Origin of the sequence: Bradyrhizobium niftali (assembly GCF_004571025.1) — a bacterium.
Lineage (GTDB): Bacteria > Pseudomonadota > Alphaproteobacteria > Rhizobiales > Xanthobacteraceae > Bradyrhizobium > Bradyrhizobium niftali.
In genome coordinates this window covers 114396-292988 of sequence record NZ_SPQT01000006.1, presented here as the reverse complement: position 1 = coordinate 292988, position 178593 = coordinate 114396, and the positions used below count along the sequence as shown (strand labels likewise).

157 protein-coding genes and 6 pseudogenes (1 of these 163 cut by a window edge) are annotated in these 178593 nt (G+C 63.5%); 91 read left to right on the top strand and 72 right to left on the bottom strand.

Going from position 1 to position 178593, the window contains the following annotated elements; all coding sequences use genetic code 11:
• Positions 1-255: pseudogene (locus tag E4K65_RS48195) on the bottom strand (hypothetical protein); the annotation flags it as partial.
• 185 nt (positions 256-440) lie between these two features.
• Between E4K65_RS48195 and E4K65_RS14935 the strand changes: the two are divergent.
• Entirely contained in the window at positions 441-647 is a 207-nt protein-coding gene (locus E4K65_RS14935) for a hypothetical protein (protein ID WP_135174814.1), read from the top strand.
• 760 nt (positions 648-1407) lie between these two features.
• On the opposite strand, the gene E4K65_RS14930 is transcribed toward E4K65_RS14935, so the two are convergent.
• On the bottom strand, positions 1408-2943 hold the full coding sequence (locus E4K65_RS14930; protein WP_135174813.1) for an FAD-dependent monooxygenase: 1536 nt from the start codon (positions 2941-2943) through the stop codon (positions 1408-1410).
• A gap of 397 nt (positions 2944-3340) precedes the next feature.
• Between E4K65_RS14930 and E4K65_RS48715 the strand changes: the two are divergent.
• The 4 genes and pseudogenes from E4K65_RS48715 to E4K65_RS14910 all read left to right on the top strand — a co-directional run.
• A pseudogene (locus E4K65_RS48715) lies at positions 3341-3442 on the top strand (GNAT family N-acetyltransferase); the annotation flags it as partial.
• Between the two features lie 231 nt (positions 3443-3673).
• Complete coding sequence (locus E4K65_RS14920) at positions 3674-4936, top strand: CaiB/BaiF CoA transferase family protein (protein ID WP_167770824.1); 1263 nt, start codon at positions 3674-3676, stop codon at positions 4934-4936.
• Positions 4937-5119: 183 nt separating this feature from the next.
• Entirely contained in the window at positions 5120-6349 is a 1230-nt protein-coding gene (locus tag E4K65_RS14915; RefSeq protein ID WP_167770820.1) for an acyl-CoA dehydrogenase family protein, read from the top strand.
• Between the two features lie 9 nt (positions 6350-6358).
• A complete protein-coding gene (locus E4K65_RS14910; protein ID WP_135174810.1) occupies positions 6359-6922 on the top strand; it encodes a flavin reductase family protein in 564 nt (187 codons plus the stop codon).
• A 25-nt stretch (positions 6923-6947) separates the two neighbouring features.
• Here E4K65_RS14910 and E4K65_RS14905 read toward each other — a convergent pair whose 3' ends face one another.
• The gene (locus E4K65_RS14905; protein ID WP_135174809.1) at positions 6948-7856 is read right to left on the bottom strand and encodes an NAD(P)-dependent oxidoreductase; all 909 of its coding nucleotides are present in this window, start codon (positions 7854-7856) and stop codon (positions 6948-6950) included.
• Positions 7857-8033: 177 nt separating this feature from the next.
• On the opposite strand from E4K65_RS14905, the gene E4K65_RS14900 reads away from it, so the two are divergent.
• From E4K65_RS14900 to E4K65_RS14875, 6 genes are all read left to right on the top strand, one after another.
• On the top strand, positions 8034-9017 hold the full coding sequence (locus tag E4K65_RS14900; protein WP_167770819.1) for an ABC transporter substrate-binding protein: 984 nt from the start codon (positions 8034-8036) through the stop codon (positions 9015-9017).
• Positions 9018-9094: 77 nt separating this feature from the next.
• A complete protein-coding gene (ilvD, locus tag E4K65_RS14895; RefSeq protein ID WP_135174807.1) occupies positions 9095-10789 on the top strand; it encodes a dihydroxy-acid dehydratase in 1695 nt (564 codons plus the stop codon).
• Between the two features lie 125 nt (positions 10790-10914).
• The gene (locus E4K65_RS14890; protein ID WP_135174806.1) at positions 10915-11760 is read left to right on the top strand and encodes an ABC transporter ATP-binding protein; all 846 of its coding nucleotides are present in this window, start codon (positions 10915-10917) and stop codon (positions 11758-11760) included.
• A complete protein-coding gene (locus E4K65_RS14885) occupies positions 11757-12542 on the top strand; it encodes an ABC transporter permease (protein WP_135174805.1) in 786 nt (261 codons plus the stop codon). The genes E4K65_RS14890 and E4K65_RS14885 overlap by 4 nt, the downstream gene beginning before the upstream one ends.
• On the top strand, positions 12539-13306 hold the full coding sequence (locus E4K65_RS14880) for an ABC transporter permease (protein WP_135174804.1): 768 nt from the start codon (positions 12539-12541) through the stop codon (positions 13304-13306). The genes E4K65_RS14885 and E4K65_RS14880 overlap by 4 nt, the downstream gene beginning before the upstream one ends.
• A 37-nt stretch (positions 13307-13343) precedes the next feature.
• Positions 13344-14390: a 2,5-dihydroxypyridine 5,6-dioxygenase NicX family protein gene (locus E4K65_RS14875; RefSeq protein WP_092191016.1), complete on the top strand. Its 1047-nt coding sequence runs from the start codon at positions 13344-13346 to the stop codon at positions 14388-14390.
• Here E4K65_RS14875 and E4K65_RS14870 read toward each other — a convergent pair.
• From E4K65_RS14870 to E4K65_RS14850, 5 genes are read right to left on the bottom strand one after another with little or no spacing between them, the layout of a single operon-like run.
• Positions 14387-15379, bottom strand: coding sequence for a 3-hydroxybutyryl-CoA dehydrogenase (locus tag E4K65_RS14870; protein ID WP_135174803.1), 993 nt, complete (start codon positions 15377-15379; stop codon positions 14387-14389). The genes E4K65_RS14875 and E4K65_RS14870 overlap by 4 nt on opposite strands.
• A gap of 3 nt (positions 15380-15382) precedes the next feature.
• The gene (locus E4K65_RS14865; RefSeq protein WP_135174802.1) at positions 15383-16471 is read right to left on the bottom strand and encodes an NAD/NADP-dependent octopine/nopaline dehydrogenase family protein; all 1089 of its coding nucleotides are present in this window, start codon (positions 16469-16471) and stop codon (positions 15383-15385) included.
• Complete coding sequence (locus tag E4K65_RS14860; protein ID WP_135174801.1) at positions 16468-18003, bottom strand: class I adenylate-forming enzyme family protein; 1536 nt, start codon at positions 18001-18003, stop codon at positions 16468-16470. The genes E4K65_RS14865 and E4K65_RS14860 overlap by 4 nt, the downstream gene beginning before the upstream one ends.
• A 2-nt stretch (positions 18004-18005) precedes the next feature.
• The gene (locus tag E4K65_RS14855) at positions 18006-19295 is read right to left on the bottom strand and encodes an acyl-CoA dehydrogenase family protein (RefSeq protein ID WP_135174800.1); all 1290 of its coding nucleotides are present in this window, start codon (positions 19293-19295) and stop codon (positions 18006-18008) included.
• A gap of 7 nt (positions 19296-19302) precedes the next feature.
• Complete coding sequence (locus E4K65_RS14850; protein WP_135174799.1) at positions 19303-20121, bottom strand: alpha/beta fold hydrolase; 819 nt, start codon at positions 20119-20121, stop codon at positions 19303-19305.
• Positions 20122-20317: 196 nt separating this feature from the next.
• On the opposite strand from E4K65_RS14850, the gene E4K65_RS14845 reads away from it, so the two are divergent.
• The 3 genes from E4K65_RS14845 (at position 20318) to E4K65_RS14835 (ending at position 23397) form a co-directional block, all read left to right on the top strand.
• Positions 20318-21079, top strand: coding sequence for an SDR family NAD(P)-dependent oxidoreductase (locus E4K65_RS14845; protein ID WP_135174798.1), 762 nt, complete (start codon positions 20318-20320; stop codon positions 21077-21079).
• Between the two features lie 43 nt (positions 21080-21122).
• Positions 21123-21959, top strand: coding sequence for an enoyl-CoA hydratase family protein (locus tag E4K65_RS14840; RefSeq protein WP_135174797.1), 837 nt, complete (start codon positions 21123-21125; stop codon positions 21957-21959).
• A 187-nt stretch (positions 21960-22146) separates the two neighbouring features.
• Positions 22147-23397 carry a flavin-dependent oxidoreductase gene (locus tag E4K65_RS14835; protein WP_135174796.1) on the top strand — a complete coding sequence of 417 codons (1251 nt, stop codon included), beginning with the start codon at positions 22147-22149 and terminating at the stop codon, positions 23395-23397.
• 96 nt (positions 23398-23493) lie between these two features.
• Here E4K65_RS14835 and E4K65_RS14830 read toward each other — a convergent pair whose 3' ends face one another.
• The gene (locus tag E4K65_RS14830) at positions 23494-23949 is read right to left on the bottom strand and encodes a cupin domain-containing protein (protein ID WP_080136282.1); all 456 of its coding nucleotides are present in this window, start codon (positions 23947-23949) and stop codon (positions 23494-23496) included.
• A gap of 26 nt (positions 23950-23975) precedes the next feature.
• The gene (locus E4K65_RS14825) at positions 23976-25151 is read right to left on the bottom strand and encodes an ABC transporter substrate-binding protein (RefSeq protein ID WP_167770818.1); all 1176 of its coding nucleotides are present in this window, start codon (positions 25149-25151) and stop codon (positions 23976-23978) included.
• A gap of 276 nt (positions 25152-25427) precedes the next feature.
• Between E4K65_RS14825 and E4K65_RS14820 the strand changes: the two genes are divergently transcribed.
• From E4K65_RS14820 to E4K65_RS14810, 3 genes are all read left to right on the top strand, one after another.
• On the top strand, positions 25428-25919 hold the full coding sequence (locus tag E4K65_RS14820) for a MarR family winged helix-turn-helix transcriptional regulator (protein ID WP_027545928.1): 492 nt from the start codon (positions 25428-25430) through the stop codon (positions 25917-25919).
• Positions 25920-26068: 149 nt separating this feature from the next.
• Positions 26069-27760 (top strand): benzoate-CoA ligase family protein, encoded by a 1692-nt coding sequence (locus tag E4K65_RS14815; RefSeq protein ID WP_167770817.1) that lies wholly within the window; start codon positions 26069-26071, stop codon positions 27758-27760.
• A gap of 22 nt (positions 27761-27782) precedes the next feature.
• Complete coding sequence (locus E4K65_RS14810; RefSeq protein ID WP_135174793.1) at positions 27783-28241, top strand: RidA family protein; 459 nt, start codon at positions 27783-27785, stop codon at positions 28239-28241.
• Positions 28242-28269: 28 nt separating this feature from the next.
• On the opposite strand, the gene E4K65_RS14805 is transcribed toward E4K65_RS14810, so the two are convergent.
• Positions 28270-28998, bottom strand: coding sequence for a CBS domain-containing protein (locus E4K65_RS14805; protein WP_135174792.1), 729 nt, complete (start codon positions 28996-28998; stop codon positions 28270-28272).
• Positions 28999-29209: 211 nt separating this feature from the next.
• Between E4K65_RS14805 and E4K65_RS14800 the strand changes: the two genes are divergently transcribed.
• A complete protein-coding gene (locus E4K65_RS14800; protein ID WP_135174791.1) occupies positions 29210-31051 on the top strand; it encodes a PHA/PHB synthase family protein in 1842 nt (613 codons plus the stop codon).
• Here E4K65_RS14800 and E4K65_RS14795 read toward each other — a convergent pair.
• The 3 genes from E4K65_RS14795 to E4K65_RS14785 are packed head-to-tail and all read right to left on the bottom strand — an operon-like array spanning position 31048 to position 34578.
• A complete protein-coding gene (locus E4K65_RS14795) occupies positions 31048-32022 on the bottom strand; it encodes a CHAD domain-containing protein (protein WP_135174790.1) in 975 nt (324 codons plus the stop codon). The two genes, E4K65_RS14800 and E4K65_RS14795, sit on opposite strands and share 4 nt — an antisense overlap.
• Positions 32023-32033: 11 nt before the next feature.
• Positions 32034-33569: a bifunctional aminoglycoside phosphotransferase/ATP-binding protein gene (locus E4K65_RS14790; RefSeq protein WP_135174789.1), complete on the bottom strand. Its 1536-nt coding sequence runs from the start codon at positions 33567-33569 to the stop codon at positions 32034-32036.
• A 25-nt stretch (positions 33570-33594) separates the two neighbouring features.
• Complete coding sequence (locus E4K65_RS14785) at positions 33595-34578, bottom strand: zinc-dependent alcohol dehydrogenase family protein (RefSeq protein ID WP_135174788.1); 984 nt, start codon at positions 34576-34578, stop codon at positions 33595-33597.
• A 174-nt stretch (positions 34579-34752) separates the two neighbouring features.
• Here E4K65_RS14785 and E4K65_RS14780 point away from each other — a divergent pair, with 174 nt between their 5' ends.
• Positions 34753-35592, top strand: coding sequence for a universal stress protein (locus E4K65_RS14780; RefSeq protein ID WP_135174787.1), 840 nt, complete (start codon positions 34753-34755; stop codon positions 35590-35592).
• Between the two features lie 70 nt (positions 35593-35662).
• Positions 35663-38356: a bifunctional acetate--CoA ligase family protein/GNAT family N-acetyltransferase gene (locus tag E4K65_RS14775; RefSeq protein WP_135174786.1), complete on the top strand. Its 2694-nt coding sequence runs from the start codon at positions 35663-35665 to the stop codon at positions 38354-38356.
• Positions 38357-38365: 9 nt separating this feature from the next.
• On the opposite strand, the gene E4K65_RS14770 is transcribed toward E4K65_RS14775, so the two are convergent.
• Together E4K65_RS14770 and E4K65_RS14765 are read right to left on the bottom strand one after the other, a co-directional pair.
• Positions 38366-38854: a phage holin family protein gene (locus tag E4K65_RS14770; protein WP_135174785.1), complete on the bottom strand. Its 489-nt coding sequence runs from the start codon at positions 38852-38854 to the stop codon at positions 38366-38368.
• On the bottom strand, positions 38855-39127 hold the full coding sequence (locus tag E4K65_RS14765) for a hypothetical protein (RefSeq protein WP_135174784.1): 273 nt from the start codon (positions 39125-39127) through the stop codon (positions 38855-38857).
• A gap of 174 nt (positions 39128-39301) precedes the next feature.
• Between E4K65_RS14765 and E4K65_RS14760 the strand changes: the two genes are divergently transcribed.
• The 3 genes from E4K65_RS14760 to E4K65_RS14750 are packed head-to-tail and all read left to right on the top strand — an operon-like array spanning position 39302 to position 42327.
• Positions 39302-40438: an ABC transporter permease gene (locus E4K65_RS14760; RefSeq protein WP_135174783.1), complete on the top strand. Its 1137-nt coding sequence runs from the start codon at positions 39302-39304 to the stop codon at positions 40436-40438.
• Between the two features lie 2 nt (positions 40439-40440).
• Entirely contained in the window at positions 40441-41220 is a 780-nt protein-coding gene (locus tag E4K65_RS14755; RefSeq protein ID WP_167770816.1) for an ABC transporter ATP-binding protein, read from the top strand.
• A gap of 3 nt (positions 41221-41223) precedes the next feature.
• The gene (locus tag E4K65_RS14750) at positions 41224-42327 is read left to right on the top strand and encodes an ABC-type transport auxiliary lipoprotein family protein (protein WP_135174781.1); all 1104 of its coding nucleotides are present in this window, start codon (positions 41224-41226) and stop codon (positions 42325-42327) included.
• A gap of 6 nt (positions 42328-42333) precedes the next feature.
• Here E4K65_RS14750 and E4K65_RS14745 read toward each other — a convergent pair whose 3' ends face one another.
• Positions 42334-42651 (bottom strand): c-type cytochrome, encoded by a 318-nt coding sequence (locus E4K65_RS14745; protein WP_027545943.1) that lies wholly within the window; start codon positions 42649-42651, stop codon positions 42334-42336.
• Positions 42652-42808: 157 nt separating this feature from the next.
• Between E4K65_RS14745 and E4K65_RS14740 the strand changes: the two genes are divergently transcribed.
• A complete protein-coding gene (locus tag E4K65_RS14740; protein WP_135174780.1) occupies positions 42809-43522 on the top strand; it encodes a helix-turn-helix domain-containing protein in 714 nt (237 codons plus the stop codon).
• A gap of 503 nt (positions 43523-44025) precedes the next feature.
• Positions 44026-44754: a Crp/Fnr family transcriptional regulator gene (locus E4K65_RS14735; RefSeq protein ID WP_027545945.1), complete on the top strand. Its 729-nt coding sequence runs from the start codon at positions 44026-44028 to the stop codon at positions 44752-44754.
• A 10-nt stretch (positions 44755-44764) separates the two neighbouring features.
• Here E4K65_RS14735 and E4K65_RS14730 read toward each other — a convergent pair.
• Positions 44765-45541, bottom strand: a pseudogene (locus E4K65_RS14730) (cyclase family protein).
• Between the two features lie 348 nt (positions 45542-45889).
• Between E4K65_RS14730 and E4K65_RS14725 the strand changes: the two are divergent.
• From E4K65_RS14725 to E4K65_RS14705, 5 genes are all read left to right on the top strand, one after another.
• Positions 45890-46150 carry a hypothetical protein gene (locus tag E4K65_RS14725; RefSeq protein ID WP_049823635.1) on the top strand — a complete coding sequence of 87 codons (261 nt, stop codon included), beginning with the start codon at positions 45890-45892 and terminating at the stop codon, positions 46148-46150.
• Positions 46151-46171: 21 nt separating this feature from the next.
• Positions 46172-47143, top strand: a complete 972-nt coding sequence (locus E4K65_RS14720) for a TRAP transporter substrate-binding protein (RefSeq protein ID WP_135174779.1) — start codon at positions 46172-46174, stop codon at positions 47141-47143.
• Between the two features lie 64 nt (positions 47144-47207).
• Positions 47208-47756, top strand: a complete 549-nt coding sequence (locus tag E4K65_RS14715) for a TRAP transporter small permease (RefSeq protein ID WP_135174778.1) — start codon at positions 47208-47210, stop codon at positions 47754-47756.
• Positions 47747-49039 carry a TRAP transporter large permease gene (locus tag E4K65_RS14710; RefSeq protein ID WP_027545950.1) on the top strand — a complete coding sequence of 431 codons (1293 nt, stop codon included), beginning with the start codon at positions 47747-47749 and terminating at the stop codon, positions 49037-49039. The genes E4K65_RS14715 and E4K65_RS14710 overlap by 10 nt, the downstream gene beginning before the upstream one ends.
• 78 nt (positions 49040-49117) lie before the next feature.
• Positions 49118-49924, top strand: coding sequence for an SDR family NAD(P)-dependent oxidoreductase (locus E4K65_RS14705; RefSeq protein WP_135174777.1), 807 nt, complete (start codon positions 49118-49120; stop codon positions 49922-49924).
• 15 nt (positions 49925-49939) lie between these two features.
• Here E4K65_RS14705 and E4K65_RS14700 read toward each other — a convergent pair whose 3' ends face one another.
• The 4 genes from E4K65_RS14700 to E4K65_RS14685 are packed head-to-tail and all read right to left on the bottom strand — an operon-like array spanning position 49940 to position 54200.
• Positions 49940-50638 (bottom strand): molybdate ABC transporter substrate-binding protein, encoded by a 699-nt coding sequence (locus E4K65_RS14700; protein ID WP_135174776.1) that lies wholly within the window; start codon positions 50636-50638, stop codon positions 49940-49942.
• Positions 50635-52761: a xanthine dehydrogenase family protein molybdopterin-binding subunit gene (locus E4K65_RS14695; RefSeq protein ID WP_135174775.1), complete on the bottom strand. Its 2127-nt coding sequence runs from the start codon at positions 52759-52761 to the stop codon at positions 50635-50637. The genes E4K65_RS14700 and E4K65_RS14695 overlap by 4 nt, the downstream gene beginning before the upstream one ends.
• The gene (locus tag E4K65_RS14690) at positions 52758-53228 is read right to left on the bottom strand and encodes a (2Fe-2S)-binding protein (protein ID WP_135174774.1); all 471 of its coding nucleotides are present in this window, start codon (positions 53226-53228) and stop codon (positions 52758-52760) included. The genes E4K65_RS14695 and E4K65_RS14690 overlap by 4 nt, the downstream gene beginning before the upstream one ends.
• A gap of 15 nt (positions 53229-53243) precedes the next feature.
• Complete coding sequence (locus E4K65_RS14685; protein WP_209312064.1) at positions 53244-54200, bottom strand: tripartite tricarboxylate transporter substrate binding protein; 957 nt, start codon at positions 54198-54200, stop codon at positions 53244-53246.
• Positions 54201-54451: 251 nt separating this feature from the next.
• Between E4K65_RS14685 and E4K65_RS14680 the strand changes: the two genes are divergently transcribed.
• On the top strand, positions 54452-56542 hold the full coding sequence (locus E4K65_RS14680) for a molybdopterin-dependent oxidoreductase (protein ID WP_135174772.1): 2091 nt from the start codon (positions 54452-54454) through the stop codon (positions 56540-56542).
• A gap of 135 nt (positions 56543-56677) precedes the next feature.
• Positions 56678-57460, top strand: coding sequence for an enoyl-CoA hydratase/isomerase family protein (locus E4K65_RS14675; RefSeq protein ID WP_135174771.1), 783 nt, complete (start codon positions 56678-56680; stop codon positions 57458-57460).
• A 621-nt stretch (positions 57461-58081) separates the two neighbouring features.
• Here the strand turns inward: E4K65_RS14675 and E4K65_RS14670 are convergent.
• Positions 58082-58483 carry a GSU2403 family nucleotidyltransferase fold protein gene (locus tag E4K65_RS14670; RefSeq protein ID WP_283813831.1) on the bottom strand — a complete coding sequence of 134 codons (402 nt, stop codon included), beginning with the start codon at positions 58481-58483 and terminating at the stop codon, positions 58082-58084.
• 188 nt (positions 58484-58671) lie between these two features.
• Positions 58672-59628, bottom strand: coding sequence for a MobA/MobL family protein (locus tag E4K65_RS14665; protein WP_167770813.1), 957 nt, complete (start codon positions 59626-59628; stop codon positions 58672-58674).
• A gap of 651 nt (positions 59629-60279) precedes the next feature.
• On the opposite strand from E4K65_RS14665, the gene E4K65_RS14660 reads away from it, so the two are divergent.
• Complete coding sequence (locus E4K65_RS14660; RefSeq protein ID WP_135174768.1) at positions 60280-60606, top strand: hypothetical protein; 327 nt, start codon at positions 60280-60282, stop codon at positions 60604-60606.
• A gap of 327 nt (positions 60607-60933) precedes the next feature.
• Positions 60934-61569, top strand: a pseudogene (locus E4K65_RS14655) (IS21 family transposase); the annotation flags it as partial.
• 624 nt (positions 61570-62193) lie between these two features.
• On the opposite strand, the gene E4K65_RS14650 reads toward E4K65_RS14655, so the two are convergent.
• The 3 genes from E4K65_RS14650 to E4K65_RS14640 form a co-directional block, all read right to left on the bottom strand.
• Complete coding sequence (locus E4K65_RS14650; RefSeq protein ID WP_135174767.1) at positions 62194-63393, bottom strand: hypothetical protein; 1200 nt, start codon at positions 63391-63393, stop codon at positions 62194-62196.
• Between the two features lie 112 nt (positions 63394-63505).
• Entirely contained in the window at positions 63506-63955 is a 450-nt protein-coding gene (locus E4K65_RS14645) for a hypothetical protein (protein WP_135174766.1), read from the bottom strand.
• A 97-nt stretch (positions 63956-64052) separates the two neighbouring features.
• Positions 64053-64592 (bottom strand): hypothetical protein, encoded by a 540-nt coding sequence (locus E4K65_RS14640; RefSeq protein WP_135174765.1) that lies wholly within the window; start codon positions 64590-64592, stop codon positions 64053-64055.
• 283 nt (positions 64593-64875) lie between these two features.
• On the opposite strand from E4K65_RS14640, the gene E4K65_RS48710 reads away from it, so the two are divergent.
• Positions 64876-66096 carry a hypothetical protein gene (locus tag E4K65_RS48710; RefSeq protein ID WP_235885642.1) on the top strand — a complete coding sequence of 407 codons (1221 nt, stop codon included), beginning with the start codon at positions 64876-64878 and terminating at the stop codon, positions 66094-66096.
• A gap of 29 nt (positions 66097-66125) precedes the next feature.
• Here E4K65_RS48710 and E4K65_RS50020 read toward each other — a convergent pair.
• The 4 genes and pseudogenes from E4K65_RS50020 to E4K65_RS14620 form a co-directional block, all read right to left on the bottom strand.
• Positions 66126-66212 (bottom strand): annotated as a pseudogene (locus E4K65_RS50020) (hypothetical protein); the annotation flags it as partial.
• A gap of 222 nt (positions 66213-66434) precedes the next feature.
• Positions 66435-67049: a hypothetical protein gene (locus tag E4K65_RS14630; RefSeq protein WP_135174763.1), complete on the bottom strand. Its 615-nt coding sequence runs from the start codon at positions 67047-67049 to the stop codon at positions 66435-66437.
• Positions 67050-67143: 94 nt separating this feature from the next.
• On the bottom strand, positions 67144-68067 hold the full coding sequence (locus E4K65_RS14625) for a metallophosphoesterase (RefSeq protein ID WP_347340957.1): 924 nt from the start codon (positions 68065-68067) through the stop codon (positions 67144-67146).
• Positions 68068-68174: 107 nt separating this feature from the next.
• Positions 68175-68516 (bottom strand): hypothetical protein, encoded by a 342-nt coding sequence (locus tag E4K65_RS14620; protein ID WP_135174762.1) that lies wholly within the window; start codon positions 68514-68516, stop codon positions 68175-68177.
• A gap of 495 nt (positions 68517-69011) precedes the next feature.
• On the opposite strand from E4K65_RS14620, the gene E4K65_RS14615 reads away from it, so the two are divergent.
• Entirely contained in the window at positions 69012-69227 is a 216-nt protein-coding gene (locus E4K65_RS14615; protein WP_135174761.1) for a hypothetical protein, read from the top strand.
• Positions 69228-69409: 182 nt separating this feature from the next.
• On the opposite strand, the gene E4K65_RS14610 is transcribed toward E4K65_RS14615, so the two are convergent.
• The 5 genes from E4K65_RS14610 to E4K65_RS14590 form a co-directional block, all read right to left on the bottom strand.
• Positions 69410-70027, bottom strand: a complete 618-nt coding sequence (locus E4K65_RS14610) for a hypothetical protein (RefSeq protein ID WP_135174760.1) — start codon at positions 70025-70027, stop codon at positions 69410-69412.
• Positions 70028-70039: 12 nt separating this feature from the next.
• The gene (locus E4K65_RS14605; protein ID WP_135174759.1) at positions 70040-70834 is read right to left on the bottom strand and encodes a DUF4357 domain-containing protein; all 795 of its coding nucleotides are present in this window, start codon (positions 70832-70834) and stop codon (positions 70040-70042) included.
• A gap of 2355 nt (positions 70835-73189) precedes the next feature.
• A complete protein-coding gene (locus E4K65_RS14600) occupies positions 73190-73618 on the bottom strand; it encodes a GlcG/HbpS family heme-binding protein (protein WP_135174758.1) in 429 nt (142 codons plus the stop codon).
• Positions 73611-76586: an FAD-binding and (Fe-S)-binding domain-containing protein gene (locus tag E4K65_RS14595; protein WP_135174757.1), complete on the bottom strand. Its 2976-nt coding sequence runs from the start codon at positions 76584-76586 to the stop codon at positions 73611-73613. Before E4K65_RS14595 ends, E4K65_RS14600 begins: the two co-directional genes overlap by 8 nt.
• Before the next feature lie 103 nt (positions 76587-76689).
• Entirely contained in the window at positions 76690-77427 is a 738-nt protein-coding gene (locus E4K65_RS14590; protein WP_167770812.1) for a GntR family transcriptional regulator, read from the bottom strand.
• 133 nt (positions 77428-77560) lie between these two features.
• On the opposite strand from E4K65_RS14590, the gene E4K65_RS14585 reads away from it, so the two are divergent.
• The 7 genes from E4K65_RS14585 (at position 77561) to E4K65_RS14555 (ending at position 85583) form a co-directional block, all read left to right on the top strand.
• A complete protein-coding gene (locus tag E4K65_RS14585; protein ID WP_430649029.1) occupies positions 77561-78763 on the top strand; it encodes a pyridoxal-phosphate-dependent aminotransferase family protein in 1203 nt (400 codons plus the stop codon).
• Between the two features lie 55 nt (positions 78764-78818).
• Positions 78819-80102 (top strand): MFS transporter, encoded by a 1284-nt coding sequence (locus E4K65_RS14580; RefSeq protein ID WP_135174754.1) that lies wholly within the window; start codon positions 78819-78821, stop codon positions 80100-80102.
• Positions 80103-80219: 117 nt separating this feature from the next.
• Positions 80220-81419, top strand: a complete 1200-nt coding sequence (locus tag E4K65_RS14575; RefSeq protein WP_167770811.1) for a pyridoxal-phosphate-dependent aminotransferase family protein — start codon at positions 80220-80222, stop codon at positions 81417-81419.
• Positions 81420-81445: 26 nt separating this feature from the next.
• Complete coding sequence (locus tag E4K65_RS14570) at positions 81446-82243, top strand: enoyl-CoA hydratase/isomerase family protein (protein WP_135174752.1); 798 nt, start codon at positions 81446-81448, stop codon at positions 82241-82243.
• Positions 82244-82389: 146 nt separating this feature from the next.
• On the top strand, positions 82390-83376 hold the full coding sequence (locus tag E4K65_RS14565) for a Bug family tripartite tricarboxylate transporter substrate binding protein (protein ID WP_135174751.1): 987 nt from the start codon (positions 82390-82392) through the stop codon (positions 83374-83376).
• A gap of 134 nt (positions 83377-83510) precedes the next feature.
• Positions 83511-84053, top strand: coding sequence for a tripartite tricarboxylate transporter TctB family protein (locus E4K65_RS14560; RefSeq protein ID WP_135174750.1), 543 nt, complete (start codon positions 83511-83513; stop codon positions 84051-84053).
• A gap of 12 nt (positions 84054-84065) precedes the next feature.
• Positions 84066-85583, top strand: coding sequence for a tripartite tricarboxylate transporter permease (locus E4K65_RS14555; protein WP_135174749.1), 1518 nt, complete (start codon positions 84066-84068; stop codon positions 85581-85583).
• Positions 85584-85640: 57 nt separating this feature from the next.
• Here the strand turns inward: E4K65_RS14555 and E4K65_RS14550 are convergent, their stop codons facing one another.
• On the bottom strand, positions 85641-86840 hold the full coding sequence (locus E4K65_RS14550; RefSeq protein WP_235885641.1) for an HAD-IIIA family hydrolase: 1200 nt from the start codon (positions 86838-86840) through the stop codon (positions 85641-85643).
• Between the two features lie 171 nt (positions 86841-87011).
• On the opposite strand from E4K65_RS14550, the gene E4K65_RS47205 reads away from it, so the two are divergent.
• The 3 genes from E4K65_RS47205 (at position 87012) to E4K65_RS14535 (ending at position 88971) form a co-directional block, all read left to right on the top strand.
• Positions 87012-87149, top strand: a complete 138-nt coding sequence (locus E4K65_RS47205) for a hypothetical protein (RefSeq protein WP_167770810.1) — start codon at positions 87012-87014, stop codon at positions 87147-87149.
• A gap of 623 nt (positions 87150-87772) precedes the next feature.
• Positions 87773-88624 carry a leishmanolysin-related zinc metalloendopeptidase gene (locus E4K65_RS14540; protein ID WP_135174747.1) on the top strand — a complete coding sequence of 284 codons (852 nt, stop codon included), beginning with the start codon at positions 87773-87775 and terminating at the stop codon, positions 88622-88624.
• A gap of 65 nt (positions 88625-88689) precedes the next feature.
• Positions 88690-88971, top strand: a complete 282-nt coding sequence (locus E4K65_RS14535; RefSeq protein WP_135174746.1) for a hypothetical protein — start codon at positions 88690-88692, stop codon at positions 88969-88971.
• A 19-nt stretch (positions 88972-88990) separates the two neighbouring features.
• Here E4K65_RS14535 and E4K65_RS14530 read toward each other — a convergent pair whose 3' ends face one another.
• Positions 88991-90184, bottom strand: coding sequence for a CaiB/BaiF CoA transferase family protein (locus E4K65_RS14530; protein WP_167770809.1), 1194 nt, complete (start codon positions 90182-90184; stop codon positions 88991-88993).
• Between the two features lie 145 nt (positions 90185-90329).
• Entirely contained in the window at positions 90330-90656 is a 327-nt protein-coding gene (locus tag E4K65_RS14525) for a hypothetical protein (RefSeq protein ID WP_027545040.1), read from the bottom strand.
• A 221-nt stretch (positions 90657-90877) separates the two neighbouring features.
• Between E4K65_RS14525 and E4K65_RS14520 the strand changes: the two genes are divergently transcribed.
• Both E4K65_RS14520 and E4K65_RS14515 read left to right on the top strand, forming a co-directional pair.
• Positions 90878-93451 (top strand): M10 family metallopeptidase C-terminal domain-containing protein, encoded by a 2574-nt coding sequence (locus E4K65_RS14520; protein WP_235885640.1) that lies wholly within the window; start codon positions 90878-90880, stop codon positions 93449-93451.
• Positions 93452-93934: 483 nt separating this feature from the next.
• Positions 93935-95089 (top strand): MATE family efflux transporter, encoded by a 1155-nt coding sequence (locus E4K65_RS14515; protein WP_135174744.1) that lies wholly within the window; start codon positions 93935-93937, stop codon positions 95087-95089.
• A gap of 22 nt (positions 95090-95111) precedes the next feature.
• Here the strand turns inward: E4K65_RS14515 and E4K65_RS14510 are convergent, their stop codons facing one another.
• The 6 genes from E4K65_RS14510 to E4K65_RS14485 all read right to left on the bottom strand — a co-directional run bounded on the left by E4K65_RS14510 (position 95112) and on the right by E4K65_RS14485 (position 101266).
• Positions 95112-96323 carry a glycosyltransferase gene (locus E4K65_RS14510; protein ID WP_135174743.1) on the bottom strand — a complete coding sequence of 404 codons (1212 nt, stop codon included), beginning with the start codon at positions 96321-96323 and terminating at the stop codon, positions 95112-95114.
• On the bottom strand, positions 96320-97087 hold the full coding sequence (locus E4K65_RS14505; protein ID WP_135174742.1) for a class I SAM-dependent DNA methyltransferase: 768 nt from the start codon (positions 97085-97087) through the stop codon (positions 96320-96322). The genes E4K65_RS14510 and E4K65_RS14505 overlap by 4 nt, the downstream gene beginning before the upstream one ends.
• The gene (locus tag E4K65_RS14500) at positions 97084-98205 is read right to left on the bottom strand and encodes a DegT/DnrJ/EryC1/StrS family aminotransferase (RefSeq protein WP_135174741.1); all 1122 of its coding nucleotides are present in this window, start codon (positions 98203-98205) and stop codon (positions 97084-97086) included. The genes E4K65_RS14505 and E4K65_RS14500 overlap by 4 nt, the downstream gene beginning before the upstream one ends.
• Positions 98202-98648: a cupin domain-containing protein gene (locus tag E4K65_RS14495; RefSeq protein WP_027545045.1), complete on the bottom strand. Its 447-nt coding sequence runs from the start codon at positions 98646-98648 to the stop codon at positions 98202-98204. Before E4K65_RS14495 ends, E4K65_RS14500 begins: the two co-directional genes overlap by 4 nt.
• Positions 98649-98775: 127 nt before the next feature.
• Positions 98776-99954, bottom strand: a complete 1179-nt coding sequence (locus E4K65_RS14490) for a CgeB family protein (RefSeq protein ID WP_135174740.1) — start codon at positions 99952-99954, stop codon at positions 98776-98778.
• Positions 99955-99958: 4 nt separating this feature from the next.
• Positions 99959-101266, bottom strand: coding sequence for a hypothetical protein (locus tag E4K65_RS14485; RefSeq protein WP_135174739.1), 1308 nt, complete (start codon positions 101264-101266; stop codon positions 99959-99961).
• 198 nt (positions 101267-101464) lie between these two features.
• On the opposite strand from E4K65_RS14485, the gene E4K65_RS14480 reads away from it, so the two are divergent.
• The 8 genes from E4K65_RS14480 (at position 101465) to E4K65_RS14445 (ending at position 110905) form a co-directional block, all read left to right on the top strand.
• Positions 101465-102526 carry a Gfo/Idh/MocA family protein gene (locus E4K65_RS14480; RefSeq protein WP_135174738.1) on the top strand — a complete coding sequence of 354 codons (1062 nt, stop codon included), beginning with the start codon at positions 101465-101467 and terminating at the stop codon, positions 102524-102526.
• Positions 102523-102990 (top strand): acyltransferase, encoded by a 468-nt coding sequence (locus E4K65_RS14475; RefSeq protein WP_135174737.1) that lies wholly within the window; start codon positions 102523-102525, stop codon positions 102988-102990. Before E4K65_RS14480 ends, E4K65_RS14475 begins: the two co-directional genes overlap by 4 nt.
• Before the next feature lie 3 nt (positions 102991-102993).
• Positions 102994-104094, top strand: a complete 1101-nt coding sequence (locus E4K65_RS14470; protein WP_135174736.1) for a DegT/DnrJ/EryC1/StrS family aminotransferase — start codon at positions 102994-102996, stop codon at positions 104092-104094.
• A 199-nt stretch (positions 104095-104293) separates the two neighbouring features.
• Entirely contained in the window at positions 104294-105292 is a 999-nt protein-coding gene (locus tag E4K65_RS14465) for an NAD-dependent 4,6-dehydratase LegB (RefSeq protein ID WP_135174735.1), read from the top strand.
• 5 nt (positions 105293-105297) lie between these two features.
• Entirely contained in the window at positions 105298-106530 is a 1233-nt protein-coding gene (locus E4K65_RS14460; RefSeq protein WP_135174734.1) for a LegC family aminotransferase, read from the top strand.
• Positions 106530-107918, top strand: a complete 1389-nt coding sequence (locus tag E4K65_RS14455) for a hypothetical protein (RefSeq protein WP_135174733.1) — start codon at positions 106530-106532, stop codon at positions 107916-107918. Before E4K65_RS14460 ends, E4K65_RS14455 begins: the two co-directional genes overlap by 1 nt.
• Positions 107919-107979: 61 nt before the next feature.
• Positions 107980-109305 carry a lipopolysaccharide biosynthesis protein gene (locus E4K65_RS14450; RefSeq protein ID WP_135174732.1) on the top strand — a complete coding sequence of 442 codons (1326 nt, stop codon included), beginning with the start codon at positions 107980-107982 and terminating at the stop codon, positions 109303-109305.
• Positions 109306-109414: 109 nt separating this feature from the next.
• The gene (locus E4K65_RS14445) at positions 109415-110905 is read left to right on the top strand and encodes a hypothetical protein (RefSeq protein WP_135174731.1); all 1491 of its coding nucleotides are present in this window, start codon (positions 109415-109417) and stop codon (positions 110903-110905) included.
• A gap of 2 nt (positions 110906-110907) precedes the next feature.
• Here the strand turns inward: E4K65_RS14445 and E4K65_RS14440 are convergent, their stop codons facing one another.
• The gene (locus E4K65_RS14440) at positions 110908-111867 is read right to left on the bottom strand and encodes an NAD-dependent epimerase/dehydratase family protein (RefSeq protein ID WP_167770808.1); all 960 of its coding nucleotides are present in this window, start codon (positions 111865-111867) and stop codon (positions 110908-110910) included.
• Between E4K65_RS14440 and E4K65_RS47200 the strand changes: the two genes are divergently transcribed.
• Both E4K65_RS47200 and E4K65_RS14435 read left to right on the top strand, forming a co-directional pair.
• The gene (locus E4K65_RS47200) at positions 111866-112036 is read left to right on the top strand and encodes a hypothetical protein (protein WP_167770807.1); all 171 of its coding nucleotides are present in this window, start codon (positions 111866-111868) and stop codon (positions 112034-112036) included. The genes E4K65_RS14440 and E4K65_RS47200 overlap by 2 nt on opposite strands.
• Complete coding sequence (locus tag E4K65_RS14435; protein WP_135174729.1) at positions 112033-112833, top strand: FkbM family methyltransferase; 801 nt, start codon at positions 112033-112035, stop codon at positions 112831-112833. The genes E4K65_RS47200 and E4K65_RS14435 overlap by 4 nt, the downstream gene beginning before the upstream one ends.
• Positions 112834-112861: 28 nt before the next feature.
• Here the strand turns inward: E4K65_RS14435 and E4K65_RS14430 are convergent, their stop codons facing one another.
• The 3 genes from E4K65_RS14430 to E4K65_RS14420 form a co-directional block, all read right to left on the bottom strand.
• Positions 112862-114016, bottom strand: a complete 1155-nt coding sequence (locus E4K65_RS14430; RefSeq protein WP_135174728.1) for a phytanoyl-CoA dioxygenase family protein — start codon at positions 114014-114016, stop codon at positions 112862-112864.
• Positions 114017-114106: 90 nt separating this feature from the next.
• The gene (neuC, locus tag E4K65_RS14425; protein WP_135174727.1) at positions 114107-115300 is read right to left on the bottom strand and encodes a UDP-N-acetylglucosamine 2-epimerase; all 1194 of its coding nucleotides are present in this window, start codon (positions 115298-115300) and stop codon (positions 114107-114109) included.
• A complete protein-coding gene (locus E4K65_RS14420) occupies positions 115297-116043 on the bottom strand; it encodes an acylneuraminate cytidylyltransferase family protein (protein ID WP_135174726.1) in 747 nt (248 codons plus the stop codon). The genes neuC and E4K65_RS14420 overlap by 4 nt, the downstream gene beginning before the upstream one ends.
• 178 nt (positions 116044-116221) lie before the next feature.
• On the opposite strand from E4K65_RS14420, the gene neuB reads away from it, so the two are divergent.
• From neuB to E4K65_RS14380, 8 genes are read left to right on the top strand one after another with little or no spacing between them, the layout of a single operon-like run.
• A complete protein-coding gene (gene neuB, locus E4K65_RS14415; protein ID WP_135174725.1) occupies positions 116222-117304 on the top strand; it encodes an N-acetylneuraminate synthase in 1083 nt (360 codons plus the stop codon).
• The gene (locus tag E4K65_RS14410) at positions 117301-117942 is read left to right on the top strand and encodes an acetyltransferase (protein WP_135174724.1); all 642 of its coding nucleotides are present in this window, start codon (positions 117301-117303) and stop codon (positions 117940-117942) included. The genes neuB and E4K65_RS14410 overlap by 4 nt, the downstream gene beginning before the upstream one ends.
• Positions 117939-118979, top strand: a complete 1041-nt coding sequence (locus E4K65_RS14405; protein WP_135174723.1) for a nucleotidyltransferase family protein — start codon at positions 117939-117941, stop codon at positions 118977-118979. The genes E4K65_RS14410 and E4K65_RS14405 overlap by 4 nt, the downstream gene beginning before the upstream one ends.
• Positions 118976-119788 carry an SDR family oxidoreductase gene (locus tag E4K65_RS14400; RefSeq protein WP_135174722.1) on the top strand — a complete coding sequence of 271 codons (813 nt, stop codon included), beginning with the start codon at positions 118976-118978 and terminating at the stop codon, positions 119786-119788. The genes E4K65_RS14405 and E4K65_RS14400 overlap by 4 nt, the downstream gene beginning before the upstream one ends.
• Before the next feature lie 37 nt (positions 119789-119825).
• Entirely contained in the window at positions 119826-121007 is a 1182-nt protein-coding gene (locus E4K65_RS14395; protein WP_135174721.1) for an N-acetyl sugar amidotransferase, read from the top strand.
• A gap of 49 nt (positions 121008-121056) precedes the next feature.
• On the top strand, positions 121057-121695 hold the full coding sequence (gene hisH, locus E4K65_RS14390; protein WP_135174720.1) for an imidazole glycerol phosphate synthase subunit HisH: 639 nt from the start codon (positions 121057-121059) through the stop codon (positions 121693-121695).
• Between the two features lie 5 nt (positions 121696-121700).
• Complete coding sequence (locus E4K65_RS14385; protein ID WP_135174719.1) at positions 121701-122477, top strand: imidazole glycerol phosphate synthase cyclase subunit; 777 nt, start codon at positions 121701-121703, stop codon at positions 122475-122477.
• Positions 122478-122481: 4 nt separating this feature from the next.
• A complete protein-coding gene (locus tag E4K65_RS14380; RefSeq protein WP_135174718.1) occupies positions 122482-123141 on the top strand; it encodes an LbetaH domain-containing protein in 660 nt (219 codons plus the stop codon).
• A 62-nt stretch (positions 123142-123203) separates the two neighbouring features.
• On the opposite strand, the gene E4K65_RS14375 is transcribed toward E4K65_RS14380, so the two are convergent.
• Positions 123204-124433 (bottom strand): aminotransferase class III-fold pyridoxal phosphate-dependent enzyme, encoded by a 1230-nt coding sequence (locus E4K65_RS14375; protein ID WP_235885638.1) that lies wholly within the window; start codon positions 124431-124433, stop codon positions 123204-123206.
• 280 nt (positions 124434-124713) lie between these two features.
• Between E4K65_RS14375 and E4K65_RS14370 the strand changes: the two genes are divergently transcribed.
• The 3 genes from E4K65_RS14370 to E4K65_RS14360 are packed head-to-tail and all read left to right on the top strand — an operon-like array spanning position 124714 to position 128316.
• Complete coding sequence (locus E4K65_RS14370) at positions 124714-125718, top strand: glycosyltransferase family 2 protein (protein WP_235885637.1); 1005 nt, start codon at positions 124714-124716, stop codon at positions 125716-125718.
• Position 125719: 1 nt separating this feature from the next.
• A complete protein-coding gene (gene asnB / locus E4K65_RS14365) occupies positions 125720-127597 on the top strand; it encodes an asparagine synthase (glutamine-hydrolyzing) (RefSeq protein WP_135174717.1) in 1878 nt (625 codons plus the stop codon).
• 11 nt (positions 127598-127608) lie between these two features.
• Positions 127609-128316: a class I SAM-dependent methyltransferase gene (locus tag E4K65_RS14360; RefSeq protein ID WP_135174716.1), complete on the top strand. Its 708-nt coding sequence runs from the start codon at positions 127609-127611 to the stop codon at positions 128314-128316.
• On the opposite strand, the gene E4K65_RS14355 is transcribed toward E4K65_RS14360, so the two are convergent.
• Positions 128288-129874 carry an ArnT family glycosyltransferase gene (locus E4K65_RS14355; protein WP_135174715.1) on the bottom strand — a complete coding sequence of 529 codons (1587 nt, stop codon included), beginning with the start codon at positions 129872-129874 and terminating at the stop codon, positions 128288-128290. The genes E4K65_RS14360 and E4K65_RS14355 overlap by 29 nt on opposite strands.
• Before the next feature lie 67 nt (positions 129875-129941).
• Between E4K65_RS14355 and E4K65_RS14350 the strand changes: the two genes are divergently transcribed.
• The gene (locus E4K65_RS14350; RefSeq protein ID WP_135174714.1) at positions 129942-131939 is read left to right on the top strand and encodes a hypothetical protein; all 1998 of its coding nucleotides are present in this window, start codon (positions 129942-129944) and stop codon (positions 131937-131939) included.
• Here E4K65_RS14350 and E4K65_RS14345 read toward each other — a convergent pair.
• From E4K65_RS14345 to E4K65_RS14320, 6 genes are all read right to left on the bottom strand, one after another.
• On the bottom strand, positions 131921-132931 hold the full coding sequence (locus E4K65_RS14345) for a lysylphosphatidylglycerol synthase transmembrane domain-containing protein (protein ID WP_167770806.1): 1011 nt from the start codon (positions 132929-132931) through the stop codon (positions 131921-131923). The genes E4K65_RS14350 and E4K65_RS14345 overlap by 19 nt on opposite strands.
• Positions 132928-133710 (bottom strand): class I SAM-dependent methyltransferase, encoded by a 783-nt coding sequence (locus E4K65_RS14340; protein WP_167770805.1) that lies wholly within the window; start codon positions 133708-133710, stop codon positions 132928-132930. The genes E4K65_RS14345 and E4K65_RS14340 overlap by 4 nt, the downstream gene beginning before the upstream one ends.
• A 127-nt stretch (positions 133711-133837) precedes the next feature.
• The gene (asnB, locus tag E4K65_RS14335; RefSeq protein WP_135174711.1) at positions 133838-135817 is read right to left on the bottom strand and encodes an asparagine synthase (glutamine-hydrolyzing); all 1980 of its coding nucleotides are present in this window, start codon (positions 135815-135817) and stop codon (positions 133838-133840) included.
• Positions 135757-136965: a polysaccharide pyruvyl transferase family protein gene (locus E4K65_RS14330; RefSeq protein ID WP_167770804.1), complete on the bottom strand. Its 1209-nt coding sequence runs from the start codon at positions 136963-136965 to the stop codon at positions 135757-135759. The genes asnB (E4K65_RS14335) and E4K65_RS14330 overlap by 61 nt, the downstream gene beginning before the upstream one ends.
• Before the next feature lie 64 nt (positions 136966-137029).
• Positions 137030-138178: a glycosyltransferase family 4 protein gene (locus E4K65_RS14325; protein WP_135174709.1), complete on the bottom strand. Its 1149-nt coding sequence runs from the start codon at positions 138176-138178 to the stop codon at positions 137030-137032.
• Positions 138179-138182: 4 nt separating this feature from the next.
• Positions 138183-139826, bottom strand: coding sequence for an ArnT family glycosyltransferase (locus E4K65_RS14320; RefSeq protein ID WP_167770803.1), 1644 nt, complete (start codon positions 139824-139826; stop codon positions 138183-138185).
• A 323-nt stretch (positions 139827-140149) separates the two neighbouring features.
• Here E4K65_RS14320 and E4K65_RS14315 point away from each other — a divergent pair, with 323 nt between their 5' ends.
• Positions 140150-141106: a class I SAM-dependent methyltransferase gene (locus E4K65_RS14315; RefSeq protein ID WP_135174707.1), complete on the top strand. Its 957-nt coding sequence runs from the start codon at positions 140150-140152 to the stop codon at positions 141104-141106.
• 514 nt (positions 141107-141620) lie between these two features.
• On the opposite strand, the gene E4K65_RS14310 is transcribed toward E4K65_RS14315, so the two are convergent.
• The 3 genes from E4K65_RS14310 to E4K65_RS14300 all read right to left on the bottom strand — a co-directional run bounded on the left by E4K65_RS14310 (position 141621) and on the right by E4K65_RS14300 (position 144221).
• The gene (locus E4K65_RS14310; RefSeq protein WP_167770802.1) at positions 141621-142853 is read right to left on the bottom strand and encodes a glycosyltransferase family 4 protein; all 1233 of its coding nucleotides are present in this window, start codon (positions 142851-142853) and stop codon (positions 141621-141623) included.
• Between the two features lie 197 nt (positions 142854-143050).
• Positions 143051-143476: a hypothetical protein gene (locus E4K65_RS14305; RefSeq protein WP_135174705.1), complete on the bottom strand. Its 426-nt coding sequence runs from the start codon at positions 143474-143476 to the stop codon at positions 143051-143053.
• An 88-nt stretch (positions 143477-143564) separates the two neighbouring features.
• Positions 143565-144221: a TVP38/TMEM64 family protein gene (locus E4K65_RS14300; RefSeq protein ID WP_135174704.1), complete on the bottom strand. Its 657-nt coding sequence runs from the start codon at positions 144219-144221 to the stop codon at positions 143565-143567.
• A 559-nt stretch (positions 144222-144780) separates the two neighbouring features.
• Here E4K65_RS14300 and E4K65_RS14295 point away from each other — a divergent pair.
• Positions 144781-144966: a hypothetical protein gene (locus E4K65_RS14295; protein WP_135174703.1), complete on the top strand. Its 186-nt coding sequence runs from the start codon at positions 144781-144783 to the stop codon at positions 144964-144966.
• Positions 144967-145129: 163 nt separating this feature from the next.
• Here E4K65_RS14295 and E4K65_RS14290 read toward each other — a convergent pair whose 3' ends face one another.
• Together E4K65_RS14290 and E4K65_RS14285 are read right to left on the bottom strand one after the other, a co-directional pair.
• Positions 145130-145336, bottom strand: coding sequence for a hypothetical protein (locus E4K65_RS14290; protein WP_135174702.1), 207 nt, complete (start codon positions 145334-145336; stop codon positions 145130-145132).
• 709 nt (positions 145337-146045) lie between these two features.
• Positions 146046-147269, bottom strand: a complete 1224-nt coding sequence (locus E4K65_RS14285) for a phenylacetate--CoA ligase family protein (RefSeq protein WP_135174701.1) — start codon at positions 147267-147269, stop codon at positions 146046-146048.
• Positions 147270-147355: 86 nt separating this feature from the next.
• On the opposite strand from E4K65_RS14285, the gene E4K65_RS14280 reads away from it, so the two are divergent.
• A complete protein-coding gene (locus E4K65_RS14280; protein WP_167770801.1) occupies positions 147356-148507 on the top strand; it encodes an AGE family epimerase/isomerase in 1152 nt (383 codons plus the stop codon).
• Between the two features lie 65 nt (positions 148508-148572).
• On the opposite strand, the gene E4K65_RS14275 is transcribed toward E4K65_RS14280, so the two are convergent.
• The 6 genes from E4K65_RS14275 to E4K65_RS14245 all read right to left on the bottom strand — a co-directional run bounded on the left by E4K65_RS14275 (position 148573) and on the right by E4K65_RS14245 (position 155723).
• Positions 148573-149412 (bottom strand): ABC transporter ATP-binding protein, encoded by an 840-nt coding sequence (locus tag E4K65_RS14275; protein ID WP_027545082.1) that lies wholly within the window; start codon positions 149410-149412, stop codon positions 148573-148575.
• A gap of 142 nt (positions 149413-149554) precedes the next feature.
• The gene (locus E4K65_RS14270; protein ID WP_135174700.1) at positions 149555-150838 is read right to left on the bottom strand and encodes an ABC transporter substrate-binding protein; all 1284 of its coding nucleotides are present in this window, start codon (positions 150836-150838) and stop codon (positions 149555-149557) included.
• A gap of 46 nt (positions 150839-150884) precedes the next feature.
• Positions 150885-151958, bottom strand: a complete 1074-nt coding sequence (locus E4K65_RS14265; protein WP_135174699.1) for a branched-chain amino acid ABC transporter permease — start codon at positions 151956-151958, stop codon at positions 150885-150887.
• Between the two features lie 3 nt (positions 151959-151961).
• Entirely contained in the window at positions 151962-152855 is an 894-nt protein-coding gene (locus E4K65_RS14260; protein ID WP_027545085.1) for a branched-chain amino acid ABC transporter permease, read from the bottom strand.
• A gap of 118 nt (positions 152856-152973) precedes the next feature.
• Positions 152974-154905 carry a long-chain fatty acid--CoA ligase gene (locus E4K65_RS14250; protein ID WP_135174698.1) on the bottom strand — a complete coding sequence of 644 codons (1932 nt, stop codon included), beginning with the start codon at positions 154903-154905 and terminating at the stop codon, positions 152974-152976.
• Positions 154902-155723 (bottom strand): ABC transporter ATP-binding protein, encoded by an 822-nt coding sequence (locus E4K65_RS14245; protein ID WP_027545088.1) that lies wholly within the window; start codon positions 155721-155723, stop codon positions 154902-154904. Before E4K65_RS14245 ends, E4K65_RS14250 begins: the two co-directional genes overlap by 4 nt.
• Positions 155724-156058: 335 nt before the next feature.
• Between E4K65_RS14245 and E4K65_RS14240 the strand changes: the two genes are divergently transcribed.
• The 5 genes and pseudogenes from E4K65_RS14240 to E4K65_RS49775 form a co-directional block, all read left to right on the top strand.
• Positions 156059-156736, top strand: coding sequence for a Crp/Fnr family transcriptional regulator (locus E4K65_RS14240; protein ID WP_135174697.1), 678 nt, complete (start codon positions 156059-156061; stop codon positions 156734-156736).
• Positions 156737-156740: 4 nt separating this feature from the next.
• Positions 156741-157469, top strand: coding sequence for a helix-turn-helix transcriptional regulator (locus tag E4K65_RS14235; RefSeq protein ID WP_135174696.1), 729 nt, complete (start codon positions 156741-156743; stop codon positions 157467-157469).
• A gap of 62 nt (positions 157470-157531) precedes the next feature.
• Entirely contained in the window at positions 157532-157747 is a 216-nt protein-coding gene (locus E4K65_RS14230) for a DUF4287 domain-containing protein (protein ID WP_135174695.1), read from the top strand.
• A 13-nt stretch (positions 157748-157760) separates the two neighbouring features.
• Entirely contained in the window at positions 157761-158162 is a 402-nt protein-coding gene (locus E4K65_RS14225) for a DoxX family protein (RefSeq protein WP_235885636.1), read from the top strand.
• A pseudogene (locus tag E4K65_RS49775) lies at positions 158163-158243 on the top strand (Crp/Fnr family transcriptional regulator); the annotation flags it as partial.
• Here E4K65_RS49775 and E4K65_RS14215 read toward each other — a convergent pair.
• Complete coding sequence (locus E4K65_RS14215; protein WP_135174693.1) at positions 158240-159490, bottom strand: MFS transporter; 1251 nt, start codon at positions 159488-159490, stop codon at positions 158240-158242. The pseudogene E4K65_RS49775 and the gene E4K65_RS14215 overlap by 4 nt on opposite strands.
• Positions 159491-159781: 291 nt before the next feature.
• Between E4K65_RS14215 and E4K65_RS14205 the strand changes: the two genes are divergently transcribed.
• The 4 genes from E4K65_RS14205 to E4K65_RS14190 all read left to right on the top strand — a co-directional run bounded on the left by E4K65_RS14205 (position 159782) and on the right by E4K65_RS14190 (position 166132).
• Positions 159782-163102 carry an adenylate/guanylate cyclase domain-containing protein gene (locus tag E4K65_RS14205; protein ID WP_135174691.1) on the top strand — a complete coding sequence of 1107 codons (3321 nt, stop codon included), beginning with the start codon at positions 159782-159784 and terminating at the stop codon, positions 163100-163102.
• A 21-nt stretch (positions 163103-163123) separates the two neighbouring features.
• Positions 163124-163804 carry a redoxin domain-containing protein gene (locus E4K65_RS14200; RefSeq protein WP_135174690.1) on the top strand — a complete coding sequence of 227 codons (681 nt, stop codon included), beginning with the start codon at positions 163124-163126 and terminating at the stop codon, positions 163802-163804.
• A gap of 32 nt (positions 163805-163836) precedes the next feature.
• Positions 163837-164517 (top strand): redoxin domain-containing protein, encoded by a 681-nt coding sequence (locus tag E4K65_RS14195; protein WP_135174689.1) that lies wholly within the window; start codon positions 163837-163839, stop codon positions 164515-164517.
• Positions 164518-164686: 169 nt separating this feature from the next.
• On the top strand, positions 164687-166132 hold the full coding sequence (locus E4K65_RS14190; RefSeq protein ID WP_135174688.1) for an adenylate/guanylate cyclase domain-containing protein: 1446 nt from the start codon (positions 164687-164689) through the stop codon (positions 166130-166132).
• Between the two features lie 33 nt (positions 166133-166165).
• On the opposite strand, the gene E4K65_RS14185 is transcribed toward E4K65_RS14190, so the two are convergent.
• Entirely contained in the window at positions 166166-167008 is an 843-nt protein-coding gene (locus E4K65_RS14185) for a uroporphyrinogen-III synthase (RefSeq protein ID WP_135174687.1), read from the bottom strand.
• A 159-nt stretch (positions 167009-167167) separates the two neighbouring features.
• Between E4K65_RS14185 and purU the strand changes: the two genes are divergently transcribed.
• Complete coding sequence (gene purU / locus E4K65_RS14180; RefSeq protein WP_135174686.1) at positions 167168-168031, top strand: formyltetrahydrofolate deformylase; 864 nt, start codon at positions 167168-167170, stop codon at positions 168029-168031.
• 118 nt (positions 168032-168149) lie between these two features.
• On the opposite strand, the gene E4K65_RS14175 is transcribed toward purU, so the two are convergent.
• Positions 168150-168428 (bottom strand): hypothetical protein, encoded by a 279-nt coding sequence (locus E4K65_RS14175; RefSeq protein ID WP_135174685.1) that lies wholly within the window; start codon positions 168426-168428, stop codon positions 168150-168152.
• Between the two features lie 532 nt (positions 168429-168960).
• On the opposite strand from E4K65_RS14175, the gene E4K65_RS14170 reads away from it, so the two are divergent.
• The 6 genes from E4K65_RS14170 to E4K65_RS14145 all read left to right on the top strand — a co-directional run bounded on the left by E4K65_RS14170 (position 168961) and on the right by E4K65_RS14145 (position 174831).
• Positions 168961-170139, top strand: a complete 1179-nt coding sequence (locus E4K65_RS14170) for an ABC transporter substrate-binding protein (protein WP_135174684.1) — start codon at positions 168961-168963, stop codon at positions 170137-170139.
• A gap of 133 nt (positions 170140-170272) precedes the next feature.
• A complete protein-coding gene (locus tag E4K65_RS14165) occupies positions 170273-171142 on the top strand; it encodes a branched-chain amino acid ABC transporter permease (protein WP_135174683.1) in 870 nt (289 codons plus the stop codon).
• An 8-nt stretch (positions 171143-171150) separates the two neighbouring features.
• Positions 171151-172179, top strand: a complete 1029-nt coding sequence (locus E4K65_RS14160) for a branched-chain amino acid ABC transporter permease (RefSeq protein ID WP_135174682.1) — start codon at positions 171151-171153, stop codon at positions 172177-172179.
• Positions 172176-172931, top strand: a complete 756-nt coding sequence (locus tag E4K65_RS14155; RefSeq protein WP_135174681.1) for an ABC transporter ATP-binding protein — start codon at positions 172176-172178, stop codon at positions 172929-172931. The genes E4K65_RS14160 and E4K65_RS14155 overlap by 4 nt, the downstream gene beginning before the upstream one ends.
• Positions 172924-173640, top strand: coding sequence for an ABC transporter ATP-binding protein (locus tag E4K65_RS14150; RefSeq protein WP_135174680.1), 717 nt, complete (start codon positions 172924-172926; stop codon positions 173638-173640). The genes E4K65_RS14155 and E4K65_RS14150 overlap by 8 nt, the downstream gene beginning before the upstream one ends.
• A 72-nt stretch (positions 173641-173712) precedes the next feature.
• On the top strand, positions 173713-174831 hold the full coding sequence (locus E4K65_RS14145; protein ID WP_027545103.1) for a cobalamin-independent methionine synthase II family protein: 1119 nt from the start codon (positions 173713-173715) through the stop codon (positions 174829-174831).
• A 104-nt stretch (positions 174832-174935) separates the two neighbouring features.
• Here the strand turns inward: E4K65_RS14145 and E4K65_RS14140 are convergent, their stop codons facing one another.
• Entirely contained in the window at positions 174936-176654 is a 1719-nt protein-coding gene (locus E4K65_RS14140; RefSeq protein ID WP_135174679.1) for a caspase family protein, read from the bottom strand.
• A 166-nt stretch (positions 176655-176820) separates the two neighbouring features.
• On the opposite strand from E4K65_RS14140, the gene E4K65_RS14135 reads away from it, so the two are divergent.
• A complete protein-coding gene (locus tag E4K65_RS14135) occupies positions 176821-178176 on the top strand; it encodes a hypothetical protein (RefSeq protein WP_167770822.1) in 1356 nt (451 codons plus the stop codon).
• 63 nt (positions 178177-178239) lie between these two features.
• Positions 178240-178593, top strand: partial view of a methionine adenosyltransferase gene (gene metK, locus E4K65_RS14130; RefSeq protein ID WP_135174678.1) — the 5' end (the start) only. The gene runs 843 nt beyond the window's last position; only the first 354 of its 1197 coding nucleotides appear in the window; its start codon is at positions 178240-178242; its stop codon lies beyond the right edge, outside the window.

The following is a 178593-nucleotide window of genomic DNA, read 5'->3' as shown; positions in this document are numbered from 1 at the left end:
CTGCTTGCCCGCGGTCGGATTTGCCTCTCTCAAGCAGACAAAAGATGAACCCGGACCGAGACTTGTTTTTCGCAGCGAGGATGTTTCGATTGGGCCTTGCAGGTGCGCGTCATCGGCAGCTTTGGCAATCCCTTCCCGCAAAGTTTCATCTGATAACGACGTTTCCTGCGGGGCCTCGGGCGTCGGCAACGCGGTGTCTGTCCACATTGAAGAACAGCCGGACAGGAGCAAAAACAGAAGGGGAACGAAACGCATTGGCACACCGGGAGTAGACAGCCGTGCCTATACAAGAACTAACGCGGTGCGGCAACGGTGGCTCCGCCAGGATCCGATCATCGTGAACGTCGCGCCGTGACACCCGCTGCGGCGTGCGAGCCATTGTGCGAGCGCGTGGTGCCGGATAAAACAGCGCCAAGGGTTAGTTGCGTCTGAGGTTTAAAATGATCACGTACAAAGAGTACCATATCGAGCGATTTGAGCGGGGGCCAAAGCGCTGGGTCGCTCGCATAAAGCGGGCCGATGGGCGGAATATCCGCACTGTCCTGCCAGCTTCCGAGCATTCTTATCTCGACACCAAACCAGCCGCGTCCGCCGAAGAAGCGGAGAAGCTTGCCAAAGACGGCGTTGATTTCGGGGGCATAGTGTAGGCGTTTGGTTTGGCGAAACGGCTCGGCATCCGATCACATTGGTCTTGGGGGCTTCAATAACGGCTCGGTACGGGCGCCGTCACGTACCTAGCTTTGCGGTGTCGAAAACGGCTGGATGATGTCGTTTATGGCGTGAGAGATCCTGTCGGAACGTTCCTGGCAAAGCCCGTCGCCGGCGGCGCGTGGGGGCGTGCGCATTGATCTTTGCGGTGATCACCGTCGACATGATTGCACGGCAGCGGGTTTCGCTTGTCCTCCTGGATGTTCCCCGTGGCCCGTGACGCGCTAAGGCTAGCGGTAGAGTCGGAGCCAATGTGACCCGCCGGAACAGACGTTCCAAAAGTGGGCTGCTGAGGGCGGCGGTACGCCAGGTGCGTGGCTACTCACTGAATGCGGTTGCGCGGCCGGTTCGGCAACGATCGACATTCGTAACAACACCGGCGGCTCGCCGTCGGAAGCGATCGTCATTCCGACGGCAATTCGCACTTCATCGGCGTCGAGGCCGAGAACACCAGCGATACCACGGGGCCTCGAGCCGAGGCGTGGCCGGACGTGCAGATGCAAGCCTATGCGCGTCCGCGCCGCAATCACCTCGGCATTGGCGTCGTGATGGTCGCCGGCCACAACATAAGGAGTATACGCGGCCGCTCGGGCGCAAGAGCGATCCGAGCTTCGACATGGTGATGTCCCGCGCCGGCGTCGTGAGACTGGTCGAGAAAAAGGCCGATACCGGCGCCGCAGTCGTCTGCGCGCCGGTTTGCTATGTCGCGACAGCCGGCCCAGACCACATTGTCAGCGCATCCGCAAGGCCGCGCTGGGTCGCGTCGCCCGCCCACGCCACGTGTCCGTCGGGCCGCACCAATACGGCTTTTGGCGCTGCGACCGGCCCGATCGCCGGAAGCTCCCAGGGGCCCGCGTAGCTGGTGTCGGCGACACTGATGCGATCCGCCCAGGGTGCGATGTCGATGCAGCCCGGCTTGTCAAAATTGAGCAGCAGGGGATGTGCGCTGTGCAGCAGCGTGAACAGTCTTTGCGAACCGCCTGGTGTGACGAGGTCGAGATCTGGCATGCGGCGTCCGAGCAGCGGATGGCCTTCGCCGAGATCGTAGCGAATGTCGAGGCCGCTCATCATCGCGCCAAAGCGCTTGCGCGGCTCGTCCATGCCGAGCAGGTCGGACACCACCTCGCGCGCGGCCTTGAGGCCGTCGTCACCGCGGCGGAGCAGGGCGATTTGCGCCATGGTGTTGCGCAGCACGCGCGCGGCGACGGGATGGCGTTCGGCATGGTAGCTGTCGAGCAGGCTGTCGGGCGATGTGCCGTTGACGACCTGTGCCACCTTCCAGCCGAGATTGACGGCGTCCTGCACGCCGGTGTTGAGGCCCTGTCCGCCGACGGAGTGATGGATATGCGCGGCATCGCCGGCGAGCAGCACGCGCCCCTTGCGATAGGATACGGCCTGCCGTGCCGCATCGGTGAAACGGGAGATCCAGGCGGGATTCTTGAGACCGAAATCGGTGCCGTAGACGGCGACGAGGGCCTCGCTGAGATCGGATGGCGTGGGCTCGCCGCTGCGCGCGAGCGTTGCTTCCGTCACGACGACCAGCACGCGCCCGCTCTCGGTTTTGCTGAGGCCATGGAAGCCGAGCGCGTCGTGACGCAGGCCCCAGGCCGGCTCTTCGCTCATCTCGACCTCGGCCATGAGGTTGCCGAGCGCTGGACCTGAGCCGACGAAGTCGACGCCGGTGGTTTTGCGCACCAGGCTGCGGCCGCCGTCGCAGCCGACCAGATAGTTCGCCCGCAACGTCGCGCCGCCGGACAGCGCGACGTCGACGCCGGTCGCGTCCTGAGCGAAGCCCGTCACCTCGAAGTTCCGATAGATCGGGACCGCGAGCTCTTCGACCCATTCGGCCAGGATGCGCTCGATGTGGCTCTGCCGCAGCGCCAGTCCGTAAGCGTGGCGGGTGGGGAGGTCGCTGATGTCGAGCCTGGTCCAGGCGAAGCCGGCGAGCTGTGTGACTTGCCCCTCGCGCAGGAAGCGATCCGCGACGCCGCGCTGATCGAGGACCTCGATGGTGCGCGCGTGCAACCCGCCGGCGCGCGTGCCGACGAGGTCCTGATCCGCCCGCCGCTCGACGATGGCGACGTCGACATCCGCGAGCGCGAGCTCGGCGGCCAGCATCAGCCCGGTCGGGCCGCCGCCGGCGATCACCACGGCATGATCGGTCAGCGCCGGGTTCCCGGCGTGGGTTCGCGCGGTCCGGCCACGCGAGCGGGATGTCGGAAGCAGTACGGGCATATCGTGATCCCTTGACTTGTTGCTGGGTCGGGGGTTCTACGCGAAGTTCGGGGACTTGAAGCAAGCCCCTTGCACACCACATATCAAGCTGGGAGGAACGTTGTCCTCTTTCGCGCTCGATTGGCACGTCGGGCAAGACACTGGCGGAATGCCGTCATCGAAACGAGTTTGGTTCAGCCCGCGCGGAGCAACCTGCGGCGGGTTTTTTCATGTCGGCTTAGTGTGACGACAGTTTCGTTCAACACAGGATTTAACTCGTCGGGCATTGCGGCCACGCACCCGTCAAAACATGGAGCGCCGATCGGCGCGCCATCGTCCGAACCATTGCTGGCCGTGCATGCGCGAACGTGCCGGCCCGCGGCGCGGGACCAGTTGCTCGCGCCGCTGCGGTCTCCGCGTCTCTACCAATAATTTCATCCAGGTTGGCTATCGGCTCTATGAGCCCGAGATACCCTGGGCCTGGTCGCATGCGCTTTACTGGCGAAAACGGCTGCGCTGAGTTGGGGGCGCCGGCGTTTCCCGTGATGCGGAACGCGGCGTTCGTGGCGTAGAACGGCGCGCGCGAGACGCGGTGCCGCCTTGCGCGCCCAAGATGTCGAGAGGCCCGGCAGCTTGACGTGCGTTTTCAGGCGATGTGGCCGAAGCACTTGCGGAGTTGGTGGCGCCGGGCTTTAAGTTTGCTCCTGCAGGAAATTCGGCGACCATAAGCCGATGTAAGGGAGCACCATCGATGTCCACCAAGCCTCAATTGCCGGAACGTTCGTCGCGAGTCACGGGGGGGCCTACGCCGCTCGATGGTCTGCTGGTCGTCGATTTCACCCGCGTGGTTGCCGGCCCGGCCTGCACACAGACGCTCGCCGATTTCGGCGCGCGTGTCATCAAGATCGAGAACCCGGACGGCGGCGACGACACGCGCGCGTATGAACACGCCGAAACCGGCGGCGAGAGCGCCGCTTATCTCAGCCTGAACCGCAACAAGCGCGGTATCGCGCTCGATCTCGCCGTGCCCGAAGCCCGCGAGATCGCGCTGGATCTGATCCGCAAAGCCGACGTGGTCGTCGAGAATTTCTCGAGCGGGGTCATGAAGAAATTCGGCCTCGACTACGAAGCGGTCGCGCCGCTCAATCCTCGGCTGGTCTATTGCTCGATTTCCGCCTACGGGCGCACCGGGCCGTTCGCTTCGCGTCCCGGTTTTGATCCGATCACGCAGGCGGAAAGCGGCTTCATGTCGCTCAACGGATTTGCCGACGGTCCTCCAGTCCGCACCGGCCCGCCCATCGTGGATATCGCGACGGGAATGACGGCCTGTAACGCTATCCTTCTGGCCCTGCTGGCGCGCGATCGGCTGGGCCGTGGCCAGCATGTCGAGGTGGCCCTGTTCGACATTGCCATGGCGATGACGAGCTTCTACGGCATGGCCTATCTGATCAACGGTGAGAACCCCGGACGGTTCGGCAACTCGCCGAGCGGGTCTCCCACTGTAGGCGTCTACGAGGCCTCCGATGGACCGCTTTACATGGCCTGCGCCAACGACCGGCTCTATCGCCGGCTGGTCGTCGAGGTGCTGAACCGGCCCGATCTCATCACCGATCCGCAATTTGCGACGCGCAAAGCGCGCTCCGAGAACAAGGAGCTCTTGCGGGCGGCCATTGCGGAGGTCTTTGCAAGCGATACTCTTGAGAGCTGGATGGCGAAAATGAAGCTGGCCAATATTCCGGTCGGCTATCTCCGCACCGTCGAAGAGGGCTTTAACGCACCCGAGGCCCGTGACCGCCATCGGTTGAGCCGGATTCCGCATCCTACGGCGGACTGGGTCCCCAACATCGAAACCCCGATTACCATGAGCCTGACCGGCGCTATCGATCCCGTTGCAGCGCCTCTGTTGGGCGAGCATACCGAGAACGTCTTGCGTGACACGCTAGGTTACGACCAGCGCCGGATCGCGGAGCTCACCCAAAGGGGCGTCTTTGGATCAGGCAAGCCCTCGGTTTGAGCCCGGGTGGTTAACCTTGAGGGGCGGGCATTGCGGCGCGCCGACCTCTGCCTCGCGATGCGGCCGTTCGCGGCATCGCATCCTTATCGAGGCAGCCCTCGGGCGAAGACGCGGTGCTAGCATCGCATCGGCTTGATTTGGCGAGGTTCCCGCCGCATAAATGTGGGAAAGCGAGGGATACGAATGGCACCTGGTCAAGACCCGAGCGTGGGCCAGCCCGCGGGGCCGGAATCCGGCGAACGCGCCTATGCGGCAATGATCGCGAAGGCTCGGGCGCTCGTGCCACGACTGCGAGAGCGGGCAGCCCGAACCGAAGAGCTGCGCTACCTTCCGCCCGAGACCGAACGGGATCTGCACGACGCCGGCCTGTTCCGGATGCTCCAGCCCAAGCGCATTGGCGGTGCCGAGCTCGACTATGTCGCCCTGATTGATTGCGCCGATCTGCTCGGACAAGCGGACGCGTCCGCCGCCTGGAATCTCGCCAATCTGGCGAGCCATCACTGGATGCTCGGCATGTTCGAGCAAGAGGCGCAGGATCTGGTCTGGGGCCGCGATCCGGATACGCTGATTGCATCCTCATTCATCTTTCCTGCGGGCCGCGCCACGAGGGTCCAGGGCGGATACCAATTGCACGGAAGCTGGCCATTCTCCTCAGGCGTTGCGTCCTGCGAATGGAACATGCTTGCAAGCGTGGTTTCCTCTGATGATGAAGCAGACGGGATCGAGTACCGGATCTTCTTGCTTCCGAAGCATGACTACAAGGTACTCGACACCTGGAATGTCTCGGGATTGCGCGGTACGGGGTCTTGCGACGTGGAGGTCAGGGAGGCCTTCGTGGCCGACCATATGACGGTTGCCGTCGGTGAGCTTGCCGGCGGCCGGACGCCTGGGAGCAAGGTCAATCCCAATCCGTTGTACGCGCTACCCGTGTTCTCGCTGTTTCCCTACGTCCTGTCCGGCGTCGCGCTGGGGAATGCGCAGGCGTGCCTGAACGACTATATCGAGGTCGTCCGTCATCGCATTTCCACCTACAACCGCGCCAAGCTGAGCGACTTCCAAAGCACGCAGATCAAAATCGCGGAGGCCTCGGCCAAGATCGATGCTGCGCGTCGGATTATGCGTTCGGCCTGTATCGATGCCATGGAGGATGCACGACGCAGCCACATTCCGGACATGGCGACCAAGACCAGGTACCGACGTGACGGTGCTTTCTCGGTCAATCTATGTACCGACGCGGTCTCAATGCTATTTGCCGCGAGCGGGGCGCGCGGGCTCTTCACGGCGGGCGTGTTGCAGCGGCAGTTTCGCGATGCGCACGCGATCAACTCGCATCTCGCATTCAATTTCGATGCGGCAGGGACCAATTATGGACGCGTGGCATTGGGCCTGCCGTCCGAGAACCTTACGCTGTGAGGCCGGCCGATGAATGATCTGCCGAAGCAGCCGGCCGTTCCCGATCCAGCCAACGAACTCGCAAGCGACAGCTCGTCGATTGACCCCCGCGAGTTTCGCACCGCGCTCGGCACTTACGGAACAGGCGTAACGATCATCACCGCCGCAGCTCCTGATGGGAAGCCCTATGGCATCACCTGCAATTCCTTTGCATCGGTCTCCTTGAATCCGCCACTCGTTCTCTGGAGCCTCGGAGTTTACTCTTCGAGCCTGGCGGTGTTTCAGAACGCAAGCCATTTTGCCGTTCATGTGCTCGGCGCTTCGCAACAGGCGCTCGCAAACAGGTTCGCGAAATCGTCCGACGATAAATTCGCTGGCATCGACTGGACGCCGGGGCTCGGCGACGCTCCCGTACTTGCCGAGAGCGTCGCCAATTTTCAATGCCGCTCCGTCAATCGCTATTATGGCGGCGATCACGTGATCTTTCTGGGTGCGGTCGAAGCCTATGCCTACAATGCCAAGGATGCGTTGCTGTTTGCACGCGGGACGTATGGCCGGTTCCTGGCCGACGATGAACGCAAGAAGACACCGTAACGCGTTTCAGGTCGCGCCCGGTGGCTCAATGCTCTGCCGCTGAAAGCTTGTAGATCTCCAGTGCGTCGGCATCCGCGCCTCGCGCGGCTTTGGCCAGTCTGAAGAGCTGTCCCGCAAGCGTAGCCATTGGCACCGGTGTCGACGTCGTCTGCGCGACATCGGCAACCGTATCGAGGTCCTTGAGCATCGTGGCGATATGGCCGAGCGGCGGTGAGTGAATGCCCTGGACCATCCTCGGCACGAACAGCTGAAGTGGGATCGAATCCGCAAATCCGCCCGCGAGCGCTTCGGGCAGCCGATTGGCGTCGATTCCGGCGTTCACGGCAAGGCGTGTTGCTTCCGCGAGAACGGCCATCGCGCATCCGACGATCACCTGGTTACAGAGTTTTGCAGTCTGGCCGGCGCCGGTGGGGCCCATGTGAGTGAACCTACGGGCCATAGCCAGCACATAGGGCCGCACTCTCTCGATGTCGGCAGCATCCCCGCCGGCCATGATGGCAAGCGTGCCTTCCTCGGCGCCCTTGGTGCCGCCGGACACCGGTGCATCGATCCAGCCCGCGCCGTTCGCAGCTTTCAGTCGTGTTGCGAGGTCGAGCGCGGCGTCGGGATGGATTGACGAGAAGTCGACGACGAGCTTGCCTGCGCCGGGAGCCATCGAAAGACCTTCGGCTCCGAAAATCACCTCCTCCACGGCCGCGGCGTCCGTCACGCACATGAAGACGATGTCCGAGCCTGCCATAATGTCGCGGGGGCTGGCTCCATGCCTTGCGCCGGCTTCGACGAGTGGAGCGACCTTGCCTTCTGATCGGTTCCAGACACTGACCTGATAGCCGGCCTTGAGCAGGCGCCGGGTCATGGGCGTTCCCATGAGTCCAAGGCCGAGATAGCCGAACCGCTCGACGCCTTGCGGGTTTGCCTTGCTCGCATCAGCCATAGGTTGCCTCCTCCTGTCGCAGCACGACGGCGCGCGACCGCCGCCTTACCATACATGGCGCATCCCGCGGCGAAACCCGGCCGCCGGCACGGCTTGCCTGATTGTTTGAACCATGAAACATTTGGACCGATCGGGTTGGGTGGCGCCGGTCGGCGCCGGAGCAATGGAGTGGGCGCGATGCGAGCGGTTTCGAGGTTGATGCTGGCAACGGGGGCGGTAGCGGCCTTGATTGCGGGCGCAAGCCCCTCACGGGCGCAGCAGACGATCCGCGTCGGATGGACCATCCCGGCCGAGGAATCCAAGTACTGGATGATGCGCAGGCCGGCCGAATTCCCCAATCTCGGCAAGACCTACAACATCGAATGGACCCAATTTCAGGGTACAGCGCCGATGACGCAGGCATTGGCGGCTGGCGCACTGGATTGCGCGACGCAGGCGCCGCTGTCGCTCTCCAACGGTGTGGTCGGCGGCAATCTCAAGGCTTACATCGTGGCTCAGCACGTCTTCGAGAAGCCCGGCGGTTTCTCGGTCTACTGGGCTGTCATGGATGACTCGCCGATCAAGACCATTGCCGATCTCAAGGGCAAAACCGTCGGTATTTCCGTGATCGGTGGCGGCACGCAAGGGCCTTTCAATCTGCTCCTGAAGCAGAATGGCGTCGATCCGGCCAAGGATATCAAGCTGGTCGAGGTCGGCTTTGCCGTCTCCGAGGACGCATTGCGCCAGGGCCGCGTCGACGCGGTCAACATGAACCAGCCGTTTGCCGCACGCGCAGAAGCGAAGGGCGGCACAAGGAAACTGTTCTCGCTGTCCCAAGCGATGCCGAACATCGTGCACATCCTGGAAGCCTGCCGCGCCGATTTCGTCGACAAGAACCCGGAGTTGGTCACAGCCTATGTCCGCGACATCACTTCGGGCATGAAGAAGGCGCTGGCGAACCGCGAAGAGACCCTCAAGGTCGTGTCCGAGGTGCTGAAGGCGCCTGTTCCTGTGCTCGAGACCTACCTGCTCAAGGACAACGACTTCGGTCGTGATCCGGGTGCGGCGCCGAACTTCCCGGCGATCCAGAAGATGCTGGACATCTACGCAGAGACAGGAATGCTGCCGAAGCTGGACGTCGCGCAGTTCAAGCATCCGACGATCGTCGCACCGTTGCAGTGAGTGTTCGCGCTGCCTTTTTGAGTGATGCATAGCGATGTCCCGCCGCGTGCGGGACATCGCACGAAGATGATGCAAGTATGAAGAAGTTGCGATCACGGATAACGACCGACGGCCTCGACCGGGCCCCCCACCGCGCATTCATGCGCGCGATGGGACTGGACGATGGGGCAATTGCCAAGCCGATGGTTGGCGTTGTCAGCATGAAGGGCGAGCAGACGCCCTGCAACATGACCCACGACTTCCAGGTGGCCGCAGCCAAGACGGGCATCGAGGAGGCCGGCGGCACGCCGCGCGAATTCTCGACCGTGTCGGTCTCCGACGGGATCAGCATGAATCACGAGGGAATGAAGTTCTCTCTCTTTTCTCGCGAGCTGATCGCCGACTCGATCGAGGCTGTCGTTCATGGTCTCGCCTATGACGCGCTGATCGGATACGGCGGATGCGACAAGACGCTTCCCGGCGTGATGATGGGCATGGTTCGTTGCAACGTCCCGTCCATTTTCATCTATGGCGGCAGTTCCCTGCCTGGGCGCGTGGACGGGCGAACCTTGACCGTGCTCGACTCCTACGAGGCTGTCGGCAGCTTCATGACCGGAGAGATCGACGGCGCCACGCTGGAGCGGATCGAGCGCGCCTGCCTGCCTACGATCGGTGCCTGCGCCGGCCAGTTTACTGCGAACACCATGGGAATGGTGTCGGAGGCGATGGGGCTCACCATTCCCAACGTCTCGATGGTGCCCGGTGTCTACGCCGAACGCGCGCAGATCTCGCGACGCGCCGGGCGGTTGATCATGGAAATGCTGGAACGCGGCGGGCCGCTGGCTCGCGACATCGTGACGCGGAAATCACTGGAGAACGGCGCAGCGATCGTCGCTGCTACGGGCGGTTCGACCAACGCCGCGCTGCATCTGCCGGCGATCGCGAACGAGGCCGGCATCGCATTCACGATCGATGATGTCGGCGAGGTCTTTGCCAGGACGCCGCTGATCGGAAACCTGCGGCCCGGAGGCAAATACACGGCCAAGGATGTCTACGATATGGGTGGCGCCGCCGTGGTGATCCAGGAGCTGATTCAAAGTGGTCACATCGATGGTAACTGCATCACCATCACTGGCCGCACGCTTGCCGAAGAATATGGCGGGGCCAACGCGCCGGACGGTGAGGTCGTCTACGCGGCAAGTGCGCCGATCATGCCGGACGGCGGTGTGGCGGTGCTGAAGGGCAACCTCTGTCCGGACGGTGCGGTCATCAAGGTCGCAGGTTTGAAGAGCCAGTTCTTCGAGGGCGTCGCGCGCGTTTTCGAAGACGAGGAGGCCTGTGTCGCAGCGGTTCGTGACCGCAGCTACAAGGCAGGTGAGGTTCTGGTGATCCGCAACGAGGGGCCGGTCGGCGGCCCCGGCATGCGCGAGATGCTCGGCGTCACCGCGCTGATCTACGGGCAGGGCATGGGCGAAAAGGTGGCCCTGATCACTGACGGGCGGTTCTCCGGAGCGACCCGCGGCATGTGTATCGGCTACGTGTCCCCCGAAGCATTCGTTGGCGGTCCGTTGGCCCTTGTTCGCGACGGCGACAGAATCCGGATTGATGCTGCAAACCGGCGGATGGATATGCTGGTCGACGAGCAGGAGCTCGCGGCGCGCCGACGTGATTGGAGCCCGCGCCCGCCGCGTCACCGCGCAGGCGCGCTCGCAAAATATGCGCGACTGGTTGGCCAGGCGCCGGGCGGAGCGGTTACCCATGAGGGGCCGGCAGAATGGCCCTGGTTCGAATGACGCGGCGTACCTGTGCGAGAACGGCCACCTGTCTGGCAAGTTTCTTGCTAAGCTCATTCCGCTGATGGAGGACATTCAGCAGACAGGTTGCGCGACGTTTATGCGCGAGTGAAGTGAGAGACGGGATGAAGGTAGTGCCTTCGAGATCGAGCGAATGGGTGAGACCGGTGACGTCGCAAAAGCCGGCATCTGCGATCATCGAGATCGACCGCGTCTCGCAGGTTTTCCAGACCTCGGCGCGCAAGGATCATTTGGCGCTATCGGACATCTCGCTGACGATCGACGAGGGTGCCTTCGTCTCCATCCTTGGTCCGTCGGGCTGTGGCAAGTCGACACTGCTCTACATCGTCGGGGGCTTCGTCAGCCCGACCAGTGGCGCGGCGAAGATCAAGGGACAGGCGATCACAGGACCCGGTCCGGATCGTGGACCAGTATTCCAGGAGTTTGCGCTCTTCCCCTGGAAAACCGTGCTGGGCAATGTGATGTACGGGCCGCGTCAGCAGGGCGTACGGACGCCTGAGGCCGAAGCGCAGAGCCGGGCGCTGATCGAGATGGTCGGCCTCAAAGGCTACGAGAACTTCTATCCCAAGGAGCTGTCGGGCGGCATGAAGCAGCGCGTGGCACTGGCCCGAACGCTCGCGTACCATCCCGAAGTCCTGTTGATGGACGAACCGTTCGGCGCGCTGGACGCTCACACCCGGACACGCTTGCAGAACGATCTCCTGAACATTTGGGAGCGCGACCGCAAGACGGTGCTGTTCGTCACCCATTCGGTCGATGAGGCCGTCTTCCTGTCGGACAAGGTCGTGATGATGTCGAAATCGCCCGGCCGCATCCGGCAGGTGATCGACATCGATCTGCCGCGGCCGCGCCGCCGCAACGAGCTGTTGCTCGATCCGCGCTACCAGAAGTACGTCGTCGACATCGAGCGCATGTTCGACGAGGTCGACGAGACCGGATCGCCGTCATGACATTGCTGGCTACCTCCGCCAGGCGTGCTGCCCCGGTGTTCGCCTGCATCGGGCTGCTGGCGATATGGCAGGTTGCCTCGCTGGCGCTGAAGAACGACAGCTTCCCGACGGCGATCGAGGCGATCCGGGCGATTCCGGATATTCTCGGCGACAAGGAGTCGCTGATCAACATCCTGGCCTCGTTCCGCCGCATGGCAATCGGGTTCGGTGTTGCAGTGCTTGTTTCGATTCCTCTCGGCCTGCTGATGGGACGCAGCCGTGCGGTTGCGGCCTTCTTCAATCCGCTTCTGATGGTGATCTACCCGGTGCCAAAGGCGGCCCTGATGCCGATCATCATGCTGTGGCTGGGGGTCGGCGATATCGCGAAAACGCTGGTGATCTTCCTCGGCGTCAGCCTGCCCGTGATCTATCATAGCTTCGAGGGCGCCAGGGCGGTCGAAGAGAAGATGTTGTGGTCAGGCGCGGCCATGGGGCTTTCGCCCCTGCAACGACTGATCCGGATCGTATTGCCGGCGGCACTGCCGGAGGTCCTGACCGGGTGCCGCACGGGTTTGGTGCTGGCGCTGATCACGATGATCACCAGCGAGATGATCGCCCGTCAGTCCGGCGCCGGGAACATCCTGTTCAATGCGCTCGACATGGGCCAGTACGACACGGTCTTCGCGATGATCATCATCGTGGGGGCGATGGGCATCTGCCTCGACGCGATCTTCGAGCGGGTCCGCGCCAGGCTCGTGCGCTGGTCCGAACCTCAGTTCGACATGCCGTTGAGCTTCTCATGACGCCGCGTATTCTCCCATCAACTGTCTTTCTCGGTGTTGCGCCAATCGTGCTGGTGATCGCGGTTTGGCAAGGCCTGGTGTCATTCGGCTTTGCGCCTGCGGTCCTGCTGCCGCCGCCCGGATTTGTCTTCGGCCGGTTGCTCCAGCAGCTCGTGACCTGGACCTTTCAGCAGGAGATCGTGGCAACCCTGATCCGGCTGTTTGCCGGCTTTGCGATTGCGGTCGTGCTCGGCGTCAGCATCGGCATCGCCGCTGCCGCCAGTCCCGCGATCAATGCCGTCGTTCGGCCGATCGTGCGCGTATTGGCTCCGTTGCCAAAGGTTGCGCTCTATCCGGCGCTGCTGCTGCTGCTCGGCTTCGGCCACGGATCGAAGATCACGCTGGTGGCTGCGGATGCGCTGTTTCCCATTCTTCTATCCACCTACTATGGCGCCTCGACCGTGGAGCAGAAACTGATCTGGTCGGCCATGGCGGCGGGAACGCCGCGCTATCAAATCCTCTTCAAGGTGGTGCTGCCGGCGGCGATGCCGTCGATCCTGACCGGGTGCCGGATCGGCCTTGTCATTTCCTGCATCGTGGTGTTTCTGGCCGAGATGATCACGTCGACGGACGGGCTGGGCCATGCCCTCGTCACGGCGGCCCGGACGTTCCAGGCCGTCGACATGTTCGTGCCGCTGATCACGATCTCGCTGCTGGGTTTGATCCTGAATGCGCTGCTGGGCGCCGTGCGATCGTACCTCCTACGGGGCTTTCCCGAAGCGTGATCTGACGGAACAAGAAACACGATACCGGGAGTGAACCATGCTGGCTGATCGCATCGAGGCAAAATGGATCGACGCATTTTGCGAGATTTTCGAACGATGCGCCGTCAAGGCCGGTGATACCGCGGCGATCCTCTCGGAAACGCAATCGCGTGCGCTGAATGTGCATCTGGCGGAACTCGCGCTGCTGCGGATGGGCGCGCGGCCATTTCATGTGGTGATGCCGACGCCGCGCAATCGCAATATCGTTCCGGTTCGTTCGACAGGGGCGAGCGAGGCGATCCAGCGACTCGGCCCGGTGATCAGTGCGCTTCAGCAGGCCGGCTTTGTGGTGGATTGCACCATCGAGGGCCTGATGCACGCGGTGGAGACGCCCGAGATCCTCAAGGCCGGCGCACGGATTCTGGTGATCTCCAACGAGCACCCGGAGGCGCTGGAGCGGATGGTGCCGGACCCCGCACTCGAGAAGCGCGTTCGCGCGGCGGCGAAGATGCTGCGCGGGACCAAGCGGATGCGGGTCACCTCAAAAGCCGGCACTGCGCTCGACGTGGACATGGTCGGTGCGTCAACAGTTGGCGTATGGGGCTGGACCGATAAGCCCGGCACGCTGGCGCATTGGCCGGGTGGCATCGTCGTCAGCTTTCCCAAGAGCGGAACGATCAACGGCACGCTGGTGATGGCGCCCGGCGACATCAACCTGACCTTCAAGCGCTACCTGACATCCCCCGTGAAGATGACGTTGAAGGACGATTACGTCGTCGAGCTGGAAGGCGAGGGCACGGATGCCGCGATGATGCGTGCCTATCTCGCCGCCTGGGGCGATCGCGAGGCCTATGCGGTCTCGCATGTCGGTTTCGGCATGAATCCGGCCGCGCGCTATGAAGCGCTGTCGATGTACGACCAGCGCGACACCAACGGCACGGAGATACGTGCGGTCTCCGGCAATTTCCTGTTCTCGACCGGCGCGAACGAATTCGCCGGCCGCTACACGGCGGGCCATTTCGACCTGCCGATGATGGGGACCACCATCGAGCTGGACGGCGTCGCGGTTGTGCGGGAAGGCGTGCTTCAGGACGTCTTCGGCTAGTCGCGATCGAGTACTGGCGGGCGAGCCAGCTGGAAATGCCGGAGCAGGTCGACCATGGCCTGCAGCCGCTTTGCCCGATAGGCGTCGACATCGAGCCCGGAATAATCGAGAAAGCCTGCGCCAGTTCGCAGGCCGATCCGGCCTTCGTGCATGTTGCGCGAGATGACCTCCGGCGCGCGATAGCGGTCGCTGCCGAGTGCGCCTTCGAGGTAACGGCTCGCATAGTAGAGGATATCGCCACCGCCCCAGTCGATGAACTCGAGCAGTCCGAGCACGGCATAGCGGAAGCCGAAGCCGTAGCGGATCGCCTTGTCGATCTCCTCCGCGCTGGCGACGCCTTCCTCGACCATGCGAGCGGCCTCGTTCATGGCCAGCGCCTGGATGCGCGGGACGATGAAGCCGGGCGTCGCCGCGCAGACCACCGGAACCTTGCCGATGCCTTCAAGCAGCGCCTTGACCGTGTCGATGACGGCGGGATCGGTGGCTTTTCCGGGCGAAACCTCGACCAGCGGGATCAGATAGGCCGGGTTGAGCCAGTGCACGTTGAGGAAGCGGCGTGGGTTCACGATCGCGCCTGAGAGATCGTCGACGAGGATGGTCGACGTGGTCGATGCAATGATCGTGTCCGGCTTTACCTGTCTTGAGGCCGCCCCCAGCACCTCCCGCTTGAGCTCGACGACTTCAGGGACACCCTCAAAAACGATACCGGAATCGGCAAGCACAGCGCCGCTCTGGCTAGCCGCCGCCACCGAGACACGCGCGATGAGCGGATCGACATCTGCCTCGGCCAGCAATCCCAGGTTCGAGAGGCTCGCAAATGTCTTCCTGACTTCGCCGAGCGCATCCGCTTGCAGCTTGGCGAAGTCCTCGGCGGAACGGGGCTTGATGTCGATCATCGTGACCCTGTGCCCAGCATAGGCGAACGCGACGGCGATGCCTCGCCCCATGCGGCCGGCCCCGAGACAGGCGATGTTGGCGCGATTGGTCATCGATCAGAATCCATTGCGAAGCAGCGTCTGCAATTCGGCCTTGCTGAGGCTGCCAAGACCAAGCGTATCGAGCGTTCGGCCGCCTTGGGCAAAATCCTCACCGCAGATCGCGCCACCGATGGCGAGGAAAGCCTTGGCCAGCGGCGTAGCCACGCCCGCAACGCTGGCGACGGACACCAGAAGCGACAACCCAAGCCGCAAATCCTCGCGTATGTAGCGGTGCTCGGCCAGCACGATGCGCTCGCGCCAGTCGCCGGAGTCCGTCAGCCGGTCATGCGAGCCGCGCCCATACATCCAGATCTCGCCCTCTTTCGCGTAGTGGTGAACGAGCGGGAAATGCGGTGCACCGTAGCCGAGCGCCTCGCGTACCGCGATCCGCTCGGCGTCGAGCGCGTCGGTCGCCCGGCGGATCGAGGCTTGCGTTCCTTCCTTGTGGATGTCCCATCGCTCGAAATGTTCGATCGGGCCGGCGTTCATCACGATCAGTGGCGGATGGATAATGGGACCTGCATTCATCAGCGCGCCGGACAGCGCATCTCCGCAGGGCTCGATTGCGTCGGGGAAAGCGCGTCCGATCACTTCGAGTGCCTGTGGCGCCCGGTCGAGCGGAAAGACGCCAACCGGCAGCCGCTTCGCGCGGATCGTGATCGCCACTTCGAACGGCCCGTGCTTGCGGGTGAGCCAGGGCAGCGTGCCGGTTTCGGCAAAGCTCGCCTTGGCCCGGTTGCCGGCGTCCTGCGCGGCCTTCGCGAAGATCATCGAGCCGAATGTCGCGGGCGGCAGAAACACGACTTGGCCGTCCCGCAGGTGCGGAGCAAGCAAACGCGCGATATCCGGCTGCGCGAAGGCGGGGGCGGGGCACAGGATCAGTTCGACACCGTTCACGGCTTCGGCGATGTCGGTCGTCACCAGCGCCAGCTTCATGTCGTGGCGGCCGTTATGGTCCTTCACCAGGATGCGCGAGCCATCGGCGCGATGCGCGGCGACCTGATCCGCGTCGCGACGCCAGAGCCGGACCTCATGTCCCGACAGCGCAAAATCGCCCGCGGCCGCGAAAGAGCCGTTTCCCCCACCCAGAACTGCTATCTTCAAGATGCCTCTCCTCGTGCGCGCGACTGCGCATCAAGCTGCTTCAGCAGGAAATGCTGGACCTTGCCCAGCGCCGTACGCGGCAGGTCGGTGACGAAGACGATGTCGCGCGGAACCTTGTAGCGCGCAAGCTGCGCCTGGAGATGCGCCCGCAGTTCGTCGGCTTCGAGCCGACAGCCGGATCGCGGGATCACATAGGCGATCGGTACCTCGTCCCAGCGCGGGTCCGGCCTACCGATCACGGCGCATTCGCTGACATCGGGGTGTTCCAGCAGGACGCGCTCGACTTCGGCCGGGTAGACATTCTCTCCGCCGGAAATGATCAAGTTCTTCTTGCGGTCGCGGACCCAGAAATAGCCGTCAGCGTCGCACAGGCCGATATCGCCGGTGCGATACCAGCCATCCTGCAGCGCATCGTGGGTGGCGTCCGCATTACTCCAATATTCGAAGAACACGTTGGGGCCGCGCACCGCGATCTCCCCTGGTGTGCCCGCCGGTACCTCGCGGCCGGTCTGATCAATCACCTGCGCTTCACAGCACAGGCCCGCAAGTCCGGTTGATCCCTCACGCGAGAGATCGCCGCCAAGCCGCGTATAGATCGCGATGGGGCAGGTTTCCGTCGAACCATAGACCTGAAGCACGGGAACGCCGCGCGCGACAAAGCGGTCGATGAGGTGCGGCGGTACGATGGTCGAGCCGGTGGCCAGGGCCTTGAGCGATGAGAGATCGGTGGTGGTCCAGGCGGGATGCTCGCTGACGGCCTGAATGATCGCCGGTACCATCACCGTCAGCGTGGGTCGATCGTGCGCGATCGTTGCGAGCGCCGTATCCGGCGCGAAGCGGGCGTGGATGGTGACGGTCGCGCCAAGCTGAAGCGCCGGCGTGGTCTGGATATTGAGACCGCCGACGTGGAACAGCGGCAGCACCGTCAGCACGTGATCGTCGGACGTCATGTTGTGCATGTGCTGGCTCATGACGCCGTTCCAGAACAGCGCTTCCTGGCGCAGCACCGCGCCTTTCGGCCGGCCGGTGGTCCCAGACGTGTAGACGATGAGGAGCGGGCTAGAGAGGTCGGTGTGCGGATTTCGGCTGGTGCCATCGCTATGCGCCAGCAGGCTTTCGAAAGTCGTGCCGCGCGGCGGCGCAAAGTCGAAGCCAACAACGGATGTCCCCGGCGCTGTCCGCCCAAGTTCGGACAGAACTCCCCCAAACGCCTGCTCGAGCACCAGCACCTTGGCACCCGCATCGGTGAGAATGAAGAGCTGTTCGGCGACGGCAAGCCGCCAGTTCAAGGGCACCAGCATCGCCCCGAGCCGCGCGCAGGCATAAAGCAGAACCAGATAGTCCGGCCGGTTCAGGCTGAGGATCGCAACGCGATCGCCCCGGCCGACGCCGAGCTCCTGCTTCAAGGCCGTGGCGGTCTGCTCGATACGCGCGGCAAACGCCGCGTAGCTCAGCCGCTCCCCCTCAAAGGCAATGGCCGTCTTGTCTGGCGCGAACGCCGCATTGCGGTCGATCAGGCTACAGAGGTCCACCGTCAGTCGTCCGTTTCGCCGGCCTCATACAGCGCCTCGCGCCCGATACGGTCGAGGCAAAGCTCGGCGGTCCAGGGCAGCATCAGCGAGCCGCAGCGGCTGTCGCGATAGATCCGCTCCAGCGGGAGCGAGCGAAGCATCGCCTGGCCGCCGCAGGTGCGGATCGCGAGCGCGGCGAGCTCATTGGCCCCCTCCATCACCGAATATTGCGCGGCATAGGCGCGCAGCACCTCCTCCTTGCTCGGATTGGCGCGCGCCTCTGTGACGGCCTGGAACCAGATTGACTTGATCTGCTCGAGCTTGATCTGCATCTGCGCGACCGCGATCTGCTTGGTCGGGTACATCCGCCGCTTGACCGGCGGCATGCCCGGCACCTCGCCGCGCAAATAGCGCACGGTGAAATCATAAGCCGCTTGCGCGAGGCCCATATAGGTCGGCGACAGCGTCAGGAACATGTGCGGCCAGCGCAGCGCGGCCTGGAAATAGACGCCGCGCGGCATCAGCGCGGAATCCTCCGGGACGAACACGTCCTTGAACAGCAGCGTCCGCGAAACCGTTCCGCGCATGCCGAGCGGATCCCAATCGCCGACGACGGAGACGCCCTGCGACTTTGCGGGAATTGCGAGATAAAGCGTGTTGCGGCGCGAGGCCTTCTCGCCTTCCCCGATTTCGGTGCAGAGCACGCCGTAATAGTCGGCGTGACCCGACAGCGATGCAAAGATCTTCTTGCCGTTGACGATCCAGCCGCCCTTCACAGGCTTTGCCTGCGTGCCGAAGGCGACGCCGCCCGCGGCCGCCGCACCGCCTTCGGAGAACGGCTGCGAATAGATCGCGCCCTCTTCGACGATGCGCTTGTAGTGGACCGCGCGTCGCCGTTCGTGCTCGGCGCGGGTCTCCGCGTCCATGTCGAGGTCGTCCGCGAGGGGGCCCGACCACAGGGTTGAGCAGACATGCATGTTCCAGGTCAGCGCGGTCGCGCCGCAATAGCGGCCGATCTCGGCTGCGGCCAACGCGTAAGTCTGGTAGTTCGCACCGAGTCCGCCGTGCTTCTTGGGGACGGCGATGCCGAGCAGGCCGACGCGATGCAGGTCGCGATAATTCTCGGTCGGAAAGATCGCCTCGCGATCGTAGGCGGCAGCGCGCCCGGCGAACACCCTCTGGCCGATCTCGCGGGCGCGCGCGATGATGCCGGCCTGTTCGTCGCTGAGGCGGAACGCGACGGGATCGAAGATCGGTGCATCCAGCACGACCTTGTCACTCGCGCCGATCGTGTTGCTGACTTGCATGGTCATTGCGCAGTCACCTGTGGTTTGCAACGACGGAGTCCACGAACTTGCCGAGCGCCTCGTCAAAGGCGTCGGGACGTTCAAGGTTCGCGAGATGGCCGACGCCGGCCAGCTCGACATATTGGGCCGAAGGAATGTAGGTCGCCGTCTTCGCCATCATCGGCGCTGGCGCATTGTTGTCCTTGGAGCCGGACAGCAGCAGCGTCGGCACGGAAATATCCTTGAGCGTGCTGCGCTGGTCGAACCCGATCAAGGCCAGCATCATGGCGCGATAGCTCGCTTCGGGCACGCTTCCCATGCATTCACGCGCAAGTTCCATCCCCTTTGGATCGGGATCGTCGCCGACCAGCTCTTTCACCAGCGACGGCGCCAGTGACTTCATCGTTTCACCGCGATCGAGCGGCCCGAGCCGCGCTGCGATGAACGATGTCTGCCAGTCGCCATCGGCCTTGCCGAACGCCGGGCTGGTCTGCGCCAGCACGACCGCGCGCGCCAGTTTCGGCGATTGCACCAGCCATTTCTGGACGATCATGCCACCGATCGAATGTCCGACCAGAACGGGTCTTGTTGTGCCGAGCTGCTCGATGAATTGCTGGAGCGCATCGGCCAGGGCAGCGATGCTGACGCTGGCAAGCGGCGCCGATCCGCCGTAGCCCGGCATGTCCCATGCGATCGCGCGGAAGCGGCCGCCGAATGTGGCAAGCTGGTGCCGCCAGGCGCGCGCCGCGCCGCCAATGCCATGCAGGAAAATCAAGGGTATCGCGCCCGGATCGCCGGCGGCTTCATAGGCGAAGCGTCCGTCCTTTGTTATCATCGGCGCAGGTTGCGGCACGCGATATCCTCTTGCTGGGCCCGGCGATGCTAACAGGCCTATCGTCGATGGGAAGAGATAATTTTATACTTAAAGCAATTTTCGGGCCGGTCTGTTCCGCGTGGGCTTTCGCGACGTCGACGGGCGCCGTCGTTGCAAAAGTTTGAAGGTTAAAATATATCGGAGACACGAACAGCAGATCCCAAGGAGCCAGCGCATGTCCGGATTGCCGCACTCGCCGCACGCACTGGTAACCGGTGGCGGCCGCGGAATCGGCCGCGCGATTGCAGCATCCCTTGTCGGCGCTGGCGCCACCGTGACGGTGCTTGGCCGGAATGCTGCAGTTCTGGACGAGGCGGTCGGTGCGGGAGCTGCGCATTTTGCAGCTATCGCCGATGTCTCTGATGAAGCTGCGCTGAAAGCAGCCATCGCGGAGGCGCATGCGCGAAAGCCAATCGACATTCTGATCGCCAACGCGGGCAGTGCGGAGTCCGCGCCGTTCTCCAAATCGGACAGCGCGCTGTTTGCGCGCATGATGGACGTCAATTTCATGGGCGTGGTCCACGCCGTCCGCGCCGTACTGCCGGGGATGAAGAATCGCCCCTATGGCCGCATCATCGCGGTCGCGTCGACGGCCGGGCTCAAGGGCTATGCCTATGTCAGCGCATATGTCGCTGCCAAGCACGCCGTGGTTGGCCTCGTGCGCTCGCTCGCCCTCGAGATGGCCGGCAGCAACGTGACCGTGAATGCGGTGTGTCCCGGCTTCACGGACACCGATCTGGTCGCTGGCAGCATCGAAAACATCATGAAGAAAACAGGGCGAACCCGCGAGCAGGCGATCGCCGAGCTCGCCAAGCACAATCCGCAGGGGCGGCTGATCTCGCCTCAGGAGGTGGCCGACGCCGTGCTTTGGTTGTGCGGCGAGGGTGCCGGCGCGATCACGGGGCAGGCGATTGCCGTGGCCGGCGGTGAGATCTAGCGTGCGCGACGCAGGCCCGGAACAAGGAAGCTAAGGAGATCGCATGAGCAGACCAGCCAATCCCGTCACCCTGCCGCTTGCGGACTATTCACCGCAGCACTTCCTGCTGGCCGTGGTCGACGGCGTTGCCACGGTGACGCTCAATCGTCCCGAGCGGAAGAACCCGCTGACCTTCGAGAGCTACCGGGAGCTCACGGATTTCTTCCGCGCCTGCGCGTTCGACGATGCGGTCAAGACCGTCGTCGTCGCCGGCGCCGGCGGCAATTTTTCGTCCGGCGGCGATGTGTTCGAGATCATCGGCCCGCTGGTGAAGATGGATACCAAAGGGCTCACTGCCTTCACCCGCATGACGGGAGACCTCGTCAAGGCGATGCGGGCGTGCCCGCAGCCGATCGTGGCCGCGGTCGAGGGCATCTGCGCGGGCGCCGGTGCGATTGTCGCCATGGCGTCGGACATGCGCCTTGCCGCGAGCGGGGCCAAGGTCGCGTTCCTGTTCAACAAGGTGGGCCTTGCCGGCTGCGACATGGGCGCCTGCGCGATCCTGCCGCGCATCATCGGCCAGTCCCGCGCCTCCGAACTGCTCTATACCGGCCGGTTCATGACCGCGGAGGAGGGCGAGCGCTGGGGCTTCTTCAGCCGTCTCGTCACGCCGGAGCAGGTGCTGCCCCAGGCGCAACTGCTGGCAAAGCAGATCGCCGAAGGGCCGACCTTCGCCAACACCATGACCAAGCGGATGCTGGCGATGGAATGGGCGATGTCGGTGGAGGAGGCGATTGAGGCGGAGGCCGTTGCCCAGGCCCTGTGCATGACCACGGCGGATTTCGAGCGTGCCTTCCAGGCCTTCGCCAACAAGGTCAAGCCGGTCTTCAGGGGTGACTAAGGCAGTTGCTTTTGCCCGTGGCGAGGCCGGCAATGAGGACTTGCGCGAAATTGCGAGCTGAGAATTAAGGCTAAGCCCAAGACCCCGGCCGAGCTCAGGGCGAAGGCGACAAAGCCGCTTGCGGCGGAGTGACCGCCCATGCGACGTTAACCCCATTGCCTGGCGTATTTCGAGTGGAGTAAGGGCGATGAAGGCGATTATCGTTGGTGGCGGTATCGGAGGTCTCACCACGGCATTGATGCTGCGCTCGCGCGGCATCGCTTGCGAGGTCTTCGAGCAGGCCGACACCATTCGCGAGCTTGGTGTCGGCATCAACACGTTGCCGCACGCCATGCGTGAGCTGGCCGGCCTTGGTCTGTTGCAAAAGCTTGACGACGTCGCGATCCGCACCGATCAGCTCTACTACCTCAACCGCCATGGTCAGGAGGTCTGGCGCGAAGCCCGTGGCATCGACGCGGGTCACGACGTGCCGCAATTCTCGATCCACCGTGGCCGGCTTCAGGGCGTCATCCATCGCGCCGTCGAGGAGCGGCTCGGGGCGGACGCAATCCACACCGGTTGCCGTCTTGGTGCGTTTACGCAGGACGAAGGCGGCGTTACGGCTTACTTCTTCGATCGTGCCGGGGCACACATCCACACAGCGCGCGGCGATATCCTGATCGGTGCCGATGGGATCCATTCGCGCGTGCGCGACACGCTGTTCCCGAACGAAGGACCGCCGTGCTGGAACGGTTTGATGCTGTGGCGCGGCGCGCGCGACTGGCCGCTGTTCCTCACCGGCAAATCCATGATCGTGGCCGGTGGGCTCAACGCCAAGGTCGTGATCTACCCGATCGCGGAGGGCTCAAGCCCCGCGAGCCGTCTCACAAACTGGGCGGTGCTGGTGAAGGTCGGCGAGGGCAACGCACCGCCGCCGCGGAAAGAAGACTGGTCGCGTCCGGGCCGGCGCGAGGAGCTGATGCCGCATGTGGCGCGCTTCTCGGTGCCCTATATCGATGTGAAAAGCCTGATCTCGGCAACGCCCGAGTTCTACGAATATCCGACCTGCGACCGCGATCCCTTGCCCTATTGGTCCTCGGGACGCGTCACACTGCTCGGCGATGCCGCGCATCCCATGTATCCGGTCGGCTCGAACGGCGCCTCGCAGGCGATCCTAGATGCGCGCTGCCTTGCCGACGCGCTGGTGCGCGCCGAGCATCCGCGTCAGGCGCTGGTCGAATATGAGAAGAAGCGCCTGCCGATGACCGCCGATATCGTCCGCTCCAACCGGCGTGGCGGCCCCGAAGGGGTTATCGACGCCGTCGAGCAGCTTGCCCCCGACGGCTTCGACAATGTCGACAACGTCCTCAGCTATTCCCAGCGCGAGGCGATCGTGCGCGGCTATGCCACCAAGGCCGGCTTCGCTGCGGTGCCCGGGCTCGCAGCGGTGCGCGCCTGACGCGCAAAAGGGCGATGAACCATCATCGCCCTTTGGTTTCTTGATTGGGCATGACCCTTCCGGAAAAACGCCTCGCGCTTTTCCGGGGGCATGTAGCTAGCCGCCGGGAGGCGGCGGCAGGAAGTGGATGTTGAACTCGGCGGCCATCGCCACCACGTCCTCCGGCTTCTGTTCCTTCATGTTGTGAAGGCCCCAGAACAGGTCGAACAGCTTGCGGCTCGGCGAGACCCAGAACAATACTTTTGCCGTCTGCTCCGACTTGTTGAAGATGCCGTGCGGCACGCCCATGCCGAGGCGGATCAGGTCGCCCGCGGTCGCCTGTGCTTCCGAATTGCCGAGCATGAAATCGAGCTTGCCCTCCAGCATGTAGAGATACTCATCCTGGTCGGGATGAATGTGCGGCGGCACGAACGTCCCCGGCGGCAGCGTTGCGTGCCAGGAGAAGCTGTTCTCGGCGTAGCTCTTCGGCACATAGGTCTGACCGAGGATGTTCCAGGAAATGCCCTGGATGCCCTCATTGGCCCGCGTGATGCCGGTTATTTCGCTCTTCATTGTATCCTCCCGTAACGCGATGCGGCTTAGTTTGCCGCCTTGCAGTCCTTGGCATAGCGGTCGCCGTAATTCTCAAAGACCTTCTGGACGATCTCGGTCTGGAACTTGCCGTCCGGACGCTTGGCGACCTTGGTGAGATAGAAATCCTGGATCGGATAGCCGTTGGTGTTGAACTTGAAGGCGCCGCGCAGCGAGGTGAAGTCGGCCTTCTTCAGTGCGGCCGCGACGGCATCCTTGTTCGAGAGGTCGCCCTTCACCGCCTTGATGGCGCTGTCGATCAGCATCGCGGCGTCATAGGCCTGGAAGGCGTAGGTGCCGGGCACGCCGTTGTAGGCGGCCTCATACGAAGCGACGAACTTCTTGTTCTGGGGGTTGTCGAGATTGGGCGCCCAGTTCGCACCGCCGAACATGCCGACGGCCGCGTCCTGCTGCGCCGGCAAGGTCGATTCATCCACCGTGAAAGCCGAGAGCACCGGAATGCTGTCGGCAAGGCCGGCCTGCCGGTACTGCTTCACGAGATTGACCCCGAGACCGCCCGGCATGAACGTGAACAGCGCATCGGGCTTTTGCGAGGAAATCTTGGAAAGCTCCGGCTGGAAGTCCAGCGTGTTCAGCGGCATGTAGGATTCCTCGACGATCTCGCCCTTGTAGTCGAGCTTGAAGCCGGCGACCGAGTCCTTGCCGGCCTGATAGTTCGGCACCATCAGGTACATGCGCTTGTAGCCGCGATCCTGCGCGACCTTGCCGAGGATCTCGTGAACCTGGTCATTCTGATACGAGGTCACATAGAAGAACGGGTTGCAGTCCTTGCCGGCAAAAGTCGACGGGCCGGCATTGGGGCTGATCAGGAACACCTTCGATTCCGTCACGGGCCGGTGGATCGCCTGGAGAATGTTGGAGAAGATCGGCCCGACCACGAAGTCGACCTTGTCGCGTTCCAGAAGGCCCTTGACCTTGGTCACCGCTGCGTCCGGCTTGAGCTCGTCGTCGACCACCACGACCTCGACATCGCGGCCGCCCATCTTGCTGCCGAGATCCTTCACCCCGAGCGCAAAGCCGTCGCGAACCTGCTGGCCGAGCGCGGCGGCGGGTCCCGACAGGGTCACGATCACGCCGAGCTTGATCTTCTCCTGGGCGAGGGCGGGGCTCATCGCGGTGCCGAGCAGCAAGGCGGCTGCGGCCAAGGTCAATTGCGTCTTCATGATCTTCCCTCGTGACATCGGGCCTGCGCTGCAAGCCGCGTACTCCAATCCAAGCTTATGCCGATGATGGCTGCCGCGGCAAGCAAAGCTCAAGACGCCGCCATCCCGCGCGGCAGCGAGCATGCAAGCGGCGCGCCAATTATTTGAAGCCTAAAGAAATCGACGTGCGGTCGATTGCTGCAGCTTTGGACTTGCGGCCGGCTTCAATTTATTTGAAGCTCAAAACGTTGGGGAATCCGTGCCGGCGCCAATGCCTGCCGTCAATGACTGCATCAGATGCTTGATTCCGAGACCAAGGCCGTCGAGACGCCGGAGGACCACGCCGAAGAGCTTCGGCTGTGGCTGCGTATGCTTACCTGTACGACCCTGATCGAGGGCGAGGTCCGCGGCCGCCTGCGGCAGCGGTTCGACGTCACGCTGCCCCGTTTCGATCTGATGGCACAGCTCGACAAGGCGCCTGACGGCATGACGCTGTCCGATGTCTCCAAGCGCATGATGGTCTCCAACGGCAACGTCACCGGCCTCGTCGAGCGTCTGGTGGAATCCGGCCATCTCGACCGGCGCACGTCGGAGACCGACCGCCGCGTCCAGGTGATCCGTCTGACAAAGCTCGGGCGCGCCGAGTTTCGCCGGATGGCGGCGGAACACGAGACCTGGATCGCCGATCTCTTCGCCGACCTGACGCCGAAGGATGTGCGCGAGCTGATGCGGCTCCTCGCCAAGACCAAGGCGTCGGCGCAGAGGTCGGCTGGTCGCCGCCGGGCGTAGGTCCCGCGGGCCGATGCGCCCGCAAATCCCACTTTGCCGCAGGAAAATGCATGGGATGCCCAAAATCCGCTATTGCGCCAAATTGTTTTAAGCCTAAAATGTTTCCCAGTTAGTGCTGCCGGGTGCTTCCATGCGCAAAGGAGCGTGCGATGGCCAACGCCGCCAAGGTTCAAATATCGGGCTCGTCTGACGGCAATGCGGCGACGGCCCATGTCGATACGTTCGCACGGCAACACCTGCCGCCGCGCGAGCTCTGGCCTGACTTCATCTTCACACGGCCCGAGCTGCAATATCCGCCACGATTGAACTGCGTCAGCTATTTCCTCGATCGTTGGGTCGAAGAGGGCCATGGCGACGCGCCTTGCGTCATCAGCCCCACTGTCAGCTATACCTATCGCGAGCTGCAAGCGCTGGTGAATCGTATCGCCAATGTGCTGGTCGGCAAGCTTGGTCTCGTGACCGGTGGACGCGTGCTGCTGCGCTCTGCCAACAATCCGATGATGGTCGCGACCTATCTTGCGGTGATCAAGGCCGGGGGGATTTGCGTCGCGACGATGCCGCTGCTGCGTGCCAAGGAGCTGTCCTATCCGATCCAGAAGGCGGAGATCACGCTGGCGCTCTGCGACGGAAAGCTCGCCGACGAGATGGAGAAGGCGAAAGCCGCAGCGCCCGGTCTCAGGCAGGCCGTCTATTGGGGCAACGGCGCGGCCGATTCACTCGAGGCGCTGATCGCCGACGCAAGCCCGGAGTTCAAGGCTGTCGATACTGCCTCCGACGACATCTGCCTGATCGCTTTCACGTCGGGCACGACCGGCGATCCCAAGGGCACCATGCATTTCCACCGCGACATGCTGGCCGTCTGCGACGGCTACGCGCGCAACATCCTGCGCGCCGAGCAGAAGGATCGTTTCGTCGGCTCCGCACCGCTCGCCTTCACGTTCGGCTTCGGCGGCGTGCTGTTCCCCATGCATATCGGCGCCTCCTTCGTCGTGCTGGAGAAGACGACGCCGGACGACATCCTGACGGCGATCGAGCAGCACAGGACCACGGTCTGTTTCACCGCGCCGACCGCGTATCGCGCGATGATCGGCAAGCTTCCGGGCCGAGACATTTCCTCGCTTCGCAAGTGCGTCTCCGCCGGCGAGACGTTGCCCAAGCCGACATTCGATGCCTGGCTCAAGGCCACGGGCATCAAGCTGATGGACGGCATCGGTTCGACCGAGATGCTGCACATCTTCATCAGCGCGACCGAGGACGAGATCCGTCCGGGCGCGACTGGCAAGCCGGTGCCTGGCTACGAGGCGAAGATCGTCGACGACGCCGGCAATGACGTGCCGCCTGGGACGATGGGCCGCCTCGTGGTTCGCGGTCCGACCGGGTGCCGCTATCTCGCGGACGAGCGGCAGCGCAAATATGTCCAGAATGGCTGGAACATCACCGGCGACACCTATCTGATGGATGACGACGGCTATTTCTGGTACCAGTCGCGCTCCGACGACATGATCGTGTCGGCCGGCTACAACATCGCAGGCACCGATGTCGAAGCGGTGCTGCTGACGCATCCCTCCGTCGCCGAGTGCGGTGTGGTTGGCGCACCGGACGAGGCGCGCGGAATGATCGTGAAGGCTTATATCATCGCCGCGCCCGGCGTAACGCCGGATACTCAACTTGCGGCCGAGTTGCAGGAATATGTCAAACGCGAGATCGCGCCCTACAAGTATCCGCGCGCGATCGAGTTTGTGACGCAGTTGCCGAAGACCGAGACCGGCAAGTTGAAGCGTTTTGCCCTGCGGCAACTGGCTCAGGCTGCGGCGACGTCGTCGGGCGTTGCGGCAGAATGAGGGAAGGACGGAGCATTTGTCCGTGACAACGCCGAAAGGCCCGCAGCTCGCGGTGCTGTCGACCGCCGATGAGAATGACACGCGTTCGGCGACGCAAATCCTCCAGCCGTCCGGCTGGCCGGTGCCGAAAGGCTACGCCAACGGCATAGCCGCCGAGGGGCGGATCGTCGTCACCGGCGGCGTGATCGGCTGGGATGCTGAGGAGCGTCTCGCGGACGGCTTTGTCGCGCAGGTCCACCAGGCCCTGAGCAACATTGCCGCGATTCTGGCCGAAGCCGGTGCACGCCCTGAGCACCTCGTGCGCCTGACCTGGTACGTCGTTGACATGGACGAATACCTCGCGAACCTGAAGGAAGTCGGCAAGGTCTACCGTGCCATCTTCGGTGCGCACTATCCGGCGATGGCGTTGCTTCAGGTGGTGCGGCTGGTCGAGAAGGCGGCGCGCGTCGAGATCGAGGCCACCGCCGTCATTCCCCGCTGAGTCGCGTTTGCTCCTTCAGCTTGCCTTGTTAGCTCGCTTTGGCGAGATCGTCGTCCTGGGGTGAGTTCAGATAGACGCCGGACATGGTGTCGACCCAGCACAAATGGTCGTGCACCTTCTTCACGCCCTCGACGTTCTCCGCCGCGACGACCGCGGCTTGCCGTGCGCGTTCTTCGATAATGACGCCACTGAGGTGAACGATGCCGTCGCGGACGATGACGTTGAGTCCGAACGGGCACCAATCGTTCTTTTCCATGGTATCGATGATGCGGGTGCGAATGTGATCGTCATCGGCCGTCGGATCGGGCACGTCGCGGGCGAGCCCTGCGACGGCCTGCAACAGGTTGGCGCGGGACACGATCCCGACCACCATATCGCCGCGCACCACCGGCAGGCGCTTCACGTTGTTCCGTTCCATGAGATCGACGATCTCCGCGAGCGCGGTATCCTCGGTGATGGTCACGGGCGAGGCGGTCATCACCTCCGAGACCTTGCGGCCGTGCTCGTGGACGAAGTCGCTGGCCGATTTGCCCGGACCGAGGATGACCCGTAACCAACGCCCCCGCTTGCGCCCGGTGCCGATCTCGCTGCGACGGAGGAAATCTCCTTCCGAGACGACCCCGACCAGCTTGCCGGTCTCATCGACCACGGTAAGGCCGCTGACGTGCCGCTTCAGCATGATGTTTGCGGCCTCGACAATGCTGGTGTCGGGGCTGACCGAGATGACCGACCGGGTCATGATCTGATGGGCGCGCATGGAAGACTCCGCTGGCTCGTCGAATTTGGATGCGCAAAACCTAATTCGGCCGTCGGCGCGTGGTTTGACCCAGGTCAAGCGATCCGGGCCATTTCTCCCCTGAGTGAGCAATTGTGATCCGTGCCGGGATTTGATGCAGCTCAACGCGCATCGAAAGCGTCGCCATATCCTGCCGCCGACCTAGAACAGAAGCCCGCAGGATCATTCAGCCATGAGCGTCGTCAAGAGATTTCCACGGGCCGAAGAGCCGCCGGCGCAGGCTCTCTCCGCCAATCCGGCCGCCGAAGCCTCTACGACGATCCTCGAAACGACCCCTGAGAAGCCGGTCGTCGCCAATTCCCTGCCTGCATCGGAGCCATACCCCCTCGACCGCGCGTTTCATGCGATGCTGGCGCGGTTCACGGGCGGGATTTCGCCGGTGGCCTTGTCGCTCGCCTGGCTCGATTGGAGTGCGCATCTTGCCGCGGCGCCGGAGCGCCAGATGCAGATGTTCCGCAGCGGTCTTCGCGATACCGGCCGGTTCCTGCAAGCCGTCGCGCACGCGACGTCGCAAAAGCCGTGGTCCGTGATTGAGCCGCAGGGCCGCGATCGTCGCTTCAAGGACCCGCAATGGGAAGCCGCGCCGTTCAATCTGCTTGCGCAGGCGTTCCTGCTCACGGAGCGCTGGTGGCACGATGCCACGACCGGCGTGCGCGGCGTGTCGCATGCAAATGAAGCCGTCGTCGAGTTCTCGGTACGCCAGATGCTCGACATGCTGGCGCCGTCGAACTTCGCGGCCACCAATCCGCAGGTTCTGGAGAAAGCGTTCCAGAGCGGCGGCGAGAATTTTGTGTTCGGCTGGCAGAACTGGTGCAGCGATCTGATGCGCCTGCTCTCCATCTCGAAGCCGGCGGGTGACGAGCAGTTCGTCGTCGGCAGGACGGTGGCGGCTTCGCCCGGGAAGGTCGTTTACCGCAACGATCTGATCGAGCTGATCCAGTACCATCCGACGACCGCGCAGGTGCGACCCGAGCCGATCCTGATCGTGCCGGCCTGGATCATGAAGTATTACATTCTCGACCTGTCGCCGCAGAATTCCCTGGTCAGGTTTCTGACCGGTCAGGGCTTCACCGTGTTCGCGATCTCCTGGCGCAATCCGGATGCGAAGGACAGGGATGTTGCCTTCGACGACTATCGCAAGCTGGGTGTGATGGCCGCGCTGGATACGATCGGCCGGATCATACCCGATCGGAAGACCCATGCGCTCGGCTACTGTCTGGGCGGCACATTGCTGTCGATCGCCGCCGCCGCCATGGCGCGCGAGGGCGATCGCCGTCTCGGCACCATCACGCTCCTTGCCGCCCAGACCGACTTCACCGAGGCCGGCGAAATGACGCTCTTCATCAACGAGAGCCAGGTCGCCTTCCTCGAAGACATGATGTGGCAGCGCGGCTATCTCGACACGACACAGATGGCCGGTGCGTTCCAGCTGCTGCGCTCCAACGAGTTGATCTGGTCGCGGCTGTCGCGCGACTACCTGATGGGCGAGAGCTCGCAGCCGAGTGATCTGATGGCCTGGAACGCCGATGCCACGCGGCTGCCGTATCGCATGCACTCGGAGTATTTGCGCAAGCTGTTCCTCGACAACGATCTGGCCGAAGGCCGTTATCGCGTCGAAGGCAGGAGCGTCTCGCTCTCCGACATTCACGCGCCGATGTTCGTGGTGGGCACACTCGCCGACCACGTGGCGCCGTGGCGATCCGTCTACAAGATCCACTATCAGGCCGATGCGGACGTGACGTTCCTGTTGACCAGCGGCGGTCATAATGCCGGCGTCGTCGCGCCTCCCGACGAGCCCTGGCACAGCTATCAGGTCATGACCAAGGCTGCGGATGCGCCTTATGTCGGCCCGGACGAGTGGCTGAAGCTGGCGCCGCATGTTGAGGGATCGTGGTGGCCGGAATGGGCAAAATGGCTGGCGGCGCGCTCAGGCGCGCCCTGCGATCCACCGTCGATCGGTGTCGGGGGCGTTGACGGCCTGCCCGACGCGCCGGGAGACTACGTCCACACCTAATCCTTAGGCTCCGCGTTCGGCGCAAGGTCCGACGAGCGGAAGGGCTTGGCCTTGTCCAGTTTCCGGTAGGCCGTAGAGGCGGTCCGCAGCAGCTTCTTTTCCCGCTTGCGGTCGAGGAAGCGAATGCCGGCCTCGGGGCCGGCGCCGTTCAGCGACGCTGCCAGCGCTTGCCCGCGCGCATCGTCGTTCAATTGTCCGAGGGACCTTTGCGCCTTGCGCAATTGCTTGAGGATGGACTTCTGCTTCGTCAGGGTGTCGTCATCGAACAGGTCCGTGAGCGACTCGATCGAATAGGTCAGCCGCTTGTTGAGAAGCCGCAGCCTGTGTCGTTTCTCGACATCGAGCTTGCGCAGCTTGCGGGCCTTCCTGAGCAGCGTCTCTTCCCACTCGGTCAGCCGCGCCGTCGCGTGGTCGGCGAGCGAGCAGCGGCGCAGCCTGAAGGCTTCCTTGCTGCGCCGGGTCGACCAGGGCCCGCTCTCGATCCAGGCCGAGGTCTCCTCGACCAGGCGCCTGTAGCGGGCGGATTGCAGCGCCCGCGCGAGCAGGCGGTGGCTCTCGGCGCGTTTCTCGTCCCAGTGCTGGAGCTCGGCGATCACGGCGAGCTCGTCGCCACTCTCGGCGACGACCCGCTCGATCGCCACGTCGAGGTCCCGCACCATGCCGAGCTGGCCGTTCAGCCATTTCAGCTCGGCCCAGACGTGCGGCCGATGCGTGTCGTCCACCATCGGCGAGAAGAAGCGGATGGCGGTGCGCAGATGCGTCAGCGCGATACGGATCTGGTGCAGCGCGTCGGGATCGCCGCGGCAAGTGCCGTCGTGCTGGGCGAGGACGGCATCGAGGTGGCGGCGGGCGATGATCCGGAACGCCGTATCGCAGGCCATGCCGGGGCTAAGGCGGCCGGGCAGGGCATTGCGCCGCGCCGCCGGCTTGGCGCGCGCGGCCGCGGTCGAACTCGTGGTGGGTCGCGACATCCTTGCCCGCGTCAATCAGATTGCCTTATTTGCCTTGTGATCGCGTCCCGGCAACGCTGGAGTGTCTGCTCTTGTGTCCCGGATGCATCGATGGTCGCCCAACCGACATGGCCGATATTATAGTGCTCCTGCTGCGCAGCAACCTCTTGCGTGGCATCGGAGGCATCGCCATGGCGGTCGCCGATGCGCGCCTGACGGGTCGCGAGGTCGGCGGTGAGGAATAGTCCGCTCAGCGGCACGTTGCCCTGGCGGGCCATGGCGGCCAGTTGGTCCCGTTCGGACTCGCTTGCAAAGACGGCGTCGACGATTGCGGAATGGCCTTGCGCCAGCACCTGTCGGGCGCGTTGCACCAGCACCTCGTAGACGCGTGCGGCGACCTCGGGTCGGTACGTGGACGGCGGCAGGCGGTGGCTGTGTTCCACCCGAAACAGCTGCTTGCGAATGACGTCGCTGCGCAGCACGACGGCGCCCGGTTGCGGCGTGACGTCGGGCGCAAGCGTGCGGGCGAGGGCGGACTTGCCGGTGCCTGATAGTCCCCCAACCGCAATCAGGCGCGGGGCGGGCGGGTGGATCAGAGCCCGGGCGAGATCGAAGTAACGGCGTGCATCGTGAAGAATTCCTGTCCGGTCGGCATCGGGCCGCGTCAGCCGCGCCAGCGCCACCTGGGCACGGATTGCCGCGCGAATGGACATGAACAGCGGCAAGGCTGAAAGCGCATCGAGATTTTCGGGTGGCGTCGCGTCGAGATACCGGTTCAGGACGATATTGGCAGCAAACTGTTGATCGTGGTGCAGCAGGTCCATCAGCGTGAAAGCGAGGTCGTAGAGCACGTCGACAGTTGCGATTTGCGGATCGAACTCGATGGCGTCGAACAGCACTGGCCGGTCGTCGATCGACACGATATTCGCAAGATGCAGGTCGCCGTGGCAGCGGCGCACGAATCCCTGACGGCCGCGTTCTTCGAGCAGCGGTCGCAGGCGCAACAACATCGCGCGCGAGGCCTGGTCGACCTGCTCGATCTCTTCAGCTACGAGATGGTTGCCCTTCCGCAGGCCGTTGCTGTTTCCATCGACGAGGCCGGGGATGGAGGCAACCCATGCCTTGCCGTCGGCGCGAGGTGCTATCGCATGCGACGCCACGACGGCATCGGCGGCAGCCGAGGCCAGGTTTGCATCCAGCGGGCCAGCCTTCGCCAGATGATCCAGCGTCCGGCTTTCGTCGAAGCGGGACATGTCGACCGCATACTCGACCGGCCGGCCGCGGCCGTCGACCTTCAACGATCCGTCCGGCTCTTCGGTGATCGCCACGACGCGGTGATAGATCTGCGGCGCCAGCGGCCGGTTGATCCTGATCTCCTCCTCGCAGGCCACCTTGCGCTTCTCGAGCGTCGAATAGTCGAGGAACGGAAAACGGACGGCTCGCTTGATCTTCAGCGCGCGGCTGCCGTCGAGAAAGACCGACGCGGCGTGCGTATCGATCCGTGTCACGCCGGGATGCGCGCAAAGCGCTGTGAAGATCCGTTCCTGGGCAGCCGTTTCGTCTGTCATCGAAGCTGGTATTTCCGGGATGCGGTCAGGGCCTGAGCACGGCGGCGCCAAGAATCTGTCCATTCCGCAGCATGTCCAGAACTTCGTTGGCCTGATCGAGCGGGAATGCGGTCGTCTCGGTGCGCACGCCCGCCTGCGGAGCGATCCTGAGAAAATCGAGACCGTCCTGTCGGGTGAGATTGGCAACGGAGATCAGCTGTCGTTCCTGCCAGAGCAGGTCGTACGGAAAGCTCGGAATGTCGCTCATATGGATGCCGGCGCAGACCACGCGGCCACCCTTGCGAACGGCGCGCAGCGCGGCCGGCACGAGCTCGCCGGCGGGAGCGTAGATGATGGCGGCGTCGAGCGGTGTGTCGGGCACTTCGTCCGAGGCGCCGGCCCAGACGGCGCCGAGCCGGCGGGCGAGGTCCTGTGCGGCCACGTCGCCGCGCCGGGTAAACGCGTGGACCGATCGCCCCTGCCAGACCGCGACCTGCGCGATGATGTGGCCGGCGGCGCCGAAGCCGTAGATGCCGAGCCTCTCTGCCTGGCCGGCTAGGACCAGCGAACGCCAGCCGATCAGGCCCGCGCACAGCAGGGGGGCGATGGCCCCATCGTCGCCGGCTTCGCCGAGCGGAAAGGCGTAGCGCGCGTCGGCGACGGCGTGCGTTGCATAGCCGCCGTCGCGCGTATAGCCGGTGAAAAGCGGGCGGTCGCAGAGGTTCTCCATACCCTCCCGGCAAAACCGGCAGCTTCCGCAGGTGGACCCGAGCCAGGGAATGCCGACCCGGTCACCCCGCGCCTGCGTTGCGACATTCGAGCCGATGAGATCGATGCGGCCGACGATTTCATGGCCGGGTACGATGGGATAGCGGATGTCGGGCAGTTCGGCGTCGACGACGTGAAGATCCGTTCGGCAGACACCGCAGGCGCTGACTCGCACCCGGATCTGACCTTCGCCGGGGATTGGATCGGGGCGCTCCTCCATCCGCAGCCGTGCCCGCGGGGCAGCCAACACCATCGCACGCATCAGTCCCTCCGGGCGAACCGCTCCGATCGAACTATCCATAGAATGGCGCCGCGGGGCCAGTCCTTGACTTCCGTCAATGTCCGACCTTGCCCGTCTGGACGGTTCCCCCTGGCTTGACGAGGATCAATGGTCTTGACGGAAGCCGGTCTATGCTGGCGGCCAAGGAGAATCCCGATGCCCCTGAAAGACGTTTTTCTGCCGCTTGTCGGCCAGCCGCGCGGACCGGCTCTCGCTGCGATCGAGAAATGCGTGGCCGTCGCCGCCGACCTCGGCGCCAGGATCACCGCGCTTGCGCTCGAGGAAGATGCTTTCGTGCGACCGAAAGTGCTGCTTCCCGATGCTCCCGATGCTGCCGAGGCAAAGGGGGCCTCTGGAGCGGGCGATATGCAGCATCTTCTGAATGCCTTTACCGATGCGGCGTCTCGCGCCAACGTTCGGGCCCAAGGCCGGTCGGACAAGGTGCCGGCGGACCAGATTGCGTCGATCCTGGCTGAACATGCGCGTTTCAGCGATCTCACCCTGATCCCCGTGAAGCCGCATGACAGCCGAACGGAGCACATTATCGAGACGCTCCTGTTCGAATCCGGGCGACCGCTATTGCTGTGTCCGGAACAGCACGTGGACACGCTGCGACCGGAATTCGAGAACATCATGATCGCCTGGGATCACTCCGCGCGCGCGGCGCGGGCGGTCGGCGACGCGCTGCCGATCCTTCAGGCTGCGGCCTCGGTCCGCGTCGTGACCGTGGCCGACGACAAGACCGACGCGATCGTGCAATCCGGAACCGCCCTCGTCGATCATTTGAGGGAACACGGTGTCCGTGCCTCGTTCGAAACGACGACGGGCGGCGGCAGCTCGATCGGAAAGGTGCTCGGAAGTTGGGCAAATTCCAATGCCATCAATGCGATCGTGATGGGCGCCTATCATCATTCGCGCCTGAACGAGATCGTCTGGGGTGGTGTGACAAAGACCGTCATTGGCCAGCCACCGTGCTGGGTTATGATCTCGCACTAGGCTCGCCGCCAGCTTTCCGGCCGGATCTTTCAACCATCGGAACCGCCACCGACGGGGCGCATTTGCTTTCATGTCAACCTATCGCCTGAAGAATCTGCTGTCGCCGCGTTCGGTTGCGCTTGTCGGAGCGAGCGCCCGTCCGGTTTCCGTGGGGCGCGCCGTTCTGGAGAACATTCGCAAGGCTGAATTCAAGGGACAGTTCGGCCTCGTCAATCCGCGCCATGCCGAGATCGGCGGCGTTGCCTCAGTGGCCAGCCTCGACAGGCTGGAATTCGTGCCCGAGCTCGTGGTCATCACCGCGCCGGCCCGGGAGGTTCCCGGCATCATCGACCAGGCCGGGCGGCGCGGTTCGGCGGGCGCGCTGATCGTCTCGGCCGGACTCGGTCATGGACCGGGATCGCTGCACGAGGCCGCGATCGCCGCAGCCCGCAAATACGGCATGCGGCTGATCGGACCGAACTGCCTCGGCATCATGATGCCCGGCGTGAGCCTCAATGCCAGTTTTGCTGCGCACATGCCGGGAGCGGGAAATCTTGCGCTGATTTCGCAATCCGGCGCGATCGCCGCCGGCATGGTGGACTGGGCCGCGCAGCGCGGCGTCGGGTTCTCCGGCATCGTCTCGATCGGCGACCAGATCGACGTCGATATTGCCGACCTGCTCGACTATTTCGCGATGGATCACAAGACCCGTGCGATCCTGCTCTATATCGAAGCCATCAAGGACGCGCGTAAATTCATGTCGGCGGCACGCGCCGCGGCGCGCGTCAAGCCGGTCGTCGTGGTGAAGTCCGGCCGCATGGCGCAGGGTGCGAAGGCGGCCGCTACGCATACGGGCGCGCTCGCGGGCGCCGACGCCGTCTATGACGCGGCGTTCCGCCGCGCGGGCGTCCTGCGGGTCTCCGATCTGCGCGAGCTGTTCGACTGTGCCGAGACGCTCGGCCGCGTCGAGTCGCCGACCGGAAAGCGCCTCGCCATTCTGACCAATGGCGGCGGCATCGGTGTCCTCGCCGTCGATCGACTGGTCGAGCTTGGCGGAATCCCGGCGTCCATCTCGGCGGACGCCCGCAAGAAACTCGACGACGTGCTGCCGCCGACCTGGTCCGGCGCAAATCCCGTCGACATCGTGGGCGATGCCGATGCATCGCGCTACGCGGCGGCGCTCGAGGTGCTGCTCGCCGACCCCGACAATGACGCAGTTCTCGTCCTCAATGTGCAGACAGCGATCGCCTCGGCTTCCGACATCGCGACGACCGTGACGGAGCTCGTCGGCAAATATCGCGAGCAGCACCGCAGTTGGGCAAAGCCGGTGCTTGCCGCCTGGGTCGGGGCCGATCAGCCGATCATTCAGACGCTCTCTGGTGGGCGCATTCCGAACTATCCGACCGAGGACGATGCGGTGCGCGGTTTCATGCATCTGGTCCGGCATCGCGAAGTGGTCGAGGAGCTGAGCCAGGTTCCCCCCGCGATGCCCGACACGTTCGTGCCTGACGCCCGGGCCGCCAGGCAGATCGTGGCTGCAGCCATCGCCGATGACCGCAAATGGCTCGAGCCTGTCGAGATCAAGCGCTTGCTCGAAGCCTACGACATCGCGATGGTGCCGACCTATGCCGCAGCCGATGTCGAAGAAGCCGTGGCTTGCGCGAACGAGGTGTTCGCGCAAGGCGCCACCGTCGTGCTGAAGATCTTGTCGCGCGACATCGTGCACAAATCAGATGTCGGCGGCGTCGTGCTCAACCTGACGACGCCGGAGGCGGTGCGTGCGGCTGCCTCCGACATTCTCGCCCGAGCAAGGAAGCTGCGGCCCGAGGCCCGCATCGGCGGCGTGATCGTCCAGGCGATGGTGGTCAAGGCGAAGGCGCGCGAGCTGATCCTCGGTCTTGCCGACGATCCCACCTTCGGCACCGTCGTCGTCTTCGGCCGGGGCGGAACGGCGGTGGAGATCATCAATGACAGGGCGCTGGCGCTGCCGCCGCTCGATCTGCAACTCGCCCGCGACCTGATCGACCGCACGCGGGTCTCGCGGCTGCTGCGCGCCTACCGGGACGTGCCGGCCGTCAAGCAGGACGCCGTCGCGATGGTGCTGGTCAAGCTCGCCCAGATGGCGGCCGATATCCCTGAGATTCGCGAGTTCGACATCAACCCGCTGCTCGCGGACGAAACCGGCGTGACGGCAGTCGACGCCCGTGTCGCGGTGGGGCCGTCGCAGCGGAAATTCGCCGGCTCAGGCCCCGCCAATTTCGCCGTTCGCGCCTATCCGTCGCAGTGGGAGCGCCGCCTCAAGCTCAAGGACGATTGGCGCATCTTCGTGCGGCCGTTGCGCCCCGAGGACGAGCCGACCATCCACGCGTTCCTGCGCCATGTGACGCCTCACGACCTTCGCCTGCGCTTCTTCGCGCCGATGAAGGAGTTCACCCACGAATTCATCGCGCGCCTGACCCAGCTCGACTACGCGCGCGCGATGGCTTTCATCGCATTCGACGAGGCGACCGGCGAGATGGTCGGCGTCGTCCGGCTCCATTCGGACTCGATCTACGAGAGCGGCGAATACGCGATCCTGCTGCGGTCCGATCTCAAGGGCAGAGGGCTTGGATGGGCCCTGATGCAACTGATCATCGACTACGCGAGATCCGAAGGGCTGAAGGCCATATCGGGCGACGTGCTTCAGGAGAACACCGTGATGCTCGAAATGTGCCGGCAGCTCGGTTTCGAGGTCAAGCCTGATCCGACCGAGCCCGATATCTGCGACGTCCGGCTGAAGCTCTGAGCGTGCTGGTCAGGAGCGCGCTTCGGCCGACGTTGCAGCGGCAGGCTCCTTGGCCGTTTTCCGCAGGCTCTTGACGATGATCCCGATCAGCGGCACCAGCACCGGCACGATCGTGCTCAGCGGATGATGCACCGCGCCCGACACCTGGGCCTGGAGCGCGCGCGCCTCGAGCTGAAGGGCCTCGATGGATGCGCCGTGAATCTCATTGGCGAGGTCGATGTCGCGGCCGGACGGCGCACGGCCGGCGATGACGAAGAGAACCGCCGCGATGGCAAAATTGACGGCGCCGAGGATGGCCGCCGCCGCAATGGCGCTCCAGATCTGGACCAGTGCGAAATAGGCCGACAGCTCCAGCATCAACAGCCCGAACGCGGCGATCAGTGCCGCAAAGGCGCGCAGGCCGAGACCCACCAGCAGATGGCGCAGCCTGATGTCTGCGATGATCCTGTCGGTCCGCCACAGGACGCGCAGATGTCTGACGACGTTGTCGGTATTCACCTAGTGCCTCCTCAGCATAAAGCCGACGACCACGCCGAGTGCGAAGGCGGAGGCGAGCGATGTCATCGGGCGCTCCGCAATGAGGCCCTGAAGCTGCTCCTCGTCGCTGACGGTTTCGCCGAGCTCGGCCAGCACGGCCTTGATCTGATCGGCCAGAGCCTCGGCACGGTCCTTCGAACTCTCGAACATCTCCTCGCCCGCCGTGCTCAGCAGGCGGGTGACGTCCACCTTCAACGTCCGCAGTTCTTCGCTCATCCTGTCGCCATCGAACATGGATTTGATGTCTCCTTTGAATGGAGCGAACCTAAGACCCGCCGGCGTGATCGCGCTTGATTTGCCTCAAGGGGTGGCCAGGGGCCTGCCCTTGAGGCAGGTCAACGGGCCCGCCACATGCTGGCCTAGAAGTGGCGGCTGAATGGGGACCGATTGTCCCGATGAGGTGGAAGCGTGAACTCCGAACCGCTGTTGCTGGCAACGCCCTCTGGCGATGTGCTGAAATTGCGCCCGGAAGGGTCCTGGACCGCGGCGAATGTGACGACGCTCGAGACTCTCTCCCATTCGGTCGGAGCCGATGTCGACCGGTCGAGAGGTGTGACCCTGGACATGTCGGGCGTCAGCGCGCTGGATACGCTTGGCGCCTGGGTCCTGGAGAAGCTGTCGCGCAGAGCCGCATCGGCAGGCAGGTCGGCCGAATTCGTCGGTGTCGCCGATCATTTCAGCGGCCTGATGGACGAGGTGCGTGAGGTCAACCGCCACACGCCGGCGCCGACGGCCAAGCCCAATGCGGTTCTGCTCAGGCTCGGCGATCTCGGCAAGGCCACGGTCGGTGCGCGCGAAGACATCACGATCTTCCTGCAAATGCTCGGCGCATTGTTCATGGCCATGATCGGTGTGCTGCGCCGGCCGCGGTCGCTGCGGCTGACGTCACTGGTCTATCAGCTCTACCGCATCGGGTGGCAGGCAATCCCCATCGTCGCGCTGATCACCTTCCTGATCGGCGCCATCATCGCCCAGCAGGGATTCTTCCATTTCCGCCGTTTCGGCGCGGAGTCCTACACCGTCGATATGGTCGGCATCCTCGTGCTGCGCGAGCTCGGAGTTCTGATCGTCGCAATCATGGTGGCCGGCCGGTCGGGTAGCGCCTACACCGCCGAGCTCGGTTCGATGAAGATGCGCGAGGAGATCGATGCGCTGTCGACCATGGGGCTCGATCCCGTCGACGTCCTGATCCTGCCGCGCGTTGCGGCTCTGGTCATCGCGCTGCCGATCCTCGCCTTCATCGGATCGGTTGCCGCGCTCTATGGCGGCGGCCTGGTCGCGCAGTTCTATGGCGACATGGGGCCGGCGATCTACATCGCACGGCTGCACGAGGCCATTTCCGTGACCCATTTCGAGGTGGGAATCCTGAAGGCGCCGTTCATGGCGCTGGTGATCGGGATCGTCGCCTGCAGCGAGGGCTTGCGCGTCAAGGGCAGCGCCGAGTCGCTGGGACGGCAGACGACGACGTCGGTGGTGAAGTCGATCTTCCTGGTGATCGTGCTCGACGGCCTGTTCGCGATCTTCTTTGCCTCGATCGGGATGTGACGATGGACGAATCGCAGGAACAGTTCGCGATCCGCGTCCGTGACCTCGTGGTCGGATTTGGCCGCCAGACGGTGCTCGACCATCTCTCGCTCGACGTCCGCAAGGGCGAGATCCTCGGGCTGGTGGGGGCGTCCGGCGGCGGCAAGTCGGTCTTGATGCGGACCATCATTGGCCTCATCCCGCGCCGAAGCGGCGCCATCGAGGTCATGGGGCACGAGATCGGCGGCACGCAGAACCGCGGCACGCAGGGCGCGGCTGCGACATGGGGCATCCTGTTCCAGCAGGGCGCGCTGTTCTCCTCGCTGACGGTCCGCCAGAACGTCCAGTTTCCGCTGCGCGAAAATCTCGTCCTGTCGCAGGAGCTGATGGACGAGATCGCGATCGCCAAGCTCGAAATGGTCGGGCTGCGGGCGCAGGACGCCGACAAATATCCGGCGGAGCTGTCTGGCGGCATGACCAAGCGCGTGGCGCTGGCGCGCGCGCTCGCGCTCGATCCGCCGATTCTGTTCCTGGACGAGCCGACCTCCGGCCTCGATCCGATCGCCGCCGGCGATTTCGACGCGCTAATCGGGACGCTGCAAAAGACCCTGGGGCTGACCGTGTTCATGGTCACCCATGACCTCGCGAGCCTCACGACGGTCTGCGACCGCGTCGCCGCGCTCGCCGACGGCAAGATCGTTGCGATTGGCCCGATGCGCGACCTGCTGCAATCCGAGCATCCCTGGGTGCGCGCCTATTTCCACGGCAAGCGCTCGCAGATGCTGCAACACGAGATGAGATGAGACATGGAAACCCGCGCTCCCTACGTGCTGATCGGCACCTTCGTGCTGGCCGCGATCCTCGCGGTGTTCAGCTTCGTCTATTGGCTGAACAACACCGGCGGCATCGGGCCACGCGCGAACTACCATGTGCAATTCCAGGGACCGGTACCGGGGCTCCTGGTCGGCGCCGGCGTGCTGTTCAACGGCATCCGCGTCGGCGAGGTGACCCAGCTCGGACTCGCGCCGGACAATCCACGCTTCGTCAGTGCGACGATCTCCGTTGCTTCGGCCACGCCGGTGCGGACCGACACCAAGGTCGGGCTCGATTTCCAGGGGCTGACCGGCGTGCCGGTGGTGACGCTGGAGGGCGGCATGATCGTCGCCAAGTCCGGCGAGCCCCTGAGCTTGATCGCCGAGGTCGGCGCCGGCCAGAGCATGACGCAGGCGGCGCGCGATGCGCTGCGACGGGTGGATTCGGTGCTGGAGGACAATTCCGGCCCGCTGAAGGACACCATCGCGAATTTCAAGACGTTCTCGGACGGGCTCGCGCGCAACACCGGCAAGCTCGACGGCATCCTGGCGGGTCTCGAGAAGATGACCGGCGGCGGCGCGCCCGCGCAGAAGGTCACCTATGACCTGCGCACGCCGCAGAATCTCGGACCGGCCGGCAAGACGCTTTCTGCGTCGCTGGCCATTCCCGAGCCGACCGCGGTCGCGATGCTCCAGACCCAGCGCATGCTGTTTGCGCCTAGCGGGGATAATCCAGGCTTTGCCGATTTCCTCTGGGCCGACAGCATTCCAAAGCTGGTGCAGGCCCGGCTGATCGACAGTTTCGAGAATTACGACATCGCCCATGCGCCGTTGCGCACGAGCGATCTCGGGCAGGCGGACTACCAGCTGCTGATCGACATCAGGCGCTTCCGGATTGCCACGGACGGCGAGACAAGGGTCGAGATCGGTCTGTCGGCGCGGATCGTCGACAAGAACGGCAAGGTGGTCGCGTCGCGCCTCGTCGAGACCAGCGAGAAGCTCGACAAGGTCGAACCGGCCGCTGCGGTCGCAGCGTTCGACGCGGCCTTCGCCCGCATCGCGAAGGAGCTGATCGGCTGGAGCGTGCAGGCGGTGTGAGGCCGGCTATTCCAGCGTCTTCAGGTAGGACAGCAGGTCGTGGATCTGGTCCGGACTGAGCTCGAAGGCGGGCATATCGGCGTGGCCCGTGTAGATGCCTTCGGCCAGCGCCTCGCCAAGGGTGGCGATCGGATAATTCCGGTGCAGCGTGCGCAGCGGCGGGGCGACCTTGAGCGGGCTCTCGGAGACGCGGTCGATCGCGTGGCAGCGCGCGCAATTGGCCCGGGCAAAGGCCTTTCCGCGTTGTTCGGCGGTCGGCGCCGCCAGCGCAGGCGTGATCAGAAAGAGGCCAATCAGGCCCTGGCGGAGCGCGTGCTGAAACATGGAAGGGGGATCCCGTCGAACTCTCGGCGCAGAATAGAGAGAGGAGGCCCGCCAGGATTGATCTGGGTCAATCGCGTTTGTGACGGCGCAGTAAAATGCAAATGCGCGTGGCGGACTCGGCCGAGGGGCGGAGCTGGATCGACGCTAGGAGCGGTGGATGAAGCCTTCCGTGGTCACTATTGAGCCGAACGGGCATTTCTGTAGCGATTGTGCCGTCCGCACATCGGCGGTTTGTTCGTCGCTGAATGCAGCCGAACTCAGGGAATTCGAGCATCTCGGACGCCGTGTCCATTTTTCCTCGGGCGAGACTGTGTTCTCCGAGGAGGACATCACGACCTCGTTCTGCAACGTTCTCGAAGGCGTCATGCGGCTGTACAAGCTGCTCCCTGACGGCCGGCGGCAAATCGTCGGCTTCGCCTTGCCCGGCGATTTCCTGGGGATGAATTTGTCCGGCCGCCACAATTTTTCCGCCGATGCAATCGGCGCGGTGACCGTGTGCCAGTTCGCGAAGGCACCCTTCGGGCGTTTTATCGAGGAGCGGCCGCAACTGCTCAGGCGGATCAACGAGCTGGCCATTCGCGAGTTGAGCCAGGCACGCGACCATATGGTGTTGCTCGGCCGTCGCTCGGCGGACGAGAAGGTTGCGGCTTTTCTGCTTGGCTGGCGCGAGCGGCTACTCGCGCTCAAGGGGGCGTCCGACACGGTTCCACTTCCGATGAGCCGCCAGGACATCGCCGATTATCTCGGCCTGACCATCGAGACCGTCAGTCGCACCTTCACCAAGCTGGAACGCCACGGAGTGATCGCCATCATTCATGGCGGTATCAGCCTGCTCGACCCGGCGCGCGTCGAGGCCTTGGCCGCGGCCTGACAGGCTTTCCACAATGCTCTCGGATTTTTGATCCCGATCAATGACGCCGGGCACCTACCGCAAATAATGCCCCTCAAACGACCCCGGGGGAGCATGATGCCTATTGACGCGTTGCTGATGACCATTGTCGTCGTGGCGATCTTCGTCACTTTCGCCGCAGCTCTGGCGTGGGCGGACCGACAAACCAGCGCGGGCCGGCTCGACCCCGATTCCAGGCGTTGAGCTCCCGATCATAAATCTCGTCCGAAGCGGCTAACCGCCGACGCTCGCCCGGCCGGCCCTTGGCCGTTCGGCAGCGTCTTAACGCAATCGTGGCGTGCGGTGCCTGCAACTCTAAATCCATCGAGACGCATTGGCGCATCCTTCGGATGCCGACCTGGAGCCGGGCGGCAGCATTTTCGCCGCATTTGCCTCAAACCACGCACATGCTTTCCGGTTGAAATGCCGGGCAACACTGACTACGCAGGAACTCCAGTGCCTCGCAGTCTTAGGAGCCCAGCGGCGTGCCTCAGGACAAGACCGGCGACCCCCGACAAGCGGCGGGCAACAAATTATCGGTCCTGCGCAAGCACCCGATCTTCGCGGATCTGGAGCCGGACGCGCTCGATCAGCTCTGCCGCTACGCCAAGCACACCACCGTGAAGCGCGGTGCGACGATCGCCGCCAAGGGTGATCCCGGCAACAATTTGTTCGCGGTGATCGCGGGGACGGTAAAGATATCCTCTTCCTCGCCCGACGGGCGGAACGCTATTCTCAATCTCATCGGCCCCGGAGAAATCTTTGGCGAGATCGCGGTTCTCGACGGCGCGCCGCGTTCGGCGGACGCGACCGCCAACACCAATTGTGAGCTGTACATCATCGACCGTCGGGACTTCCTTCCCTTCGTGAAGAGCCAGCCCGCGCTGGCGATGAAGTTCATCGAGCTGCTCTGCGCGCGCCTGCGCTGGACCAGCCAGCAGGTCGAGCAGGTCATCCTCCAGAATCTGCCGGGCCGTCTCGCAAGCGCGTTGCTCGGTCTCACCGAGGAGCGCAAGTTCGACTCCGGCAGCGGCACGCTCGCCATCACGCAGCAGGAGATCAGCGAGATGGTGGGGATGACGCGCGAGAGCATCAACAAGCAATTGCGCGCCTGGGCCGGACGCAACTGGGTCCGCCTCGAGCATGGCGCCATCGTCGTGCTCGATATCGATGCGCTGCGCGAACTCGCCGAAAGTGGCCTCGGCGGCGAGTGATTGCGTTCGCTTAACCGTCGATGATGGCGACCGCGCGGGTCCAGCCCGCGGAGGCGCGTTCGATCTTCACCGGGAAGCATGAGACCGTGAACCCGGCCGGCGGCAATTGATCGAGATTGTGCAGCTTCTCGAGATGGCAATAAGCCGATGTGCCGTCCCGCCTTGTGACCTTCCCAGATCAGACCCGCATCACTTGTCTCGGCATATTTCTTCGCGGTGTAGACGAATGGCGCGTCCCAGCTCCAGCCATCGGCGCCGGTCAGCCGCACGCCGCGCTCGAGCAGATACATGGTGGCCTCGTGACCCATGCCGCAACCGGAATTGACGTAGTCGGCCTGGCCGAATTTGGCGCCCGCGCTGGTGTTGACGACGACGTTCTCCAGCGGCGACAGCGTGTGGCCGATGCGCTTGAGCTCCTTTTCGACGTCGTCGGCGGTCACGACGTAACCATCCGGCAGGTGTCGGAAGTCGAGCTTCACGCCGGGTTGAAAGCACCATTCCAGCGGCACCTCGTCGATCGTCCATGACCGTTCGCCGCGGTTCATGGTCGGGTGGAAGTGCCAGGGTGCATCGAGATGCGTCCCATTGTGGGTCGACAGCGAGACCTGTTCGACGGCCCAGCCTGGCCGTCCGGCAGGTCCTGCCCCCTGAGGCCGTCGAAGAACTGCAGCATGCGCGGCAGGCCCTGCTGGTGATCGATGTACTGGATCGTCGGGTGATTGCCCGGCGGGTCGGACGTCACGTCGTTTTTGAGCGGCACCGAGATATCGATCAGCGTCCGCGGCATGGGCATTCCCTCGAGATGATCCGGTGCTGTTTCGGAGCATTTGGTCGGGGCTGCACCGGTGGCGTCAAGTCACGCGCCGGAGAGCCGCCTCACGCCGGAGGACGGTCCTATTATTCCGGAAATCGGAAGTGTCTGCCGATTACCACCCCGAGGCAGCGCGTGATCGATCAATGCAAGTCCTGCATCGATCGATGCCGGATTTGGCTTGGACTCAGAATGCCGCCCGCCCTAGGGACGATGTTGGCGACATCGCGCCGACGCTGCGCGTTCACCGGGAAGGGCGACCGTCTCGTCCGAACCTCCAAGCCGCAATCAATAGCGGTCGAGCACAAACCGAGAGGAACATCCATGGACACGACGAGCATCGTTCGCTCGCATCCGGCATCGGCCGATGGCGAGGCGCGATGGCAGGGAGCACTTGCCGCGCAGGCCCCCGCCCGGGGGAGCGCGATGAAGGCGGCATCTTCCGCGCCAGCGATCATGAAGCAGCCGAATCCGCTCGACTCCGCCGCGCAATCCTACCAAGGTGGTGCGTTTGTAACGCTTGACTTTACACCTGAAGTGGAGCGACCCAAGGCGGCGCGCAGCATTTGCCCGACAACGACATAATCAACTCAGGAGGAAGCCCAGATGAAGACACTCACCGGTATCATCGCAGCCGCTGTGCTGGCGGTCTCAGCGCCCTTGGCGACCGCACGCGATTTCCGCTCCGCCGACATCCATCCCGCCGATTATCCGACCGTCGAGGCCGTCAAGTTCATGGGCAAGCAGCTCGCGACGGCGAGCGGCGGCAAGCTCGGCGTGAAGGTGTTTCCCAACGGTGCCCTGGGCTCCGAGAAGGACACCATCGAGCAGCTCAAGATCGGCGCACTCGACATGATGCGAATCAACGCATCGCCGTTGAACAACTTCGTGCCCGAGACCATCGCGTTGTGCCTGCCCTTCGTCTTCCGGGACACGCAGCACATGCGCACGGTCCTTGACGGGCCGATCGGCGATGAGATCCTGGCAGCGATGGAGCCGGCGGGCCTGGTCGGCCTTGCCTATTACGACAGCGGCGCCCGCTCCATTTACACCGTCAAGGCCCCGGTCAAGTCGCTCGCGGACCTCAAGGGTCTGAAGATCCGCGTCCAGCAATCCGACCTGTGGGTCGGCATGATCCAGAGCCTCGGGGCCAACCCGACGCCGATGCCGTATGGCGAGGTCTATACCGCGCTCAAGACCGGTCTGGTGGACGCTGCCGAGAACAACTGGCCCTCCTACGAATCCTCGCGTCACTTCGAGGCCGCCAAGTTCTACAACGTCACCGAGCACTCGCTGGCGCCCGAAGTTCTCGTGATGTCGAAGAAGGTCTGGGACACGCTGAGCAAGGAGGATCAGGCGATGATCCGCAAGGCGGCCAAGGAATCGGTGCCCGTCATGCGCAAGCTCTGGGACGAGCGCGAGCAGGCGTCCCGCAAGACCGTCGAGGCTGCCGGCGTCCAGGTCGTCACGATCGCCAACAAGGCGGAATTCGTCGACGCGATGAAGCCGGTTTACGCCAAGTTCGCCGGTGACGAGAAGCTGCAGAGCCTCGTCAAGCGTATCCAGGACACGAAGTAAGGCCATAGCGTCGGGTCCGGCGTCGCCGCGAGGTGACACCGGACCCACGCAAGGAGAGGCGGGAATGACAGACCCACACGTCGCAAGCCACGAGCAGGACATAGCCGGACGCCCGTCCACCGGCCTGCTGTCGCGGATCAATGCCCCCGTTGCGCGCGCGGGCATGTATCTGTCCGTGACCGGCCTGCTGGTCATCGTCACCATCGTGTTCTACCAGGTGTTCGGACGTTACGTGCTCAATTCCAGCCCGACCTGGACGGAGAACCTTGCGCTGGTCCTGATACTGTACGTCACGCTGATCGGCGCCGCCGTCGGCGTGCGCGATGCCGGACACATCGGCATGGACAGTCTGCTGGTCATGCTTCCGGATAATGTGCGCGAGAAGATCGAGCTCGTGATCCACGTTCTGGTCGCCGTGTTCGGCATTGCGATGGCCTACAATGGCTGGATCCTCGGAGCGTCGGTCGGCACCGTGAAGATTCCCAATCTCGGCCTGCCCGAGGTCATCCGCTACGTGCCGCTGATCGCCTCCGGCGTCCTGATCGTCTCCTTTTCAATCGAGCACATCATTGCTCTCCTGCGCGGCGAAGAGGTCGTCCCCTCATGGAATTGATCATTCTCGGCGCCTCCTTCTTCGGCTTCCTGATCCTCGGCGTCCCCGTCGCCTTCGCGATCGGCCTGTCGGCGATCTGCACCATCCTCTACGAAGGCCTGCCGGTCGCCGTCATCTTCCAGCAGATGATGTCGGGGATGAACATCTTCTCGTTCCTCGCCATTCCGTTCTTCGTCTTCAGCGGTGAGCTGATGCTGCATGGCGGCGTCGCCGACAAGATCGTGCAGCTCGCCAAGAATCTCGTCGGACACATCCGCGGCGGGCTCGGCATGTCGAACGTGGTCGCCTGCACGCTGTTCGGCGGCGTCTCCGGTTCGCCCGTGGCCGACGTGTCGGCGATGGGCGCGGTGATGATCCCGATGATGAAAAAGGAAGGTTTCGACACCGACTACGCCGTCAACGTCACCACCCACGCCTCGCTGGTCGGAGCCTTGATGCCGACCAGCCACAACATGATCATCTATGCGCTGGCCGCCGGAGGCAAGGTGTCGATCGGCGCGCTGATCGCCGCCGGCCTGCTGCCGGCGCTCGTGCTGATGGTGTGCATGCTGGTCGCCGCTTACGCGGTCGCGGTGAAGCGCGGCTATCCGGCCGGCAAGTTTCCGGGCTGGACCGAGGTCTTCCGCTCGTTCGCGGCCGCGCTGCCTGGTCTTCTGATCGTCGGTATCATCCTGGCGGGCATCCTGTCCGGCGTTTTCACCGCAACTGAATCCGCGGCCGTCGCAGTCACCTACACGATCGTGCTGACGTTCTTCATCTACCGCACCATGACCTTGCCGAACTTCCTGCGGGCTGCCGCCAAGGCGGTGAAGACGACGGGCGTGGTGCTGCTGCTGATCGGCGTCTCCACCATGTTCCAGTATCTGATGGGACTCTACGAGGTGGCCGATTTCGCCGGCGACCTGATGAGCAAGGTGTCCTCGCAACCCTGGGTCATATTCCTGCTCATCAACGTCATCCTGTTCGTGCTCGGCACCTTCATGGACATGGCGGCGACCATCCTGATCTGCACCCCGATCTTCCTGCCGATCGCGATGAAGGCGGGCATGGATCCCGTGCAGTTCGGCATGCTCATGCTGATCAACTGCGCGCTGGGGCTGAACACCCCGCCGGTCGGAACGACGCAGTTCGTGGGCTGCGCCATCGGCGGCATCTCGGTGGGCGCGGTGATGCGCACCATCCTGCCGTTCTATGCCGCGCTGATCGCAGCATTGATGTTCGTCACTTACGTCCCCGCCTTCTCGCTGTGGCTGCCGCGTCTGCTGATGGGATACAAGGGATAGCTGCCGTGCGCGCGCCGGCACTTGGCCGGCGCAGCGGGCTTGCGTAGCTTGCGTCACAGCAAGAGGGAGAATCTGTCCGTGACCGACTATCGCAAGCTCTTCGATCTCACCGGCAAGACGGCCGTGGTGCTCGGCGCCGCCTCGGGCATCGGCAAATCGTCGGCCGAGGCGCTGGCCGGGCTCGGTGCTCGAATCGTCTGTGCCGATCGTGCGATTGATGCAGCGGAAGCGACCGCCGCCGGCATTCGCGACAAGGGCGGCTGGGCCGAGGCGGCCGCGTGTGACGCCGCGAGTGCTGCGGACGTCCACGCGCTGGCCAAAACCGTGATGCAGAAGTTCCCGCGGCTCGACATCGCCGTGACGACGCCCGGGCTCAACATCCGCAAGACGATCCTCGACTACACCGAGGAGGATCTCGACCGCGTCCTTAACCTCAACGTCAAGGGCACGGTCTGGTTCTTCCAGGCTTTCGGCCGCATCATGGTCGAGCAGAAGGGCGGCAGCATCATCGCGTGCTCTTCGGTGCGCGCGGTGACCATCGAACCGGGCCTTGGCGTCTATGGCTCGACCAAGGCGGCGATCGGCCTGCTGGTGAAGGGCTTTGCCTCCGAGGTCGGTCATGCCGGCGTGCGCGTCAACGCGATTGCGCCGAGCATCGCCGAGACCGCGCTCACCGGCCCGTTCAAGCAGCGTCCCGACATCTACAATCTCTATGCCGGCCACACCGTGTTCAACCGCTGGAGCAGCGCCGACGAGGTCGCAACGGCGGTGGCCTATCTCGCTTCCGACGCCGCGAGCTATGTCAGCGGCAGCACGCTGTTCGTCGATGGCGGCTGGACGGCGGTCGACGGTCCGCCGACCGGGCTCACCCAATTGCACAAATAGGACGACAGTCGGCGCCTAGCCGGCAAATCCCGCGCGCTGGCGCAGCTCCCGTCGGTCTGCGCCGGTCAGCAAAGCGATCAGCGCGGCGGCTTCTTTCGGATGTGCGGCCCGCGTGGTCACACCGGCCGTGTACATTGTCACCAGCTCGCAGCCCGGCGGCAGCGATCCCGACAACGCAATGCCGTCGGTCGCGATGATCTCGGTCGCCTGGGTGCAGCCGATCGGCCGCGTCGCGGCGGACGTGGCAAGCTCCCGCATCGCGGTCGCGCCGTTCGGGAATATCTTGAGACGCGATGCGAGCTCGTAGGCGATTCCGAGCTGATCCAGGACCTTTGCGACGTGCTGGCCCGCGGTCGAAGCCCTGGTGTCCGGAACATAGATGGCGTCTGCGGCACGCAGGACCTCGCGCAGATCACCTTCAGTCTTCACGGCCACCTTGGGATCGCGGTTACGGACCGCAAGCGCGGTTTCAACTCTGCCGACATCTGCGATCGAGGAGGAGACGACGAGCTTCTCCTCCGCGAGCCTTGCGAGGAGCGACTGCGTCAGGATCACGAGATCGGCCGGCGTATTCGCACGCAGCTTGTCGGCCATGATGCCGACGGCGCCGAACTCGCCGTCGATGCCGAACCCGGTCTGCGCCTTGTAGGCCTCGGCAACGCCGCGCACCAGGCCTTGCGCCGCGCCGCCGCTCAAGATGTTCACTGTCGTCACGATGCAAGCTCCATGGCTGCGATGATCTTGTCGCGTGTGATCGGCAGGTCGCGCACGCGCACGCCCAGGCAATCGTGGACCGCGTTCGCGATCGCCGCCGCTATCGGGCCGTGCGCGGCCTCGCCGGCGCCGACCGGCTCGCTCTCCGGCCGCTGGATGATCTCGACATCCACCGCCGGCACCTCGCTGAACGTCAGGATCGGATAGTCCGTCCAGGAGGTGGAGGCAATGCGTGTCCGGTCGAAGCGGACGCGCTCCTTCAGCACCCAGCTCGTCGCCTGGATCGCGCCGCCCTCGATCTGGTTGATGACGCCGTCAGGGTTGATGGCCTCGCCGACATCGACCGCGAGCGTCAGCCGCCTCACGCGGATGTCGTCGGAGCCTTCGATCTCCGCAATCGCAGCGCAATAGGCGCCCGTGTTCTTGTAGCGCGCAAAGCCGACGCCGTAGCCGATACCGGTCCGCTTCTCCGGCTTCCACTGCGCGCGCTGGGCCGCGGCGCGGATGACGTCCTTTGCACGCTCGTCGCGCAGATGGCGCAGGCGAAACGCGACCGGATCCTCGTTGCGCAAAACGGCGATCTCGTCGAGCAGGGATTCGATGGCGAACACGTTGCCTTGCGCGCCCAGCGTCCGCAGCGCCGAGGTGCGCACCGGCATGGTCAGCAGGCGGTGGCTGATGATCGTCCAGGCCGGAAAATCGTAGAGCGGAACCGAATTGCGGTCACCGCCGCCGCCATTGGCCGCCGGTGGATTGGTCGAGATCATGCGCGGGTAGGGATTTGCGATCTCGGTTGCCGCCAGCAGCGCCGGCTGTGCCGCGCGCCCCGGCCGCGCCGCATGGCCGTTGCTCCAGATCGCATGGCGCCAGCCGACGATCTCGTTGTCTGCATCGAGATCGGCCGCGATCTCGATGGCCATGGCCGCGCCGAATGGCGCGTGGGACATCTCGTCGTGGCGCGACCACTGCACCCGGACTGGCCGGCCGCCGGCCGCTTTCGCCAGCAGCACGGCATCGAGCGCGACGTCGTCGGCTGCATTGTGCCCGTAGCAGCCGGCGCCCTCCATATGCTCGACGACGATGTTTTCCGCCGGCAACCTGAGCACGATCGCGAGATCGGCGCGCAGCAGATAGACGCCCTGGCTGTGGGTCCAGACCTGGACACGATCGCCCTCCCACCGCGCCATCGCACAGGACGGTGCGATCGAGGCGTGCGCGATGTAGGGGCGGGTGTATTGCCGGCGCAGAGTGCGCGCGGCCTTCGTCGTCGACGCCGCTGTTCTTGTGTCGATAACGGTCGTCTCGACCGGTTGGCTCTTCAGAAAGCCGGCCAGATCATCTTCGTCAGGCAGCGGCTCGCCCTCCGACCACGTTGCACCCTTGCGCAGGGTCTTCAACGCAGCTTCCGCAGCCATCTCGCTGTCAGCGACCACGCCGGCAAATCCGCCGTCACGGGCGATCGCAACGAATACGGGAAGGGCGCGCGCCATTGCTTCGTCGAGCGCGATCAACCTTGCGCCTGAGACGTTCGGCCGCAGCACGCGTCCGTGCAGCAGGCCGGGTAGCGCATAGTCATGGATGAAGCGCGGCCGCGCGAATACCTTGTCGGGAATATCAACGCGTTGCACTGAATGTCCGGCGACGGCGCGCGTGGCGGCGGTCTTTGCTGTTACGCCCGCCGTGGCGTCGTGATCGAGCGAGACGTCACCAGCGAGCTCCCAATAGCTGGTCCTGACATTGCCAGGGCCCGAGATCACGCCGTCATCGACATCGAGCAGCGACGCATCGACCCCGAGACGTTCCGACGCCGCGACGAGGAAACGCTGGCGCACCTCGGCACATGCGTGGCGCAGCGCGCGGCCGGATTGCTGGATCGAAAGGCTGCCGGAGGTGACGCCTTCGTTCGGGCTCGCAGCCGTCGAGGCACGGATCATTTCGATGCGGCCGATCTCGACGTCGAGCTCGTCCGCGGCGATCTGGGCCAGCGCCGTGACGATGCCCTGGCCGATCTCGACCTTGCCGGGCGAGATCGCGACACGGCTGTCGCCGGTGAACCGCACCCAGGACGACAGTCTTGGATTGGCCAAGAGGCTGACCGGCAGGCTTGGGGCAGGGAGCGTCATGTGGCGGCCATCTCCGAGGCCGCGCGCAGCACGGCGCGGACCATGCGGTTATGCGATCCGCAACGGCACAGGTTGCGGTCGAGAGCCGTTCTGACCTCGGCCTCCGTCGGCGATGGATTGCGCTTCAGCAGCGCCGCCGCGCTGATCAGGATTCCCGCAACGCAATAGCCGCATTGCATCGCCTGTTCGGAGATGAAGGCGCGCTGCAGCGGATGCGGTTGCTCGGCCGTGCCGAGCCCTTCGATCGTGACGACGTCCTTGCCTGCGACCGACCACATCGGCATGTCGCAGGAGGCCATCGCGCGATCGCCGATCATGACATGACAGGCTCCGCACTCACCGGCGCCGCAGCCGAAATGCGGACCGGTGACGCCGAGCCGGCCGCGCAGCACCTCGAGCAGCGTCTGATCCGGATCCGCATCCACAGCCATGGCCGCGCCGTTGAGCTGGAATTGAATGGTCGGCATGGTCGTTCTACCGCCTCAGGACTTGTCGAACTTCTTGACGACGTCGGCCCATTTCTCGATGTCGCCGCGCAGGAACTTGTCGAACTGCTCCGGCGTCATCGACATGGGCATGGCACCCTGCGCGGTCCAGAGTTTTATGATGTCGGGTCGCTTCACCATTGCGTTTACGGCGGCATTGAGTTTGTCGATAACAGGCTTTGGCGTGCCCGCCGGTGCCATCAGGCCGAGCCAGATCGTGGCCTCATAGCCTGCTGCGCCGGCCTCGCCAGCGGTCGGAACGTTCGGCAGCACCGCCGAGCGCTGCTGGCCGGTGGTGGCGAGGGCGCGGACCTGGTTCTCGGCGATATTCGGCGCCATTGCCGGCACGGCGTCGATCATCATCTGCACCTGTCCACCGATCACGCCGCTGCGCGCCTCGCCGCTGTTGCGGTAGGGCACGTGGACGACGTTGATGCCCGCCATCGCTTTGAACAGCTCGCCCGCCATGTGATAGGGCGTGCCCTGGCCGGAGGAGGCGTAGTTCAGCTTGCCCGGTTGCGATTTGGCGAGCGCGATGAACTCTTGCAGCGTCTTGGCTGGAACCTGCGGGTTCACCACGATGACGAGGTCGGAATAGTTCACCGGCGCGATCGGCGCGAGGTCGCGCATCAGCTCGTATTTGCGTTGCTCCGGCGTCAGCAGCGATTCATTCGCGGTCTGGGTGTTGGACATCATCAACAGCGTGTAGCCGTCGGCCGCCGACTTCGCCGCCTCGACGGTGCCGATGACACCGCCCGCGCCGGTGCGGTTCTCGATCACGAAGGGCTGGCCAAAGCTCTCCTGGAGCGCGTTGCCGATCAGCCGGGCCGCGACGTCGGCTGGCCCGCCGGCGCCGAAGGGCACGACGATCCGGACCGCGTGCGTGGGATAGTCTTGCGCCAATGAGGGGGCTGCGGCGGCTACGCCGAGCAGGCCGGCGGCCAGCGCCAGCATGAATCTTCGGGCCGTCACGCCCACCTCCCTGATGTCGTTCTTGTTGGATGCACTGTAGCGGCCGGGAACGCGGACTGTCGACGCCTCACAAGGTCGGTCGTGCCGGGAATATCGGGTGGTTTTCGGTGTGGCCGAGCCGAATTTCGCGTTTGCGGCAGGAGCCGGCCGCGCGTGCGGTTTGAGCAAATCGCATGGGCGTTGCCGGATAAATGCGCTCGGCCGGCCGGTATTTTGGTGTTACGAACTGGGACATGAACCAGCACGCCAAGATCGAAATCCGCCATTCGACCTGTCCACACGATTGCCCCTCGGCCTGCGCGCTCGATGTCGAGGTGGTCGAAGGCCGCAGCATCGGCCGCGTCCGCGGTTCGAAAAAGCAGACCTACACGGCTGGCGTCGTCTGCGCCAAGGTCGCCCGTTACGCCGAGCGCATCCATCACCCCGAGCGGCTGATGTATCCGATGCGCCGTACGGGTGCGAAGGGCTCCGGCCAATTCGCGCGGATCTCGTGGGATGAGGCGCTGGACGAGATCGGACATCGGTTCAACGCGGCCGAGCGCGAGTTCGGCGCGGAATCGATCTGGCCCTATTATTACGCCGGGACCATGGGGCTGGTCATGCGCGACGGCCTCAATCGTCTCACGCATGTGAAGAAATATTCGCGCTTCTATTCGACGATCTGCGCCAATGTCGGGCGCATCGGCTTTGCGGTCGGCACCGGCAAGATCGCCGGTGCCGATCCGCGCGAGATGGCGCTGTCCGACCTCGTGGTGATCTGGGGCACCAACCCCGTCAACACCCAGGTCAATGTGATGACGCATGCGGCGCGGGCGCGGAAGGAGCGCGGCGCGAAGATCGCGGCGGTCGACATCTACGACAACGAGACCATGAAGCAGGCTGACATCAAGATCATCCTGCGTCCCGGCACCGATGGCGCCTTTGCGTGCGGTGTCATGCACGTCCTGTTCCGCGACGGCTATGCCGACCGCGCCTATATGGACAAATACACCGACTGCCCCGCCGAGCTCGAGGCGCACCTGAAGACGCGCACGCCCGAATGGGCCTCGGCGATTTGCGGCGTGCCGGTGGCGGAGATCGAGGCGTTTGCCAAGGCCGTCGGCGAGACCAAGCGGACTTTCTTCCGGCTCGGCTACGGTTTTACGCGTTCGCGCAACGGCGCGACGCAGATGCATGCCGCGAACTGCATTCCCGCGGTCACCGGCGCCTGGCAATATGAAGGCGGCGGCGCCTTCTTCAACAATTACGCGCTGTGGCACTTCGACGAATCCATCATCGAGGGGCATGACGCGATCGATAAGACCACGAGTGCGCTCGACCAGTCGCAGATCGGCCGCATCCTCACCGGCGATTCCGAGGCGCTGCTCGGCAAGGGGCCGATCAAGGCGATGCTGATCCAGAACACCAACCCGATGACGGTGGCGCCGGAGCAGGCGCTGGTTCGGCAGGGGTTTGCGCGCGATGACCTGTTCGTCGCGGTGCACGAGCAGTTCATGACCGAGACGGCACTGATGGCGGACATCGTGTTGCCTGCGACCATGTTCATGGAGCATGACGATCTCTATTACGGCGGTGGCCATCAGCACATCTCGGTCGGTCCGAAGCTGATCGATCCGCCCGGCGAGTGCCGCTCGAACCACGAGGTGTTGCAGGCGTTGGCGCCACGGCTTGGCGCAAAGCATCAGGGGTTTGAGATGACGCCGCGCGAGTTGATTGACGCGACGCTGAAGCTCAGCAGCCACGGCGACATCGCCGGCCTCGAAGCCGACAGCTGGCGCGACCTGCAGCCGGACTTCCGCACCTCGCATTATCTCGACGGCTTTGCCCATGCCGACAGGAAGTTTCATTTCAAGGCGGATTGGGCGCATCCGCCGTTCGGCCAGACGATGGGGGATTTCGACAAGATGCCATCGCTGCCGGACCATTGGGCTGTGATCGAGCACGCCGACGAGGTCCATCCGTTCCGGCTTGCGACCAGCCCTTCGCGCAGCTTCCTCAACACCACCTTCAACGAGACGCCGTCCTCGCAGGCACGCGAGGGCAAGGCGAGCGTGATGATCCATCCGCTGGATGCGGCCTCGCTCGACATCGCCGACGGCGACGCCGTGACGCTCGGCAACAGCCGCGGCGAGACTTCGCTGATTGCCACGCTGTTCGAGGGCGTACGGCGCGGCGTGCTGATCGCGGAATCCGTTCACCCGAACAAGAATCATATTGGTGGCCGCGGCATCAACATGCTGACCGGTGCGGATACGATCGCGCCGATCGGCGGGGCTGCATTCCACGACAACAAGGTCTGGATCAAAAAGGCGACCTCGGCCTGAGGCGCATTCGCGCACCGATCGTCTGCAAATTTGTGTCGAGGCGCTAAAGCGGTGCCGCGTCGCAGATTGCCCTTGCACCTGCCGCCCGACCTGCCGCAAATGGCTGCAAAACGGGAGCAAGGAAGCGAGCGCGCCATGACCGACACCACAGCCGTCATCACCGAAAAGCGTGGGCAGGCGTTCTGGATCACCATCAACCGGCCGGAGAAACGCAACGCGTTGAACGGCGACGTGATCGCCGGCATCACCAAGGGCTATCGCGACGCGCATGACGACAAGGACGTCCGTGTCATCGTGCTGACGGGCGCGGGCGACAAGGCGTTCTGCGCTGGCGCCGATTTGCAGAATTCCGGCGCGGCTTTCGCGATGGATCATTCCAAACCAAATGTCGACTATGCCGATCTGTTACGTTTGTCGCAGAACGCCACCAAGCCGGCGATTGCGCGGGTCGGCGGCGTCTGCATGGCCGGCGGCATGGGCCTGCTCTGCATGACCGACATGGCGGTTGCGGCCGACCAGGTCATCTTCGGCCTGCCGGAGGTGAAGGTCGGCGTGTTTCCGATGCAGGTGCTGAGCCTGTTGCAGCGCATCGCGCCGCCGCGTCTCGTCAACGAATGGGCGCTCACCGGCGAGCCGTTCGACGCGAAGGCGGCGCAGGCCGCGGGCCTGCTCAACTATGTTATTCCTGCGGTCGAGCTCGATGCCAAGGTCGACTGGCTGATCGGACGCATCGTCGACAAATCCCCGACCGCGATCCGTCGCGGCAAATACGCGATGCGCGCGATCGCCTCGATGTCATTCGACGAGAGCATCGCCTACACCGAAAGCCAGATCGCGCTGCTCGCGATGACCGAGGACGCGAAGGAGGGGCTGAAGGCGTTCGGTGAAAAGCGTAAGCCGGTCTGGACGGGGAAATAGGTTCGCTAGTCGATCGACCTGGAGGTCGAGGCGGCGAGAGCCTGGTCCGTCCAATTGCATCCGAGCCGTTGCTGGACAGCTGCGACGACATCCTCCCAGCCGATGTCGGGGGCGACCATTCTTCAATGACCGTACGAATAATGTTTTCATCCGCTTTGCTGATATGGACGCGCCGCCCGCGAGCACCGCGGCGCGCTGTTATTGGGGCACCCTGCCAGCGCCTGGTTGCTTGCCCAAACTTTCAAGGATTTGTTTTGCCATCAAGTCCTTCGCGGAAGGATCGAAGAGATTAACTGATTCTGCCCAAGTCTCGAACGGGTCTTCCGACGTAGGATTCAACCAGGCAAAACCGCCCTACACGCGAGGCATCAGACGCTCGTCGTTCACCACACCCGGGATTTTGAAACCGCTACGGCCCGAAGAACTTTCTGACCATTGTGGTGGCCCCGGATCTCCGACATCGATCTGCTCTGGCAAAGCCGGGGAACGCCTCGAGATGTTCTGCCTCGAACGGCTTCGCGCCGAATTTCATCGCCAGTCGGCCGACGGCGTAGGCCTGATCGGCGGCAATGCGCGTGGCCGCTCCATCCTGGTCATCCAGGGTCGCGACGGCATGTTTAGTCAGCGCGAAATGCGCGCGGATCCATGCCGACCATTCCGATCGGCGAGCCGTCTCTTGCGACTGTCGCGACCGACACGGGCTCGAGGGCGGGGTAGGCTGTGCAGCACTGATATCTGCTCCTCAGAAGCGTCCGAGAGGTCATCAATCGCCTCGCAAAGGGACCGCTCGGTGTGAAGATGGACACGATAGCCGCGTTTGTTGATGGCGACGGCGCCGTCGTCGAAAAGCTCGAAGGATTTGTCTGCCCGCCGGATCACGGGCGGCAACTCTTCGAAGGCTTCCAACCGCGTTTTGGCCGTCGACAAGAGATCCAGATCTCCGTCAACCACAATCGAACGCGACAGGAAAGCGCCGGCAGATGCCTCATAGAGATGCATGGCGGAACTTCCGATGACCATCAAGCGCGGCCCGAATTGCTGACCAACGGCTTATGGAACCGGCTGACGAGCCGTTAGATGACGAAGTTCGACATCACACTGAAAGGCGTCCTGCGGGAAGGCAACAAAACGCAGGTGCTTCGGTCGCTCGGCATTGAGGGCGAATACGGCGAGCTCTCTCCCAATTTTCCGAGCACGCGAGAGCGGCGCCGCTACGGTCCGTACCGCGGGCCAGGCGGTTCAGCGTCGGCCGAAAGTGCCGGCCCCATCCTGAACTTCTCCAGTACATGCCTGCCATTTGCCGGCTCCGAAATTCGGCAGGACAGCGAAACCAACTGCGGCTGCTCCTTTCCTTCCAGTGAAGGCATGTCGGTCCGAGAGGCCAATCCGGCATTCGCACGGGCTGCCTCGAGCTCGCATTCGGCTGCTCGGCATTCGGCTTCTAGCCGAGCGACCTCAGCGCGCGCTGCGCGCTCTCGGTCCCGCTGCTCCAGTGCTCGGGTTTTCTTCCCGCTGCGCTTGTACTCCAGGATGTTCCAACGCGGCAATCGAACTTCGGCGGCAGGCAGCCCGCGGTCTGCGTTGCTGCGCGGATCCGCGTGATAATCAATCCCTCGCGCTTCGCAAAACCGGTTCAATAGTTCCGCTATTTTGCGGCGAATGTCCTTAGCCTTTCCGCGAAAATCATCGTTCCAATCGCGCGCTTTCTTCCTCTCAAATTCGCCGTTCCTGACCCTGCGCAGCGTCATCATGAAGTGCACGTGCGGATTGGGAAGGCCGTCGTGGGCCATCGGACAATGAATGTCCACCTGCACCACCATGCCGCGGTCAGTGAAAACTCGAGCCAATCCCCGTGCAAGCTTGAGCCAATACTTTTTCGGCAAGGCGCGTGGAAGAGAAAGCTCCATGAGGCGCGCTTCCTGCGCATCGATCCGTTTCTCCGCCGCTGCCGCTTTCGACCAGAGCTGCTCGCAGTCCCTGGCCCAAGCAGGTGCGTCATCGGGAGCGACAACGAAATGGGCCACAAGGTCTTGTCGATCCGAGTAATCAACTAAGACACCACTCGATAGACGTGCTGCGCCGCGGCGCTGGTAGGTCGACCGATCTACGCAGGACTGCCCACGCGATCGCTGCGTCACGCCCAATTTCAGACCGAAATAATCGCCCACGTTAACCTCGATGTATAAATGAAGCCCACCGAGAGGCTAGAGCACCGGCTTGCAAGGGAGAAGGGCGTCAAGAATGCCCCAGCGTGAGCAGGCGTCCTGCAAAGCGGAGGGCTACCTTTCGTCTAAATGAGCTCACGTCGGCCGGTCATCGTATCTCCGCAGGCTCCAGCGAGCGTCGTCGGGACACCCGTCTTCGAGCGATCGACCGCTTCCCACTCGAGCCGGGAGAATGGAATAATTCCTTGGGTGCCATATCCTCGCCTTGGCAACCCAAAAACCGTCGCCGGCAAAGGGCTGCTCGCCTCAGGGGCGCCCATCGGAGCGTGGTTGGAAACCTTCGGAGGGAGGCCGCCGAAGCTCCCCTTCGACCGGTAGCGCTTGGCGGGATCCCTGGCGCGATGCGCAGACGTTCCCTCCGACGGCGGCGACATTGGCCCAATTCTCACCTGGTGGGGCGCCGCGCGACGTGCTGGCCGCCTAGAGCTCGGCCTGCCTTCCGGGTCAAGCGAATAGGCATAAGTGAGCTCCCCTGCCGCTTTGCTACCCTACGGCAGATATCACCTACAAGTCCCCTGAACTTTTTCTGGTCCCTTGCAGGGTCGTGTAAATAATTGGGAGCTCCTGCAACCCGGCTCAAAGGAGCACTACAAGATGACCAGCGTTCTCGACAACCATTGGCCCAACGGCATCTCCCTCGATGCGCCCGAGCCCCAGCGTGCGCAGCCGCGAAGCGCAGTCGCGCGGTCGGAGGAGCGGCTCGCCGCCCTCCAAGCTAAGCTTGCACAAGCAAAACGAATGCTCCATGAGGCGTCCGCGCGCGAAGACGCCATTCGCGAGCGGGTCGTCGGGCGCGCCGTATGGGCTTTGGTTCAGAAGGGCGGGTTGGATCACGCCGTGATCGATCTCATCCGCCGCGAGTTGCGCGGTCAGTTGCGTCCGGCACAGGCCGGCGCTTTCACCGACACCGTCTTCGAGTAGCGGTCCGCTTCTCACGGGAATCCCTTGGACGACCCCGCTTGATCCAACGCGACAATTGGGCTTCCAGTCCTGCTGCCGCCTTGCTGAGCTCAAGATCGAAGCGACGGAAAGACGCTTCGATCAGGATGGAAGAGCGCGTCAATCAAGGTGAGAGAGTTTCGCCGGGCTCGTGACGAAGGGAGGGCGTAGCCCGACCGGAGTTATGAGCCCGGTGTCGGTGCGATCCGTGAGGGGCCGGGCCGACTGGTGATCGCGGCCGGCAGGTTATGCAAGTGGTTCTTCCGCCAAGAGGAATCACTCGCTTGCCCGGCCGACACAGATTACGAAATGAAACTCAACAAAAAGTACCGTCAAACCGATAGCCCGCTAGCTAGTGGCGGCAGCCAAGGCATCATTCAGTGCGTCGACCGCTTATCGGATTCGAGAGATATCCCCGACTTCCGTCGCAAAAAAGGAAGGCTCCCCGCGGCCGGCGACGACCGAACCCGTTGAGCGAGGTGTTCGAGACCGAGATCGTCCCGATCCTGAAGTGTGGCACCTGGCTTACGCCCGCTGGCGGTCTTCCAGGAGATGCTCCGACATCATCCTGATCCTGATCTCGGCACCTTTATTCGTCGTACCCTGGAACGTCGTATCCGTGCCTGTCGGCGAGGAGCACGAGGTAATCTTCCGCCAGATCCGTCCGCCTGGCCAGCTCGGCCTCTCCGACTTCACAGATATGGGCAAGTTGAGTGTTACGATCGCGGGCGCACCGCTGGATCATCGTCGCTTCCGTTTGGCTTATTGCGGCTTCGAGCACGCCCACGTCGTGCTTGGCGACGAGAGCTTCGTTGCCATAGCCGGAGGCATCCAGAACGCCCTCTGGTCGCTCGGTGGCCGCGGGAGTATCGGACAGTCTGTCGGCCGCATTCTGCAGATCTCGATCCAGATGCACGGGACGATCTGAGGCGATACGAGGCTCTGTGAAGCGCTCTTCCATCCTGATCGCCGCGCGGCACTGCCCCCGTTACTGGGGTGGAAAAACACCTACCGGGCGAACAGGAACAGTTACTTGTTGATTGACAGTATCTACTCAACCGAGCCTGCCGGCCCTTCAAGCCTGACAGCAGACGTTGGCTCGGCCGGTCACGACCATTGAGTAGACGCTGCAGAGCTGCTGCACATGGCCGCGCGCGCATTGCTCACAACGTCCAAACCGGTGCGAGAAGCAACAACTACTCAACAGAGAAGGCGCTGCGCTTTCCGCTGCAAAGGTCGCGCGATCCAGGATCGGCTTGATCGTCAAGTCGTTGTTGCAAGCAGGCGCTAATATCCCGCGATCGCTACAGAAAATCCGATCGTGCTAGCAGAATACAGGTACAATGCATGTATTCTGCTAGCATGATCGGGCCCGGCCTGTTTGGGAGTTGCGCTCCACGATGTCAGAGTGCCGACGCAAGCCGCTTTGCGCGGGTGTAAAAGGCTGCAAGACCCTTGGTTCGGGATCAGCGCGATCAGCGCACGCAAATGTCCGCAAAGGCCAAGAGCTCACGACGTAGTCCGACCGTATCGCCGTGCGCTTGCGGCCCTAGCCCGCAGTAGGGATGCTCAATCGCGGTCGTCGGGAGGCATTTTGTCGCCCACTCCTTCGGCCAGACCCGTGCGCGCCAACTTGCGGCGTCCGGAGCGATATTCGATATCCTTGCGGCGCTCGCACCAGTTAAGCCGGCGTTTCATGTGAAGGAGAAGCTTCTTGTCTACCCTTGGAACGTCGACGATATCGCTCTGGCTCCAGGCGAGCCGGCCACGTCCGTAACCTCGTCTTTGCTCGGTCGAGACCACTTCGCCGACCAGAGCGGCGACATTTTCGGGAGGCGCCACGGCCAGCATATTGGCGATGAACTGGTCCCGCAGCGAGTGCAACGTGTAGTCCCGTCGCTCGGCCGGATCGAACTGCCGGCAGACCTCGCGCAGCAGCCCTGCGAGCCCGCTCTGCCTCGTGTGCCAGGTCCCCGGTTTGCCGACGTCACTACAGCGCTCAACCATGTGCACGATGGTACGGCGCGTCTCCGCGTTCAGGCCGCCGATGCCGAGGCTTCGGCAGACGATCGGGACGCCTCGCGCGTTGACCATGTTGACGTCAAGCCAGATCTCGCTCCCGCGCCGAGCGAGCGTCGCCATCCGCCACTCGACCGGCGATAGGCCGGTAGTGACGCCCGCAATCAGCCAGCTCTTCAGCCAGGACGCCTCATCCGTCCCGATGTCTGTAAGTCGTCGCGTCAGCACATCCAGACGTTCCGGCGGCAACCGGCACGGGCGCTGCTTGCCGTGGCGGCCAAGCTGGGGTTCGGACGCGAGCCTGTCGATCGCCTCGGCAAAGCCGTGCGGTCGGTGGTGCTCAAGCCAGCTTCTGATGTCGATCTTGTAACCTCGCCAGGTTGCGTCTTTGATCACCGGCTTGTGGGCAAACAGCCACGCCACCGCATCCAGCGCGTCGAGATCGCCTGCCGGTCCGATCTCCGCCTCACGCCGATACCGCGCCATCATTTGGGATCCGCGCGCCAGATAGGCTTGCCGGGTGGCCTCCGAAGCGCCGTTCGGACGTCTTCTGCCTTCCCCACCTGCTCGCTTCCGCATGCGCTGCCCGATGCGCTCCAGCTCACAGACCTCCGCGACGCGGAGAACATGGTCAACGGACCGCTTCATTTCGTAGGCCTGAAGATGCCGCGCCTCGACCAACAGATCGCGCAGGTCTTGTGGTGACCGCGGCGCTGTCTGGTCTGTTCCGATGCGCCTTCGCTCGCTCATCGTTTCCTCGGGAGATGACGGGATGGGAGACTGGCCTCATGCGCCAATTCAGACGATCGGCGGTGCGCGATCGCGTTGTTGTGGGGCTGAAGCTCAAGGAATTTTTATCGACCTACAGCCCAATTAGGCCCCGAACGCGATCACGCACCTCGCCCTTCAGCGCCGCGACCTTGGCTCCGACGCCAACAAGCTTGGGCTGTTCGAGCGCCAGCGAAAGCGCCTCCAAAAGGCTTTCGTCCATGATCTCCCGGGCCGCAGCGGTCAGAAAGGCACGCGCCCGCTCGTTGTCAGGCGCCACGAGGTTGATCTGCCGCCACCCTTTCTCCTGCTGCCTCTGGCGCTGATCGGCCTTTCGCGCAGCTGCCGCACTGCGATGGCTCACCTGGACTTCGGCGACGGGATCAACGCCTGGTCCGACGAGGGCACGTGTGGCGACCCAGCCTTTGCCGACAAGGGCCCTGACAAGGCCGTCAACGGTCGGATCGGCCCACGGCTCATCGTATCCACCCGCTTCAACGGCAAAGCGGCTGTCGCGGTCCCCACCACTTTCGGAGCTAGTCACCGGGACTAGTCCAACCTGATCATCCCTGCGCACGCGCGATCTCCCGATTGGCTGCTGCCATTTTGATCCCATCTTTGCCGCAGGTTTGCGCGCGCCACTATTGAGCGACCGCCGTGCACAGGCGGCTGTTGAGCTCATCGGCGAGATCGAGATGACGCATGGTGCGGACGAGGTCGTTCTGGCCATCGTGCGACCCCGCATTGAACAGCACGTATGCCCCCACGACCCTGACCAGTCCCTGCTCGTTACGGATCACGTGGTAGGTGGTTCGGTGAATGATCACCTCGACGTCTGCCCTGGTGCGCAGCTGTTCTGCGACCGCATCCAAAATCTGCGGCGCGACGCGGCTGTAAGCGGCATCGCCGACGGCGTGGCCGATTGCGATGCTGGAGACGGCCCATCCTACGGCAGCCATCTGCGACCACGAAGCCGGGACGAAATCCACATACGGGCCGAACTGGCCAAGTGCAGCATCCCGGGCCTGCCGGGTCGCAAACGCCTCGGGGAAGCCCGGCGCGACGCCCGCGAGGTTATTCAGCAACTCTTCGTCGTCGATCGGCAGATCCAGCGCCTCCCATGAGGCGATCGCCTCCTCCAGGCTTCGAGCGACAGGACGAGCAAAGAACAGATCATTCATGGCAAGCAGCTCCTTAAGCAACTCTGGGGAAGGAAGATATTCCTTCAAAAAATATACTTTATCGGATTGATAAATTCGTCAAGCTGCGGCCGTAGCGAATCGTCTTGTGCCGTGTTACGTTGGTTAATAGCTAAAATAGTTCGTAACAGTCCGTTTTCGACCTCGTTCTTGAGAAAACCCAGAGGACAGGATGAGGCCTATATGCAGCTAGCTTTCATATATAAATATGATATTCTTTGAGATGGAAGCTCCTAAACCCGCCAAGAGGACGCGCCGGACCGCCATGGATCCGTGCCCGCCCCCCGATACGGCCACGATCGCGGTCACCCGATCCGAGCGGGATGGCGCGGTCATCGAGACGGTGGCCTCGAGCCTGCCTTCCGACCTCAGGTGCCCCCATTGCGGCGGGGAACGCCGGGCCAACGGTCGCCGCATCGTCCGCTACCGCGACATTCCAGTCGTCCGCGTGCCGCGCTTCGTGAACTGGCGCAGGCAGCACTATCGCTGCGCCGTGTGCAGCCGCGCATCCGACGAAGAACACCCCGCCTTTGAGAAGGACCGCTTCTGCACCCGAAGATTTTCCGAATGGGTGGTGAAGAAGTCGGCGACCACCACCTTCGTTAAGCTCGCAAAACGGGCCGGGATGAACCCTCTCGTGCTGCGCCGCCTGTTCCATGCCGAAACGGCCGCTCCTTCCCGCAGCCCGGCCCCACCCAGAGCATTGGCGATCGCCCTGGTCACATTGGCAGGCCGCCCTCGCCCGCTGCTGGCTGACGCGGCCGGCAACCGCATCATCGACGTCCTCGCCTCCACTGACGAACTGATGACGCATCTCGCCGCAATGGGGCGATCGGCCACCCCCGGCGTTGCCTGCGTCATCCGGGACATTGAACTGGATACGCCGGAGCTTCTGTCCGCCACCAGGTTGACTGAGCTTATGCCCGGCCTGCGCGAAAGCGGGATCGACAGCTGGTCACTCGCCCAAATGGGCCTCGCGCTCCTGGTCGCCAAATACGATGCCTGGATCAAAACCGTCGCGAGGCTGCGGGGCCGTTCACGCGCTGACATCCGCAAGAGTGTCGCGCCCGCCTACGACGCAAAGGCAATCGCGGCGGCACTGACAAGCAAATGGAGCAATGACGAACACGCCTCACCCCGTCTAGACGTCGAAAACCAGATAAGATGGCTCGCCGCTGAGTGGGGAGATCCCTACACTTCTAACAGGCGGCAGGCCGGAACCTCCCCCGAACAGACCTGGCCCAAGCCAGACTTCGAGGCCGTGGCCAGCTTCATTGCCGCAAGATCGCACGAAGTTCTCGCTTGTTACGAGGACGTAGATCTAGTGAGAACCGAGCAATGGCTTAATACAGTGCGGCACCACCACATCAAGCGAAGCCACAGCTTCGTTGCGGCTCGTATCGCGCTGCTCGATCGATTCGGTGGTTCAAGTTCAGCAGGCAGCAAGCCGATTGACGCGACCGGATGGGGCGCCTCCACCACATAATCTCGTCCGACCCATAAATGGGGATCGCGCTTCAAACTCTCCTGAATCATAAGAGCCAAGCTTTGCACGCTGCGACGCATGTCGGTGTGGCCTGTGGCGATCCAGACCCCTGACACCGCTCGGGATCGGGATCATCGTCGTCGCAGCAGCTCAAGAACCCGCTGCAGCCCCTCACCGTCGACCTCGCGGTCAACGCGAACGCGACGGGCAGCTATCGTCGATGTTCCGAATGGCGTAGGGCAGGAGGCTCGGCTGGGCCGTCAAGTGCTTGTCGCCGTTCCTGACCAGCCTGTCGGGAAGACGTCCCCGGCGGCGGCAGGCACATCGCATCCCTCGTCTCAAAACTCGTGGTGAGTCCGCTTGCCTGCACAGTACGTGACGAGCGTGGTGGGACTCAGCGGCCCCGCGACTAAATCGAGGCAAACAAGATTGGCGCAAGCAAGCGCCATCACTGCCGCCGCAGGATCGCTTTCGCCGGCCATCGACTTGAGCAACTGGCCGAGCTGGATCGGCCCCTCGTCGAGCAGGGCCTGAAGGATCCGCATCCGCAGCCCGACCGGAACGGTTAGGTCGCTATAAGTCCAGATCAAGTTGGCATTGCCGCGGCGCGGCTCGCTGCGGATTTCTTCCTCCGTCAGAATAAGCGGTTTGAGCTCGAGCTCACCTAGCGCGATCAGCATGAGGCCTTCGTCGTCGATGTCCCGCACCGGCCGCGCCGGTACGACGTCGAGGACGTAGCGACCGTCCTCAAACTCAATAATCACGGCGTCGAGCGTGACCACAGCGGACGCGACCCGAACTGACGCGATGTAATCGATTGACTGGACCCGAGGATCGAGCGTGGCCTGGATCAAAGCATCGCGCAGCGCGGGATGTCCTACCGGAACCGGGACTTTGGTCTTGGCCGAAACGAAGACAGCGGGGAGGTCCTGGGCCTTCTTTGTGTCGCACATCGATAAACCTACAACTTTCACTCAAACAAGGGGAAATGACGCAAAAGCGTTCGCCAGTGTCCGTGGATCTCGATACGCGTCATGGCCCGCCATCTCAGATTTCGACGACCAGGTTCGGATCAAAATCCCGGTTGTCCCAGATCTGCTGCGGCGGCCAGGGTCCGTAGCCTTTCGCGTTGGACATTAGACGCGTCTCCCCGATCATTATGTCTTCGGACTCGTGCGTATGACCAAAGATCCAGAGATCGGCGGGCTTCAACGTACCGCGCCCGTCATCCGCCGCTGGCCACATCAAAGCCGTGAGGTCGCTACGATAGGCCGCGTCGAGGAACTCGTCCGGCATCGGGCGATCGGAGTGCGTGCGAGGAGAGCCGGGATGCGGAGCGTGATGCGAGATCACGACCAGCTTCCCCGCGCGCGGCTTGCGCATCTCCAATTCGATGAACGCACGGGCTGCCATGTGCCGGGCCAGCGCGTGGCTCGGCCGAAAGCGCTCGGCATAGCGGCCGATACGGATCTTGCGGAAGTCATTCATGCGCTCGGACGCGACAACCATCGCACGATGCGGGTCGCCGAACAGACCGAAGTCCGTCCAGCAAGTTGCGCCGGCGAAGGTGACATCATCGATCTGGATGGCGTTATGTTGCAGGACATGGACGTTCGTGCCAGCTGCGACGGCTCGGGCCTTCTCGACCGTCCGATCGATATCAGCGCCGTAAAATTCGTGGTTTCCGGGCACGTAGATCACCGGCCGATCGGTGACGCGTTCAAGCAGCCACATCACACCCCGCTCCATCCGCGGGATCAGATCGCCAGCGACAACCATGACGTCGAACGGTGGCCGGGCATCGCCTGCCGGCAGGTCCCAGCCGCGCGTCAATTCGACATGTAGATCCGACACAACCCAGATACGCAAGCCAGTCCTCGTCATTGTCATCGTGAGCTTAGTCCCAAGCGGTGCCACCACGAGGTCCTGGAGAGAAGAAATAAGGCTGCTGGAAGTTGATCCGCCAATCATCGGGAGAGGCGCGCAATCTCACGCTCGCCGTGACGAAGTCCCAACATCGTTTCGCTTGGCTCAGAATGCGCTGTCGTGAACCCGGGCGCATCGCCATGAACCTGTCCTCACGCCTCCTTCGGTGCTGTCTCCAAGCCGCATATTGTACAGGTCCGGTTTGCGCGCTTCGCAGCGAGGTGAATGGCCTCTTCGATCTTGGCTCTGGTGTCGGCCGAAACCTCCCCTTCCCACCGAATCCAAAACAAGCCCATCTTCTGTCCGATCCCAAGAAATCTGAACGCTTCGTCCTCACCTAAGGCGGCTTCGATCGTCGCGCAGAGATCGTCCATGAGGTCGCGCCAGCCTTCCTGGTAGCGCGCATAGCCGAGTGATGATTCCGGCCTGTCGTTCTCGAAAAGGCGGGGATGCGCCTGCGCGAGATAGGTCCGCCAACTCACGATCACAGCCATCTGGCCTCCTTAATCCAAAACTGTCGGATCCTCGTCGACGGACCGGTCGCCGGTCACATCGCCGCGCCGATGGGCCCTCAGCTCAGCGAACTTCTCCCCGATCGGGGCCAACCGGCCCGTCTCGCATTGCCGCGGCGCGGCTTGCATGCGCACGCAGAAGCGCTCGCCCCGATCGCCGTTAGCCCGAGGGATGGCACCCGCGCGCAAGTTGACGCTCGGATGAAACTTGTCGGGGCACGCCAGCATGGTCTTGTTCCACCAGTTCCGATCCTGATCACAGATTTTCCGCCCATCGTCGCGAGCGAGAACAGACCATAAACATAACCATCTGCATATGTCAACGTTCATCTATGTAGCAAGCTACCTATGTAATTTTGTTATCCTCCAATATTCCTATGTCCCTCGCTACCTATGGCCATTTGGCCGAACCCTGCCTAGAATCCGGAGATTCGCCGCCGTGCGAGTCCCGTTCCCCTCACGACCGTCGGAGAGCCCATGGCTGACGCAGGTAAATCCGCAAAGCGAAGCAAGGCGCCTGCCGCCCGACAGCAAAAACGGAATTTCTTCGCGACCATGAGCTACGACGTGATCAAAGCGGTGAAGCAGGTCGCCCTCGAGGACGACACCACCGCCTCGGAAATCCTGGAGGAAGCGGCCCGCGACTGGCTCGAACGGCGCAAATACAAGGTCCCGAAGCGCGAGCCCGGTTAGTCGAAAGCCACGTGCGATCTGCGTACGGCCGCTGAAGGTAGCCCTCCGAGGGAGCTCGACCGCCTTGGCGCTCTGCGCCTGCGATGTGTCCGCACCAAGCTTCGCGCGCTCTGTCACGGCACCGGTGCCGGCCGGCGCGACCGGCACCATGTTCGCCTTGGGGCCGAAGGCAGGCTGAAGCTTCATGCGTTTCGGGCGTGCGGGACGTCGAACGCGCGCAGCGCCTTCAGCACGGCCCTCTCGGCCGGGCAAAGGCCACCGCGCAAGGCCGAGCGGCTCAGATAGAACTCGAACCAGGAGTCGCACAGCCGATCGGCGCGGCGCGGATTGCCCTCGGCGCGATCGAGGATATGAGCGAGCGTGAGCGCGCATCTGGGCTCGCCCTCGAGCGCGATGGACAGCACGGCGGTCATCGCGATGTCGGTCTTGATGCCGCGCAGCTGCGTGATCGGCATCAGCGACATCACCAACGCGATCGCGGCATCCGCATCGCCCTGCAGCGCCCGCTCCACCTCGGTGCCTTCTACTAGCTGCGCGACCTCCTCGATCGCGGAGCGGACCTCAAGGTATTCGGTTGCCCGAAACGCGTCGGCCGGCACCGACCGCCACCAGCCCAGCGGCGAGATCTGGAACAGCGCACGGACGACCGGCGAAGAGGCTTCGAGCGTCCCGCCTTCGCGCGAATACGCCGCCGGCTCGCCTGACGTCTCGAGGGTCCCGATCGAGGCGTCGTCGTGGCCGGGAAGCGCGGCTTTGCCATTTTGCAGCTGACGACTTGGTCTCCTTTGAGAATTGGACATTCGGCCGCCCTCTTACTTGGCGCCCGTGATCGGCTTGCGGCGGCGCACCCACTTGGTACCGGCGACATGCGCCCCGGCGACAAATTTGGCCGCGACCGCGGCCGAGAAGAAGGTCCATGCCACCCGGAAGCGCAGACGATCCTCGACGCCGGCGATCGGCACCACGATGCCCTTCTTGAGGAGGTCGGCACGCAATGTCTTGATGTTTCGCCGGAGGCTGGTCGTCTCGAGGTTGCGCGCCTCCGAGCCTGCGCTCACCACGAACCCTTCCGAATCGTGGTAGCCCTTCGCCCGAATGCCGCAATAGTCGAATTCCAGCTCACCTTCCGGCAAGCTCGAGATCTGCAAGCCGGTCTCGACCGCTTCGTCTGCGTCCTGATTGTCATCGATCTCGGCTTGCACGGACAGCTGGCTTGCGCGGTTGCCGTCGAAGATCCTGCAACCTGCGTCGAACATCAGGCGCCGGCCATCCGTCACAAGCCGTTCCATGGTCGCGGTGTGTTCGACAGTCCACGTCAACGCCTTCGGCTCCACGGTTCTGGCCAGGATGACGAGAGCGGCCTCTCGGGCGAGCTCCGTCAGACGATGCGCCAGATCGAGCCGCGTCGACCAAGCCAGTGCATGCGGCTCCTGCTCATGCAGCAGGTAGACTTCCGAGCCAAAGGCTCTGGCCGGCTCCAAGGTGTGCTCGGCAACACACTGGATCGCGCGGTTACTCTCGCCAATGATGGCTTCGCCATTCCCTGCAATGACGTAGCACGCGGGCCACCCTTCGGAAGCCGCCGCCAGGTCCTTGGCCATCGCCATCGGATAGGCGGTGACGGCTAGCCGTCCGGCCGGATCGCTGATCTGACGAAAGCCGCCGACTCCCCCGCGCGGGCGATAGATCGTATGCGTGTAGGCCTGTACGTCGTTGGTCTTGGTGTGAATTGTCATGGATCAGTCTCTCTGGTCATAGAGAGATCGCGAAGCCGGCGTCATCGGATCGGCCGATGCGCAACCAGACGCACTGCCAGATGTGGCGGGCCGCCGGCCGTCACCACGGCCTGCGTGGCTGCCCCGGGAAATCGCGGACGCCGAGATTGCGCCCTCGATCGGCGGGGCTGCCACGCATGCAGACGGACCGGAATCGATTCACGGGGCGCCGTCGCGCCGCATGACGTCGAGCTTCGCGATCCGTGCCTAGTCGATGGAGGGGATGAAGGGGGAAACGGACATACCGTCCGCGGAGCGCCCGAGGCCGGGTGCGATCGCATCGGACTGCGCGCGGAGCAACAAAGAGGACAGGATTAAGAGCGCCGAATCGGCGATATATTTGCAGTTAGCCATGATGACTCCAGTCAAGTCGTTGTGGTCAGGCCGCACGCTGGTGTTACCAGCACTAGCGGCGGCCGCCCTTCGCAGGAATTGCGAAGTTGATGTTTAGTATGCTGCTTGTTCACGGAATATTCCAGTGGTGCAGCGGGTACCCGAATATCCATGGTTAACGGGATCGCGAAAGACGGCCCCGGTGGCATTCCGCCATCGAGGCATAGGCATCATTCGCGGCAAGCTATCTGTCACCTTGTTCGAGAAAGGACGCATGCTTTGCGCGTCGAACACGTTGTATGACAGCCGACCGCTTTGTGGGGCCGTTGCCACCTGGCGACCACTCGCCGTTTCAATGGCGAATATCTAGCGCGAAATTGCCGTCGCACCACGATGCAAGACGGGGTGGAGGCTTCGATCTTCTCACCCTGGCTCGAGATGGGCCTTCCTCAACTTGGGTGAACTCGGGACGCTGGGTCCAGCTTTCGCGGGTCCAAAGTCACGGGAAGCTTTTCCCGTTTTACTGCCCTTTGAGGTCGGTCGCCGTATAGCACTGCCGCGGGAAATTCGGCAAACTTATGCCGGCTTGAGACCTGGGCACCGAAGCGAGGCCAAAAATGAAAGCATTCTCGCGCGCGTCAACCAGCTGATATTACGACGTTATTCCGGATCGCACTGTGTAATGCCTGCATTGTACTAGCACGCTTTGCACCGCGTCGGCGCGCAATTCCTCAGCCTCACTTCCGGCACCCGGAGGCCCGTGGGAAGCATGAGCTCGCCCAGCCCGAGTTGAAGAAATTAATCCCTGAGGTGCGAAGTCCGTACGGCATCAAAGCCAAGCACTCGAAGTCCGGCGCCATCAACCTCGACGCACTCGCCAGGGAGACCGCAGACGCACCATCCCAGTGAGCGCATCGGGACCATCGCGCTCGCGCTGGCGAAAGGTCAGGCGGAGCTTACCAGCTCTGAAAGGAAGCAGACCGCAGTCATCCGATCGCCGTTCTCGCAAGAAGACGACCGGACCTTCCGCGATGCCTCCTTGGCCTTGGGCCTTGACATCGACCGCACGACCGCAGCCGATCGAATTCTCGATTGCCGCGTAGCCGCTGTCAGGCGCGTCGCACGAATTCGGGCGGCGGGTCGGCATGCAGGTGATGTACGAGAGCCACTCCGCAGCCGGTCGGCAATCCCAGGCGGTTCAGGGGCGCTTTACGAGACGAGGCCCTTAGGCGCGGCGATCTGGATCTGGAGAGCCGGGCCGCTGACAATGAGCGTCCCGCCCGCGCGTTCCTAATCCGGCTGCCCTCCCTTCAGGGCAGCACAGCTGGATCGGTGGCACCGCCCGAGATTGCCGGGGCAGACCAGTTAACGGCCAAGATGGGCGGCAGGCGCATACCTCAAGGCAGTCCGTCGCTTCAGGCCTTGTACTTCTTGGCGAAGTCGCTCTGCGGAAGGTGCTCGACAGCCGCAAACGCGAGCCATCGGCTCGGACCGATTACGAGATCTGATGATTGGCGCATATTGCGGCTAATCGTATCGGATCGGGACGCAGGGATTCTCTGCTTCAAACGGCCACGATCAGCGAATGTCGGTATCGATGGTTGCGACTTCTCGATTTCAACCTACGCGTCGACCATTTTGACGGCGAGGGAGCGCGCAAGAACGGCGGTTTTTGGTGGACTCTCGAGATCCGACGTTCCAAGTAGGGCTGCTCTCCGATAAGGCAACAGCAGTTTCGAAATAGTGGGGGCCGCGATGTGCGGACCATGACTCGAACCCCGACTAAAGAACGGCAGCGCAGCACTTTCTAATGTCTATCTTCGTGAGCCCAGCGCTCCGCTGTCAGGTCTGGCGCTAGCCCGCGTTCGCCTTCAACCCCGCCGCCTGGATGCCGGCGACCGCGCAGGCCTCGTCATTGTCCGAGGTGTCGCCGGACACGCCCACCGCGCCGAGCAGCGTGCTGCCATCCATAATCAGCACGCCGCCGGGGACCGGCACCAGCGCGCCCTTGGCAATTGTGTTCACGGCGTCAATGAAATAGGCCTGCTCCTGGGCGCGCTGGAACAGCGCGCGCGATCCCATGCCCAGGGCGAGCGCGCCATAGGCCTTGCCGTGGGCGATCTCGGCGCGCATCAGGCTGGTGCCGTCCTGGGCGGCGGCGAGCTTGATGACGCCGCGCGCGTCCAGGATGGTGACGACAAGCGGCTTCAGCTTCAGCTCGGTGGCCTTTGCGAAGGCGGCGTCGAGGATCTTGCGGGCGGTGTCGAGCGTCAGTTCAGCCATGGTTGGGTTCCTTTGCAGCTGGAGAAGGGAAATTGGTCTTGGCGCGATCGAGGCTCATGGCCAGCACGCGCGCGACGTGAAGCGCCTCGCGCCCCGCGCCGTCGTGAATCTGGTGGCGGCACGAAGTGCCGTCGGCGACGACCAGCGTATTCTGATCCGCGCGCCGCACGGCGGGCAGCAGCGACAGCTCGGCCATCTCGATCGAGGCGTCATAGGTCTCAGTGCCATAGCCGAAGGCGCCGGCCATGCCGCAGCAGCTCGATTCGATGGTCTCGACCTTGAGCCCGGGGACGAGGCGCAGCACCTGCTCGATCGGCTTCAAGGCGCCGAAGGATTTTTGATGGCAATGGCCGTGCACCATTGCCTTGTCGGCGACGGCGCCGAGCGGCAGTTGCAGCCGGCCAGCCTCGGCCTCGCGCACCAGGAATTCCTCGAAGGTCAGGGCATGGGCGCTGACCGCCTTGGCGTCATTGTCCTTGCGCAGGGAGGCGAGCTCGTCGCGCAGCGTCAGCAGGCAGCTTGGCTCGAGGCCGACGATCGGCACGCCGCGCGCCGCGAAGGGGGCGAAGGCGGTCACGAGCCGGTCGAGCTCGGTTTTGGCCTGGTCAACGAGGCCGGCGGAGAGGAACGTGCGGCCGCAACAGAGCGGGCGGTTGCCGCTCGCAGGCTTGGGCAGATGCACGCGATAGCCGCCGGCCGCGAGCACGCGCAGCGCGGCGTCGAGGTTTTCGCGCTCATAGATGCGGTTGAACGTGTCGGCGAACAGCACGACCTCGCGGCCGCTCTCTGGTCCGACCGCTTCCGCAGGCGGCGCAAACACGTCGCTGCGGAAGGCGGGTAGCGCCCGGCGCGCACTGATGCCGGCAAACCGCTCGAACAGCTTTCGCAGCAGCGGGCTGTGATTGCGCAAATTCGCGAGTGGCGCGAGGCGTGAGGCGAGGCCGGCATAGCGCGGGAGATAGCCGACCAGGCGGTCGCGCAGCGTCAGGCCGTGGGTGGCGGCGCGTGCGGCGAGCACCTCGATCTTCATCTTGGCCATGTCGACACCGGTCGGGCATTCGTGACGGCAGGCCTTGCAGGAGACGCAGAGCTTGAGCGTCTCCATCATTTCGTCCGACGAAAGAGCGTCCGGGCCGAGCTGGCCTGAGATCGCGAGCCGCAAGGTGTTGGCGCGCCCCCGCGTCACATCCTTCTCGTTGCGCGTGGCGCGGTAGGACGGGCACATCACGCCGCCCTCGAGCTTGCGGCAGGCGCCGTTGTTGTTGCACATCTCGACCGCGCCCTGGAACCCCCCGCCGGCGCCGGGATATGCGGACCAGTCGAGCTTCGTCTTCAGCTCCGTGACGCGATAGTCCAGCCGGTAGCGGAACAGCGAGCGGTCGTCCATCCTGGGTGCATCGACGATCTTGCCGGGATTGAGGACGCCATCGGGATCGAAGCGCCGCTTCACCTCCCTGAAGTCGGCAACGAGGCGTTCGCCGAACATCGCTTCGTGGAATTCCGAGCGCACCAGGCCGTCGCCATGCTCGCCGGAATGCGAGCCCTTGTACTCGCGCACCATGGCGAAGGCTTCCTCGGCGATGGCGCGCATCGCCTTGACGTCCTTCTCCAGCTTGAGGTTCAGCACGGGCCGCACATGCAGGCAGCCCTCGGAGGCATGCGCATACATCGTGCCGCTGGTGCCGTGTTTGGCAAACACCTCGTTCAGGCGCGCCGTGTAGTCGGCGAGATGCGGCAGCGGCACGGCGCAGTCCTCGACGAACGAGACCGGCTTGCCCTCCTGCTTCATCGACATCATGACGTTGAGGCCGGCGGCGCGGAAATCGGCGATGCCGCTCTGCAGCGCCGGCTCCGTGATCTCGACCACGCCGCCCCATTTGCGCTTGTCGTTGTTCCAGCCGAAGCCGAGATCGCCCATCAATTCGCCGAGCTGCTTGAGGCGCGCGAGATTGTCCGCCTGGTCCTCTTCCGCGAATTCGACCACCAGCACGGCGTCCGGATCGCCCTTGATCGCGGCATTGATGATCGGCTTGAACATCGCGATGTCGCGGCCGAGCGCGAGCATGGTGCGGTCGACCAGCTCGACCGCGATCGGCTTGAGCTTAACTAAATGCTGGGCCGCATCCATCGCCTCGTAGAAGCTGCCGAAATGGCAGACACCGAGCGCCTTGTTGCGGATGACCGGCCACAGCTTCAGCTCGACCTTGGTGGTGAAGGCGAGGGTGCCTTCCGACCCCACGAGCAGATGCGCCATGTTGTTGCGCGCATTGCGCGGCGTGAGTGCGTCGAGATTGTAGCCGCCGACGCGGCGCTGCACCTTTGGGAAGCGTGCCGCGATCTCGTCGGCCTCGCGGGTGCCGAGATCGAGCATGTCGCGGAACAGGGCGCGCGCGCTGTCGCCAGCTTCGAGATCGGAGAGATCGCGCGACACCTCGCCGAAACGGCTCAGCGTGCCGTCGGCGAGCGAGGCCTCCATCGACAGCGTGTTGTCGCGCATGGTGCCGTAGCGAAGGGAGCGGCCGCCGCAGGAATTGTTGCCGGCCATGCCGCCAATGGTGGCGCGGGAGGCCGTGGAGACGTCGACCGGAAACCACAGGCCGTGCTTCCTAAGCTGCCGGTTCAGGTCGTCGAGCACGATGCCGGGCTCGACCACGCAGGTACGGCCCTCGACGTCGAGCGACAGGACGCGATTGAGGTGCTTGGAGAGATCGACCACGAGCCCGTCATTGACGGTCTGGCCGCATTGCGAGGTGCCGCCGCCACGCGGGGTAACTTTCAGTCCCTCGTCGCGGGCGATCGCCAGCGCCCGCAGCGCCTCGTCCATGGTCTTGGGCACGACCACGCCCGCCGGCACGATCTGGTAGAACGAGGCGTCGGTGGCGTAGCGGCCGCGGCTGAAGGGGTCGAACAGGACGTCGCCGGTCAATTCCGACCGCAGGCGCCGTTCGAGCGAGGAGGCGTTTGTCATCCCTGATCCCGGACTGACCCAGCGAAGCTCAGCCTTGCTGAGTTATTCATTATCTCTCGTGACCGATTATATTATGAATTCAAAATGAGCAAGGCAGCCGCCATCAGGGCGAGGCTGGCGCGTCCTCTTGGGGCTCGGCCAGGTGCTCGATCGCCGCGGTCCGCTTGTTGCGCAGGTGCTGGAACAGGATGTCGCTGAGCTCGCTGCCGGCGCGGCGGCGCAACGCGTCGAGGATGGCCTCGTGCTCGCGCATGGCTTCCGCCCAGCGCTGCCGCTTGCGGGCGAAATTGGCCGAGTAGCGGACGCGGCGAATGCGTCCGGCGAAGTTGGCGTAGGCGGCCTTCAGCGTCTCGTTGCGCGCGGCTGCGACGATGCTTTCGTGGATGCGCTGGTTGGCCTGGAAATAACCGTGCATGTCGCGGTGCAGATAGTGGCCGTACATCTCGTAATGCAGCTGCTCGATCGCGATGATTTCCGCATCGGTAATGGCCTCGCAGGCGAGGCGCCCGGCGAGGCTTTCCAGGCCCGCCATGACGTCGAACAGCTCCTCGAGGTCGCGCTGGCTGAGCTGGCGCACCCGCGCGCCGCGGTTCGGCAGCAGCTCGATCAGGCCCTCGGCGGCGAGCACCTTGAGCGCCTCGCGCAAGGGTGTGCGGGAAATGCCGAGCATCTCGCAGAGCTGGCGCTCGGGAACGCGCGCGCCGTCGGGAATGTTGCCTTCGACCACGTAGTCGCGCAGCCGCAGCAGGATCTCGCCGTGAAGCGAGGCCTCCTGGCGGTCACCGCCGTTTCCGGCGGGCGGGGCAAATGGAACCCCGGTGTCGGGAATCGTGGATTTCATTTGCAGCACAATAGTTTGCTCGTTTGGTCGCGTCGACGTCCACAATCGAATACCAAATTTCGATTGAAAGGACAAAAAATGAATGCAAAATAGTCGGCAACGCCGGCCAGAACGCGCCGACAGGGAGGTTTTCATGCACCAGGGACGCCATTTCCTTCAGATTCCCGGCCCAAGCCCGGTCCCCGACCGCGTCCTGCGCGCCATGGACATGCCGGTCATCGACCACCGGAGCGCCGAATTCGGCGAGCTCGGCCGGACCGTGCTCGAAGGCAGCCAGAAGATTTTCCAGACCGCGGGGCCGGTGGTGATCTTCCCCTCGTCGGGGACCGGCGCATGGGAGGCCGCGATCGTCAACACCCTGTCGCCGGGCGACAGGGTGCTGATGGTCGAGACCGGCCATTTCGCCACTCTGTGGCGCCAGATGGCGGGCCGCTTCGGCATCGAGGTCGATTTCGTTCCCGGCGACTGGCGTCGCGGCGCCGATCCCACCGTGATCGAGGCGAAGCTCGCCGAGGACAAGGCACGCGCGATCAAGGCCGTGATGGTCGTGCACAACGAGACCTCGACCGGTGCGACCAGCCGCATCGCCGATATCCGCGCCGCGATCGACCGCACCTCGCATCCCGCGCTGCTGATGGTGGACACCATCTCCTCGCTCGGCTCGGTCGACTACCGCCACGACGAATGGAAGGTCGACGTCAGCGTGAGCTGCTCGCAGAAGGGCTTCATGCTGCCGCCCGGCCTCGGCTTCAACGCGATCTCGCAGAAGGCCCGCGCTGCGTCCAAGACTAACAAGATGCCGCGCTCCTATTTCGACTGGGAGGAGATGCTGAAGCCGAACGCGAAAGGCTTCTTCCCCTACACGCCGGCGACCAATCTGCTCTACGGCCTGCGCGAGGCGATCGCGATGCTTCTCGAAGAGGGGCTCGACAACGTCTTCGCCAGGCATCAGCGGTTAGCGGCGGCCACGCGCGCCGCCGTCAATCATTGGGGCCTCGAAGTGCTCTGCCAGGAGCCGGCCGAGTTCTCGCCGGTGCTCACGGCGGTGCTGATGCCGCCGGGACATGATGCCGATCAGTTCCGCCAAATCGTGCTTGAAAACTACAACATGTCGCTCGGCTCGGGCCTGTCGAAGGTCGCCGGAAAGGTCTTCCGCATCGGCCATCTCGGCGAATGCAACGCGTTGACGCTGCTCGGCGCGCTCACCGGCGTGGAGATGGGCCTGTCGGTTGCGGGCGTGCCGCATCGCTCCGGCGGCGTCGATGTCGCGATGAAGCTGCTGGAACAGCGCCCGCAGGGCAATGCGTCGCCGCATCTGAAAATGGTCGGCACCTAAGTCGCGCGGGACATTCGAGCGGCAATCATAACAACAGCAAGTCGGGAGGGGTGAGATGGGGGTTCGGTTCAAGGCCACGCATGTCGTGCTGGCGATGCTCTGCGCGATGTATTTCATCACCTATGTCGACCGGGTGAACATCGGCACGGCGGCGAGCGAGATCCAGAAGGAGCTGGGCCTGTCGAACACCCAGCTCGGCCTCGTCTTCTCGGCCTTTGCCTATCCTTATCTGCTGTTCCAGGTGATCGGCGGCTGGGTCGGCGATCGTTTCGGGCCGCGCAAGACGCTGTTCTGGTGCGGCACGATCTGGGCGGTCGCCACCATCATGACCGGCTTCGTCAACAGTCTGGCCGCGCTGTTCGTCGCGCGCTTCGCGCTCGGCTTCGGCGAGGGCGCGACGTTCCCGACCGCCACACGCGCGATGCAATATTGGACGCCGGCGAACCGCCGCGGATTTGCACAAGGTCTGACCCATTCCTTCGCCCGGCTCGGCAATGCCGTCACGCCACCCGTGGTGGCGCTGCTGATCCTCTGGCTGACCTGGCGCGGCGCCTTTGTCGTGCTCGGCTTCGTCAGCCTGATCTGGGGCGTGATCTGGGTCTGGTACTTCCGCAACGAGCCGAAGGAGCATGCCTCCATCACCGAAGCCGAGCTTGCGGCGTTGCCGCCGCGCCCGACCGGCGAGCGGCCGCGCGTGCCGTGGGGGCCGCTGCTCGGCCGGATGTGGCCGGTGACGCTGACCTATTTCTGCTACGGCTGGTGCCTGTGGCTCTATCTGAACTGGCTGCCGCTGTTCTTCAAGAACAACTACGGTCTCGACATCAAGAGCTCGGCGCTGTTCGCCTCCGGCGTGTTCTTCGCCGGCGTGGTCGGCGACAGCGTCGGCGGCGTGCTGTCGGACAAGATCCTCGACCGCACCGGGAATGTCCGCCTGGCGCGGCTCAGCGTCACCGTTGCGGGATTTACGGGGGCGCTGCTCTCGCTGTTTCCGATCCTGTTCGTCCACGACATCACCATCGTCGCGCTGTGCCTGTCGGCCGGCTTCTTCTGCGCCGAGCTCGTGATCGGCCCGATGTGGTCGATCCCGATGGACATCGCCCCGAAATATTCCGGGACCGCCTCGGGAATCATGAATACCGGCTCGGCCTTCGCGGCCATCGTCTCCCCGCTGGTCGCGGGCTTCGTGATCGACGCGACCGGCAACTGGTACCTGCCGTTCCTGATGTCGATGGGGCTGCTGCTGCTCGGCGGCTTTTCCGCCTTCCTGATGCATCCGGAACGCCCGTTCGCGGAGGGCGAGGGCAGGTTGCCGTCCGGAAAGGTGGTGCCCGCGGAGTAGGGGGCGGCGGAGGCCCGCCGCCCATGCATGGGAGGAGCCTTAAGGAGAGGGGACAAGCCGGTCAAATGGTGCTATTCGGCGGCCATCAAAATCAAGGCAAGACCGGGAAGGACGCCGATGACCGTGCATACTGGAAGGCATTTCCTACAGATTCCAGGACCGACCAACGTGCCCGACCGCGTGCTGCGGGCGATGGACATGCCGACGCTGGACCATCGCGGTCCGGAGTTCGCCGAGCTCGGCTTCGCCGTGCTTGCCGCGATGCAGCGCGTGTTCCGCACCAAGCAGCCCGTGATCATCTTCCCCTCGTCCGGCACCGGCGCCTGGGAAGCGGCGATGGTCAACGTGTTCTCGCCCGGCGACAAGGTCCTGATGTGCGAGACCGGCCAGTTCGCCGTGCTGTGGCGCGGCATCGCCGACAAGTTCAAGCTCGACGTCGACTTCATCCCGAGCGACTGGCGCCATGGCGCCGATCTCGCCGAGATCGAGAAGCGGCTCGCGGCCGACAAGCAGCACATGATCAAGGCGGTCTGCGTCGTGCACAACGAGACCTCGACCGGCTGCGTGACGCCGCCGCTGGAGGTGCGCAAGCTGCTCGATCGCGTCAAGCATCCGGCGCTGCTGATGGTCGACACCATCTCCGGCCTCGGCTCGATGGAATACGAGCACGACGCCTGGGGCATCGACGTCTCGGTCGCGGGCTCCCAGAAGGGCCTGATGCTGCCGCCCGGCCTCGGCTTCAACGCGGTCTCGGAGAAGGCGCTCGCGGTCGCCAAGGCCAACCCCGGCATGCGCTCCTACTGGGACTGGCAGGAGGTCATCAGCTTCAACAAGCTCGGCACCTTCCCCTATACGCCCGCGACCAATCTGCTCTACGGCCTGCGCGAGGCGGTCAAGATGCTGGAAGAGGAGGGGCTGGAGAACGTCTGGACCCGCCACAAGCGCCACAGTGCGGCGACGCGCGCTGCGGTCAAGGTCTGGGGCCTGGAGACGCAGTGCGCCGATCCCGCGGCGCATTCGCCTGCGCTGACCAGCGTGCGTGTGCCGGATGGACACGACGCCGACGCCTTCCGCAAGGTGGTGCTGGAAAACTTCGACATGTCGCTTGGCACCGGCTTGAACAAGGTCAAGGGCAAGGTGTTCCGCATCGGCCATATCGGTCATTTCAACGATCTGATGCTGATGGGCACGCTCGCCGGCGTCGAGATGGGCCTGGATCTTGCAAAGATCCCGCACCGGAGCGGCGGCGTGTTGGCGGCCATGGACGTCCTGAAGGGACGCGACGTGGTGCTGATCGCCAAAGCGCAGGTGGCCTGAATCAACAACTGGGAAGTGAGCGCGCGATGAACGCACCGACGACGACCAACGAAGACCTGCTCTACTCCGTCACGGACGGCATCGCGCGGATCACCTTCAACCGCCCGCAGGCGCGCAACGCAATGACCTTTGCCATGTATGACCGCATGGCGGAGATCTGCACCGAGATCAACGCTGACCGCTCGATCAAGGCGCTGATCCTGACCGGCGCCGGCGACAAGGCGTTCGCCTCGGGCACCGACATTTCTCAGTTCCGTGCGTTCAAAACCGCGCAGGATGCGCTCGATTACGAGGCCCGTATCGACCGCGTGCTCGGCACGCTCGAGCAGTGCCGTGTGCCCGTGATCGCGGCGATCGCGGGGGCCTGCACTGGCGGCGGCGCCGGCATTGCGGCCTGCTGCGACCTCCGCATCGGCACCGAGACGACGCGCATCGGCTTTCCGATCGCGCGTACGCTCGGCAACTGCCTGTCGATGTCCAACATCAGCCGCGTCGTCTCGCTGGTGGGACCTGCCCGCACCAAGGATATGATCTTCAAGGCGCGCCTGGTCGAAGCGCCGGAAGCGCTCGCCCTCGGCCTGCTCAACGAGATCGTGCCCGACGTCGAGACGCTTCAGCGTCGCGCCGACGAGACCGCCAAGCTCGTCGCGAGCCATGCGCCGCTCACGCTCGAAGCAACCAAGGAAGCAGTGCGCCGCATCCGCCGCACGCTGTCGCGCGAAGAGGGCGAGGACCTGATCCTCAAGGCCTATATGAGCGAAGATTTCCGCGAGGGCATGGACGCCTTCCTCAACAAGCGCACGCCCGTCTGGAAGGGCAAGTAGCGAGCGCGCCGTCGAGCGCTTTCCGTCAGCCGAAAGTCATATGCGGCGACACGACCGTCTGCTTGAACTCGTCAGCAATAGTCCGCACAATGTAGCGATAACCTTCCCGGCATCACAAAGCCAATAAGAATCAGGGGACGAAACTCGTGCGAATTTCAGTGAAAGCCTTCGGCGCCGCGACCGCGCTGTTGTTGGGCACGCCGGCTTTTGCCGGCTGGGAACCGACCAAGCCGGTCGAGATCGTGGTGGCGGCCGGTGCGGGCGGTGCTTCCGATCAGATGGCGCGAATGATGCAGGCCGCGATCCAGAAGAACAATCTGATGAAGCAGCCGATGGTCGTCTCGCTCAAGGGCGGCGCCTCGGGCGCGGAAGCGCTGATGTACATGAAGTCCAGCGAGGGCGACCCGAACAAGGTGCTGATCGCCTATTCCCTGATCTACATGCTGCCGCTGTCGGCGAAGATTCCGTTCAACTGGCGTGAGCTGACCCCGGTTTCGGTGATTGCGCTCGACCAGTTCGTGCTGTGGGACAACAGCGCCGGTCCGAAGACGGTGAAGGAATTCGTCGCGGCCGCGAAGGCGGCGAGCTCGCCGTTCAAGATGGGCGGCACCGGCTCCAAGCGCGAGGATCACGTGCTGACCGTGTTCCTGGAGCAGAAGACCGGCGCGAAATTCTCCTATCTGCCCTACAAGTCCGGCGGCGAGGCCGCGACCCAGCTCGTCGGCAATCACACCGAAGCCAACGTCAACAACCCCAGCGAAAACCTCGAAGTCTGGCGCGCCGGTCAGGTGCGTCCGCTCTGCGTGTTCGACAAGGAGCGCATCTCCTACACCAGCAAGGTGACGGACACGCAGTCCTGGGCCGACATCCCGACCTGCAAGGAGGAGGGCGTCGACGTGCAGTATCTGATGCTGCGCGCGACGTTCCTGCCCGGCAAAGTGACTGCCGAGCAGCAGGCGTTCTATGTCGAGCTGTTCCACAAGGTGACGCAAACCGCCGAGTACAAGGACTACATGGAGAAGCAGGCGTTGAAGCCGATCTTCCTCACCGGCAAGGACATGGTGCAATTCCTCGAGGAGGACGATGCCACCAACAAGGCGCTGATGACGGAAGCCGGATTCGTCGCGAAGTGACCCCGCCTCCACGTCATGCCCCGCGAAGGCGGGGCATCCAGTACGCCGCAGCTTATCCGCACTCCTCGCCGCCTCTGGAATACTGGATCATCCGCCTTCGCGGATGATGACAGCGCAATTTGATTTGGCAGAGCATGTCCCAAACCGATATCGAAATCGTCGTCGACGATCCGACCGCGCCTGAAGACGACTCGCCCTCCGTCGTCGGCTCCGGCACGATCGAAATCCTTGTCTGCCTCCTGCTGCTCGCGCTGGCCATCACGCTCGGCTACGACAATTGGCGCACCGGGGCGTCCTGGGACGCAACCGGGCCCGAACCCGGCTATTTCCCGTTCTATCTCTCCCTCATCCTCGCCGGCGGCAGCCTCTACGGCCTGGTCACGGCGCTCGTCGCGCGCCGGGCTGCGTCCGGAAGCTTCGTCACGCGCGCGCAGGCGCGCCGCGTCATGGCGGTGTTCGTGCCGACGCTGCTGTTCTGCCTCGTCACGCAATTCCTCGGCCTCTATGTCGCGAGCTTCCTGCTGATCGCGAGCTTCATGCGCCTCGTCGGCAAGATCGCGCTGTGGAAGTCGCTGCTCACCGCGCTCGTGTTCACGGCGATCATGTTCGTCACCTTCGACATCGCCTTCGACGTCATCATGCCGAAGGGACCGCTCGAAGCGGCCTTCGGTCACTAAGGCGGCCCCGCGATGGAAGCTCTCGGTCTCCTGTTTCACGGCTTCGCCGTCCTGCTGACGTGGAAGACGCTCGTGCTGATGATGGTCGGGCTGGTGCTCGGCATCTTCGTCGGCGTGCTGCCCGGGCTCGGCGGCCCCAACGGCGTTGCGATCCTGTTGCCGCTGACCTTCACGATGGATCCGACCTCCGCCATCGTGATGCTGTCCTGCATCTATTGGGGCGCGCTGTTCGGTGGCGCCATCACCTCGATCCTGTTCAACATCCCGGGCGAAGCCTGGTCGGTCGCGACCACCTTCGACGGCTATCCGATGGCGCAGCAGGGAAGGGCGGCGGAGGCGCTGACCGCGGCGTTCACGTCCTCCTTCATCGGCTCGCTGGTCGCAGTGCTCCTGATCACCTTCCTCGCGCCGATGATCTCGTCCTTTGCGTTGAAATTCGGCCCGCCCGAGTTCTTCGCGGTGTATCTGCTCACCTTCTGCTCTTTCGTTGGCCTCGGGCGCGAGGCCAAGCACAAGACGGTCATCTCGATGTCGCTCGGGCTGCTGCTCGCCGGCATCGGCATGGACACGGTGTCGGGCAATCTGCGCATGACCTTCGGCTCGGCCGAGCTCTTGCGCGGCATCAACTTCCTCGTCGCCGTCATCGGCCTGTTCGGCATCAGCGAGATCCTGCTGACGATGGAGGAGCGTCTGGCATTGCGGGGACATGCCGCGAGCATCTCGCTGCGCGTCGTGCTCAGCGTCTGGAAGGACCTGCCGAAATACTGGGTGACGCTGCTGCGCTCCTCCTTCATCGGCTGCTGGCTCGGCATCACCCCGGGCGGGGCGATCGCCGCGTCCTTCATGGGCTACAATCTCGCCAAGCGCTTTTCCAAGGATCCCGAGAGTTTTGGCAAGGGCCGCATCGAGGGCGTGTTCGCGCCGGAAACGGCAGCGCATGCCTCCGGCACCGCGGCGCTGCTGCCGATGCTGGCGCTCGGCATTCCCGGCTCCGGCACCGCCGCGATCCTGCTCGGCGGCCTGATGGTGTGGGGGCTCAATCCGGGCCCGCTGCTGTTCGTCGAGCACAAGGACTTCGTCTGGGGGCTGATCGCCTCGATGTATCTCGGCAACGTCGTCGGCCTCGTGCTGGTGCTGACGACGGTGCCGATCTTCGCCTCGATCCTGCGGGTGCCGTTCGCGGCGGTGGCGCCGATGATCGTGGTGTCCTGCGCGATCGGCGCCTATGCGATCCAGAACGCGATGTTCGACATCTGGCTGATGCTCGGCTTCGGGGTCGTCGGCTATGTCTTCAAGAAGATCGGCATTCCGCTCGCGCCGTTCACGCTGGCGCTCGTGCTCGGCAACCGCGCCGAGGATGCCTTCCGCCTGTCGATGATCGGCTCCGGCGGCGACCTCAAGGTGTTCTGGTCGAACGGGCTGGTCGGCTCGATCACGACGCTGGCGCTCGTGCTGCTGTTTTGGCCGGTGATCGACGGGTTGCTGGGCCGCGTCGGACTGACGCAGCGGACCAGAGCGACATCGCGCTAGGAAGCAATCTCTCCGTGATTCAAATACATAAGGGCGATGTCGCGATAGTCCTAGGCATTACACGCCCGCGAGGCCGAGGTGCCGTCTGACGAAAGCTTGCAGATTGCCACCAGAAAACAGATGGCCGGCCAAGCCGGCCGCCTGCGCCGCCTCCATGTCGCTGTCTTTGTCGCCGATCACCATGCTGCGCGTCATGTCGACAGGAAAGCGCTTGAGAAGGTCGGTGATCATGCCGGGCGCCGGTTTGCGTCGGTCGCTCGTACGGCAATAGCGCGCGACGGTACCATCGGGATGGTCGGGGCAGTATTCGAACGCGTCGATATGCGCGCCAGTCCGCGCCATCTGGTCCGCCATCCAGCGGTGCAAGGCGACGACGTGGTGCTCGCCGTAGTAGCCGCGAGCGACACCGGACTGGTTGGTGATGACGAAGGCAAAATAACCGGCGTCGTTGACGTCTTTCACGGCCTCGCGTGCGCCCTCGATCCATTCGAGCTTGTGCGTCTCAAACGTGTAGCCTGAATCGTGGTTGAGCACGCCGTCGCGATCGAAGAATACGGCCGGCCGCCGCAACTTCTCCGGCAATTCGCGATCGGCGCGCGCGAAGTCGTCGGGAGTGCCGATGTCGATGAAGTAACCGCGATAGGCCGTGCCCCGCAGCGCGCCGGACGCGGCAAGGCCGGGGAATACATCCTGCTCGAGGGAGGCGGGAAGCGTCGTGATGTCGGCGAGGATGGATTTGCTGACAACGTAGATGCCGGCATTGGCCGGTCCTGTGGCGCCCGCGCCGGGACCAATGAAGTCACGCACGGTGTTACCGTCGAGCACGACGCGGCCGTAGCGGTCTGCGACGACGTCGTCCCGCAACGCCATGTGAACGCCCCCGCCATGGGCGCGCGCGACCAGGTCGAGCAGGTTGAAGTCGAACAGCGAGTCACCGTTGAGCAACAGGAAGCGGTCGTGCAGCAGGTCGCGCGCATGCATTAGCGCGCCGCCGGTGCCGAGCGGCTCGACCTCGCGCGACACGAGGATCTTTGCCCGGCCCCTGGTCGCGCCGCCATAATGGGTCTCGACGATCTCGGCTTTGTGTCCCGCGAGCAGGAGTATCTCATCGAACACGTCATAGCGCACGAGCTCATCGATCAGCGTGTCGAGAAACGGCCGCCCGCCGATGTCGAGCATTGGCTTCGGAACCAGCTTGGTGCGCTCACCCAGCCGGGTGCCTAGGCCTCCGGCGAGGATGACGGCCTGTCTCAACATGATGTGTCCTTCTGATGGCATGGACGTCGGATCGTAACGCCACCTGCGGTGATGCGAGAAGCTATTTTCGTCGAACTTCCATATCAGCGCGAACGGGAAATGCGAATGAAGTCCGTCTGCCAGGTGGGGAGCCGAGCCTCAACAGCTTTCCCTCGGAGAAGGCTCCGAAGCATGGCGGCAGTCGTTCGAGATGCCGCTTCGGCGGTCGGGCTGCTCGCTGAGCGGCTCAAACCCGACCTCTCGAAGCAGCTCCAGCTACTCGCTCTGGCGCAGCGCGACTGGAAAGGTGCCCAATCCTCCTCGCAATAAGGTCGGGAATTTGGGATGCGCTGATTGACGGATTGAACCTCTTGAAGTGATCGCCATTCGATTTTCATCGGAACTCAGGAGCATGATGCGCCGCAGTTTTCTTCACGATTGCCTCGCGCGGTCGATCGAGCCGGCCGTCAGGCGCGCGGCTTTGCCAACCACAGCAATCGCGGCAGCCTCCTGATCCGGACTAAGGAACTTCAGCCGTCCTCTTCCGGGGCAGGTAGAATGTCGGATGGATGCCGCGGAATCTAGTCGTTCAGAGTCTAGGAATGTAGACTCGCTAAGCCCGTTCGGCGTGTTCCTTGTGCCGACAACCATCCAAGCGCTCGCGACTGCCGTGATCGCGCTCAGCGGCGCGCCGCTAGTCGTCGGCTTTCGCTCGCACGTCACCGACAACATCCTGCGCTTCGGTGTGAACTATCGCTTCAGCGGACCTGAGCGACTGTTTCGCAAAGCGTGGTTGCGAGTCGAAAGCCTGGTGGTCGCGTCGGGCTGTCGTGTGTCCGGAGTGAAAACAGTCAGGCCCCGTGACGCTTTCTCTCCCTTGTCAGCGGCGTTAATCGGGATCACTATGCAAGCATAGATAGAAACTTATTTGATCTGATTTTTTGGAGGATGTCATGGCCATTGAACGTTATCGCGCCCAGAGGGGCGCCGAGATTCCGCACGCGGTCGCTGCCGCAGCCGCCCGAGGTTACACGATCGAAGTTCATTTCCTGGGCGGGCTGACTGCTAAACAAAAGACCGCTTTCAAGCTTGCGGCAAACCGGTGGACCCACGCCATCGTGGGCGACTTGCCTGACGTCACGGTTGGCGGCGAAAGGATCAACAATCTTCGTATCACAGCACAAGGCACCGACATTGACGGTCCCGGAAATGTTCTCGGCCAGGCGGGGCCGGATCGCCTGCGCCCGAAGAGTGCAGGGGCCGCTGCCTTTCTGCCGGCGACAGGCGACATGCAATTCGACATTGCCGATCTCGCCGCCATGGAAGCCGACGGCACCCTGAACGACGTCATCACGCACGAGATGGGGCATGTGATCGGCATCGGAACGATCTGGACGAAAAAGAGATTGTTGAAGGGCGTCCGCACGCACAATCCGACATTCCACGGTGCCAACGCCATGCGCGAATACGGTAAGCTCCGCGGCTCCGCGACGCCTCTCCCCGTTCCCGTCGAAAACAAGGGTGGCGAAGGGACGGTGGATTCGCATTGGCGTGACACTGTTTTCGGCGCAGAATTGATGACCGGCTTCGTCAATGAAGGCGGCAATCCGATGAGCCGGTTGACGATCGCCAGCTTGCAGGATCTCGGCTATGAGGTGAACATGGAGGTTGCCCAGCCGTATCACCTGCCCAATCATCTCCTTATGGCCGAGGCAGGACTTGCTGCCGCGCATGATGAAAAGCCAAGAGGCATCGTGCTCCCGCGGATTCCGATCACGTTGCCCGACGAGAGTCTCGAACCTTAGGCCAGAGCACCGCCGGACAAGTTCTGCCGAGCAAGACTTCTCTTGGAATTCAGGGAAACCGGATCATGGAAGGTATGAAGCGATCGGAAGCGATTGTGCTTCCAGATTCGTCATTGATCCCGTCCGACTGTCTGATCTCGCCTCCACCCAACCAGTTCACCCACGAGGTGGCGAGATCGCAGCCATTCTATGCCTCGCGCGGTACGCCGAGCGGACCACCGACCGGGCGATTCGAGGCGGGAGCCAAGGTCGTTCTGCTCTACTATGATGGCGGAGAGCTTTGTCGGGTTGTCGATGCCGGCGGCCACTATGTCGACACGCGCTTCGACGGCTTGCGCAAGATGTAGACGACTGCGTAGGCCGCTTTCATACCACCTTGCGCTGACGCAGCTCCGCGATCTCGTCGGCGCCGAAGCCGAACTCCTTCAGCACCTCGTCGGTCTGCTCGCCGAATTCCGGCGGCCGCGCCACCATCTTGCTCGGCGTGCGCGACAGCGTCACGGGCTGGCCGACCAGGCGGATGTGGCGGTCCTCGTCGTTCGGCACGTCCTGCGCGATGCCGAGATGCTTGACCTGTGCGTCCTCGAACATCTGGTCGATGGCATAGATCGGCCCGCAGGGCACGCCGGCTTCGTTGAGCTCCCGGACCCAGGTCTCGGTCGACTTCGCCACGGTGCGCTTCTCGATCTCGGCGTTGAGCGCGTCGCGGTTTTTGGAGCGGGCAGGGGCCGTCGCATAGTCGGGGTGGCCAAAGAGCTCCGGCGCGCCGATCGCCTGGGCGCAGCGCTCCCAGATCCGCCCGCCGGTCGTGGCGATGTTGATGTAGCCGTCCGAGGTCCTGAACACGCCGGTCGGGATGCTGGTCGGGTGGTTGTTGCCGGCCTGCCTGGCGACCTCCTTCTCCATCAGCCAGCGCGCGGCCTGGAAGTCGAGCATGAAGATCTGGGCCTGGAGCAGCGAGGTCTGCACCCACTGGCCCTTGCCCGAGACCTCGCGCTCGAGCAGCGCCGTGAGGATGCCCATGGCGCAGAACAGGCCCGCGGTGAGGTCGGCGACGGGAATGCCGACCCGCATCGGGCCTTCGCCCGGCGCGCCGGTGATCGACATCAGCCCGCCCATGCCCTGCGCGATCTGATCGAAGCCCGGCCGCTTGTGATAAGGGCCGTCCTGGCCGAAGCCGGAAATGCTGCCATAGACGATGCGCGAATTGATTGCGGCGAGGCTGTCATAGTCGATGCCGAGCTTCTTCTTCACGTCGGGACGGAAATTCTCGACCACGACATCGGCCTTGGCGGCGAGCCGCTTGAACACGGCGAGCCCGCGCTCGTCCTTCAGGTTCAGCGTCATCGCACGCTTGTTGCGGTGCAAATTCTGGAAGTCGGAGCCCCGCCGCGGCCCGCCCGGCTGCTCGCCGCCGGTATCATCGGTCAGCGCGTCGATCTTGATCACGTTGGCGCCCCAGTCCGCGAGCTGCCGCACGCAGGTGGGCCCGGATCGGACACGGGTCAGATCGAGCACGGTGAAGCGCGACAGGGCTTCCGAGGCATGCGGAAAGGGCATCTTGAAGGGCTCCGGGACAGATTGCGGGCCTACCATAGTGCCCAACGCCCATGCGACAAGTCTGGGCCGACGCGGATGCCGCCTGTCGAAATGCAGTGCCTGACGGGGCTGGGCTGGCGCGGCTTGCTGCGCTGCGTGAAAGGGATCAGCGCGGCAGGCGCTTCAGCTCGGCGCGCGCCTGCTCGGCCAGCGGGGCGTCGCCGTGGCGCGCAATGAAGAGCTCGAGCGCCTCCCGTGTTCCGGTCCGACGGGCGGCTTCGTACTCCTCCGCCACCGCGGCGGAAGGATCGCGCGCCATTGGCATGGAGGGGGCGCGGCCCGCCTTGCCGCGGTCCTTGCCGCCGTCCTTGCCGTTTTCATCCGCGTTGGCCTTCACGACCATGACAGGCTGTTCTCCGATGGACAGGTGATCCGGCCCGGCGACCACCGCAAGGACGCCGACGAGACCCGCCGAGAAGGAGCCAAGTTTCATGATTCTCCTCTGGAGATCATCAAGCATGCGGAAGCTCGCATTCCGTACTCGGCCCCATTTGACTACGGAATGGCCTGGACCGTATGATTACGGGGTTTGAGGGCTAACACATTTTATGGAAGGGGCCCGCACGCAGGCGCCAAATTTAAGCCAAACGTTTACCTCTGAAGCTAGAATCACACGCCTTCGCCCGAATCGCGCGGGTAGCTCCGGAGAGTCCATTGGCCACCGCTGTCACCGTCAGTGCCACCAATAACGCCGAGATCGACGGCCTGCTGTCGGGCGCCAAATGGTCCGGCACGATCACCTACAGCTTTCCGGATTCGCCCAGCGACTACGCCAATCCCTACAGCGGCGGCAACAGTGAGCCGACCACGTCTGGTTTTGCCTCGGCGCCGAGCCAGATGCAGGCGGCGATCAACTACGCGATCGGACTGATCCTCGGCTACACCAACGCCAATATCCAGTACGCAGGGACGAACGGCGCCGACATCATGGTCGCGCAGTCACCGTCGGCCAATCCGACCTCCTACGCCTATTACCCCGGCAACTACGCGTCCGGCGGCGATATCTGGTTCGGGACTCAGTACAATTACTCGCTTGCCGCGCTCGGCAATTACTATTTCACGACCGCGCTGCACGAGCTCGGCCACGCCCTCGGCCTCAAGCACAGCCAGGAAACGGGCGGCGTCGCCAACGTCGCTGTGCCGAGCGCGCACGACGACAGCGAATACACCGTCATGAGCTATCGCAGCTATGTCGGCGGCTCGACCACGTCCGGCTACACCAATGAGGCGTACGGATTTTCGCAGACCTATATGGCCAACGATATCCTCGCGCTCCAGACGATGTACGGCGCGGACTACACGACCCAGAGCAGCAACACGGTCTACACCTGGAATCCGACCACCGGGCAGGAATTCATCAACGGCGTGGGGCAGCTCGCGCCGGGCGGCGGCGGCGGCGGCTCGGCCAATCGCATTTATGAGACGGTTTGGGACGGCGGCGGCGTCGATACCTATGACCTGTCGAACTACACGACGAACCTGAGCATCAACCTCAATCCCGGTGCGTCGTCGGTGTTCTCCTCCGTGCAGCTGGCCAATCTCGGTAATGGCCATTACGCATCGGGCAACGTCTACAACGCCTATCTCTATAATGGCGACGCGCGTTCCTATATCGACAACGCCATCGGCGGGTCCGGCAACGACACGCTGGTGGGCAACGCGATCGCCAACGCGCTGAGCGGCGGTGGCGGCAACGACACGATCACGGGGGGCGCGGGCAACGACGCCATCAATGGCGGCTCGGGCACCGACACCGCGGTGTATTCGGGCAGCCGGGCCAACTATCTGGTCTCGTACGACGCGGCGACTCAGACCTTCACTGTGACCGACCAGCGCAGTGGCGCGCCCGATGGCACCGATACCGTCACCGGTGTCGAAAATTTCCAGTTTGCCGATGGCTCGGTCTCAAGCACGACGCTTGATAGCGCGCCCGTCGTAATCGAAGCTTTTGGCTCCACCGAACTCGTGCAACAAGGCGGGTACTACTACTTAGACCCTATGTCGTCCGGCACTGGCCCAATTCTCAAGTCTGGAGGTGCGGCGATCACTGTTGGACAGTGCGGAACTTATGTGCCAATCGGTGCGGAGCAGACGGGATCGGGCTACGACATTGTTTGGAAAAACGGCAGCGCCGACCAGTACGTGGTGTGGGGTGCCGATAGCAATGGAAATTACGTCTCCAGCCTTACCGGAATTGTTTCAGGCGCGAGTGCGACGCTGCAATCGTATGAAAACGTTCTGCATCAGGATCTGAACGGTGACGGGACTGTTGGCGTAGCGGCGACCACCGCCGCGATCGAGTCAGCTGGCTCGACCACTCTTTCGCAGGTTGGATCCAACTATTATCTCACCACGGGCGGTGCGAGCCTCACGCTCAAGTCTGGAGGTGCAGCGATCACGATTGGACAGTGTGGGACTTATGTGCCGATCGGTGCGGAGCAGACGGGATCTGGCTACGACATTGTTTGGAAGAACGGCAGCGCCGACCAATACGTGGTGTGGGGTGCCGACAACAACGGAAATTATGTCTCCAGCCTTACCGGCATTGTTTCAGGCGCGAGTGCGACACTGCAATCGTATGAAAGCGTTCTGCATCAGGATCTGAACGGTGACGGGACTGTTGGCGTAGCAGCGACGACCGCCGTGATCGAGTCAGCTGGCTCGACCACGCTTTCGCAGGTTGGATCCAACTATCACCTCGACACGGGCGGTGCGAGCCTCACGCTCAAGTCTGGAGGTGCTGCGATCACGGTTGGACAGTGCGGGTCTTATGTGCCAATCGGTGCGGAGCAGACGGGTTCGGGCTACGACATTGTTTGGAAAAACGGCAGCGCCGACCAGTACGTGGTGTGGAGTGCCGACAACAACGGAAATTACGTCTCCAGCCTTACTGGCGTTGTTTCAGGCACGAGTGCAACACTACAATCGTATGAATCAGTCCTCCATCAGGATCTGAATGGGGACGGGACAATCGCCGCAGCCGGCACTGGTCAAGGGGTGGTCGGCGACTCTTTCGCTTTTCGAGCCGCGCTCCCGGAGGGAGGAGGCGCGATCAGCAGGGGTGAGCCCGCGTCTGGGGACTTCACGTCACTCTTCCATGCGGCGCAGGACGCATTCGCAAAGAGTATCGTGGAGTCTGTCCTGAAATCAATCGAGGCGATCGAACATGCCGATACCGGTCCTTCGGTTAGGTTTGTCGATTCGATGGACCACTTCCATCTTACTTGAAGTCGTCGATGTCGTTAATGGATACAACGAATAGTTGGATCGCCATTGCTCAAAAGCTCGTCGACTAACGGCCCTTAAGTTGGGTCGTTGGCGTGAGCTCTAGCTGAGAAGCAAGTGAACATGACTGGCCGTCTTCATCGGCTCATCCACGGCTGGTCCGCGAGCATGGTTCAGATCCTGCTTGGCTTGACTCAGCAGCTTCTCCTGATTCCCGCGTTCTTGCATTTTTGGGCCATCGACATGCTGGCGGCTTGGCTTGTCATTTACTCGGCCAGCTCCCTTTTGGTCGTCGCCGATGCCGGGCTACAGGCCCGGGCGCTCAATCGATTTCTTGCCTTTAAGTCCTGCGTCGATTGTGATGGAAGGACGTCAAGCTATTTCGCGGGCATGCTGCAGATCTATGTGCGGGTTGTGTTGGCACTGGGAGCGGTTTTGCTAATAAGTATCGAGCTTTTCCCGCCAGCATCGGTGCTTGGATTTCAGATGACGCCGACCTTCGACACCGCGATGCTCGTGATGACCGTCGGCACGCTGCTCGCATTGCCCGCCAATCTAATCTCCGGCCTCTATCGCGCGCGCGGAAAATACGGACGGGCCGTGTGGTCGCAAAACGTCGCCTTGCTGCTCGGGCAGGTCGGGCAGCTCGTCGCGATCGCCTGGTTCGGCAGCCTGCTGGCGGTCGCGATCGCCTACGTCTCGGCGCAGATCCTGTTCGCGCTGTTCCTGATTGTCTATGACGCTCCGCGCCAATTGCCGTTCTTGCGCCGGAACCGATCGGCAGCATCGCCATCCTGGCGCTGGAGCGCCGGGCAGTTCGGGCTCGCCTTTCCGTTCTCCATTGCCAACCTTACCGAGCTCGCGCTCGTCAACGCACCGATGCTGCTGGTCAGCGCGATGGTCGCCGATCGCGTGGCGGTGGCGCAATGGGGCCTGATCCGTGTGATCGCGAGCTTCGTGAGAGGCGTCTGCATCCAGATTACGCTGCCGATCGGCGCGGAGCTCGGCCACGATTATGCGATCGGTGACAAGGTGCGGCTACGCGGTCTCTATGCCCATGGGTCGATGCTCGTCACCGCCATGGCCAGCCTGATCGTCGCGGGCCTGTTGCCGTTCTGGTCGGATTTCTTCGCACTGTGGACGCATGGCAGTATTCCTAACGATGCCACGCTCACCGTGACGCTGTTGCTCGGCTCCGCCGTCGTCGCGCCCTCGCTGATGGCGTTCGTCTTCGCCAATCACAGCAATCGCGGCGATCTCCTGGTCCGGACCAAGGGGCTGCAGCTGATCGCCTTCCTGATCCTCTCGGCCTCGCTGATCCCCCGGATCGGCCCACTCGGCGCCGCAATCGCGATCGTGGCGAGCGACCTCCTGACCCAGGTCGGAATCCTGACGCTGGTGATCATGCGCCAGACGCTCGCCCAACCGCTCCGTCACATGCTGGTCCTGATCGCGGTGATGGTAGCGATCATATTCGGCGGGTGGGGGCTTGGACTGGCGATCCACGTCACGGTGCCCGGAACGGGGCCGCAACGCTTCCTCGCGGAGTGCGCGATCTGGCTCGTTGCTGTTGCCGCTATAGCGAGCCCGTTGCTGATGGAGCGCGTGCGCGGCCGCGTGCTGGCGGCCGTGCCGAACTGAAGGCGCCAGCGTTGCCCAGATATCAGTAGATCTGAGGGTAACGGCGATATCTCAACCGCATCAGGTGCCGGGCGAGCTGCCGATGCCCTTCTTCGATCTGCTCGCCGAAGTGGGCAAGCCTTTGCTTGCCCGCGATGACGAGGCGGGTGCGTTCTTCGGCCGAACGGATCTTGACAATGGCCTTGGCGAGCGAGGCCGGATCGTCGTAGTCGAACAGGACCGCCGCATCGCCGGCCTGCGCCTTGAAGGCTTCCGGATAGATCACCGGCGTGCCGACAGCCCACGCCTCCAGCGGCGGCAGATTGGTCGGGCCGAAATAGGTGGCCATGACAAGCGCGTTTGCGCCGCGATAAAGGGCGCCGAGCTCCGCGGAGGGAACGAAGCCGAGCATGCACACCGAATCGCCGAGACCATGCTGCGCAACCAGTGCCTCGAACGCTGCGCGGGCGCCGGGATCTGAGCCGCAGAGCACCAGAGTGTGCTTCTCGCCCTGATCCCTCAGCAGGCGCATCGCAAGTAGAATGGTCGCATGGTTCTTGTGCGACCAGAATTGCGCCGGATAGAATAGATAGCCGGGCTCGATGCCGTACTTCTTCAGGATCGCGGCGTCCTCGGCTTCACCGGTCGCGCCTGACCGCGCCACGTAGAGCGACGGCGAGAACGGGATGCAGACGGCATGACCGCGCTCCATCGCGTAGCGCCGGCACAGCATGTCGACTAGTTCGTCGGCATTGGTGATGACCACCACCGCCTTGGTGGCGGCGCTGCGCCACACCATGTCGCGCCGCTCGAACTGGGCGAATTCGCGCACCTCGTCGAATTCGGGGCTATCGCGGAAGCAGCCGTCGAAAATCGTGATCATGAACGGCAGTTTGTAGAGCACCAGATTCCAGTTAGACGTGGTCGTGAAATAGACGATGTCGACGCCGGCCTTGCTCAGCTTTTTCTCGAACGGCGCGCAGACGCGCATGGCGTACTGCAAGAGGTCGAACGGTCCCGAATATTTGAGGAACAGGAACAGGCGGTCCAGCCAACTCAGCTTCAGATACACGCTGTTGATGCCGAGATCAGCGAGGATCGCGACGTTGTCGGGCAGCGTCGTGAACACGGTGACGTCGATATCCGCGGTCTTGGCCCAGTCGCGCATCCAAGTGATGTCGGTGAGCGACTGCTGGAAGCCGCCCCCGACGTCGAGCGGGAGCTCGAGGAAAATGCCCACGTGATAGCGTTTCACGGCGTGCCGCTCTTTCTGGCGACCGCGTAGGCCGCCCAGCTCTTCGTGTGCGGCGCGTCCTGCGTCAGCCAGGCGGCGTGAACGGCGGGCCGAAAGCCGCTCGCCTCGAGCGCCGCATCGATCTCGAATGGAAACCAGTAGCGCAGGTGGTGCGCTTCCTCGACGCGCCGGATCGTGGCACGATCCGTATCCTCGCAGAACAACGTGTAGTTCACGGTGACGGTCGCGGCCTGCTCGTCGTGGTCGGACTGCGCGATGCGGGTAAGTCGCAGCGGCTTCTGCTCGATCACCTTGACCCTGGTCTCGACGCCCTGCGCCAGCACGGCGCCGCCGTACCAATAGTCGAAGAAGATCACGCCGCCGGGCTTCAATGCGGCGTGCGCGGTGCGAAACATGGCCGCCAGCGCATCGCGGCTGGTCTGGTAGCTCGCGACGTGGAACAGCGACACCACCGCGTCGAAGCCGCGCTCGGGACGAGCTTCACGGGCATCGCCCTGTCGGAACGGAATCGAAAGGCCGGCCTGCTCGGCGCGGGCCTTGGCACTCGCGATCATCTCGTGGCTGAGATCGACACCGGCGACGTCCCAGCCGCGGCGCGCAAATTCGATCGCATGCAGGCCCGTGCCGCAGCCGAGATCCAGGAGCTTGCCCGAGGTGGCGCCGTGGTCGCGCAGGCGCGCTTCGACGAATGCCGTCTCCGCTGCGTAGTCCTTGTCCCGGTAGAGGAGATCGTACCAGGGCGCGTAGTCGGCGAACACCGTCACGCCAAAATCTCCTTCAGCGCCTGTGCGGAGCGCGCGATCTCGTCGTCGGTCAAGGCAAGGCCGCTCGGCAGGTAAAAACCCCGGCGGGCGATGTATTCCGCGTTCGGATGGGATTCGGCGAGCATCAGTCCCATCCGGCGCAGCACCGGCTGCTCGTGCATGCACCAGAAGAACGGCCGCGTCCCGATGCCTTTTTCGCCGAGGCGGCGCATCGCTTCCTTGGCGTCGAACGGCACGTCCTCGTTCAGCACGATGCCGTAGACCCAGTAGATGTTGTCGGCATAGCCCGTGCGGGCAACCGGGAGGCGGATGCGGTTGAGGCCCGCAAGATGCTCGTCATAAAGCCGGCCCATCCGGCGCTTGATCTCGACCGTGCGCGACAGGCGCTCGACCTGGGCGACGCCGAGCGCGGCCTGGAGGTTGGTCATGCGCGCGTTCCAGCCGAGCTCCTCGTGGACGAAACGCTGCTGCGGCTGGAAGCAGAGATTGCGCAGGCCTTGCAGGCGGTCGGCGAGCGCGTCGTCGTCGGTGAGGATCATGCCGCCTTCACCGGTCGTGACGTGCTTGTTGGGATAGAAGCTGAAGGTCGAGACGTCGCCGAAGCCGCCGCAGGGCGCGCCACGATAGGTCTGGCCGTGCATCTCGGCAGCGTCCTCGATCACCTTCAGGTCGTGCTTGCGTGCGAGCGTCAGGATCGGATCGAGATCGACCGGCAGGCCGTAGATGTGAACCAGCATGATCGCGCGCGTGCGCGGCGTGATCGCTGCTTCGACGCCGTCGGCAGTCATGTTCCAGGTCGCGGCATCGCAGTCGACCCCGACCGGCACGAGGCCCGCCCGTACTAAGGCGGCGGCGCAGCTGATGATCGTGAAGGTCGGGATGATGACCTCCGAGCCTTGCTCGAGCCCGAGGGCATGAACGGCGATGTCGAGTGCGACGGAGCCGTTGGTCACCGCGATGCCGTGGCGCCGCCCCGCAACCTCGGCCATCGCCTGCTCGAAGCGCTTGATGAACGGTCCTTCCGACGAGATCCATCCGGTCCGGATACATTCGGCGAGATAGTCGGCCTCGTTGCCGTCAAGCAGCGGCGTGTTGACTGGAATGAACGGCGCGGTCACTGGCCAGGGCCCTTGATCCGGATTTCGGACCGGGAGACTTCGGCAAAGCGCGTCTTGTCGTCTTCGCCGGAATAGGGCCCCTGCTTGATCTCGAACATCTCAAGCGGTTCGAGCACGTGGAAGCCGTGGGCGCCGCTGCAGAGCAGGATGATGTCGCCGGCACCGAGCACACGGCTTTCGAGATAGTTCTCCTCGACGGTGTAGAAGTCGACCTGGAGCTTGCCCTTCTGGATCAGGAGGGCTTCCTGGGTGTAGTGCACCTCACGCGTCACCTTGTTGTGGCGATGCGGCTCGATGCTCTTGCCCTTCGGATGGCTCATATAGGCGAGCTGCTGCGACAGTTCCGGCGACGAGAAGAAATGGATACCCGGCTCGCGGAACGAGGCGCGCACGATGATCGCGTAGAGCTGGTCGCCGAATCGAACATGTTCGACGTGTTCCATCCTGGGCCTCGACAAAAAACGTTGTAATTAGAGTGACATAGCGGTCTCGCTGCGCACTTTGGCCATTTTGGCCGGAACCGTCAAGGGCGGACGGAAGATGGCAATCGTCATGCCGGCCGGCGGGGATTTAACCGACGAAGGCCAGGATCTCCTCGACGCGCCGGCGGAAGGTATGGGACGCTAAGGTCCTGGCCTGGCCCGCCTTCGCAATGGACAGGCGAGCCGCGTCGTCGGCGAGATAGCGCTCGATCTGCGCAAGGCAGTCCTCGACCGTGCGCCATGCCGCGACCTCGCGTTCGGGCGCGAACAGCGTATCCAGGTTGTCCTTGAAGTCGGTGAGCAGGAAGGCGCCGACGCCGGTCGCTTCGAACAGCCGCGCATTGCCGGCCTCGCGGCCGGCCATGTCGATGTGCGAGTTGAGCGTGACGCGGGAGGCGCGGAGCGCCTGGTACATCTCCACGCCCCACACCTCGCCTTGATGGCAGCGGTGCAGCGGCGAGGAGGCGGGGAGGGTATGCAGGCCGCTGCCGTAGAGCTTCAGATCGTATTTCCGAGCCACCGCTTCGAGTTGTGCCACCCGTTGCTGGTGATCTGCCGACACGGCGCCGACGAAGGAGATGTCGATGCTGCGTTCGGGCGCAGGCGGTAGAACGTTAAGGATATCAGGCTCGAAGGCCAGATGAACCACCTCGGATCTGACCCCGGCATTGCGGAAGGAATGAACGACACTGAGAAGCTGCGAGATCATCAGGTCGTAGGCCGACCAGTCCTCGCCGCGCGAAGGAACGATGCCGACCTGGCCGATCAGGATTGGGCGGCCGATGCCCTTGATCTGCCGCGCGAGGCGCGCGTCGACATGGAAGACGTCCTGGTTGAGGACGAGGTCCGGCTTGAACTCCTCGATCTGCGCGAGCAGGATATTTTCCGCCTGCGCATCGAGCCGCGGGCTCAGGCCTACCTTGCGTGCCAGCGGCCTGAGGACGGGCTTGAACGGCGCGATTGCGCGCTGAAGCCAGCCGGGGATCGCTTGCCGCTGCATCTCTCTGCCCGGCTCCGGCGGCTGCTCCGCGGCGAGCCCGTGCTCGCGCGCCCATGCCGCCCGCATCCAGGGATTGTTGACGTGAATGTCGGCGGCGACGTGCCCGAGGCCGGCGAAATTGCGCGAGTAGAAATCGGCGACGCCGAACAGGCTGGCGTTCCGCGCCGCCATCTGCGTTGCGTAAGGCGCGCCGGCAAGATTCGGCGCGCGGCGGTACAGCCACGCCAGGAAACGCGGATAGTCGGCGTTGAGGATGAGGATGCGCACCGTCTTAGTGCTCTTGTTTGGGGAGGTCGCGCGGCATCACGTACCAGAGGAGGAACAGCAGCGCCGCCCCGTGCGTCAGCATCACCGTCGTGAAGGGAACATTCATCAGTGTCTGAGGCAACAGTGCCCCAGATACCAGAATGGTGCGCTGGGACGCGCCGGCGGACATCCCGTTGGCGATAGCGATGACGATGCCGCAGACAAGCGCCGAGACTGGAGCATACAAAGGGCCGACCGATGCGACCCCTTCGGTCGCGAAGAGTGACGCGTTCATGTAGCCGCCGATGCCGAACGAGTTGTAAATGACAACTGCGAGCGGCTGTTGGTAGGCGCAAGACATAAGGGGTTTCAAAAGGCTGATCTGGCAGAAGTGGGTCAGATCATGCGTGAAGAAGAACTCGCTGTAATAATCCATCGCAAGCGACGGGATCGCCATCATGCGGAGGTTCACAAGCTGGAAGACGGACATCGCGAACCGTTCCGGAAACAGGCCGTACTTGTATAGGCCGAGCAGGATGACGCCCGCTGCGGTCGGGACCAGCAAGGACAGGATGACGGTGAGCCGCAAAGCCAGGAGCCTCGTCGCCGCCAACATGAGGACGAGCCAGGCGGGGGTGAAGAAGGCCTGCTTGCTCAACGTGACCGGATAGAACAGCAGCAGCAGGATGAGGATGGTGCCGGCCCGCCAGCGGCTTCCGCGGATTGCGTAGCATGCGAACGCGAACGGCAGGAGCGTCGTCGTCGTGATTCCGACCAGGTAGTTCACCAATGTTGGTGCGGTCAGAGCCTCGCGATATGTGTAGATGTCTCCAAGCGAGACCAGCCTGAAGTTGTAATAAGCTCCGACTGCCGCGGCGGCGGCCCCGATCAGCACGATGCCGCCCAATAGCCGCTCGAAAGCCTGCGGGGATAATGTCAGCAATCGCGGCAGGGACGGCCGGTAGAGCGCAGGCAGCAGGAACGCCACCGCGGAGGCTGCCGCCGAGAGGCCGCTCAGGCGATGGTTGTAGCCGAACTCGGAGAAGCTGTTCAGCCAGAGATAGCCGGCAATCATGACGAAGAGGTAGTAGCCGGCAAAATAGCCGAAGCTGAACGGGGCGCGGGCGAACAGGACGGTCAGGACGGCGAACGCGGCAACCGTGGCGACCGCCGCGGGCAGCGTCTCGTAGCCGAAGAGAATGTGGTACGCAGGGTATACCTGCGCGACGCAGATCAGCGACATGCAGCCCAGGGCCAGATGGCACAGGATGAGAAGTGCCACGCCGCGATCGCTGCCGCGCAAACGAAGTCCGTCCGCGGCCTTCTGATCCATGATGTCCGTAGGGAGTCCCATGTAGCGGTTCGGATATCCCATCCGAACAATGCACGCAATGTCCCAAGCGTGCCCGAAACGGGATTTTGCACGGTCTAAAGCCTTGATTTGTTCAGGCTTTTGTTAATATAGGTCAGCCTGACCGGTGCGCTCAGAACCTCTCGTTACGAGCCCGCCCACAGAGAGGATCGAGGTCTCATGATCAGGTTCGGCCTGCTCGGGTGCGGGCGCATTGCCAAGCGGCACGCCGACCTTTTGGGCGGCAACCGTATCGACGGCGCGCGTCTTGTCGCGGTGTGCGATTCGGATCGCGCGCGGGCGGATGTGATCGCTTCGAAATTCAAGGTGTCAGCGTACGACAATCTCGACGCGATGCTCGCGCGTGACGATATCGACGCCGTTGCCGTGCTGACGCCGAGTGGGCTGCATCCGCAGCATGCGATTGCCTGCGCGCGGGCGGGCAAGCATGTTGTGGTCGAAAAGCCGATGGCGCTGCGGCTGCAGGACGCCGACGACATGATCCGCGCCTGCGACGAGGCCGGTGTAAAGCTCTTCGTCGTCAAGCAGAACCGCTTCAATGTGCCGATCGTCAAAGCGCGCGAGGCGCTCGATGCCGGCCGGTTCGGCAAGCTCGTGCTTGGCACGGTCCGTGTGCGCTGGTGCCGCGACCAAGCCTACTACGATCAGGACGCCTGGCGCGGCACTTGGGCACAGGACGGCGGCGTACTCACCAATCAGGCCAGCCATCACATCGACATGCTGGAGTGGTTCTTCGGCGACGTCGTCAGCGTTCATGCGCGCAGCAGCACCGCGTTGGTGAAGATAGAGACCGAGGACACCGCGGTTGCAACGCTGAAGTTTCGCAGTGGGGCGCTGGGGATAATCGAGGCGACGACCGCGGTGCGCCCGGCCGATCTCGAAGGCTCGCTCTCGATCCTGGGCGAGAAGGGAACCGTGGAGGTCGGCGGCTTCGCCATGAATCAGATCCGCCATTGGCGCTTCGTCAATGAGCTGCCGTCGGACAAGGAGGTGATCGAAAGGTTTTCGGTCAATCCGCCGAACGTCTACGGCTTCGGCCACCAGGCCTATTATGAGCACGTTATCGAGTGTCTCGCCGACCGTGGCGCGGCTCTGGTCGACGGACTGCAGGGCCGCAAGAGCCTGGAGCTGATCTCCGCGCTCTACGAATCCATCGAGACCGGGCAGGAGGTGCCACTTCACTTCGTGCCCCGCCGTAGTCGTTTGGGCATTGCCTCGTGAGCGGCCCCGAGCTCCACCAGGTCGGGATACGCAACGTCAGCTTCGGCGTCGGCGTCAAGGTGGTCGAACCCTGCAATCTCTACGGTTGCACGATCGGCGACGGTTGCTTCATCGGACCGTTTACCGAGATCCAGAAGGATGTCGTCATCGGCGCCCGCACGCGCGTGCAGTCGCATAGTTTCGTCTGCGAGCTCGTCAGCATCGGCGAGGACTGCTTCGTCGGTCACGGCGTGATGTTCATCAACGACACTTTTGCGAGCGGAGGGCCGGCGCGCGGTCGTAAAGAACTGTGGCGCGAGACAAGAATCGGCAGCCGGGTATCGATCGGCTCGAATGCGACGATCATGCCGGTCACAATCGTGGATGATGTTGTGATCGGCGCGGGCTCGGTGGTGACGAAGGATATCACCATGGCCGGAACCTATGCCGGTAATCCGGCGCGGCTATTAACCTTGCGGAAGTGACGAATGGCGGTTCCCTTCGCTGATCTCCAGCTCCAGTACCAGAACATCAAGGCCGAGATCGACGCGGCGATTGCCGCCGTCATCCGTGACAATGCCTTCATCCGCGGCCCCTTTGTCGATGCGTTCGAGCACGACTTCGCCAAGGCTGCGTCCGTCAAGCATTGCGTCTCCTGCGCCAACGGGACGGATGCGCTCTACCTTGCGATGGCCGCGCTGAAGGTGAGGTCTGGCGATGAGGTCATCACGACGGCACATTCCTGGATCTCGACCTCGGCGATGATCACCCATGCCGGCGCAACGGTGAAGTTCTGCGATACCGACGGCGTGACGTTCACCATCGATCCCGCGGCGATCGAGGCCGCGATCACGCCGCGCACCGTCGGCATCATCCCCGTGCACCTCTACGGTCAGCCCGCCGACATGGACGCGATCATGGCGATCGCGAACAAGCATGCATTGTGGGTTATCGAGGACTGCGCCCAGGCCCACCTGGCGCGCTACAAGGGGCAGATGGTCGGGACATTCGGCGCGGCGGCTACCTATTCGTTCTATCCGGGCAAGAATCTCGGTGCGATGGGTGATGCGGGCGCCCTCGTAACCAACGACGCTGCGCTTGCCGAGCACATGATGAGGCTCGCGCGCCATGGTGGCCTTGTGAAGCATCAGCACGAGATCGAGGGCGTGAACAGCCGGCTCGATGGCATGCAGGCCGCGATCCTCTCTGCAAAACTCCCGCATCTCGCCGCCTGGACCGAGGCACGGCAACGCGCGGCCGCGATCTACGATGCAGGCCTCAATCAGATCGAGGGGGTGAGTGTACCGCAGGTCGCACCGGGCCGCGATCACGTCTATCACCTGTATACCATCAGGCATCCGCGCCGCGATGCGCTGGCGGCGCACCTCAATGCCAACGGGGTGCAGACTGCGATCAATTATCCGACCGCGCTGCCGCTGCTTCAAGCCTATGCGCGATTCGGCCACACGGCGGAGCAATTTCCGCATGCGTGCCGGGATCAGAACAGCATCCTGTCGCTGCCGATCTTCGCCGAAATCACCTCCGCGCAGCAGGACAGCGTGATCCGGCTCCTGCGCGAATTTGCTTAGCGCTGGTTCGGCGTCCGAGACGTGCGGATTTATTGATCCTTCTCAAGGGCTTGCGGACCCCTAGCGGTTGTATTTCGTGCCCGGGTTCCGGCTCATTGACAGCACCGGCGCTCATTCAAAACTGGCCTCCAGCGGCCGGAATGTCTAGAAGTGGCCGGCATGGCAGGTCGGGCCGCCCGGCCAGAGGGGAACTGGAACTTTGCGAAAAGTACTTTTGACGGGCGCGGGCGGATTCATCGGATCGCACCTTGCGGAAGAGCTGGTCCGGCGCAATGTCGCGGTGCGCGCGTTCGTGCACTACAACAGCATGGGCTCGCACGGCTGGCTCGATTCCTCGCCGCCCGATATCCGCCAGGAGTTCGATTTTTTCGCCGGCAATGTGTGCGATCCGAACGGTGTGCGCGCCGCGATGAAGGGCTGTGACGCCGTCCTGCACCTCGCCGCGCTCATCGCGATTCCCTACTCGTATCATTCGCCCGACACCTATGTCGAAGCCAACATCCGCGGCACGCTCAATGTGCTGCAGGCTGCGCGCGACCTCGGAGTCGAGAAGGTGGTCCACACCTCGACCAGCGAGGTCTATGGCACGGCGCAATTTGTTCCGATCACCGAGGAACATCCGCTCCAGGGCCAGTCGCCTTACTCCGCGACAAAGATCGGCGCCGACCAGCTCGCGCTGTCGTTCGAGCGTTCGTTCGGCACGCCGGTTACGGTGGTGCGCCCCTTCAATACCTACGGCCCGCGCCAATCGGCCCGTGCCGTGATCCCGACCATCATCACGCAGATTGCAGCAGGCGTGCGCAAGATCAAGCTCGGCAGCATCCATCCGACGCGCGACTTCAACTACGTCGCCGATACCGTCGGCGGGTTCCTGGCGGCGCTCGATTCCAGGGCCGCGGTGGGGGAGGTCATTAATATCGGCAGCGCTTTCGAGATCTCGATCGGCGACACGGCGCGGCTGATCGCCCAGCTGATGGAAGCGGAGATCGAGATCGAGCATGACGACGTGCGTGTGCGCCCCGGGCGCAGCGAAGTCGAACGCCTCTGGGCCTCCAACGCCAAGGCGCAGAAGCTGCTGGGCTGGTCGCCGCGCTTCGGCGGTGTGGAAGGGCTGCGCAAGGGTCTCGAACAGACCATCGCCTGGTTCACCAGGCAGGAGAACCTGTCCCGCTATCGCGTCAATTCCTACACGCTGTGAACAAGATGAGCATATCCTCCGCGCAAGCGAGCCAGAACCGTCCCGCCGTGCTTGACTTCAAGCCGGTACTCGACGCCGTCGATGCGGTGCTCGGGGTGGCACAGCGCCCGGTCGAGCTGCATGAGCCGCGTTTCGGACAGCGCGAACGCGAGCTGGTGCTCGATTGCATCGACACCAACTGGGTGTCGTCGGCCGGCAAATACGTCACCCGTTTCGAGGAGATGGTCGCGGCCGCGACCGGCTCGCGCCACGCGGTTGCGATCGTCAATGGCACTGCCGCGCTGCATGCGGCTCTGGTGTTGGAGGGCGTCGAGGCTAACGACGAGGTGCTGCTACCTTCGATCACCTTTGTCGCAACCGCCAATGCCGTGAGGCATGCTGGTGCCGTGCCGCACTTCGTCGATTCGACCTGGGATACTTTGGGTCTCGATCCGCGTGCGCTAGAGGCGCATCTCGATGAGGTCGCGGTGCGGCAGAACGGCGCCTGGGTCAACAAGCACACCGGCCGCCGGCTACGCGCTGTCGTTCCGGTGCACATCTTCGGGCATCCCGTCGACATGGCCGCGCTCGGCGCGGTGGCCGCCCGGTACGACCTCGTGATCGTCGAGGATGCGACCGAGTCGCTCGGCTCAACCCTGAACGGCAAGGGCTGCGGCACGTTCGGCCATTCCGCGGTGCTGAGTTTCAACGGCAACAAGATCATCACCACGGGCGGCGGCGGCATGATCGTGACCGACGACGAGGCGCACGCCCGCCACGCCCGGCATTTCACCTCGACGGCGAAGAAGGCGCATGCCTGGGCGTTCGAGCACGACGAGGTCGCCTACAACTACCGCCTGCCCAATATCAACGCGGCACTCGGCTGCGCTCAGATGGAGCGGTTGGCCGGCATGGTCGAGGCCAAGCGCGTGCTCGCAAAACGCTATCTCGACGCCTTCAGCGATTTTCCCTGGGCGCGCATCTATCGCGAGCCGAAGGGTTCTGAGAGCAATTACTGGCTCAACACGCTGGTGCTCGACCGCGAATACGCCTCCGAGCGCGACCGCCTGCTCGAAGCCCTGCACGGCCACGGCATTCGCGCCCGGCCGTTGTGGACGCCGATGCACCTGTTGCCGATGTACCGCGACTGTCCGCGCGCAGCGCTTCCCGTCGCCGAGGACATGAACACGCGCTGTATCAACCTGCCGAGCAGTCCCTTCCTCGCTGGGGCCGCCCCAGAAGGCGCGAACCAGAGCTGATGCCCCGGATCGTCTTCTTCACCATTCACAGCACGACGGCCTGGTGGAAATACCTGGCCTCTCGCATGGACTTCGCCGAGGCGGTCGTGCTCAGCGACCTGCGCGACGACGGCGACTATTCGCTGGTCGACGATTTCTATCGCTTCGCCGATCGGGGTGATGCTGCCGCGGCAGCACTCGACCGGTTCGGCGCGGATGGATGCGCCGACATCATCCTGCGCTGCCGCGTGCTCAGGAGCATCGATCGCGATCTCGCGCTCAAGATGATCGGAGGCATGGCGCAGGCGATCGAGCAGGCTTTTGACAAGCTTGGCCCCGCTCTCGTCATGACCTTCACCATCGACCGCTATGTCATGGACGTCATGGAGCGCATAGCACGGCGGCGCGGCATCGACTTCCTGGAGATGACGACCTCCATCATTCCGGATCAGGTCATGCTGATGCGCCGCGGGCGACCGGTCTGGTTGCGCGAGCCCTCCAGGGAGGATATCGATGCGGCGGTCGGCCAGCTCTGCAGGGAAGACTTTGCGCCGGCCTATGTCCGAGACGCCAAGCGCTTCTCGCTCGCCAGATTTTGGCGTATCTTTGGCTATTACGCGCTGCGCGGCGCCTTCTTCAACGTCTGGCGGTTCCTCAAGCGCGACCGCTACAATTGCCACTATCTCGACGCGCTGAAGCGGCTGAAGCACAAGGTGCGGATGCGCGACGTGGCCGTGCTCGGCCTTCTCGATCATGGCTGGGACAAGCGGCTCGCCGAAGTGCCGCGCGAGCGGCGGGTATTCCTCGGGCTTCAGCTGTTCCCCGAGGCTTCGATGGACTACTGGCTCGAGCAGCAGGGCATGCTGGCGCATGACGACATGGTGGTACGCTATTGCGACGCGCTGGGCCGCGCCGGCTACCGCATCTTCGTGAAGGATCATCCGCTGCAGTTCGGTTTCCGCCAGCGCGAGCTGTTCGAGCGTCTGGCGACGCTGCCGTTCGTGGTGCTGGTGCCCTATGACGTGCCGGCGAATTTGCTGATCGGGAAGTGCGCGGTGTCGGTGACGTTCACGGGCACCATCGGCTTCCAGGCGGCGCTGGCCGGACTGTGCTCGGTCGCGACCGAGCCGTATTACGCAACCCCGCAGCACTTCGTGCACGTCCGCGACACCAGCGAGGTCGACGGCGTCGTCGAGCGGCTCGCGCGATGGAATTCACCCGACGACCTCGACACGACCCGCCGCGCGATCATGCGCCACCTGGCGTCGATCAGCGTCGAGGGCGACTATTTCGGCTGGCGCAAGTTCGACCCCGAGAACGAGGCCTTGCGGACCTCGGTCGAGCCGCTGGCGCGTTCGCTGAATGCGCACCTGCCGCGTTTCCTGAAGTCCTGCAGAAGCGCCGCCTGACGATCCCGTGGGAGGCGCGCCTGCAACCGATGTTGACGGCCGGTGGAGATGGAACAGCTCGATGCGATCTCGTCTGCTTGACCTCGTGACACGCCCGGCGGTCGCCGGCACGGTCGCGGCGCTGGTCCTGCGCGCGCTGACGCTCGCGAGCCGCTTCCTGCTGTCGCTCCTTCTGGCACGCATGCTGTCGCCGGCCGAGATGGGACAATACGGTCTCTTGACCGCGGCGATGGCCTTCGCGCTGCTCGCGGTCGGGCTGGAATTCTATTCCTATACCTTGCGCGAACTGGTGCCGGCGAGCCTCGAGCGGCGCGCGCGCATCATTGCCGATCAGATGGTGCTTGGCACGGCGGCGCTCGTAGTGGTCGGCATCGCGGTGGCGGTTGCGATTGCCGCGGGCTCCTTTCCGGCGCGCCTTGCGCCGTGGTTCATTGTGATTCTCGTCACCGAGCATATCTCGCTGGAGGCGACGCGAATCCTGATCATCACCTGGCGGCCGGTGCGCGCCTATATCGGCGTGTTCCTGCGCGGCGGGATCTGGGTGTACGCGATCGCGCTGCTGATGTTCGCGGCGCCGTCGACCCGGACGCTGGAGACGGTGCTGGTCTGGTGGGCGTTCGGCGGCGTGCTGTCGATCGCCTTTTCCGCGTTCTCGCTCTCTGAGCTGCCGTGGCACGAACTCAGGGGTTACAGGCCGAACTTCAAGCACATCCGCGAGGGCCTCTGGACCGCGCGTCCCTTCATGCTGACGGCGGTCGGCGCGCTGGTCATCTCCTATGTCGACCGCTTCGTCATCGATGCGTTCGTCGGGCGCGATGCGCTCGGCATCTACACGTTCTATTCGACGATCCTGATCGGCTTGCTGTCACTTGGCGGCTCGGTGTCGCATCAGTTCCTGCCGAAGGTCATTGCAGGTTATGCTGCGGGCCCGGATGCCTATCGCACGGCGATGTGGTCGTTCTTCTGGTCGATGCTAGCGCTGGTTTGCGCGACCATGATCGTGTCGGCTCTGGTTATGGGGCCAATGCTGGCGCTGCTCGGGTTGTCGACCTACGCAGCGAGCATCGGAGTGTTCTATGCTATCCTGCCGGGAGCTTTTCTGCGCATGTTGGCGGATGTTCCGTCCTACGCTCTCTACGCCGCGCGCTCGGACAAATATCTCCTGATCTGCAATCTCGGTTCGGCCGGGGTGTCGACGGTGCTGAATGTGGTGCTGGTCCCGGCGCTCGGCATTTACGGGGCGGCGATTGCCGGTGGAATCGCTAGCGCCGTGTTGTTCCTGTCCCTCGCTGGTTTCGCCGTTCACAGGATGCGCGAAAGTTTGAAGGAATCGGTCGCGACCGGATCCGTCGGTCTTCCCATCGATCCAGACATGCTCTACCCCTGAGGACAGGCCCGTGAGCAGACGTCAAGACGACTTAAGGGGCGCTAGGGACAGCAACGTGCAACAGCGGCTCATGCCCTTGATCGGAGGCCTCTCGTCGCCCGCAGTTCTCATGACCCTGATCTGGCTCGGGGTGCTCCTCTTCGTCGCCATCGGGCCGATCGACTATCCGGGACAACCGTCCGTCGTCGTGCTAACCGTGGTCGCGATCGGATTAGCGATCTTTCTGCCGTCATATCGGGGCGGCAAGCTCGTCTTCGATCGCTGGTTCGCGCTCCAGGCACGCTCGCCGCGACCTTCCACACGGATGTTGAATAACGTCGCAATGTTCGCGTCGCTGGTCGGGATCGTTGGCATCACGCTGGTTGCACTCGACCGGACCGTCCTGAGCGGTGTGAGCAACAGCAGCTATGCCGAGTTGCTGCGCTGTGCCCCGGGGCTCGTCGACACGATCGCGATCAAGCGCACGCCGTTGCTCTACGGTGGTTACGTGATGTTCTCTTTCGGCTTTGTCTCCATCGTGCTGTTCCTGCTCAAGGGCGAGGAAATCAGAGGATGGGCGGCTGCGCTGGGGCAACTGTCGATCGTCTCACCGATCGGCTATGCGCTGCTCTATTCGGGGCGGATGCCGATTTTGTTCGTTCTCGTCCTGGTCGCGATGGCGATGCTTGTCCGCGTCGCCCAGGGGCGAACCCTTCTGCCGCGTGGGCACTATCTTCTGCTCAAGACGGGCATCGCCGTGAGCCTGTTCGCGGTCTATTCGAGCGCGATCTGGAGCAGCAGGCAGAGCTTCTGCACACAGATGTTGCCGTTGATTGCGGAATTGGAGCAGGAGAAGAACCAACGCGACGCATCCGTGGCCTACGATCCGGCCGCGTCGGGAGGGATTCCGCGCCCCAAGCCCGCGGAGACTATCGCGGCAACCGAACTCAACAAGCGGATTGTCGAGGCACAGAAGGTCCAGCAGGCCGCGCCCGTCGCAAGCTCTGCGGATGCCTTCCTACCTAAGATGCTGATGGCCTGGAACGTGATGCCGCGCGGTTACGTCACCTCGGCGATCGACTCCGGGCGCTTATCCGCGCGCGGCGCGATGATTGGCCTCAGTACCTATTTCTATCTGACCCATGGTGTGCGAACGATCGATATCGTCTGGAAGGCGCGCGACAAATTCACGCCCCAATGGGGCGTGTACGAGATTGGCGTGCTGTCGCCGCTACTGCGGATCTACTTCTCGAACAGCGACCAGGTTGCGGTCATGGAAGCGGAGCTGCGAGCCGCGGCGATCTACGGTTTCTTTCCGACTGCCTGGGCCGCGGCGTTCATCGACTTCGGATTGGTGGGTGCAATTATCTATGTCGCGATTTGGGGAGCGGTGGCCGGCTGGAGCGCGGCCGGAAGCCGGCATTCCGGTCTGATGACGCCGCAGTTGCTGCTCGTGTTCGTGCTCGCCAGCGTCCTTCTCAGTCCAGTGCAGGGCCCCCTCGGCATGGCGAATTCGGCGCTGGTGTTGGTGTCGATGCTGGTGACCGGGCTGGTGCTTGATTTTGCCAAGCTGCGTGCGCGGGAGACCGCCACGCCTGGGGGCAACACCCCGGCGATCTGATCTCAGCGGGCTGAGATATTTCGCAGCCACGCGACGGTAGCCGCGACGCCTTGCTCCATGTCGCAGGGAAGCGGGCCGCAAACCGCCGCGGTCGGCGTGAGATCGAATTGATACTGCGTGAGCACGTTGTTGAGGCGGAACGAATTGAACGGAAACCGCTTCAACCCGATCGCGTTAACCGCGTCGCCGCAGAACGCAAGCGTCCGGGCGACGCCGGTCGGCAGATGCGGAATCGGGCGCGAACCGAAGTCGCGCTGAAACGCATCGCACCATGCGATAAGATCGATCGGTGTGTAATCGGCGAGATAGAACGTCCGGCGATGGATCTGTTCCGCCGGCACGCTCAGCAGACGCCAATACTGGAAGGCGATGTTCTCGACATAGCTGTACGACTTCCAGAGCGGCCCGTGCCCGACGTGGAAATAATGGCCGCGCTCGATCATGTGTAGGAAGCGCTGATAATGCGCGCTCATTCCGGGGCCCCAGACGGTTGTGGGGCGCGCCAGGCACCATTCCCGCCCTGCGCCGTCAGAGCTGCGGACGATCTCCTCGGTGCGCACCTTGCTCTTTCCGTACAGCGTGTCGGCCTGATAGTCGGTGTCGCTGGTCGGCACATAACCGACCCGGCAGACGAGCTGCGATGAGGTCCAGATCGCGCGCCGCACTGAAGGCGTCTGCCGCACGGCCTGGACCAGGTTTTCCACACCCTCGATATTCGCGGTGTAGCCAGAAAGGTCGGTCTTCTCGTCGAGATCGATGCGCGCGGCAAGATGGACCACTGCGTCCGGTGCGGCGCCGGTCACGGCCTTCGTCAGACGATCGGCATCCAGGATGTCGCACACGATGTCGGTCGCATCGGCCGGAACCTTGTCGAGCCCCACGACTGCGCAATGCTCAGTGCGCAGCCGTCGCACGAGTGCCTGGCCGATGAAGCCGGAGCTCCCGGTCACGAGGACTTTCATGCAGATGTCGCTGTCCCTGCCGATGGGGCGGTCGCTTGACCGGGTTGCCATGCTGATCTACCAAACTGACCGGTCGATTGCAAACTGCGGCAAGTCCATCGTGCGTCGAGGCATTTTGCGATCGGTATCCTTCACCCCGGCTCTTGCCCAACCGGCGCACGCTTCATGAAGGCATTCGTCTCAACCGCGTTCCAGGCCATCAACCGCGTCCTGGAGCCGATCGGGCTGCGCCTGATGCGCACCAACGCGCCGGTCCGGAACTTCGCGCTGTTCTTCAAGCACCTGAAGTCGCTGGGCTTCGAGGTGAAGACGGTGATCGACGTCGGCATCGCGTTCGGCACTTCGCCGATCTACGACGCATTCCCGCGCGCGAAGTATTTTCTGGTCGAGCCGGTGGCTGAATGCCGTCCTGTGCTCGAGCAGCTCAAGCAGCGGCTCGACGCCGAATATTTTCTGGTCGCTGCCGGCGCCGAGAACGGCGATATCACCTTCAACGTCCATGATGATATCTCGGGCTCGAGCATCTTCGCACAGGTCGAAGGCAAGGCACTCGACGGCGTGGCGCGCAAGACGCCGATGCGCCGGCTGGATTCATTATTGCCGGAGAAGCTGGAGCATCCGGTATTCATCAAGGTTGATACCCAAGGCGCCGAGATCGAGGTGTTGAAGGGGCTCGGCTCGCGCATCAACGACATCGACCTTATGATACTCGAGGCCACGATGATGCCGATGCGCCATGGCATTCCGCAATTCGCTGACATCGTGCGCTTCTGCGACGAAGCGGGGTTTGCGGTCTATGACGTGCTCGAGGGCCACATGCGCTCGCTGGACGGCGCGCTCGCCCAGATTGATCTCGCCTTTATCCGCAAGGACAGCCCGCTGCGCAGCCAGTCGGCCTATTTCAGTCCCCAGCAGCTCGCGGACTATCTGGCGCGGCCGAGCAAGCTGCGTGGCGCGAAGGGCTGATCGCTCGTTACGTCGCTGGGGCGCGCCCTCAGATTTCGGCGAGCAGGATGAACAGGCAGCGGCGCTCCCCCTTGTTTACCATGCCGCCGCGGTGCATGCCGTTGCCGTCGAACAGCACGCAATTGCCGTAGCTCGAGGTCGCTGCGAAATGTCCCTCGCGCAGCGGCGCCACGTCGGGCGAATTGTCCTGTAGGTCGCCGCCGAAATCCGCCTTCTTGCGCAGGAACTCCGGCAGCGCCATGAATTTCTTGCGCGCGTCGGGGCGCCGGCCCGAGAAGCCGCTGAAGTCGTTGGTGCGGCGCACCATGCCTTCGAACCAGCCGATCTTCGCATTCTGGCTGCCGCGGACATAACAGAACGGTCCGCCGTCAGGGCCGATGTCGTGAACGTAAATCGCGCATTTCAGCATGCCGTAGGTGGCATCTATATGCAGGTAGCTGCCCCAGGGATCGGGAAGCTGCGTGTCCGGGAACACCCGCTTCCAAAAAGCGAGGTCCTGGTCGTTGATCTGTGCATTGATGTGCTTCACGCCGGCCGGGCGCCCGAGATAGGCGCTCGCAGCCTCCATGATGCCGTAGCGCTTGAAAATATTCTCCACTGCCGCGAAGGCTTCCGGATCGGCCGAGCGCGTGCACCAGTAGACGTTGTCGTCGAACTTACGCTTCTCGGGCGGAATGCCGGCCCGACGCTCATCGAGCTTGGCAAAGCCTGGATTGGTGACGCTGCGGATCTTGTCGATTTCGTCGGACTTGAGATTCAGGCAGACGATGCCGTCGGATTTGATCCTGTTGAGCAGCGCCAGGTTCGCCGGCTTCGCAGGCCGGCGCGCGCCGGTCAGCGTGCCGATCGCGCGGCTTGCGCGGATGCGTGCATACATCAAGATGTAGCGCAGCGCCGTCTTTGCATTAAGGCCGCTGAAGTCGGCTTCCTTGGTCAGAAGCGGCATGTTGTCGTAGTCGACGATGCGGCGGATGGTGACGAAGGCGAACGTGCGCAGGAACACGTTCAGGGCGTAAAGGCGCTCACGGAAGGTCGGCTTAGGCAGCATGCCGCCATAAGCCGGATGCGCGTCGTAGTCGATCGCGGGAAGCGTGGTGCCGCAATAAGGCGGAATCGGAAGTTCACTAATCTCGACGGTGCGTGCCACCGGCGTCATGTCGGAAAGTGAATCGATCGTCGTCATGTCGCGTTCCCCCGGAACGTGCGCGGTTCGTCTCAAGCTCGCCCCGATCTATACAACCTGCGGCGCTGCGTAGGCAACAATGGAGGCCAGTTATCCGGTCGTTCCAGGGGGGGACGAGGACGCCGCTAAATCATGGAAATGTTTTGGGAAAGCGCGCTTCGGGTCGATCTTTCGAAGGGTACTAGCGATGGCTTCGGACGCGCCGCCGCGTCCATAGGGGGGCACTTGGGCCGGATCGGGCTGGAACCGGCCCTCGAAGATGTGGCGGAGGCTTCCCAGGATGGCCGCCGAATCGGCGGGGCAATCGATTATCGAGGCGGCGCGCAGCCGGCCCTTCTGGCGATCGCCAATATTGATCGTGGGCACGCCGACGGCCGGGGCTTCGAGGATACCGCTGGAGGAGTTGCCGACCACGGCATCTGCAAGCCGTAGCGCGGCCCAATAGCGCTCGCTGCCTAGCGAGGCGAAGAGATGGGCGCGATTGGGTCGCGCCGCGACGAACATCCTGATCGCATCGTCAATGGCGCGATAGCCGGGATCGGCGTTGACACCGGTGAAGATAATGCTGCGGTCCTCAATGTCGGCAAGCGCGCCGAGGAGGGCAGTGACGTTGGCGGCATCGGCCTCGGGCTGCGCCGTGGTCGGGTGCAGCGTTACCAGCAGGAAGCTCTCAGGACCGCCGATGCCGAGCTTTGCGAGCAGCTCGGCGCGGGTCAGCGTCCCTGCGGTCTCCGCAAGATCGAGACCGGGCGCGCCGACGTTGAAGACAAAATCCGGCTGTTCGCCCATCTGGATCACGCGCTGCCGATACGGTTCGGCCGCAACGAAATGCAGGCAGGCCATCTTCGTGATGGCGTGGCGGATCGCATCGTCGAAGGCGCCGGCGGTGATCTCGCCGCCATGGATGTGAGCGATCGGGATGTTCAACAGCGTCGCCGCCACCGCGGCGGCCAGCGCCTCGTAGCGGTCGCCGAGCACGACCAGAATATCGGGCGCAAGCTTCGGGAGCACTTCGGCAAAGCCGGAAACGCCGATGCCGGTACCGCGCGCCACGGTCTCGGCGCGATCGTCGCTCAGTTGCAGATCGACCTTCGCCGCGATCGAGAAGCCGTCGGTCTCGATGGCTCGCCAGGTCTCGCCGAAGCGCGGCACGAGATGCATGCCGCAGGCGATAATGCTGAGCGAGACGTCATCCATCTTCTTCAGCCGCGTCAGGATGCCCCGCAGCAATCCGTAGTCGGCCCGCGAACCGGTGACGACGGCGATGCGGCGGCTTGCGGTCATGCGGATCTCCGCCATGGCGACGTGTCGATCATGCCGTGCTCGACGACGTAGGATGCGTAGGCGAAATCGGCAGCACTCTCGATCTCGATCGAGTGCAGGCGGTCCATTATGATGCCGTAGCTCGCGGAGGAATCGGCGTAGATCTTCCGGTGCTTGCGCATCGCATCCCAGCCGATGAGATAGAGCGCGCCGTTCATGGTGACTTCAGGCGCCTGATCCTGCCGCCGCTGCGCCGTCGTCTTCAGCACCTTCTCGACGATGCCGCCGATTGAGCCATCCGCGCCCAGGTTCCCGACGAAGATCGAGGCCACCTCGGTCTCGCGCATGCCGACCACAAGGCTCGCCTTGCGCATGGCGAAGAGTTCGACCGCCTCGTCGAAATGTTCCGGCCGCGCGAAAGGCGACGACGGCTCCAGCAGCATGATAGCATCATAGCGCCGGCCCTCATGCGTCTCGATCCAGTCCATGGCGTGGAGTACCACGTCGTTGGAGGAGGCTGTGTCGCTTGCAAGCTCGGCAGGGCGGTCGAACAGTACCTCCGCGCCATGGCGCGTCGCCTCGGCCTGGATCTCGGCGCTGTCGCTGGAGACGATCAGACGCGCGCAGTAGCGCGATTGTCGTGCAGCCCGTGCCTTGTAGCCGACCAGGCTGAGGCCGCCGATCTCGCGCAGGTTCTTGCCGGGCAATCCCTTGGATCCTCCGCGGCCCACCAGCAGAAACAATATCTCCGGCGAATTCGTCATTTGCTCTCGACAAGCCCGCTGTCAGCGCCGAACAGGTACCGGCACGATTCGTCTCCGGCCAGGGGGCCGGGAACGGCACGAGCCGCCTGCTTCCGTTGCTTTTACCAGCGTGCTCGACTAAGACAACCGCTTGATGGATGGCGATTGTGACCGCCCCCCGTGCCAGCGACGAAAGCACATGCATCGCCGAACCCTGATCATTGCCGAGGCCGGTGTTAACCACAACGGCGATCGAGCGCGGGCCCTCGAATTGGTGAAAGCCGCGGCCCGGGCAGGGGCCGACGTCGTAAAGTTTCAGTCGTTTCGTGCCGACAGGCTGGCGACCGCAGGCGCCGCCAAGGCGAGCTATCAACAGGCGGCCACCGGCAACGCGCAATCACAGCTCGAAATGCTGCGCGCACTCGAACTCAGCGAGGACGACGAGGTGAATGTCGCCGCGGCCTGCGCCGCCGCCGGCATCGCCTACATGTCGACTCCGTTCGATGCCGACAGCGCCACGCATCTGGTTCGCCGAATCGGCGTCTCTACACTGAAGGTGGGATCGGGCGATCTCACCAACGCGCCGCTGCTGCTGCAGCTGGCGCGCTTCCAGCTGCCGATCATCCTTTCGACCGGCATGGCGACGCTGGCGGAAGTGGAGCAGGCGCTCGGCGTCATCGCCTTCGGCTATCTCGCCGACGCGCGTGCACAGCCGTCGCCGGCCGGCTTTGCAAACCTGCTGCTCGACCGCGAGACCTGGACTGAGCTGCGCGCCAAGGTCACGCTGCTGCACTGCACTACCGAGTATCCGGCCGATCCTCATTCGATCAATCTGCGCGCGATGGCGACGCTGCAAAACGCATTCGGGCTTCCGGTCGGCTTTTCCGATCATAGCCGCGGCATACATGTCCCGGCAGCCGCGGTCGCGCTCGGCGCGGCCGTGATCGAAAAGCACCTGACGCTCGATCGCGATCTGCCAGGGCCCGATCACCGCGCCTCGATCGAACCCGACGAGATGGCCGCGATGGTTGCGTCGATCCGCGACGTCGAGGCCGCGATCGGCGACGGCCGCAAGGTGCCCGCGCGGGAAGAGATTCCAAATCGCGCGGTGGCAAGGCGAAGTCTTGTTGCGATCCGCGCCGTCCGCGCCGGCGAGCGCTTCACGGAGGATAATCTCGGCGTCAAGCGGCCCGGCGACGGTATCGCGCCGATCGAATACTGGGACTATCTCGGTAAGATCGCGCAACGCGACTATGCCGCCAACGAGGCGCTGGAGCCATGAGCCTGATCGTGCTCTGCGCCGGAGGTCATGCTCGAGTCGTCATCGAAGCCTTGCGGAGCCGTTGCATGCGTCCGGCCGCGGTGGTGGATCGCGACACCACATTAGTGGGTGGGCTGGTGAGCGGGGTCCCGATCACCGGACCCGACGAAGACGTCCTGAAGATGAGCGTTGGGCAAGTCGAACTCGTCAATGGCCTGGGCAACCGCGCCTCGCGCGCCGATTCGGGGCTGTCCGGGCGGCGTGAGCTGTTTGGCCGCTTCGCCGCCCTAGGCTACAGGTTTCCGGTGATCTCGCATGTCTCTGCGACGATAGCCTCCGATGCAACGCTCGGCGACGGCGCCCAGGTGATGGCGGGTGCCGTTGTCCAGCCGGCCGCGCGGCTTGGGCGGAATGTTCTGGTTAATACGCGCGCAGTGGTGGAGCATGACTGCATCGTGGGCGATCACACCCATGTCGCGCCGGGGGCAGTGCTGTGCGGCGGCGTCTCGATTGGCGAGGGCGCCCATATCGGCGCGGGCGCCGTCATTCTGGGGCGCCTCAGCGTGGGAGCGGGGGCCGTTGTTGCCGCGGGCGCCGTGGTTGCAAGGAATGTCGGGGCCGGTGCCTTCGCCGGCGGCGACCGGATTGGTTCGCGATGAAAGAGATATTCGCTGTCAGTGAAGATACGCCCCTGATCGAAACGCTGCGGCGGATCGATCAGGGCCATTTGCAGCTCGCCGTGGTCGTACGCGACGGCAGGATCGTAGGCACCGTCACGGACGGCGACGTGCGGCGTGCGCTGCTCGGCGGCGTCGGGCTCGATGCTTCCGTCGATCTCGTGATGAACCGCAATCCGATCACGGCGTCGGTCGGCATCTCCAATCCGGCTGCGCTCAACCTGATGCGCAAGCATTCGATCCACCAACTTCCGATCGTCGATGCCGAGGGCAGGGTGGTCGAGGTCAAGCTGATCGACGACCTGGCGCTCGCGCAGCAATCCGACCACTGGGTGGTCCTGATGGCTGGCGGCCTCGGATCGCGGCTGAAGCCGCTGACCGACGACATACCGAAGCCCCTGATCCGGGTTGGCGACAAGCCGATCCTGGAGACCGTGCTCGGCGGTTTCGTCAAGGCCGGCTTCGGCAAGTTCTTCATCTCGGTCAACTACAAGGCCGACATGATCCGCGACTATTTCGGCGACGGCTCGGCTTGGGGCGTGGAGATCAATTATCTGCAGGAAAATGCGCGCCTCGGCACCGCGGGCGCATTGTCGCTGTTGCCCGAACGGCCGGCGCAGCCGTTTTTTGTCATGAACGGCGATCTGCTGACCACCGTGAATTTCGAGCAGATGCTGAAATACCATCGCGAGCATCAGGCGTTCTCCACCGTCTGCGTGCGCGAGCATTCGGTGACGGTACCGTTCGGTGTCATCGATTTCGACGACCATCGCCTGCTCGGCATCCGCGAAAAGCCGACGCAGAAATTCTACGTCAATGCCGGTGTCTATCTGCTCGATCCTGCCGTGCTCGATCATATCGACGCCAACGAGGCCGTCGATATGCCGACCCTGATCGAGCGAACGATCGCCGCCGGCGAGCCATCCGTGGTATTCCCGCTGCGGGAGTACTGGATCGATGTCGGCCGGCTCGATGATCTGCAGCGCGCCTCGGACGAGTTTCAGAGGATTTTCGGATGAGCACCGAACGTTCGCTCCGAGAGATGATGTCACTCGACGGGCGCGTCGCTGTCATCACCGGGGGCGCCGGTCATATCGGCCGCGCGATTGCAGGCGGCCTGGCCGAGCTAGGCGCTACGATCGCGCTGATCGATATGGCAGCGTCTGCCGGCAAGGAGGCCGCGGCAGGGCTCGCGAAGAGCTGGCCGGTCAAGGCAGAGATGTTCGACTGCGATTTCGAGCAGGGAGAAGCGGTGAAAGATCTGCCGCGGCGGGTGCGCGAGGCGTTCGGCGGCATCGACATCATCGTCAACTGCGCGGCCTTTGTCGGCACCAGCGGGCTTGAGGGATGGGCGGTCCCGTTCGAGCAGCAGTCGGATGCGACCTGGCGGCGGGCGCTCGAGGTCAACCTGACCGCGCCCTTCGTCCTGATCCAGGCAGCAGCCGAGGATCTGGCCAAATCCGGCCATGGCAGCGTGATCAATATTTCTTCGATCTACGGGCTCGCCGGGCCGGACTGGCGGCTTTACGAGGGAACCGCGCTTGGGAACCCTGCGGCCTATGCTGCGAGTAAGGGCGGGTTGATCCAGATGACGCGCTGGCTTGCGACCACCCTGGCCCCGAAAGTCCGGGTCAACGCCGTGGCGCCTGGAGGTGTGTTCAGGGCGACCCCGGAGCCGTTCTTGAGCCGGTATGTGGCCCGCACGCCGCTTGCGCGGATGGCTCGGGAGGACGACATGAAGGGCGCCGTCGCCTATCTGGCGAGCGACCTGTCGGCCTATGTGACGGGCCAGTGCATTGCGGTCGACGGGGGCTGGACGGCGTGGTAAGCCCGAATCAAATCAAGCAATCGCGAGAATCCCTGAAATGTTGAGTTGTAGCAAATGCTTGCTGCCAGAAACGGCTGAAGCGACATCGTTCGATGAATCCGGCTCCTGCAGCGTTTGCCGCCAGATCGAGGTCCGTGACACCCAGATCAACTGGGACGATCGCTACAAGCAGATGATGGAGCTGGTCGGCCAATACCGCGACAAGGGCCTTTACGACTGCATCCTGCCCTACTCGGGCGGCAAGGACAGCGTGTTCCAGCTCTGGTACGTCGTGCGCAAACTCGGCCTGAAGCCTCTGGTCGTACGCTTTGACCACTGGTTCTACCGGCCGCTGATCGAAGAGAACAACACCAGCGTGTTCAAGCAACTCGGCGTCGACGTGCTGAACTTCACGCCGAACTGGCACGTGGTGCGCGAACTGATGCTGGAATCGCTGAAGCGCCGCGGCGACTTTTGCTGGCACTGCCACACCGGCATCTATGCCCACACCATGCAGGTCGCGATCCGCTACGAGACGCCGCTCCTGATCTGGGGCGAGAGTCTCGCGGAATATCAGTCGTTCTATTCCTACGACGAGATGGAAGAGGTCGACGAGAAGCGCTTCAACCGCGCCATGAATCTCGGCATCACCGCCGACGACATGTACGAGTTTCTCGGCGGCCGTGTCGCCAAGCGCGACCTCTATCCGTTCGTCTATCCGCCGCGCAAGGAGCTGATGCGGATCAAGTGCCGCTCGGTGTGTCTCGGCAGCTACATCAAGTGGGACACCAAGAAGCACGTCGACATCATCAAGAGCGAGCTCGGCTGGAAGGGCCAGGAAGTCGAAGGCATTCCGCCGGAATACGACTACGAGAAGATCGAGTGCTTCTTCCAGGGGGTGCGCGACTATCTCAAATACATCAAACGCGGCATGGGCCGGACCAACCATCTCGCCAACATCGACATCCGCAACAAGCGCATGACCCGCGAGCAGGGCGAGGCGCTGGTACGTGAATTCGACGGCAAGCGGCCGCCGAGCCTCGATCTATTCCTCGATTATCTCCAGCTCACCGAGGAGCAGTTCCTGGGCATCGCGATCAAGCACGAGGTCAGCCCCTGGCAGTTCTCACCGAACACAGTCGAGCCGGGGCGCCGCATGCCCGACATGGACAAGTGGAACAACACGCAGGTGCCGTGGCCGAACCATCCGGGCGTCGAGATCGGCGGCGGCAAGGGATAGGCTAGCAGGAGCGAACAGGTGGCGCGTCGATGCGCCGGGGGAGCAGGCGATGTCAGGCGTAGCGATCGTCGATTACGGCATCAACAATGTGCGCTCGGTGAAGAACGCCGTCGAATATTGCGGCTTCGACCCGGTCGTGACCCATGAGGCGGATGCGATCGCGGATGCCTCCCACATCATCCTGCCCGGCGTCGGCGCGTTCGGCGATGCCATGAGCAACATCCGCGCCCGCGGCATTAACGAGATGCTGGAGCGCCATGTCCGCGAGAAGGGCAAGCCGTTCCTTGCGGTATGTCTGGGCATGCAGCTGCTCGCCAACACCTCCGAGGAGCATGCAGACGACGGCGTGGCCCATCGCGGGCTAGGCTGGTTCGATGCCGATGTCGCGAGGCTGATGCCGAACGATCCCGCGCTGAAGATTCCGCATATGGGCTGGAACATGGTGGCGAAGGAGCGCAACCATCCGATCCTGGCCAATATCCGCGACAGCAATCTGGCGTTCTACTTCGTCCACTCCTTTGCCATGCGCTGCAGGGACGCGGGGGACGTGGTCGGCTTCGCCCAATACGGCCAGCCGGTGACCGCGATCATCGCGCGGGACAATATCGTCGCCACGCAGTTCCATCCCGAGAAGAGCCAGGACACCGGGATCGAGCTGATGAGCAATTTCCTGCGCTGGAATCCCTGACGTCGATGCTGAAGAAGCGCCTGATCCCAAAATTCCTGCTGCGCGATGGCAGGCTAGTCAAATATGTTCGCTTCTTCGAGAACGAGCGCGCCGCCGGCAACCCGGTGACGACGGCGAAAGTCTATAACGATTACGGCGTCGACGAGCTGATCGTGCTCGACATCGTGCCGAGCGCGGCCTCGCGCGGCCGCGTCGTCGACATCATCGAGCGGATGTCGGAAGAGATCTTCATGCCGTTCACCGTCGGCGGCGGGGTCAAGACACTCGACGACGTCAACATGCTGCTGCGCGCCGGCGCCGACAAGGTGTCGGTGAATTCGGAGGCCGTGCGGCGTCCGGAGTTTTTGCGCGAGGCGGCGCGCACCTTCGGCGACCAGTGCATGACGGTCTCGATCGACTACAAGAAGATCAACCCCAACCACGCCAGCGTGTTCATCGACGGGGGTCGGGAGCATGTCGCGCTCGATCCGATCGAATGGGCGCAGCGCTGTGAGGATCTGCATTGCGGCGAGGTGCTGCTCGGCTCAATCGACCGTGACGGCACCATGAGCGGCTACGACTTCGATATGATCCACAAGGCCGCCAGCGTACTGAGCGTGCCGCTGATCGTCTCCGGCGGCTGCGGTTCGCTCCAGCACGCGATCGACGCGCTGGAGGCCGGCGCCTCGGCGGTCGCGATCTCCTCGATGTTCCTGTTCACCGATCACAGCCCGATCAAGCTGCGCAGCCATCTGCTCTCGCGCGGCCTCGACGTGCGCGCCAGCTCCTCAAGCAGGAACTAGCACCGTGCAGCTCTCGCTTGCCCGCAATGATCTCGCTCTCTATGTGCGCAAGCAGTTCGAGAACCTGTTCCCCGACGGCGCCGACCTCGGCGACCTTCCAAAATTCGTCGATCTCGCCCTCGGCCGGATCGATCACTGTTTTTCGCACGTAAGGCTGAAAGGGTTCTTTGCAAACGGCGAGGCGCGGTTTTCGCACTGGCACTCCGACCAGTACGCGATCTTCCTCTACTATCTCGCCAATTCGGTGTTTCGCGAGCGGCCCGGCCATCCCGTCGCCGACAAGGCCTATGCGCTCAACAAGGCGCTGCACGCGCTCGATGCGTTCTACGAGGTGGAGCTGCCCGACGTGTTCGCGGTCCAGCATCCGGTCGGCACCGTGCTCGGCCGCGCCAGCTATTCGGACTATTTCATTTGCTATCACAACTGCACGGTGGGGGCGAACCTCGACAACGACTATCCGTCGCTCGGCCGCGGAATCGTGATGTATGGTGGCAGCCGCGTCATCGGCAAGACTGCAGTGGGCGACAACACCTTCGTGTCGACAGGCGCGATCATCATCGATGGCGGTGCGCTTGCCGCCGACAGCATCTTGCACGGCATCTATCCGAAGGCTGCAAGGTCGCCGACATCGCGCAATGTGGTGCGCGATATTTTTGGAGTCTAGTCTTACCCGTTTTCTTGACGCGAACCGGTGCCCACTTCGCTTGAAAACGCTCTGGGATCTGATCAGGTCAACCGCTTGAATCCGGAATGCGCGACGGGGCCGCGCAGCAACTGCTTGACGGCCTTCTGGTCGACCGCGGTTCGCAAGTCGCGGAACACCTCGTTCACCGTTTCCAGGTAGCGATCGACGTGGGCGTCGGTGTGCGACCACATCGCGTAGAACGAGCCGGTGGCGAGGATGCCCCGGTCGAGCATCATCTGCGTGAACAGCGTGCGGACCTCCTGAGCGTCGGGCAGATCGAAGGCGAAATGGCCGAGCGGCGAGATGCCGGAGACGTGCAGCGGCATGCCGGTGGCCTGTGACGCCTCGGTCCAGCCCTTCTGGATCCGGCTGCCAATCCGCATCAGGTGCCGGGCGACGTTCTGTTCGCGATGCTTCCGTAAGGTGGCCAAGGCTGCGACCGGGCCGACGCGTTCGGTCCAGGCCGTCGAGCTGACGAAGGTCTCTTGCGCAGCGTCCATCACCGAGGCGCGGCCGACGATCGCGGCCATCGGAAAACCGTTGGCGATCGCCTTGGCGAACACGGCCATGTCGGGGGCGACGCCGTAGGCGAGATGCGCGCCGCCGGAGTTGATGCGAAAGCCCGAGGTCACCTCGTCGAAGATCAGCATGGCGCCGCAGCGGTCGGCGAGTGCGCGGATACCCTTGATGAAGGCCGGCTCGGGCTCGCTGGAACGCACCGGCTCCATCACGATCGCAGCGAGCCGCTCGCCATGGGCGGCGACGATCGCCTCGATCTCGTCGAGCTTGTTGAAGTGGAACGGATGCATCAGGCCGGCGAGCCCGCGCGGCACGCCCTTGGTGTCGAGGCCCGGCAGCAAATGGCCGTCGAGCGCGGTGGTCTCACCGAGATTGGCGCTGAGATACCAGTCGTGCCAGCCGTGATAGCCGCAGAATGCTACCATGTCGCGGCCGGTCGCAGCACGCGCGATACGGACCGCGATCGCCATGGCCTCGCCGCCGGCGCGGCCGAAGCGCACCATGTCTGCCCAAGGATGCAGCTCGACCAGGAGTTCCGCGAGCTCGATGTCCTCGGCGCAGTTCAGGGTCGACATCGAGCCCATGTCGATCGCGGTCTTCACCGCCGCATCGACATCGGGATCGGCAAAGCCCAGAATCGTGGCGCCGATGCCGCAATAGCTCATATCGAGATAGGTCTTGCCATCGAGGTCGACGACCTCGGCGCCCTTGGCCGATTTAAAATAAGTCGGCCACTGCTCTGGCAGGAACATTTCCGGCCGCTTTGAGAGCAGCTGCGTTCCGCCGGGCATTACCTTGCGTGCGCGTCGGTAGAGGCTCTGACCAGTTCCTGACATCATCGTCCATGTCGGCAGTGATTGATGTCTGGCTATCCGAAATGCCGGGCCCAGGCAAGCGGCCGACAACCTTAATTCGCCAGGCCGGGGACTGCAGATCTACCAGTTGACGATGCCTTTGCGTTCGAAGTACGACGTCAAAGGGTGGGGCGGGCAGTTCTATCGCTCAGCGTGGGGATCTATCTGGAAGGCTGTCATGACCGACGTTGCGCCGACTTCAGAGCTGGAAATGCCAAGTCGGGCCGCGAGACTATCGATCGTCATTCCCATTTTCAACGAAGAGGCCAACATTGAGCCGCTTCGTGCGGCGCTCGCGAAGACCATCTCGACGCTTGGACGGGAGGTTGAGGTCATTCTGGTCAATGACGGGTCGACCGACGGCTCGGCGCAGCAACTCGAGCGCCTCGCCGCGTCCGATTCCCGGTTCAAGGTGATTACCTTCGCTAGAAACTGCGGCCAGACCGCCGCCATGATGGCGGGATTTGATGCGGCGCGGGGCGACGTCATTGTGCCTATGGACGGTGATCTGCAGAACGATCCCGACGACATTCCGCGGCTCCTTGCCAAGATGGACGAGGGGTTCGACGTCGTGTCGGGTTGGCGCCGAGACCGGCAGGACAACGCACTGCTGCGGAATTTGCCGTCGCGGCTCGCCAATCGGCTCATCTCCTGGCTGTCGGGATTGTCGCTCCACGACTATGGTTGCACGCTCAAAGCCTACAAGGCCGACCTTCTGCGCGGTTTCCGGCTGTATGGCGAGATGCACAGATTCATCCCAATCTACGCCGCCTGGCAGGGAGGCCGCGTGGTGGAAATTCCGGTCGCGCACCACCCGCGTCGCGCCGGCAAGTCTAAATACGGACTGGAGCGCGTCTTCAAGGTCGTGCTCGATCTGCTGCTGGTCAAGTTCCTGACCGAATACGAAACGAAGCCGATTTACGTCTTCGGCGGAGCCGCGGTCGCCTTCTTCGCCCTTGGGTTCTGTACCGGCCTATATTCTCTTTGGCTGAAATTTTTCGATGGCATTACCTTCATCCAGACGCCGCTGCCGCTTCTCGTGTCGCTGTGCGCGATCACCGGCACGATGTGTATCCTGATGGGGTTGCTCGCGGAACTGATGGTCCGGATCTACTTCGAGTCGCAGAGCAAGCGTATTTACGATGTAAAGAATCGGATCAATTTCGAGGCTGAAAGCGACTGACATGTGCGGAATCGCAGGCTTCGTCGGCGCCGAGAATCCCGCCGTCCTGAGGACGATGGCGCGCGAGCTTGCCCATCGGGGACCCGACGGAGAAGGCTTCCTGTCGGATACGAAGAGGCACGTACACCTCGCGCACAGGCGTCTCGCCATTCTCGACATCGGAGGTGGCATCCAGCCGATGTCTCTTCCGGATGGCCGCATAACGGTCGTATTCAATGGCGAAATCTACAATCACCGAAGTCTCCGGTCGGAGCTGGAGGCGCGCGGGCATCGCTTCGCGACATCCCACAGTGATACCGAGGTGCTGCTTCACGGCTGGGTCGAATGGGGCGAGGAACTGCTGCCCAGGCTCAACGGAATGTTCGCCTTCGCGCTACTCGATCGTGCTGGCGAGCGCTTAGTCCTTGCGCGCGATCGGTTCGGTGAGAAGCCCCTATTTTGGACCGTAAAGAACGGAGAGTTCGTCTTTGCCTCCGAGCTCGGGGCGATGACCAAACATCCTTCGTTGAGGGGGACCGGCATCGATCGTCTGGCGATACAGAAGCTCTTTGCGTACAGCTTTATCCCAGGAACTAGGACGCCGCTCGCGGGGGTCCAGCGGTTGCGGCCCGGCAGCTGGCTCGATATCAACCTGTCCCAGATCGACCATGCTCCGCTGCCAGCCCCTATCGAGCGATCCTATTGGCGCTTCTCAATTCTGACCGACGCAGCGCCCGCGGGGACGGAAGATGATTGGGCTGAGGAGCTCGACCATCTTCTCGGCAAGTCCGTGTCCGCACGGCTCGAAAGCGACGTGCCGCTAGGTCTTTTTCTGTCCGGTGGCGTGGATTCCTCGGCGATCCTGGCGCATGCGGCGGACGCGCGCGACCCCAAGACCATTGACGCCTTCTCGATTGGGTTCACCGAGCCCAGCTTCGATGAGTCTCGTTACGCCGAGCGGGTCGCCAAGCTCGTCGGATGCAATTGGCACCTCAAGCTCTGTGATCTCGACGCCGTGCGATCGGAGCTCGTTGCCTTGCTCGGGCGTATCGACGAGCCCATGGGGGACAGTTCCATCGTCCCGACGTCGGTACTGTGCAAGTACGCTGCGGAGAGCGTTAAGGTGGCGCTGTCGGGCGACGGAGGCGACGAGCTCTTTGCCGGCTACGATCCTTTCAAGATTCTCGGGCTTGCCCGCATGTACGATCGGATGGTTCCGCGCAAGATCCATCAGGCGATCTCCGTTCTGGCGAGTCGGCTGCCGCCCTCCGAGCGGAACATGAGTTTCGATTTCAAGGTCAAGCGCGGCCTGAGGGGCCTGAGCCTGAAGCCGTCGATGTGGAATGCGGCGTGGCTCGGCGCCCTCGGCAGCAGGGAAATATCGGAACTCTTCGAGGAGCAGGTGGATCCGGAGACGCTGTACGGGGAAGCGATAACGGCGTGGGAGCAATCGCAAGCCGGTGACGATGCCAACCGCACGCTGGAGTTCTTCACCAACCTCTACCTGCCCGACGATATCCTGGTGAAGTCGGATCGCAGCTCGATGCTCGAATCGCTCGAAGTCCGCGCTCCCTTTCTCGATAACGACGTGGTGGAGTTCGCACGGCGTCTGCCGATCGACGTCAAGTTGCGCAAAGGTGTGAGCAAGTGGATATTGAAGCGCTCGCTCCGCAACCGGCTGCCTGACGACATCCTCAAGCGGGCGAAGAAGGGGTTCGGTGCCCCGATCTCGCGGTGGCTGCGGCAGCTCCCGATGCCCGCTTCGTCACGAACGAGCTTCCTCAATCAGCGCGTCCTGTCGCGACGCTGGGCCGACCATGCGGCAAAAAAGTGCGACGATCGGGGCGCGCTGTGGATCTGGCTCGGCCTGGACGCGCGCCTGTCCCACCTTGCTCCATAGGATGAACAGCTGTGATTGGCTGGCTGCAGCGACGTTGGAACGAAGTCTGCGATCGAACGATCGGCTCCGATGAATTTTGGGACCTTGCCGTCGACCATCGCACAGCCTACGGCGCGTTGCTTCCGCTGATCCATCGCCACGTGAAGGGCACGACGCTGGACCTGGGCGCCGGGAGGCTGGCCTGGCGCGCCGCGATCCGCTCCAGGGCCAGCAGCTACTTCGCAACGGACGCCTTCCCCACCCATCCGGATCTCGATTTCGTCTCCGACGCGCAAGGACTGCTGCCGGTTCCGGACAGCACCTTTGACTCCATCTTCTGCTGCTCTGTTCTTGAACACATGCCGCAGCCGTGGACGGCGCTTCCCGAACTGCTACGCGTGCTCAAACCGGGCGGTGTCCTGATCCTCTCGGTGCCGTTCCTCTATTATCTTCACGGTCAGCCGCACGACTACTTCCGCTTCACCCGCTACGGGGTGGAGAAGCTCGCCCGTGACGCGGGGTTCGAAATCGTCGAGCTCTCAGCCGCAGGCGGCCTCGCGCATGCGACGCTGCAGGCGGGTAGCATGCTGACGACATCGCTGTTGTATTCTCCCGGCTTCCCTCTTGCGGCCCGCTCGGCGAGCTGGTTGCTCACGGCGATCGCAAGACTATTGGACTCGACGGATCGCGGCCAGGTGTTCGCCCAGTCCATCAATGCGGTGTTGCGGCGGCCGGCCTAGTGTTTTGCAGGATTGTGTAGCGCCCGCCGGACGAGGTGAACACGGCCGTATATGAGCTGGCCGGGAGAGTGAGGGGACTGCCTGTCTCGATCAAGACGTAAGAAAAATATGGATCGCCGGCCTGCAGTAGGGTGGTTGCGGAGGCTCTTCCGGCATGCTCGCAGTCCCAGTTGGGATCGCTTTGGCCTCCCCAGCAATTGACTTCGTTGTTGCCGGATATGATCGCAAAATGGACCGGATGGAGACTGGGCGCAATCATTCCGATTGGTGTCCTTCGAATTTGTCTGGCTCTGAACCAGTCGGCAGTCTCGAAGGCTTCGGCAGCGTGCGGTTCGGCCTTAACGAATTGAAACCGATACGAATTCTGCAGCAGAAACTGCTGATTGATGCAGAATACCGCGACAATGACGTAAGCGGCCTTGACGAGTTGAGCGTCGAATTTGCCCGAAGTCTTGCTTGAAATCAGGTGGTAGGTCTCGGCTCCCCCGATCGCGGCAAAGAACAACAGCATAGGTGTAAATACCTGATAGTATCGCACCACATTGCGAACATCGATCAGCAAATTCGCCGCGCTGTAGTTCTGCAGAAGATGGGTGCTGACCGGAAGGACCAGCAGATAGATGAGGACGACCGCTTCGTAGAGCGGGAGGTACATCATGATGAAGCCCGCTCCCGAGCGCTTTCGTAAGCAGGCGACGGCCCCGATTGGCACCAAAGCCAGCAGCGGCAGGGGGAGCGTCGCGGCGATTACATCGAGCTTCTCCATTTTGTAGTTGAGGACGGCCATCAGGTAGCTGAACACGCGTGCCGGGCTGAAGCTGAGCAAGGAAAAGAACTTGTCGGAGGTCCCGGTATTGCGCAAAAAGCCTATCGCATCGGCGGTCCATAGCAGGCGGATCGTGTAGTTTGCGACCACGATCAGCGCCAGGAAAGCAACTGCTTTCAAGGCCGCTGGCCGGCCGGAATGGTCGTGCCGGTACTTCCAGTAGATGATCCATAAGAGGAATGCTGCAAGGATCAGGCCCTCGTGGCGGATCAATACCGAAAGGCCGGCGATGGCGGCGAGTGTTAGGAGAGCCCGAGGCGGCCAATACACCAGAACCGCGAAGAAAAGGGTCACCAGGAAGGTTAGTAGCACCGTCGGGTTGAGATACAGGCCGGAGATGCAGAATTGAGCGTTGGTCAACAGCAGAATGACTGCAATCATTGCGGTGCGATCGCTTCCGAAACGGCGGACGAGGAAGAACAGGGGAAGTGCCGTCAGACCGACAAAAATCGTCGTGATCGCCGTCGACGCGTGCATTATGAGCGTGTAACGATCCGCGATGGACAGCCCATGTAAGGCCTTGCCTATCAGCGAAGGAAGCAGCCATGGTTGGCGATCTGCGACCAGCAGCTCGCCATGATAGGCTTGATCGATCAAATAGAAGGGCGCCAACGGGTCATTTTGAAGATAAGCTAGATGTCGTGTCTCCATCACCAAAAGAACAATGATGTTGAAAAGGGCAAGTGCGAGAACGGTTGTTGCCGGAGAGATTCGAGATAAGAAACGCATCATTGGTACACGTGTCCGCTGACGAACTCGCGCAATAGTGGCATCCATTGGTCTAGATGTCTAACGAAGTATGCTTCAGCCCATTCCCATATTCCATTTCGTGCAGGTCAATGGCATCGAGTTGGCTGCGGCTCTCGTTCTATGTGGGATGTTTGCGGCTTTCGCTCGAAAAAAGGGAAAAACCCTCGTTCACGCGGGAGCGGTTATGCTCCTTATGTTCGTTCCCGTTGTGGTTTCAGTCGAACGGGACACCCAATTCATGACGATAGATGAAACAGGGCTGACGAACCTGTTGCTGGAGCCGGCCAATCGAGGACATGGTCAACTGGCAGCCGGCGCATTCCGCACGACATTGCCGGTAGCGGTCCATCTCGTGCGGCTGGCGGAAAGACTGAGTCTTCCAGAAGATCGCATCCGCATGATCCTGAAGATCGGTCATTGGCTGCTCGGTTCGTGTCTGCTCTTGATCATCTATCTGTTGCTCGCCAAGCTGGGCGGATTTGATCCCTTCAGTCCGGGAATAGTCGTCCTGGCAGTGACGAGCCTATTTACCTTTCCGATGACCAATATCACGATCAAGACGTTCAATTATGATCTGATTTCCTCCCTCGGTGCGGTCGTTGCGCTGCTCTTGGTCAGCGTCGCATTTACCAGCAGCCAGCGCACGAGCGTTCAGGCCTTCTCTGCAGCGATTGTCGTGGCAACACTGGCGGCGCAGGAAAAGCTCTCCGGTTCTCCGATTCTGTTCATAGTTCTGATAGCTCCGGCAGTCTTTGCTGCTACCCAATGGCCGACGCGCCCGATCGCTGCAGGCCTGGCCGGCACCGTTGCCGGGATTCTGCTCTCGCTGTCTGTCTCGGTGCTCTCCACGCTGCTGTACGTCATAGGGGTCCCTTCTGTTCTGTGGGGCGGCGTCTGGCCGGGAATCGTCGATGCGATGACCTCATGGGCTTGGATTCCGCTGTTGGTCCTGTCGGGAAAAGGCGGTGGGGAAATTCCCAGCCGTGTGCCTGCCGTGGCGATGGCCATTGGATCGTTGATGGCAGCGGCGGTGCTCCTCGGAAGCTGGAGCCAACGATTGAAAGCCGTAAAGCTCCCGCTGGCAGTGCGGCACTTTCCGGCAATTGTCGCGGGCATCATGATTCTTGGCTTTGCCGCGGGTCTGGTCTCGACGGCTCTGCTGCAGCCCTATTGGGCGCCATTCCATCCGAGCCCGATAACGCGATCCTTTGCGTTGAATGGAGTGTGGCTGCATTTCGGTTTCGACAGTCTCGCGATCACCAGACTCGCATATTTGGGTTATGCCTTCGAGATCCTAATCGTTGCGATTCCGACTCCGCTGTTCATCATGGTGCTCCTCGCATGCATACTCTTGCTGACCGGACGCAGACCGTGTGATGCCACCGCTGGTTTCCTCTTCGTCGTGGCGCTGGTATTGATCTTGGTCGGCGCGCTGTTGCAGGTGCCGTTAGCTCACCGATATCTGAACACGCCCTTGTTCCTGGTTCTCGCTGCGTCTCTGCTAGTCATATTGTCGAGCGCGCAGAGGTACTGTCTGGTGAATCGAACGAGGAGCGTTGGTCTTGCCGTCATTGCTTTCATCGCAGCATCGTTCTTGATCCTGGAGACGATGCCGTTCCGGCCGCTGTACGCTGCTTTTCGACCGTTCTGGTTAGTTTATCCGGACGCCGATTATGCGGAGGCCGGCCGATTGAATCCATCTTGGATGGGATGGGGCGAAGAACGCGCGCTCCTGGGTGAGAAGTTCGAGGATCTCTGCGAGAGATCGCCGGACATCTGTCGAAATGGGCGAATTTTTCACCTATATTATGGGCGATGGCTGCCGGAGCGGCCGCGGTCATTTGAGATATTTGATGCCGCAACTGTCGTCGGAAAAGAGCCCTTGGGCGATCACGATTACTATCTGTTCAATCGGAGCCGCATCGTTCAGGGCGTTCCGCAGCCGAAATCGCGGCCTGTCCTGACGCTCGACTATCGTGGTTATCAGATGGGCTGGCTCTACCGCGGCTCGGATCTCGCCGCAGAGAACTACCGGTTCGGACGGTGAGCCTGACCTGCCGACCCCCGGCCCGAGAACATCAGCAGGAGGCCACCGATGACGCTCGTTCCGAGGATCAACGCTCTGCTGAAGGCAGCAAAGGCAATGGCCGGCTCCTGCGCAACGCCGAGGAGCTGAAACAGCGCGACGAGGCCGGCCTCCTGCAGCCCGATGCCGTTGATGGAGACGGGCATCAGGGCCGCCAGCGTCACGAGGCCGATGACGGCAGTGAGCTGCATGACGTCGACCCCCATTCCGAGCGCTTGCGCAATGATGAGCTGGGCCAGGATCGACGCGGCGGAGCTTAGGACGGAGAAGAGGATCGCGAGCGCAAGGGCGCTCGGCATGCCGACGAAGCGAAACGCGCGTGTGGTGGCCGCGGCCATTTTCTGGCCCAGCCTCGTGACGGCCGGTCGGAACGAAGGGCTACGGCTCGCCAGGACGCCCAGCATGCCCACCACGGCAAGCGCTGCCGCGATCCAGATCGCGGGCGATAGGGCGGAGATTCCGGTCGCGCTCGGCCGCAGCTCCCAGAAATTGGTGAAGGGCAGCGCAGCCGCCGTCATCAGCACAACGATGATAAGGCTCAGCAGACGGTCGGCGACCAGGGTCAGGATCGCGAGTTTGAGGTCGTGGCCGCCGCGCGTGAGCGCCGCCGCCCTGTAGACGTCGCCGCCGACCGTGCTGGGAAGGAAGTTGTTGGTGAAAAAGCCGATGAAGGTCAGCCGCATCAGGTAGAGCGGCGGAAATGTCGCCTCTTGGCCGCGCAGCAGCACCCATAGCCGCAACGCACCGAACACCTGACTGCTCGCAAAGATGACGAGCGCAATGGCAAGAACCGCGGGCGGAAAGCCGGCGATCGCGCTGACGGTCGCAGAATCAACCTTCGACAGCAGCCACAGGATCAGCGACGCGGAGATCAGCAATTGACAGCCGCGCCAGGCCAGCCGTGAGATCCGGGCGCTCGTCCACTGCCGAAGCAGGCTGGGGCGAAGCTTCATGATGTCCTGACGAAGGTGAGGACGATGGGAGTTTCCCAGCGCAATATTCGTGCAAGGCCAAGCAGAAACGTGACGACCCCGAGCCGATGGAATACCCGCAGCAGGTTCTTCGCGAGTCCCAGGGTTGAATACTCTTCGAAGTTCAGCGACCGCACGCGCTCCTCGAACAGTGCCTGGCCCCACCCCTTGACCTCGATCCTGCCGCCGAATGGCGCGATCCAGCGCTTCATCTTGGCGGGCGTGATGAGCTGCAGCGTGTCGACATAGGCCGGGTCCCGCCCTGCGAGGCGCACGCGAAGCCGGCCGAGCCAGTGCGGGCTGTGCGGCAGCCACAGCAGGCCGTAATGGCCCTCCCACCAACTCCCGAAATTCGGGATCACCATGTGACAGACGCCGCCGGGCCGCAGCACCCGGAAGCATTCCTTCATCACCGCTGCGGGATCGGCGACGTGCTCGAGCACGTTGGACGAAATGACCGCGTCGAAGCTCTGATCAGGGAAGGGGATGTGCTCCCCAACTCCATTGACGAGGAGTCCGGGATCCAACCCGCAGCCGTCCAGAAGCTGCTGGCCGAGTTCGTAGGTGCCGCTGAACTCTTCACCGCCTGGTTCGAGGCCGTAGGCTTCGGCCCCGAACCGCAGCCTGGCCGTGGTCACCGTCAGACCGAGCCCGGCGCCCACCTCGAGCAGCTTCAACCCCCGCAGGCTGCGGCCGCTTTCCTTCTCGAAGAGTGACAATTGGGCGATCGACCGTTTCACGTCCAGACTGTCGTCCGTCATCCGATCGAGGTGATGCTGTGAACCCGCGATCGGGCCGAACGACTTGACATAGATCGGATGGAGCTGCTGCCGTAGCTTGGTGAACAGCGAAGGCTCCAGACGATCGAACGGGGAAACTGCGGCGGAGTCAGAGGACATTGGGGCTATGGCGGGCGCTGGAAGGTTCTGGAATGTGTCTGGTCTCGACCGGAGAGGTCCTGCGGTCGACGTCGAGGTAGAGGCGGCACCACTGCTCGAGAGCGGCGAGGGCTAGCGCAAATTTGGCGCGCCGTCGGCTCTCGATCGGGTGGTGGCGAACGGCGGGTGAACCCATACCATCAATCCAGTCGCGCGTCGCTTTCGGATCGAACAAGCCCCTCGCCGCGATCGATTTTTCGTCGATCAGATGATGCAGCGGCCCGCCCGGCGCCAGCAGGGCGTTGATCATGGGAAGCAGCGCCTGTGTACCCTTCTTGCCGGACTTGGGACGATGAAGGACGTCCGGCGGCAGCCGGGACTGCATGGCCTTACGGAAAATCGCCTTCGCCACGCCTTTCTCCGTCTTCAGTCCGAAGGGGAGCGCATTGGCGTATTCGGCGAATGCCTTGTCCAGGAACGGCACCCGCGCCTCGATCGAATGCGCCATGGTCAGCTTGTCGACGCGCATGAGCTGGTTCTGGACGAGCGCGGTCTCGGCCTCGAATCGCAGCATATCATCGGCGTCATCGTCGCCGCCGAACCATGGCTGAATCCTGCGCTCGATGGCTTCGAGCGCGTCCGGCTGGCAGGAGCCCGGCGTCATCAGGCGCGCGAGCGTGCGGCTACCCGGCATCAGACACATGACGTCAAGCGCGTATTTCCGCACCAGGCGGCGCGGCAGCAGCGAGAAGGGCGGTCCGAACAGGCGATAGTGCGGATACCCCGCGAAGAGCTCATCCGATCCTTCGCCAAGCAGCGCCACCTTCACGTTCTGCCGGACGAACTTTGCCGCCTGCCAGGTCGTCTGCATGACCGGGTGCGCGATCGGCTCTTCCAGGCTCTCGATGCAATCGGTGAAGCCCGACGAGAACACGGACGGATCGACGAGAAGCTCGTTCGAGCTGATCCCGCAATGGCTCGCGGCCGACCTCGCAAAGGGGATCTCGTCGTCGGGAAGACCAAATCCGATCGTGAAGGCCTGGATCGATGACGGGTCCACCAGCCTTGCCATCGAGGCGGCAACGGCTGAGGAATCCAATCCACCCGACAACAGCACGCCAACCTCGACATCGGCTACCAGATGCGAGGACACCGCGTTGTCAAATAGCGTCCGCAGCGTATCGGCGACCTCGTCGGCAGATGCGGCAGGTGCCGCGCTGCCGGGCCTTTGCAGGCGCCAGTACCGCTCGATATTTGCCGCGCCGGCTCCCTTCGCGGGATCGAACTGCATGAAGCAGCCCGGCTGAAGCTGCTGAATGCCAGAAAAGACCGTTGATTCCTGCGCCGACCAGCCCCTGAGAAGATACTCGTAGAGAGCAGATCTGTTCATCGTCGCCGCGCGGTCCGCGGCGCGCAGCAGCGGCCGGATCTCGGAGGCGAACACGATCTGGCCGGGGCCGGGAAGCGAGTAATAGAGGGGCTTGATGCCGTGTCGGTCGCGCGCCAGGAACAGGCTTCGCGTGCGCGTGTCCCACAGGCCGAATGCGAACATCCCTTCGAGGCGCTCGACGACTCGCGGGCCCCAGACACGCCAGCCATGGAGGATGACTTCGGTGTCGGAATGCGTCGAGAAGCGCTGGCCGCGGGCCTCGAGCTCCTTGCGAAGCTCGCGAAAATTGTAGATCTCGCCGTTGAAGACGAGGCCGGCGGTATGGTCCGCGTCCCACATCGGCTGCGCGCCGCCTGCGACGTCGATGATCGATAGTCGGCGATGTCCCAATCCGACGGCGCTGGCGGGCAGGCCGATCGCGTTGCCCGGCGGCAGGAAATCGACGCCGCGTCCGTCCGGCCCGCGATGCGCGAGCGCATCTGTCAGATCGTTGAGGCGAGCTGCGTCCCACTCGCCGATGAAACCGGCAATCCCGCACATCAGGATGATCGCGGATTGCCGGGGGATCGCTGGCCGCCGGAAGCCATCTTGGCGGTGCATGCCTCGGCCAGCGCTTGGTCCAGCACTTGCAAGTTTTCGGCAATGGCATTCGCGGTGATCGCGGCGATCCGGGCCGGCAGCTCCTCTTGGTCGATGGTCGCGCGCGCAAGCTCGAAGACCGCCTCCGGCGCTTCGATGAATCCGTTCAGATCGAACGCGAACTCCGCCAGCCCAAGGCTGTCGAAGATGTCCTTGCCCTTCAGTGTGTAGGAAAGATGGATCGCTCTCACGCCTTGCCTCAGTGCGGCCAGGGTCGAGTGCAGCCGCGTACCAATCACCAGGTCGAAACCGTTCATAAGGGTAGTGAACTCCGGGATCGACAGGTCATCTTCGCACAAAATGACGGCGGGGTCATTGGCAAAACTGGCCTTCAACCGGCCGAGCCACGTCGCGTCGTCTTCCCATTCCTCGATGCCCGGCTCGTACATCGAAACCAGTACCACCCGGGCGTCCATCTCGGCGCGAAGCCGGCCGATCAGCGTGACAAAGGCATCCGCGAATGCCGACATCCGTTCGTCGGCGCGTTCACGGAAAGACGCCTTCGCGAACTGATACGGGAGGAATCCGCCCGTGAAGTGGAACCACAGGCGCATGTTGATCGCGATGAGAGGCCCGCGATGTTCCTTTGACGCCTTCTCAAGGTCGGCGAATACCTTCGAGGTGGGGTGTTGGAGCGGCTCAAATCCTGGCAGGAAGATGCCGTCGTGGGAGCGGATCAACTTGGCGCGCGAGCGAAGCGAAAAGACGAGATCGAAGGTGCCCTTGTCGCGTGCCATGAAGACCTTGGTCTGATTGAGCACCGCCCGCGCAAGAAAGCGTCCAACCCGGGACTCCAGTGGACCTGCGCCTTGGCAGACGCAAACGATCTTGAGGCCGAGCAGGCGATAGATGAAGAAGACGAGCCAGGTATGGCACAGCTTGGCGAGCGATGAATCGTCTTGCAAGTCGAGGCCCCCAGTCCACAGCGCAACGTCGGCCTTCGCGAGGGATCGCCAGCCGCTCAGGGGCGGAAAGAGATTATAGACGGGGCCGTAGGGGATCGACGTTGCAGGAATCGGCGGCAAATGGCTCTGCCGCGAGCAGAAGACGTCAATCGGCCTCTTTGTCATCATCGCAACAGCGCTCAGAATGCCCCATCGGCTGAGCAAGTCGCCTCGGTTGCCGCGGATGACGCGTGGACTTACGAATTTGTACTGACGCGCTGGCATTGTGTCACTTGCGCCTCTGGCTGAGCTTGGACGATGCTGATCGCAGCACCTGTTCGTAGCGGGCCGCGATCGCCCTGCGGTCGAATGAGGTTGCCTTGGCGCTGCTGGCGAGCTTCATCCGCAAAAGCTGATCCCTGTCGTCCAGCATGCGCGCGAGAGCGCGTTCAAAGCCTTCCGGATCATCGAGCGGCGCCGAAAGTCCGTTTTCGTTCTCGACGAGCACGTCGGCAAAGCCGTCGATGCGTGAGCAGGCGAGCGCGAGCCCGTGCGCCAGCGCGTTGACTGCGACGAGGGAAAGACCCTCGCTCAGCGAGGGCATGAACAGGATATCGGAGCGCGACATTGCAACATCGACTTCCTCTGGTGCGACCCAGCCGTGAAATGCGACGCGATCAGAGAGGCCGAGCGCCTCACAATGCCGTTCCAGCTCAGTTCTGCTCGGTCCATCGCCGAACAGGTCGAGCGTCCAGTTCCGGTCCTTGACCGCCGCGAGCCGCTTCAGCCCCCACGCAAGATTCTTTTGCGCCACCATGCGGCCGGCGAAGATCAGCTTGATGGTCCTTCCGGGCGGGCGAGCGGCTGCCGGTGACTTGCCGACATCGACGCCGTTCGGAATGACAAGGGCTTCGAGTCCATAGGCGTCGCGCGCGAGCCGAGCAACGAATGAACTGACGGCCGTGACGGCGGCGGCGCCATGCCAGATTGGCCTAGTGAGCGGTTTGATCAAGCGGAAGAACTTGTCAGTCTGTTCCGGCGTACCGCCCGGAACGTCTCCGAGATGCGCCGTCAGGACGTATGGCGTGCCCGAGAGCTTTGCAACCAGCCACGCCGCGAAACCGGTCGGCACCGCGAAATGAACGTGGATTGCGTCCGGACGAAATGTGCGCACCGTTCGCAGCCCCGCTGGAACGGCCATCAGGATAAAACCGATCATCTCCCAGACGGAGCAGCGGTCGCGCTGCCTGCGAAACGCGAAGATGCGCTCGATCTCGAATCCGGCGCTGGTTTCCAGTCGGGGCAGATTGCCCTGCCGCGCGGTCAGGACGCGGATCGAGTGGCCGAGCTTCGAAAGCTCCGCTGCCAGGTCTTCGGTGGCCTTGCCGCCACCACCACCTACGGGTGGAAACTCATAGTTCATTTCGAGAATGCGCATGAGCTTATTTCGGCATCCAGACGGAGATGGTGACGCCGCCCTCTGATGCGTGGCCTATCTTGCTGTAACGCTCGCGAAGCGTGTTTTCGACCTGCTCGGCATTGGGTTTTCCGAGATACAAAGCGAGCATGTCACTCAGCGGAGGCGTTTCCTGCAGGGCTACGGCTGCCGTCGGTCGGTTCAAATCATCGATAAGAGCTGTCGCGTCGCGAAACCCACGCATCTGCAAAGCATGGCGCGCCTTCGCCTTGGTCTCGGCATCGAGACCGACCAGAGGCTCGCGCAGGTTGGGAAAAAGGCTGACGCTGTAGGGCTCGATGAAGCGGCCTGCCAGCCAGACGGCTTGCACGGGCTGATATTTGTCCGAGAGCACGAGGATGCGGCCGTCAGGAAGAAGCGGTTTGAGGGATTGCGCAAGCGCCTGAACGTTGACGAGTGAGTTCGTCCACCAATCGGGGATCAGCATTCCAAGCCTGCTCTTCGAAGCGACGTAGTAGTCCGCAGCAAGGAGGAACAGGATCAGCCCCGTGCGGCCCGCGAAAACGGGGATCCTTGCTCCGACCGTTACGAGACAGAGAGCGGCGGGAATGGCCGCAAATGGCAGGAAGTAGTTGGCATAGGCCATCAGGCAGGGCGGGCAATAGCTCTGGGATCCCAGAAGGTGAACGAGCGTCATGACGACGAAATACAGCGTGCAGAAGCCTGCCAGCGGTATGCGGCGGAAGTGCATCAGGCTGAGCACCCCGCCCGGAATGGCGGGCAGAAGCAGCGCCGGATAGAGTTGCAGGAAGTAGCGGTTCGCGACCTCGCGAACCACGGGCCAGCTGAACTGCAAGTCGTTTGGCGAACGCGTGAGGGTGAGGACGTCGTGCATTTCGGTGCCGACGTCGGTAAAGCGCCAGAGAATTTGAGTAAGGCCGGGCAGGAAGGTGAGCGTTTCGAAGAGGCCGTGCCCGAAGATCATGATGCTGACGCCGAGACATGCGCCTGCGACTAGCGCTGCTCCCCCAAGCGTGGCCAAGGCCCGCTTCTGCCCGTGTCCGCTTGCGAGCAGATGGAGCGCCGCGAACATCGGCAGCGTGGCTGCGAGATTGAGCCTGATCAGGACGAGTGCGGCGGCAAGCACGCCCAAGCTTGCCGATTGCAGCAAGGGGTGGAGCGGCTTGGTTTCCGTGACGACCAGAAACGATGCCAGGGTGAGCAGGGTGATGATCGCGTAGGGAGTCGCGGTCGACATATACGCGATGACCATCGGATTTGCGGCGTAAATGAGCACTGCGAATGCGGCGGCCAGCCGGCTGCCCAGGCATCGATCTGCGCTCTTGCGCAGAAGAACGAGCGTGCACAGGGAGAGCAGGACGGACAAGAGCCGCCCCGTCAGATGTCCGTGGCCGAAGAGCCATTGCGCCGCTCCCAGCACATAGAAATAGATCGGCGGGTAGCCGGTCGCGTCCTCAAGCGAGTAGGGCCGGACTCGACCGCTGAAATATTCGCTTGACTTAATCAGATAGAGGCCTTCGTCGAGCCAGCTGTCGACATGCCCAATCATGTAGACGGCCTGGATCAACCAGATGGCCACCGCCGTAATAAACAGGAGATCGGCTGGGTCTGCAACCGATGGGCGAATGCGCGCGGAGCGCTCGGCCATGGGTGTATCGCTAGACAATGACATGGCGCCCGCGCGCATAGCGGGCGGTGACGCCACTGCTCATCGGCTTGCTTGTCACGGTGTGGCTCGCACGCAAGGGTCCCAGGGTCGTAGCATGTTTCGAATTTGCCTTTTGTTGTCAAGCCTTAACGGCGGATATGCCCATCGGGGCATAGGCTTGATGCAGTATTTCGACATCGGCGCTGAACTCGCGTTATGAGGCGTGTGCTGTCAACAAGAGGCTTGCTTCGCGAAGTCGGAGAAGTCTAAGGTCCGGCGGCCTTGCGGATTTTCCTGAAGTTTTCTGCTTTTGCCGAGATGCGATGTCGCTTGTTCCCAAATATCTGAGCTTTCTCCGAGACCCCGTTGATCTTGGCTCTCTCTCCATCGAGGGAGATCATTTGCGTGGCGAGACGTCTGGACTGCGCTACGGCTTCATGGGCAATGTTGCCGATTTGCGTCCGGATGCGGGAACGACGGCGGTCATTCCGGAAAGCATCCACAACCGCGTTCGAGATCACTACGATGAGACGCCCTGCAACAACTATATGGATCTCGACAACCTTCCGTTGGGACGCTGGCTGCGGGACTCAAAATACGACTATCTGTTCGCGCGGTCTGACACCGTTATCGAAGTCGGGTGTGGTAAGGGAGCCATTGTCCAGGCGTTCAAGGAGCATCGTGGAATAACGCCGTTCGGGATTGACCTTGCCTATGGCTCGATTCGGCAGATCCAGAGGGCGCCGCTCAACGCGGACGGCGTTCTCGGCTCTAACCTCAAGCTTCCCGTCGCGGACGAGGTCGCCGACATCGTCATCTCGCACGGAGTGACACATCACACGCCGGATCCGATGCGATGCTTCATGGAGCTTGTTCGCATTCTCAAGCCCGGAGGGAAGATGCTTTATGCAGTCTACAATTGGGACAACCTCTACCGCTCTCTGTATTTTGCCCTGAGCCCGCCCCTGAAGGCGGTTCAGCATGTGTTTGGAAAAAAAGTCGGCGACCGAGTTCTGAAGTTCACCGTTTTCCCGCCTTATCATCTCGCGCTTTGGGCCACGCTGGGCTTTGTGCAAGGCAAGTGGAGGTTTCCCGCGATTGAGCCATCATGGGAACAGTTCGGCGACTTTTTTCTGACGCCGATCGCGCGTTTTTATCACGCAAATGAATTGCAGACGCTGGCGGATCTGTTCGGGCTGAAGATCCTGGAGCAGGAAACTGGCGGCTGGCCTAAGAACGGCTTCTCACACTTTGTCTGGTATGAAAAGCCGCTTAAGTAGCTGTGTCGCAACTAGCAGCGTCCCCTCGGGCAGCGAGGATGACATTCGCTAGCGCCACTTGCTCGTGTGTTTCGCAGCCAATCTGGCGGCGTTGCCCTTAAACCATCCGCAACTCGCGGGCCCGATGGGGCCGGGCCGCACAGAATTGGTGTCGAAGCTCCGGCGGGACGACGCAACTGTCATATTCTCTCACGCGAGGACGCTGCCTTCAAAGTCGGCGCGCGGCAGCCCGATGCGGGACACTCGACAGCAAAATACTGAAAACATCGAACCTGCACAGAGAAACCCAAAACGGGTGCGGCAGTAACAGATGACCCAGAAGTCACCGTCCGCGAGAAGATTCACGTAGTCTCAGCGGAATGGCCAAACGCCACGTGGGTAGCTGTCCGCTCGGTGGAGCTCGACAGATTTGTTCCAGCCAATGCTTGGCCGAGTAGCCGAGAGTGTCCATGGGAAGTGTAGCCTCGAGTGACGTTGCCGGTCACCGTCTTATGACGCGCGTCAAGCATGGTGACTACTTGTACGGCGCGTGCGCTCTGCGGCGCGTCCGCGCTTGGCTGATGCCGTTGACGACTTTGCGATAGCGGGCGAGGGCGACTTCCTCGCTATATTTTTCGGCGACGTCGGCCGCACGGACGCCCTTGTCCATTGTGGCCTGTCGATCGTCCGCCGCCTCGCGTATGGCTCGCGCGAGCTCGGCGGGATTTTCCGGCGGGACCACCCACCCGATCGCCTCTTCACCGAGCACGAGCGCGCCTTCCGAATTCGCTTCCGAGGTGACGATCACCGGCCGGCCGACGGCGAGGATATTGTAGAGGCGGCTCGGGATCGAGACGCCGGTGACATGCCGGCGATAGGGAATGACCCAGAGATCGGCGGCCGACAGGAATTCGACGAGTTCATCTTCGGCTACCGGCTCAAGGACCGTGACGTTCTCGAGCCTGTCCTTGGCCAGGAGGTCGTTGAGCACGGCCCAGCCGACGCCCCAGCCGGACAGGACGAAATGAATGTCCGTTTCATTCCGCAGCAGGCGGGCCGCTTCGAAAACCGTTGCGGGAGCGTGGGTGAAGCCGAGATTGCCCGACAGGCCGACGATGAATCTGGACGGATACGACGCGCGGAAGCGGCTGGCCGGGTCGGCCTTGCGATATCCGATCGGGATCAGTGCCCAGTTTGGAATGAAGTGAAGCTGGTTTGCGACGACGCCCCGATATTTTTCGATCAGCGGCGGTACGTCGCGGCCGATCACGATGATCGCGTCCAGCCGCCGGAATAGCAGCGTGTTGGCCAAGCGGATCAGCCGGGCCATGAACGAGTTGGAACGGATCATGCCGGCCGCTTCGAGCGCTTCCGGATACAGGTCGTAGATCAGCAGCATGGTCTTTGCACCGCGCAACCTAGCTGCGAGCAGCACGGTGTAGGGCAGGGTGAACGGTGTCGTGACGCAGAACACGATGTCGCCCGACCTTGCCCGCCTGAAGACGGAGAAGAACATCTGGCCCGCAAGAAGGCAGATGGCTGCAGCGCGCTGGACGATCGCGGACTTGCGCGGATTCCAGCTCTTGAGTTCGACGATATCGGGCCTGTCGAGTTGATCGGTCGCGTGCGAGCCTTGTGTCGCCGAGATCACGACGACCTGACGATCCCTCGCGAGACTCTCGGCGATCTTGCTGACATAGACCGCCGTCGTGGTCGCGTCGGGCGGATAGAGCTGGGACGCGATGATCAGTCTTGCCGAAGTATCCATGTGCGAGCGCGAGCCTCGCCGATCGGGCGAGGTGCCGTGAAAGCGATTTGGCTTGGCTCTTCGCCAACTATCAGACAGCGCGGTAAGCGTCCGCCGAACCCTGGAAGATTGAATCATCGGTCAACGAAGGTAGTTGGTCTGCTCAAGTGGGATCAAGAATGTTGGGATGGCTATTTTTCTGGTTCCAAGCCATGCCCCTAGCGGCGCCGTTGCTCCTCGTAAGGATCGCGAGCGCTCGGATCGTTGATGCGGTAGGTGCGCCCGTTGGTGTTCGGGTCGGAGTTGTCCGAGGTCGAGAAAACCAGGGCGGGCCGATCTTCGCCAACTTGAAAATATGCGAAACGGCCGGCGCCAAGTTGGCTTACGTCCTGGGGCGCAGTGTGCGCGGGGCCGAGTGGCTTACCGTCCTCGAACAGCTGCAGCCTTGCGCGCTCGGGTTCGGCAGAGGTGTCACCCTTGCTTCCCACACTGGCCCGGTAACGCAGATAGGCATTCCCCGCGAAATGCGCGAATGGAGGGCGCAGAATACCGGGCTCCTGCGGCTTGTAACTGCTCTCTAGGTGCCACGCGATCGGAAAATATATGGCAAAAACGACGGGCAAGATTGCGACAGCTTTCGGCATGACTTCCACCTCTGTCCAGCGCGAGTGCGACGTCCCAATGAGCGGCATCCCCCGACGCCGCTGAAATGATTCGAACGCCCGCTGGTATCTAGGCCAGCGGAGCTCGGCGCGACAGTAGAGCTTTTACCCGCCATGCTATCAGGGTAACAATTGCGATGATCAGAGCCATCGCGACCAGCGAGATGCCCAGATTTTCGTCGAGAAGCGAGGCTCGCCCAGTCGCGCCCAAGAACGAATACAAAAATACTTGCGGCGCGGTGAAAACAAGCGTCGAGATCGAGTAGGACGAGATGTCAATTTTCGTCAAACCGAATAGGTAGTTTTGGACCGCTCCGGGAAGGGGGACGCCCAAACGCATAAGAGCGACGATGCGCCAGCCTTCTTCGTCTACTGCTTGTGCAACGACGCCGAAGTTAGGTTTTCTCTCAAGCTTTCGACGAAACCAGTCCGATGCGACATAGCGGGACGTTAGGAAAGCCAAGATCGCGCCGACAGTTCCGCTCAATATGATGACCACGGCGACTTTCCAACCAAAGGCGGCTCCGGCGGCGCAAATAAGCGGCGCGCGGGGGAGCGCGATAAACGCCATTGCCAAAAATATGAGGCAGACTGCCATTATGGACCCCGGCGTGAGACTGCCGAAATTCTGAAACCAAACGCTGATCGAGTTTAAAATGGGCGAGTTCATCTTTGCAAAAACTACATGCTCAGGGTCAAAGGCTCGACGCTTCGCGCTGGCTTGCATGACAATCCTGCGCGCGGCTTCGCCCCTTGACGACAATTTTTCGTCTGGGCGTAGCCTCCTGCTCGGGCGCGGCTTGATTCATCATGCTGGAAGTTATTCTCATGCTGCTCGGATCTGGACCTCTGGCCCTTCTCCTTATGGCGTTTTGGGGACTGCATAGGCACGTGTGAGTGTGCCACCCGTAATTTACCGGTGGCCGCTTGCCGGACGGCGCTGACGGTGCCCTCAACTGCGACAACAGTAAAGTGCTTGTGTCGTTATTCTGCCCGAGCGGCGGGTGCGGACGACTCAACGCGTGGGAGCTTGCCCACCGTCGGTCTATGTTTGAACGAGTGAGTGTCCATTTATCATCGACTGCAGTTGCCTACCGCGATTGGCGATACTGATCGCATCTTAGTCAACCCAGCCGCTTCAAGAGGTCGGGACCTTGGGGGCTGGTTCATGCTAGCCGCCTGTTGCGTGCCAGCAGTCCGGGCGATCGCAAACGCCCCAGTTAAGACACCGTTAACGCGACTCTAGTCTTATCGTTACTCTGCCACCAATCTAACGGGAGGGTCAAATGAACCGCGAATTGAGGGAGTTTCGCAGACTGGAGCGGATCTGCCGCGAACAAGCGGCGCTCTCGGACATTGACATCGAACGAATCGGCCTTTTGGCCGTGGCGGAGGATTGCCGCGCCGCCGCAGCTGCGGTCGAAGCGCAGTCTTTGGTTCGGCGCAGGCCATTGCGATTAGCCTTTTGGTAGGTCTGGCTGCCGGCGACTGGGTCGTTCGGCCATCGAGGTGCGTTGCATGCCCCCTCGCTCCCGGCCCTGAGGATAGCACCCCGCCGTCCGCAGACGTGGCAGGTGAACAGCGGCTCGAGATGAGACAGCCGGATCTTGTCCGGCAACTCTCTCGACAAACCGGCTAATGCACACCGCCGAAATCGATGCCTTCCTTGGCAAGCTCCTCGGCTTCCTCGGCGGACGCCATGGGCTTCGTATCGAGGTAAGCATGCTCAGAAGCCGGCAGGATGGTGCGGATATTCTGGCCATCCGCCCGCGTGATGCGGGCAACCCAGCGCCTATGGCCGTGCTCAAATCGCTGGATATAGTATTGCTTGTACGTAATCATGACTCTTGAACGCAACTGACGGAGCAGGCCGCTTTTAGCTAAAATGATGGCGCCACACAATGGGTCTTAATGCCAAGTTAAGATCCGTAGCCTGAACCGGCCTATCCGTTGGAATAGAACGGTTAAAGAAGAAAACCACCGATCCCGGGGGCGGCGGGAGTTAACTGAGATTGCGACCGAGTTGTTGGTCGCCGGCGGAGCTTAGCACAGTGGTTCGCCAGCGTGAACCCATGCCTTCGGGGGCGGTCGTAGCACCGTCGAAAATGCCGGCAAGCTGAGCTACGATCGCAGCTCTCGACGGCGAAGTCACGTGCGGCAAGCTCCAATTCAAGTTCAGTGATCCGCTCAAGGATATGAGCAGCGATCCTCTTAGACTCTTGTACACTCGGCGAACGGATGCCGATGGGCGCGAGTTCGTCTCTCAGGATTTTTGCTGCGATCGATTAGCGCCCACACAGGGAACTTGCCACGTCCTACACTCAAGACCGACCGAAGCTCGGAGACCGGCAGATCCCTGTTCAGGGGGCGCGCCGCTTGCCTGATGGCCTCCAAAAATTTCCCTGATCCAGTTTTGTCGCTTCGGTACCGAAACGTTTATTTTCAAGGCAATCCTCGGTGGGTGTTTCAAGCCGATCACCGGCTCGAGCGGCGTGTTTTCCCTACAGAATTCCCTGTTACCAGGGAAAGTGGGAGTTTGGGACGCTAGGCCTCACCGCTCGTCCGCGATCACCTTGCCGTCGTTCGGCAGCGTGCCGGGGCCGACCAGCTCGACCGCGCCGCCGAGCTTTGTCACCATCCGCAGTGTGCTCGCGATCTCCTCGCGCAGAGCCTCATTTGCCGCCGCCGTCTCCGCTTTCAGCGTCATTGCATCGGTCTCGCCCTGGCGCGTGATGACGAGACGCAGCCGGCCGAGCGCGGAATGCCGCTTGCCGATCTCGGCGACCTGCTCGGGCCGGACGAACATGCCCTTGACCTTGCTGGTCTGGTCGGCGCGGCCCATCCAGCCCTTGATCCGCATGTTGGTGCGACCGCATTTGCTTGGGCCCGGTAGCGCCGCGGTGAGGTCGCCGAGGGCGAGACGAATCCAGGGATGGTGCGGGTCGAGCGAGGTGACGACGATCTCACCGACGTCGCCTTCCGCAACGGGATCGCCGGTGCCGGGCTTGACGATCTCCATGATCAGGCCCTCGTTCACGACCATGCCCTCGCGCGCCTCCGTCTCGAAGGCGACGAGACCGAGGTCGGCGGTGCCGAAGGCCTGGTAGGCGTCGATGCCGCGCGCCTTGATCTCGGCCTGGAGCGAGGGCGGGAAGGCCGCACCCGAGACCAGCGCACGCTTGATCGAGGAGACGTCGCGGCCCGCCGTGGCCGCTGCATCGACCAGGATCTTCAGGAAGTCCGGCGTGCCGCTATAGCCGACCGGCCGGTAGGCCTCGATCAGCTCGAATTGCTGCTCGGTATTACCGGGCCCGGCCGGGATCACCGCACAGCCGAGCGCGCGCGCGGACGAGTCGAAGATGAAGCCGCCGGGGGTGAGGTGGTAGCTGAAGGTGTTGAGCACGATGTCGTCGGGCCGGAACCCGGCCGCGAACAGCGCCCGTGCGCCGCGCCAGGGATCGGCCTGCCGGCCCTCCGGCTCGAAGATCGGACCCGGGGAGGTGAAGAGCCGTGCGAACGAGCCCGGTGCCGCCGCCACGAAGCCGCCGAAGGGCGCGGAGGCCTTGTGCAGGGCCGGCAGTTCCGACTTGCGCAGCACCGGCAGGCTTGCCAGCGCCGCGCGCGTGGTCACCGTGGCCGGATCCAGCCCCTTGAGCCGGTCGGCATAGGCGGGCGCCGTCATCGCGCTACGCAGCACGCCCGGCAGGTGCGAAAACAGCTCGGCCTCGCGCGCGGCTTGCTCGCGCGTCTCGAGGGCGTCGTAATGGGCGGTCATGGCTGATCTTTCCGGGTTGGCATCCGTTGCACGCCGCCGCCGGCATCGGTATCAGACGGCCATTGTCGGGACGTGGAGAGAGCGAGATGGCGGACGAGCGGATCACGGCGGCGGAGGAGACGGCCGGCGTCGTCGCGCGCCTGAAACGCCGCATGATCGACGACGCGATGCCGCTGTGGTCGACCGTCGGCTGGGACCATGTCGCGGGCGGTTTCATCGACCGGTTGCACCGCGACGGCACGGCGGATGCCGCCGCGCCGAGGCGCGTGTTCGTGCAGGCCCGCCAGATCTACTGCTACGCCAAGGCGGCGCAGATGGGCTGGTATCCTGAGGGGCGCGCCATCGCGCTGAAGGGGCTGGAGCACCTGCTGGCACGCGCGAAGGCGCCCGACGGCCGGCCGGGCTATGTGCACCGGCTGACGCCGGATGGCGCGGTGCTGGACGCCCGGCGCGACGCCTACGACCACGCCTTCATCCTGTTTGCGCTTGCGACCGTCTACGCGCTCGACAAGGACGCGCAGGTTCGCGCCGAGATCGACGCGCTGCTCGCCTTCCTCGACGGCCATCTGCGCTCGCCGCATGGCGGCGTCCACGAGGGGCTGCCGGTCTCGCTGCCGCGGCGGCAGAACCCGCACATGCACCTGTTCGAGGCGATGATCGCGTGCTTCGACGCGACCCACGATCTGTCGTTCCAGAACCGCGCCGGCGAATTCTTCGCGCTGTTCCTCGCCAATCTCTACGACAAGCAGAGGCACATCCTGACCGAGTATTTCGAGGAGGACTGGTCGAAGATCGAGCCGGTCAGTGTCGAGCCTGGCCATCAGGCGGAGTGGGTCTGGCTGCTGAAGGGATTCGAGCGCATCACGGGCTGCCCGACCGGGCAGCGGCGTGCGGAGCTGCTGGCGAGCGCGCTGCGCTATCGCGACGAGGCGACGGGCTGCCTGAGCGACGAGGGTGATGCCATCGGCAACATCCGCCGCAGCACGCGCCGGCTGTGGCCGCAGACCGAGATCGCGAAGGCGTGGACCGCGCAGGCCGAGTCCGGCGAGGCGGGCGCGGCGGATGAGGCGCGCGCGGCCCTGGTGCGGCTCGAACGGCATTATCTCAGCCATCCCGTGCGAGGCGGCTGGTACGACCAGTTCGATCGCGACGGCAAGTCGCTGGTCGACACCATTCCTGCGTCGTCGTTCTATCATGTTCTCTGCGCAGTCACGGAAGCGGAGCAGGTGCTGGAGTAAGTGTCTCTTGTCTTGACGCGTTTTCTTCACGCGAACCGGTTCCCGCTTCGCTTGAAAACGCTATGTCAGAGCCAGCGCTTGCGCCGCTTGAAGCTCTTGAGGTTCTTGAAGCTCTTGCGCTGGTCGCCGGCGCCGCCGAGGTAGAATTCCTTGACGTCCTCGTTGTCGCGCAATTCGTCCGCGGTGCCGTCGAGCACGACCTTGCCCTGCTCCATGATGTAGCCGTGGCTCGCCACTGACAGTGCGGCGCGCGCGTTCTGCTCGACCAGCAGGATGGTGACGCCGAGGTCGCGGTTGATCTTCTGGATGATGGAAAACACCTCTTTCACCAGCAGCGGCGACAGACCCATCGACGGTTCGTCCATCAGGATCATCTTCGGGCGCGCCATCAGCGCGCGGCCGATCGCGAGCATCTGCTGCTCGCCGCCGGAGAGATAGCCGGCAAGGCCGGTGCGCTCTTTCAGGCGCGGGAAATAGTTGAAGACCATGTCGATGTCGGCATCGACCTCGCGGTCCCTGCGGGTGAAAGCGCCGAGCTTGAGGTTCTCCAGCGACGTCATGTCGGCGACGATGCGGCGGCCCTCCATCACCTGGAAGATGCCACGGCGGACGATCTTGTCGGGATCGATGCCGTTGATCCGCTCGCCCTCGAACAGGATCTCGCCGCGCGTGACCTCGCCGTCCTCGGTCTTGAGCAGCCCCGAGATCGCCTTCAGCGTCGTCGATTTGCCGGCGCCGTTGGCCCCGAGCAGCGCCACGATCGCGCCCTTGGGCACGTCGAGGCTGAGGCCGCGCAGCACCAGGATGACGTCGTCATAGACGACCTCGATATTGCGCACGCCGAGAAGGGGCGGCGCGGGCACGATGCTGGGTGAGGGACGACTGGCTTCGGCGATCTCGGTCATTCTTTATAACTCCGCTGTCGTCGCCCGGCTTGACCGAGCGACCCCGTATTCCAGAAACGCCCGAGTTCCCTGAGATGCCGCGGCGTACTGGATCCCCCGCCTTCGCGGGGGATGACAGTTGTTTGTGGAGCGAAGGCGGGGCTCACCACCCCAGCAATTCCGCCTTGCGCGGCAGCTCCACGGTCTTGACCTTCTCGAGCTTGATCGTGCCCTTGGCCATGAGATCGTTGAGGTCGCCGTCGGTCGCACCCGCGATCTTGGTGCGATAGAGGTCGACCTTTAGCGTGCCGCGGTGGTCCTTGTCGGTCCAGGTCGAGGGATTGCAGACGCCGTCCATTCCGGCCGGCACCCAGTCCTTCTTCTGGTAGAAGCCCTTGGCGACGTTCTCGCCGGTGGCGCCGCCGTTCTTTGCGGCCCAGTCGAGCGCTTCCTTCATGTACAGCGCCGAGCATACCGCCGCGATGTAGTGCACGGGCCGGTAGACCTTGCCGGTCGGGTCGGACATCTTGGATATCTCCATCACCGTCTTCATGCCGGGCGCATCGCCGCCCCAGCTGACCGCCGTGCGCAAGGGGAAGATCACGCCATTGGCGGCATCTCCGGCCGTCTTGGCGGCATTCTCGTCCATGCCCCAGACATTGCCGAGGAACTGGATGTCGACGCCGGCGGTCTTGCAGGCCTTCAGGACGGAGATGTTGGAAGCCGCGGTGTTGCCGAGATAGGCGTAGTTGGCACCCGAGGATTTCAGGCTCAGGCACTGCGCGCTGTAGTCACCCGGTGTCAGCGCGAACACCAGCGGCGGCAGCACTTCGAGGCCGAGCTCCTGCGCCATGGCCTCGCCTGCGGCCTTCGGCGCGTTCGGATAGGGGTGGTTGGCGCCCATGTGGACGAATTTCGGCTTGCCGGGCTTGCCCTTGGCCTTCCAGTCCTCGGCCGCCCACATCAGCATCGCGCGCAGCGAGTCCGAATAGCTCGGGCCGTAGAAGAAATTGTAAGGCGCGGGCTTGGCCTTGCCACTGACGCCTTCGGGATCGGTGAGTGCCGCGGCATAGGAGCCGGAGAGGTCGGGGATCTTGTCCTGCGCGAGGAAGCCGGTCAGCGCTTCGGTGTCCGCGGTGCCCCAGCCCATGATCGCCGCGACCTTGCTGTCGGGCGCCGACCATTTCTTGTAGAGCGCGATCGCGCGCGGCACCTGGTAGCCGTAATCGTTGGTGTCGACATTGAGCTGCTTGCCGCCGACGCCGCCGTTCTTGTTGACCCAGGCGAAGGTGTCGGCGACGGCCTGTCCGTACGGCGTGCCGACGTCGGAGGTGCCGCCGGAATAATCGGCGAGATGCCCGATCGCGATCTGCGCCTGCGCGCTCGCCGAGAATGCGGCGATCACGAGGGCGAGCGATGCGGTGGTCAAAAGGGATTTTGTCTTCATTGGTTGCCTCCTCCTGTTTATTCGTTGATTAGCAAGTCGCCCGTTCTCAATGCGAGAACGGGTAGAGTTTCCAATAGGCCTTGATCTGCCGCCAGCGATGCGCGAGCCCGTCCGGCTCGAACATCAGGAACGCGATGATGATCACCCCGATCGCGATCTCGCGCAGGAAGGTGATGTTGTTGTTGAGCGACAGCGCCTTGTCGATCGCGCCGCCCTTCAGGTAGAGGCTGAGGAATTCCATCGTTTCCGGCAGCAGCACCACGAAGGCGGTGCCCATCAGCGTGCCCATGATCGAGCCGGTGCCGCCGATGATGATCATGGCCAGGAACAGGATCGAACGCTCGATGCCAAAGCCTTCCTGGGAGACCACGAGCTGGTAGTGCGCATAGAGCGCGCCGGCGATGCCGGCGAAGAAGGCGGCGAGGCCGAACGACAGCGTGCGGTATTTGGTGAGGTTGATGCCCATGATCTCCGCGGAGAGATAATGGTCGCGGATCGCCACCAGCGCGCGGCCGTCGCGCGTGCGCATCAGATTGGTGACGAGGATGTAGCTCGCCAGCACATAGGCCAGCACGACGTAGAAATACTGCTTGTCGCCGCGCAAGGTGAAGCCGAAGATCGAGAACGGATTGGCGCTGGCCGGCACCGATCCGCCGGTGAACCATTCGGCGCGGGAGAAGAAGTCGAGCAGGATGTATTGCGCGGCGAGCGTCGCGATGACGAGGTAGAGCCCCTTCAGCCGCGCCGCCGGAATGCCGAAGATCAGCCCGACCAGCGCGGTGACGACGCCCGCGAGCGGGATCGCGAAGAACACCGGGATCGGCGCATTGTTGGAGATGTAGGCCGAGGTGAAGGCGCCGAGCAGGAAGAACGCCGCGTGGCCGATCGAGATCTGGCCGGTGAAGCCGACCAGGATGTTCAACCCGAGCGCCGCGATCGAGAAGATGCCGATCTGAATCAGGATGCTGAGCCAGTAGCCGCCGAGGAATTGCGGCACGAGGCAGAGCAGCAGTACGCCTACGATCGCAAAGTTGCGGCTGGTGGCCGTCGGGAAGATCGTGGTGTCGGCCGCATAGGAGGTGCGGAAATCACCAGCGGGGATGAGGGCAGGGCCGGCCATGGGTCAGATCCGCTCGATGTCGTGGGTGCCGAACAAGCCGTAGGGCTTGATCATCAGCACGATGATGAGGACGTAGAACGGTGCAATCTCGTAGAGATTGCCCCAGTGCAGATACTCGCTGTCGACATATTGCGCGATGTTCTCGAGCAAGCCGATGATGATGCCGCCGAGCACGGCGCCGCCGACGGAATCGAGCCCGCCGAGGATCGCCGCCGGAAACACCTTGATGCCGTAGGCGGCGAGGCCTGACGATACGCCGTTGACGACGGCGACGACGACGCCCGCGACCGCCGAGACGGTGGCCGAGATCGCCCAGGCCATCGCGAAGACGCTTTTGACGGAAATGCCGAGCGACTGCGCGACCTGCTGGTTGAACGCGGTGGCGCGCATGGCAAGGCCGTATTTTGATGCGCGGAAGAACCAGGCCATGCCGATCATCATCGCGACCGAGACCACCAGGCTCATGACATAGACGGTCTGGATCTGAAGCCCGAACAAGCTGACCGACTGGCTCTCGAACACGCGCGGGAACGGCTGCGGGTTGACGCCGAACATCCATTTCAGCGTCGCCTGGAGCACGGTCGAGAGGCCGATCGTCACCATGATCACCGAAATGATCGGCTCGCCGATCATCGGCCGCAGGATCAGGACCTGGATGGCGATGCCGAACACGAACATGAACACCAGCGTCATCGGCATGCCGATCCAGAACGGCACCTGATATTTCGCCAGCAGCGCCCAGCATACCCAGGCGCCGACCAGCAGCAGCTCGCCTTGCGCGAAGTTGACGACCTGCGTCGCCTTGTAGATCAGCACGAACGACATCGCGACCACGCCATAGAGCGTGCCGACCACGAGGCCGTTGACCAGGAGCTGGATGAGGAAGGCGGTGTTCATATCGGCTGACCCAACTCGTCATTGCCGGGCTTGACCCGGCAATCCATCAATATGGACGGAAGCTTGTTCGGAAGAGGATGGATGCGCGGGTCGAGACCGCGCATGACGATCACGTGTGTCACTCCGCAGCCTCCGCCAGATGCCCACGCCCGCCGAGATCCACCACCCGCAGTGTGGTGCGCACCCTCTGCGTGATGCCGTCCTGGAAGCGGATCACGGTGTCGACGGGGATGTCGGCATCGCCGCGGTAGATCGCGTCGATGATGCCGGCGTATTTCTCGTTGATGACGCTGCGGCGTACCTTTCGGGTGCGGGTGAGCTCGCCGTCGTCGGCGTCGAGCTCCTTGTAGAGCAGCAGGAAGCGCGAGATGCGCTGCGCCGGCGGCAGCGTGGCGTTGACGGTCTCGACCTCCTTCTGGAGCAGCGTGTAGACCTCGGGCCGCGAGGCGAGATCGCTGTAGGTCGTGAAGGAGAGGCGGTTCTTCTCCGCCCATTTCGAGATGATGGAGTAGCGGATGCAGATCATCGCCGCGAGCGCGTCGCGCCCCGAGCCGAGCACCACGGCTTCGGCGATATAGGGCGAGAATTTCAGCTTGTTCTCGATGAACTGCGGCGAGAAGCGCTCGCCGCGGGAGGTTTCCGCGAGATCCTTGATGCGGTCGATGACGACGAGCTGGCGGTTGGCGTTGAAATAGCCGGCATCCCCCGACAGCATCCAGCCATCCTTGATGTCGGCAACGCTCGCCTCAGGATTCTTGTAATAGCCGAGGAACATGTTGGGATGCCGCACCACGATCTCGCCGACGCCGTGGACGTCGGCATTGTCGATGCGGATCTCGACGCTGTCGGCCATCGGCACGCCGGTGGTGTCGGGGTCGACCTTGCCCTCGGGATGCAGCGTGTAGGCGCCCAAAAGCTCGGTCTGGCCGTAAAGCGTGCGCAGCGGCACGCCCATCGCCTGGAAGAACTTGAAGGTATCGGGCCCGAGCGCCGCGCCGCCGGTTGCGGCCGAGCGCAGGCGGGTGAAGCCGAGCCGGTCGCGCAGCGCGCGGAACAGGACGGCGTCGGCAAAGCCGGAGCGCTGGCCCTGTTCGAGCGCGGCAAGACCGCTTTTCATCCCGATATCGAACAGGCGCTGCTTGAAGGGTGTGGCGTCCATCACCCTGGCGCGCACGTCGGCGGCGATCGATTCCCAGACGCGCGGCGCAAACAGCACGAACGTCGGCGCGATCTCGCGCAGATCGTTCATCATCGTATCGGGCTCTTCGACGAAGTTGATCTTCATCCGGCACAAGAGGCCTTTGCCCAGCACATAGACCTGCTCCATGATCCACGGCAGCGGCAGCACCGAGACGTATTCGTCGTCGGGTCCCTTGGGGTCGAAGGCAAGATAGGTCGCGCAATGGCCGAGCACGCGGCCGGCGGCGAGCATTGCGAGTTTTGGATGCGAGGTGGTGCCCGACGTGGTGCAGAGGATTGCGACGTCCTCGCCCTTGGTCGCATCGACGAGCTTGTCGTAAAGCCCCGGTTCGCGCGTAGCGCGGGCGCGGCCGAGCTCGGCGAGTTTCTCCGCCGACAGCAGTCTGGGGTCGTCGTATTTCCGCATCCCGCGCGGGTCGGAATAGATGATGTGCTTCAGATCAGGCACGCGGTCGGCGAGGGTGAGCAGCTTGTCGACCTGCTCCTCATCCTCGGCGAAGACGAGCTGCGCCTCGCCATAATTGAGGAGATAGGAGGCTTCTTCGTCCAGCACGTCGCGGTAGAGCCCGAGGCTCAGGCCGCCGATCGCGTGGGTGGCGATTTCCGCCGCGACCCAGTCCGGCCGGTTGTCGCCGATGATGCCGATGACGTCGTTGCGCCCAAGGCCGAGCTCGACGAGGCCGAGCGCGAAATCGCGCACGCGCGTCTGGTAATCGTTCCAGGTGAAGACACGCCACAGCCCGAGATCCTTTTCGCGCAGCGCGATCTCGTTGCCATGCTCCCTGGCATTGAGCCGGAGCATTTTGGGATAGGTATCGGCCTGCGCGACGCGGCCTGCATAATCCATCATGCCGCGCTCTCCTGCGCCGGCGGAGCATCGTCGGGATCGACCAGCACCTCGTCCTCTTCGCCGAGATAGGCGCGCCTGACGTGGGGATCGGCGAGCACCGCACCCGGATCGCCCTCGGCGATCTTGCGGCCGAAATCCAGCACCATGACGCGGTGAGAGATGTCCATCACCACGCCCATGTCGTGCTCGATCATCACCACCGTCATCCCGAACTCCTCGTTGAGATCGACGATGTAGCGGGCCATGTCCTCCTTCTCCTCGAAGTTCATGCCGGCCATCGGCTCGTCGAGGAGGATGAGGCGCGGCTCCAGCGCCATGGCGCGGGCAAGCTCGACGCGCTTGCGCAGGCCATAGGAGAGGGTGCCGGCTTGCGCCTTTCGCACCGACTGGAGATCGAGGAAGTCGATGATCTCCTCGACCTTGCGGCGATGCGCGAGCTCTTCCTTGCGCGCGCCGGTGAGCCAGTAGAGCGAGCCCGTGAGGAAATTGTTCTTCAACAGGTGATGGCGGCCGACCATGATGTTGTCGAGCACGCTCATGTGGTGGAACAGGGCGAGGTTCTGGAAGGTGCGGCCGATGCCGAGCGAGGCGCGGGCGTTCGGCGTCAGGCCGGTGATGTCGCGGCCCTGATAGAACAGCTGGCCCTCGGTCGGCTTGTAGCGGCCGGAAATACAGTTCACGATCGAGGTCTTGCCGGCCCCGTTGGGGCCGATGATCGAGAACAGCTCGCCGTCCCTGATGGCGAAGCCGACATCGGTCAGCGCACGGACGCCGCCGAACCGCAAGGACACGCCGCGCACTTCAAGACTGGTAGCCACCAAACAAATCCCTCCCGGTGATGGCGCTTGATTGGCGCTCTTCGTCGGTTCCTGTCGGGCGATCCTAGTACGGCCGTGTCGGCCAGACCATGCAGCTATTGGTCTCGACCGGACCCGTGAGGCTCTCGTTCCCGCTAGGGGATCAAAAGCCGCATCGCCCGAGGTGGTTCTCAATAGGGGAAAGCGCTATTTTGAAATGTCTCCAGCCTGACAATTCTGCGACAAAGTTTTTTCAGGCGGTGGCGGTCTTCATCTTTCGTCGGATGGTGGCGAGCGGCCGTGTTGCAGTGCAACAGAGGACGGAGTGACGAAACGGTGCGACTGGCTTCGGGATCATGATTTCAGAGGATCAACTGAAGCGCATCGCCGCCTGGTCGCGCGAGCTCACGCAAGCGGAGATCGAGGTCGCTCGCGCGGGGATCACGGAGCGGTCCTACGGCACCGGCGAGACTGTGTTCATGCGTGGCGACACGTTCGACTATTGGGCCGGCATGGTCGTTGGTCTTGCCCGGATGGGCGGGGTCTCGCGCGACGGCAAGGAAACGAGCCTTGCCGGGCTGACCGCGGGGGCCTGGTTCGGCGAGGGCAGCGTGCTCAAGAATGAGCCGCGGCGCTACGACGTGGTCGCGCTTCGCGACAGCCGCGTCGCGTTGATGGAGCGCGCCGCTTTCATGTGGTTGTTCGAGAACAGCGTCGGTTTCAACCGTTTCCTGGTGCGCCAGCTCAATGAGCGGCTCGGTCAGTTCATCGGCATGCTCGAGGTCAACCGCACGCTGGATGCCACCGCGCGCCTCGCCCGCAGCATAGCCTCGCTGTTCAACCCGATCCTCTATCCGGAATCGACCGCCCATCTGGAGATCACCCAGGAGGAGATCGGGGCGCTGTCCGGCATGTCCCGCCAGAACGCGAACCGCGCATTGAACAAGCTTGAGAAGGAAGGCCTGCTGCGGTTGGAGTACGGTGGCGTGACGATTTTGGATATCGAGCGGCTCAGGAGCTACGGGGAAGACTGATGACATGCGCTTTCCGGATCGTCCTGTGCTGATAGAATTTGACGATCGCGAATCGGACTCACCTTACGTCGAGCGCGTATGGCGCAGCCGGAGCCGGAGCGGTGGCTCGTTTCTCTCGATGGCCGAGGGAAACATCGAACTGGTTGTTACCAGGCTTCCGGGGTTTTTGGTAGTGACACTCAGGGGGCCGGTGATCCAAGGGGCTCTGATTGAATGTCCGCCGGATGGCGAATGGCTCGCCATACGTTTTCGACTGGGAACCTACCTGCCACAGATACCGACGGCGGCATTGATCGACCATCAAGATGTCCAGTTGCCGGTGCTGCCCAATGGCCGTTTCCTGTTTTCGGATTCGAGCTGGGAAATTCCGAGCTACGACAATGCGGAGAATCTCGTTGCCCGCTTGGCGCGCGCGGGCGTGATAGCACGCAGCCATGCAACCGATGCGGCGGTCGACGGCGACGTCGACTGGATGAGCCAGCGTTCGATGCAGCGACATTTTCGCCGTGTCACGGGCATGACGTTCAGCAGCTATCAGCAAATTCAGCGTGCGCGTCACGCAGCAGCATTGCTGGTGAGCGGGAGCTCCGTCCTCGACGCTACATTCAGCGCTGGCTATTTTGATCAGGCGCATCTTACCCGTTCGGTAAAGCAACTGATCGGCATGACCCCTGCGCGCCTCGCACGCGAGCGGCCGCAATTGTCGTTTTCATACAAAACAACGACGTCCTGACCGCGATATGCGTGGTTCACTCCGGCCTCGGTGGTGGGAGCGACAACCGGAGGAGTGCCGCGGTGAGTTTTCAGGCCTATCTCGACAATATCCAGGCCAAGACCGGCAGAAGCCCGGACCAGTTCCGCAAATGGGGGAAAGACAGGGGTTTTTCGACCGGGACGGGACTGGCGGCCGGGGTGAAGGCGGGCGCCATCGTCGCCGCGCTAAAGGACGAGTTCGGCCTCGGCCATGGCCATGCAATGGCGATCGTTGCACTGCTCAAGCGAGAGAAATAGTAGGGTGATGACGATGAGCAAGTCGAGACGAGGGGCCGGCTATGTGATGAGCGGGGTTGTCATTGCCCTTATGCTGCTCGATGCCGGAATGAAGCTCGTCCCATTGGACGTTGTGATCAAGGCGACCGCCGAGCTCGGCTATCCGCCTTCGCCCGAGTTGGCGCGAGCGTTAGGCGCCGTGGCTCTGGTCTGTACTGCGCTCTATGCCTTCCCTCGAACGGCTGTGCTCGGCGCGATCCTTCTGACCGCCTATATGGGCGGCACCGTTGCTGCTCACCTCCGAATTGGCAACCCGCTCTTCACCCATATGTTGTTCGGGGTGTATCTGGCCGTTCTTGCATGGGGCGGTCTCTATCTCCGCGACACCCGCCTGGAGGCGCTGCTGCCGCTGAGATCGCCATCAGCGGAAGGCTGACAGAAAGAAGGCCTGCTGCGCCTCGAATGTGGCGGCGTTACCATCCTCGATGTCGAGCGGCTGCGCGGGTACGGGGACTAGCGCGCATTGGCGGGGGCGTGCACGGGCCAGAGGTCGGCGCGCCAGCGCACGGCGATCGCCGTCATCGCGATGAAGCCCGCAGCGGCATAGAGCGAACCCGTCGCGGAATAGCCGATCACGTCGATCAGGCTGCCGGCTGCGAGCAATCCGATTGGCAGGCCGTAGATCACCATCATGCGCACACCCATCACGCGGCCGCGCAGATGCGCGCTCGCCGTGCGCATCAGGATCACGGCGGCGGAGATCATCGACATGCTCTGGGCGATGCCGGCCAGAGCAAGGCAGGCCATGGCCACCGGCATGGTCCTGATCTCGACGAACACCAGCAGCATGGCGTACCAGGCCAGCGTCGCGCCGATCAGAAGCCGGGCAATGCGCAGCCCGCTGACGAGGCTGAGCGTGATGGAGCCGATCAGCGAGCCGACGGCGAAACTCGCCGAGAGATAACCGAGGCCGGTCTGGTCGGTGTGAAAGATGTCCCGCGCGATGTAGGGCAGCAATCCGCCGGTGAAGGGAAATGCGGTGAGATTGGCGAGGAAGGCGACGCACAGCGCGGCACCCATTCCAGGGCCATTCCAGGCATAGACAATCCCTTCCTTCAGCTCGTCGAGCAGCTTTGAAATGGCGAGGCTGCTCGCCGGCAGGTCCGTCGTGGCAATGGTCCTTTTCGGTCGGGTCAGGCAGGACATGAGAATCGCGGCCACGAGGTAGAGGCTTGCGACTGCCGCATAAACCAATCCAATGCCGAGCACGGCGAAAAGGCCGGCGCCTGTCAGCGCTCCGGCAATGCGGGCGCTATCCTGGGTCGTGCGTGACATGCTGATCGCGCTGACCAGCTGCTCGGCCGGCATGATGTCGGCGAGCAACGCGCTGCGAAGGCCGAGATCGGAGGAGCGGATCAGGCCCATGATCGTCACGATGATCATGACCTTGAGCGGCGCCAGGTGTCCGGTGAGAGCCAGGACCATGATGGTGGAGGCCAGCGCCGTATAGGTCAGGCGCAGCACGACAAGGAGATCGCGATGACCCATGCGGTCGCCGACCATCCCGAGCGCCGGTGCAATCAGCGTTCCGACATATTGCAGCGACGCGAGAATGGTCAGTAGCAGCACCGATCCGGTCTCGACCAAGATGTACCAGCCGAGCACCAGCGTTTCGATCTCGAACGCCCAGGAGGTGAGCAGGTCGGACGGCCACTGGAAGCGATAGTTGCGGATGCGGAATGGCGCGAGTGCGGATGTGCTCAAGATGCGATGACGGGTGTCACGGCGATTCCCCCTTATTCTTGTTCTTCTGTTCGGCAGGGTAGCCCCGGCCATGCCCCTGTCAATTGGCGCCACCGCATGCCGCCATGCTTGCCGACGACGCGCGGTGCGCCAGTGCGCCCGCAGCATCGCTTCCTCGCACAGCCGATACGGAAGGGGTAGACCAACCACGCTTGCTCTTCCCGCGCGACGAGGCCATGCTTGCCTGGTTCCTGGGCCCGTCCGGCAGGTCCAGTAGAATGCGCCATCGCGGCTTCCGCGAGGTCTTGACCCATGAACTGCTCTTGCTGTGGTTTAGAGGTCCAGAGCGGCTTTGCCTTCTGCCCGAAGTGCGGCACGAAGCAGCCGAACGCGTGCCCTGGCTGCGGCTTTCCATGCGCGCCGGATTTCGCCTATTGCCCGAAATGCGGCGCCTTCGTCGCTGAGGTCCCCGCAGGCGGGGGGCAGGCATCGGCGCGGACGAGCCCGACGACGCTCCCGATCCGGTCCTCCTCTCCGCCGCTCGCGCCGGCGGAGGAGGCTCAAGCCGCATTTCGACCTCAGTCGGACAAGATCGACAGCGAGGCGAACCGCCGCACCATCACCGTGCTATTTGCCGACCTCAGCGGCTTCACTGCGATGAGCGAGCGGCTCGACCCCGAGGTCATGCAGACGCTTCAAAACGAGTTGTTCGAGGAGTTGACGGCCGCGGTGCAAAGCTTTGGCGGCTTCGTGGACAAATTCATCGGCGATGCGCTGCTTGCTCTGTTTGGTGCGCCGGCGGCGCACGAGGACGACCCGGAGCGGGCGGTGCGCGCTGCCCTCGACATGATCGACCGGACGGCGCGCCTCAGCGAACGCGCGAAGGCGTATGCAGGTTCACCGCTGCTGCTCCATGTCGGCATCAACACCGGGCACGTCGTCGCGGGCGGGCTCGGTGCGGGCGTTGCCAAATCCTATTCGGTGACCGGCGACACGGTGAATACCGCCCAGCGACTGCAGTCGATGGCGGCTCCGGGCGAGGTGCTGGTCGGGCCGTTGACCCACCGTCTGACGCGGCATGCGTTCGCCTACGACTCGCTTGGCGAGGTCTCGCTCAAGGGCAAGATGGGCAACGTACTGGTCCACCGTCTGAAGGAGCCGCTCGACTCGCCCCGAGCGGCGCGAGGTCTCGACACGCTGGGCCTCAATGCGCCGTTGATCGGGCGCGACGCCGAGCTTGCGCGCATGATCGGCAGCCTTGATCGCGCGTGCGGCGGCGCAGCTCAACTGGTGCGGCTGGTCGGTGAAGCCGGCATCGGGAAAACACGCCTGGTCAGGGAGTTCGTTGCGAACATCCGCGATCAGGATCGATTTGCAGGCGTGGCGATCCGGCAGGCGGCGTGCTCGCCGCTCGGCGAACAATCCTACGGCACACTCGCCGCCGTGCTGCGTAGCGCCTATGGCATCGCGCAGAAGGCGAGCGCCAGAGAGGCGGAGGCGAAGGTCGCCGAAGCGCTGTCGGAGCTTGGCCTCGCGACTGACGAGGCCGACCGCCTGATGCCGCTCTATCTGCACGTACTCGGCCTCGGCGACCCCAACGCCGTGCTCAGGCATGTCGAGCCCGAACAGCTCCGCCGGCAGATATTCTTCGCGATTCGCACCGTCTTTGAACGCCGCCTGGCACTATCGCCACTGCTGATCATCGTCGAGGATCTGCATTGGGCCGACGCGGTGTCTCTTGAAGCGTTGCGCTTCCTGATGGACCGACTGGAGCGGACGCGGCTGATGCTGCTGTTTACGCACCGGCCGATGCTGGAGCTGGACCAGTTCGGTTCGAGCAGGATCAGTCACGCAACCCTCCGGCTGCCCCCGCTTGGCGATGCCGACGGACAAAAGCTGCTCGCGGCCTATTTCAGTCACGGTTGGCGTGAACCACCGGGACGTCTGTTCAGTCGAATCCTCGATCGCGCCGGCGGCAATCCGCTTTTCCTCGAGGAGATCATACGCGGCCTGATCGAAGCCGGCACCCTGCAGCGCGACGGCGCACAGTGGCGGATGACGTCGGATGAAGCCGCCGCCGATATTCCGGCAAGCATTCAGGCGTTGTTGCTGGCGCGTCTCGACCGGTTGCCGCATCAGGTGCGCCGCCTGGCACAGGAGGCCGCGGTGATCGGCCCGCGTTTTGATGCCGCTGCTCTCGGTGCGGCGGCAACCGAGCCGGCAAGGGTGGAAGCAGGGCTCGAACTTCTATGCGACGCGGAAATCGTCGAGGAGATCGCGGGCTCGAACTCGATTTCGCTGCGGACCTACCGCTTCACGCAAACCATGCTTCAGGACGTGATCTATCAAAACCTGCTTCTGCAGCGCCGGATCGAGCTTCATGGACGGATTGGTGGGGCGCTCGAGAGGCTCTATGGCCACGAGCCCGAGCGCCTCGAAGATCTCATCCTGCTCGGACATCACTTCAGTCTGAGCGCGAGCAAGCCGAAAGGCGCGCGCTATCTGCGCGCGGCCGGCGATCGCGCACGCGCCAGCTATGCCAATGACGATGCCATCCGTCTCTACCAACAGGCCCTCGCCGTGCTGTTGACCGGCGAACGGGAGCCGGAACGGCTGGTCCTGTACGAGCGGATTGCGGACCTCTGTGGCGCGGCTGGCCGCCGGAACACGGCCGAGGAGCACTATCAGAGCGCGTTGGAGGGACACCGCGCCATACAGGACCGGATCGGGGAAGCGCGAATTCTTCGCAAGCTTGGCCGATTGCTGTGGGACGCCGGCAAGCGGATCAAGGCAGAGACGCATTACGCCGAGGCGGCCAAACTGCTTGGAGGGACCGACGCGCCCATCGAGTGGGCGCATCTCTTGCAGGAGCGCGGCCGTCTCGCGTTTCGGACGGGCGATCACGTGGCCGCCGCAAGATGGGCAGACGAGGCGCTCGGCCATGCGCGGTCCGTACCGGCGGACGCGGACGAGCAAAGCGGGCTCGAGGCGGCACGTGCCATTGCGGAGGCCCTCAACACCAAGGGAGTTGCGCTGGCGCGGCTTGGACGACACCAGGAGGCAGTTCGCGAGGTGGAGCAAAGTGTCGCAGCCGCCGAGACCGCTGGCCTCCTTAACGTAGCCTGCCGCGGCTACACCAACCTCGGTGTGCTCTACACGATTGTCGACCCGGCGAAAGCCGTGGAGGTCTGCCGGCGTGGACTCGATGTCGCGCGTCGGATCGGGGATCTCGGCTTCCAGGCGCGCCTTCTTGCCAATTTTGCCGTTGCCTGTTGCACCTTCACGGACAGATGTACCGAGGAAGGGGTGCCGGCTGCCGAAAAGGCGATCGAAATCGACCGTGCGCTCGATCAGCGCGAGCATCTCTCCGTGCCCTTGATCGTGCTCGGGCAAATCCACCAATGCCATTTCCGCCCCGATCTGGCCGCCCGCTGCTACAACGAGGCAATCGAGGTGGCGAACGAAACCGGCGAACCGCAGCAGCTTTTTCCATGCTATGATGGTCTCGCCACGCTGAGCCTTGATCGAGGCGACATGCCCGAAGCCGACCGGTATTTCGCGCTGGCCCAAGATGTCTGCGCCCGCCACGGGCTTGATCCCGCAGGGCTGATCGTACTGCCATTTCTCGACTAGGCCATATGAAGGAGTTCGACCATGTCAGAAACTCATGTCGATGGACCGCTTCAACCGGGCGAACGCGCACCGAACGTCGTGCTGGATGCCATCACGCGCGAGGGAAAGATTGCGCTCGAGGATTTTCGCGGGCAGAGCCCGATATTGATCGGCTTGTATCGAGGCCTGCACTGTCCGTTCTGCCGGCGCCATATCGCGGCACAGGCGCAGCTTGATGCCGCCCTACGCGACAAGGGCGTCGAAAGCCTCACGGTCGTCAATACGCCGATCGAGCGCGCGCGGCTCTACTTCCGCTATCATCCATTGCCCGATCTGCTCGCCGCGTCCGACCCCGAGCGGGTCTCGCACCGTGCGTTCGGCCTGCCCAATCTCGAGTTTACGGAGAACGAAACCGAGTGGCCGCGCAAGGTGGGCATGGATGTGGTGAGAAGCATGCAGGTCGAAATTCCGGGCGAATTATCCGGACCGATGAATCGACTGGCGGCGTTTGACTACCTCAACAACAAGGACGGTTACGAGATCATGGAAGCCGACAAGCACATGGAAGCAACCGGCCTTGGCCAATTGTTTGGGCAGTTTCTGCTCGATCGCGAGGGGATTGTGCGCTGGAGCTTCACCGAGATTCCTGACGGAGGCCAGCACATGTTCGAGGTGCCGAGCCCCCGGGAGTTGATGTCGGCTGCCTCGCAGGTGGCAGGCTAAGCACCGTTAGCTAAAAGTGAGGGAGTTCAATCATGTCAGAACGTCATGCCGATGGACCACTTCAACCGGGCGATCGTGCACCGAATATTGTGCTGGACGCCATCACACGCGAGGGAAAGATCGCGCTCGAAGATTTTCGCGGGCAGAGCCCGATATTGATCGGCTTGTTTCGAGGGTTGCACTGCCCGTTCTGTCGGCGCCATATCGCGGCACAGGCGCAACTTGGCGCAGCGCTGCACGAAAAGGGCGTCGAAAGTCTCACGGTCGTGAATACGCCCATCGAACGTGCGCGGCTCTACTTCCGCTATCATCCCTTGCCCAACTTGCTCGCCGCGTCCGACCCCGACCGGGTCTCGCACCGCGCGTTCGGCCTGCCCACTCTCGAGTTTACGGACCACGAGACCGAGTGGCCGCGCAAGGTGGGTATGGACGTCATCATGAGCATGCAGGTCGATATGCCCGGCGAAACGTCGGGGCCGATGAATCGGTTGGCGGCTGCCGAATACCTCAACAAAAAGGACGGCTACGAGATGATGGAGGCCGATCAGCGCATGGCGGCAACCGGCCAGGGCCAGCTGTTCGGCCAGTTCCTGCTCGATCGTGAGGGGATCGTGCGCTGGACCTTTACCGAGGTTCCTGAAGGCGGCCAGCGCATGTTCGGGGCTCCAAGCCCTCAGGAGTTGATGTCGGCCGCCTCGCAGGTGGCAAGCTAGGCATCGTCGCCTGGTTGGCGGTGCAAATGCTGCGCTCAACGCGCTGCAACCCGCGGCTTCCTTTCCGCAGGCGCTGTCGCCATCGCGGAGCTCCGTAGCCGCGTGAAATACGCATCAGTTTGAAACGCGACCATTCCTGCTCGTGACACTGCTATGACTCAGGCGCACGATGACCAACATCCAGGAGCGACTCCTCGAAAGCAAGATGACCGAGATTGAGCAGGCCCGATCCTGGAGCCCACGCGTGATCTCGAAATTCGAAACGCTTATCAGGAGCGGTGACGATCTCTCGCTCTACCGGATCAATCCCCTGGCGTTCGCGCGTGATCGCGCCATTACCGAGGCGGAAAGCATCGACCTGTTTCTCCATGCGACCAGGAGCGGGTTGTTCGAGATGAGTTGGGACGTTGTTTGTCCCCAGTCCGGCATGGTGCTCGACAGCTTTGGCGCTCTGCGTACCCTGAAGACCCATTACGTTTGCGGCCTCTGCGACGTCAGCGGTGAGACCAACCTCGACGATTTCATTGAGGTTACGTTTACGGTCTCGCCGCACCTCCGGCGGATTCCATTTCATGATCCTCATTCCCTTTCGATCGAGGATTTCCACTGGAAGCTTCGTTTCTTGGGCGACGCGCGCATGCCCGGTCAGCAGGTCCGGTTTCTCGATTTCCTGCGTGGATTGGTTCGCGGACTTGCGTTCTTGCCGCCGGGCTCGACCACCTCTCTTCGCGCCGACCTCGGTCCCGGTGCCCTGGCCGGCGTCAACATCCAAACGCAGGCTGCATTCGTGGTCGCGGTCGCAGGCGAACCCGCAACCGCGCCGACCGTCCTGCGGGTCGGATATGATGCGCAGCGCTTTTCGCCTTCGCTGTCCGTCGTCCCGCCCGGCCCCGTTGTGATCGACGTGGAGCACTCCGGCGCAGTGCGTGGCTCATTGCTCCTGATCAATTGGCCGCCCGAAGTCCTGGCCCAGACGACCAAGCCTGCGCTCGAGTTCGAACCGTATATGTCCGGCGGCATGTTGCTTGCGCGGCATACCTTCCGCCGCCTGTTCCGCTCGGAACGCGTCGACGAGCGGGAAGGCCTCGGCATCCGGCAGGTGACCTTGCTGTTCACGGATCTCAAGGGTTCGACCGCGATGTACGAGCGTCTCGGTGATCTGAATGCCTATGCCCTGGTCCGCGAGCATTTTGCCTTGCTGGGAGCGACCGTCCAGGCGCATTCCGGCGCCATCGTCAAGACGATCGGCGATGCCGTGATGGCGGTCTTCTCCCGCCCGACCGACGCGGTCTCCGCGGCGTTGCATATGCTCGGAGAGATAGAACGCTACAACAGCGAGCATGGCGATCCGAGCATCATCCTGAAGATCGGAGCGCATTGTGGTCCGTCGATTGCAGTGACCCTCAATGAAAATCTGGACTACTTCGGGCAGACCGTGAATGTTGCGGCGCGCGTGCAAGCGTTGGCCGATGCCGGCGAAATCTGTCTCTCGGAAGCGCTTTATTCGGCGCCGGGCGTCAGCGACCTCCTGGCAGGCCACGCCATCGTTGAGTTTGACGCCCCTCTCCGCGGCGTCGAAGGAAATGCGTGCGTGTATCGTGTCGTGCGTAGTTAGGATCCTGCTTCGGCACGACCGTGCTAGAGATTCTCAAGTCACCGGTACTTTCGGCTTCTTCTCCGCCAGCGCTGCCGCCATCGCCGAAATCAGCGGCCGCATGAAATACGCATCTTCCGCCGGTGCGATGTCCGTGCGCAGGCCATGCACGGCGAGCTCCCCCGACACGGCAGGGCCCACCGACGCAATCAGCGTCCGCTCCAACCCCGCGTGCAACTTCGCTTCGCTGCCATGCGCCTTGGCGGCTTCGATCAGGCGGCGGACCTGGCCGAGATTGGTCAGCGCGATGGAATCGATCCGCCCCTCCGCCATGTCGTCGATGGCGGCGACGATGTTGGCATCCGCCGCCTTGGGATCGTAGACATAGGGCAGCACGGTATCGACCTCGGCGCCTTGCGCCGAGAGTGCGCCGGTCAGTGCGCTGTGGTCCTTGTCCGGATAAAGCTGGAGGCCGAGGCGATGCCCCTTCAGGTCGAGCTTGCCCAGCATCTCGATCACGCCCTCTGTGGTCGGCTTCTCCGTGGTCTGCTGCGCCTCGAGCGAGATCTCGCGCAGCGCCTTGCCGGGCTTCGGCCCGCGGGTGAATTTTCGCGATTTGGCGAGGGCTGCGACCAGAGCCTGGTCGAGACCACGGGTCCGCGCGAGCTTCATGATCCGCCGCAAGCCTTCGCCGGTCATCAGCACGAGATCGTCAAAGGGCCTGTCGATGGCGCGGCGGATCCAGGCCTCGACGGGGGCCGGGTCCGGCGCATCGTGGATGGTGAACATCGGGCACTGCACGACGTCGGCGCCTTGCTCGGCGAGGAGCTTTGAGAACTGCGCCTCCTCGCGCGTTTCCAGGATCAGGATGCGGTAGCCGTTCAAGCGGTCGGCCATGGGCGTGCTCCGGTATAAATCGCAATTGTCCGTTCATCCTGACTCTGCGTTTCAGGTAGAAGCAAGTCTTGGGATTGGCGCAAGGGCGGGGTCGGTGATAGAGCAGGGCGCAAATCGCGGGTTGTTCCGCATCATTTGCCCAAACCTTCATCAAGAGCCATGCCCGATCATCAATATGTCCTGACCCTGTCCTGTCCGGATCGCCCCGGCATCGTCTCGGCGGTGTCGACCTTCCTGGCCCACAACGGACAGAACATTCTCGACGCGCAGCAGTTCGACGACGTCGAGACCAAGAAGTTCTTCATGCGGGTGGTGTTCACCGCCGCCGATCTCGCCGTGGAGCTGTCCGCGCTCCAGACCGGCTTTGCCGCGATCGCGGAGCGCTTCGGCATGGAGTGGCAGATGCGCGACCGCGCCGCGCATCGCAAGGTGATGCTGCTGGTGTCGAAGTCCGACCATTGCCTGGTCGACATCCTCTATCGCTGGCGCACCGGCGAATTGTCGATGGTCCCGACTGCGATCGTCTCCAACCATCCGCGCGAGGTCTATGCCGGGCTCGATTTCGGCGGCATCCCGTTCCACCATCTGCCTGTGACCAAGGAGACCAAGCGCGAGCAGGAAGCGCAGATCCTCGATCTCGTCGCCAGGACCGGGACCGATCTCGTCGTGCTGGCGCGCTACATGCAGATCCTGTCGGACGATCTGTCGGCCAAGCTCTCCGGCCGCTGCATCAACATCCACCACTCGTTCCTGCCGGGCTTCAAGGGCGCAAAACCCTATCACCAGGCCCATGAGCGCGGCGTCAAGCTGATCGGCGCCACTGCGCATTACGTCACCCGCGACCTCGACGAGGGTCCGATCGTCGACCAGGACGTCGAGCGCATCAGCCATCGCGACACGCCGGAAGATCTCGTCCGCAAGGGCCGCGACATCGAGCGCCGCGTGCTCGCGCGCGCGATCCGCTATCACCTCGACGACCGCGTCATCCTCAACGGCCGCAAAACCGTGGTGTTCATGGATTGATCCGGAGGTCATTCCGGGGCGCCTCGAAGAGGCGAACCCGGAATCTCGAGATTCTCAGGTGCGCAATTGCGCACCATAGTTCGATGCTGACGCATCGCCTCGGAATGACGGCTATCCCTCAGCGCACCGCGTTGCCTGAGGTCACGCCCGTCGCGCCCTTCTGCGCCTGCTCTTCCTTCTCGCGATCAGCCGCCGGCATGAGCCGCTTGCGCTCGCGCTCCTTCATGTAGGCGTCGTATTGCGGCGTGCCTGCCCGCGGCGGGGCGTCGGCCGGCAGGCCGCCGGCCCATTGCGGGACGTAATCGCCCATGCCGGCGGACAGCTTCTCGGTGCCGCAGCCGCACAGCCCTGCGGCAAGCGCGAGGAGGGGCAGGAGGGAGCGGAAAGGCTTCGGCATTGTGGGGGCGCGCGGGTTCGGTCTGGTTGGACGCCGGGTCAGGCTGGCGCCGAGAGAGTAGCCTTCAACAAGGTAAAAGAGACTTATTCGAGGTAGGTAACATGTTACCGAGTTGGGGCCGGCCCGGGGCCCCGGATGTACCAATTCTGCAAAAGAAAGACGAAATCTTCCATCCACCCGGCCCGTCGCGTTTCTAGACTGTGGCCCGGGGCTCGCGACAAGGTGGCTTGGCCGGCGAGGGGGCTTTTTCGTTGACAGGTCCATTTTATTTGTACAATCGTACAAATAAATAAAAGCGGCCAAGGTCGGGGCGTTCGGGTCACCTCGACGTAACCGCAACATCACTCCCCGCCGTCGGAAAACGGGACGCCCGGCTTGCGCCGATTGGTCGCCAAACGTCCGATTGACAAGGGGGGCGCCAAGGACGCCATGTGGCGCGCGATAAGGCTCGCGCGTGAGCTAGAGTGAGGCAAGGACCGGGCACTCGGTTCGCCGCACAAGAGGTCAGGAATCAAGGGGGAGGGACACTCTTATGTTCGAACGCAAACAACTTTCTTGGGCAGCCGCGGTGGCCGCCGTTGCCGGCCTGGTGGCCGTCGCGCCGGCCAGGGCCGAGGACACCGTCAAGGTCGGTCTGATCCTGCCGATGACTGGCGGCCAGGCCTCGACCGGCAAGCAGATCGAGAACGCGATCAAGCTCTACATGCAGCAGAAGGGCGACACCGTCGCCGGCAAGAAGATCGAGATCATCCTCAAGGACGACGCCGCGATTCCGGACAAGACCAAGACGGCCGCGCAGGAGCTGATCGTCAACGACAAGGTCAATTTCATCGCCGGCTTCGGCGTGACGCCGGCAGCCCTCGCCGCCGCGCCGCTGGCAACGCAGGCCAAGATTCCGGAAGTCGTGATGGCGGCCGGCACCTCCATCATCACCGAGCGCTCGCCCTATATCGTGCGCACCAGCTTCACCCTGGCGCAGTCCTCGACCATCATCGGCGATTGGGCGGTGAAGAACGGCATCAAGAAGGTGGCGACGCTGACCTCGGACTACGCGCCGGGCAACGACGCGCTGAACTTCTTCAAGCAGAATTTCACCGCCGGCGGTGGCGAGGTGGTCGAAGAGGTCAAGACGCCGCTCGCCAACCCCGACTTCGCGCCATTCCTCCAGCGCATGAAGGACGCCAAGCCCGACGCGATCTTCGTGTTCGTGCCGGCCGGCCAGGGTGGCAACTTCATGAAGCAGTATGCCGAGCGCGGCCTCGACAAGGCCGGCATCAAGGTGATCGGACCGGGCGATGTCACCGACGACGACCTCCTCAACAACATGGGCGACGCCGTGCTCGGCACGGTCACCGCGCATCTGTATTCGGCGGCGCATCCGTCCGCGATGAACAAGGATTTCGTTGCGGCCTACAAGAAGGCCTTCGGCACTCGTCCGGGCTTCATGGCGGTGAGCGGCTATGACGGTATCCACCTGATCTACGAGGCGCTGAAGAAGACCGGTGGCGACACCGATGGCACCAAGCTGATCGAGGCGATGAAGGGCCAGAAGTGGGAGAGCCCGCGCGGCCCGATCTCGATCGACCCGGAGACCCGCGACATCGTGCAGAACATCTACATCCGCAAGGTCGAGAAGGTCGACGGCGAGCTCTACAACGTCGAGTTCGCGACCTTCGAAGCCGTCAAGGACCTCGGCAAGACCAAGAAGTGACGCGCGAAAGCGCGTCATCCCGGGGCGCGCTTAGCGCGAACCCGGGATCTCGACGTGATTGAAATGGCTTCCGGGTTCAGCGCTGCGCGCTGCCCCGGAATGACGAGGGATTACTAGGGTTTACCCGCTTACGATGACCGCAATCCTCACCAACCTGTTCGATGGCGTTGCCTACGGCATGCTGCTGTTCGTGCTCGCTTGCGGGCTCGCGGTCACGCTCGGCCTGATGAACTTCGTCAACCTCGCCCACGGCGCCTTCGCCATGACCGGCGGCTATGTCTGCATGGTGCTGGTGAACCGGATGGGCTGGCCGTTCTTCGCCGCGCTGCCGCTCGCCTTCGTCTCGTCGGCAGCGATCGGCATTGCGCTCGAGCGTACGCTCTACCGCCATCTCTATTCGCGCAGCCATCTCGACCAGGTGCTGTTCACGATCGGCCTGACCTTCATGTCGGTCGCCGCCGTCGACTACATCCAGGGCTCGTCGCGGGTCTTCATCGACCTGCCGGCCGCGCTCCAGGGCCAGTTCGACCTGTTCGGCGTCGGCATCGGCCGCTACCGGCTGATGATCATCGTGATCTGCGGCCTGCTCACCATCGCGCTCCAGATGGTGCTGGCCAAGACGCGTTTCGGCAGCCGGCTGCGCGCCGCTGTTGACGATCCGCGCGCCGCCAGCGGCCTCGGCATTAACGTGCCGCAGCTGTTCGCTTTCACCTTTGCTTTTGGTTGCGGGCTCGCCGGCCTCGGTGGCGCGCTCAGCGCCGAGATCCTCGGCCTCGACCCGTATTTCCCGCTGAAGTTCATGATCTACTTCCTGATCGTGGTCACCGTCGGCGGCTCGTCCTCGATCACCGGCCCGTTCCTGGCCTCGCTCCTGCTCGGTATCGGCGACGTCGCAGGCAAGTATTACGTGCCGAAGATGGGCCCCTTCGTGATCTACACCATGATGATCGTGATCCTGATCTGGCGCCCGAACGGCCTGTTCGGCCGCACGGCCGCGCGTTGAGTTCGCCGATGAGCGCTTCTTCCGACGTCGGTTATCATGCCCAGCGCCAGGCGCGCTGGCACTATGGCGAAGTCGCCTTCTGGCTGATTGTGCTGGCCTGCGGCTTTGCATTTCCCACACGCTATCTGATCATGACCGACATCCTGCGGCTGGCGCTGTTTGCGATGTCGCTCGATCTCGTCCTCGGCTATGCCGGCATCGTTTCGCTCGGCCACGCCGCTTTCTTCGGCGTCGGCGCCTATGCCGCGGGGCTTCTTGCATTGCATGGGATTATCAACGAGCCCGTGCTCGCGCTGATCGTCGCCGGCCTGGCCGCGATGGTGCTCGGTTTCGCCACCAGCTTCCTGGTGATCCGCGGCGTCGACCTGACCCGGTTGATGGTGACGCTCGGCATCGCGCTGCTGCTGGAAGCGCTCGCCGAGCGCTTCTCCAACATCACCGGCGGCACTGACGGCCTGCAGGGCATCGAGATGCAGCCGATCTTCGGCGAGATCCCGTTCGACATGTTCGGCAAGGCCGGCTTCTTCTATTCGCTGGCCGTGCTGTTCGTGTTGTTCCTGTTCGCCCGCCGCGTCGTGCATTCGCCGTTCGGCCTGTCGCTGCGTGCGATCAAGAACAATCCGCTGCGGGCGGCCGCGATCGGCATCCCCGTTAACCGCCGCCTGATCGCGATCTATACGCTGGCGGCGTTCTATGCCGGCATCGCCGGCGCGCTGTTCACCCAGACCACCGCGATCGCCTCGCTCGACGTGTTCGCCTTCGAGCGCTCTGCCGACCTGATGCTGGTGCTCGTGATCGGCGGCACCGGCTATCTCTATGGCGGGCTGATCGGCGCGGTGGTGTTCCGCCTGCTCCAGGAATTGTTCTCCACCATCACCCCGCAATACTGGCAGTTCTGGATCGGCCTCGTGCTGGTCGTGATCGTGCTGGTCGGCCGCCAGCGCCTGCATCGCTGGGTACTGTACGTGCCGAACCTCATCATCAAGCAGATTGCCGGTCGCAAGGCGGTCGTCGCCGTGCCGGAGAGCGACGCATGACCATCGCGCTCGAAACCCAGAACCTCGAAAAGCAGTTCGGCGGCCTGCGCGTCACCCGCGATCTCTCGCTCAGAATCGAGCAGGGCGCCCGCCACGCGCTGATCGGCCCGAACGGCGCCGGCAAGACCACTGTCATCAACCAGCTCACCGGCGTGCTGAAGCCGAATTCCGGGCGCATCCTGCTGGAAGGCGAGGACATCACGGACCTGCCTGTGCACAAGCGCGTGCTGCGCGGCCTGTCGCGCACGTTCCAGATCAACCAGCTCTATCCCGACCTGACCCCGCTCGAAACCATCGGCCTTGCCGTCTCCGAGCGCCTCGGCCATGGCGGCGACTGGTGGCGGCGGATGGGCACGCGCAGCGACGTCAACGGCGAGATCGCCGATCTGCTCGCGCGCTTCCATCTGCTCGACGTCATGAACGAACAGACCGTGACGTTGCCCTACGGCAAGCAGCGCCTGCTCGAGATCGCGGTCGCGATCGCGGCCAAGCCGCGCGTGCTGCTGCTCGACGAGCCCGCCGCCGGCGTGCCCGAGAGCGAGCGCCACGACATTCTCGCCGTCGTAGGTAGCCTGCCGCGCGACGTCACGGTGCTGCTGATCGAGCACGACATGGATCTTGTGTTCTCCTTCGCCGACCGGATTTCGGTTCTGGTCTCCGGTGCGCTGCTCATTGAAGGTCCGCCCGAACAGGTCGCGCGCGATCCGCAGGTGAAGGCGGTCTATCTCGGCGAGGAGGCGGTCAATGTCTGACCTGCTCGCAATCGACGCACTTCGCGCCGGCTATGGCGAGGCGGTGGTGCTGCCCAACATGTCCCTGCGCCTCGCCGAAGGGCAGGTGCTGGCGCTGCTCGGACGCAACGGCACCGGCAAGACCACGCTGATCAATTCCATCGTCGGCGTAACCCGCCGCTTCTCCGGCACCGTCGCGCTCGCCGGCACGGATGTCACCACGCTCCGTCCCGACCAGCGGGCGCGCGCCGGCATCGGCTGGGTGCCGCAGGAGCGCAACATCTTTCGCTCGCTCACGGTCGAGGAGAACATGACCGCGGTGGCCCAGCCCGGTCCCTGGACGGTCGAGAGGGTCTACGAGATGTTTCCGCGGCTGAAGGAGCGGCGGAGCAATTTTGGCAACCAGCTCTCCGGCGGCGAGCAGCAGATGCTGGCGATCGGCCGCGCGCTGACCCTCAACCCGAAGGTCCTGCTGCTGGACGAGCCGACCGAGGGCCTCGCCCCCATCATTGTCGAAGAGCTCCTGAAGGCGATCGGCACCATCACCCGCGCCGGCGGCATCTGCTCCATCATCGTCGAGCAGAATGCACAAAAGATTCTGGGGCTCGCCGACCGCGTTGTGATATTGGAACGCGGAACGATCGTCCACGACGCCCCGAGCGCCGCGCTGAAGGCCGACCCCGCGGTCCTGGAGCGCCACCTCGGAGTCGCAGGGGCGGTGGCCCACTAATCTTCGCCTCTCCCCGCAGGTGTGGAGAGAGAGTACAACGAGCGCCGACTGAAATTACGGGAGAGACAAGAAATGCAGCGAACCAAAGCCCCCTTCCGCGCCGACGAGGTCGGCAGCCTCCTGCGCCCCGCCAAGATCAAGGAAGCCCGCAGCCGGCTCGAGAAGGGCGAGATCTCGGCCGACGATCTGCGCAAGATCGAGGACATGGAGATCGAGAAGGTCGTGCACAAGCAGGCCTCGGTCGGGCTGAAGCTCGCGACCGACGGCGAATTCCGCCGCTCCTGGTGGCATTTCGACTTCCTGGCCAAGCTCACCGGCTGCGAAATGTTCCACCCGGACACCGGCATCCAGTTCGCGGGTGTCGAGACGCGGCATGATGCGGTCCGCGTGATTGGCAAGCTCGATTTCCCCGACGACCATCCGATGCTGGATCATTTCCGCTTCCTGAAGAAGTGCGCCGACCAGGCCCACGTCACCGCCAAGATGACGATTCCCTCGCCGGCGGTGCTGCATTTCCGCGGCGGCCGCAAGGCAATCTCCAAGGACGTCTATCCCGATCTCGAGGCCTTCTACGAGGACCTCGGCAAGACCTATCGCAAGGCCGTGAAGGCGTTTTACGATGCCGGCTGCCGCTATCTCCAGTTCGACGACACCGTGTGGGCCTATCTCTGCTCGCCGGACGAATTGCAGAAGGCGCGCGAGCGCGGCGACAATCCGGACGGCCTCCAGCAGATCTACGCGCGCATCATCAACTACGCGCTGGCCGAGAAGCCCGCCGACATGGTGGTGACGACGCATGTCTGCCGCGGCAATTTCCGCTCGACCTGGATCTCCTCGGGCGGCTACGAGCCGGTGGCCGAGACCATGCTCGCCGGCACCAATTACGACGGCTACTTCCTCGAATACGACAGCGACCGCGCCGGCGGCTTCGAGCCGCTGCGCTTCCTGCCCAAGGGCAACAAGGTCGTCGTGGTCGGCGTCATCACTTCGAAGTTCGGTGAGCTCGAGAAGAAGGACGACATCAAGCGCCGTCTGGAAGAAGCCGCCAAATTCGCGCCGCTGGAGCAGCTCGCGCTGTCTCCGCAATGCGGCTTTGCCTCGACCGAGGAAGGCAACATCCTCTCCGAAGAGGAGCAGTGGGCCAAGCTGAGCCTCGCGGTCGAGATCGCGAAGGAAGTGTGGGGCAACTGACGCGTAGCGTCATCCCGGGGCGCGCGTAGCGCGAACCCGGGATCTCGAGATCCCGGGTCTGGTGCTTGCGCACCATCCCGGGATGACGACGCGCAAGCGCATCGTCATTTCTCCGCCAGATAAACCTCACCCAGCAGCGACGAGTTCGACCACGGCACCTGCTTGGTCTTCGTGGTCGAGACCACCTCCGCCCGCACCCGCGTCAGCATCTGCTGCACCTCCAGCCCGGGCGTGCCGATGTGGCGGGAGAGGGCGGCGGAAAACGGCGAGTTGGCGCCTTCGCCGTCGAGCGCGACCTGGCCCGGCGCGGTGGCGAAGGCGATCAGCGTGCCGGCGCCCAGCGTCGCGCCGGCGCCGAGGCTCGTTGGAGCCGCGAGGCCCGAGGCGCCCTCGATGCCACGACTGCTGCCTGCGGAAGCCACCTGCTGTGCCATCGGATTGTTGCGGCAGGCATCGAAGATCAAGATGTTGGTGCGGACCTGGTCGTCGAGGCCGGCCATGATCGTATCCATGTCGATCATCGCCTCCGTCATGCCCGTGCCCGGCTTGAGCTCGACGTCGACGGGAATGAGATAGTTGCGGCCGTCCACCTGCACGCCGTGGCCGGCATAGTAGACCACGGCAACTTGCGCCCGCGCCGCATCGCGCAGGAAGTCGCGCGTCATCTTCTGCATCGCGGCGCGGTCGAGGTCGACGCCCTCCGACACCGTGAAGCCGATGTCGCGCAGGCTCTTGGCGACCGCGCGGGCATCGTTGGGTGGATTGGGCAGCGCCTTCACATGCGCATAGGCGCCGTTGCCGATGATCAGCGCCATGCGCGTGCCGCGCACGACCGGAGCAGGCGAGGGCGCAGGTGCCGCGCCGGTCTGCCGCGGGGCAGGGGCTGCTGTCGGCTGCGTTGTGGGCGAGGGCGCATCGCGCGGGATCGGCACGGCTGCATCGCTCACCAGCGACAGCCGCACTCTTGCGGTCGCCTGATTGGCCTTGCTGCCGGCGTCCGAGGCCACGATCGCCAGCGTCGCCTTGTAGTCGTCGCGCGCGTGGGCGTAGTCGCCTTTCGCTTCATAGGCCAGCGCGCGATGGGTGTAGCCCGAGATCAGCACACTGTTCGGCGGCGTCATGATGTTGGCCGGCGGCTTTTCCCTGGCGAGCCGGATCGCCTCGCTGCCATCGGCGATGGCGCGATCGAGGTCGCCCTTGGCGCGCCAGATCGAGGTGCGGTTGATCAGCGGCTGCGGCAGCGTCGGGTCGAGCCGGATCGCCTGGTTGATGTCGGCGAGCGCGCCGTCGAGATCGCCGAGTGCTTCTTTCGAGATGCCGCGGTTCTGGAACGAGAACGCCGATCTCGGATCTGATCTGATCGACATGTCGTAGTCGGCGATCGCCCTGGCATAGTCGTGCTTGCCCCGCCAGGCGTTGCCGCGGTTGTGGAAGATGATGCCGCTGGGCGGGCCGAGCTTCAGCGCGTCGTCGAAATCGGCGATCGCGATGTCGTAGTCGCCCTTGTCGTAATAGGCCGATCCCCTGAGGTTAAAGACCGCCTGACTCGGCCGGAGCCGGATCGCCTCCGTGGCGTCAGTGATGACCTTGGCGTAGTCGCCCTTCTTGTTCCAGCCCACGGCGCGCCAGAAATAGACGGGCGCAAGCTGCTCGCCCTTGAAGACCTTCAGCGCGATGATCTTGGTGCAGGCGTCGACCATCTGGTCCGCCGGCGTGGTCTCGGTGGTGCAGAGCGGCCCGAGCTGGTTGCGCGGCTGCGCCAGGGCGGACGTCGACCACAGCACGGCGGTGAGCAGGCAGAGCGCGACGAGCAGGCGGCGCATGGCGGTCGTCCCGTGAGAGGAGAGGCGCTTGTTTGTTGCCCGGCGGTGCGTCGGGGTTCACGCTCCCGTCATTGGATGTGGGGTAAAGCAGGCGAGGGTATTCCCTCGGTGGGCAGACTTTGCTAATAGGCAGGACCCAACAACGCTGCCCACCGTCTTCCCACTTATGAAAAACGACGAAATCCTGAGCCGGATCACCGAGTTCTGCCGCAAGGCGGACATGGCGGAATCGACGTTTGGCCGGCGCGCCGTGAACGATGGGAAGCTGGTGCATCGCCTGCGCGAGGGAAAGCGCATCACCATCGACACGCTGGAGCGGATCCAGGCCTATATGGCGGCGTCGATGGCCGGCGGCGTGCCGCCGCCGCGGGGACTTCAGGTGCCCCCGGAAAAGCGCGATCCGCGCGGCAATTTCCGTTTCTTCGAGAACCGGCAGAAATATCTGCTGTTCGTCCACACCTGTAGCGAAAAGCGGGTGATCGCGGACAGGGTTGCGCTGGAACTGGCTGCGATCCATCCGCGCCCGCCGGCGCTGCGTGTGTTCGACGCCGGTGTCGGCGACGGCACGGTGCTCGCGCGGGTGCTGCGCGCAACACACCAGCGCTATCCGCATATGCCGTTCTATGTCGCCGGCAAGGAACTCAGTCTCGAGGATTTGCGCCTGACGCTGGAGAAGGTGCCGGATCGCATTTTCGAGCATCCTGCGTCGGTGTTCGTCTTCACCAACATGTTCTACTCGGAGGCGCCCTGGCTCACGCCGGCATCGCCCGCGGCGGCGGCCGCCACCGTCTGGCACGAGGTTCCGCTGCGGGGCGCCTCATCAGGAGAATTCGAGCAGCAGATCGCCGAGCTGCGGCCGTTCCTGGAGCAGAACTGGCGCGCCGCGATCAGCCCACGCACGGCCATGCCGCTCTACGAGCGGCCCGTCGTCCTGGTGCTCTATCGCGAGGACCATCGGTTCCTGCTGGATTCGACCATTCCGCGGCCGGGCCAGACCGAGGCTAATTTCGACCTCGTTATTGCATCCCAGCCATACCGCGCGCTGTCTTCGGTCAATTTCCGGGCAAAGCGGATCATTGCGCCTCTGGCGCGGGCATTGCGGCCGGGGGGGCGCCTGATCGGTATTCACTCTCATGGTCACGATCCCGGCATGGAAATGATCCAGGCAATCTGGCCCGGAGAAAATCCTTTCGCGGTCAGCCGTCATGAGCTATTGCGCGCAGTCAAGTATGAGCTCGGATCGTTGGGCCGCGACCTAAATTTTAATGCCTATGCGGACAACCGCTCGATCTTCAGGTATGATATGGAAGCGCTGCCCAACGAGGTGACGGGTACCATCGGAACCTCGACAGCCTTTGCAGCGTGGAATGCGGCGGTGTATGTCGCACAAATCGAGGACGACCGGTTGACAGAAATGACTCAAAACGGCCGCACTCTGGATGCCGCCAGGGACGTGCTGAGAAAGTACAACGGGCTCTGGTTTCTTGACGAATCCTACGTCATCTCGCGCCGGCGTGATTGACATAATCCAAAGGTAAACATCGCAAACGAACCGCTATCCAGTGGCGGAACAAGGGGTTTCTTGATGCGCGCGTCCTATCTCTTCACCAGCGAGTCCGTGTCCGAAGGCCATCCGGACAAGGTCTGCGACCGGATCTCCGATGAGATCGTCGATCTGTTCTACCGCGAGGGGCCGAAAGCCGGCATCGACCCGTGGCAAATCCGCGCCGCCTGCGAAACGCTCGCGACCACCAACAAGGTCGTGATCGCCGGCGAGACCCGCGGCCCGAAGTCCGTCACCAACGAGCAGATCGAGGGCGTCGTGCGCGCCGCGATCAAGGACATCGGCTACGAGCAGGAAGGCTTCCACTGGAAGACCGCTGATATCGAGATCCTCCTGCATCCGCAGTCGGCCGACATCGCCCAGGGCGTCGATGCG

Coding starts and splice junctions, on each gene's coding strand:
- E4K65_RS14155 (WP_135174681.1), top strand. CDS start 172,176: ATGACCATCGCGCTCGAAACCCAGAACCTCGAAAAGCAGTTCGGCGGC.
- E4K65_RS14725 (WP_049823635.1), top strand. CDS start 45,890: ATGGACACGACGAGCATCGTTCGCTCGCATCCGGCATCGGCCGATGGC.
- E4K65_RS14785 (WP_135174788.1), bottom strand. CDS start 34,578: ATGCGTGCGATGGTGTTGGCTGCCCCGCGGGCACGGCTGCGGATGGAG.
- E4K65_RS14840 (WP_135174797.1), top strand. CDS start 21,123: ATGAGCAGACCAGCCAATCCCGTCACCCTGCCGCTTGCGGACTATTCA.
- E4K65_RS14455 (WP_135174733.1), top strand. CDS start 106,530: ATGCCCCGGATCGTCTTCTTCACCATTCACAGCACGACGGCCTGGTGG.
- E4K65_RS14295 (WP_135174703.1), top strand. CDS start 144,781: ATGAACCGCGAATTGAGGGAGTTTCGCAGACTGGAGCGGATCTGCCGC.
- E4K65_RS14375 (WP_235885638.1), bottom strand. CDS start 124,433: ATGTTCCTGCCAGAGCAGTGGCCGACTTATTTTAAATCGGCCAAGGGC.
- E4K65_RS14190 (WP_135174688.1), top strand. CDS start 164,687: ATGACCAACATCCAGGAGCGACTCCTCGAAAGCAAGATGACCGAGATT.
- E4K65_RS14570 (WP_135174752.1), top strand. CDS start 81,446: ATGAACGCACCGACGACGACCAACGAAGACCTGCTCTACTCCGTCACG.
- E4K65_RS14920 (WP_167770824.1), top strand. CDS start 3,674: ATGTCCACCAAGCCTCAATTGCCGGAACGTTCGTCGCGAGTCACGGGG.
- E4K65_RS14590 (WP_167770812.1), bottom strand. CDS start 77,427: ATGAAATCCACGATTCCCGACACCGGGGTTCCATTTGCCCCGCCCGCC.
- E4K65_RS14200 (WP_135174690.1), top strand. CDS start 163,124: ATGTCAGAAACTCATGTCGATGGACCGCTTCAACCGGGCGAACGCGCA.
- E4K65_RS14595 (WP_135174757.1), bottom strand. CDS start 76,586: ATGACAAACGCCTCCTCGCTCGAACGGCGCCTGCGGTCGGAATTGACC.
- E4K65_RS14605 (WP_135174759.1), bottom strand. CDS start 70,834: ATGGCGATGGCCAAGGACCTGGCGGCGGCTTCCGAAGGGTGGCCCGCG.
- E4K65_RS14515 (WP_135174744.1), top strand. CDS start 93,935: ATGACGCCGACCTTCGACACCGCGATGCTCGTGATGACCGTCGGCACG.
- E4K65_RS14800 (WP_135174791.1), top strand. CDS start 29,210: ATGAGCGTCGTCAAGAGATTTCCACGGGCCGAAGAGCCGCCGGCGCAG.
- E4K65_RS14290 (WP_135174702.1), bottom strand. CDS start 145,336: ATGATTACGTACAAGCAATACTATATCCAGCGATTTGAGCACGGCCAT.
- E4K65_RS14575 (WP_167770811.1), top strand. CDS start 80,220: ATGACCGTGCATACTGGAAGGCATTTCCTACAGATTCCAGGACCGACC.
- E4K65_RS14830 (WP_080136282.1), bottom strand. CDS start 23,949: ATGAAGAGCGAAATAACCGGCATCACGCGGGCCAATGAGGGCATCCAG.
- E4K65_RS14145 (WP_027545103.1), top strand. CDS start 173,713: ATGCAGCGAACCAAAGCCCCCTTCCGCGCCGACGAGGTCGGCAGCCTC.
- asnB (WP_135174711.1), bottom strand. CDS start 135,817: ATGCACCGCCAAGATGGCTTCCGGCGGCCAGCGATCCCCCGGCAATCC.
- E4K65_RS14845 (WP_135174798.1), top strand. CDS start 20,318: ATGTCCGGATTGCCGCACTCGCCGCACGCACTGGTAACCGGTGGCGGC.
- E4K65_RS14680 (WP_135174772.1), top strand. CDS start 54,452: ATGAACCAGCACGCCAAGATCGAAATCCGCCATTCGACCTGTCCACAC.
- hisH (WP_135174720.1), top strand. CDS start 121,057: ATGTCAGGCGTAGCGATCGTCGATTACGGCATCAACAATGTGCGCTCG.
- E4K65_RS14555 (WP_135174749.1), top strand. CDS start 84,066: ATGGAAGCTCTCGGTCTCCTGTTTCACGGCTTCGCCGTCCTGCTGACG.
- E4K65_RS14235 (WP_135174696.1), top strand. CDS start 156,741: ATGCGCTTTCCGGATCGTCCTGTGCTGATAGAATTTGACGATCGCGAA.
- E4K65_RS14660 (WP_135174768.1), top strand. CDS start 60,280: ATGACCAGCGTTCTCGACAACCATTGGCCCAACGGCATCTCCCTCGAT.
- E4K65_RS14345 (WP_167770806.1), bottom strand. CDS start 132,931: ATGAAGCTTCGCCCCAGCCTGCTTCGGCAGTGGACGAGCGCCCGGATC.
- E4K65_RS14765 (WP_135174784.1), bottom strand. CDS start 39,127: ATGTTCGATGGCGACAGGATGAGCGAAGAACTGCGGACGTTGAAGGTG.
- E4K65_RS14710 (WP_027545950.1), top strand. CDS start 47,747: ATGGAATTGATCATTCTCGGCGCCTCCTTCTTCGGCTTCCTGATCCTC.
- E4K65_RS14315 (WP_135174707.1), top strand. CDS start 140,150: ATGTCGCTTGTTCCCAAATATCTGAGCTTTCTCCGAGACCCCGTTGAT.
- E4K65_RS14265 (WP_135174699.1), bottom strand. CDS start 151,958: ATGGCCGGCCCTGCCCTCATCCCCGCTGGTGATTTCCGCACCTCCTAT.
- E4K65_RS14620 (WP_135174762.1), bottom strand. CDS start 68,516: ATGGCTGTGATCGTGAGTTGGCGGACCTATCTCGCGCAGGCGCATCCC.
- E4K65_RS14880 (WP_135174804.1), top strand. CDS start 12,539: ATGACGCCGCGTATTCTCCCATCAACTGTCTTTCTCGGTGTTGCGCCA.
- E4K65_RS14195 (WP_135174689.1), top strand. CDS start 163,837: ATGTCAGAACGTCATGCCGATGGACCACTTCAACCGGGCGATCGTGCA.
- E4K65_RS14440 (WP_167770808.1), bottom strand. CDS start 111,867: ATGAAAGTCCTCGTGACCGGGAGCTCCGGCTTCATCGGCCAGGCACTC.
- ilvD (WP_135174807.1), top strand. CDS start 9,095: ATGAAGAAGTTGCGATCACGGATAACGACCGACGGCCTCGACCGGGCC.
- E4K65_RS14885 (WP_135174805.1), top strand. CDS start 11,757: ATGACATTGCTGGCTACCTCCGCCAGGCGTGCTGCCCCGGTGTTCGCC.
- E4K65_RS14480 (WP_135174738.1), top strand. CDS start 101,465: ATGATCAGGTTCGGCCTGCTCGGGTGCGGGCGCATTGCCAAGCGGCAC.
- purU (WP_135174686.1), top strand. CDS start 167,168: ATGCCCGATCATCAATATGTCCTGACCCTGTCCTGTCCGGATCGCCCC.
- E4K65_RS14915 (WP_167770820.1), top strand. CDS start 5,120: ATGGCACCTGGTCAAGACCCGAGCGTGGGCCAGCCCGCGGGGCCGGAA.
- E4K65_RS14450 (WP_135174732.1), top strand. CDS start 107,980: ATGCGATCTCGTCTGCTTGACCTCGTGACACGCCCGGCGGTCGCCGGC.
- E4K65_RS14485 (WP_135174739.1), bottom strand. CDS start 101,266: ATGGATCAGAAGGCCGCGGACGGACTTCGTTTGCGCGGCAGCGATCGC.
- E4K65_RS14775 (WP_135174786.1), top strand. CDS start 35,663: ATGTCAACCTATCGCCTGAAGAATCTGCTGTCGCCGCGTTCGGTTGCG.
- neuB (WP_135174725.1), top strand. CDS start 116,222: ATGCATCGCCGAACCCTGATCATTGCCGAGGCCGGTGTTAACCACAAC.
- E4K65_RS14410 (WP_135174724.1), top strand. CDS start 117,301: ATGAGCCTGATCGTGCTCTGCGCCGGAGGTCATGCTCGAGTCGTCATC.
- E4K65_RS14790 (WP_135174789.1), bottom strand. CDS start 33,569: ATGACAGACGAAACGGCTGCCCAGGAACGGATCTTCACAGCGCTTTGC.
- E4K65_RS14525 (WP_027545040.1), bottom strand. CDS start 90,656: ATGAAACTTGGCTCCTTCTCGGCGGGTCTCGTCGGCGTCCTTGCGGTG.
- E4K65_RS14720 (WP_135174779.1), top strand. CDS start 46,172: ATGAAGACACTCACCGGTATCATCGCAGCCGCTGTGCTGGCGGTCTCA.
- E4K65_RS14400 (WP_135174722.1), top strand. CDS start 118,976: ATGAGCACCGAACGTTCGCTCCGAGAGATGATGTCACTCGACGGGCGC.
- E4K65_RS14600 (WP_135174758.1), bottom strand. CDS start 73,618: ATGGCTGAACTGACGCTCGACACCGCCCGCAAGATCCTCGACGCCGCC.
- E4K65_RS14585 (WP_430649029.1), top strand. CDS start 77,561: ATGCACCAGGGACGCCATTTCCTTCAGATTCCCGGCCCAAGCCCGGTC.
- E4K65_RS14160 (WP_135174682.1), top strand. CDS start 171,151: ATGAGCGCTTCTTCCGACGTCGGTTATCATGCCCAGCGCCAGGCGCGC.
- E4K65_RS14170 (WP_135174684.1), top strand. CDS start 168,961: ATGTTCGAACGCAAACAACTTTCTTGGGCAGCCGCGGTGGCCGCCGTT.
- E4K65_RS14550 (WP_235885641.1), bottom strand. CDS start 86,840: ATGTTGAGACAGGCCGTCATCCTCGCCGGAGGCCTAGGCACCCGGCTG.
- E4K65_RS14240 (WP_135174697.1), top strand. CDS start 156,059: ATGATTTCAGAGGATCAACTGAAGCGCATCGCCGCCTGGTCGCGCGAG.
- E4K65_RS14470 (WP_135174736.1), top strand. CDS start 102,994: ATGGCGGTTCCCTTCGCTGATCTCCAGCTCCAGTACCAGAACATCAAG.
- E4K65_RS14615 (WP_135174761.1), top strand. CDS start 69,012: ATGGCTGACGCAGGTAAATCCGCAAAGCGAAGCAAGGCGCCTGCCGCC.
- E4K65_RS14625 (WP_347340957.1), bottom strand. CDS start 68,067: ATGATTGGCGGATCAACTTCCAGCAGCCTTATTTCTTCTCTCCAGGAC.
- E4K65_RS14260 (WP_027545085.1), bottom strand. CDS start 152,855: ATGAACACCGCCTTCCTCATCCAGCTCCTGGTCAACGGCCTCGTGGTC.
- E4K65_RS14640 (WP_135174765.1), bottom strand. CDS start 64,592: ATGAATGATCTGTTCTTTGCTCGTCCTGTCGCTCGAAGCCTGGAGGAG.
- E4K65_RS14385 (WP_135174719.1), top strand. CDS start 121,701: ATGCTGAAGAAGCGCCTGATCCCAAAATTCCTGCTGCGCGATGGCAGG.
- E4K65_RS14280 (WP_167770801.1), top strand. CDS start 147,356: ATGGCGGACGAGCGGATCACGGCGGCGGAGGAGACGGCCGGCGTCGTC.
- E4K65_RS14310 (WP_167770802.1), bottom strand. CDS start 142,853: ATGGATACTTCGGCAAGACTGATCATCGCGTCCCAGCTCTATCCGCCC.
- E4K65_RS14350 (WP_135174714.1), top strand. CDS start 129,942: ATGCTTCAGCCCATTCCCATATTCCATTTCGTGCAGGTCAATGGCATC.
- E4K65_RS14780 (WP_135174787.1), top strand. CDS start 34,753: ATGCCCCTGAAAGACGTTTTTCTGCCGCTTGTCGGCCAGCCGCGCGGA.
- E4K65_RS14185 (WP_135174687.1), bottom strand. CDS start 167,008: ATGGCCGACCGCTTGAACGGCTACCGCATCCTGATCCTGGAAACGCGC.
- E4K65_RS14435 (WP_135174729.1), top strand. CDS start 112,033: ATGAAGGCATTCGTCTCAACCGCGTTCCAGGCCATCAACCGCGTCCTG.
- E4K65_RS14715 (WP_135174778.1), top strand. CDS start 47,208: ATGACAGACCCACACGTCGCAAGCCACGAGCAGGACATAGCCGGACGC.
- E4K65_RS14650 (WP_135174767.1), bottom strand. CDS start 63,393: ATGAGCGAGCGAAGGCGCATCGGAACAGACCAGACAGCGCCGCGGTCA.
- E4K65_RS14175 (WP_135174685.1), bottom strand. CDS start 168,428: ATGCCGAAGCCTTTCCGCTCCCTCCTGCCCCTCCTCGCGCTTGCCGCA.
- E4K65_RS14420 (WP_135174726.1), bottom strand. CDS start 116,043: ATGACGAATTCGCCGGAGATATTGTTTCTGCTGGTGGGCCGCGGAGGA.
- E4K65_RS14870 (WP_135174803.1), bottom strand. CDS start 15,379: ATGACCAATCGCGCCAACATCGCCTGTCTCGGGGCCGGCCGCATGGGG.
- E4K65_RS14690 (WP_135174774.1), bottom strand. CDS start 53,228: ATGCCGACCATTCAATTCCAGCTCAACGGCGCGGCCATGGCTGTGGAT.
- E4K65_RS14285 (WP_135174701.1), bottom strand. CDS start 147,269: ATGACCGCCCATTACGACGCCCTCGAGACGCGCGAGCAAGCCGCGCGC.
- E4K65_RS14805 (WP_135174792.1), bottom strand. CDS start 28,998: ATGCGCGCCCATCAGATCATGACCCGGTCGGTCATCTCGGTCAGCCCC.
- E4K65_RS14560 (WP_135174750.1), top strand. CDS start 83,511: ATGTCCCAAACCGATATCGAAATCGTCGTCGACGATCCGACCGCGCCT.
- E4K65_RS14355 (WP_135174715.1), bottom strand. CDS start 129,874: ATGATGCGTTTCTTATCTCGAATCTCTCCGGCAACAACCGTTCTCGCA.
- E4K65_RS14905 (WP_135174809.1), bottom strand. CDS start 7,856: ATGGCTGATGCGAGCAAGGCAAACCCGCAAGGCGTCGAGCGGTTCGGC.
- E4K65_RS14910 (WP_135174810.1), top strand. CDS start 6,359: ATGAATGATCTGCCGAAGCAGCCGGCCGTTCCCGATCCAGCCAACGAA.
- E4K65_RS14370 (WP_235885637.1), top strand. CDS start 124,714: ATGACCGACGTTGCGCCGACTTCAGAGCTGGAAATGCCAAGTCGGGCC.
- E4K65_RS14305 (WP_135174705.1), bottom strand. CDS start 143,476: ATGCCGAAAGCTGTCGCAATCTTGCCCGTCGTTTTTGCCATATATTTT.
- E4K65_RS14890 (WP_135174806.1), top strand. CDS start 10,915: ATGAAGGTAGTGCCTTCGAGATCGAGCGAATGGGTGAGACCGGTGACG.
- E4K65_RS14430 (WP_135174728.1), bottom strand. CDS start 114,016: ATGACGACGATCGATTCACTTTCCGACATGACGCCGGTGGCACGCACC.
- E4K65_RS14815 (WP_167770817.1), top strand. CDS start 26,069: ATGGCCAACGCCGCCAAGGTTCAAATATCGGGCTCGTCTGACGGCAAT.
- E4K65_RS14140 (WP_135174679.1), bottom strand. CDS start 176,654: ATGCGCCGCCTGCTCGTCGCGCTCTGCCTGCTCACCGCCGTGCTGTGG.
- E4K65_RS48710 (WP_235885642.1), top strand. CDS start 64,876: ATGGATCCGTGCCCGCCCCCCGATACGGCCACGATCGCGGTCACCCGA.
- E4K65_RS14835 (WP_135174796.1), top strand. CDS start 22,147: ATGAAGGCGATTATCGTTGGTGGCGGTATCGGAGGTCTCACCACGGCA.
- E4K65_RS14225 (WP_235885636.1), top strand. CDS start 157,761: ATGAGCAAGTCGAGACGAGGGGCCGGCTATGTGATGAGCGGGGTTGTC.
- E4K65_RS14750 (WP_135174781.1), top strand. CDS start 41,224: ATGGAAACCCGCGCTCCCTACGTGCTGATCGGCACCTTCGTGCTGGCC.
- E4K65_RS14530 (WP_167770809.1), bottom strand. CDS start 90,184: ATGCCCTTTCCGCATGCCTCGGAAGCCCTGTCGCGCTTCACCGTGCTC.
- E4K65_RS14205 (WP_135174691.1), top strand. CDS start 159,782: ATGAACTGCTCTTGCTGTGGTTTAGAGGTCCAGAGCGGCTTTGCCTTC.
- E4K65_RS14535 (WP_135174746.1), top strand. CDS start 88,690: ATGGAAGGTATGAAGCGATCGGAAGCGATTGTGCTTCCAGATTCGTCA.
- E4K65_RS14755 (WP_167770816.1), top strand. CDS start 40,441: ATGGACGAATCGCAGGAACAGTTCGCGATCCGCGTCCGTGACCTCGTG.
- E4K65_RS14325 (WP_135174709.1), bottom strand. CDS start 138,178: ATGCGCATTCTCGAAATGAACTATGAGTTTCCACCCGTAGGTGGTGGT.
- E4K65_RS14445 (WP_135174731.1), top strand. CDS start 109,415: ATGACCCTGATCTGGCTCGGGGTGCTCCTCTTCGTCGCCATCGGGCCG.
- E4K65_RS14610 (WP_135174760.1), bottom strand. CDS start 70,027: ATGTCCAATTCTCAAAGGAGACCAAGTCGTCAGCTGCAAAATGGCAAA.
- asnB (WP_135174717.1), top strand. CDS start 125,720: ATGTGCGGAATCGCAGGCTTCGTCGGCGCCGAGAATCCCGCCGTCCTG.
- E4K65_RS14320 (WP_167770803.1), bottom strand. CDS start 139,826: ATGGCCGAGCGCTCCGCGCGCATTCGCCCATCGGTTGCAGACCCAGCC.
- E4K65_RS14275 (WP_027545082.1), bottom strand. CDS start 149,412: ATGACCGAGATCGCCGAAGCCAGTCGTCCCTCACCCAGCATCGTGCCC.
- E4K65_RS14165 (WP_135174683.1), top strand. CDS start 170,273: ATGACCGCAATCCTCACCAACCTGTTCGATGGCGTTGCCTACGGCATG.
- E4K65_RS14395 (WP_135174721.1), top strand. CDS start 119,826: ATGTTGAGTTGTAGCAAATGCTTGCTGCCAGAAACGGCTGAAGCGACA.
- E4K65_RS14580 (WP_135174754.1), top strand. CDS start 78,819: ATGGGGGTTCGGTTCAAGGCCACGCATGTCGTGCTGGCGATGCTCTGC.
- E4K65_RS14930 (WP_135174813.1), bottom strand. CDS start 2,943: ATGCCCGTACTGCTTCCGACATCCCGCTCGCGTGGCCGGACCGCGCGA.
- E4K65_RS14270 (WP_135174700.1), bottom strand. CDS start 150,838: ATGAAGACAAAATCCCTTTTGACCACCGCATCGCTCGCCCTCGTGATC.
- E4K65_RS14685 (WP_209312064.1), bottom strand. CDS start 54,200: ATGCTGGCGCTGGCCGCCGGCCTGCTCGGCGTAGCCGCCGCAGCCCCC.
- E4K65_RS14135 (WP_167770822.1), top strand. CDS start 176,821: ATGAAAAACGACGAAATCCTGAGCCGGATCACCGAGTTCTGCCGCAAG.
- E4K65_RS14540 (WP_135174747.1), top strand. CDS start 87,773: ATGGCCATTGAACGTTATCGCGCCCAGAGGGGCGCCGAGATTCCGCAC.
- E4K65_RS14825 (WP_167770818.1), bottom strand. CDS start 25,151: ATGAAGACGCAATTGACCTTGGCCGCAGCCGCCTTGCTGCTCGGCACC.
- E4K65_RS14855 (WP_135174800.1), bottom strand. CDS start 19,295: ATGACCATGCAAGTCAGCAACACGATCGGCGCGAGTGACAAGGTCGTG.
- E4K65_RS14300 (WP_135174704.1), bottom strand. CDS start 144,221: ATGCAAGCCAGCGCGAAGCGTCGAGCCTTTGACCCTGAGCATGTAGTT.
- E4K65_RS47205 (WP_167770810.1), top strand. CDS start 87,012: ATGGCGGCAGTCGTTCGAGATGCCGCTTCGGCGGTCGGGCTGCTCGCT.
- E4K65_RS14900 (WP_167770819.1), top strand. CDS start 8,034: ATGCGAGCGGTTTCGAGGTTGATGCTGGCAACGGGGGCGGTAGCGGCC.
- E4K65_RS14795 (WP_135174790.1), bottom strand. CDS start 32,022: ATGTCGCGACCCACCACGAGTTCGACCGCGGCCGCGCGCGCCAAGCCG.
- E4K65_RS14745 (WP_027545943.1), bottom strand. CDS start 42,651: ATGTTTCAGCACGCGCTCCGCCAGGGCCTGATTGGCCTCTTTCTGATC.
- E4K65_RS14740 (WP_135174780.1), top strand. CDS start 42,809: ATGAAGCCTTCCGTGGTCACTATTGAGCCGAACGGGCATTTCTGTAGC.
- E4K65_RS14935 (WP_135174814.1), top strand. CDS start 441: ATGATCACGTACAAAGAGTACCATATCGAGCGATTTGAGCGGGGGCCA.
- E4K65_RS14630 (WP_135174763.1), bottom strand. CDS start 67,049: ATGTGCGACACAAAGAAGGCCCAGGACCTCCCCGCTGTCTTCGTTTCG.
- E4K65_RS47200 (WP_167770807.1), top strand. CDS start 111,866: ATGCAGATGTCGCTGTCCCTGCCGATGGGGCGGTCGCTTGACCGGGTT.
- E4K65_RS14675 (WP_135174771.1), top strand. CDS start 56,678: ATGACCGACACCACAGCCGTCATCACCGAAAAGCGTGGGCAGGCGTTC.
- neuC (WP_135174727.1), bottom strand. CDS start 115,300: ATGACCGCAAGCCGCCGCATCGCCGTCGTCACCGGTTCGCGGGCCGAC.
- E4K65_RS14405 (WP_135174723.1), top strand. CDS start 117,939: ATGAAAGAGATATTCGCTGTCAGTGAAGATACGCCCCTGATCGAAACG.
- E4K65_RS14150 (WP_135174680.1), top strand. CDS start 172,924: ATGTCTGACCTGCTCGCAATCGACGCACTTCGCGCCGGCTATGGCGAG.
- E4K65_RS14495 (WP_027545045.1), bottom strand. CDS start 98,648: ATGGAACACGTCGAACATGTTCGATTCGGCGACCAGCTCTACGCGATC.
- E4K65_RS14875 (WP_092191016.1), top strand. CDS start 13,344: ATGCTGGCTGATCGCATCGAGGCAAAATGGATCGACGCATTTTGCGAG.
- E4K65_RS14250 (WP_135174698.1), bottom strand. CDS start 154,905: ATGATGGATTATGCAGGCCGCGTCGCGCAGGCCGATACCTATCCCAAA.
- E4K65_RS14460 (WP_135174734.1), top strand. CDS start 105,298: ATGAGCATATCCTCCGCGCAAGCGAGCCAGAACCGTCCCGCCGTGCTT.
- E4K65_RS14695 (WP_135174775.1), bottom strand. CDS start 52,761: ATGACGCTCCCTGCCCCAAGCCTGCCGGTCAGCCTCTTGGCCAATCCA.
- E4K65_RS14820 (WP_027545928.1), top strand. CDS start 25,428: ATGCTTGATTCCGAGACCAAGGCCGTCGAGACGCCGGAGGACCACGCC.
- E4K65_RS14340 (WP_167770805.1), bottom strand. CDS start 133,710: ATGACGGACGACAGTCTGGACGTGAAACGGTCGATCGCCCAATTGTCA.